General features: G+C 65.2%; 204 protein-coding genes, 2 tRNA genes and 2 other RNA genes (1 of these 208 cut by a window edge). 78 read left to right on the top strand and 130 right to left on the bottom strand.

What is annotated here, in order from left to right; all coding sequences use genetic code 11:
- Positions 1–250: 250 nt before the first annotated feature.
- The 18 genes from SIN08_RS13455 to SIN08_RS13370 form a co-directional block, all read right to left on the bottom strand.
- On the bottom strand, positions 251–1,630 hold the full coding sequence (locus SIN08_RS13455) for an aspartate aminotransferase family protein (protein WP_322452080.1): 1,380 nt from the start codon (positions 1,628–1,630) through the stop codon (positions 251–253).
- A gap of 237 nt (positions 1,631–1,867) precedes the next feature.
- Complete coding sequence (gene mgtE, locus SIN08_RS13450) at positions 1,868–3,286, bottom strand: magnesium transporter (protein WP_322452079.1); 1,419 nt, start codon at positions 3,284–3,286, stop codon at positions 1,868–1,870.
- 159 nt (positions 3,287–3,445) lie between these two features.
- Positions 3,446–4,243, bottom strand: coding sequence for an ABC transporter permease (locus tag SIN08_RS13445; RefSeq protein ID WP_322452078.1), 798 nt, complete (start codon positions 4,241–4,243; stop codon positions 3,446–3,448).
- Positions 4,240–5,121, bottom strand: a complete 882-nt coding sequence (locus SIN08_RS13440; RefSeq protein ID WP_322452077.1) for an ABC transporter permease — start codon at positions 5,119–5,121, stop codon at positions 4,240–4,242. Before SIN08_RS13440 ends, SIN08_RS13445 begins: the two co-directional genes overlap by 4 nt.
- A complete protein-coding gene (locus SIN08_RS13435) occupies positions 5,114–6,181 on the bottom strand; it encodes an ABC transporter ATP-binding protein (RefSeq protein WP_322452076.1) in 1,068 nt (355 codons plus the stop codon). The genes SIN08_RS13440 and SIN08_RS13435 overlap by 8 nt, the downstream gene beginning before the upstream one ends.
- Positions 6,182–6,522: 341 nt before the next feature.
- Positions 6,523–7,647, bottom strand: coding sequence for an extracellular solute-binding protein (locus tag SIN08_RS13430; protein WP_322452075.1), 1,125 nt, complete (start codon positions 7,645–7,647; stop codon positions 6,523–6,525).
- Between the two features lie 278 nt (positions 7,648–7,925).
- Positions 7,926–8,789, bottom strand: a complete 864-nt coding sequence (locus tag SIN08_RS13425; protein ID WP_416208063.1) for a TIGR01459 family HAD-type hydrolase — start codon at positions 8,787–8,789, stop codon at positions 7,926–7,928.
- Positions 8,786–10,066 (bottom strand): FGGY-family carbohydrate kinase, encoded by a 1,281-nt coding sequence (locus SIN08_RS13420; protein ID WP_322452074.1) that lies wholly within the window; start codon positions 10,064–10,066, stop codon positions 8,786–8,788. The genes SIN08_RS13425 and SIN08_RS13420 overlap by 4 nt, the downstream gene beginning before the upstream one ends.
- On the bottom strand, positions 10,063–11,139 hold the full coding sequence (locus SIN08_RS13415) for a class II aldolase/adducin family protein (RefSeq protein ID WP_322452073.1): 1,077 nt from the start codon (positions 11,137–11,139) through the stop codon (positions 10,063–10,065). Before SIN08_RS13415 ends, SIN08_RS13420 begins: the two co-directional genes overlap by 4 nt.
- Positions 11,139–12,653 carry a glycerol-3-phosphate dehydrogenase gene (locus tag SIN08_RS13410; protein WP_322452072.1) on the bottom strand — a complete coding sequence of 505 codons (1,515 nt, stop codon included), beginning with the start codon at positions 12,651–12,653 and terminating at the stop codon, positions 11,139–11,141. The genes SIN08_RS13415 and SIN08_RS13410 overlap by 1 nt, the downstream gene beginning before the upstream one ends.
- A gap of 86 nt (positions 12,654–12,739) precedes the next feature.
- Positions 12,740–13,780, bottom strand: a complete 1,041-nt coding sequence (locus tag SIN08_RS13405) for a 2-hydroxyacid dehydrogenase (RefSeq protein WP_322452071.1) — start codon at positions 13,778–13,780, stop codon at positions 12,740–12,742.
- Entirely contained in the window at positions 13,781–15,334 is a 1,554-nt protein-coding gene (locus tag SIN08_RS13400) for an FGGY-family carbohydrate kinase (RefSeq protein ID WP_322452070.1), read from the bottom strand.
- Complete coding sequence (locus SIN08_RS13395) at positions 15,331–16,458, bottom strand: ABC transporter ATP-binding protein (RefSeq protein WP_322452069.1); 1,128 nt, start codon at positions 16,456–16,458, stop codon at positions 15,331–15,333. The genes SIN08_RS13400 and SIN08_RS13395 overlap by 4 nt, the downstream gene beginning before the upstream one ends.
- Positions 16,455–17,573, bottom strand: coding sequence for an ABC transporter ATP-binding protein (locus SIN08_RS13390; protein WP_322452068.1), 1,119 nt, complete (start codon positions 17,571–17,573; stop codon positions 16,455–16,457). The genes SIN08_RS13395 and SIN08_RS13390 overlap by 4 nt, the downstream gene beginning before the upstream one ends.
- Before the next feature lie 5 nt (positions 17,574–17,578).
- Positions 17,579–18,436: a carbohydrate ABC transporter permease gene (locus tag SIN08_RS13385; protein WP_322452067.1), complete on the bottom strand. Its 858-nt coding sequence runs from the start codon at positions 18,434–18,436 to the stop codon at positions 17,579–17,581.
- A 13-nt stretch (positions 18,437–18,449) separates the two neighbouring features.
- Positions 18,450–19,373, bottom strand: coding sequence for a sugar ABC transporter permease (locus SIN08_RS13380; RefSeq protein ID WP_322452066.1), 924 nt, complete (start codon positions 19,371–19,373; stop codon positions 18,450–18,452).
- A 111-nt stretch (positions 19,374–19,484) separates the two neighbouring features.
- On the bottom strand, positions 19,485–20,930 hold the full coding sequence (locus SIN08_RS13375; RefSeq protein ID WP_322452065.1) for an ABC transporter substrate-binding protein: 1,446 nt from the start codon (positions 20,928–20,930) through the stop codon (positions 19,485–19,487).
- A gap of 48 nt (positions 20,931–20,978) precedes the next feature.
- Positions 20,979–21,953 carry a sugar-binding transcriptional regulator gene (locus SIN08_RS13370; RefSeq protein ID WP_322452064.1) on the bottom strand — a complete coding sequence of 325 codons (975 nt, stop codon included), beginning with the start codon at positions 21,951–21,953 and terminating at the stop codon, positions 20,979–20,981.
- 28 nt (positions 21,954–21,981) lie between these two features.
- Here SIN08_RS13370 and SIN08_RS13365 point away from each other — a divergent pair, with 28 nt between their 5' ends.
- Positions 21,982–22,428 carry a DUF2934 domain-containing protein gene (locus SIN08_RS13365; RefSeq protein WP_322452168.1) on the top strand — a complete coding sequence of 149 codons (447 nt, stop codon included), beginning with the start codon at positions 21,982–21,984 and terminating at the stop codon, positions 22,426–22,428.
- Between the two features lie 21 nt (positions 22,429–22,449).
- On the opposite strand, the gene treY is transcribed toward SIN08_RS13365, so the two are convergent.
- Genes treY through SIN08_RS13330 form a run of 7 tightly spaced genes read right to left on the bottom strand, consistent with a single transcriptional unit; the run spans position 22,450 to position 38,275 of the window.
- Positions 22,450–25,002 (bottom strand): malto-oligosyltrehalose synthase, encoded by a 2,553-nt coding sequence (gene treY, locus SIN08_RS13360; protein WP_322452063.1) that lies wholly within the window; start codon positions 25,000–25,002, stop codon positions 22,450–22,452.
- Positions 24,999–26,813, bottom strand: coding sequence for a 4-alpha-glucanotransferase (gene malQ, locus SIN08_RS13355; RefSeq protein ID WP_322452062.1), 1,815 nt, complete (start codon positions 26,811–26,813; stop codon positions 24,999–25,001). The genes treY and malQ overlap by 4 nt, the downstream gene beginning before the upstream one ends.
- The gene (gene treZ / locus SIN08_RS13350) at positions 26,810–28,627 is read right to left on the bottom strand and encodes a malto-oligosyltrehalose trehalohydrolase (protein ID WP_322452061.1); all 1,818 of its coding nucleotides are present in this window, start codon (positions 28,625–28,627) and stop codon (positions 26,810–26,812) included. Before treZ ends, malQ begins: the two co-directional genes overlap by 4 nt.
- Positions 28,624–30,699, bottom strand: coding sequence for a glycogen debranching protein GlgX (glgX, locus tag SIN08_RS13345; protein WP_322452060.1), 2,076 nt, complete (start codon positions 30,697–30,699; stop codon positions 28,624–28,626). The genes treZ and glgX overlap by 4 nt, the downstream gene beginning before the upstream one ends.
- 15 nt (positions 30,700–30,714) lie before the next feature.
- Positions 30,715–32,931: a 1,4-alpha-glucan branching protein GlgB gene (gene glgB / locus SIN08_RS13340; RefSeq protein WP_322452059.1), complete on the bottom strand. Its 2,217-nt coding sequence runs from the start codon at positions 32,929–32,931 to the stop codon at positions 30,715–30,717.
- The gene (treS, locus tag SIN08_RS13335; RefSeq protein ID WP_322452058.1) at positions 32,928–36,284 is read right to left on the bottom strand and encodes a maltose alpha-D-glucosyltransferase; all 3,357 of its coding nucleotides are present in this window, start codon (positions 36,282–36,284) and stop codon (positions 32,928–32,930) included. Before treS ends, glgB begins: the two co-directional genes overlap by 4 nt.
- On the bottom strand, positions 36,281–38,275 hold the full coding sequence (locus SIN08_RS13330; RefSeq protein WP_322452057.1) for an alpha-1,4-glucan--maltose-1-phosphate maltosyltransferase: 1,995 nt from the start codon (positions 38,273–38,275) through the stop codon (positions 36,281–36,283). The genes treS and SIN08_RS13330 overlap by 4 nt, the downstream gene beginning before the upstream one ends.
- Before the next feature lie 223 nt (positions 38,276–38,498).
- Between SIN08_RS13330 and SIN08_RS13325 the strand changes: the two genes are divergently transcribed.
- The 10 genes from SIN08_RS13325 to SIN08_RS13280 all read left to right on the top strand — a co-directional run bounded on the left by SIN08_RS13325 (position 38,499) and on the right by SIN08_RS13280 (position 46,551).
- Positions 38,499–40,706 (top strand): TonB-dependent receptor, encoded by a 2,208-nt coding sequence (locus tag SIN08_RS13325; RefSeq protein WP_322452056.1) that lies wholly within the window; start codon positions 38,499–38,501, stop codon positions 40,704–40,706.
- 10 nt (positions 40,707–40,716) lie between these two features.
- A complete protein-coding gene (locus SIN08_RS13320; protein ID WP_322452055.1) occupies positions 40,717–41,097 on the top strand; it encodes a hypothetical protein in 381 nt (126 codons plus the stop codon).
- A complete protein-coding gene (locus SIN08_RS13315) occupies positions 41,094–42,359 on the top strand; it encodes an MFS transporter (RefSeq protein ID WP_322452054.1) in 1,266 nt (421 codons plus the stop codon). The genes SIN08_RS13320 and SIN08_RS13315 overlap by 4 nt, the downstream gene beginning before the upstream one ends.
- Positions 42,360–42,639: 280 nt before the next feature.
- Positions 42,640–43,077, top strand: a complete 438-nt coding sequence (locus SIN08_RS13310) for a hypothetical protein (protein WP_322452053.1) — start codon at positions 42,640–42,642, stop codon at positions 43,075–43,077.
- A 2-nt stretch (positions 43,078–43,079) separates the two neighbouring features.
- On the top strand, positions 43,080–43,772 hold the full coding sequence (locus SIN08_RS13305; RefSeq protein WP_322452052.1) for a MotA/TolQ/ExbB proton channel family protein: 693 nt from the start codon (positions 43,080–43,082) through the stop codon (positions 43,770–43,772).
- Positions 43,762–44,145 carry a biopolymer transporter ExbD gene (locus SIN08_RS13300; RefSeq protein WP_322452051.1) on the top strand — a complete coding sequence of 128 codons (384 nt, stop codon included), beginning with the start codon at positions 43,762–43,764 and terminating at the stop codon, positions 44,143–44,145. The genes SIN08_RS13305 and SIN08_RS13300 overlap by 11 nt, the downstream gene beginning before the upstream one ends.
- A gap of 2 nt (positions 44,146–44,147) precedes the next feature.
- A complete protein-coding gene (locus tag SIN08_RS13295; RefSeq protein WP_322452050.1) occupies positions 44,148–44,540 on the top strand; it encodes a biopolymer transporter ExbD in 393 nt (130 codons plus the stop codon).
- Positions 44,537–45,598, top strand: coding sequence for a TonB family protein (locus SIN08_RS13290; protein ID WP_322452049.1), 1,062 nt, complete (start codon positions 44,537–44,539; stop codon positions 45,596–45,598). Before SIN08_RS13295 ends, SIN08_RS13290 begins: the two co-directional genes overlap by 4 nt.
- A 186-nt stretch (positions 45,599–45,784) precedes the next feature.
- On the top strand, positions 45,785–46,156 hold the full coding sequence (locus SIN08_RS13285; RefSeq protein ID WP_322452048.1) for a hypothetical protein: 372 nt from the start codon (positions 45,785–45,787) through the stop codon (positions 46,154–46,156).
- 122 nt (positions 46,157–46,278) lie between these two features.
- Positions 46,279–46,551: a DUF4242 domain-containing protein gene (locus SIN08_RS13280; RefSeq protein WP_322452047.1), complete on the top strand. Its 273-nt coding sequence runs from the start codon at positions 46,279–46,281 to the stop codon at positions 46,549–46,551.
- A 273-nt stretch (positions 46,552–46,824) separates the two neighbouring features.
- Here the strand turns inward: SIN08_RS13280 and ggt are convergent, their stop codons facing one another.
- Both ggt and lipB read right to left on the bottom strand, forming a co-directional pair.
- Positions 46,825–48,588, bottom strand: coding sequence for a gamma-glutamyltransferase (gene ggt, locus SIN08_RS13275; protein ID WP_322452045.1), 1,764 nt, complete (start codon positions 48,586–48,588; stop codon positions 46,825–46,827).
- A 1-nt stretch (position 48,589) separates the two neighbouring features.
- Positions 48,590–49,330: a lipoyl(octanoyl) transferase LipB gene (lipB, locus tag SIN08_RS13270; RefSeq protein ID WP_322452044.1), complete on the bottom strand. Its 741-nt coding sequence runs from the start codon at positions 49,328–49,330 to the stop codon at positions 48,590–48,592.
- Between the two features lie 176 nt (positions 49,331–49,506).
- Here lipB and SIN08_RS13265 point away from each other — a divergent pair.
- Together SIN08_RS13265 and SIN08_RS13260 are read left to right on the top strand one after the other, a co-directional pair.
- Positions 49,507–49,591, top strand: a tRNA-Leu gene (locus SIN08_RS13265).
- Positions 49,592–49,776: 185 nt separating this feature from the next.
- Positions 49,777–50,217 (top strand): hypothetical protein, encoded by a 441-nt coding sequence (locus tag SIN08_RS13260; RefSeq protein WP_322452043.1) that lies wholly within the window; start codon positions 49,777–49,779, stop codon positions 50,215–50,217.
- A gap of 76 nt (positions 50,218–50,293) precedes the next feature.
- Here SIN08_RS13260 and ligD (SIN08_RS13255) read toward each other — a convergent pair whose 3' ends face one another.
- Together ligD (SIN08_RS13255) and SIN08_RS13250 are read right to left on the bottom strand one after the other, a co-directional pair.
- Positions 50,294–51,205, bottom strand: coding sequence for a non-homologous end-joining DNA ligase (gene ligD, locus SIN08_RS13255; protein ID WP_322452042.1), 912 nt, complete (start codon positions 51,203–51,205; stop codon positions 50,294–50,296).
- 92 nt (positions 51,206–51,297) lie between these two features.
- Complete coding sequence (locus SIN08_RS13250) at positions 51,298–52,200, bottom strand: LysR substrate-binding domain-containing protein (RefSeq protein ID WP_322452041.1); 903 nt, start codon at positions 52,198–52,200, stop codon at positions 51,298–51,300.
- Between the two features lie 121 nt (positions 52,201–52,321).
- Between SIN08_RS13250 and SIN08_RS13245 the strand changes: the two genes are divergently transcribed.
- The 3 genes from SIN08_RS13245 (at position 52,322) to SIN08_RS13235 (ending at position 53,835) form a co-directional block, all read left to right on the top strand.
- Positions 52,322–52,510, top strand: a complete 189-nt coding sequence (locus tag SIN08_RS13245; RefSeq protein ID WP_322452040.1) for a hypothetical protein — start codon at positions 52,322–52,324, stop codon at positions 52,508–52,510.
- A gap of 36 nt (positions 52,511–52,546) precedes the next feature.
- On the top strand, positions 52,547–52,675 hold the full coding sequence (locus SIN08_RS13240) for a hypothetical protein (protein ID WP_322452039.1): 129 nt from the start codon (positions 52,547–52,549) through the stop codon (positions 52,673–52,675).
- Between the two features lie 161 nt (positions 52,676–52,836).
- Positions 52,837–53,835 carry a GlxA family transcriptional regulator gene (locus SIN08_RS13235; RefSeq protein WP_322452038.1) on the top strand — a complete coding sequence of 333 codons (999 nt, stop codon included), beginning with the start codon at positions 52,837–52,839 and terminating at the stop codon, positions 53,833–53,835.
- A gap of 92 nt (positions 53,836–53,927) precedes the next feature.
- Here the strand turns inward: SIN08_RS13235 and SIN08_RS13230 are convergent, their stop codons facing one another.
- Positions 53,928–54,749, bottom strand: a complete 822-nt coding sequence (locus SIN08_RS13230) for a DUF1194 domain-containing protein (protein WP_322452037.1) — start codon at positions 54,747–54,749, stop codon at positions 53,928–53,930.
- 186 nt (positions 54,750–54,935) lie between these two features.
- Between SIN08_RS13230 and SIN08_RS13225 the strand changes: the two genes are divergently transcribed.
- On the top strand, positions 54,936–56,714 hold the full coding sequence (locus SIN08_RS13225) for an ATP-binding protein (RefSeq protein ID WP_322452036.1): 1,779 nt from the start codon (positions 54,936–54,938) through the stop codon (positions 56,712–56,714).
- A gap of 118 nt (positions 56,715–56,832) precedes the next feature.
- Here SIN08_RS13225 and SIN08_RS13220 read toward each other — a convergent pair whose 3' ends face one another.
- Both SIN08_RS13220 and miaA read right to left on the bottom strand, forming a co-directional pair.
- On the bottom strand, positions 56,833–57,624 hold the full coding sequence (locus tag SIN08_RS13220; protein WP_322452035.1) for a GGDEF domain-containing protein: 792 nt from the start codon (positions 57,622–57,624) through the stop codon (positions 56,833–56,835).
- A 112-nt stretch (positions 57,625–57,736) separates the two neighbouring features.
- The gene (miaA, locus tag SIN08_RS13215; RefSeq protein ID WP_322452033.1) at positions 57,737–58,648 is read right to left on the bottom strand and encodes a tRNA (adenosine(37)-N6)-dimethylallyltransferase MiaA; all 912 of its coding nucleotides are present in this window, start codon (positions 58,646–58,648) and stop codon (positions 57,737–57,739) included.
- Between miaA and serB the strand changes: the two genes are divergently transcribed.
- Together serB and SIN08_RS13205 are read left to right on the top strand one after the other, a co-directional pair.
- Positions 58,647–59,534 carry a phosphoserine phosphatase SerB gene (gene serB / locus SIN08_RS13210; RefSeq protein ID WP_322452032.1) on the top strand — a complete coding sequence of 296 codons (888 nt, stop codon included), beginning with the start codon at positions 58,647–58,649 and terminating at the stop codon, positions 59,532–59,534. The genes miaA and serB overlap by 2 nt on opposite strands.
- On the top strand, positions 59,531–60,085 hold the full coding sequence (locus tag SIN08_RS13205) for a GNAT family N-acetyltransferase (protein ID WP_322452031.1): 555 nt from the start codon (positions 59,531–59,533) through the stop codon (positions 60,083–60,085). The genes serB and SIN08_RS13205 overlap by 4 nt, the downstream gene beginning before the upstream one ends.
- A gap of 116 nt (positions 60,086–60,201) precedes the next feature.
- Here the strand turns inward: SIN08_RS13205 and SIN08_RS13200 are convergent, their stop codons facing one another.
- The 7 genes from SIN08_RS13200 to SIN08_RS13170 all read right to left on the bottom strand — a co-directional run bounded on the left by SIN08_RS13200 (position 60,202) and on the right by SIN08_RS13170 (position 66,091).
- The gene (locus SIN08_RS13200) at positions 60,202–61,695 is read right to left on the bottom strand and encodes a Do family serine endopeptidase (RefSeq protein ID WP_322452030.1); all 1,494 of its coding nucleotides are present in this window, start codon (positions 61,693–61,695) and stop codon (positions 60,202–60,204) included.
- A gap of 90 nt (positions 61,696–61,785) precedes the next feature.
- Positions 61,786–61,971: a DUF2065 domain-containing protein gene (locus SIN08_RS13195; RefSeq protein WP_322452167.1), complete on the bottom strand. Its 186-nt coding sequence runs from the start codon at positions 61,969–61,971 to the stop codon at positions 61,786–61,788.
- A gap of 55 nt (positions 61,972–62,026) precedes the next feature.
- Positions 62,027–63,022, bottom strand: a complete 996-nt coding sequence (locus SIN08_RS13190; protein WP_322452029.1) for a protease modulator HflC — start codon at positions 63,020–63,022, stop codon at positions 62,027–62,029.
- Positions 63,022–64,170 carry an FtsH protease activity modulator HflK gene (gene hflK, locus SIN08_RS13185; protein ID WP_322452028.1) on the bottom strand — a complete coding sequence of 383 codons (1,149 nt, stop codon included), beginning with the start codon at positions 64,168–64,170 and terminating at the stop codon, positions 63,022–63,024. Before hflK ends, SIN08_RS13190 begins: the two co-directional genes overlap by 1 nt.
- 165 nt (positions 64,171–64,335) lie before the next feature.
- Positions 64,336–64,866: a dihydrofolate reductase gene (locus SIN08_RS13180; protein WP_322452027.1), complete on the bottom strand. Its 531-nt coding sequence runs from the start codon at positions 64,864–64,866 to the stop codon at positions 64,336–64,338.
- A gap of 23 nt (positions 64,867–64,889) precedes the next feature.
- The gene (locus SIN08_RS13175) at positions 64,890–65,684 is read right to left on the bottom strand and encodes a thymidylate synthase (RefSeq protein ID WP_322452026.1); all 795 of its coding nucleotides are present in this window, start codon (positions 65,682–65,684) and stop codon (positions 64,890–64,892) included.
- Between the two features lie 95 nt (positions 65,685–65,779).
- Positions 65,780–66,091 carry a DUF2853 family protein gene (locus SIN08_RS13170; protein WP_322452025.1) on the bottom strand — a complete coding sequence of 104 codons (312 nt, stop codon included), beginning with the start codon at positions 66,089–66,091 and terminating at the stop codon, positions 65,780–65,782.
- A gap of 143 nt (positions 66,092–66,234) precedes the next feature.
- Between SIN08_RS13170 and ssrA the strand changes: the two genes are divergently transcribed.
- Both ssrA and SIN08_RS13160 read left to right on the top strand, forming a co-directional pair.
- Positions 66,235–66,609: a transfer-messenger RNA gene (gene ssrA / locus SIN08_RS13165) on the top strand.
- 107 nt (positions 66,610–66,716) lie between these two features.
- The gene (locus SIN08_RS13160; protein ID WP_322452024.1) at positions 66,717–67,292 is read left to right on the top strand and encodes an AAA family ATPase; all 576 of its coding nucleotides are present in this window, start codon (positions 66,717–66,719) and stop codon (positions 67,290–67,292) included.
- 99 nt (positions 67,293–67,391) lie between these two features.
- On the opposite strand, the gene SIN08_RS13155 is transcribed toward SIN08_RS13160, so the two are convergent.
- On the bottom strand, positions 67,392–68,411 hold the full coding sequence (locus SIN08_RS13155; protein ID WP_322452023.1) for a GlxA family transcriptional regulator: 1,020 nt from the start codon (positions 68,409–68,411) through the stop codon (positions 67,392–67,394).
- Between the two features lie 167 nt (positions 68,412–68,578).
- Here SIN08_RS13155 and SIN08_RS13150 point away from each other — a divergent pair, with 167 nt between their 5' ends.
- Together SIN08_RS13150 and SIN08_RS13145 are read left to right on the top strand one after the other, a co-directional pair.
- Positions 68,579–68,878, top strand: coding sequence for a nickel-binding protein (locus tag SIN08_RS13150; RefSeq protein ID WP_322452022.1), 300 nt, complete (start codon positions 68,579–68,581; stop codon positions 68,876–68,878).
- A gap of 133 nt (positions 68,879–69,011) precedes the next feature.
- Complete coding sequence (locus SIN08_RS13145) at positions 69,012–69,572, top strand: type 1 glutamine amidotransferase domain-containing protein (RefSeq protein ID WP_322452021.1); 561 nt, start codon at positions 69,012–69,014, stop codon at positions 69,570–69,572.
- A gap of 42 nt (positions 69,573–69,614) precedes the next feature.
- On the opposite strand, the gene SIN08_RS13140 is transcribed toward SIN08_RS13145, so the two are convergent.
- On the bottom strand, positions 69,615–70,820 hold the full coding sequence (locus SIN08_RS13140; protein ID WP_322452020.1) for a multidrug effflux MFS transporter: 1,206 nt from the start codon (positions 70,818–70,820) through the stop codon (positions 69,615–69,617).
- Positions 70,821–70,977: 157 nt separating this feature from the next.
- Between SIN08_RS13140 and SIN08_RS13135 the strand changes: the two genes are divergently transcribed.
- The 4 genes from SIN08_RS13135 (at position 70,978) to SIN08_RS13120 (ending at position 72,740) form a co-directional block, all read left to right on the top strand.
- Positions 70,978–71,652 (top strand): TetR/AcrR family transcriptional regulator, encoded by a 675-nt coding sequence (locus tag SIN08_RS13135; protein WP_322452019.1) that lies wholly within the window; start codon positions 70,978–70,980, stop codon positions 71,650–71,652.
- A gap of 127 nt (positions 71,653–71,779) precedes the next feature.
- Positions 71,780–72,319, top strand: a complete 540-nt coding sequence (locus tag SIN08_RS13130; protein ID WP_322452018.1) for an SspB family protein — start codon at positions 71,780–71,782, stop codon at positions 72,317–72,319.
- A 2-nt stretch (positions 72,320–72,321) separates the two neighbouring features.
- Complete coding sequence (locus SIN08_RS13125) at positions 72,322–72,516, top strand: DUF4169 family protein (RefSeq protein WP_322452017.1); 195 nt, start codon at positions 72,322–72,324, stop codon at positions 72,514–72,516.
- Positions 72,513–72,740: a ribbon-helix-helix domain-containing protein gene (locus SIN08_RS13120; protein ID WP_322452016.1), complete on the top strand. Its 228-nt coding sequence runs from the start codon at positions 72,513–72,515 to the stop codon at positions 72,738–72,740. Before SIN08_RS13125 ends, SIN08_RS13120 begins: the two co-directional genes overlap by 4 nt.
- Before the next feature lie 427 nt (positions 72,741–73,167).
- Here the strand turns inward: SIN08_RS13120 and SIN08_RS13115 are convergent, their stop codons facing one another.
- Positions 73,168–77,160: an AsmA-like C-terminal region-containing protein gene (locus SIN08_RS13115; protein WP_322452166.1), complete on the bottom strand. Its 3,993-nt coding sequence runs from the start codon at positions 77,158–77,160 to the stop codon at positions 73,168–73,170.
- A gap of 163 nt (positions 77,161–77,323) precedes the next feature.
- Positions 77,324–78,745, bottom strand: coding sequence for an FAD-binding oxidoreductase (locus SIN08_RS13110; RefSeq protein ID WP_322452015.1), 1,422 nt, complete (start codon positions 78,743–78,745; stop codon positions 77,324–77,326).
- A gap of 135 nt (positions 78,746–78,880) precedes the next feature.
- Here SIN08_RS13110 and SIN08_RS13105 point away from each other — a divergent pair, with 135 nt between their 5' ends.
- Positions 78,881–79,366 carry a thioesterase family protein gene (locus SIN08_RS13105; protein ID WP_322452014.1) on the top strand — a complete coding sequence of 162 codons (486 nt, stop codon included), beginning with the start codon at positions 78,881–78,883 and terminating at the stop codon, positions 79,364–79,366.
- Between the two features lie 228 nt (positions 79,367–79,594).
- Here the strand turns inward: SIN08_RS13105 and SIN08_RS13100 are convergent, their stop codons facing one another.
- Entirely contained in the window at positions 79,595–81,433 is a 1,839-nt protein-coding gene (locus tag SIN08_RS13100) for a chloride channel protein (RefSeq protein ID WP_322452013.1), read from the bottom strand.
- Between the two features lie 326 nt (positions 81,434–81,759).
- On the opposite strand from SIN08_RS13100, the gene SIN08_RS13095 reads away from it, so the two are divergent.
- Positions 81,760–81,957: a hypothetical protein gene (locus SIN08_RS13095; RefSeq protein ID WP_322452012.1), complete on the top strand. Its 198-nt coding sequence runs from the start codon at positions 81,760–81,762 to the stop codon at positions 81,955–81,957.
- A 229-nt stretch (positions 81,958–82,186) separates the two neighbouring features.
- Here SIN08_RS13095 and SIN08_RS13090 read toward each other — a convergent pair whose 3' ends face one another.
- Positions 82,187–83,062, bottom strand: coding sequence for a dienelactone hydrolase family protein (locus SIN08_RS13090; protein WP_322452011.1), 876 nt, complete (start codon positions 83,060–83,062; stop codon positions 82,187–82,189).
- 286 nt (positions 83,063–83,348) lie between these two features.
- On the opposite strand from SIN08_RS13090, the gene SIN08_RS13085 reads away from it, so the two are divergent.
- Positions 83,349–85,982 carry an ATP-dependent helicase gene (locus SIN08_RS13085; protein ID WP_322452010.1) on the top strand — a complete coding sequence of 878 codons (2,634 nt, stop codon included), beginning with the start codon at positions 83,349–83,351 and terminating at the stop codon, positions 85,980–85,982.
- A 438-nt stretch (positions 85,983–86,420) separates the two neighbouring features.
- Here the strand turns inward: SIN08_RS13085 and SIN08_RS13080 are convergent, their stop codons facing one another.
- Entirely contained in the window at positions 86,421–86,882 is a 462-nt protein-coding gene (locus tag SIN08_RS13080; RefSeq protein WP_322452009.1) for a hypothetical protein, read from the bottom strand.
- Positions 86,883–87,415: 533 nt separating this feature from the next.
- Positions 87,416–88,060: a DapH/DapD/GlmU-related protein gene (locus tag SIN08_RS13075; RefSeq protein ID WP_322452008.1), complete on the bottom strand. Its 645-nt coding sequence runs from the start codon at positions 88,058–88,060 to the stop codon at positions 87,416–87,418.
- Between the two features lie 140 nt (positions 88,061–88,200).
- On the opposite strand from SIN08_RS13075, the gene SIN08_RS13070 reads away from it, so the two are divergent.
- The 3 genes from SIN08_RS13070 to SIN08_RS13060 are packed head-to-tail and all read left to right on the top strand — an operon-like array spanning position 88,201 to position 89,856.
- Complete coding sequence (locus tag SIN08_RS13070; protein ID WP_322452007.1) at positions 88,201–88,359, top strand: hypothetical protein; 159 nt, start codon at positions 88,201–88,203, stop codon at positions 88,357–88,359.
- 20 nt (positions 88,360–88,379) lie between these two features.
- Positions 88,380–88,958, top strand: a complete 579-nt coding sequence (locus tag SIN08_RS13065) for an SCO family protein (RefSeq protein WP_322452006.1) — start codon at positions 88,380–88,382, stop codon at positions 88,956–88,958.
- Positions 88,959–88,983: 25 nt separating this feature from the next.
- On the top strand, positions 88,984–89,856 hold the full coding sequence (locus SIN08_RS13060) for a 50S ribosomal protein L11 methyltransferase (RefSeq protein ID WP_322452005.1): 873 nt from the start codon (positions 88,984–88,986) through the stop codon (positions 89,854–89,856).
- Between the two features lie 56 nt (positions 89,857–89,912).
- Here SIN08_RS13060 and SIN08_RS13055 read toward each other — a convergent pair whose 3' ends face one another.
- Entirely contained in the window at positions 89,913–90,089 is a 177-nt protein-coding gene (locus SIN08_RS13055) for a hypothetical protein (RefSeq protein WP_322452004.1), read from the bottom strand.
- A 220-nt stretch (positions 90,090–90,309) separates the two neighbouring features.
- On the opposite strand from SIN08_RS13055, the gene SIN08_RS13050 reads away from it, so the two are divergent.
- Complete coding sequence (locus SIN08_RS13050; RefSeq protein ID WP_322452003.1) at positions 90,310–92,136, top strand: aminopeptidase P family protein; 1,827 nt, start codon at positions 90,310–90,312, stop codon at positions 92,134–92,136.
- Between the two features lie 29 nt (positions 92,137–92,165).
- On the opposite strand, the gene SIN08_RS13045 is transcribed toward SIN08_RS13050, so the two are convergent.
- The 29 genes from SIN08_RS13045 to SIN08_RS12905 all read right to left on the bottom strand — a co-directional run bounded on the left by SIN08_RS13045 (position 92,166) and on the right by SIN08_RS12905 (position 122,956).
- The gene (locus tag SIN08_RS13045) at positions 92,166–92,465 is read right to left on the bottom strand and encodes an AzlD family protein (RefSeq protein ID WP_322452002.1); all 300 of its coding nucleotides are present in this window, start codon (positions 92,463–92,465) and stop codon (positions 92,166–92,168) included.
- Positions 92,462–93,190, bottom strand: coding sequence for an AzlC family ABC transporter permease (locus tag SIN08_RS13040; RefSeq protein WP_322452001.1), 729 nt, complete (start codon positions 93,188–93,190; stop codon positions 92,462–92,464). Before SIN08_RS13040 ends, SIN08_RS13045 begins: the two co-directional genes overlap by 4 nt.
- Before the next feature lie 27 nt (positions 93,191–93,217).
- Positions 93,218–93,421, bottom strand: a complete 204-nt coding sequence (locus SIN08_RS13035; RefSeq protein WP_322452000.1) for a hypothetical protein — start codon at positions 93,419–93,421, stop codon at positions 93,218–93,220.
- A 141-nt stretch (positions 93,422–93,562) separates the two neighbouring features.
- Positions 93,563–95,674 (bottom strand): NAD-dependent DNA ligase LigA, encoded by a 2,112-nt coding sequence (ligA, locus tag SIN08_RS13030; RefSeq protein WP_322451999.1) that lies wholly within the window; start codon positions 95,672–95,674, stop codon positions 93,563–93,565.
- 108 nt (positions 95,675–95,782) lie between these two features.
- Entirely contained in the window at positions 95,783–97,459 is a 1,677-nt protein-coding gene (gene recN / locus SIN08_RS13025; RefSeq protein ID WP_322451998.1) for a DNA repair protein RecN, read from the bottom strand.
- 12 nt (positions 97,460–97,471) lie between these two features.
- The gene (locus tag SIN08_RS13020) at positions 97,472–98,341 is read right to left on the bottom strand and encodes an outer membrane protein assembly factor BamD (RefSeq protein WP_322451997.1); all 870 of its coding nucleotides are present in this window, start codon (positions 98,339–98,341) and stop codon (positions 97,472–97,474) included.
- Between the two features lie 251 nt (positions 98,342–98,592).
- Positions 98,593–99,543 (bottom strand): UDP-3-O-acyl-N-acetylglucosamine deacetylase, encoded by a 951-nt coding sequence (gene lpxC, locus SIN08_RS13015; protein WP_322451996.1) that lies wholly within the window; start codon positions 99,541–99,543, stop codon positions 98,593–98,595.
- 276 nt (positions 99,544–99,819) lie between these two features.
- Positions 99,820–101,511 (bottom strand): cell division protein FtsZ, encoded by a 1,692-nt coding sequence (gene ftsZ / locus SIN08_RS13010; RefSeq protein WP_322451995.1) that lies wholly within the window; start codon positions 101,509–101,511, stop codon positions 99,820–99,822.
- 63 nt (positions 101,512–101,574) lie between these two features.
- Entirely contained in the window at positions 101,575–102,885 is a 1,311-nt protein-coding gene (ftsA, locus tag SIN08_RS13005; protein ID WP_322451994.1) for a cell division protein FtsA, read from the bottom strand.
- Entirely contained in the window at positions 102,882–103,769 is an 888-nt protein-coding gene (locus tag SIN08_RS13000; protein WP_322451993.1) for a cell division protein FtsQ/DivIB, read from the bottom strand. Before SIN08_RS13000 ends, ftsA begins: the two co-directional genes overlap by 4 nt.
- Complete coding sequence (locus SIN08_RS12995) at positions 103,757–104,683, bottom strand: D-alanine--D-alanine ligase (protein ID WP_322451992.1); 927 nt, start codon at positions 104,681–104,683, stop codon at positions 103,757–103,759. Before SIN08_RS12995 ends, SIN08_RS13000 begins: the two co-directional genes overlap by 13 nt.
- 297 nt (positions 104,684–104,980) lie before the next feature.
- Positions 104,981–105,943: a UDP-N-acetylmuramate dehydrogenase gene (gene murB / locus SIN08_RS12990; protein WP_322451991.1), complete on the bottom strand. Its 963-nt coding sequence runs from the start codon at positions 105,941–105,943 to the stop codon at positions 104,981–104,983.
- The gene (gene murC / locus SIN08_RS12985) at positions 105,940–107,337 is read right to left on the bottom strand and encodes a UDP-N-acetylmuramate--L-alanine ligase (protein WP_322451990.1); all 1,398 of its coding nucleotides are present in this window, start codon (positions 107,335–107,337) and stop codon (positions 105,940–105,942) included. The genes murB and murC overlap by 4 nt, the downstream gene beginning before the upstream one ends.
- Complete coding sequence (gene murG, locus SIN08_RS12980) at positions 107,334–108,461, bottom strand: undecaprenyldiphospho-muramoylpentapeptide beta-N-acetylglucosaminyltransferase (protein ID WP_322451989.1); 1,128 nt, start codon at positions 108,459–108,461, stop codon at positions 107,334–107,336. Before murG ends, murC begins: the two co-directional genes overlap by 4 nt.
- A 1-nt stretch (position 108,462) precedes the next feature.
- On the bottom strand, positions 108,463–109,617 hold the full coding sequence (gene ftsW / locus SIN08_RS12975; RefSeq protein ID WP_322451988.1) for a putative lipid II flippase FtsW: 1,155 nt from the start codon (positions 109,615–109,617) through the stop codon (positions 108,463–108,465).
- On the bottom strand, positions 109,614–111,017 hold the full coding sequence (murD, locus tag SIN08_RS12970; RefSeq protein ID WP_322451987.1) for a UDP-N-acetylmuramoyl-L-alanine--D-glutamate ligase: 1,404 nt from the start codon (positions 111,015–111,017) through the stop codon (positions 109,614–109,616). Before murD ends, ftsW begins: the two co-directional genes overlap by 4 nt.
- A gap of 13 nt (positions 111,018–111,030) precedes the next feature.
- Positions 111,031–112,113: a phospho-N-acetylmuramoyl-pentapeptide-transferase gene (gene mraY / locus SIN08_RS12965; RefSeq protein WP_322451986.1), complete on the bottom strand. Its 1,083-nt coding sequence runs from the start codon at positions 112,111–112,113 to the stop codon at positions 111,031–111,033.
- Between the two features lie 35 nt (positions 112,114–112,148).
- Positions 112,149–113,579 (bottom strand): UDP-N-acetylmuramoylalanyl-D-glutamyl-2,6-diaminopimelate--D-alanyl-D-alanine ligase, encoded by a 1,431-nt coding sequence (locus tag SIN08_RS12960; RefSeq protein ID WP_322451985.1) that lies wholly within the window; start codon positions 113,577–113,579, stop codon positions 112,149–112,151.
- Positions 113,576–115,030: a UDP-N-acetylmuramoyl-L-alanyl-D-glutamate--2,6-diaminopimelate ligase gene (locus SIN08_RS12955; protein ID WP_322451983.1), complete on the bottom strand. Its 1,455-nt coding sequence runs from the start codon at positions 115,028–115,030 to the stop codon at positions 113,576–113,578. The genes SIN08_RS12960 and SIN08_RS12955 overlap by 4 nt, the downstream gene beginning before the upstream one ends.
- 48 nt (positions 115,031–115,078) lie before the next feature.
- The gene (locus tag SIN08_RS12950; RefSeq protein ID WP_322452165.1) at positions 115,079–116,797 is read right to left on the bottom strand and encodes a penicillin-binding protein 2; all 1,719 of its coding nucleotides are present in this window, start codon (positions 116,795–116,797) and stop codon (positions 115,079–115,081) included.
- Positions 116,797–117,168, bottom strand: a complete 372-nt coding sequence (gene ftsL, locus SIN08_RS12945) for a cell division protein FtsL (protein ID WP_322451982.1) — start codon at positions 117,166–117,168, stop codon at positions 116,797–116,799. Before ftsL ends, SIN08_RS12950 begins: the two co-directional genes overlap by 1 nt.
- A gap of 2 nt (positions 117,169–117,170) precedes the next feature.
- Complete coding sequence (gene rsmH, locus SIN08_RS12940) at positions 117,171–118,196, bottom strand: 16S rRNA (cytosine(1402)-N(4))-methyltransferase RsmH (protein WP_322451981.1); 1,026 nt, start codon at positions 118,194–118,196, stop codon at positions 117,171–117,173.
- Positions 118,193–118,657: a division/cell wall cluster transcriptional repressor MraZ gene (mraZ, locus tag SIN08_RS12935; protein ID WP_322451980.1), complete on the bottom strand. Its 465-nt coding sequence runs from the start codon at positions 118,655–118,657 to the stop codon at positions 118,193–118,195. The genes rsmH and mraZ overlap by 4 nt, the downstream gene beginning before the upstream one ends.
- 471 nt (positions 118,658–119,128) lie before the next feature.
- Positions 119,129–119,558: RNase P RNA component class A (rnpB, locus tag SIN08_RS12930), an RNA gene on the bottom strand.
- A gap of 54 nt (positions 119,559–119,612) precedes the next feature.
- Positions 119,613–120,260: a lytic transglycosylase domain-containing protein gene (locus SIN08_RS12925; protein ID WP_322451979.1), complete on the bottom strand. Its 648-nt coding sequence runs from the start codon at positions 120,258–120,260 to the stop codon at positions 119,613–119,615.
- A 152-nt stretch (positions 120,261–120,412) separates the two neighbouring features.
- Positions 120,413–121,177 (bottom strand): N-acetylmuramoyl-L-alanine amidase, encoded by a 765-nt coding sequence (locus SIN08_RS12920; protein ID WP_322451978.1) that lies wholly within the window; start codon positions 121,175–121,177, stop codon positions 120,413–120,415.
- Positions 121,174–121,884 (bottom strand): DnaJ family molecular chaperone, encoded by a 711-nt coding sequence (locus SIN08_RS12915; RefSeq protein WP_322451977.1) that lies wholly within the window; start codon positions 121,882–121,884, stop codon positions 121,174–121,176. Before SIN08_RS12915 ends, SIN08_RS12920 begins: the two co-directional genes overlap by 4 nt.
- Before the next feature lie 204 nt (positions 121,885–122,088).
- A complete protein-coding gene (locus SIN08_RS12910) occupies positions 122,089–122,295 on the bottom strand; it encodes a hypothetical protein (RefSeq protein WP_322451976.1) in 207 nt (68 codons plus the stop codon).
- A 139-nt stretch (positions 122,296–122,434) separates the two neighbouring features.
- Positions 122,435–122,956, bottom strand: a complete 522-nt coding sequence (locus tag SIN08_RS12905) for a winged helix DNA-binding protein (protein ID WP_322451975.1) — start codon at positions 122,954–122,956, stop codon at positions 122,435–122,437.
- Between the two features lie 129 nt (positions 122,957–123,085).
- Between SIN08_RS12905 and SIN08_RS12900 the strand changes: the two genes are divergently transcribed.
- Together SIN08_RS12900 and SIN08_RS12895 are read left to right on the top strand one after the other, a co-directional pair.
- Positions 123,086–126,718, top strand: a complete 3,633-nt coding sequence (locus SIN08_RS12900) for a hydantoinase B/oxoprolinase family protein (RefSeq protein ID WP_322451974.1) — start codon at positions 123,086–123,088, stop codon at positions 126,716–126,718.
- A 73-nt stretch (positions 126,719–126,791) separates the two neighbouring features.
- On the top strand, positions 126,792–127,337 hold the full coding sequence (locus tag SIN08_RS12895; protein ID WP_322451973.1) for a cupin domain-containing protein: 546 nt from the start codon (positions 126,792–126,794) through the stop codon (positions 127,335–127,337).
- Between the two features lie 39 nt (positions 127,338–127,376).
- Here the strand turns inward: SIN08_RS12895 and SIN08_RS12890 are convergent, their stop codons facing one another.
- The 4 genes from SIN08_RS12890 to ettA all read right to left on the bottom strand — a co-directional run bounded on the left by SIN08_RS12890 (position 127,377) and on the right by ettA (position 131,778).
- A complete protein-coding gene (locus SIN08_RS12890; protein WP_322452164.1) occupies positions 127,377–127,985 on the bottom strand; it encodes an MOSC domain-containing protein in 609 nt (202 codons plus the stop codon).
- 13 nt (positions 127,986–127,998) lie between these two features.
- The gene (locus tag SIN08_RS12885; protein ID WP_322451972.1) at positions 127,999–129,171 is read right to left on the bottom strand and encodes a beta-ketoacyl-ACP synthase III; all 1,173 of its coding nucleotides are present in this window, start codon (positions 129,169–129,171) and stop codon (positions 127,999–128,001) included.
- A 280-nt stretch (positions 129,172–129,451) separates the two neighbouring features.
- Positions 129,452–129,820: a response regulator gene (locus tag SIN08_RS12880; protein WP_322451971.1), complete on the bottom strand. Its 369-nt coding sequence runs from the start codon at positions 129,818–129,820 to the stop codon at positions 129,452–129,454.
- 308 nt (positions 129,821–130,128) lie between these two features.
- The gene (ettA, locus tag SIN08_RS12875) at positions 130,129–131,778 is read right to left on the bottom strand and encodes an energy-dependent translational throttle protein EttA (protein ID WP_322451970.1); all 1,650 of its coding nucleotides are present in this window, start codon (positions 131,776–131,778) and stop codon (positions 130,129–130,131) included.
- 166 nt (positions 131,779–131,944) lie between these two features.
- On the opposite strand from ettA, the gene SIN08_RS12870 reads away from it, so the two are divergent.
- The gene (locus SIN08_RS12870) at positions 131,945–132,874 is read left to right on the top strand and encodes an alpha/beta hydrolase (protein ID WP_322451969.1); all 930 of its coding nucleotides are present in this window, start codon (positions 131,945–131,947) and stop codon (positions 132,872–132,874) included.
- 117 nt (positions 132,875–132,991) lie between these two features.
- Here SIN08_RS12870 and SIN08_RS12865 read toward each other — a convergent pair whose 3' ends face one another.
- Positions 132,992–133,423 carry a CBS domain-containing protein gene (locus SIN08_RS12865; RefSeq protein WP_322451968.1) on the bottom strand — a complete coding sequence of 144 codons (432 nt, stop codon included), beginning with the start codon at positions 133,421–133,423 and terminating at the stop codon, positions 132,992–132,994.
- 123 nt (positions 133,424–133,546) lie between these two features.
- On the opposite strand from SIN08_RS12865, the gene SIN08_RS12860 reads away from it, so the two are divergent.
- Both SIN08_RS12860 and SIN08_RS12855 read left to right on the top strand, forming a co-directional pair.
- Positions 133,547–134,722, top strand: coding sequence for a CaiB/BaiF CoA-transferase family protein (locus tag SIN08_RS12860; protein WP_322451967.1), 1,176 nt, complete (start codon positions 133,547–133,549; stop codon positions 134,720–134,722).
- Entirely contained in the window at positions 134,719–136,368 is a 1,650-nt protein-coding gene (locus SIN08_RS12855; protein WP_322451966.1) for a thiamine pyrophosphate-binding protein, read from the top strand. The genes SIN08_RS12860 and SIN08_RS12855 overlap by 4 nt, the downstream gene beginning before the upstream one ends.
- A gap of 21 nt (positions 136,369–136,389) precedes the next feature.
- Here the strand turns inward: SIN08_RS12855 and SIN08_RS12850 are convergent, their stop codons facing one another.
- The 3 genes from SIN08_RS12850 to SIN08_RS12840 all read right to left on the bottom strand — a co-directional run bounded on the left by SIN08_RS12850 (position 136,390) and on the right by SIN08_RS12840 (position 139,413).
- Entirely contained in the window at positions 136,390–136,530 is a 141-nt protein-coding gene (locus tag SIN08_RS12850) for a hypothetical protein (protein ID WP_322451965.1), read from the bottom strand.
- Positions 136,531–136,906: 376 nt separating this feature from the next.
- Positions 136,907–138,574, bottom strand: coding sequence for a hypothetical protein (locus SIN08_RS12845; protein ID WP_322451964.1), 1,668 nt, complete (start codon positions 138,572–138,574; stop codon positions 136,907–136,909).
- A gap of 206 nt (positions 138,575–138,780) precedes the next feature.
- Positions 138,781–139,413, bottom strand: a complete 633-nt coding sequence (locus tag SIN08_RS12840) for a TetR family transcriptional regulator C-terminal domain-containing protein (RefSeq protein WP_322451963.1) — start codon at positions 139,411–139,413, stop codon at positions 138,781–138,783.
- 195 nt (positions 139,414–139,608) lie between these two features.
- On the opposite strand from SIN08_RS12840, the gene SIN08_RS12835 reads away from it, so the two are divergent.
- Positions 139,609–140,937, top strand: a complete 1,329-nt coding sequence (locus SIN08_RS12835) for an aspartate aminotransferase family protein (protein ID WP_322451962.1) — start codon at positions 139,609–139,611, stop codon at positions 140,935–140,937.
- A 137-nt stretch (positions 140,938–141,074) separates the two neighbouring features.
- Here SIN08_RS12835 and SIN08_RS12830 read toward each other — a convergent pair whose 3' ends face one another.
- The 3 genes from SIN08_RS12830 to SIN08_RS12820 form a co-directional block, all read right to left on the bottom strand.
- On the bottom strand, positions 141,075–141,536 hold the full coding sequence (locus SIN08_RS12830) for a carboxymuconolactone decarboxylase family protein (RefSeq protein WP_322451961.1): 462 nt from the start codon (positions 141,534–141,536) through the stop codon (positions 141,075–141,077).
- A gap of 11 nt (positions 141,537–141,547) precedes the next feature.
- Positions 141,548–142,069: an Rrf2 family transcriptional regulator gene (locus SIN08_RS12825; protein WP_322451960.1), complete on the bottom strand. Its 522-nt coding sequence runs from the start codon at positions 142,067–142,069 to the stop codon at positions 141,548–141,550.
- Between the two features lie 117 nt (positions 142,070–142,186).
- Positions 142,187–142,621 (bottom strand): MarR family winged helix-turn-helix transcriptional regulator, encoded by a 435-nt coding sequence (locus SIN08_RS12820; RefSeq protein ID WP_322451959.1) that lies wholly within the window; start codon positions 142,619–142,621, stop codon positions 142,187–142,189.
- 117 nt (positions 142,622–142,738) lie between these two features.
- On the opposite strand from SIN08_RS12820, the gene SIN08_RS12815 reads away from it, so the two are divergent.
- Positions 142,739–143,410, top strand: a complete 672-nt coding sequence (locus SIN08_RS12815) for a glutathione S-transferase family protein (protein ID WP_322451958.1) — start codon at positions 142,739–142,741, stop codon at positions 143,408–143,410.
- Between the two features lie 33 nt (positions 143,411–143,443).
- On the opposite strand, the gene SIN08_RS12810 is transcribed toward SIN08_RS12815, so the two are convergent.
- The 6 genes from SIN08_RS12810 to SIN08_RS12785 all read right to left on the bottom strand — a co-directional run bounded on the left by SIN08_RS12810 (position 143,444) and on the right by SIN08_RS12785 (position 152,408).
- The gene (locus tag SIN08_RS12810; RefSeq protein WP_322451957.1) at positions 143,444–143,809 is read right to left on the bottom strand and encodes a VOC family protein; all 366 of its coding nucleotides are present in this window, start codon (positions 143,807–143,809) and stop codon (positions 143,444–143,446) included.
- 61 nt (positions 143,810–143,870) lie between these two features.
- Complete coding sequence (locus tag SIN08_RS12805; RefSeq protein ID WP_322451956.1) at positions 143,871–146,003, bottom strand: ABC transporter ATP-binding protein; 2,133 nt, start codon at positions 146,001–146,003, stop codon at positions 143,871–143,873.
- A gap of 252 nt (positions 146,004–146,255) precedes the next feature.
- A complete protein-coding gene (locus SIN08_RS12800) occupies positions 146,256–147,413 on the bottom strand; it encodes an ABC transporter permease (protein WP_322451955.1) in 1,158 nt (385 codons plus the stop codon).
- Positions 147,414–147,423: 10 nt separating this feature from the next.
- Positions 147,424–148,461, bottom strand: coding sequence for an ABC transporter permease (locus SIN08_RS12795; protein ID WP_322451954.1), 1,038 nt, complete (start codon positions 148,459–148,461; stop codon positions 147,424–147,426).
- Positions 148,462–148,539: 78 nt separating this feature from the next.
- Positions 148,540–150,192, bottom strand: a complete 1,653-nt coding sequence (locus SIN08_RS12790; protein ID WP_322451953.1) for an ABC transporter substrate-binding protein — start codon at positions 150,190–150,192, stop codon at positions 148,540–148,542.
- 209 nt (positions 150,193–150,401) lie between these two features.
- Positions 150,402–152,408: an OmpA family protein gene (locus tag SIN08_RS12785; RefSeq protein WP_322451952.1), complete on the bottom strand. Its 2,007-nt coding sequence runs from the start codon at positions 152,406–152,408 to the stop codon at positions 150,402–150,404.
- A gap of 363 nt (positions 152,409–152,771) precedes the next feature.
- Here SIN08_RS12785 and SIN08_RS12780 point away from each other — a divergent pair, with 363 nt between their 5' ends.
- The 5 genes from SIN08_RS12780 (at position 152,772) to SIN08_RS12760 (ending at position 156,712) form a co-directional block, all read left to right on the top strand.
- Complete coding sequence (locus tag SIN08_RS12780) at positions 152,772–153,575, top strand: alpha/beta hydrolase (RefSeq protein WP_322451951.1); 804 nt, start codon at positions 152,772–152,774, stop codon at positions 153,573–153,575.
- Positions 153,572–155,224: an ATP-binding protein gene (locus SIN08_RS12775; RefSeq protein ID WP_416208062.1), complete on the top strand. Its 1,653-nt coding sequence runs from the start codon at positions 153,572–153,574 to the stop codon at positions 155,222–155,224. The genes SIN08_RS12780 and SIN08_RS12775 overlap by 4 nt, the downstream gene beginning before the upstream one ends.
- A 171-nt stretch (positions 155,225–155,395) precedes the next feature.
- The gene (locus SIN08_RS12770; RefSeq protein WP_322452162.1) at positions 155,396–155,839 is read left to right on the top strand and encodes a YcgN family cysteine cluster protein; all 444 of its coding nucleotides are present in this window, start codon (positions 155,396–155,398) and stop codon (positions 155,837–155,839) included.
- Positions 155,836–156,249: a ketosteroid isomerase-related protein gene (locus tag SIN08_RS12765; RefSeq protein ID WP_322451950.1), complete on the top strand. Its 414-nt coding sequence runs from the start codon at positions 155,836–155,838 to the stop codon at positions 156,247–156,249. The genes SIN08_RS12770 and SIN08_RS12765 overlap by 4 nt, the downstream gene beginning before the upstream one ends.
- A gap of 100 nt (positions 156,250–156,349) precedes the next feature.
- Positions 156,350–156,712, top strand: coding sequence for a hypothetical protein (locus tag SIN08_RS12760; RefSeq protein WP_322451949.1), 363 nt, complete (start codon positions 156,350–156,352; stop codon positions 156,710–156,712).
- Between the two features lie 333 nt (positions 156,713–157,045).
- On the opposite strand, the gene SIN08_RS12755 is transcribed toward SIN08_RS12760, so the two are convergent.
- Complete coding sequence (locus tag SIN08_RS12755; RefSeq protein ID WP_322451948.1) at positions 157,046–157,768, bottom strand: SIMPL domain-containing protein; 723 nt, start codon at positions 157,766–157,768, stop codon at positions 157,046–157,048.
- Positions 157,769–157,877: 109 nt separating this feature from the next.
- Between SIN08_RS12755 and SIN08_RS12750 the strand changes: the two genes are divergently transcribed.
- A tRNA-Ile gene (locus tag SIN08_RS12750) sits at positions 157,878–157,954 on the top strand.
- A gap of 233 nt (positions 157,955–158,187) precedes the next feature.
- The gene (locus SIN08_RS12745; RefSeq protein ID WP_322451947.1) at positions 158,188–159,090 is read left to right on the top strand and encodes a DUF5677 domain-containing protein; all 903 of its coding nucleotides are present in this window, start codon (positions 158,188–158,190) and stop codon (positions 159,088–159,090) included.
- Positions 159,091–159,794: 704 nt separating this feature from the next.
- Here the strand turns inward: SIN08_RS12745 and SIN08_RS12740 are convergent.
- From SIN08_RS12740 to SIN08_RS12725, 4 genes are all read right to left on the bottom strand, one after another.
- Positions 159,795–160,019, bottom strand: coding sequence for a hypothetical protein (locus SIN08_RS12740; RefSeq protein WP_322451946.1), 225 nt, complete (start codon positions 160,017–160,019; stop codon positions 159,795–159,797).
- A gap of 25 nt (positions 160,020–160,044) precedes the next feature.
- Positions 160,045–160,269, bottom strand: a complete 225-nt coding sequence (locus tag SIN08_RS12735; RefSeq protein WP_322451945.1) for an EF-hand domain-containing protein — start codon at positions 160,267–160,269, stop codon at positions 160,045–160,047.
- Between the two features lie 81 nt (positions 160,270–160,350).
- On the bottom strand, positions 160,351–161,247 hold the full coding sequence (locus tag SIN08_RS12730) for a hypothetical protein (RefSeq protein ID WP_322451944.1): 897 nt from the start codon (positions 161,245–161,247) through the stop codon (positions 160,351–160,353).
- Entirely contained in the window at positions 161,244–161,768 is a 525-nt protein-coding gene (locus tag SIN08_RS12725) for an RNA polymerase sigma factor (RefSeq protein ID WP_416208061.1), read from the bottom strand. The genes SIN08_RS12730 and SIN08_RS12725 overlap by 4 nt, the downstream gene beginning before the upstream one ends.
- A gap of 224 nt (positions 161,769–161,992) precedes the next feature.
- Here SIN08_RS12725 and SIN08_RS12720 point away from each other — a divergent pair, with 224 nt between their 5' ends.
- The 3 genes from SIN08_RS12720 to SIN08_RS12710 all read left to right on the top strand — a co-directional run bounded on the left by SIN08_RS12720 (position 161,993) and on the right by SIN08_RS12710 (position 163,818).
- Positions 161,993–162,391, top strand: coding sequence for a DUF4168 domain-containing protein (locus SIN08_RS12720; RefSeq protein WP_322451943.1), 399 nt, complete (start codon positions 161,993–161,995; stop codon positions 162,389–162,391).
- A 300-nt stretch (positions 162,392–162,691) separates the two neighbouring features.
- A complete protein-coding gene (locus tag SIN08_RS12715; protein ID WP_322451942.1) occupies positions 162,692–162,901 on the top strand; it encodes a hypothetical protein in 210 nt (69 codons plus the stop codon).
- Positions 162,902–163,008: 107 nt separating this feature from the next.
- Entirely contained in the window at positions 163,009–163,818 is an 810-nt protein-coding gene (locus tag SIN08_RS12710; protein WP_322451941.1) for a Ku protein, read from the top strand.
- A gap of 189 nt (positions 163,819–164,007) precedes the next feature.
- Here SIN08_RS12710 and ligD (SIN08_RS12705) read toward each other — a convergent pair whose 3' ends face one another.
- From ligD (SIN08_RS12705) to SIN08_RS12690, 4 genes are all read right to left on the bottom strand, one after another.
- Entirely contained in the window at positions 164,008–166,485 is a 2,478-nt protein-coding gene (ligD, locus tag SIN08_RS12705) for a DNA ligase D (protein WP_322451940.1), read from the bottom strand.
- Positions 166,486–166,495: 10 nt separating this feature from the next.
- Positions 166,496–167,344: a Ku protein gene (locus SIN08_RS12700; protein WP_322451939.1), complete on the bottom strand. Its 849-nt coding sequence runs from the start codon at positions 167,342–167,344 to the stop codon at positions 166,496–166,498.
- 104 nt (positions 167,345–167,448) lie between these two features.
- On the bottom strand, positions 167,449–169,191 hold the full coding sequence (locus SIN08_RS12695; RefSeq protein ID WP_322451938.1) for a pilus assembly protein TadG-related protein: 1,743 nt from the start codon (positions 169,189–169,191) through the stop codon (positions 167,449–167,451).
- Positions 169,191–169,691 carry a TadE/TadG family type IV pilus assembly protein gene (locus SIN08_RS12690; protein ID WP_322451937.1) on the bottom strand — a complete coding sequence of 167 codons (501 nt, stop codon included), beginning with the start codon at positions 169,689–169,691 and terminating at the stop codon, positions 169,191–169,193. Before SIN08_RS12690 ends, SIN08_RS12695 begins: the two co-directional genes overlap by 1 nt.
- A 329-nt stretch (positions 169,692–170,020) precedes the next feature.
- On the opposite strand from SIN08_RS12690, the gene SIN08_RS12685 reads away from it, so the two are divergent.
- Positions 170,021–170,827: a lytic transglycosylase domain-containing protein gene (locus SIN08_RS12685; protein ID WP_322452160.1), complete on the top strand. Its 807-nt coding sequence runs from the start codon at positions 170,021–170,023 to the stop codon at positions 170,825–170,827.
- Between the two features lie 52 nt (positions 170,828–170,879).
- On the opposite strand, the gene SIN08_RS12680 is transcribed toward SIN08_RS12685, so the two are convergent.
- The 4 genes from SIN08_RS12680 to pyrC form a co-directional block, all read right to left on the bottom strand.
- On the bottom strand, positions 170,880–171,104 hold the full coding sequence (locus tag SIN08_RS12680) for a DUF378 domain-containing protein (protein ID WP_322451936.1): 225 nt from the start codon (positions 171,102–171,104) through the stop codon (positions 170,880–170,882).
- 312 nt (positions 171,105–171,416) lie between these two features.
- Positions 171,417–172,283 (bottom strand): NAD(P)-dependent oxidoreductase, encoded by an 867-nt coding sequence (locus tag SIN08_RS12675; RefSeq protein WP_322451935.1) that lies wholly within the window; start codon positions 172,281–172,283, stop codon positions 171,417–171,419.
- A gap of 102 nt (positions 172,284–172,385) precedes the next feature.
- Positions 172,386–173,090 carry an orotate phosphoribosyltransferase gene (locus tag SIN08_RS12670; RefSeq protein ID WP_322451934.1) on the bottom strand — a complete coding sequence of 235 codons (705 nt, stop codon included), beginning with the start codon at positions 173,088–173,090 and terminating at the stop codon, positions 172,386–172,388.
- Between the two features lie 273 nt (positions 173,091–173,363).
- Positions 173,364–174,413 carry a dihydroorotase gene (gene pyrC / locus SIN08_RS12665; RefSeq protein WP_322452159.1) on the bottom strand — a complete coding sequence of 350 codons (1,050 nt, stop codon included), beginning with the start codon at positions 174,411–174,413 and terminating at the stop codon, positions 173,364–173,366.
- Between the two features lie 148 nt (positions 174,414–174,561).
- Here pyrC and SIN08_RS12660 point away from each other — a divergent pair, with 148 nt between their 5' ends.
- From SIN08_RS12660 to SIN08_RS12625, 8 genes are all read left to right on the top strand, one after another.
- Positions 174,562–174,948 carry a YciI family protein gene (locus SIN08_RS12660; RefSeq protein WP_322451933.1) on the top strand — a complete coding sequence of 129 codons (387 nt, stop codon included), beginning with the start codon at positions 174,562–174,564 and terminating at the stop codon, positions 174,946–174,948.
- A complete protein-coding gene (locus tag SIN08_RS12655) occupies positions 174,945–176,210 on the top strand; it encodes an RNA polymerase sigma factor (RefSeq protein WP_322451932.1) in 1,266 nt (421 codons plus the stop codon). Before SIN08_RS12660 ends, SIN08_RS12655 begins: the two co-directional genes overlap by 4 nt.
- Before the next feature lie 72 nt (positions 176,211–176,282).
- Positions 176,283–176,639 carry a YciI family protein gene (locus tag SIN08_RS12650; RefSeq protein WP_322451931.1) on the top strand — a complete coding sequence of 119 codons (357 nt, stop codon included), beginning with the start codon at positions 176,283–176,285 and terminating at the stop codon, positions 176,637–176,639.
- 80 nt (positions 176,640–176,719) lie between these two features.
- Positions 176,720–177,133 carry a YciI family protein gene (locus SIN08_RS12645; protein ID WP_322451930.1) on the top strand — a complete coding sequence of 138 codons (414 nt, stop codon included), beginning with the start codon at positions 176,720–176,722 and terminating at the stop codon, positions 177,131–177,133.
- A gap of 18 nt (positions 177,134–177,151) precedes the next feature.
- Positions 177,152–177,871, top strand: coding sequence for a thioredoxin family protein (locus SIN08_RS12640; protein WP_322451929.1), 720 nt, complete (start codon positions 177,152–177,154; stop codon positions 177,869–177,871).
- A gap of 138 nt (positions 177,872–178,009) precedes the next feature.
- Positions 178,010–179,569 carry an MFS transporter gene (locus SIN08_RS12635; protein ID WP_322451928.1) on the top strand — a complete coding sequence of 520 codons (1,560 nt, stop codon included), beginning with the start codon at positions 178,010–178,012 and terminating at the stop codon, positions 179,567–179,569.
- Between the two features lie 133 nt (positions 179,570–179,702).
- Positions 179,703–180,119: a glyoxalase/bleomycin resistance/extradiol dioxygenase family protein gene (locus tag SIN08_RS12630; RefSeq protein WP_322451927.1), complete on the top strand. Its 417-nt coding sequence runs from the start codon at positions 179,703–179,705 to the stop codon at positions 180,117–180,119.
- Between the two features lie 181 nt (positions 180,120–180,300).
- Positions 180,301–180,759 carry an FKBP-type peptidyl-prolyl cis-trans isomerase gene (locus SIN08_RS12625; RefSeq protein ID WP_322451926.1) on the top strand — a complete coding sequence of 153 codons (459 nt, stop codon included), beginning with the start codon at positions 180,301–180,303 and terminating at the stop codon, positions 180,757–180,759.
- Positions 180,760–180,898: 139 nt separating this feature from the next.
- Here SIN08_RS12625 and SIN08_RS12620 read toward each other — a convergent pair whose 3' ends face one another.
- The gene (locus tag SIN08_RS12620) at positions 180,899–181,330 is read right to left on the bottom strand and encodes a VOC family protein (protein WP_322451925.1); all 432 of its coding nucleotides are present in this window, start codon (positions 181,328–181,330) and stop codon (positions 180,899–180,901) included.
- 68 nt (positions 181,331–181,398) lie between these two features.
- Between SIN08_RS12620 and SIN08_RS12615 the strand changes: the two genes are divergently transcribed.
- Positions 181,399–182,031 (top strand): TetR/AcrR family transcriptional regulator, encoded by a 633-nt coding sequence (locus SIN08_RS12615; RefSeq protein ID WP_322451924.1) that lies wholly within the window; start codon positions 181,399–181,401, stop codon positions 182,029–182,031.
- On the opposite strand, the gene SIN08_RS12610 is transcribed toward SIN08_RS12615, so the two are convergent.
- From SIN08_RS12610 to dnaG, 6 genes are all read right to left on the bottom strand, one after another.
- Positions 181,997–182,287, bottom strand: coding sequence for an HlyU family transcriptional regulator (locus SIN08_RS12610; RefSeq protein WP_322451923.1), 291 nt, complete (start codon positions 182,285–182,287; stop codon positions 181,997–181,999). The genes SIN08_RS12615 and SIN08_RS12610 overlap by 35 nt on opposite strands.
- Positions 182,288–182,651: 364 nt before the next feature.
- Positions 182,652–183,071 carry a secondary thiamine-phosphate synthase enzyme YjbQ gene (locus tag SIN08_RS12605; protein WP_322451922.1) on the bottom strand — a complete coding sequence of 140 codons (420 nt, stop codon included), beginning with the start codon at positions 183,069–183,071 and terminating at the stop codon, positions 182,652–182,654.
- A gap of 110 nt (positions 183,072–183,181) precedes the next feature.
- Positions 183,182–183,475: a GYD domain-containing protein gene (locus tag SIN08_RS12600; RefSeq protein ID WP_322451921.1), complete on the bottom strand. Its 294-nt coding sequence runs from the start codon at positions 183,473–183,475 to the stop codon at positions 183,182–183,184.
- Positions 183,476–183,634: 159 nt separating this feature from the next.
- A complete protein-coding gene (locus SIN08_RS12595; protein ID WP_322451920.1) occupies positions 183,635–184,381 on the bottom strand; it encodes a carbonic anhydrase in 747 nt (248 codons plus the stop codon).
- A gap of 162 nt (positions 184,382–184,543) precedes the next feature.
- Positions 184,544–186,550, bottom strand: coding sequence for an RNA polymerase sigma factor RpoD (gene rpoD, locus SIN08_RS12590; RefSeq protein WP_322451919.1), 2,007 nt, complete (start codon positions 186,548–186,550; stop codon positions 184,544–184,546).
- 281 nt (positions 186,551–186,831) lie between these two features.
- On the bottom strand, positions 186,832–188,745 hold the full coding sequence (dnaG, locus tag SIN08_RS12585; protein WP_322451918.1) for a DNA primase: 1,914 nt from the start codon (positions 188,743–188,745) through the stop codon (positions 186,832–186,834).
- A 179-nt stretch (positions 188,746–188,924) separates the two neighbouring features.
- On the opposite strand from dnaG, the gene SIN08_RS12580 reads away from it, so the two are divergent.
- Complete coding sequence (locus SIN08_RS12580; protein WP_322451917.1) at positions 188,925–189,329, top strand: hypothetical protein; 405 nt, start codon at positions 188,925–188,927, stop codon at positions 189,327–189,329.
- 245 nt (positions 189,330–189,574) lie between these two features.
- Here the strand turns inward: SIN08_RS12580 and SIN08_RS12575 are convergent, their stop codons facing one another.
- A complete protein-coding gene (locus SIN08_RS12575; RefSeq protein WP_322451916.1) occupies positions 189,575–191,713 on the bottom strand; it encodes an EAL domain-containing protein in 2,139 nt (712 codons plus the stop codon).
- Positions 191,714–191,961: 248 nt separating this feature from the next.
- Complete coding sequence (locus tag SIN08_RS12570; protein ID WP_322451915.1) at positions 191,962–192,459, bottom strand: DUF2380 domain-containing protein; 498 nt, start codon at positions 192,457–192,459, stop codon at positions 191,962–191,964.
- A 236-nt stretch (positions 192,460–192,695) separates the two neighbouring features.
- Here SIN08_RS12570 and SIN08_RS12565 point away from each other — a divergent pair, with 236 nt between their 5' ends.
- The gene (locus tag SIN08_RS12565; RefSeq protein WP_322451914.1) at positions 192,696–193,592 is read left to right on the top strand and encodes an alpha/beta hydrolase; all 897 of its coding nucleotides are present in this window, start codon (positions 192,696–192,698) and stop codon (positions 193,590–193,592) included.
- A 162-nt stretch (positions 193,593–193,754) separates the two neighbouring features.
- On the opposite strand, the gene SIN08_RS12560 is transcribed toward SIN08_RS12565, so the two are convergent.
- On the bottom strand, positions 193,755–194,960 hold the full coding sequence (locus SIN08_RS12560) for an MFS transporter (protein ID WP_322451913.1): 1,206 nt from the start codon (positions 194,958–194,960) through the stop codon (positions 193,755–193,757).
- A 77-nt stretch (positions 194,961–195,037) separates the two neighbouring features.
- Here SIN08_RS12560 and SIN08_RS12555 point away from each other — a divergent pair, with 77 nt between their 5' ends.
- Complete coding sequence (locus SIN08_RS12555; RefSeq protein WP_322451912.1) at positions 195,038–196,015, top strand: AraC family transcriptional regulator; 978 nt, start codon at positions 195,038–195,040, stop codon at positions 196,013–196,015.
- A gap of 193 nt (positions 196,016–196,208) precedes the next feature.
- Here SIN08_RS12555 and SIN08_RS12550 read toward each other — a convergent pair whose 3' ends face one another.
- Complete coding sequence (locus SIN08_RS12550; RefSeq protein ID WP_322451911.1) at positions 196,209–196,658, bottom strand: GatB/YqeY domain-containing protein; 450 nt, start codon at positions 196,656–196,658, stop codon at positions 196,209–196,211.
- A 283-nt stretch (positions 196,659–196,941) separates the two neighbouring features.
- Between SIN08_RS12550 and carA the strand changes: the two genes are divergently transcribed.
- The 3 genes from carA to SIN08_RS12535 all read left to right on the top strand — a co-directional run bounded on the left by carA (position 196,942) and on the right by SIN08_RS12535 (position 200,261).
- Entirely contained in the window at positions 196,942–198,144 is a 1,203-nt protein-coding gene (gene carA / locus SIN08_RS12545) for a glutamine-hydrolyzing carbamoyl-phosphate synthase small subunit (protein ID WP_322451910.1), read from the top strand.
- Positions 198,145–198,318: 174 nt separating this feature from the next.
- On the top strand, positions 198,319–199,566 hold the full coding sequence (locus SIN08_RS12540) for a DUF3419 family protein (protein WP_322451909.1): 1,248 nt from the start codon (positions 198,319–198,321) through the stop codon (positions 199,564–199,566).
- Positions 199,563–200,261, top strand: a complete 699-nt coding sequence (locus tag SIN08_RS12535) for a class I SAM-dependent methyltransferase (RefSeq protein WP_322451908.1) — start codon at positions 199,563–199,565, stop codon at positions 200,259–200,261. Before SIN08_RS12540 ends, SIN08_RS12535 begins: the two co-directional genes overlap by 4 nt.
- Here SIN08_RS12535 and SIN08_RS12530 read toward each other — a convergent pair.
- Positions 200,233–201,621: a serine hydrolase gene (locus SIN08_RS12530; protein WP_322451907.1), complete on the bottom strand. Its 1,389-nt coding sequence runs from the start codon at positions 201,619–201,621 to the stop codon at positions 200,233–200,235. The two genes, SIN08_RS12535 and SIN08_RS12530, sit on opposite strands and share 29 nt — an antisense overlap.
- Positions 201,622–201,681: 60 nt before the next feature.
- Here SIN08_RS12530 and SIN08_RS12525 point away from each other — a divergent pair, with 60 nt between their 5' ends.
- A complete protein-coding gene (locus SIN08_RS12525; protein ID WP_322451906.1) occupies positions 201,682–202,464 on the top strand; it encodes a GH25 family lysozyme in 783 nt (260 codons plus the stop codon).
- Positions 202,465–202,613: 149 nt separating this feature from the next.
- The gene (locus SIN08_RS12520; protein WP_322451905.1) at positions 202,614–203,792 is read left to right on the top strand and encodes a lytic murein transglycosylase; all 1,179 of its coding nucleotides are present in this window, start codon (positions 202,614–202,616) and stop codon (positions 203,790–203,792) included.
- 144 nt (positions 203,793–203,936) lie between these two features.
- Here the strand turns inward: SIN08_RS12520 and SIN08_RS12515 are convergent, their stop codons facing one another.
- Positions 203,937–205,157: an alanine racemase gene (locus SIN08_RS12515; RefSeq protein ID WP_322451904.1), complete on the bottom strand. Its 1,221-nt coding sequence runs from the start codon at positions 205,155–205,157 to the stop codon at positions 203,937–203,939.
- Between the two features lie 157 nt (positions 205,158–205,314).
- On the opposite strand from SIN08_RS12515, the gene SIN08_RS12510 reads away from it, so the two are divergent.
- On the top strand, positions 205,315–206,271 hold the full coding sequence (locus tag SIN08_RS12510) for a DMT family transporter (RefSeq protein ID WP_322451903.1): 957 nt from the start codon (positions 205,315–205,317) through the stop codon (positions 206,269–206,271).
- Between the two features lie 314 nt (positions 206,272–206,585).
- Here the strand turns inward: SIN08_RS12510 and metF are convergent, their stop codons facing one another.
- Positions 206,586–207,506: a methylenetetrahydrofolate reductase [NAD(P)H] gene (gene metF / locus SIN08_RS12505; protein WP_322452158.1), complete on the bottom strand. Its 921-nt coding sequence runs from the start codon at positions 207,504–207,506 to the stop codon at positions 206,586–206,588.
- A complete protein-coding gene (locus tag SIN08_RS12500) occupies positions 207,506–208,525 on the bottom strand; it encodes a metalloregulator ArsR/SmtB family transcription factor (protein WP_322451902.1) in 1,020 nt (339 codons plus the stop codon). Before SIN08_RS12500 ends, metF begins: the two co-directional genes overlap by 1 nt.
- A 124-nt stretch (positions 208,526–208,649) precedes the next feature.
- On the opposite strand from SIN08_RS12500, the gene SIN08_RS12495 reads away from it, so the two are divergent.
- Positions 208,650–208,964 (top strand): DUF2293 domain-containing protein, encoded by a 315-nt coding sequence (locus tag SIN08_RS12495; RefSeq protein ID WP_322451901.1) that lies wholly within the window; start codon positions 208,650–208,652, stop codon positions 208,962–208,964.
- Between the two features lie 77 nt (positions 208,965–209,041).
- On the opposite strand, the gene SIN08_RS12490 is transcribed toward SIN08_RS12495, so the two are convergent.
- From SIN08_RS12490 to SIN08_RS12475, 4 genes are all read right to left on the bottom strand, one after another.
- Positions 209,042–209,566 carry a DUF2937 family protein gene (locus SIN08_RS12490; RefSeq protein WP_322451900.1) on the bottom strand — a complete coding sequence of 175 codons (525 nt, stop codon included), beginning with the start codon at positions 209,564–209,566 and terminating at the stop codon, positions 209,042–209,044.
- A gap of 52 nt (positions 209,567–209,618) precedes the next feature.
- Positions 209,619–210,512 carry a neutral zinc metallopeptidase gene (locus tag SIN08_RS12485; protein ID WP_322451899.1) on the bottom strand — a complete coding sequence of 298 codons (894 nt, stop codon included), beginning with the start codon at positions 210,510–210,512 and terminating at the stop codon, positions 209,619–209,621.
- A gap of 68 nt (positions 210,513–210,580) precedes the next feature.
- On the bottom strand, positions 210,581–211,345 hold the full coding sequence (locus tag SIN08_RS12480) for a DUF4336 domain-containing protein (RefSeq protein ID WP_322451898.1): 765 nt from the start codon (positions 211,343–211,345) through the stop codon (positions 210,581–210,583).
- Positions 211,346–211,380: 35 nt separating this feature from the next.
- A complete protein-coding gene (locus tag SIN08_RS12475) occupies positions 211,381–212,559 on the bottom strand; it encodes an MFS transporter (protein WP_322451897.1) in 1,179 nt (392 codons plus the stop codon).
- Positions 212,560–213,173: 614 nt separating this feature from the next.
- Between SIN08_RS12475 and SIN08_RS12470 the strand changes: the two genes are divergently transcribed.
- Positions 213,174–213,524, top strand: a complete 351-nt coding sequence (locus SIN08_RS12470; RefSeq protein ID WP_322451896.1) for a helix-turn-helix transcriptional regulator — start codon at positions 213,174–213,176, stop codon at positions 213,522–213,524.
- Positions 213,525–213,557: 33 nt separating this feature from the next.
- Here the strand turns inward: SIN08_RS12470 and SIN08_RS12465 are convergent, their stop codons facing one another.
- The gene (locus tag SIN08_RS12465; protein WP_322451895.1) at positions 213,558–214,511 is read right to left on the bottom strand and encodes an OmpA family protein; all 954 of its coding nucleotides are present in this window, start codon (positions 214,509–214,511) and stop codon (positions 213,558–213,560) included.
- 273 nt (positions 214,512–214,784) lie between these two features.
- Here SIN08_RS12465 and carB point away from each other — a divergent pair, with 273 nt between their 5' ends.
- The 4 genes from carB (at position 214,785) to SIN08_RS12445 (ending at position 222,501) form a co-directional block, all read left to right on the top strand.
- Entirely contained in the window at positions 214,785–218,279 is a 3,495-nt protein-coding gene (gene carB, locus SIN08_RS12460; protein ID WP_322451894.1) for a carbamoyl-phosphate synthase large subunit, read from the top strand.
- Positions 218,280–218,343: 64 nt separating this feature from the next.
- Complete coding sequence (locus SIN08_RS12455; protein ID WP_322451893.1) at positions 218,344–219,750, top strand: ATP-binding protein; 1,407 nt, start codon at positions 218,344–218,346, stop codon at positions 219,748–219,750.
- A gap of 1,502 nt (positions 219,751–221,252) precedes the next feature.
- On the top strand, positions 221,253–221,669 hold the full coding sequence (locus SIN08_RS12450) for a hypothetical protein (protein ID WP_322451892.1): 417 nt from the start codon (positions 221,253–221,255) through the stop codon (positions 221,667–221,669).
- Between the two features lie 67 nt (positions 221,670–221,736).
- Positions 221,737–222,501 (top strand): hypothetical protein, encoded by a 765-nt coding sequence (locus SIN08_RS12445; protein WP_322451891.1) that lies wholly within the window; start codon positions 221,737–221,739, stop codon positions 222,499–222,501.
- 257 nt (positions 222,502–222,758) lie between these two features.
- Here SIN08_RS12445 and SIN08_RS12440 read toward each other — a convergent pair whose 3' ends face one another.
- On the bottom strand, positions 222,759–223,355 hold the full coding sequence (locus SIN08_RS12440; protein ID WP_416208060.1) for a transglycosylase SLT domain-containing protein: 597 nt from the start codon (positions 223,353–223,355) through the stop codon (positions 222,759–222,761).
- A 152-nt stretch (positions 223,356–223,507) separates the two neighbouring features.
- On the opposite strand from SIN08_RS12440, the gene SIN08_RS12435 reads away from it, so the two are divergent.
- Positions 223,508–224,056: a methylated-DNA--[protein]-cysteine S-methyltransferase gene (locus tag SIN08_RS12435; RefSeq protein WP_322451890.1), complete on the top strand. Its 549-nt coding sequence runs from the start codon at positions 223,508–223,510 to the stop codon at positions 224,054–224,056.
- A 171-nt stretch (positions 224,057–224,227) separates the two neighbouring features.
- A complete protein-coding gene (locus tag SIN08_RS12430; protein ID WP_322451889.1) occupies positions 224,228–224,452 on the top strand; it encodes a hypothetical protein in 225 nt (74 codons plus the stop codon).
- A 27-nt stretch (positions 224,453–224,479) separates the two neighbouring features.
- On the opposite strand, the gene SIN08_RS12425 is transcribed toward SIN08_RS12430, so the two are convergent.
- Together SIN08_RS12425 and SIN08_RS12420 are read right to left on the bottom strand one after the other, a co-directional pair.
- Positions 224,480–225,085: a glutathione S-transferase family protein gene (locus SIN08_RS12425; RefSeq protein WP_416208059.1), complete on the bottom strand. Its 606-nt coding sequence runs from the start codon at positions 225,083–225,085 to the stop codon at positions 224,480–224,482.
- Between the two features lie 97 nt (positions 225,086–225,182).
- Positions 225,183–225,929 carry the 3' portion of an EAL domain-containing protein gene (locus tag SIN08_RS12420; RefSeq protein WP_322451887.1) on the bottom strand. Its footprint extends 126 nt past the window's final position, so only the last 747 of its 873 coding nucleotides appear in the window; its start codon lies off the right edge, out of view; its stop codon occupies positions 225,183–225,185.

Below are 225,929 nucleotides of genomic sequence, written 5' to 3'. Positions count from 1 at the left end.
GACCGAACAGGCTGAATTCCGCCCGAATTCGGGCGAATTAACGAAAGCGTAAGCACTCGCTAACCTCCCGGTAACAATGTGCCGCTAAAAAGGAAGACGAGGCGGACGTCAGGCCTCCCCGGCTCCGGAAAGGGTCTCGCGTACCGGAGCGGCTCGCCTTCCGTTCGCGTTGGCGTATCGAAGTACAAGCGTAACGCGTAGAAGACCACGCTCACCGGAGCGTGGTCTTGCTTCCTCGTTTCTCATGCGATCACCCAGCGCGCAGGATCGGCTCCGCCGCATCGAGCGCCGCCACGATCCGCCGGCACGCCAGGTCGATGGTCTCCTTCGTCCAGATCAGCGGTGGTGACAGGATCATCGTATCGCCGACGGCGCGCATCATCAGCCCGCCTTCGATGGCGAGGTCGCGCACGGCCAGGCCGGCCGCACCCTCTCCGGGAAAACGGCAGCGCGTTTCCTTGTCGGCCACGAGCTCGATCGCCCCCATGAGGCCGAAGCTGCGCACCTCGCCCACGATAGGATGTCCTGCGATGCTTTCCGCCAGAGCTTCGGCAAAATAAGGCCCGGTCTCATCGCGCACACGCTCGACGAGCCCCTCGCCTTCGATGATTTCCAGGTTCTTCAATGCCACCGCGCAGGCGACCGGATGGCCGGAATAGGTGTAGCCGTGGAAGAACTCGCCGCCCTTTTCCACCAGCGTTTGTGCGATCCGGTCCCCGACGAGCAGCGCCGAAAGCGGCTGGTAGCCGGATGTCAGCGCCTTCGCGGTGGTGATCGTGTCGGGCCGGATGCCCAGCCTTTCGGCGGCGAACCAGGCTCCCGTGCGGCCGTAGCCGGTGATCACCTCATCCAGCATCAGGAGCACGTCGTATTTGCGGCAGATGCGCTCCACCTCGGGCCAATAGCTCTCCGGCGGAATCTTCACGCCGCCCGCCCCCATGACCGGCTCGCCGATGAAGGCCGCGACATTGTCCGCCCCGGCTTCCAGGATGGCCGCCTCCACGGCACGGGCCGCGCGCAGGCCGAAATCGGGATCGGTCTCGCCCGGCTCCCTGAACTCGAACGCGTAGGGCGGCATCACGTGAACGATGTTCGGCACCGCCCCGTGAAGCTGGCCGTGCATGGCCGCCATGCCGCCCAGCGAGGTGCCGGCGATCGTCGAGCCGTGATAGGCCCATTGGCGCGAGATGATGCGGTTCTTCTCCGGCCGCCCCTCGAGCGCCCAGTAATGGCGTACCAGTCTCAGCGCCGTGTCGTTCGCCTCCGAGCCGGAAGAGCCGTAGAAGACCTGGTTGAGATGCGCCGGCGCGATCTCGGCCAGCTTCTGCGCCAGAAGCACCGGCGACGGCGTGGAGCAGCGGAAAAAGGAATTGTAGTAGGGCAGTTCCTTCATCTGCGCGTAGGCGGCCTCGGCCAGTTCGTGGCGCCCGTAGCCGATGTTCACGCACCACAGCCCCGCCATGCCGTCGAGGATCTCCTTGCCCTCCGTGTCGTAGACGAACGGGCCTTCGGCATGCGTGACGAGCCGCGTGCCCGCACCGCGCAGCTCCTTGTGATCGGTAAAGGGGTGCAGGTGATGCCGCGCGTCCAATTCTCGGAGCTGCGACAGCGAATAGTTCCTGTAACTCATGTCTTTGACGTCTCCGGTTGAAGTGATGCGGCAGAAGCGCCGCGGTTCAGCCGGAAACCGGAGGCGAATAGCCGATCCGCGCGCAAAGCCGCAGGAGCTCCGCATGCCGGCTGCGCGGCGACGGCTTTTCTGCGGGTGTCGCGGACAGGCTTGGGTTCGTAGGCATCATGGAACGGATTAAAGCGGATGCGCATTGGCGGTTCAAGCAGCGGCGCCCGAAAGAACGCCAGGCACCGGTCACAGCAGGCCGAACCACCAGGTGGCAAGGCCCAGAAAAGCAAAGAAGCCCACCACGTCCGTGACGGTGGTCAGGAAGACGGACGATGCCACCGCAGGGTCCGCCCCCAGCCTGTCGAGCAGCAGCGGAATCAAGATACCCGCCGTTGCGGCCACGAACATGTTGATGATCATCGCCGTGGCGATGATCGCGCCGAGGTTGACGTCCTCGAACCATATGCCGGCAATGAGCCCGATCAGGGTCGCGAAGATTATGCCGTTCAACAGGCCGACGCCCATCTCGCGGCGGATGATGCGGCCGGCATTGTAGATGTCGAGATCGCGAGTCGCGAGCGCACGGACCGTCACGGTCATGGTCTGGGAACCCGCATTGCCGCCCATGCCGGCAACGATGGGCATGAGCACGGCAAGCGCCACGATCTGCTGGATGGTGCCTTCGAACAGGCTGATCACCGAAGCCGCGAGAAAGGCGGTAACGAGGTTGACCATGAGCCAGGGCACGCGCGAGCGGCTGGCGGCCAGGACGGTATCGGACAGCTCCTCGTCGCCGACGCCACCCATGCGCATCAGGTCTTCCTCGGCCTCCTGCGTGATGACGTCGACCACGTCATCGATGGTAAGGACGCCGACAAGCCGCTCGTTCTCGTCCACCACCGCGGCCGAGAGGAGATCGTATTGCTCGAAGATCTGCGCCGCCTCCTCCTGGTCCATGGTGGCGGGGATGGCGTGGCGCGTCTCGCGCATGACGTCTTCGATCTTCACGGCGCGCTGCGTCCGCAGGATGCGGTCGAGGTCGACGGCACCGACGAGGCGGAAGGTGGGGTCGATGACGAAGATCTGGGAGAACGTTTCCGGGAGGTTCTGATCCTCGCGCATGTAGTCGATCGTCTGCCCCACCGTCCAGAAGGGCGGCACGGCGACGAATTCCGTCTGCATGCGCCGGCCGGCCGTCTCCTCCGGATAGCCGAGCGAGCGGCGCAGCCGCACGCGCTCCGTGAAAGGGAGCCGCGCCAGGATCTCGTCCTGGTCCTCCTGGGCAAGGTCCTCGAGAATATAGACCGCGTCGTCGGAATCGAGCTGCTGAAGGGCCTGCGCGATCTGCGCGTTCGGAAGGCCGCCGACGATGTCGAGACGGATGGTGTCGTCGACCTCCGTGAGCGCGGTGAAATCGAACTCCTCGCCCATGAGCTGGACCAGCGCGCGGCGTTGCTCGGGCATGAGCGCTTCCAGGAGATCGCCGATCTCGGACTGGTGCAGGCGGCCGACATCCTCCTTGAGCGCCAGCGTGTCGCGATCGGCGATGGACGCGCCGATATGCGCCAGAAAAGTGGCGGAAATCACGCCGTCTTCGCCATAGATGCCCTGCTCCGGCGCATCGGCCGGCGTGCCGTCACTCGCCTGCGTCTCCGGCTCGCTCAATGGCGCTCTCCCCGATTTCTGCCTGAGAACCCGGCCTCTGCTCTTGAGGCCACAAACCGCGTCACCTGTAGCGCGCCAAAGGCGGGAATACAAAGCCTCTCCGCAGCAATGCAACAACAGCATTCACGGCGAAAGGGCGTTTCGCCGCGACCTGCCGTTTCAGGCCCCGCCGCGCGAGCGTCGGCGGACGATCTCGTAGACCACTGCCCCGACGATGGTCACGGCGATCATGATCAATGCCAACGCGTTGACCGCCGGGGTGAGGCCCGTGCGCACCTTGGTGGCGATATAGACGGTCAGCGGTGTATCGAAGCCGCGCACGAAAAGCGTGGTGTTGTAGTTTTCGATGGATTGCAGGACGGCCAGAAAGCCGGCGGCAAAGAGTGCCGGCCTGAGGAAGGGCAGGATGACCCGGCGAAAGACCATGAACCGTGTCGCGCCCAATCCGATCGCCGCCTCCTCCTGGGTCCGGTCGAAGCGCTGAAGACGTGCCGCCACCATCAGCATGACGTAGCAGATGATGAAGCTCGCCTGCGCCACGACGATCAGGAAGACGCCGCCGCCGACACCGAGCTGCCGCCACAGGACGAGCGTGGAAATGCCGATCACGACACCGGGCGTGAGCAGCGGCGAGACCATGACGGCATACATGAAGCTGCGGGCCCGCGCATGCAGGCTGGTGAGCACGAGGGCCGCCGCCGTGCCGATCGGCAGGACGACCAGCACGACGAAGAAGGCGACGACGAGGGACGTCCAGAGCGCCTCCCACATGCCGGCGTCGGCCCACAGCGCATCGAACCATTGCAGCGTCGCGCCCTGCCAGGGCGTAATCGTGGGGAAACGGCTCGCGTTGAAGGTGGCGGCGGACATGATGGCGAGCGGCGCGAAGAGATACACGAAGAAAGCCGCGGCGTAGAAGCCGAACAGCGCCCTGGCGATGCGGTCCGCGGCACTCACTTGGCCACCTCGGTGAGGCTGACGCGGGCGATCCTGAGCGCGATAAGCACCACAGCCAGGCACAAGATCAGGAGGACCAGCGCATAGGCCGCCCCGCGGTTCCAGTCGCCGCCTTCGAAGAACCAGTTGTAGATGATCTCGGTGAACCAGCGGCTGCCGGGGGAACCCAGCAGTGCCGGCACCACGAAGCTGCCGGCGGCCAGCATGAAGGTGAAGACGCACCCCGTGGCGATACCGGCCTTCGCGTGCGGGATGACGACCCGCCAATGGGTGCGCCAGACGGAGGCGCCGAGGTCGCGGGCGGCCTCCACCTGGGATTTGTCGAGCGACTCAATGGCGTTGTAGATCGGGAAGAGCATGAACAGGATGTAGGCGTAGGTCATACCGGCCAGCACGCCCACGTCACCGTACCAGCGCACCGGCTCGTCGATGATGCCGAGGGAAAGCAGAAGCGCGTTCAGCGGCCCGCGAAAGGCGAGCAGAATGTACCAGGCGAGTGTGCGCAGCACCTCGTTGATCCAGAAGGGAATGGTGAGCGCGAGAAGCACGATGGCCGTCTGGTTGGCCGTGGCATTCTGCGCCAGCCAATAGGCGAGCGGGTAGCACACGAGGAGTGTGACCAGCGCAACGAGTGCGCTCGCCCAGACGGTCTTGAAGAAGATCGCCCGGTGCACGCTTTCGTTCGCGAGATAGAGGATGTTGTCGAGCGAGTAGACGTCGCGCGGCCCGCCGATCTCGGCCGGCAAAAGGTTGGGCCTGAGCGCATAATCGATCATCATCACGTTCGGCGCCAGCACCATGCCGGCAAGCCACGCCGCCACGAGAACCACGAGCAGGGTGCCGAGCGCACCCCCAAAACGGCCGAAAAGTTCAGCCATCGCCCAGCACCACCGCATTGGCCTCGCGGAAGGCGAAGGAGGCTTGCGTCCCGATGGCCGGCGCCTCACCGAGTTCGGTGCTGGAAATCGAGGCGATGAGCCGGCTGCCGTCCTCCAGCGTGCCATGGGCAAGCGCGAAGGCACCCTCGAAGTCGATGCGCTCGACGGTGGCCACCAGCCGGTTGGCACCACTGCCGCCGGCCGCGAGCGCCTCGGGGCGGACATAGAGCCTCGCCGCGTCCCCCGCCGAAAGCCCCGGCCCGGCGCGGCCGCGCAGCGGTCCCAGGACACTGTCCACGATCGCGACGCCGTTCTCCATGGCCGCGACCTTGCCGGAAATGACGTTGGTCTCGCCGACGAAAGTGGCAACGAAGGGTGTGGCAGGATTGTCGTAAAGGTCGCGCGGAGCGCCGACCTGCTGCAGGATGCCGTCGCTCATCACCGCCACACGGTCCGACATGGCGAGCGCCTCGGACTGGTCGTGGGTGATGTAGATGAAGGTCACCCCGGTGCGCTTCTGCAGCGCCCGCAGTTCGCTGCGCATGTGCTGGCGCAGCTTGAGGTCGAGTGCCGACAGCGGCTCGTCGAGAAGCAGGACCTGCGGTTCCACCGCCAGGGCTCGGGCGATCGCCACCCGCTGGCGCTGACCGCCGGAGAGTTCGCCCGGCATGCGGTCACCATAGCCGTCGAGCGCGATGAGCTTCAAAAGTTCCCCGGCCTTCCTGCGCCGCTCGGCCTTGCTCACGCCGCGCGCCTCCAGGCCGAAGGCGATGTTCTCCCAGACCGGCATCAGCGGAAAGAGCGCCAGCGACTGGAAGATCATGGCGGTGGGGCGCTGGTCGGGGCCGAGCCCCGCCATGTCGCGCCCGCCGATCAGCACCTTGCCTTCGCTCGGCTGGAGAAAACCCGCGACGACGCGCAGGATCGTCGTCTTGCCGCAGCCGGAGGGACCGAGGATCGAGAAAAACTCGCCGGCTTCGACGGTGAAGGAAACGTCGCTTACGGCACGTGTCCGCCCGAAGACCATGCCGATGTTATGCAGTTCGACCGAATGTGACATTGTTGCCCGATGGATGTGGAGCGGGATCGGCGTATTTCGTTTCCCCTTCAGACGCAGACGACCGGCTGCCCCCTCTCTTGCGATTTCTAACACTTAGCCTGCGGCTAAGATGTTGAAATCGCTTTCTCTCCCGCAAGGGTAGAGATAGGCGCCGACACTGCAGACACGGCCAATCACAATTGAAGATTGGCATAAACGGAATTGCCGCGCTCCTATCTCCCCCTTGGCGGGGGAGATAGCAAATACTTGGACTTGGGCCCATGCCCAAGTCCTTAGAATTGCAAGAGAGGGGGTCGCCGGTAGTATCAAGCTCTCATCCCGCCCTCCGAAGGTACCTCACCTCAGGCCGACAGGAACCGGTCCTGGTACTCGTTGCGCTTGGCGACGAACCAGTTCTCCTGGATCGGCCACCACCACAGCTTCTCCAGCGCATCACCCGGATAGGCGGCGGCGAAGAAGGCCTTCGCCTCGTCGGAGATGAGTTCCTCGGCGCCGACGGCTGTGGAGTTGATCGAGGTCGCGTTGGTGTACATGGCGCCGGCTTCGGGCGTCAGAAACCAGTTGATGAAGGCATAGGCCTGATCGATGTTCTCCGCACCCGAGGGGACGGCCACGCCTTCCATCCAGGTCAGCGCGCCTTCCTTCGGCGCGACGAAACCGATCGGCAGCCCTTCCTTGGCAAGCGCGGCGGCCGTGGAATCCCAGGTCTGGCCGATGGCGCAGCCATTGACGCGGAAGGCGCCCTGGGCCTCGTTCTCGTTGTTCCAGAACTGGGCGATATTGGCCTTGCGCGCGATCGCCTCTTCGAGAATGACGTCGTAGATCTTCGTCATGTTCTCTTCGGACTTGAAAGCCTCGACCATGGGCATGGGCAGCTTGCCCTCGCCTTCCAGCCACAGCCCGATGCCCACGAGCGCGGAATGGCCGCGCACCGTCGCCTTGCCTTCCATCTCGGGCTTCCAGATATCACCGTAGGAAGCGGTGCCGTATTCCAGCGGCGCCTGGTCCTTGTCGAAGGACAGCGCCTCCGTGCCCCAGTCGGTGGGCACCTGGTAACGCTCGCCGTCGACCACCGCGCCCAGGTTCTCCGAATTCTTCCAGGCGCTCGGCAGGCACTTGTCGACGTCGACCTTGGATTCATCGATCGGCTGGACGAGACCGAACTCCACATAGTTGGGCACGCGGTCCACCGTCGGCCAGATGATGTCGAATCCGGCGCCGTTGTTGGCGCGAAGCTGGTTCAGAAGCTCGTCATTGGTGCCGTAGGGGGTGAAGTTGGCCTTGATCCCCGTTGCATTCTCGAAGGCTGACAGCATCTCGTCATTCAGGTAGCCCGCCCAGGCGAAGATATTGACCGTTCCGGAGGTCCCCTGTGCGTAAGAGCGCGAGATGAAGGGCGCAGCCAGAGCAAGCCCCGCCGTGGATGCGGCCCCCTTCATGAAAGCACGCCGCTTGACCTTTATCATTGTCGTTCTCCCAGTTTCCGTTGCGCCGACGCGCAGCGGTTAGGCCGCTCATGTTACACGGCGATGACGGGTCGGCAACGAAAATACAACCGCGCTTCAAGGGCGGAGCATGCCTTGAGGGTGAAGGCAAGGCGGCCTCGCGGTCGGCGGAAAAGCGCAAACGTCAGTCCTCATGGTGAGCCTGCCGAACCCTCATGGTGAGCCTGCCGAACCACGAGGGCGGGATGCCGTCTCCCTCGACAGGATCAGGATGGATACACCGAATACCGGCACCGGCCTTAGCCGGCGGTCCAATAAAAGCCGGGAAGGACAAACTCCGGGGCGGCGCCGTGTTCCCGGTAGAGCGCGGAAAGCGCCTCGGCGGGCAGATCCGCCAGGATGCCCGAGCGCACCAGCGCCGTGGCAAGTCCCGCGCCGTGGCCGCCGGCGATGTCGTGCTCGACGCTGTCCCCCACGCAGACCACGCGCGCCGGATCGGGATTGCCGAGGGCGTCGAGCGCGGCCTGATAGATTTCCTTGAAGGGTTTGCCGATCCACCGCACCTTTCCGCCGAGCTCTGTGTAGATCTCCGCGATCCGCCCGGCGCCGGGGCGCGGCCCCGAGGTCGTCAGCATGATCTTGTCCGGATTGGTGCACATGCAAGGGACGTCCCTGGCCGCGGCCGGCGCGAGCATCCCGCGATAGTCGTCGAGCGTCAGGCGATCCGCCTCACTGCCGGCGATGAGCACGAGATCGGCGTCCGCTCCGTCCTCCACCAGCTGAAGGTCGAGCCCCTCGACCGCCGTACGGTCCCCGTCGCGCGCGAAATAAAGGCACCGCGAACCCGGCGGGATGCGCTTTTCCGGCCCGTGGCCCGAAAGCAGATGCCACGCCACCTCGCCGGAGGTCACCAACCGGTCCCAGCTTGCACGCGGGAAGCCGAGGCGCTCCAGGCGCCCCTCGTTGGGCCCGGCACGCCTGCCGGAGTTGGACAGAAGAACCACCCGCTTGCCGGCCGCCTTGAGGTGCGCGAGCGCCTCCACCGCGCCGGGATAGGCGGCATTCCCGTCGTGCAGAACCCCAAACTGATCGAGAAGGAAGATGTCGAAGCGCTCGGAAAGCGCCTTCAGATCGATCACCGTGGGCCCGCCCATCGCGTTCATGCCAGCCCCGCCTTTTCCGCGCCTTCGAGCGCCAGGAAGGCGGTTCCGGCCGCCGCCTCTTCCGAGCGTGACTCCCGAAACGGCACGCCGAGCTTGCGGGCGCGGATTTCGGCCCATTGAGGGTTGCGCGCCCCGCCGCCGACCGTGCGCAGGCTGGCAAGGGGCGGCGCGCCCAGTTCTGCAAGCCGCCGGTAGCCGAGGGCCTCGACGGCCGCCATGCCCTCGAAAAGCGCCTGCAGGAAAGCCGCGTCATCGGCCGGGCGCGGTTCGAGCCGCGGCGCAAGCTCCGGGTCGTTGACGGGAAATCGCTCGCCCTTCTTCAAGAGCGGATAATAGTCGAGGCCGCTATCGGAAGCCGCGTCGATCCTTTCGGAAAGGGCGGCGAGCTCATCCGGCGTGAAGAACGCCGCAAGCACGTTGCCGCCGGTGTTCGAGGCGCCGCCGGCAAGCCAGCGGTCGCCGAAGCGGTGGCTATAGACGCCGTATTCCGGCGCAAAGATCGGCCGGTCGCACAGCATCTTCACCGTCAGCGTGCTCCCGAGTGCGGTTACCGCGTCGCCGATCTCCGCCGCCCCGGTCGCCAGGAACGAGGCACAGCCGTCGGTCGTGCCGGTCACGAGGATTGTCTCGCCCGGCAGTCCGAATTCGGCCGCCGCTTCCTCCGTGATCCGCCCCACCGGCGTTCCCGGGGCCAGCACTTCCGGCAGCATCGCGCGGCGGGCACCGGCCGCCTCCAGCCAGTCCGGCCAGCAGCGCACGACCGGGTCGTAGCCTGTCTTCAGCGCGTTGTTCTCGTCGCTGACATCGAACCGGCCCGACAGCCGGCCGGCGATCCAGTCGGCCTGATGAATGACGCGGACCGCCCCTGGCACGTCCTGGAAGGCGAGCGTCTTGGCAAGCCCCGAGGTCGCGCCGTGGGCGGCACTCGTGGCCGGTGCGGCGTCCCCCACCGCCTGGACCAGCGCCGGATCGGCCACGGGATCGTTGTACATCAGCGGTTGCGTGAGCGGCGTTCCGGCGCCATCGACGGGCAGCATGGTTCCCGACGTCCCGTCCACGGCAATGGCGCGCACGGACTGCGCGGGTATTGCGGCAAGAATGGTGGCGAGCGCCCGCGTCGCCGCCGCCCACCAGATATCGGGCGAACGATGGTCGTCGCCGAAGTCGGCCATGCGCGCCGCCCCTTGCGCGACGATCGCCCGCGCGCGGTCGACGGCGATGGCGCGCGCGCCCGACGTGCCGACATCGAGACCGATGAAAAGCGGGCTGTCGGTCATGTGCGGCCCGCCCCTGCGCGACTGTCCAGCATCTGCCTGTATTTCTCCGCGTCCCAATCGAGCAACTCGGCGTTTTCCCCCTCGCTCAGATAGCGCGGCCGGGCGTCTTCGCCCATCCGCGCGGTTACCTCGGCAAGGCAGCGCGCCAGCGCCTCCGCGCCGGCCGAGGCGTCCTCGCGCATGAGAACCCCCTTGCCCGGAAAGAGGATCGAGGCGGGTTTTGGCAGGCCGGCGGCCTTTGCGGCCGCGGTGATGTCCGCAGCCGTCTCCCCTTCGTCCGCCACGACGGAGCCCGGCCCCAGGAAGATGACGTGATCGGGGTAAAGGCTGCCGCCGGCGGCGATCCGGCAGCTTTGCCGATCGGTGCCGACGGCATGCGCCTCGGCCATCTGCGGCAGGCGATAGCCGCTTCCCGCCGCCACATCCTTGAGCGCCTCCTCATCGGCTGGGGGCGCTTCTCGCCTGGGCTGCCCCAGCCGCGCACAGACCCGCTCCAGGAGCGCGGCGGCATCGGCCACCGTCTCGGCGGCCACCACCAGCCCGTGGTTGCCGAGCACCAGCACGTCGATGCCCGGCCGCAGGCGCTCACGGATCGCATGCGCCAGCGGCAGGCCGGGCCGGGCGTAGGGAACGAACGCCCAGTTCATGCCCTCGAGGCGCCGCTCGAGAATCGCTTCGGCCTCGCGCCGCACCGCAACCGCGATGGTGTCGACGCAATGGACATGCACGACGATCTTCTGCGGCATGGCCGAATGGACGGTGGTCTCGATCGACGGCCTCAACCCGGAGGGGTTCTCGGCCGCGATCACAAAGCTCTGCGCCTTTTCCGCCGCCGGATCGTCCCTCTCGACGCAATCGAGCAGCGGCGTCATTGCGACCGGCACGAAGATATCGTCGGAAAGCGCATTGGCGAGCCATGTGCCCGACGCCTTGATCCACAAAGTGCCGTCCCGCTTGATCGAGGTGTTGCCCCCCGCCGCCTGGACCAGGAGCGGATCGCCCCCCACCCGCGCCGAAAGCGCCCGCAGGCCATCGAACTCAGCCGTGAAATCCGCCTCGTCTCGTACCGTCATCAACTCACCTCGGCCATGCGTTCATTACACCAGGAGGCAAAAGCCTCGCGCTCCGTTTTCGACATGTGCAGCCCGTGCTTGGTGCGGCGGTCGAGGATATCCTCGTGTGTCACCGCCCATTCGTGTTCGGCAAGAAAGAGCGCCTCGCGCTCGTAGAAGTCCGGACCGAATTTCGCCCCGAGGTCGGCAAGCGCGGCAGCACCCCGCAGCAGTTGGTGCGTCCGCGTGCCGTAAAGGCGCGCATAGTGCTTGACCAGCCTTGGCGGCAGCCAGCGATAGGCCGCATGCAGATCGTCCAGGAACCGGTCGAAATCGGCTTGCGCGATGTCGCCGCCCGGCAGATGGGCCCCCGCCGTCCATGCCTCGCCCATCGTGGGAAAGAACGGCTGGAGCTTTTCAAGGGCGTGCTCTGCGAGCTTCCGGAAGGTGGTGATCTTGCCGCCGAAGACGGAAAGCATCGGGGCGGCACCCGCGGCACCGTCCAGCTCGAAGATGTAGTCGCGCGTCACCGCGCTCGGATTGTCGGCATTGTCGTCGTAGAGCGGACGCACGCCGGAGAAGCTGTGCACGAGGTCGCCGCGCGCGATCTGGTGCTTGAAGTAGCGGTTCACCACGGCGATCAGGTAATCGATCTCGCTATCGTCGGCCGCCACGTCCTCCGGCTTGCCCTCATAGGGGATGTCGGTCGTTCCGATCAACGCGAGATCGTCCTGGTAGGGATTGACGAAGACCACCCGCCTGTCCCTGTTCTGAATGAGATAGGCCTGACGCCCTTCCCAGAATTTCGGCACGATGATGTGGCTGCCCTTTACCAGCCGGACGTTGCGGCGCGTGTTGAGCCCGGCCACACGCCCGACGACATCGTTGACCCAGGGGCCGGCCGCGTTGACGAGCGATCGCGCCCGCACCGTCGATCTGAGGCCCGTTCGGGTATCCTGCATCTCGATGCGCCAAACGCCGCCCTCCCGCCGTGCCATCGTGCAGGCGGTCCGCGGAAGGATTCTGGCCCCCTTTTCCTTCGCGTCGAGCGCATTCAGGACCACCAGCCGCGCATCGTCGACCCAGCAGTCGGAATATTCGAACGCCCGTGTGAAAGCGGCGTTCAGCGGTGCGCCCTCGGGCGCCGTTTGCAGATCGAGCACGCGGGTGCCGGGAAGGCGCTTGCGGCCGCCGAGGTGATCGTAAAGGAACAGGCCGAGGCGAATCAGCCAGGCGGGACGGTCGTCCGGGCTGTGCGGCAGCACGAAGCGCATGGGCCAGATGATGTGTGGCGCCGATTCCAGGAGCACCTCGCGCTCGATCAGCGCCTCGCGCACGAGCCGGAACTCGTAATATTCGAGATAGCGCAGGCCGCCATGCACCAGCTTGCCCGAGCGCGAGCTCGTGCCCTCTGCAAGGTCGTCCTTTTCGCACAAGACGACGGAGAGCCCGCGCCCGGCCGCATCGCGCGCGATCCCGGTGCCGTTCACCCCGCCGCCGATGACGAAAAGGTCGACGACCGCGCTGTCAGTCATGGGTCTCTTTCCGCATTATGATCTGCCCGTTCCGGCGGCCGGCAAGCCGCCTCACCTCCCTTCGCCTTGATCGAACCTTCGTTTCTTCAGCATGGATTGACCGGCGGCTCGCCGGCCAAATAGCGGCGTACCTCCTCCGCCGCCCTTTCGGCCGCGTAGGTGACGGTGCGCACCGAAGCGCCGGCGATGTGCGGCGTGAGCGTGACGTTGGGCAGCTTCAGCAGCGGCCAGTCCGGCGGCACCGGTTCGACCGCGAATGTTTCCAGCATGGCACCGCCGAGATGGCCGGAGGCGAGTGCCTCGTAGAGCGCGTCGTAGTCGGCGAGCGGCCCGCGCGCCGTGTTCACCAGGAGCGCGCCTTGCTTCATCTTCGCCAGCGTGTCCGCGTTGATCATGTGGCGCGTCTCCTCGGTGACACGCGGATGCAGCGTCACCACGTCGGAGCACGCCAGGAGATCGTCGAGGCCGACATGCTCGACGCCGGTCCCCCGGTCCTCCGCCGACAGCTGCACGTAAGGGTCCGCGACCAGGATCCTGCAACCGAAGGCACGCAGAAGCCGCACCACCCGGGTGCCGATATTGCCGTAGCCGATGACGCCGACGGTCATCTCGCTCAGCTCCCGCCCGGTCCTGTCGGCGCGGTAGAGGTCGCCGCGCCAGATTCCCTCGCGCAGCGCCTCGTGGCCGACACGGATGAGCCGCGTCTCGGTCAAAATGGCGCCGATCGTGAATTCGGCCACGGCGGACGCGTTGCGGCCGGGCACATTGACGACCGTAACGCCATGGGAGCGCGCGGCTTCCATGTCGATGTTGACCGGCCCGCCGCGGGAGACGGCAACGAGCTTCAGCGCCGGAAGGCGGTCGAGAATGCCGGCCGAAAGCGGCGCCAGATGGGTGACGAGAACCTCCGCATCGCCAATAAAGTCAACGATTTCGTCCGGTTTCCCGAAATATTCCTTCAGCCCGTCGAGACCGGCGGCCGCATAGCCGTGCTCCATGGGCTCGTCGGGCCAGGCCTGGGTATGCGTATGGATGTCGAGACCGTTGCCGCAAGCCTCGGTGATCTTGTCCCGAAAAACCTCCGGCAGCATGAAACGGTCGCCGATAATTGCGATCTTCCTGTTCATTCACCCTTCCCGTGATGCAGCCATTGTACGCCAGACCGGCCTGAGCGCGCGCCGCGCCTGCTCGTATGCCGGAAAGGCACGCTCGTAGATCGAAGAGAGCGCCGCGTCGGGCGCCTCCGCCGGATTGAGCAGCGGCGTTACCCATTCGCCGACGCAGGCGTCCATCGACGGATAGGCGCCGACGGAAACGGCGGCGATCATGGCCGCGCCCGCGGCCCCCGCCTCCTCGCGCTGGCTGGTGCGCACCCGCGCGCCGAGGACGGCGGCGAGAATCCTGCGCAGCGCGGCCGAACGCGCCGCGCCGCCCAGAAGCATGACCTCCCCGGGCACCGGCCCCATCGCCCCGTAACAGTCGCGCGAGGCGAAGGCGAGACCCTCGAACACGGAGCGCACCATGTCGGCATAGGAATGCCGACTGGAGATGCCGAGGAATCCGGCCCGCGCGTTGGCATCCACGAAAGGCCCCCGCTCCCCCGCCTCCGACACGTAGGGCTGGTAGAGAAGCGCGGCCGGCCGGGCCTCCTCGATCCACGCGTCCACCAGGGCGATCATCTGCGCGCGCGTGCGCTCGATGCCCTGGGTGGCGAGGATGCTTTCCGCGAGCCCCAGCACCCAGTCGATGTTGAGCGTCGCCGCCATGTTCGACTGCATCTGCGCGTAGACCCCGTCGATCGGCATCGTCATGGTGTAGCCGGTGGCGTCGTCGTTGAGATGCACGTTCTCGGCCCCGCGAACGAGCCGCATATGCATGCCCGTCGAGCCGATCACCGTGCAGCCCGGCGAGACATCCCCCTGGTAAAGCCCGCCGCCCAGGGCCGTGCACACCACGTCCACGTAGCCCAGGACCACCGGCGTTCCCGCGTGAAGGCCTGTGGCGCGTGCGGCTTCGTGCGAAAGCGGTGCATGATACCTCGTGCCGTCGACGGTCTCGGGGAGAAGGCGGCGCAGATCCTCAAGGCCGAGGGCGGCCACGACTTCCGCGTTGTAGGCGCGCGTGCGGAAATCGCCGAAGGTGAAGGTGCTTTCGGAAGGATCGCAGGCACGCTCACCGGTCAGGCGGAAGTAGAGCCAGTCCTTGCAGTGAAAGGCGGTTTCCGCGCGCGCAAGGGTCTCCGGTGCGTGACGCTTCATCCAGATGAGCTGCGGGCCCTGCTGGCAGGCGGCGAGCCCGCTGCCCGTGGACTCGAAGCGCGCGCGATCGTCCGTTCCGGCCCGCATCTCCTCGACGATGTCCGCCGCGCGCGCATCGAGCCACAGCCAGCCGTTTCCGACCGGCTCGCCTTCGCCGTCGATCAGCCAGGTGCCGTCGCCCTGCCCCGTCACCGCGACGGACGCCGTGCGGCCGGCCAGATCCGGCACCTTCTCGGCAAGCTGGCGCAGGGTCTCGGCGGTATCGGTCCAGGTGCGCGCCGGGTCCTGTTCGGCACCGCCGCCCGGCAAGGTCTCGTAGCGGTTCGGCACGGCGGCCATGGCGATCTGCCGGCCCGCCGCGTCAAAGGCCACCGACTTGATGACCGAAGTGCCCGCATCGATGCCGATCAGCACGTCTTTCATGCGGCGAGCTCCCCGCCATGGGAGACGGCCGCACCGCTTGCCGCGTCGAAGATGTGCAGATCGCCCGGGTCTATGCGGATTGTGATCGGATCGCCGGGCGACAGCCGCGTGCGGTCGTGCTCGACCAGCACGATGGAGCCGCCGGCGAAATCGGCCGCGATGTGGGTCTGGTCGCCGAGCCACTGGTTGGCCGCCACGCTTGCCGGCGCGCCGTTCTCGCTCCGGTGAACCGCATAGGGCCGCACGCCGACGACGACGCGTCCGCGCTGAAAGAGCGCATCGCGCACCTGCGGGGCGAAGGCCGATTCTTCGTAATCGAGCGAGAAACCGCCTTCGAGGCCCAGGGTCAGGCGCCCGCCCTTCCCCTTCACCGAGGCCTCGAACACGTTCATCGGCGGCTCACCGATGAAGGTACCGGTGAAGAGATTGGCGGGCCGCTCCTTGATGGCCTGCGGCGTGTCGAACTGCTGCAGCACGCCACCTTCCATGACAGCGATGCGGTCGGCGAGCGCGTTGGCCTCGGTCTGGTCGTGGGTGACGAGGATGGCCGTCAGGCCCCGCTCCTTGATGAAATGCTTGATGCGCCCGCGCAGGAGCGCCCTGAGCTGCGGCTCGAGCTGCCCCATGGGTTCATCGAGGAGGTGCAGGTCCGCTTCGCGGATCAGCGCCCGGCCGAGGCTCGCGCGCTGCTGCTGACCGCCGGAAATCGACGAGGGATAACGCCCGAGAATATCCTCGATCTCGAGCAGTTTCGCGATTTCGGCGACCTTCTCCTCCACTTCCGCCTGCGGGATGCGGCGGGCTTTCAGCGCGAAGGCGATGTTCTCCTTCACCGTCAGCGGCGGATAGAGCGAATAGCCCTCGAAGGCCATGGCGACGTTGCGCTTGACGGGCGGCAGGCGATGCACTTTACGCCCCTTGATGGAAATCGTGCCGCGCGAGGCCTCCTCGAAGCCGGCGATCATGCGCAGGGTGGATGTCTTGCCGCAGCCCGAAGACCCTAGAAGCGCGACGATCTCGCCCTTCTTGATCTCCATCGTCAGATCCTTCACCGCATGCACGCCGCTGCTGATCGGCCCATAGAACTTGTCGACCTGGTCGATGGAAAGCACGGATTCGCTCATGCCGCCTCTCCTCTCCTGAACGGGATCGTCCGGTTCGCGCCGAAGCGCTCGCCACTGATGCGGTCGAACAGAAGCGCGCTTGCGCCGTCGACGGCGATGAATGCCTCCCCTTCGGCGGGACCGGGCGTGCCGGCCGGACGCGAGACCAGGATTTCGCGGCCGCGCGCGGTGCGCACCAGCGTCACGGATTTCTCGTTGAGCGGGGTCTCTGCCTCGACCGTCACCGGGAAGGCGCCGGCCGCCCCTTCCTCGACGAAGGACAGCGCTTCGGGCCGCAGACCGATCACGCAATCGCGGCCGACCGCCTCCGACGGCGCATCCGGCAGATGCACCTGCACGCCGGAAAGGCCGACCGAGACGCCACGCCCGTCCCGGGCCGGCTTCACGTCGAGGAGGTTGATGGTCGGATCGCCGAAGAGCCGCGCGATCTCCATGTCCGCCGGCTCCCTGTAGATCTGCTCCGGCGTGCCGAGCTGGCAAAGGCGCCCCTCGTTCATCACCGCGATGCGGTCGCCGAGCGCCATCGCTTCCTTGTAGTCCTGGGTCACATAGATCACCGTGGCGCCGCGATCGGCCAAGAGCCGCGGCAGTTCCAGCCGCATCTCGAAGCGCAGCTTCGCATCGACATTGCGCAGAGGATCATCGAGGAGAAGCAGCGGCGGCGAGGCGACCAGTGCCCGGGCGAGCGCGGTGCGCTGCTTCTGGCCGTTGGAGAGCGCCTTCGGCCTGTGGCTCAGCACGTGATCGATCTTCAGAAGCCGCGCCACCTTCTCGACCCCGGCACGGATGGACCCTTGCGAAGCCTTGCGCGCCTGAAGCGGGCTGGCGATGTTCTCGAACGCCGTCATGTGCGGGAACAGGGCGAAATTCTGGAAGGCCATGCCGATGCCGCGATACTCCGCGTCGACATCGGTCATGTCCTCGCCGCCGATGAGAACGCGCCCCTCGTCCGGGTCGATGACGCCGGCGATCAGGCGCAGAAGCACCGTCTTGCCGGCTCCGGAGGGGCCGAAGAGCACCAGCGTCCGCCCGTCGGCCACCGACAGGGTCAAATCGTCGAGCACGGTCTGGCCCTTGAAGCGCTTGACGATGTTCTTGAGTTCCAGCGTTGCCATGGCCGTTATCCTTTCACCGCGCCGAGGGACAGGCCTTCGACGAGATAACGTTGCGCGTAGAGGGCGAGCGCCAGCGTCGGTGCGATGGACAGCACGATCGCCGCGGCGATCTGCCCGTACTGGATGCCCGACGCCGTGACGAAGGCGAGCGCACCGACCGTCACCGGCTGCTTGTCGGCCGAGGCCAGCACCAGCGCGAAGACGAAATTGTTCCACGCGAAGATGAAGGCGAGCAACCCCGCTGCGGCGATGCCCGGCCCCGCGAGCGGCAGCGCGATCTTGCGGAAGGTGGCGAACCAGGAATGGCCGCCGATGCGGTAGGCATATTCGATGTCGGCGGAGATATCCTCGAAATAGCCGCGCACGATCCACAGGATGAGCGGCAGGCAGATGAGCTGGTAGACCCAGACGAGCCCGATATAGGTGTCGGCCAGCCCGATCTGCTGGAAGTAGATGGTCAGCGGCAGGACGACCAGCAGCGGCGGCGCGAAGCGGAAGGACAGAAGCGTGAAGGCGATGTCCTCCGAACCGCGGAACTTGTGCCGCGCGAAGGCGTAGGCCGCCGGCACGCCGAGGAGCAGCGCCAGCGCCACCGAAGACACCGACAGGATGACCGAGTTCCACAGGTTCCGCATGAAGGCGATGTCGAGCGTACCCGCCGCCGTTTCCAGCCTGCCGGTGATCAGCGCCTTGTAGTTGGAAAGCGTCGGCTCGAAGACGACCGAGGGCGGGATCGACAGGATCGTCTCGTTCGTCTGGAAGGACATGAGAACGATCCAGACGATCGGGAACATGAAGAAAACGACGACAAGGGTCAGCGCGATGCCGCGCAGGAGCCGCTCGAGGATCGATGTGTGTTGCATGACGCCGCCCTCCTCACGCCTCGCCGTGCGCCCGCTCGCGCAGGCGCAGCCAGTTTTTGACGAAAATGTTGGAAAGGAAGAAGGTGATCGCCCACAGGACGAGCAGGAGTGCCGCCGAACGGCCGACATTGGTCGACTGGAAGAAGTTCAGATAGGCCTCGACCTGGAAGACCGTCAGCTTGTTGCCGGGGCCGCCCTGGGTCATGGCGTAGATGATGTCGAACTGCTGGATGGAATCGAGCAGCCGGAAGAGTGTCGCCGTCAGGATGTAGGGCATCAGCATCGGCAGCGTGATGCGGAAGAAGACGAAGCTGCGCGGCACACCGTCGAGCGCTGCGGCCTCGAAGGGCTGCGTGGGCAGGCTGCGCAGGCCGGCCAGCAGCAGGATCATCATGAAGGGCGTGTAGACCCAGATGTCGACCAGGACGACGGTGAAGAGCGCCGTCGAGGGAGAGGACGCCCAGCGGAAATCCTCCAGCCCCACGAGGGTGGCGAGATAGCTCAGGATGCCGAAGCCCGGATTGGTCATCAGTTTCCACATCAGCGCCGCAAGCGCCGGCGCCGTCATCAGCGGCATCAGCAGCATGATGGAAATGAAATTGTTGAGCGTGGTGCGCTTCTGCAAAAGCAGCGCGATGGCGAGCCCCAGCACGAGTTCCAGGACGACCGTCAGGCCGGCGTAGGTGAGCGAGATCTGCAGCGTGTTCCAGAAGGCAGGGTCGGAGAGGAAATCGACGTAGTTCTCGCCCCAGTTGAACTGCCGCGCCCAGGGCTGGCTCAGCCGGTAGCGCTGGAGCGAATAGACGATCGCCGTGATGAACGGGATCAGGATGCCGATGCAGACCAGAAGGGCCGGCAGGCTGAGCACATAGGGCAGAACGCGCTTGCTGATGCGGAATCCCGATCCGGATCGGCGGACAGGGGCTGCGACGGACATTTCCAACTCCATGGTCGGGCGCGAGAGACCGGCTCCTTCATCGAAGAGGCCTGGAATCCGCGGCCGCCGAAAAGCGGCCGCGGACCAGCGTTATGGACGCCTGGCGGCAAGTCAGCCGAGGCCGGCGTCCTTCAGCTGCCGGTCGAGGCTGGCCGCGAGCTGGTCGAGCCCTTCGTCCACCGGCACCTCGTTGGCCACCATGCGCTGCAGGGTCGCCGCCCACTCGGTGGTGAGATCGAAGAACAGCGGCTGCGGGGTGAACTTGATGCTGGCGCCCGGCGCCGACACCTCGAACTGCTCGACATAGCCGGGATAGCCGTTGTTGAGCCGCTCGCGGAACATCTCGTCCTCCCAGACCGAGGCGCGGACGGGATTGACGAAGTCCATCTCCCTTGCCCCGAACAGCGCGTGCTCGGGCCCGGACGCCCATTGCAGGAAGTTCCAGGTGGCATCCTTGTCACGCGAGAACTCTGACATGGCGAGCGCCCAGATCCAGATGTTCGGCGTCGGAGCCTCGGCCTCCGGATTGGCCTTGAAGGGCGCATAGGCCAGCTTGCCGGCCATCTTGTTGTCGCCACCATTCATGAAATAGCCGAGGATGTCGGCGTCGTAGATCATGGCCGATGCGCCGGCGCCGAGATCCGCGCCCACCTGATACCAGGTATAGGTGGACCAGTCCTTCGGCCCGCTCTCCTGGATCATCTTCACCCACTGGGCGTGGAAGGCCTTGGATTCGGGCGTGTTCATGGCCGCCGACAGCTTGCCGTCGCCAGAGACGGCCAGGTCCTTCTGGCCGAAATTGGCATAGGCCGACAGGAAGCCCGGATGGATCGTCGCCCAGGAGCGCGAGCCGCGCACGCCGATGCCGTAGACACCGCCGCCCACCTCCTTGGTGAGCTTGGCCGCGACCTCCAGAAGTTCGTCCATGTTGGCCGGAACCTCAGCACCGACCTTCTCGAACATCTCCCGGTTGTAGGACAGGTTGTTCTGTTCGAAGCCCCACGGGATGCACCACTGCTTGGCATCGGCCGAGCCCAGTTCCCCGCCGGGCTGTCCGTTCCAGGCGCAGGAAGCGCGCACGCCCGGCAGCATGTCGTCCCAGGCGTAGTGCGGATTGGTCTTGGCGGGATCGTTGATCCACTCGTTCAAATCCGGGATCCAGCCCGCCGGACCGTAGGTCCAGGTCATGTAGGCCCCGGTCATGAAGGCGTCGTATTCCGACGAGCGCGAGGACAGGGCCGCCGTCACCTTGTCGAAATAGACGTCCTCCGGGAAGACGTCATATTCGACATTCATCCCCGACATCTCCTTGAAGTTGTCGAGGTTGGCGATCATCGCATCGGCATAAGGGTGCTTGTTGAGCAAGAGCTTGACGGTCTTGCCCTGATGCGCCTTCCAGTCGAAATCCTGGGCGAGCGCGCGGGTCTGCGCCATGTTCAGAAGCGTGCCGGCGGTCGCCGCCGTGACACCCATCGCGCCCAGGCCCTTGATGAGCCCGCGGCGGTCCACCTGGCCGCGCAGGAATGCACCTACGAGGTCTTTCTCTTTTTCATACATATCGATGTCTCCTCCACTTTTCTGGGCAGTTGCCTTGCGGCATTCCGGCTACCCGGCCGGGGTCTCCTCCACGAGCGTCCGCGCCGTTCGCTCGTCTGTGATCATTCCTTTCAGGTACCGGCTTTCGAGTACCGACCGGATGGCGCGGATTTTCACCTTGCCGCCGGCGACGGCGACGATCCTGCGGTCTTTCAGTTCCTCCCGCGAGAGCGCCAGGGCGCGGTCGGACAGCGCGGTCTCGACCGGGGCGCCGTTTTCATCGAAGAAATGGCCGAGCACCTCCCCTGCCCCGCCATCGCGCTTGATCTCCTCGAGCTCGCCCTTCTCGAGCAGGCCCGTGGCCACCAGCGAGGCCTCGCGCTCGGCCGTTCCGATGCCGACGAGAAGCAGGCTCGCCGCCCTGGCGAGGTCCAGGACCTCGCCGACGCCCTTCTGGCCGAGAAGAATGGTTCGGTCCTCGACGGAATTGGCGAAAAAAGGCACCGGCATCACATAGGCCTCGGCACCGGTGCGCTCGGCCAGGCGGTGGATGACGTCGTGCGGATTGGCAGCGAACTTGCGGGTCAGTCCGCCGAGAAGCGAGACGAATCTCGTCTTCCCGGCGGACGTTCTCGGGAGGAATTCCACGCAAGCGGCCAGCGTGCGCCCGTGGCCGACGCCGATCAGCGTCTCCTCGCCGCGCTCGATCTCGCGCTTCAGGAACTGAGCGCCGGCCATGCCGAGCGCCTTGAGCGGCAGATCGTCGGCATCGAAATCGGGAACGACCTCGCAATAGTCGAGCCCGTAACGGTCCGACAGCGCGTTCTCCAGCGCCACGCACTCGGAAACCTCGCCGTCGATATAGACCTTTACCAGCCCTTCCTGGTTGGCCCTGGTGATCAGGCGGTGCGCCTTGAGGCTGGTCAGGCCGAGCCGTTTGGCGACCTCCGCCTGGGTGAGCCCGCCGGCATAGTGCAGCCATGCCGCGCGTGCCGCCATGGAGGCGTCGTTATCCCTGATCTGGCCGTCTCCGAGCCCTGCCATCTGACCGCTTTGATATTTTTATCAGTTGATGAAAAATTTTTCACATCAGCACGAATTTGTCAAGAGCGTCTCCCGGCGCGCTGGGACGCCGAGGCAGTTTTTGGGCGGAACCTTTGTGGCGGAAGAAGCATTGGGACGGAGACGGAGGACCCCGGACATGATCCCAGAAAACGAAGACAAGATCAGAGCGCGCGCCTACGAAATCTGGGAGCAGGAAGGCCGCCCTTCAGACCGCGCTGAAGAGCACTGGGAAAAGGCGCGCCGCGAGATAGAAGACGGCCAGCCGGATGCCGTTCCGGAACCGGGCGAAGGCGAAACCGAACCGCTGGCGCATGGCCTCGGCGATCCGGACGGCAGCGATGTCGCGCCCGGCCCGCAGGTCGGCGAAGCCGACGTCCCGCAGCCGCCGAAACGCACGCGCCGGACCACAAACCCGAAGACCGAGCAAACGCCCTCCCGAAAAAACAGGAAATAGCCGCCGCTGCCGCCGATGGTGCTACTCGGCCATCAGGACCGCCACCGGAATATCACTCCAGAGCGCCGACAAGGGCGTTTGGTGATCTTTGATCCTTGCCCCGGTCAGGCTCGTGAAGGGCTTGCCGGTCGGCAGATGCAGGCGGGTTTGCGAAAACGCCTCCGCCAGGCGTGACAAACCGTTTTCGCACGTGAGCCGGTGCACCAGCCGCGGCACGGCGACGACGATCCGGCGGCGTCCCTGCCTGCGCGCGAAAGCCAGCACGTTCTGCGCCCTGTCGCCGCTCACCTCGAGCGGCGCGTATCCGCCTTCGGCAAACAGCTCGGCATGTTCGCTCCGCAGGAGAAGCAGCTTCTCCAGCAGCCAGAGCTTGGGCACGCCCTCGCGCCAGCGTTCCATCGCCGCGCCGGCGGGCATGGCGCCCACCTCCTGCAGAAGGGTTTCCCGAAGCGCAAAGTCGACCGGCCGCCGGTTGTCCGGGTCGACCATGCTGAAATCCATCAGCTCACGTCCCTGATAGATGTCCGGCACGCCCGGCAGCGTGAGCTTGAGCACCAGTTGCGAAAGGCTGTTGACCAGCCCGGCGGGCTCCAGCGTGGCGATGACCGCGCGCACATCCTCCAGCAGCGCCCGGCGCGCGGGCGAAAAGAGGTGCCGGACATAGGCCTCGACCGCCGCCTCGAAGGGCGCGTTGGGGTCGGTCCAGCTCGTGCGCTGCTTGGCCTCGCGCAGGGCCTTTGTCATGAAGGCGGCAAGCCGTTCCGACAGCGCCTGCAGCCCCACTTCGTCATCCATCGGAAGGTCGGCTGGCCAGGCGCCGGCGAGCGCCTGATAGAACAGCCATTCTGCCCCAGGGTCCGGCGCGGGCCCGTCCGGCAGCGCCTGACGCAACCCGGATGCCGCGTCGTGCCAGCGCGCGACGGCGGATGACCATTCCGAGGGCATCTCGCTCAGGACGGCAAGCCGCGCGCGTGCATCCTCGCCGCGCTTCGTGTCGTGCGTCGCTGTGGCGGAGAGACCGTGCGCCCCATCCGCCGCCCGCGCCTGCATCGCCCCATGAAAGGCCGCCAGCTCCATTCCGAAGGCATCCGGCTCCGCGCCCACTTCGTTCAGGGCGATCAGCCGGTTGTAGCGATAGAAGACCGTATCTTCCATCGCCTTGGCCATGAGCGGCCCGGTCGTCTGCTGGAACCGCGCGATGAAGGTGCTCCGGGCCTTGGAACCGGCTGCCGGTTCGAGCAGCAGCGACGCCACGAAGGCAACGACCCGGTCATCCTCGACCGCGCGGCCGCGCTCGACCTGCGCGACGGCACCCTCGATGAGGGCGCGGTCCTCGTCCGAAGGACCGGCACGGTCGACATAGGTGCGATAGACGGGCAAGGCCGCCGCGATCTCGACAATGGCCATCCGCAGTGCGTCCGGGCCGAAGTCGCGGGTGGCGAGATCCTCCGCCGCGATCGTTTCGGCGAGGCGCACCAGTGCCGACAGTTCTCCGGCGAGATTGACGGTGAGCATGCGCCGCTTGGCGATAAGCGCCTGCCGGGCAAAATCCGGATCGTCGCCCGTGAAGGCGGTCCAGCCCGCCGTCATCGCCTCGCGGCCGCGGGGATCGACCTGCAGCGCGGTGACGAGGCGCGCGAATTCGTAACCGGTGGTGCCCGCACACGCCCAGTCGCCACGCAGGCTCTCCCCCGGCCCCAGGATCTTCTCGACAAGCACGCAGTCGAGCCCGGACGCGTTTTTCAGATCGGTGAGATACCCCTTCGGATCCGCCAGGCCGTCGATATGGTCGATGCGCAGCCCGTCCACGATGCCTTCGCGCACGAGCCGGAGCGGTAGCTGATGGACATCGGCGAAAACCGCTGCGTCCTCCACCCGCACGCCCACCAGATCGGCGATCTCGAAAAAGCGCCGGTAGGTCAGCGCCTCGCGCGCCAGCCGCCAGTAGGCCAGACACCACGCTTGAGCTTCATGGAGTTGGTGCAGGCGGTCCTTGTCGGCATTGATGCCGGCGAGCAGTTCGTTCCAGTCGGCCTCCTCCCTCTCCGAACCCCGGGCAAGAGAACCGGGTGCAAGGGGCAACGACAAGTCGTAGTAGCCGATGACGGGCTCCCCGGTCATCTCATCGATCCGCACCTCCAGCTTGCCCTCCTTCAACGCCTCGCCGTAAGGCTCGCCGAGGATCGGCAGGAGCAGCCTCGGCGCTTCCCAATCGATATCGAAATGATGCGCGTAGGCGCTGTCCCGGCCATGCTTCAGCACGTCGCGCCACCAGGGATTGGCGGTGGATACGGCCATGTGGTTGGGGACGATGTCGAGGATGAGCCCCAGGCCATGCTTCTTCAGTGCATCGGCCAGGCGGGCAAACCCTTCTTCGCCGCCAAGCGCGGGGTCGAGCGCCTGATGGTCGGCGACGTCATAGCCATGGGTGGAGCCCGGAGCGGCGGTGAAAATCGGCGAGGCATAAAGATGGCTGATGCCGAGATCGGCCAGATAGGGGACGATCCGAGCCGCCCGTTCGAAGGTCATGCCGTCGCGGAACTGCAGCCGGTAAGTCGCGCGGGGGAAGCTCATGGGGTGCGCGGCCTTTCTTCCGCGATGGCGCGAAGCACGGCGCGCGGCATCGGTGCCTCCTCGATTTCCTCCAGGGACACGGGAAGCTTCCGGCGCCAGTTGGGATGCTCGTCGACGGTGCCGGGAATGTTCGGCTGCTCGGCAAGGCCCAGAAGATCCTCCATCTGCGCGGCAAACAGCCGCGCGGGAGTGCTTGCGACAAGCCGGTGGATGCCGGCCGCGACCGTCTCGTCGAATTCGTCCTGCGCGTCGATGCCCAGGGCGCGCAGCAGGGCCCGGGCCTGTCCCTTCTCCACCAAACGCTTCGCACGTTCCTTGCGTGCAGCGACCGGTTCGAAAAGCCCGATCCGCGCGCGCGTGTCGATATCGCTGCACCTCCACCAGCCGGCAAGCGTCGGTGTGTCGTGGCTGCCTACGCAGGCAAGCGCGGAGCGCGGCCACTTCTCCGGCAGAACGAAATCCTGGCCCTCGTGCTCGAAATAGAAGACGCGGTAGCCGAGCAGGCCAGCACGGTCCATCGCCGCGCGGAATCCGCGTGGCACCACGCCCAGATCCTCGCCGATAATGATCACGCCGGCACGCTGGGAGACCGCCGCGAGGGTACGGACCATCTCCTCCATCGGATAGAGCACATAGGCCCCCTCGCCTGCCGAAAAACCTTCCGGGATCCAGAAGAGCCGGTAAAGGCTCATGGCGTGGTCGATGCGCAGCGCGCCGGCGTGGCGCAGGATGGTTTGGTAGGAGCGGCGAAGGGGCTTGAAATCGCGCGCGGCGATCTCCGCCGGCGAGAGCGGCGCCAGCCCCCACCGCTGGCCGTTCGGGTTGAACATGTCCGGGGGCGCGCCGATCTCGGCGCCGGCGATCGTCAGCATAGGGTCGCTCCAGGTGGCCGCGCCGTCGGGCGCGGTGCCGACCGCAAGATCGAGATAGAGGCCGATGCGCATGCCCGCGTCCCGCAGGCGCGCGGCCGCATCGCCGAGTTGCCGGTCGGCGACCCACTGCAGCCAGACCATGAAATCGATCTCGTCCGCGTGCGCGCGGGCGAACTCTTCGACGGCCTCGCCCTCGCAGTCGTGCAATTCGTCGGGCCAGGAGCGCCAGCCGGCCCCGAAGCCACGCTCCGCCATCTTTCGGCTGATCGCCTCGAAAAGGGCAAACCGGCGGAGTGCTGCGCCACCTTCTTCCCGGAAAGCGGCAAAGTCCTTGTCGTCGTCAGCGCCTGTGCGCTGATAGATACGGCGAAGGGCTGCCAGCTTCTGACGGGCCACGGCACCGTAATCGACGAGTTCGCCCTCATGGAGGGCGGAGAACGCCGCCTCGTCGCTATCCTGCCGAGGCTCGAAACCGTCAACCCGGTCAACGGCGATATAGAGCGGGTTCAGGAAATTGCGGTCGCTCGGCGAAAAGGGGCTCGCCCTCTCCGGGTCGGCCAGAAAAAGCGCATGCAGCGGATTGACGCCCAGGAAATCCGCACCCTTCCGCGCCGCCATCTCGCCCAGCCGGGCAAGATCCTCGAAATCCCCAATACCCCAGTTCCTGTCCGAGCGCAGGCTGTAGAGCTGGCAGGTGATGCCCCATGCTCTGCCCCTTTTCAGGAAATCCGGGATGAAGCAGGCTGCATCCTTCGGCGCCTTCGGCGCGGGCGGCCATCGCCCTGGTGGCGGGGGCGGATTGTCCTCCCCCTCACCGTCCAGAATCCGCACAAGCGCCCTGACCGCCTCCTCGGAGGCTTGCGCCGTCGTACCGTCGAGCGCGCGGTAGGTGCGCATGATGCCATGCGCGGCGGCCAGCCGGTCGAGGCTATCCCTCATTGCCCGGCTCCCGATGCGAAAATGACGCCGCGCGGTGGAAGCCGCCCTTCCTGAAGCGCGGCAAGAAGACCGTCACGGCTTTCATAGACCAGTTCCAGACCGTCGGTTTGCTCCTCAAATGCGGCTTCATCCGTGCCGAAGTTCGCAGCCAGGAGAAGCGGGCCACGATCCGTCGTCCAGCGCACCAGGAACGCCCCCTGGCTCAGCCGTTGCGCCTGACCTTGCATCGATCGCATACCCGACAGAAGCGGCACGACATGGCTCCGGCGCGTCTCGAGGAGCCGGCGGAAGAGCGCCAGCCGGCGTTGGCCCGCCTCGGTCTTGGCGCGGTCCCAATCGAGAGCGGAGTCCTCGAAGGTGGACAGCGCATTCGGGTCGGGAATGCGCCGGGCATTCTCCTTGCTGAAATGGCTGAAGGAGGCGAATTCGCGGCGCCGCCCCTCACGCACCGCCTTGGCCAGTTCGCCATGGAAATCGGTGAAGAAGAGGAACGGGTTCGTCTCGCCATATTCCTCGCCCATGAAGACGAGCGGGATCTGGGGGTTGAGCAGGAGGACGGCGGTCAGCAGCTCGACGGTTTCCTCGTCCGCCATGGTGGTAAGCCGCTCGCCGAAGGCGCGGTTGCCGATCTGATCGTGGTTCTGCAGGAAGTCGACGAAGGCGACGGGCGGCTGATCCGTACTGGGCTCGCCGCGCGGTTGGCCGTCACGGGGCGCGTAGGGCTCGCCCTGGTAACAGAAGCCCTCGGCCAGGGCACGTGCCAGATGCCCGACCGCATCGTCCGCAAAGCCCGCATAATAGCCGGCGTCCTCGCCCGTCGCGATGCAGTGGGCGGCGTGATGGAAATCGTCGTTCCATTCGGCTGTGAAGAGCTTCGGACGGTTTTCCTCGTCATAGGGATGAAGGCCGATGATATTGCGCTCGTCTTCCGTCATCAGGTGGATTGCACGATCGCCCAAGCGCTCGCGGACCCGCCGCGCCATTTCCTCCAGGATCGGCGTCTCACTTTGATCCTCGATCTGGTCGATGGCGTCGAAGCGCAGGCCGTCAAAGCGAAATTCCTCGAGCCAGTAGATCGGGTTATCGAGGAAGAAGTCGCGCACCGCCGGTTCCTCGAAGCGGATCGCCGGCCCCCAGGGCGTCTGGCGTTCGGGGTCGAAGAAGTCGGGCGCATAGGCGCTGAGATAATTCCCGTCCGGCCCGAAATGGTTGTAGACCACGTCGAGGATCATCATCAGCCCGCGCTCATGGGCGGCGTCAACCAGATGCTTCAGCCCGGAAACGCCGCCATAGGCGGAATGTGGGCAATAGGGCAGGACGCCATCATAGCCCCAGCCCCGATTGCCGGAGAACTCCGCAACGGGCATGATCTCGATCGCCGTAAAGCCGGTCTCGGCCAGGTGGTCGAGCTTGCGGAGGATGCCCTCAAAGCCGCCGGGCGAGGCGAACGTGCCCGGGTGGAGTTCATAGACCACCGCCTCGTGCCAGGGACGCCCCTTCCAGCCGGGCATCTTCCAGTCGTAGTCGGGACTGACCAGCAGGCTCGGCCCGTGCGCGCCGGACACCTGTGCGCGCGAGGCGGGATCCGGGACCGCCATGCCGTCGGGCAGGACGAACTGATACTGCGTTCCCTCGGCCAGATCGTCGACACGAAGCGCGAACCAGCCGTCGGCGCGGCGCTCCATCTCCCGCTCGTCTTTCTGGCCGGTTCTCAGCTTCAGCCGGTCGAGCGCAGGCGCCCAGAGGCGGAAAATCGCGGAGCCGTCATCGTTGAGCCGGACTCCCCAACGATATTCGGACTGCTGAAGCGTCATCGTCCGCGCCCTTCCAGAATGGTCATGGAACGCTCGGCCAGTTGAATGCTGCCCGGCGTGCGAATGGCATCCCAGACCGGCCACTGGCCGGTTTCGGTGCGCATGATCACCTGCCACCCCGGCACACCCAGTTCACGCGGCAGGTGAAATTCCATCGGCTCGGGAGAGGCGTTCAGCAGGATCAGCAGGCATGCCCGGCGCTCGTCGCAATGCAACAGGCCGAAGCTCTTCAGGCCCGGATCCTGCCAGTCCTCGTCGCTCATCCGCTCGCCGGAGGGACCGAGCCATGTGACGTCGAGGAAACCGCCGTTGACCGGCCGGCCGTGCAGAAAATACTTACCGCTCAGGTGTACGCTCGACCGGCGATAGGCGATCATCCGCCGCACGAACTGCAAGAACGCCTCGTCTTCGGCGGCGATGTCCTCCCACGGCAGCCAGTTCATCTCGTTGTCCTGGCAATAGGCGTTGTTGTTGCCGTGCTGCGTACGACCCACCTCGTCTCCCATCAGGATCATCGGCGTGCCTTGCGACAGAAGCAGGGTGGCGATGGCGTTGCGCCGCATCTTGGCCCTCAGAGCGCGGATCTCGGGGTCCTCCGTCGGCCCTTCCTCGCCGCAATTCCAGCTGCGGTTGTCGCCGTGGCCGTCGCGATTGTCCTCCTGGTTCGCCTCGTTGTGGCGTTCGTTGTAGGCGTAGAGGTCGGCCAGCGTGAAACCGTCATGGGCGGTGACTAGGTTGACGCTCGCCCATGGACGGCGCCCACGCCGGTCGAACATGGCGGCAGAGCCGAGCAATCCGCTCGAAAGATCGGGCGCTATGTGCTCATCGCCGCGCCAGAAAGAGCGGATCCAATCGCGGCAGGCGCCGTTCCATTCCGCCCAGCCGGGCGGAAAGTTGCCGAGCTGGTACCCGTCCGGGCCGAGATCCCAGGGTTCCGCGATCAGCTTCACCCGCGAAAGAACGGGATCCTGACGCACCGTGTCGAAGAAGACCGACGACGGCTCGAAGCTGTCCCTTTCGCGCCCAAGCGCGGCGGCGAGATCGAAGCGGAATCCGTCGACATGGCATTCCTCGACCCAGTAGCGCAGCGAATCCATAACCATCTGTAGGACGCGCGGGTGCTTCAGGTTCAACGTGTTGCCGCAGCCGGTGGTGTCGAAATAATAACGCCGGTCGTCGCCGAGGATGTAGTAGCTGGCATTGTCGAGGCCGCGGAAGGAAAGGGTCGGCCCCATCTCGTTGCCTTCCGCCGTGTGGTTGTAGACGACGTCGAGGATCACCTCGATGCCCGCCTCGTGCAGCTTGCGCACCATGCGCTTGAACTCGTGCACGCCGCCGCCCGGCGATATGTAGCGGGATGCCGTGGAGAAGAAGCCGATCGTGTTGTAGCCCCAGTAGTTCGAAAGGTGCTTCTCCACCAGGTACCGGTCGTCGAAGAAGGCCTGAACAGGCATCAGTTCGATGGCCGTGACTCCGAGCTTGACCAGGTAGTCGATGACACGGGAGTCGGCGAGGCCGCCGAAGGTGCCGCGAAGCTGATCGGGCACTTTCGGGTGCAGGGCGGTCATGCCCTTCACATGGGCTTCGTAGATCACCGTATTGTCCCAGGACGTCTGCGGGCGCACATCGTCCCCCCAGGTGGTGGCGGTGTCGGTGACGACGCACTTCGGCATGACGAAGGCGGAGTCGCGCCGATCCATGGAAAGGTCCTGGCGCGATGACCCGACACGGTAGCCGAAACAGGCATCGTGCCAGCGTAAATCCCCCAGAAGCAGCTTCGCGTAGGGGTCGATCAGGAGCTTGTTCGGGTTGAAGCGATGCCCCCTGCCGGGTTCGTAGGGGCCGTAAGCGCGCAGGCCGTAGACCTGGCCCGGCCGCAAATCGGGGAAATAGCCGTGCCAGACCTCATGGGTATATTCCGGCAGGGCGACACGCTTGAGCTCGCGCTTTCCCTTGGTGTCGAAAAGACAAAGCTCGATCTTCTCCGCATTGGCCGAGAAGACGGCGACGTTCACCCCCGCGCCGTCCCAGGTGGTGCCGAGGGGATATGGAAGGCCATTGCGGACACGCACATCGTCTTCCTTTGCTTATTGCTCCCAGCCCAGCACCACGGCGCCAAGCGGCGGCAGCCTGAGGGACGCCGAGGCGGGGCGGCCGTGCCAGGGTTCTTCCACGGCATTCACCGCGCCGTTCATGACCCCCGAACCGCCGTAGCGGGCATCGTCGCTGTTGAGGAGCTCGCGCCACCGCCCCGCCCTCGGCAGGCCGATCCGATAGTCCTCCCGCACGAGGGGGGTGAAATTGCAGGCGACGAGAATGGGCGGAGAATTGCCGGACCCTTTGCGCAAATAAACGAACACGCTCAGATCCGGATTGGAGGCATCGATCCATTCGAACCCTTCGGCTTCGCAGTCGAACTCGTGCAGCGCCCTTTGGTTCCGGTAGAGCGCGTTCAGGTCGCGCAGCAGATCGCGCACGCCGCGATGCATCGGATCGTCGAGGTGGTGCCACTCCAGCTGCCAGTCGTGGTTCCATTCGCGCTCCTGCGCGAACTCGCCGCCCATGAACAGGAGCTTCTTGCCCGGATGGGTCCACATGAAGGAAAAATAGGCGCGCAGATTGGCGAATTTCTGCCACCGGTCGCCGGGCATGCGGCCGATGAGCGAACCCTTGCCGTAGACCACCTCGTCATGGCTCAAGGGCAGGATGAAGTTTTCCGAGAAGGCATAGTGGAGGCCGAAGGTGATCTGGTCGTGGTGGTGGCGCCGGTGGATCGGGTCGAGGCCGATATAGTCCAGCGTGTCGTGCATCCACCCCATGTTCCACTTGAAGCCGAAGCCGAGCCCGCCCGCATAGACGGGCCGGGACACGCCTGGAAAGGCCGTCGACTCCTCGGCCACTGACGTTGCGCCGGGATGATTGGAGAAGAGCTCGGTGTTTGTATCGCGCAGAAAGGCGATCGCCTCGAGATTCTCGTTGCCGCCGTGGATGTTCGGCTCCCAGTCGCCCGGCTCGCGGCTGTAGTCGAGGTAGAGCATCGAGGCGACGGCATCCACGCGCAGTGCGTCGAGGTGGTACTGGTCGAGCCAGAAAAGGGCGTTGGCCGTGAGGAAGTTGGCCACCTCGCGGCGGCCGAAATTGTAGATCAGCGTGTTCCAGTCGCGATGAAAACCCTTGCGCGGGTCGGAATGCTCGTAAAGCGCGGTGCCGTCGAAATCGACCAGCCCATGGGCGTCGGAGGGGAAATGCGCCGGCACCCAGTCGATGATCACCCCCAGCCCTTCCCTGTGGCAACGGTCGACGAAGCGGGCGAAGCCGTCCGGATCGCCGAAGCGGCTGGTGGGCGCGAAAAGGCCGATCGGCTGATAGCCCCACGAACCGGAGAAGGGATGCTCGCTCACCGGCATGCATTCGATGTGGGTGAAGCCGAGATCCTTCACGTAGGGGACGAGCTGATCGGCCAGCTCGTCATAGGAAAGATAGGCGCCGTCATCGTGCCTGCGCCACGAGCCGAGGTGGACTTCGTAGATGGAAATGGGCGCGCTGCGGTCGTTGCGCGCCGCGCGCTCCCGCATCCAGTCCGCATCCTCCCATTGGCGGGCGGGCAGCCCGTGCACCACCGAGGCGTTGGCCGGCGGCACCTCGCTTCTAAAGCCCACCGGATCGGCCTTTGCGGGAAGGATCTGCCCATGGGCGCCGATGATCTCGTACTTGTATACCTCGCCGGGTCCGACCTGCGGGATGAAGATCTCCCACACGCCGATCCCGAAATGGCGGCGCATGGGATGGCGCCGGCCGTCCCAGAAGTTGAAGTTGCCGACCACGCTGACGCGGCTGGCATTCGGCGCCCAGACGGCGAAGCGGGTCCCCGCCACGCCGTCGCAGGTCATCGGGTGCGCGCCCATTTTCGCATAGAGGCGCATATGGCGGCCCTCGCCTAAGAGATGACGGTCGAGATCGCCGAAGGTGCTGGGAAAGCGGTAGGCGTCCTCTTCCTCCCACACGTCACCGCCGCGGGAAAAGCGCAGCTTGTAGCGCGGCACAGATTTGTCCTTCGACAGCAGCCCCTCGAAGAAGCCGCGCGCGTGGCGCCGCAGCAGCTTGGCGAGGGTTTTGCCGGTTTCGGGGTCGAAGGCCTCGGCGCTCTCCGCCTCGGGGCGCAGCACGCGCAGAACGGTGCCGGCGGAACTTGCGTGCGGCCCGAGAACGGCGAACGGATCGCCGTGCCGCCCGGCCACGAGCGCGGCGATCGCGTGGGGATCGTCCAGGCGCCAGGATTCCGCCGCATGCGCGGGAGAGGTCATGTCGCGCCTCCCTCGATCAGGTCGAGCACGCCCTGGATCGGGATACCCACCCAGTCCGGGCGGTTGGAAAGCTCGTAATTGATTTCGTAAAAGCCCTTCTGCAACAGGAAGAGATCGAGAAGCGCCTGCCTCGCGTCCGGTTCCTCTGGCAGATTGCGGGCACCTTCGGTGGCAGGGAAATAGCCCGCCAGAAACTCGCTTGTCATGCGGTCGCGCCAATGCCGCGCAAGCGAGGCGCTGTCTCGCGCCTGGTCGGGCAGGCGCGAGGCGACCTGCCGGACCGCCGCCCATGCTGCATAATCGAACGAGCGCAGCATCCCGGCGACATCGCGCAGCGGCGAGTTCTTGGCACAGCGTTCGGCCAGTGTGCGCCGGGGTTCGCCCTCGAAATCGATGATGAAGAGATCCTGCTCGGAAACGAGCACCTGGCCCAGATGATAATCACCGTGAATCCGGGATTTCATGCCCGACGGTGCGATTCCGGCCACCGCCTCCAGCCGGCGGTCGATTTCGGGACCGAGCGCGCTGAGACGCTCGGCCATCTCTTTCGCAGCGGGCGCCAGGCCGGCGCTCGCACGCTCCAGCCCCGCGCGCGCCGTCGCCACCTGGGTGCGCGCATCCTCCAGCCATTCGGCGATGTCGGCGGCCTCGACCGGCTCGCATCGGAAGGCTTCCCTGTCCGTGTCGACGGCGAACGCGGTGTGCATCTCGCCGGTTCGCTCGCCGAGCCGCCGCAGAAGATCGAGCGGATATGCAAGGGATTCGAGGTCGGCTTCGAGCGACGTGCCGGGTGCCGCCGATGCCGCCAGGGGCGCCAGGAATTCGTCCTCGATCCTGCGTTCGAGCGCATGAACGAAGACACTCCAGGCGTCGCCCTGGTTCTCGACGAAGGCGGAGACGCTGGCCAGAACCGTCCGCTCGCCCTCCTCCTTCTGGTACTCGACCACGCCGAGGAAGGCGGGTGTATTGGCAAAGCCCGCCTCTTCCGTCAGGAACCGCGCCACGTCGACCTCGGGCTGGTCGCCGGGGCGAAGCCTGCGGAAGATCTTCAACAGCGCCTCCCGGCCGAAGGCGACCGAGACATTGCTCTGTTCGCCCGTCAGTGTCGCCGGCGGCTCCGAAAACGTCATGGCCTGCAACCTCTCATTGCCATAAAATCGCAGAACGCCTCCGGCGGCCGGATGTTCGCGATTTTCCTGCATGGCGCGCATGATTTCGGCGGCAAAGCGGTCGTCATAGGCGCCGTCGATCAGGGCACCGAGCTGCGCGCCCTTGCGCACGCGCGCGAGCGTGACGGAAAGCTTCGGCGCACCGAACTGCACGTTCTCCTCGCCCCAGAGCACCGTCAATGGCAGGAGATAGCGCTGATTGCCCGCCGCAAGATCGACGTCGACGAGAGCCAGCAGCCCCGCCTCGTCGCCGAGCCTTGCCAGCTCCCATACCCCCACGGAGTGCATCTCTTCGCCCTTGGCGCCGAACCAGCGCTGGCGCTGCAGGAACTGCGGAAGCACGTCCTGCGCAAGCTGACGGCCTTCGCGACCGGCCAGCGCGCGCTCGAGACGGCCGCCGATCAGGGTGAGCGTGATGAATTCGGGAAGCGGCTCGGGAATGTTGTCGTGCCACTCCGGCGCTTGCGCTTCATCCGCCAGGAGGAACCAGAAGGCACCGTAGCTCGAAAGCGTCAGCATGTAAGGAAGATCGCCGATGGGCGGGAACGGCGATTGGCTGATGAGCTCCACCGGCACGCGGCCGCGATATTTGGAAAGGTCGAGTTCGACCGCCTGCGCCGAGCGGGAGAGATTCACCACGCACAGGATCGTCTCCTCGCCGTCGCTGCGCGTATAGGCGAGGATGCGCCGGTTTCTCGGATAAAGCATGGTGAAGTCGCCGCGCCCGAAGGCGCGATGCTGCTTGCGCACGGCCACCATGCGGCGGACCCAGTTGAGGAGCGAAGACGGATCGGCCTCCTGGGCCTCCACGTTGATGGTCTGATAGCCATAGACCGGATCCATGATGGGCGGCAGGTAGAGCGCCTGCGGATTGGCGCGGGAAAAGCCGCCGTTGCGGTCCATCGACCACTGCATGGGCGTGCGCACGCCGTCACGGTCGCCGAGATAGATGTTGTCGCCCATGCCGAGCTCGTCGCCGTAATAGATCACCGGCGTGCCGGGCATGGACAGAAGCAGCGCGTTCATCAGTTCCATCTTGCGCCGATCATTCTGCATGAGCGGCGCCAGCCGACGGCGGATGCCCAGATTGATGCGCGCACGCACATCGTCCGCATAGGTGCGCCAGAGATAGTCGCGCTCGCGGTCCGTCACCATCTCCAGCGTCAGCTCGTCATGATTGCGCAGGAAAATGGCCCATTGGCAGGGCTCCGGGATTTCCGGCGTCTGGCGCATGATGTCGGAGATCGGGTGCCGGTCCTCCTGGGCGAGCGCCATGTAGATGCGTGGCATGAGCGGGAAGTGAAAGGCCATGTGGCACTCGTCCCCCTCGCCGAAATAGGGGCGCGTGTCCTCCGGCCATTGGTTTGCCTCGGCAAGCAGCATCCGGTCGGGGTAGCGCTCGTCGAGTGCCGCACGGATTTTCTTCAGGACCTCGTGAGTCTCGGGCAGGTTCTCGTTGTTGGTGCCCTCACGCTCGACCAGATAGGGAATGGCGTCGAGCCGCAGCCCGTCGACCCCTGTGTCGAGCCAGAAGCGCATCACCTTGATGACCTCTTCGAGCACCCGCGGATTGTCGAAGTTGAGGTCGGGCTGGTGCGAATAGAAGCGGTGCCAGAAGAACTGGCCGGCAACGGGATCCCAGGTCCAGTTCGAAGTTTCGGTGTCGAGAAAAATGATGCGTGTTTCGGGATAGCGCTCGTCGTCATCGTTCCAGACGTAGAAGTTGCGCGCCGCCGAGCCCTTCTTGGCGCGCCTTGCGCGCTGGAACCAGGGATGCTGGTCGGAGGTGTGGTTGATGACGAGTTCGGTGATCACGCGGATCCCCCGCCGATGCGCCGCGTCGACGAAGCGGCGGAAGTCGCGCATCGTACCGTAGGATGGATTGATCGACCGGTAATCGGCGATGTCGTAGCCGTCGTCCCTCAGCGGCGAGGGATAGAACGGCAGGAGCCAGATCGTGTTCACGCCCAGCCGCTCGATATAGTCGAGCCGCTGCAGGAGGCCGTTGAAGTCGCCGATCCCGTCTCCGTTGAAATCCTGGAAGGCCTTGATGTGGAGCTGGTAGATGATGGCGTCCTTGTACCAGTCCGGCGCCTCCAGCTTTACCGCCGATGCCCCGGCGGTGGTCTCGTCCACGCCGGGGGATGCGGACGCGCCTCGGGCGAACCTCTCCATTGCGTTCATCGGCCGGCTCCCGGTGCGATCAGCCGCCAGGCCATGTAGGGGCGCTGGTACGGATCGAGGAACATGTGCTGGACCTTGCCGGTCCACGCGAAGGGCTGGCCGGTGACGAGGTCATCGGCCTCGATCGTCGCATCGTCGGGCAATCCGAACTCCCAGAGCGGCACCTCGAAGGGCGCTTCCTGCGGGTGGTGCGGATCCAGATTGACGGCGAACAGCAGGAAATTGGAAAGATCGTCGGTGAACTTGCCGTAGTAGAGGACGGCGTCGTTCCAGGCGTTGTAGAAGTTCAGATTGGCGAACTGCTTGAGCGCCGGGTTTTCCTGCCGGATCCGGTTGAGAAAGGCGACGTCGGCCTTGATGTTGCCCGGCCTGTCCCAGTCCCAGGCGCGGATCTCGTATTTTTCGGAGTTGAGATACTCCTCCCGTCCGGGCAGCGCCGCGGCCTCGCACAATTCGAAGCCGTTGTAGATGCCGTAGTTCGTACCCAGCGTGGCGGCAAGGAAGAGCCGCACTTGGAAGCCCGGCCGTCCGCTCGTCTGCAGATAGCGGGGGTTGATGTCCGGCGTGTTCACGAAGAAGTTCGGCCGCATGTAGTGCCGGCAGTCCTCGCGCGTGAGCTCGGTGAGATAGTCCGTGAGCTCCTGCTTCGTGTTGCGCCAGGTGAAGTAGGAATAGGACTGGTTGAACCCGACCTTGGCCAAGCGCTTCATCATCTTCGGCCGCGTGAAGGCTTCCGCCAGGAATATGACGCCGGGGTCCGCCTGGCGCACTTCCTCGATCATCCACTCCCAGAATGGCAGCGGCTTGGTGTGCGGATTGTCGACGCGGAAGATGCGCACGCCCTTGTCCAGCCAGAAAAGAACCACATCGCGCAGGGCGAACCAGAGGCTCGGGATCGCATCGCGATAGAAGTGGACGTTGACGATGTCCTCGTACTTCTTGGGCGGATTCTCGGCGAACTTGATGGTGCCGTCGGGGCGCCAGTCGAACCATTCGGGATGTTCGCGGATCCAGGGATGGTCCGGCGAGCACTGGATGGCGAAGTCGAGCGCGATTTCCAGCCCAAGGTCCCGCGCCGCCGCCACGAGTCGCGCGAAATCCTCGAAGGTCCCGAGTTCGGGGTGAATGGCGTCATGCCCGCCCTCCTGCGAGCCGATCGCATAAGGGCTTCCGGGATCGTCGGGCGCTGGTGTCAGGGTGTTGTTGCGGCCCTTGCGGTTGGTGCGGCCGATCGGGTGTATGGGCGGGAAATACAGGACGTCGAAACCCAGGCTGCGCACATAGGGCAACCGTGCGATGACGTCGTCAAAGGTGCCGTGCACGTCAGCCCTGCCCGATTGCGAGCGCGGCATCATCTCGTACCAGGCGCTGAAGGCAGCCCTTTCCCGATCGACGAAGACGGGGAAATCGATCTCGGAATGCGTGAGGTTCACCCTGGCGCCAAGGCGCGCCATCAATACGGCGATCTCGTCGCTCATGAGAACGGCGAGCCTGTCGCCGGGCGAGGACGTCGCCTCCACTTCCGACAGCAGCGCCTTCAGTTCGGCGTGGGCCTCGGAAGTCTTCTCCGCGCTTGCAGAGACGGCCTGGGCGATGAGATGCCTGCCCTCCTCCAGTTCGAGCGCGATGTCCTGGCCGGCCGCATGCTTCTTGGCCACCTCCGCACGCCAGGAGGCGAACAGGTCGCGCCAGGCGTCGATCGTGAACTCGTGATGGCCGGTTTCCTCGAAGACGATGGTGGCGCGCCAGCGGTCGTTCGCCAGATGGCGCATCGGGGCCTCGTCCCAGTGCACCGCGCCCGCGCGGCGAAAGCGGACCGATGCGGCGATCACGTCGTGGCCATCGCAGAAGATGTCGGCCTCGATCCGGAGCGGTTGTCCGGTGACCGCCTTGGCAGGGAAGCGCCCGACATCGACGGACGGTTCCACGGCCTCGATGGCGATCCGGTTGGCAGCGAGCGTCTCAAGCAATGCCTGGCTCGTGCGGTCCATGCTCAGCCCTCTCGTCAGGCGGGGAATCCCCGAGAGCTAAACGCCGGTTGTGGCGGCAGGTTCCGTCTCCCGCGCCATTGCCGCACCGTCAGGCAGTCGACGGCGGCTCCTTCCGCTTTATTCTTGACTTTAATTGTCTTCTTTTTTAGCGACGGCACGGAAGAGAGCCAGGTTGCCACGAAACAACCCAGCCATCTGAGTGCCACGCGCAAAGGGGGGCGCAATGCGGACGCGGATTTGGCCGTTGTTTCTTTCGACTTGTCTGGCTTCACCGGCTGCCTGGGGGCAGGATCAGGCGCTGCCCGGCGAAGGCACGCTGCTCGACCGGCTCGTGGTCACCGCCGGGCGCGAGGAAAGCGCGATCGCCGGGGTCGCTCGATCCGTCATCGTGGTCGAGCGGGAAGAGATCGAACAGGCGATGGAGATTTCGCCCGACGCCACCGATCTCGTCGAAAAGCTGGTGCCGGGATTCTCGCCGGGCAACCAGACCATCTCCGGCGCCTCGGAGAATTTCCGCGGCCGCGGCGTCTTGATCATGGTCGACGGCGTGCCACGCAACACGCCCCTGCGCGATGTCTCGCGCATCCTTTCCATGATCAATCTCGACAACATCGAACGCGTCGAGGTCGTAAACGGGGCTTCGAGCCTCTATGGCGCCGGGGCGACCGGCGGCACCATCAACTTCATCACCAAGCGGGGAACGAGCGACAAGCCCACCGTCACGGTGCGCACCGGTGTCACCGCCTTCACCGAAAACATCGGCAAATCCGCCGCGCCGGAGGCCAGCGTGAGCGTCGAGGGCCGCAAGGATGCGTTCGATTACTTCTTCTCCGCTTCCGGCGAACTGACCCGACGCACCTATGACGGCTTCGGCAACGAAATGGCCTCCGACGCCATGCTCGGCCAGGGCGGCGGCGACCGCACCGGCTCGGGCGATTTGTTCGGCGTCGTCGGCTACGAGGACGGTCCGCGGCGTTTCGAGGTCAGCTTCGACTGGACCTATGCCGAGCAGGAGCCGGACTGGTTCACCGACTACGATGCGGATCCGGTGGCGCCGGACTTCAGCGACTCCTATACGGGCGAGCCGCTGAAAGAGGATTCGAAATACCTCACGGCGAAATACACCGACAGCGCCTTTCCGCTCGGAGAGATCGAGGTCAAGGGCTTCTACAACAAGATCTTCAAGCAGTCGCCCTTCACCAAGTTCTCGCGCGTCAACTCCATCGTCTACTATTCGGGCGATCCGCTCAATCCGACCGCCGACTACAACCAGTCGGCGCTCGAAGCCGAGCGGGCCGGCGTGAACCTCACCGTCAACACGCCGACGGATTTTCTTTTCGAAGGCAGCAGCCTGACCTGGGGCGCGGACTACATCTACGACGAGACCCGGCAGAAGCTCATCAACGGCTGGGACGTGATCGCCCCCATGCGCCAGCATTCGCTGGCCGCCTTCGCCCAGGCCGAGGTGCCGATCACCGACCGTTTCCGCGTCCAGGGCGGCGTGCGCTTCGACCAGTTCTACCTGACGGTGGAGGATTTCGAGCGCCCGGAAGCCTATGTCGGCGATTTCCGCATGGCCTTCCCCGCCATAGACGTGCAGGGCGGTTCCTTCAACTACAATGCCTTCACCTTCAATGCCGGCGCCGTGTTCGACGTTACCGACGACCTGCAGGTGTTCGGCAACTTCTCCCAGGGCTACAGCCTGACCGACATCGGCGCCTTCACCCGCCGCGCCGGCCTCAACTCGACGGCGGAAGCCTGCGACGCGTATGGCGGATTGCTCGCTTCGCTGGGGTGCACGGGGTTCCCGGACTTCACCGTCAGCTACGACGACATCGCACCCGAACCCCAACTCGTGAACACCTTCGAGGCGGGCCTGCGCGGGGACTGGGGCGATTTTCGCGGCAGTCTCAGCGCCTATCTCTCCACCTCCAAGGACGGCGTGAACTACGACATCGAAGCCAACCGCGTCAGCCAGCAGAAGGAACGCATCTGGGGCGTGGAGGCGACCGCCGAATACGACATCAACACGATGTTCACCGTGGGCGGCATTCTCGGCTACCAGGAAGGCAGATACGACGAGGACGGCGACGGCTCGATCGGCGACGACGAGTATCTGCCCAACAACCGCATCCCCTCGACCTGGAAGGGCGTCGGCTACGTGTCCGCCCGCTTCGGCAACGGATTTTCGGCGCGCGGCGAGGTCGAGTATTTCTCCGGCCGCGACCGGATCGCGGGCGAGAGCCTCGACGGCGCCACGCTGGTCAATCTGGGGGTGTCCAAGGAATTCGCCAATGGCGGCGAGTTGAGCCTCGCCGTGCGCAACGTCTTCGACACGGACTATATCAACCCGACCGCCACGGCGACGCGCGGTGCGCCCGTCCCCGGCCTGGGACGCTCCGTCTACGCCTCCTACAAGATAACCTTTTAGCGGCGAGGCGATGGCCGTCCACCTGAGCCGGGAAGAGCAGATCCTGTCCCTGACCGTCGAGGAGCCGGTCGGCAGCGGCGATCCCGACCGGTATATCGCCGCGCTCGACGAGATCGCGGAGGCGGCCGCGCCGTTCGTCCTGCGGGTTGCCTTTCGCACCCGCCTCGACCTGCCGCAGGAGCAGCGCAAGGCACAGAACCTGTGGTTCAAAAGAACGCGCCAGCGCATGAACGCGCTGTGCCGGGCGGCGGCAATCGTGCGCAAGGACGCCAGCGAGGAGATGCAGCGCACCTTCGGCGGGCTGTGGCGCTTCCCGGTGCTCGTAACCGACAGTGACGAGGAGGCCGGCACCTTTCTCGCCACCCATCAGCCGCAAGGAACCGCGCCATGATCGATGCCACCGTTTCCGGCACGGAACGGCGGCCGCGCTACCGGCTCTTCGCTGTGCTGGCCGGACTTTATCTCGCACAAGGCATTCCGACCTATCTCTTCGCCGCCGCACTGCCGCCGATCATGCGCGAACAGGACGTGTCGCGCACGGCGATCGGCTTCTTTTCCATCCTCCTCCTGCCGCTGGTCCTGAAATTCCTCTGGGCGCCGGCGGTCGACCGGATCCGGCCTTTCGCCCGCGCCCATCGTGCCGGCTGGGTGATCCTCACCCAGTTCGGGATCATCGGCAGCATCGTGTCACTGATGGCGGTCGAGCCCGGCAATGTGTGGGCCATCTTCACCATCGGCTTCGTCGCGTCGCTGCTTCTGTCGACACAGGACATCGCCACCGACGGCTATGCCGCGAAACATCTCGAGCCCGCGGAGCGGCCGATCGGCAACGCCATCCAGGGCGGCGCGATCGCATTCGGCGTGATCGCCGGGGGCACGATGGGGCTCGTCCTCTACCACCATGCGGGCTGGCACGTCATGCTGGCCACCATCGCCCTGGTTTCATTCCTGCCGCTCGTCGCCGCTTTCGCCATGCGCGAGGACGACCCCGCCCCTTCACGGCCCTCGGGCCCGGTCTCACGCCCCTCCATCATGGCCTTCCTGCGCCGCCCCGAGGCGCGTCTCGTCCTGTGGATCGCCCTTGTCTACCGGGCGAGCGAGGGGCTCGTGAAGGCGATGGAGGGCTCCTATCTCGTCGATGCCGGAATCCCGCTCGACATCATCGGCTATCTCTCCGGCGCCTCCGCCGCCACGGCCGGGCTCGCCGGCTCGGTGATCGCAGCCGTCCTGCTGCGGCGCATAGGCGTGACCGCCGTGCTCGGCCTGCTAGGCAGTCTGCGGACCGTCTGCTTCCTCGTCTTTGCGCTGCATGCTTTCGGGGTCATTCTGGGGGTCTGGCCGCTCTACGGCGCCTCCGCTTTCCAGACGCTGATCCGCTACATGGAGATCGTCGCGCTCTACAGCCTGTTCATGAGCGTGACGACGTCCAAGCAGCCCGGCACCGACTTCACCATCCTCGCCTGCGCCCAGCTTATCGTCTATCTCGCCGGCTCCATGTCCTCCGGCGCGCTCGCCGACCTTCTGGGCTACGGCGCCCTTTTCGGCATTTCCACAGCCCTGTCGGCCGCGGCCGTACTCGCCACCCTCACCATGCTGCGGGCGAATCCGGCACGGCCCGGCGCAGCATTTCCGGCAACGAAGGGACCGGGCTAGCAGCAGGCGCCTCGGAAGAGTCCTGACCGACCCTTTCCCCGACACCATTCTCGCCCAGCTCTCTTCCCCTCGCGCGCCCGGCAAAAAAGCTGCCGAAATATTGACATTCGCGATCAGGATTTCTAAGACGACGCCACGTTGGATTGTTTCTTTTCACGGTTGGCGGGACTTTGTGCGGCATGCGCCCGCATCCGTACCCACAGGGAGTTTCGACATGCAGGCGGTGAGGAAACGCCCTGCCAACGGCGGGCGGGAAAAGCGTGAGGCAGGCGGGAGAGCCATGCTGAAGCGCCTTTTCAAACCGGCAATGATTGCCGCCGCGGCCCTGGCGGTCCAGCCCGCGCTCGCCCAGGAAACCGAGGCACCGGCAGCGAAGCTGGGCCTGGAGCTCAATTCCCTGGCTCCGACCGAGAACGGGTGCCGCGTCACCTTCGTGATTTCCAACGCCATGGGCGCGGAGATCGAGAATGCCGCCTTCGAGATCGCCCTGTTCGACCAGGATCGGATGGTGGACCGCCTGACCGTGATCGAATTCGGGGAACTGCCCGCCGAAAAGACCAAGGTCAGCCAGTTCGACTTCGCCGGCGCCGACTGCGCGAACATCGGCCGCATCCTGATCAACGGCGTTACCGAATGCAACGGCGCCATACTCGACACACAGGCCTGCGGAGACGCGCTCGAGACGACTACCAGAACAAACATCGAGTTCGGGAGCTGACCATGTGGGATGCCGTTCGCTCTCTCTTGTCCCTGGGCGGCCCCGTCGTCGCTGTCCTGGTGGTACTCTCCGTCTTTGCGCTGGCGCTCATCCTCCTGAAGCTGTGGCAGTTCTGGGCCGAGCGTGTGGGTTTCCACGGCCGCGCCAGGGCCGCGGTGGAAGTCTGGCGGCAGGGCCGCCCCGCCGAAGCCGCGCGGATGATGGAAGCACGGCGCTCCGCCCTCGAAGACGCCTTGGCCACGGCGATGGTGCTGACTACGCGCCGTCTCGACAAGAGCCTGATCGAGGATGAAATCCAGCGCCGCGCCACGGACCGTCTGCACGAGCTGCAAAAGGGGTTCCGGGAGCTGGAAGCCATCGCGCAGATCGCACCTCTCATCGGCCTGTTCGGAACGGTGATCGGCATGATCGAGGCGTTCCGCCAGCTCCAGGCCGCAGGGAGCGCGGTTGATCCCTCGGTACTCGCCGGCGGCATCTGGGTCGCGCTCTTGACCACCGCGGCCGGCCTGGCGGTCGCAATCCCCGTCTCGCTGGTTCTGACCTGGTTCGAGACCCGCCTGGAGAACGAGCGCGTGGCGATCGAAACCATGGCCGGCACCCTGCTCGCCCAGGTCGCCATGTCGTCGGAGGCCTCCGGCGCAACGCGGGACGGCGCCGGGCAGGAAGGTGCTGCGAGTCTGGCCCATGCGCATTGAACGCGCTCCGCGTCGCAGTCGAGGGCCTTCGCTGACGTCGCTGATCGACGTCATTTTCCTGTTGCTTCTGTTCTTCATGCTGTCGTCCACCTTCACGCGCTTCGCCAAGGTGGAGATCACCGGCGGGCACGCGGCGGCCTCCGCTGAGGCAGAGACACCGGATATCCTGCTGCATCTCGAGGGTGACGCCTGGAAGGTGAACGGCATTGCGATGCCGGTCGAGGAAGCGATGGGTGAACTCGCCAGCCTGCAGGACAATGGCGCAAACTCGCTCGCCATCCTCGTGCGCGGCGAGGAGACATCGCAGATGCTCGTGGAGGCGGTCGAGCGCATCCGCCGCGAAACCGGCCTCTCCGTATCGGTGGCGAGGTAGAGATGCGTCTTTCCCGGCCCCGCGCCCCCAGGCGGTTCAGCGAGAACACGATCCCCCTGATCAACGTCGTCTTTCTGATGCTGATCTTCTTCCTGATCGCCGGCACGCTCGCCCCGCCGCTCGATCCTGAGGTCTCGTTGATTGCCACCAACGACGCCGAGGGCGCCGATCCGCCGGCCGCGCTTTCCGTGACCGCCGACGGACGGTTCAGGGCCGCGGGCGAGGACGTGACCATCGAGACATGGCTGGCCGGGAGAGAGGCGGAAGGCGGTGAGGCCGCGCCCGTCACGCTGGCGGTGGACCGCGAACTGCCGGCCGACAGGCTCATCGATATTCTGACTCGCCTGCGCACCGGCGGGGCCGGGCCGATCGAGATCGTCACGGAGCGAAAGTGAAACGCGCCCGGATAAAATGGACCGTTGCCGTCGTTGCTTCGCTGGCGCTGCACGCCTCGGCGGCGGTGTTCCTCGCCCACTCCGAAGACGTCCGGATCGCCGGCGGCGGGGCGGTCGAGGTCGCTCTCCTCGGCAATGCCTTTGAAAGCCGGGTGGCCGCGGGCGAGGTTTCCGAAAGGGTTGCTCCGGCTGAAACCGCATCCGCCGACGAGTCGCTGGAACCGGTGGAGACCCCGTCGTCCACCGAGCCCGTCCCGGCAGCCGAACAGCTTGAGACGCAGCCCGTTCGGCAGGTGCAGCCCATCGCGCCGGACCAGCAGGCATCCTCGGCATCTGTGCAGGAGGCGCCCCCCTCGCCCGAGGCGGAGGTCACGCCCACGAGTCCGTCCACCGCCGATGCAGCGATCGTTTCCCTCGACGCCGAAGAGACGCCGAGCAGGGCCACGGTGGCGCGCGCCAGCCCGGTCGAGGCCGATCCGGCAGAAGCGGCCGAGACGGAAGTCGTCCGCGGTGAGGAACTCAGCGAAGTCGCCGCCGAACTCGCCGCGCTGGAAGACGTTCCCGTGCCGGAGGCTCGTCCCGAGCCACCGCGCGTCGAAAGACGGGCGGCACAAGCCCCGCAGCAAAACCGGACGCGGAGAACCGCCGCGGCCGGATCGGGCGGACAGAACCAGGCTGACACGAGCCGCGGTACGAACCAGGGCTCGGCCTCGGGCCGAGCAGCCTCGGACAACACCGCCTCGCGCAGCCCCGCCCGGCAGGCCGGCAATGCCGCCGTCTCCAACTATCCGGGCAAGATCGTGTCGCGACTGCGCCGCTCCCTGCGCTATCCGCGCGAGGCGCAGCGCCAGCGCATCCGGGGCGAGGTGCATGTCAGCTTCGTCGTCTCCGGCAACGGCCAGGTCGGCTCGGTCCGCGTCGTGCGCAGTTCCGGCGCGGATGTACTCGACCGCGCGGCGATGGAGACCGTTCGCCGGGCAGCGCCCTTCCCGCCCATACCGGAGGGAGCGGGCCGCTCGAGCTGGCCGTTTACCGTGCCCCTGGCCTTTACCCGCTGATCGCGCGGCAGAACGTCGGCGGACTTGAACTGTCGCTTTTTGCATCCTGGCCCTCGACAACGGATAGGCGCCTTACCAAATTGCGTGGAGATGAAGCGTGCCCGCCACCGCGCGCGGCGCCCGGAGGCCTTAAGTCCCAGCCCGACCGCAACAGGCGCGCCTCATCGGGCACCAGAGGCAGCAGAAATGAACGTCTTTTCCTTCCGATTCCGGCGTACCCGGCCAGAAGCCGCCCGGACAGCCTTGCTTGCGGGACCCTTCCTCGTGCTCATGCTGACTTTCGCCCCGGCCACGGCACTCGCCACCTCTCTCCCGACAGACCTCGCCACCGCATTCAAGTCGCGAGAGGTCCTGGTTGCCGACGCAGAAGCGGAGAAGCGTAATCGGGCGGCTGAGCATGCCGAGATGCGGCGACGCGAGGAAAAGCTCGACCGCATGGAGGAGTCACACAACGAATGGCGCAGGCGGCTCGAAACCCTGCGGCAGGAGCGGCGCCACCAGCCGACGGACCTCGACGTGCCGGTCTACACGCCACGCGGACCGGACACGCGCCGCTGAAACCTCCCGACCCGCACGCCGTCCACCCGCTCGGTGCCTACCGCATATTCCGCAATTGCCAACGGCCGATTTGCCGATACCATTGAGGCGGGCACCGTTTCTCAAGAGGAGGGAGGCAGGCAATGCCGCAATTCGTGATCGAAAGAGACATGCCGGGTGTCGGTGGGCTCGGCCCGGACGAACTCAAGGGTGCCTCGCAGACATCGTGCACCGTTCTGCGCGACCTCGGACCCGAAATCCAGTGGGTGCACAGCTACGTGACCGACGACAAGATCTTCTGCGTCTATCGCGCACCGAGCGAGGATCTCATCCGCCGGCATGCCGAGACGGCGGGCTTCCCGGCCAACAGAATTTCGCAGGTCCGGGCCACCATCGATCCCACAACGGCGGAATAGTCCGGCGGATCGGCATGAGGCACGGCCGGGAACACAGTCCCGGCCGGCCTATGCGGGTGCTGGTCTAGGGGGTTGTAGAGAATCATCGCATCGGGAGTGCGCACCCCCTCTCTTGCGATTTCTAACACTTAGCCTTCGGCTAAGATGTTGAAATCGCTTTCTCCCCCGCCAAGGGGGAGAAAGCAAATTCTTGGGCTTAGCGCAGCTAAGTCCGTAGAATTTTGCAAGAGAGGGGGCCAGCGCTGCAGCCCATGTTCTGAAGCCCAACAGACCCTAATCGCCGACCGCCACCCCTTCGCGCCGCGGATCGGCGCCGCCGACGAGCCCTTGCGCGGTAAAGGCGACGCCGTGCAGGCCCGAATTGAGGTCCGTGACCTCGGTCTCGAAGCCGAGGGCCTGCAGATCGTCGTTGAAGCCTTCGGCGGAGGTGCCGGCCTCCAGCGCATAGGTGCCGAAGCGGTTGGTCAGGTGCGGCAAGGTAATCGCCTCCTGCATGTCCATATCCCAGTCGATCAGTGCGATCACCGTGTTCGCGACATAGGGAATGATGTTGCTGCCGCCCGGCGAGCCGAGCGCGACGGCCGGTTCACCATCCTCGAGGATGATGGTCGGAGACATGGAGGAGCGCGGGCGCTTGCCGGGCTCCACGCGGTTGGCGACCGCCTCGCCCTCGCTTGTCGGCGCGAAGGAGAAGTCGGTGAGCTGGTTGTTGAGCAGGAAGCCTGCCGCCATCTGCCGCGAGCCGAACGCGTTCTCGACCGAGCTCGTCATCGAGGCGACGTTGCCCGCATCGTCGACGATCACGAAATGCGAGGTGGAGGGCTGCTCGAGTTCGATCCCCCCGATCCGCAGTTCCGCCTTGTCCCAGGGCGGCGTTCCCGCCTGGACCTCCTCGGCCGGCAGGGCGCTGGGCCGCCGGATCTGGGCGGCACGGTCCTTGAGATACGCCTGGTTCAAAAGCCCCTTGGGCATCGAAACGAAGTCGCTGTCGGCCATGTAGAGCCCGCGGTCGGCAAAAGCGAGCCGTGTGGCATCGCCGATGATGCGCCAGCTCTCCGGATCGTCGGGCCCGAGCCCGGCGATGTCGAAATGCGAGACCATGCCGAGGATCTGCCCGACCGTCAGCGCGCCGGACGAGGGCGGCCCCATGCCGCAAACGTCGTACCCGCGATAGGGTGCGCAGACCGCCGGCCGTTCCTTGGCTTCGTAGGCGGCAAGGTCCTCCATGCTCAAAAGCCCCGGATTGGTCGGATGCTCCCGCACCGCGGCGACGATCGCCCGGGCGATCTCGCCGGTATAGAAGGCGTCCGCCCCGCCCTCGGCGATGGCGCGCAGCGTCTCGGCGTATTCCGGATTCTCAAGCCGCGTGCCGACGGCGAGCGGCGCGCCCGCCTCGTCGTAGAAATAGCTCCGCGCCGGCTCCTCCTGGTCGAGCTTGCCCCGGTCGTTGGCGACCAGAGTGTTGAGGCGCGGCGAGACCTCGAAACCGTCCTCGGCAAGATCGATGGCCGGCTGCAGGAGACCCGCCCATTCCAGCTTGCCGTAGCGCCGATGCACGGTTTCCATCAGCCGCACCACCCCGGGCGTGCCCACGGAGCGGCCGCCGATGACGGCATCGAAGAAGGCCAGCGGCTCGCCCGATTCGTCGAGGAAGAGCTCGGAAGAAGCTGCCATGGGCGCCGTTTCCCGCCCATCGAAAGTGGTAAGCTCGCCGCTTTCGGCATCGTACCAGACGAGAAATCCGCCGCCGCCGATGCCGGAAGATTGCGGCTCGACCAGCCCGAGCACCGTCTGCACCGCGACCAGCGCATCGGCCGCGCTGCCGCCTTCGCGCAGGACTTCGAGCCCCGCCTGTGCGGCCAAGGGGTTGGCTGCCGCCACCATCTGCCGCTCGGCCCGAACAGCCGCCCGCGCGCTGCTGCCGCTGGCGATTTCTGGCGCCTGTGCATCGGTCGCCTGCTGCGCCCCCGCCGGCACCGCAAGCGCGAAGCCGAGGGTCAGCGCGAGCGCGCCGAGAAAATGTTTTCTTTGATCCATGTCATCCGCTCCTTGCCAACGCCCCCTCAAGCACGGCTTCGGCCGGGCCGAAGATCTCCTCGAACGCGGCCTTCAGCGCGACGTCGAAATCGCCCATCGTCACCGGCAGGCCGAGATCGACCAGGCTGGTGACGCCGAAGCCCGAAATGCCGCACGGCACGATGCCGCCAAAGTGCGAAAGCTCCGGCTCGACGTTGACGGCGATGCCGTGAAAGCTCACCCAGCGGCGAAGGCGGATGCCGATGGCGGCGATCTTGTCCTCCATGGGCGTGCCATCAGGCATCGGCGGCTTGTCGGGCCGCACGACCCAAACCCCGACGCGGCCCTGCCGCCGTTCGCCTCTCACGTTGAAGCGGGCAAGGGTGGCGATGACCCAGTCCTCGAGCGCCGAAACGAAGGCGCGCACATCCTCCCGACGCCGCTTGAGATCGAGCATGACATAGGCCACGCGCTGTCCCGGACCGTGATAGGTGTATTCGCCGCCGCGCCCGGCCTGATGAACGGGAAAACGCCCGGTATCGAGCAGGTCCTGCGGCGCCGCGCTCGTGCCCGCCGTGTAAAGGGGCGGATGCTCGACCAGCCAGACCATCTCGCCTGCCGTGCCCGCGCGAATGGCGTCGGCACGGGCTTCCATGAAGGCCAGCGCGTCTTCGTAAGCCGTCAGTCCCGGCTCTATTCGCCATTCCACCGGTTGCGCTTCCTGGCGTGGATGAAAAAGCAAGGGCGCGGGCGCTTCGTTCATGTGTCGGTCTCCATGCGGCGGTTATGACTCCGATCCGCCTTCAAGGTCCAGAAAGGGTTTAACAGCATTCTCCGCAACGGCGATTTTTGCTGCGATTTCACTTTCCTCAGGCTTGTCTCCAGGGGGGCGATTTGCTACATGCCCCGTGGCCGGTGCGAACCGGCCTTTCGTTGCGTGCGGTCGTGGCGGAATTGGTAGACGCGCAGCGTTGAGGTCGCTGTGGGGCAACCCGTGGAAGTTCGAGTCTTCTCGACCGCACCATTTTCCTCCTGCAATTCCTTTCCTCCACCGGTCCCGTCTCCAAGACGCTCCGGCGCGGCGTTTCCGCCGGCTCGCATCTGACACAATTCGTGATCAACACGACGAAGGACGGCAGACTGTCGGAACCGGAGCCGCGCTCTATCTGCTTCTCTGTAGGTGTGGTGGACTATCGTATGGAGGACACGATGAAGCACCAGACTCGTCAGGAAATGGAAGCCGCCGTCACGACATGTCCGATCCCCTCGCACATGTCGCAGCACGAGCGAGTCGAACGTTGGGCGGCGCTTCTCGAAATGCACGGCGGCTTTTTGAATCCATTGATGCAGATCGAGTATCTGTCTCCGCAGGAACGCAGGGCCTACAGGGGCACCAACACGCCCTTGACGGTTGCCTTCAGCGATCCGGTCCTGCGCGAACAGGGGCTGAAGAGCGACGGGCTCGGCGATGCGATGGACTTCTTCGGCATGAGCGATTCCGACGCCCATCGGCTCCTGTGCGACTGCCGCTATTTCGGAAGGATGACCGGCGGCGCGGTGGCCGACCGTCTTCGCCGCTATGCGGCAAGAAAGCGCACGCGCGCGAATTTCAAGCAGGCCATCTGGCGCTTCTTCGGCGCCACCGCCTGAGTGCGAAGCGGCCGCGGATCGGCCGCACGCCGCGGCCTCGCCGCCTCGGGCGGCGGGGTTCATTCGGCTACGGCCGCTATTCATCGCCCGCTCCGGCGGCCGCCAGGATCTCGCGCGTAAGGGATTGTCGCCAGCCCGCGGTTTCGGCCCAGGGCTCGGGTGCCCGCATGCGCGCCTCCATATCGGCGACGTGAAACGTGTCCGCCGCCGCCAATTCCGACAACTCCGCCCATGAGACGGGTACGGCGACGGGCGCGCCCTGCCTTGCGCGTGTCGAATAGGGCGCGATGGCCGTGGCGCCGCGCTCATTGCGCAGCCAGTCGATGAAGACGCGGCCCTTGCGCTTGGCCTTGGCCGCCTGCGCGAGGAAGCGCTCCGGCTCCTCCGCCTCCATGGTCCTGGCCACCGACCGGGCGAAAGCCTTGGCTTGCGGCCATTCGGCGCGCCGGGAAAGCGGCACCACCACATGCACGCCCTTGCCGCCGGTGACCAGCGGCACGGATTTGAGACCGTATGCGGAAAGACGCTCCCGCAGGTCGAAAGCGGCGCGCCGAACGTCTGCAAATTCCAGCGCTTCATCGGGGTCGAGATCGAAAACGAGGCGGTCGGGCTTCTCCAGCCGGTCGATCCGCGAGCCCCAGACGTGGAACTCCAGCGTGTTCATCTGGATGCCGGCGATGAGGCCCGCGAGATTGTCGATGTAGAGATACTCGGCATTCCCGCCATTCTTCTCCACGATTTCCCGGCGCTTTACCTCGGCCGGAAAACCCTTGCCGCCATGCTTCTGGAAGAAACATTCGCGACTGCGTCCGTCCGGACAGCGCACGAGGCTCACGAGCCGCTTGCGCGTCCATGGCAGCATGCGCTCGGCGACGCGCATGTAGTGGGCGGCGATGTCGGCCTTGGTGAGCCCTTGCGCATCGAAGAGTATCTTGTCGGGGCTGGACAGCGCGACGCCGGCAAGAAGCGTACGTCCTTTTTTCTGCATCTCGGCCTCCGGTGCTGGCACGGCGGCGCAAGGGCGCCGGGCACCCTGCCCCGGTTCAATCCGCCCCGTCCCGCGCAGGTTCCTTCGTCCGGTTAGAACCGCCCCGTCTCGTTGAACAACTCGAAGGTCGCCCGGATATGGTCGGCCGCCGCCTTGACCGGCGCGGAAGCATCCGGCGTGACCACCATGCCCAGATTGTAGTTGCCCATCTTCGGCAGGCCGTCCTGCGGGCCGAGTTCGACGAGATCCTCGCCGATAAACGACTTCGGCAGGGGCGCTACCGCCAGGCCGCCGAGAATGGCCGCCCTCTGGCCGGCCGTGTGCGCGCTCATATAGGCGACGCGATAATCGCGGCCGAGCTCGCCGAGCGCGGTCACGGCCGCGTTGCGCCACACGCATCCCTCCTCCCAGAGGGAGACCGGCAGCGGCTCGCGCAGATGCGCGCATCCGCCCTTGGCGCCGGCCCAGACGATGGGCTCGCTCAACAGGACCTCGACTCCTACCTCGCGCTCCAGATCGCCCGAACAGGTCAGGAGCGTTATGTCGAGCTGGCGGGCCGCCATACGCTTCCGCAGATTGACACTCTGGTCGATGACCACGTCGACGGCAATGGCCGGATGCGACTGGGAAAAGCGCCTGAGCACGCTCGGCAGCACCCGCTCGCCGAAATCGTCGGGCGAGCCCAGCCGCACGATGCCGCTGATATCGGGCGCGACGAATTTCGAAACCGCCTCGCGGTTGAGCGCCAGGAGACGGCGGGCATAGCTCAGAAGCATCTCTCCGTCGGGCGTCAGCGTGACGGAACGGGCATCGCGCACGAAGACGGCGCGGCCCAGGATCTCCTCGAGCTTCTTGATCTGCATGGACACGGCCGAGGGCGTGCGGAAAACCGCATTCGCGGCGCCGGTGAAGCTGCCGGTCTCGGAAATCGCCACGAAGGTGCGCAAAACGTCGAGTTCGAGCAGCGGCATCGGATGGTTGAGCGGAGCGTTCATCGCTTTGCCTTCAATTTCTCTGAACCAAATGATCATTTCATTGCGTTTGATTGAACACGAGATTGTGGCGATAGTCAATCCCGAAGCCGGGAGGCCGGCTCAACAGAGGAGCGAGAAAGCCATGTCTGTACAAGCTGCAATGCTTGATTATCTGCGTCATCGGATGGCGCTCTGGGAGCGTCGCCGTACCGAAAAGTTCATCAGTAATCTGCCCGCCGAGATTCAGAAGGATATCGGATGGCCGGCCGCAGAGAGCCGCCGGCGGATCCCCCGTCAGGTGCGGGATTCCTTCTGGGAACGGCGCTGGTAGGCAAACCCTCTATCATAGAGAAAAGGAGACGGTGAAATGAAGATGAACTATCTGACCAGGCTGAGGTCTTTCCTGCGCGAGTTCGGAGACATCCACGAGCACGCGCGCACGGGGCGCAGGCCCGCACGGCGGCAATCGCCCGCCCAGACGGACCCCCGCCCGTGAAGGCTGACTCGTCCGGCGGCCGCCATGCCCACAGCGCGGCCGCCGGACAACCAAAAATTTCTCTTTGCGCGACCGCGCACTCCATTGACAGTTAAGATTTTTTTGGGACAGGCTTGCCTCTGGGCGACATCGCATTAGGTCGCAGTCCGCAGGAGGACGAAATGCGGGACGATAGGCAGGTCAAGCGCTCGCTGGTATTTTTTCTTGTCCCGGATTTCACGCTGGTCGCTTTCGCTACAGCGCTGGAACCTCTGCGGGCGGCCAATCGCATGGCCGGCTACCAAGCCTATACGTGGCGGCTGGCGAGCGTCGACGGCAAGCCGGTGCGCGCCTCCAACGGCGTCGAGGTCGCCGTCACCTCGTCACTGTCCGAAGAGCGGCAGAAGATGACCGGCCGCGAGCGGCCGACCATGGTCGTCGTGTGCAGCGGCCTCAATGTCGATACCTATGTCAACAAGTCGGTCTTTGCCTGGCTCCGCGAGGAATACAATCGCGGCGTCGCCCTGGGCGGACTGTGCACCGGTGCGCAGATTCTGGCGGCCGCCGGCCTGCTCGCCAACAAGCGCTGCGCCATCCATTGGGAGAACCTGCCCGGCTTCGCCGAGAAGTACCCGAAGGCCAACGTCTTCGCCGATCTTTTCGAGGTCGATTCGAACATCTACACCTGCGCCGGCGGCACGGCCGCCATGGACATGATGTTCCAGCTCATCGGCGAAGACTTCGACGACAATCTCGTCAACCGCGTGTGCGAGCAGATGCTGACCGACCGCGTGCGCAGCCCCTCCGACCGCCAGCGCCTGCCGCTGAGAGCCCGGCTCGGCGTGCAGAACTCGAAGGTGCTCACCATCATCGAGCTGATGGAGGCGAATTTGTCGGAACCGCTGTCGCTGATCGAGATCGCCGAGGCCGTCGGCCTTTCGCGCCGCCAGATCGAGCGGCTCTTCCGTCAGGAGATGGGCCGCTCGCCAGCACGTTATTATCTGGAGATCCGGCTCGACCGGGCCCGCCACCTTCTCGTCCAGTCCTCCATGCCGGTCGTGGAAGTGGCCGTCGCCTGCGGCTTCGTTTCCGCTTCCCACTTCTCCAAGTGCTATCGCGAACTCTATGCCCGCTCCCCGCAGCAGGAACGGGCGGACCGCAAACAGCTCGTCGCCGCCTGACACGGCAACGCCGGACGGAAGACCGGCAGCCGGTTGGTCCGCAGAGTTGCAAGAGAGGGCCCACTCGCTCGGATCGCGAAGAGCTGCAGATCTTACTGCTCGTCCCACATCCACAGGCGCTCCTGCCACATCCTTTCCCCGATCATGCAATCGAAGTCGTCGCTTGCCTGCGCAAGGACCACGGGTGCCTCGGGGTCCTCGGTGCCGGCCAGCTCGATCACCAGCTTCCGGCGCACGGCCTCGGGAAACTGCGACCATTCATTGACCGGGATCATGAATGCGCCGGGACCGCCGATCACACAACCGCTGTAGTAGCGGTCGAGATCCCGGATGTCGTAGGAAGTGCTGAAGCCTTCATTGGTCATCAGCGGCAGGCCGTTGACCGTCACGCCGGCGGCGACGAGATCGTCGCGCGCCTGGACCACCGGCGCCCCCTGGTTGTTGGGACCGTCGCCGGAAATATCGAGCACGCGGCGCATGCTCCGATAGCCGCTTTCCACAAACAGATCGGCGGCGAAATTGATGGCGCCGGAGATCGAGGTGCGCCGGGCGCTGCGCGGCGGGTTGACCATCAGCATCTCGGCGACGCGCGCCGCGTCCTCCGCGGAGGCGATGGTCGTCCACGGCACGACGAGCCGCTGGGTCGCGTCTCCCGCCCACTCGAAATAGGCGATGGCAATGCGGCCGTTGAGGCCGCTCTCGATCGCCTGGATCACTGTCTCGTGGGTAAGCGCGGCCGCATAGCCCCGGCGCTGGATTTCCATCTCGCCGGGCGACATGGAAAGCGAAACGTCGACGGCCAGGATCAGTTCGACATCGACCGCATCCTGCGCCTTTGCCTCAACCGGGCTCAGCATCACCGCCAGCGCGGCAAGCACGCCGTAGAAGACGCGAGCGGGATGCAAAGTCCACATGGGACGAGTTTACGCCCGAGGGCCGAAGGCGGCAATATGCGGTAATACCCGGCAGCCGCCACCGTGGCCGCGATCGGCCACGGCAGGCCGGAATCGCCGATTTAACGGCTCCTCAACCATCCCCCCTCATCCCGCCTTAACCCTGCCGGCACTAGCATGGGAACGTTGGGCAAAGGGGCATTCCTCATGTATCAGCCTGAAGACAGCGCCCCGGGCGCAGCCACCACGCGGGAGCGGCGTGCCGCGGGACAGCCCGCAGCGCGCGTTCTGGGCCATGTCGTGCAATGCGACGGCGCGCGCGCCGGCATCGCCGCCACGATCGCCGGTCCCGGGACCGCAGTCGCCGAAAGCTGGACAGTCGGCAAGCTGATCTCCATCAATCTCGGCAAGACGCGCACCGTCGGCCTGATCTACGGCATCGAGCGGCCGCAGCGGCGCTGGGACGAGGACGGCAGCAACCCGATCATCGTTCTTGCCGAGCTCATCGGCGAGGTGCGCGACCTGAACGGCACGCCCGTCTTCGACCGCGGCATCACCGTCTATCCGCATATCGGCGCGATTGCCCACCGCATCCGCGCCAGCGATCTGGAAGCCGTCTACGATCTGGGCGGCCGCCCGGCGGTCACCGTCGGGCATCTGTCCCAGGACGGCGCCATTGCCGCCCGTCTGGCGATCAACGAAACGCTCAACCGGCATTTCGCGGTCGTCGGCACGACCGGCGTCGGCAAGTCCACCGCGGTCTCCCTGCTTTTGCGCAAGGCCATCGAGGCACGCCCTGATCTGCGCATCCTCATCCTGGACCCGCACAACGAATTCGCCGCCGCCCTGCCCGACTACTGTGTGCGCCTCGACGGCGCTTCGCTCGATCTGCCGTTCTGGATGTTCCGGCTGGAGGAGCTGGTGGAGGTTCTTTTCCGCGGCCGCGAGCCAGTGGCGGAGGAGGTGGAACTGCTGCGCGACCTCGTCACCCGTGCGAAACACCTTTATCGCGGTCCCGGCGACAGTGTGCTCAAGCGCGGAGATGGCGGCGGCATCACCGCCGACACCCCGGTGCCCTACCGCATGGCCGACCTCATTGGCCAGATCGACGAGCGCATGGGCCAGCTCGACGCCAAGACCGACCGCCCCCATTACCGCCAGCTTCGCACGCGGATCGAGGCGGCACTGGCCGATCCGCGCTACCGGTTCATGTTCGCCTCGCGCCTCGTCGAGGATTCGATCCACGAAACCATCGGCCGCATCTTTCGCGTGCCCGGCGAAGGCCGCCCGGTCACCTGTTTCGAAATGGCGGGCCTGCCGTCGGAGGTGGTCAACTCGGTCTGCTCGGTCCTGGCACGGATCGCCTTCGACATCACACTTTGGAGCGAGGGGCGCTTGAAGCTCCTGCTCCTGTGCGAGGAGGCGCATCGCTACATGCCGGCCGACCCCAGGCGCGGCTTCGCCCCGACCCGCCAGGCCCTGGCACGCATCGCCAAGGAGGGGCGGAAATACGGATGCTCCCTCGGCGTGGTGACTCAGCGCCCCGGAGACCTCGACCCGGCCGTGCTCTCGCAATGCTCGACCGTGTTCGCCATGCGGCTGGCCAACGAGCAGGACCAGGCCATCATCCGCTCGGCGATCGCCGATTCCTCGGCTTCGATCCTCACCTTCCTGTCCTCCATGGGTCAGCGCGAAGCAATCGCCTTCGGCGACGGGGTGGCGACCTCCATGCGCATGACCTTCGAACGACTTGCCGATTCGCTCCTGCCGGGTGTGAAGGATACACTCGGCGAGGGGCGGCAGGCACTGGATGGCCACTCGACCGACGATATCGACCTTGAGTCGATCGTGTCGCGCATGCGCGACACGGGGCGGCGCGAGCGCCCCCGCACCAGCGCCTTCGCAAACACGACGGAAAGCGCCCCGCACAGCGTCTATGAAAGTCCTTTCCAGTCCGCCGCTCGGCCCCGGGGGCGCCTCGGGTAACCCCGGCGCCTGGAGCACATGGAACCACTTGGCGGCGCGCAACTGCGGCTAAAGCAGATCGAGCAGCCAAGCGGACAAATGTGAGCGCACGCTGCTCCAGCCCGGCACGGGCGTATCGTCAGGCGCAGACCCGGTCGCGGCCGAGCCGCTTCGCCTCGTAAAGCATCTTGTCGGCCCGGCGATAAAACCCTTCGGCCCCTTCCTTGCCGTCCCAGACGGCGAGCCCCATACTGGTGGTGACCTTCAGCCGCAGGTTTCCCACCTCCACGTCGAAGGCGGCGATCGCGTTGCGGATGCGTTCGCCGAGCTTGACGAGCGAATCGAAATCCATGTTCGGCGTCACGATGGCGAACTCCTCGCCGCCGAGCCGGGCCACCACGTCGTGATAGCGCGTCATGTCCTTCAGGCAGCGCGCGACCTCGCGCAGCACCTGGTCGCCCACGTCATGGCCATACGTGTCGTTGACTTGCTTGAAATGGTCGAGATCGAGCACCATCAGCCCCACTGGTTTTCTGATACGGCCGAACTCGCGCAGATATTCGCGCAGCGCATCGTCGAAGAAGCGCCGGTTCTGCGTGCCCGTCAGGCTGTCGGTCAGGGCCGCGTGCTGCAGCAGTTCGGAACGCGCGCTGAGCGATTCGGTCATCGCGCGCAACTTGCCCTCCTCACGCGCCTGGGTGCGGATGAGCGGATAGATGAAGAACAAGCCGAAGACGATCGACGCGAAGAGCAGCGTGCCGGTCGTCAGGAGAAGATGCGTGAACGTGTCCAGGTCCGCCGCTCCGCCGACGGCGGCCAGCTGGAGGGCTCTCGCACGCACCATCCCGTAGGCGAAAAACAGGAGAACGCCGGCCCCGGAAACCAGGGCGATAAAGAGAAAAAACGCCGATTCCGCTTTGTGGAAACGCATGCCCTACCCGCTACATGCCCTTTTCATATCTTCTTGCATGATGCGCCTTAGGGGGAGGTTAATCCGTGCGTGCAGATTCGCCGCAGTCGGCCTTCTTCCGACCGGGTTCGATTCACGCCGGCAGGCGCTCCCAGTCGGGGCCGAGCTGATGGCGGAACCAGGTCATCTGCCGCTTCGCGTATCGGCGTGTCGCCGTGCCGACATGCGCGGCGGCCTCCGCCACGCCGGCACGGCCGGCAAGGACATCGGCAAGCTCGCGCACACCGATCGCCTTCATCGCCGGCTTATCCGCCGGCAGGTCGAGGCCAAGAAGCGCGCGCACCTCTTCGAGCGCGCCCTCTTCCAGCATGCGCGCGAATCTTCGATCGATTTTTTCTGCAAGGCCGGGCCGGTCCGGCTCCAGAACGAACTTGCGCGCGGAAGCCGCCTCGACCAAAGGGGTCGAACGCCGCGCCTGCCACCAGGCGATTGCCTCCCCCGAGGCTTCAAGCACCTCGAGCGCCCGCACGATGCGCTGTCCGTCGGAGGGCCGGATGCGCTCTGCCGATTCGGGATCGGTACGCGCAAGGATCGCGTGCAGTGCCGCGCTCCCCTCTTCCGCCAGGCGCGCGCGCCAGGCCCGGCGCACCTGTGGCGGAATGTCCGGCATGGGCGAAAGCCCTTCCGTCAGCGCGCGGAAGTAAAGCCCGGTCCCACCGACGAAGATCATTTGGCTGCCGGCCAGATCTTCCGCCTCAACGAGCGCCTCCACATCGCGCAGCCACTGCCCGGTGGAATAGTCCCGGCTCGGATGCACATGGCCGTAGAGTCGATGTGGCGCGGCGGCGAGTTCCTCCGGGCCGGGACGCGCCGTCAGAAGCCGCAGGACCGAATAGACCTGCATGGAATCGGCATTGACGATCACGCCGCCTGTCTGCCGCGCGAGATTGAGCGCCATCGACGACTTGCCGCTGGCCGTGGGGCCGGCTATCAGGGTCGCATTCTTCAGCACTGTCTTCCAGCCTGCCGCAGCGGACCTTTCCATGGAACTCGTCGCAACGCTCATCTCCGATCCCAGGGCCGCCGCCCTGACGCCTGCAACGGCGAATATGGCCAGACAGGCGCTCGGTGCAAGAGAGATTGCCTGGCTCGCCCCGGATGTCGCCTGCGATATCGTCCTCGCCCCCGGGCTCGCCGCGGCCGAGGCCGAGGCAGCCGTGCGCGCGAGGGTTGAAGGTTTGCCGATCGACGTAGCCGTCCAGCCGGCGGACGACCGGCGCAAGAAGATGCTGATCGCCGATATGGATTCCACCATGATCGACCAGGAGTGCATCGACGAGCTGGCCGACGAGATCGGAGTCAAGGAGCGCGTCGCCGCCATAACGGCCCGCGCGATGAACGGTGAAATCGCCTTCGAGCCGGCGCTTCGCGAGCGCGTGGCGCTTCTGGAAGGCCTCGAAGTGGCGGTGATCGACCGCGTCATCGAAGGCCGCATCACCCTCGCGGCGGGCGGGCGCGAATTGCTGGCGACGATGAACGCCGCCGGCGCCTACTCCGCTCTCGTTTCCGGCGGCTTCGACATCTTCACCGGGCGCATCGCCGCCCTCCTGGGCTTCCACGAGCACCGGGCCAACCGGCTGATGACGGAAGGCGGGCGGCTGACAGGGCTAGCCGGCGAACCCATTTTGGGGCGTCAGGCCAAGGCCGATGCGCTGGTCGAAATCGCCGCGCGGCTGGGAATCACCCATCGCCATGTGATGGCGGTGGGCGATGGCGCCAACGACCTCGATATGCTGCGCCTGGCGGGCGCCGGCGTGGCACTGCATGCCAAGCCCGCCGTCGCCGAGGCGGCCGGAATCCGCATCGACCATGGCGATCTCACCGCCCTTCTCTATCTTCAGGGCTACCGGCGGGAAGAGTTCGTGCTATGACGCCCATGCTGACGGAACGCCTGGTCCTGCGCAACTGGACGGACGACGACCGAGCGCTCTTTCATCGCATCAACGCCGACGAGCGCGTGATGGAGTTCTTCCCCTTCCGCCGCGACCGGCAGCAGTCCGACGCCGTTCTCGACCAGTTGCGCGCGGGCATCGCCGAGCGCGGTTTCGGCTTCTGCGCCGCCGAGCTCCGGGGAACCGGGGCGTGCATAGGCTTCGTGGGCCTTCACGAGACTGTCTCCGTCCCTCATTTGCCGAAGGGCTCGGTCGAAATCGGGTGGCGGCTGGCACCTGAATTCTGGGGCCAGGGATATGTCACGGAAGCCGCCAGGGCGTGGCTCGCCTTCGGCTTCGAAAGGCTCGCGCTCGCGGAGATCGTCTCCTTCGCCGTATGGAACAACCGGCGCTCCATCGCCGTGATGGAGCGCATCGGCATGACGGCCGACCCCGCGCGCGACTTCGACCACCCATCCGTGCCCGACACGCACCCGCACCTCAAACGACACGTCTTCTATCGCCTGAGACGGGAGGAATGGCGGGGCTAGAGCATTTTCGCAGCCACTGGCGTCGCACAAATGCGGCTAGCTAAACAAACAGATAGAGCAGCCAAGCGGACGAATGGAGCGCATGCTGCTCGAGGCAAGGCCTGTAAGGGACGTCCTCAGTTCATCCGCAGCGTGACGAAACGCAATTCACCGGACGCCCCGGCGAGCATGAGCAGCGCGTTTTTGCGCCCCTCCGCCCTCAGATCGTCGATCCGGGTCAGCACATCCTCCGGCTCCGATACCGATTCCAGAGCGATCTCGACGATGACGTCGCCCGCCTGGACGCCCTGTTCTGCAGCCACGGAACCGTCCTCGACCTCCGAGATTAGAACGCCGCTGATATCCTCGGGAACATCGAAGCGGCCACGCCCCTCCTCGTCGAGTTCGACGATCGTCATGCCGAACACCTTCGCCGAGGAAACCGGCCCGGTCTCCTCCTCCGCATCATCATCCTCCAGCGCGTCCTCGGCCGAAGCCGAGATCTCCGCCTCTTCGAGACGGCCGAGTGTGACCTGCACGGTCTGCCGCTCGCCCTTGCGCAGGATCTCCACCTCGACGGTCTTGCCGACCGGGCTCTCCGCCACGATCCGGCGCAGTTCGCGCACCTCGGCGATGGGAAGACCGCCGAAACCCACGATGATGTCACCGGCCTGAAGTGCGCCGCCTTCGGCCGGCCCGTTCTTTTCGATTCCGCTGATCAGTACGCCGGCGGCCTCGCCCAGGCCCAGGCTTTCGGCGACCTCCTCCGTCACTTCCTGTATGCGCACGCCGAGCCATCCGCGCCGCGTCTCGCCGAATTCACGCAACTGGTCGATGACATTGGTCGCCAGGTTCGAGGGAATGGCGAAACCGATGCCGATCGACCCCCCCGTGGGCGAGATGATCGCCGTGTTGATGCCGATGACCTCGCCTTCCATGTTGAACAGGGGACCGCCGGAATTGCCGCGGTTGATGGCCGCATCGGTCTGGATATAGTCCTCGTAGGGCCCGGCGCCGATCTGCCGGTTGCGCGCGGAGACGATGCCGACGGTGAGCGATCCTCCGAAGCCGAACGGATTGCCGATCGCCATCACCCAGTCGCCGATGCGCATTGCGTCGGAATCACCGAACGGCACCTGCGAGAGATTCTTCCCCGCGGGATCGATCTTCAGGACCGCGAGATCGGTCTTGGAATCGATGCCGACGATCTCGGCCGTCCTGGTCGCCCCGTCGGCGAAGTTGACGACGATTTCGTCGGCGCCGGTAATCACATGGTTGTTCGTGACGACGATGCCCTCACCGGCGTCGATGACGAATCCGGAACCGAGCGAGGAGCCCGGCCCCGGCAATTGCGGATGCCGGCCGCCGTCATTGAAGAATTCCTGAAAGTAATCCTCGAAGGGAGAGCCGTCGGGAATCTGCGGCATGGGCACGCGGCCGCCCCCGCGCAGCGCGTTCTGCGTGGTGGAGATGTTGACGACCGCGTCGACCAGCGTCTCGGCGATGTCGGAGACCGACTCGGGCCCACGCGTTTGCGCCAGTCCGGTCGCGGGCGCGGCACCGATTCCGATCGCCACGGCGGCCGCCATCACTGACCGAGAGGCTATGCGAAGCAGTTTAGGCGAAGACATCTGGCACTCTCCCGCGTGCGTTTCGCACCGTCCCGGCAGATAGGGCAACTTCGTGGCAAAGATATAGTCGCGCCTGCCGCTCTGCCAGCGTCAGCCGCGCACGAGCCAGATAATGAACACGCCGACGGCCATGACCGCCAGGCCGATGCCGCGCATGAGACTCTCCGGCATCTCGATGATATCGGCGGCCATGCGCTTTGCAAGCCGCGGAAGGCCTCCATAGAGGAGACCTTCGAAGACCAGGACCAGGCCGAGCGCGGCGATGAAGTCACTCAACGCCATGCTCCGACCGCCTTTTTCCGCGTACGCGGCAACGCACGGAGCGGTCCGCCTACTGCGCCGGCCCGGCCGCCGGCAGGCTCGCGCCCCTTTCGGGAACTTGCGGGGCCTCGATCGACCCCGTCAGTGCCCCGCCGTCCTCGCCGGATGGAGCCTGGCCATCCTGCCCGCGTCCGTCGGAGGACCCGAAGAAGCGGAAGAAATCGGTATCCGGGCTCAACAGCATGGTCGTTCCCTGCGGATCGAGCGCCTCGCGATAAGCCGCCATGGAGCGGTAGAATTCGAAGAACGACTCATCGCGCGTAAAGGCATCGGCGAAGATCGCATTGCGCTCGCCCTCGCCTTCACCACGCAGGATCTCCGCCTCGCGCTGCGCGGCGGCGAGAATTTCCACCACCTCGCGGTCGGCACGGGCACGGATGCGCGCCGCCGCTTCGCGGCCCCGGGCACGCAGGCGCTCGGCTTCGGCCAGACGTTCGGCCTTCATCCGGTCGTAGGTCTGCTGCGACACCTCGGCGGTCAGATCCGTCCGCCGGATGCGCACATCCTCGATCTGCAGGCCGAGAGACGCGGCGGCGGGGCGCAAGTCCTCCGCCACCTCGCGCATCATGGAAGTACGCTCGTCCGACAGGGCCGCCTCGAAACCACGCAGGCCGTAGACGCGCCTCAGCGCTGCGTCGAGACGCGTGCGCAGACGCTGTTCGGCCAGCGGCAGCTCACCGGAAACGGCCTGGCGGAAGCGGCGTGCGTCCTCGATGGAATAGGCGACGAAGGCGTCGACCTCGTAGAACTTGCCGCCGGAGACCTGCAGGCGGATGTCGTCGAGATCGAAACGCAGAATGCGGTCCGGGATCATCAACACTCTGTCCGCGTCGGCGAAGCCGAAGGGCAGCTTGAAGTAAAGGCCAGGCTCGCGCTCCACCTTCACGATCTCGCCGAAGCGCAGCACGATGGCCTGGTTGCGTTCGTTCACCACGAAGACAGAGGAATAGACGAGGAACAGCGCGACGGCGGCGATGATGACGCCAAAAAGGAAACGGTTCGACATCAGTTATTCCCCCCTTGCGTCTGCACCCCGTTTTGCGTGCCCGCCGCGCCGCGCCCGACGCTGGCCTGTGCCGGCTGCTGGTTGCGCAGCTCGGGCAGCGGCAGATAGGGGATCACGCCCTGCCCGCTCCCTTGGCCCACGATCACCTTGTTGGAGCCGCGCAGCACGGTTTCCATGGTTTCCAGGAACAGACGCTTGCGGGTGACTTCCGGCGCCTTGGCGTATTCCTCGTAGACGGACACGAAGCGCTGCGCCTCACCCTGGGCCTCCAGCACCACGCGGTTCTTGTAGGCGGCCGCCGCCTCGCGGATTTCCGCGGCTTCACCGCGTGCCTGACCGAGCTGCTGGTTCGAATACTGGTTGGCTTCCTCGACGAAGCGGTCCTCGTCCTGCTCGGCGCGCTGCACCTCATCGAAGGCGTCCGCCACCTCGCGCGGCGGCGCCGCGTCCTCGATCGACAGCGCGTTGATGTCCAGCCCCGCATCGTACTCTTCCATGGTCGTCTGGATGGTCTCGCGCACACCCTGGGCAATGCCTTCGCGATCGTCACGGAAGATATCCTGCGCCGGACGGCGGCCGACGACCTCGCGCATGGCGCTCTCGGCGACCTGGCGCAGCATTTCGTCGGGCTCATCGACGTTGAAGAGATAGGCCGCCGGATCGGCCACCTGATAGGCGACGGAGAATTTGACATCGACGATGTTCTGATCGCCCGACAGCATCAGCCCGGAGGAGGTGCCTCCGCGCACTTCGCCGATATCCATCAGCCTTTCGGCGATCGACGCCTTTTCCACCGTCTCGATCGGCCACCAATGGAAGTGAAGACCCGGCTCGGAAAGCTGGTTCTTCGGCTTACCGAAGCGCAGCTCGACGGCGAGCTGATCCGGCTGCACGGTGTAGACCGACTTGAAAAGCCAGAGACCCAGCACGGCGATGGCGATCAGGCCGATCATGGCCGGGTTCGGGCCGCCGCCGCCGGGCAGGACGCGCCGCAGCCGATCCTGTCCGCGCCGGATAATCTCCTCGAGGTCCGGAGGGGTGCCTTGCGGGCCGCCGGACGGCCCACCGCGCGGTCCCTGGTCCCACGGGCCTCCGCTGTTGTTCCCGCCGCCCCATGGACCGCCGCCACTCTGATTGTTCCAGGGCATTATTATTCCTTTATCCTTTGGCCGGCCGACACGGTCGCCGACGCTCCCTTGCGGCCTTTATAGGTAGCGTGGAAAGCGCTTTCAACGCATGGACCGCGCCCCGATCGGGCCCGGGCATGCACGTCCCGATATGGGGGACTCCGAAAACGCGGGCTTTCCTCCGCTTCAAGCGACCGGACGAGCAGGCTTCCCGATCGCAGATTGCCGTTGGTAGACGACATAGCGCGTCGGGTAAATATCCTTTTCGCCGGCCGGTACCTCCTCGCTCGAGACGGCTTGCCAGATACCGGGATCAACGGCCGGAAAGAAAGCGTCGCCGTCTACTTCAACATCCACATAGGTAACATGAAGCACATCCGCCAGGGGCAGCGCCTCGCGGAAGATCTCGCCGCCCCCGATGATGCAGACCTCCGCCGCCTCATCCGCCTCTCCCCGCGCCTTTTGCAGCGCCGCCTCGAGCGAGCCGACCGTCACCGCTCCTTCGGCACGATAGGCAGGGTTGCGCGAAATCACGATGCTGAGGCGGCCTGGCAGAGGCCGGCCGATGCTCTCCCAGGTCTTGCGGCCCATCACGATGGGCTTACCCATGGTGATCGCCTTGAAGCGCTTGAGATCGGTGGAAAGCCACCACGGCATCGTGCCTTCCCGGCCGATGACGCCGTTTCTTGCCACGGCGACGACGAGTGCGATTTTCATGGCCCGCCTGAATTGCTGTGTGTCTATACCGCGATGGGTGCCCGGATAGTCGGATCGGCCACGTAGTCTTCCAGCCGGAAATCCTCGTAGCGGAAGGCGAACAGGTCGTCCACCGCGGGGTTGATCCACATCCTCGGCAGCGGCTTGGGCGCACGCGTCAGCTGCTCCCGCGCCTGTTCGAAATGATTGTGGTAGATATGGGCGTCACCGAGCGTGTGGACGAAATCGCCGGGCCGGAGCCCGCTCACCTGGGCAACCATCATCGTCAGGAGCGCATAGGAGGCGATGTTGAAGGGCACGCCGAGAAAGATGTCGGCCGAGCGCTGGTAAAGCTGGCAGGACAGCCTCCCCTCGGCCACGTAGAACTGGAACAGGCAGTGGCAGGGCGGCAGCGCCATTTCGTCCACCAGCGCCGGGTTCCAGGCCGAGACCACATGACGCCGTGAATGAGGATTTTCCCGCAACGATTTGAGAAGATTCGAGATCTGATCGACATGGCTGTCATCCGGCGCCGGCCAGGAACGCCACTGCGCCCCGTAAACCGGGCCGAGGTCGCCGTTCTCGTCGGCCCACTCGTCCCAGATGGTAACGCCGTTCTCGTTCAGATAGCGGATGTTGGTGTCGCCCTTCAGGAACCAGAGCAACTCGTGGATGATGGACTTCAGGTGCAGCTTCTTCGTCGTGAGCACCGGAAACCCGGCCTCCAGGTCGAAGCGCATCTGATACCCGAAAACACTGCGCGTGCCGGTACCCGTGCGGTCGCCCCGGTCGACGCCGTTTTCCAGCACATGTGCGAGTAGATCAAGATATTGGCGCATGGGAACGCGGGACCGAATCGGATTGCTTCATGGCCTCACAATAGGGCGGACCGGCCGACTGCCAAAGGCCGGTCGAGCCGGTCCCGCGCGGCGGTTCAAAGGGCGGCGAGCTTGCCCATGTGCTTGGCCACCAGATAATAGAAAGTGACCCGGTTTTTCGAGTTGTCGCCGGCCATCGTCTCGCAGACCTTCTCGATGACCGAGTCGCACCGGGCGTCGTCGCTCTCACCCAGCTTCTTCTTGCACCATTTCTCCCGCACGCGCGCCAGCTCCTCCGGGTCCGAGCAAGACACCAGGGACGAGTCGCGGCTGCGCAGCGCGATGCCGAGATGCTTGACGATCTTGTCGACAGCCTCCGCGTCGGCCGTTGCGTCATATTTCTGAACGTCTGCGAGATAGTCAGCCATGGTCTTCTCCCTCCAGGCTTCGTTTAAGAGACGGTGTAGCTCCGCCTAAGGATCCCACGGACCGCCACGCGGATGCCCACGATGAGGAGCATCGGCAATGCTTCCGGGCAAGTCAACGAAAATGCGCCCTTTTTCACGGTTTGGCTCTTTCATTGCCGTGCCGTTGTTCCTATATTGACACCCGTCAGTCTCGTGCTGACTATGGCGATAAACGGCCGATGCAATAAGCCTATCGGACCCGGGGGCAGTGCCCGGCGCCTCCACCAGAAACCGCCCGCAAGAGCGCGACGCGCCGAGGACGGCTTCTGATGGGGGCGAAACAGGATCGACGAGGGTGTAAAGATCGGACTTTCGCCCGGCATGGTACCACCGTTATCGGACCGAACCTAATAGTTGCCAACGACAACTATGCGGAAGCACGTCTCGCTGCGTAAGCGGCGCGACAGCTTCAATTCAAGTCTCTGGCCGTCGCAGGCCTGAGCGGGGTTCGGAGGCACCTGGCAACAGAAGCCTCCACTTCCCTTTCCGAAAAATTCCCCGATCCGATCGAGCAGGCGCTGCCGGTTCGCGACACGTTGCAACCTGTCTCGGCGCCTTGCGCATTTCCCTTCACGCGGAGACCTTCATGCGACCGTTCCACGCGCGCAATCTCTTCATCGTCACCGGCGGCCCCGGCGCCGGGAAGACAACGCTCGTCGAGGCATTGCAGGCCGCCGGCCTGGCGACCGCGCCGGAAGCCGGGCGCGCCATTATCCGCGCCCAGCACGCCATCGACGGCCCCGCCCGGCCCGATCGCGACCGCACGCTCTATGCCGAACTGATGCTGTCGTGGGAATTGCGCTCCTATGAGGCGGCCCGGGCGGGCGGCAGGCCTCATGTCTGCGACCGCGGTATTCCGGACACCATCGGCTATCTCCGGCTCATCGGCCTGCACGTCCCGCCGCATCTGCAAAAGGCGGCCACAATGTTCCGCTACAACGAAACGGTCTTCATCCTCCCGCCCTGGCCGGAGATCTGCACCGTCGACGCGGAACGCACGCAGACGCTCGATGAGGCCGAGCGGACCTACGAAGCAATGCGCGACGTCTACACCGAACTCGGCTACCGGCTCTCGCCCGTGCCGCGCGCCACGGTGGCCGAGCGGCGCGATTTCGTCCTTGCCGGCATGCGGAAGGCTGCGGAACGTCAAGCGCGCGCGTGACGTGCGGCACACAGGGGAAGCGCAGTGGGAGGCCGCGCGGCAGTGCAGCAACGTCGCATCCTTCTCGTTCCCATGTCCGATACCCAACTTTGCGCTGATTTACGGGTGTTCCGACGGGGCATGGCGCAGCCGGTAGCGTTCGCGGTAGGCCGCCGGGGTCATGCCGCTGTAGCGCTTGAAGACGCGGCGGAAGAACGACGTGTCCTCATAGCCGACCGACACGCCGACCCGCTGCACCGAAGCTGCGCCGTTCTCGAGCATCTGCCGGGCGGCGGCGACACGGACCATCTGGAGATAGGCGCCCGGAAGGCAGCCCGTCGCCGCCTTGAAGCGCCGGATCAGATTGCGCGCGCTCATGCCCGCGATGCCAGCCAACTCCTCGATCGAGACGTCGCACCGGAAGTTCTCATGCAGGTACTCCTCCAGCCTGCGCATCGGCGCATCCGTGTGCGGGCGCGATATCGGCAGGATCGCATATCCGGACTGGTGCAGGCGCGGCATGTCGAGAAGCAGCGCCTTGGAACATTCGAGCGCGACTTCCCGCCCGCACAGCCGTTCGACCAGATACAGGCTGAGGTCGGTCGCCGCGTTGACGCCGCCGCCGCAGAACAGCCCGGCATCCTCGGTGATCAGCATGTCAGTCCGCCAATCCACCTTCGGATAACGCCGCCGGAACTCTTCCGCCACGCCCCAGTGGGTGGTGGCCCTGCGCCCGTCGAGGAGGCCGGCTTCGGCGAGGAAGGCCACGCCCGAGCAAACGCCGGCCAGCATAGCACCTTGCCTGTCATATCGTTCGACCAGCCAGGGCAGCAGCTTGGCGTGGCGCTGCATCCATTCCGACGGCATCGGGCCGGAGGCAGAGACGAAGACGAGATCGGTCGGCGCTACCTCGTCGATACTCTTGTCGGGGGCGATGCGAAGGCCGTAGGCGCTCGTAACCGGCGCGCCGTCAATCGAGGCCATGGTCACGCGGAAGCGGGGGCGCGCAACGCCGCCGCTCATCTCGTTCCACATCTTGCCGGCCGACGCGAACACCTCGATGGGGCCGACCGCCGTGGAGGCGTAGCCCTCGTTGACGAGGACGATCGTCACTTCCAGCATGTCGCCGTCTTCAGCCATGATCCTTCCCGTTTGCCGTGGGCATTATCTCGAAGAATGCGCGTGGCTTCCAGAACCTGGAGCCGGATTGGCACTTTCGCCTCCCGCGAATGTCACGATCGCCGGCTTCAGGCAGAAGGCCCCTCGGCGCATCTTCCAACCGTCAACCAACACGAATGGAGGAAGCAATGGATCTCTATGTCATTCGCCGCCGTGGCGCCTGGGCCAACGAGCAGGAACTGGAGGCGGCCGGCGCGAAGTCGGCCCGCGTCGGCCAGGAAATGGCTGATCGCCTGCGGTGGATCCGCACCTACGCCGTCACCGAACCGGACGGACGCATCGGATCGGTTTGCATCTACGAGGCCAGCGACCCGGAAGCGATCCGCGAGCACGGACGGCGCGTCGGCGCGCCGAGCGAAGACTTCCAGGTCGTCCGCGGCACCGTCGTCAAGAACCCGGACCCGCAGGCAGGCGCCGAGACTGTGTGAGGGCACCTGCTGCTGCCATGCCGCATCGCCGATCCGCTCCCGCTGCGACATTTTCGCCTGCAGGCGGATCGGCGGGAACCCCGGCCTCCTCTCTCCGTTCGCTGATCGACAGGGCAAGGAACGGAGTAAGCAAATGCAGGATATTTCGGGAAAGCGCATCGCCATCCTGGCGACCCACGGCTTCGAGCAGTCGGAACTGGAAGTGCCGCTCGAGAAGTTGCGCGAAGCCGGCGCGGAGGTGCACGTGGTCTCGCTCGAGGGCGGTGAGATCAAGGGCTGGGACAAGAAGGACTGGGGGCGTCCGGTCCCCGTCGACAAGACGCTCGATTCGGTGAGCGCGGGCGACTACGACGCCCTGGTGCTGCCGGGCGGCCAGATCAATCCCGATCTCCTGCGCGTCGACAACAGCGCCGTCAACTTCGTCAAGGATTTCTGGACCGACAACAAGGTGATCGGCGCCATCTGCCATGCACCGTGGCTCCTGATCGAGGCCGGCATCATCCGTGATCGCCGGGTCACCTCCTACAAATCCGTCAAGACCGACGTGATGAATGCCGGCGGCAAATGGGAGAACAGCGAGGTCGTCACCGACCAGGGGCTCGTCACCAGCCGCCACCCCGGCGATCTGGATGCCTTCTGCGAGAAACTGGCCGAGGAGATCCGCGAGGGACGGCACGAGCGCCGCGCCGCCTGACGAACCCGGGTTGCACGGGCGGCGCGCCGCGTATCCCCTTCCCTACTCCGCGGCGGCGGTCGCCGGGCGGCGGCTGCCGCCAAGCGTCATCTGCGTCAGCAGGAAGGTGATGACGCCGGCAACCGCGATGCCGGTGACCATCGGCAGCGGCGTGCCGTCGAAGAACAGGCCGGCCACGGCCATCGCCGCGGCCCCCGTGGCGAAATGCAGCGTGCCCAACAGGGCCGAGGCCGTGCCGGCGATCTCGCCGTGGTCGTCCATCGCCAGAACCGATGTGGCGGGAATGACGAGGCCGAGAAAGCCGAAGCTGACGAACAGCAGTACGACCATGACGCCCAGCGCCTGGAAGCCGGCCGCCATCACGCCGAGCAGTCCGACGGCGGACAGTGCGAAACCGGCGACGGCGCCGCGCACCACGCGCTCCAGGCCGAACCGGTCCGCCAGCATGCCCGTCAGCTGCGACATCGTGAAGAACGCCACCGCGTTGAGGGAAAAGAACAGGCTGAAGTGGAGCGGCGAAAGACCGTAGTGCTCGATGAGCACGAAGGACGAACTGGCGAGATAAATGAACAGGCCGGCAAGGCCGAAGCCGCCAATAAAGGTCAATCCCAGAAACCTGCGACGTCCCAACAGGAAGCGGTATCCGGTGAGCGCGCTCATAAAGGAACTGCCGATGCGGCGTTCGGCCGGGCGTGTCTCGTCCAGGGCGAAGGCCAAAAGAAAGACGCAGAGGACGCCGATCACCGTCATCGTCCAGAACACCGCGCGCCAGCCGAGCGTCTCGATGACGATACTGCCCGTCAGCGGGGCCAGGATGGGCGAGACGGAGAAGACGAGCATCAGGAGCGACATCAGCCTGGCGGCTTGCGTGCCGGTGTGCAGATCGCGCACGATTGCCCGTGGCACCGCCATGCCGGCGGCCGCGCCGACACCCTGAATAAAACGGAACAGAATCAGCCATTCGACGCTCACCGCGAGCGCCGACCCCACGCTGCCCAGGAGAAACAGCCCCAGGCCGGCATAGAGCGGCGGCTTGCGCCCGACCATGTCGGAAACGGGCCCGACGAGAATCTGCGCGCCGCCCATAGACAGGAAGAACACCAGGAGGCTCATCTGCACGGCCGTCGTTCCGGCACCGAGATCGGCGCCAATGGTCGGCAGGGCGGGAAGATACATGTCGATGGCGAAGGGGCCGATGGCGGTCAAAAGGCCGAGCACGACCGCGATGCGGATGAATGCGACAGACATGATTTGCTCTTTCCGAAAAAAATGCTCGTCGGCGCGGGGTCGGTTCAGAGGACGTCCCGCCTGCAACGATCCCGACGCTCTGACCGCGCCGGGCGTGAATTGGCCCAAATTTTTAGACATGATTGTCTAACTCGTCAATCGAACCTATATAAATTTCATGAAACTCGGCAACGCTCCTGACAGCCTCCCGACGCGAGGACACGCCGCCAAGCGGCGTTCGATCATCGATGCGGCCGCTGCGGTCTTTTGCCGCGAAGGCTTTGCGGGCGCCAATATCGACCTCGTGGCGGCGGAAGCCGGCGTCTCTCGCCAGACCGTCTACAACCATCACGGCGACAAGGAGCGGCTTTTCGCCGCCGTGGTGCAGGAGATGACCGAGCGCTCCAATGCTCATGCCTTCGACGTTCTCAGCACCTTTCCGGACGACCCCGCGGACGTCGAATCGGAGCTGACGGCCTTTGCCGTGCGGCTGAGCGCGAGCCTCATGTGCCGTGGCGAGGGCGGCTTCCTGCGCAAGCTCGTGGAAGCCGAGGGCGACCGGCATCCCGAACTTTTCGAGGTCTGGCGCCGCGAAGGCCCCGGCAGGATCTGGTCGGCGCTGGCCGCCCGCTTCGCACGGCTTGCCTATGCGGGCCATCTCGACATCGAGGACCCCGATCTCGCCGCACGCCAGTTCCTGGCCCTGGTCAATGTGGATCTGAAGCTGCCCCTCCTCTTCCGGGAACCGGTGAGCGAGGAGACCCTGCAGGCCAACGCCGCGCGCGCGGTGCGCACATTCCTGCGCGCCTATGGCCGGGATCGCGGGCCACCGCCGCCCGCTCGCGAGGCCTGAAGGCCATCACAGAAGCGCCGCTGGACCCTTTCCTTTGGCGCAAGTGCCCTTTATCCGGTTTACCTCCGCGTAAAGCTTTATTAGAGCTAGGCACGAGAGCGAGACGAAAAGGACACGCGCCGCCCCCATGTCAGACGATCGTATCCGCTACGACATTCTCGTCCAGGACGCCCTTCGCGGCGTCATGCGCAAGGTCTTGCAGGAGACGGCGGATGCGGGTCTTCCGGGCAATCACCATTTCTTCATCACCTTCATGACCGGCGCCCCCGGCGTGCGCATCTCCAGCCGGCTGAAAGAGCGCTATCCCGAGCAGATGACCATCGTCATCCAGTACCAGTACTGGGATTTGAAGGTGAGCGAGAAAGGCTTCGAGGTCGTACTGTCCTTCGCCGACACGCCGGAGAAGCTCGAAGTGCCCTTCTCCGCCGTGCGCGGCTTCTACGACCCGTCCGCGAATTTCGAGATCGAGTTCGATGTCGCCCGGCCGGAAGCCACACCGCAGCCGGAACCCGTCGAAGGCGCGCCCGAGCCGAAGAGCCAGGCGCCCGCCGCGGCCAGGAAGGCGCCCGGCAAGGCCAAGCCCGCCGCCGAAAAGAGCGAGGCGGAGGAAAAGGCGGACGGCAAGGGCGCCGACGTCGTTTCGCTCGACGCTTTCCGCAAGAAGTAGGAATGGCCGAGATCGTCAACCTGCGCATGAAGCGCAAGGAGAAGGCGCGGGCGGACAAACGCCGCCGGGCCGAGGAAAACCGGCAGCGTCACGGGCAGAGCGCTGCCGAGCGCGAGGCCGCGTGCCGGCGCGCAGAGAATGCCGCCAGAGAACTCGAAGGCCATCGCCGCGTCCCCGATCGCGACGAGGGGCAATGAGCCGGCCGCAAAAGCGCTCCGTCACCATTCGCGGGCACCGCACCAGCTTCTCGCTGGAGCCGCCATTCTATGCCGAACTGGAGCGCCTCTCCGAAGAGCGCGGCCTGCCGCTTGCCGCCCTGATCGCCGAGATCGACGCCGCGCGCGCGCCGGACACGAACCTCTCCTCGGCACTGCGGCTCTTCGTCCTGGAACAGGTGAAGCGGGAAGGCGCACGGCCTTAGGCGGCGAACCTTGCAGGCAAGCGCTCCTTGTCGTCACAGGGATGCGGCAAGGACGAAGAGATAGACCGATGTCGCATGTCAATGACGGCGCGTTCGAGCCTTGACGTCCACCGCCACCGAGGCGACATCGCTCCGGCATCAGTTCTCGGGTCAAGCCCCGGAAAGACGAAGATGGAGACGGCGCCACTCTTCTCCAACACCGGTGATCGGCGGGTAGCCCTGTCCCTCGTCATCCTCGGGCTTGCCCCGAGGATCCATGCCAGAACATCGATACGCCGCCGTTGGTCAAGAACGGGGACCACGGATATGAACGCGAGATGCATTCAGGCGCGTTCACGCCCGCCCGTCATCCTGACCAAGGGAGCAGGCAACGGCGAGCCGGGATCCGTTCCGGAGGTCCCGTATCGAAGCGGAACCGTATCGCATCCTACCGCGGTCCCAATAATTCCATCAAACGCTCGACCGTCAGATCCTCGGTATTGAGTATCGGATCGGCGTTTGGTTCATTGTCGGTGCGTGCGCTGCCTTCAGGCGTCTCCTGCACGGGCGGAGGCAGTGGCAGCCGTTCGATCCCGCCACCGGAGGCACTGCCCGGCCGGCGCTCCTCCTCCGCATCGGGAGAGGAAAGCTGTTCGCGCCGGCGCGTCTCCTCCTCCGCCGCGCGCTCGCGTGCCAGTTCCTCCTCCTGGCTGCGTGCTTCCTCCGCTGCGCGCTCACGCGCCAGTTCCTCCTGGCGCCGCGCCTCCTCCGCCGCGCGCTCACGCGCCAGCTCCTCCTGGCGCCGCGCCTCCTCCGCCGCACGCTCACGCGCCAGCTCCTCCTGGCGCCGCGCCTCCTCCTGCCGGCGCGCTTCCTCGGCGGCACGCTCTTGGCGCGCGCGCTCCTCCTCGGCCTTGCGCGCGCGCTCGGCTTCGCGCTCGAGCCGCACGCGCTCCGCCTCCTCGGCGGCGCGCCTGGCCTCTTCGGCGGCACGTTCGGCCTCCAGCGCCGAGAAATAGCGCACCTCGCGGCGCAGGCGCTGCTTCTCGAGCAGGAGCGCCTGCATGTGCTCTACGCGCGCCTGCTCGCGCTCGAGCGCCCGCTGCGTCAGATACTGCGCCAGGGGTTCGACATCGAGCTGCAGGTCCGTCGCGCCGGGCAGTCCGTGGACGGCGAAGCGCACCAGCGGCTCGGCCCCGTCGACAGCCTCGACGCCCGCCTCATAGGTGACTCCGCCCGTAACCGACACGGTGCGCGCGGCGAAATCCGCCGCCGCCTCCATGCTCATCTGCGCCCCCTCGGTTTCGAGTTGGACCGGCGGGGTGCGCGCCACGCCGTTGGCGACGGTGAAGGCAAACTCCGTCGCGCCTGCCGCGAAACGGCCGGACAGCACCCTCTCCGGCGCGAACGCGGCAACCTGGTCGGCATCGATCTTGGTTCCGATCTCGTCGGCTCGCTCCAGGATCGGCGGCAGCGCCTGTGGATCGACGCCGGCGATTTCGAGCCCCTCGAGCGCCGCCGAACCGGATCCGGAAAGCGACGCCATCATGCCGTTCATGCTCTTTCCGCTGGAGGTCAGGTTGGCGCTGAGATTGCCGCGCCCGGCAATGCCGGTAAAGGGCAGGAGCGCCGGCAACGACGTGTCATCGAGAGTCAGTTGCGCATTGAAGAGGCCTGTGCCGGCGTTGTTGCGCAACTCCGCCATGCCGCTGATCCGCCCCCCGGCCCAACGCGCCGACAGGTCGGAAACGGTAAGGCCCTCTCCGTCGAGGCGAAGATGCAACGCCGCCGCCTCCGCGGTGGCGAGGTTGCCGAGCCACAGGCGGTCGGCGGCAAGCGCCACGTCCGCCGAAAAGGGCGCGGCGACACCGCCGGCAAAGGGCGTTTCGGGCCAGGGACCATCGCCCGCCTGCAGGGCTTCGCTCCCCAGCACCATTTCCGCCGCAAGGCCGAGATCGAGGCCGCCCAACTGCAACTCTCCGGAAAAATGCGGTCTGCCGTCTCTGATCTGCGCGTCGAGATCGCCGTTGACGACATGGCCGACCACCTCGCCCGAAAGTCCGCCGAACTGGGCAACGCCCTCCGCGTAGCGGACATCGGCGGAAAACACCGCCGGCAGACCGTATCCGAAGCCCGGCAGCGAGATGCCGGCCGTTGCGAGCCAGGGCTCCAGGTCCTCGGCATCGATCTCCACCCGCCCGGCCATGGAGAAGCCCTCCTCCGGCAGGGCCGCCTCGCCGCTGAAACGCGCGGTGAGCCCCTCACCCGAGAAGCGCAACTGCGTTTCCATGCCCTCCGACAATGTGCCGGCCGCGGTCAGCTCCGCCTGGGCGTCGCCGGCGAGGTCCAAAGGCAGGGCCGGCAGGCCGAAAAGCCCGTAGAGCGGGGAGGCGCTGTCGTTCTGCGCCGTCAACTCGGCGATGAAGCGCGCCTCCGCCATCTGCGAGAACGCACCATTGCCGGAGACGGAGAGGCTGAAGTCCGTGCCGCCGGCGTGCCCCCTCGCACTGACGGCGAGGCCCGCCGAATCGTCGCCATTGTCCGCCGCGCTGGCGACGATATCGACCTCCGCATCCTCAAGGAGACCCGGAAAGGCCGCGGCGTTGCGGTTCAAGAATGCGAGCAGGCGATTCTCACCGAAGCGTTCGGCGAGCAGACTGACGAGCGGAGCCAGATCCACCGCGACGACGGTCGCGTCGACCTGGCCGGTGAGATCCTCCTCCAGTCCCTCGATCCTGCCCGTGGCGCTGATGCTCGCCTCCGCCAGTCCGCCGACGGTGAGCCGATCGATCTCCAGCGTATCGTCACGCAGGCGCAGGGCGATGTCGAGCCGCTCGGCGCTCAAGCCTTCCGCCGAGACGGGCCCGGCGGCGACCTCCAGGTCGACGTCGTGGTCGGCCAGCCGGTTCCGTCCCTCTTCATCGATGAAGAGCGAGGCGAAGGCATGCATCTCGTCGATATCGAGCCGATCCCCTTCGAGCGAGAGGGAAAGCATGGGACGGGCATCGGCGGGGCTGCGCCGGTCGATGGCGCCGCGAAATCGCGCGTCGCCCAGGATCAGTTCCAGATTGTCGAACTGCTGCCGTTCTTCGGTCAGCGCCACGTCGGCGCTGAACCCCGCCGCCGGCAGGCGCCGGATCGCTGCGTCGACATCGCGCGCCAGCCAGGCGGCGAAGCCCGAGGGTTGCCCGACAGCCAGCACGATGTTGCCGTCGAAGGCCAGCGCTTCGCCGGTGGCGAGCAGGCCCGCCCCCTCGAAGCGGGTCCGGCCGGGAAGTGTGGCGGCGATCTGCTCGATGTTCCAGCCCTGCTCTGCCGGCTCGGCACGGATGTGAATGTCGCGGATCGTCGTGTCTCCGGCGACGATGGCCGGCAGGTTGACCGCGACGGTTCCCGGAATGCCGGGCTTCGGCAGATCGGTGATGAAACCGGTGAGCGCCGCCAACCGCTCGTCCGCCGAAAGCCCCGACATGGTGCCGCCGGCGGGATCGCTGTCGCCAAAGCGGATCTGCGCGCCGTCGGCCATGATTGAAAAGGACGGCTCCGCCCCGAGATCGATCAGCGCTTCGCCCTCCGCCGTGTAGGGGTCCTCCTCCGGTCCCGTTTCGAAACGGAACTCCTCGAGGTTCAACCGCTGGTGATCGAGCGCGAAGCGCCCGGAGAGGCGGTTGCCGGGACGTTCGCGCTCGGGCTCGGCCTGCGCCGTCTGCGCCTCTGATTCCAGTTCGACCGTGCGCAGCCGGAACGTGCCGGCATAGAGCCCTTCCCCTTGCTGCAAACGGGCGTGCCCATCGGTCTCAAGTGCCAGCGGATAGTCACGCGGCTCCGCCGACACCCGCACGCGCATCGTGCCGTCCTCGCTCACCGCGCCGGTGGAGGCGGACAGCGCCACAGGCAAGCCGTCGACGGCGAGTGTGCCCTGCACGCGCCAGGGTCCGGCAAGCGTACGGGCCGAAAGCGTGGTCTCGATGTCGTTCAAGGTGACGGTCCGCCCGCTCGCCCGCTGCTGAATGGTCAGCGTGCCGTCGCTCACGGAGACGTGCTCCAGCGTCACCTGCCGCGGATCGAAGGGCGAGGACGGCCGCATGGCCCAGTCGATGCGCCCTTCCGGGCCGATCTCCAGGGTGGCGCTCGGACGCACCAGCCGCATATCGAAGATCAAAAGCTCGCCGCTCAGGAACGGGGCCAGTTCCGCATCCATGGAAAATTCGTCCACGGTCATGAGGATCTCGCCGGGTTCCTCGCCGGCCACCACCACATCGGTGAAGGTGACGGACGGAAAGGGCAAGATGCGTGCCCGCGCCGTGCCCTCCACCCGCACCTCGCGGCCAAGCACACGCCCGGCTTCGCGCTCGAAATCGTCGCGATAGTTCGTCCAGTCGATGAAATAGGGTGCCAGCAGCGCCGCCGTCAGCGCCAGCACCACCAGACCACCGAGAATGACGAAGAGCCGTGCCAGCTTTCACCTCCCTTTCCGCGAGGCAGTCATTGCGAATCCGCTACGGGCGCTGCCCGCAGCGTACCGGGCGCCGGCAAGGACGCAACAGCACGAACGCGTCTTCATGTAACCCCGCCCGGTGGCCTTAAAGTGGCCGCGCGCCGCGCTATTTGCCAGTCATGTCCAGAATTTTTCCCGGATTCATGATTCCCAGGGGATCGAGCGCGCGCTTGATGGTGCGCATCATATCGACGCCCGCCGCCCCGTGCTCCTCTTCCAGATAGCGCATCTTGCCCTGGCCGATGCCGTGCTCGCCCGTGCAGGTCCCCTCCATGGAAAGCGCCCGCCGGTTGAGACGCGCCACGAAGGCCTCGGCGCGGGCGATCTCGTCCTTGTCCTCCATGTCCATCAGCACGGAGACGTGGAAGTTGCCGTCGCCGACATGGCCGACGATCGGCGCTACAAGGCCGGTCTCTGCGATATCGGCTTCCGTTTCCACGATGCATTCCGCGAGCCTGGAGATGGGCACGCAGACATCCGTCGCCAGCGCCTTGGTGCCCGGCCGCAGGACGAAACCGGCCCAGTAGAAGTCGTGCCTGGCCTTCCACAGCTTCTGGCGCTCCTCCGCCGCACGCGTCCACACGAAGGGGCCGCCGGAAAACTCCGCCGCGATCTCGCCGAAAAGCTCCGCCTGCTCGGCCACCCCGGCGTCGGTGCCGTGGAATTCGAGGAAAAGGCACGGGCTTTCCTGGTAGTCGAGCTTCGAGTATTCGTTGATGGCGCGCATTCCGAGGGCGTTGACGAGTTCCATGCGGGCGATCGGAATGCCCATCTGGATCGTCATGATCACCGCCTGACAGGCCGCCTCCACGCTCGGGAACGGGCAGACACCGCCCGAGATCGCCTGCGGGATCCCGTGCAGGCGCACGGTAAGCGAACAGATCACTCCCAGCGTCCCCTCCGATCCGATGAGCAGCCGCGTCAGGTCGTATCCGGCCGAGGACTTGCGCGCCCGCCGCGCCGTCGTGACCACCTGGCCGTCGGGCATGACCGCCGTCACCGACAGGACGTTCTCGCGCATCGTGCCGTAGCGCACGGCGTTCGTGCCCGAGGCGCGGGTGGCCGCCATGCCGCCCAGGCTGGCATTGGCGCCCGGGTCGATGGGGAAGAAAAGGCCGGTGTCGCGCAGATAGTGGTTCAGCTCCTCGCGCGTGATGCCGGCCTCAACCGTGCAGTCGAGGTCCTCCTGATTGACCGACAGCACCCGGTTCATGCGCGCCATGTCGATCGACAGGCCGCCCGCCGGCGCGTTGACGTGACCTTCGAGCGAGGAGCCGACGCCGAAGGGGATGACCGGCATCCGGTGTTCGGCGCAGATCTTCACCGCCTCCTGCACCTCCTCCACGCTTTCGGGAAAGAACACCGCATCCGGCGCCTGGGTGGGAATGTAGGTGGTGGTGTGCCCGTGCTGCTCGCGCAGAGCCATGCCCGTCTGAAGCCGCTCGCCGAAACGCGCGGACAATTGCGCCAGGGCCGCCGAAATACCGCCTTCGTCGCGCGCAACGTCAGCATTCGCCGCTGGACCCATGTCTTCTTTCCTCCGCCTGTCAGCCCTCCGCCCTTGTGGTGGAAGGTGCTTTCCGTTTCAATCCCGCCCCGACTCTCCAGCAGATCGTCGCCGCCTGTCCAGTGGTGCCGATTGCGCCGAACATGAGGAAGAACGATGGAGCCGGTTGCCGCACCGCACATGTCCAGCGCCTTCGAGATCGAAAAGGACTGGATCGACTATAACGGTCATCTGAACATGGCCTATTACAATGTGCTTTTCGATCGCGCCACCGACGAACTGTGGGTCAAGCTGGGACTGGGCCCGGAATACGCGCGCACGCGCCGGCTCACCACCTACACCGCCGAAATCCACGTCTGCTACGTGCGCGAACTGCATCTCGGCGACCGCGTCACCGCCTCCTGGCAGCTTCTCGACCACGACGAGAAGCGCCTGCACGCATTTCAGGGGCTTTACCATTCCGACGGCTGGCTGGCCGCGACCTGCGAGAGCATTGCCCTCCACGTGGACATGGCCGGCCCGAAGGTCGCCCCCTTCCCGCCCGATATCAGGGAGCGGGTGGAAAGGGTGTGGGCCGCGCATGCCCATCTGCCGCGCCCGGAGCGCGCCGGCCGCGCCATCGGCGTTCGCCGGCGCGGCTGAATCCACTCGCTGCGCGGCGCCGCGCGGCCGCTTTCCTTTAGAGATGAGATCAGCGGCCGGAAGGTCTCTCTTGCCGTGCCAGTAACGCTAGCGGATTGGCGGGAAGGACGACGCCGGCGATATCTCCCCCTCGGCGGGGGAGAAAGCAAATTCTTAGGCTTGGCGAATGCCAAGTCTTAGAATTTGCAAGAGAGGGGGTTCCGCCATCGCCTGCGTCTCGACGCTCCCTCAGCCGTAATGATTGCGGATCACCGACTGTGCGACCTCCTCGCGGTCGATGACGCCGACGATCTCCTCCGGCCGCGGCACACCGCGATTGCCCCTGATCACGATCGCATAGGAACGCTGGCGCCGGCTCATGCGGGTGATCACGTCGTTCAGGTTGCTGCGCTCGGCGGCGATGATGAAGGCATTGGACGAGATTTCGTCGAGCCGCTCGCCGGCAAGCTTCTCCATGTCGGTGCGCAGCGTGCCCATGCGGATGAATCCGGAGATCCGCTGGCCGTCCGTCACGATCACCTTGCCCGCCTCGACGTCGATCTGCTTGAGCGCCTGCGCCACCGTCACGTCTCCCGGCAGAACGACGAAATTCTTGCTCATGATCTCGGTGACGGGCTGCACCAGGAACATGTTCGTGGTGCGGTTGGTGGGGATCGGCCGGCCGCGGTTGCGCAGCTTGATCGTGTAGATGTCGTTGACGACGAGCGAGCGCCGGATGCCGATCGACAGGGCTACCGCAAGCACCAGCGGCAGGATGATGTTGTAGTCGCGCGTCATCTCGAAGATCATGACGATCGCCGTCATCACCGCGCTGGTGGCGCCGCCGACCATCGCCCCCATGCCGATCATGGCGAATGTGGGCACGGAGATCTCCGCATGCGGAAAGAGCGCAGCACCGGCCGCGCCGATCGCAGCCCCCAGCGTGCATCCCATGAACAGGCAAGGTGAGAAGATCCCGCCAGAGGCCCCCGCGCCCAGGCTGATCGTGGTTGCGAGAAGCTTGCCGACGAAGAGCGCCAGCAGAAGCAGGATGCCCGTCGTGCCGCCGACCAGGATGTCCTGTATGGTCGAATATCCCACGCTGATGACGTGATAGTGCCCGCTCGCCAGGAAGAAGCCGTATCCCATGAGGCCGACGGCGAACATGCCGAGCGCGTTCTGGAGATACGGATTGACGTGGCTTTCTTCGAACCGGTCCTCGACATAGGCGAGCAGCTTGACGAACACATAGGCTGCAACCCCCATCACCACGCCGGTCACTGCGGCAAAGAGGATTTCATGCAGGTTGACCGGCGCTTCCTGGATGCTGCCCAGGGCATGCACCATGAACGCCGTTTCACCGCCCATGATCAGGCGATACGCATAGGTCGCGGTCGCCGTCGCGATGACCACCGGCAGGAAGCTGCGCGGCGAAATCTCCGGCAGCAGGACCTCGCTGGCAAACAGCACCCCGCCGAGCGGCGTATTGAAGGTCGCGGCAATCCCGGCCCCCGCCCCTGCAGACAAGAGCGTGATCTTCTGTGGCCGCACGAGTCCCAAAAGGCGCGCGAAGGTGGATCCGAAGGATGAGCCGATCTGGATGATCGGTCCCTCGCGGCCGACCGAGGCGCCGGTGCCGATGGAGAGTGCGGAGGCCAGCGATTTGACCACCGCCACCACGCCGCGCACGTTCCCGGCGTTGTGGTAGATCGCATACATGACTTCCGGCACGCCGTGCCCCTTCGCCTCCGGCGCGAAGGAGCGCACCAGGAAGACGACGACGAGGCCGCCGATCACCGGCACGAAGATGACGAACGCTCCGAGCGGACTGGCGCCGCCGAAAGCGGTCGGATCGTAGTGGAAGGAGAAGGTCTGATAGAAGGAGAAATTGTATATGACGGCGATCAGATACTTGAAAACGATGGCGCCGGCGGCAGCGACAAGACCGACGACGACCGCCAGCAGCGACAGGACCGGCAGCGACAATTCGCGTTCTGGAGGCTGAACGTCCTCCTCGGCCTGTCGCGATCCGCCGCCGCTCGTCTCCCCCTCTTTTCCCTCGGGGACGATGATGGCTCGGGACGACATAAGCTGTTCTTTGCTCAAATGAGTTGACAGGAAAGGCTCGGCTGGATGTGCCCGTTTTATGGGACTCCTGCAGCGGCAACGCAACCGCTTTGCCCTGCGCAACGGCGCAGGGGCGGCAAAATTACCCGGTTACCGAGGCGAAGACCACGAACCGGCTCCGAGACGACAGCGGACCGACAGCGGTAACCTTCCATTAACCATGCAACCTTTTGCACAGCTTAGCGCACGGGGCTTCCTTGCAGACGGCGCCCCAGGCTTCAGAATTTTCCTCGTCAAGGAACGATTCGCCTGCCGCCGATTTCTAAGAGCGGTAACGGAGGTTGGTGGTGAAGGTCGACGTAAAGCGCATGTCGGAACGGATTGCCCATGATCGCAGCGTCAGCGATTATGAGGTCTGGCGCGCGCTCAAGGCGGTGAACGACGAGCTTCACGAGATCGAAAGCCAGTGCGACCCCATTCCCATCGACCTGGTTTTTGCCCGCGCCATTCTGCGGCGGGCGCAACAAACTCGGGGCTGCGCATAACGGGCCCGGGCCCGTCTCCATCGCCGGTGTTTTGATTGTATCGGGAACTATCGGTGCGGAAGCGCGGCACCCCCACTTGCGATTTCCAACACTTAGCCATCAGCTAGGTTATTGAAATCGCTTGCTCCCCCGCCAGGGGGAGAAAGCAAATTCTTGGGTTTGGCGAAGCCAAGCCTTTGGAATTTCCAAGAGAGGGTCTTCGCCGCGCAGGGCTCGTCGCGCAACAGCCTCAGGCGAGATGCTCCTTCAAAAACGCCACCGTGCGCTCCCAGGCGAGCGTCGCCGCCTCCTCGTCATAGCGTGCCTCGGAGGTATCGTTGTTGAAGGCGTGGTTCACCCCTTCATACATGTGGATCGTGTAGTCCTTGGCGGCCGCCTCCAGCGCGTTGCGATATTCCTCGATGCCGGCATTGATGCGCTCGTCGAGCCCGGCATAGTGGAGAAGCAGGGGCGCCTCGATGCTCTCCACCTGCTCGGCCTCCGGCTGTGCCCCGTAATAGGCGACGGCGGCGTCGAGCGAGGGCGCGCCGACGGCCAGGCGGTTCACCATGCCGCCGCCCCAGCAGAAGCCGACCGCGCCCACATTGCCGTTCGCATCCTCGTGCTCTTCCAGAAAGGCGATCGTCGCCACGCCGTTTGCCACCGTCTGTTCCCGGTCGAGCTCGCCGAACATCTGCCGTGCCTGGTCTTCGTCGTCAGGCGTGCCGCCAAGCGGCGACAGGAAATCGGGCGCAAGCGCCACGAAGCCCTCCAGCGCCATGCGCCGTGCGACGTCGCGGATATGCGGATTGAGCCCGCGGTTCTCGTGGATGACGATGACCGCCGGCAAAGGCCCCTGCCGGTCCGCGGGGCGCACGAGATAGCCCCGCATCTCGCCCTCGCCGCCGGGATAGGTGATATCTTCGGTCTCCAGCCGCTCGTCGTCCTCGGCCACGATCGCCGCACGGGCGGAACTGGCCGCCAGCATGGGCGCAATCGCCGCCGCCGCTGCGCTGGAGCCGGCGAGCCGCGTCAGCTTCTCCATGAAGCCGCGCCGGTCGAGGGTCAGATGCGTGTATTCGTCATAGGCGTCGATCATCGCCTGGGTGATGGTTGGACGAGTCATGCCCATTCTCCCACTGTTCCTTGCGTTCGCCTGTTGTTCGGATCGTTGCGCCCCAGGCAAGGATATGGGCATGCAACAGCGGGTCCATTCACGGCTGTTCACTGCTCCGTGATGTCGCCCGGGCCGCGGCTGACCCAGCCGCTTACTGCATCGGGTGCCCTGGCTCCCGGCGCGAAAACGTTGATGTTCGACTTCGTTGCGGCTCCGCCTTGGCCGCGCCACGTTGAACCGGTACAAAAGGAAAACGCTTGGCCTTGATGGCCCGAATCACCATATGCGATGCCCGATGTCAGGTTCTCCCGACGATCTGCCGTTCTTCGGCGATGAAGAAGCGCCCAATCCCGCCCCGCGCGCTGGCGGCATTGCCGCGCGTGCGATGGCGGCACGGCAGAGCCATGCGCCGCGATATCTGGAAGGGCTCAATCCTGAGCAGCGCCTTGCGGTGGAGACCACCGAGGGGCCGGTGCTGGTGCTTGCCGGCGCCGGAACCGGCAAGACGCGCGTTCTGACGACGCGCATCGCCCACATCCTCGCCACCGGCCGCGCCTACCCCTCGCAGATCCTCGCCGTCACCTTCACCAACAAGGCGGCGCGCGAGATGAAGACGCGCATCAGCGTCCTCGTCGGCGAAGCGATCGAAGGCATGCCGTGGCTCGGCACCTTCCATTCCATCGGCGTGAAGCTCCTGCGCCGCCATGCCGAGCTTGCCGGGCTGAAGTCCTCCTTCACCATTCTCGACACGGACGACCAGATCCGGCTTTTAAAGCAGCTCATCCAGGCCGAAGGCCTCGACGACAAGCGCTGGCCGGCCCGCCAGTTCGCGCAGATGATCGACGGCTGGAAGAACAAGGGCCTGGGACCGTCCGATATTCCCGAAGGCGACGCGCGCGCTTTCGCGAACGGCAAGGGCCGCGAGCTTTACCGCGCCTATCAGGAGCGCCTGAAGACGCTCAACGCCGTCGATTTCGGCGACCTGCTCATGCTCCCCATCCGCATCTTCCGGGAGAACCCGGACGTGCTGAGGGAGTACCACGCCAAGTTCAGATACATCCTGGTGGACGAGTACCAGGATACAAACACCGCGCAATATATGTGGCTGCGTCTGCTCGCGCAGCGGCCTTCCCTTCGGCAGGCTCAGGGTGAGAAGCATAGGAACCCGGTCGACCAAGCGCGCGACCGCGCGCCGGGCGACGTTTCGCCCGCCCTCCCCCGCGACGCCGAAGGCGCGCAAAACTTGGACCCGGCCAGCGCGAAGCGCGATACGGCCGCGAGCGAAAACAACGTCAACATCTGCTGTGTGGGCGATGACGACCAGTCGATCTATGGCTGGCGCGGTGCCGAGGTGGACAACATCCTGCGTTTCGAAAAGGACTTCCCCGGCGCCACCGTCGTCCGGCTCGAGCGCAACTATCGCTCGACGGCGCATATTCTTGGCGCGGCCTCCCACCTCATCGCCCACAATGAAGGCCGGCTCGGCAAGACGCTGTTTACGGACATCGCCGATCCCGACGATCCCAAGGTCAAGGTGCACGCCGCCTGGGATTCGGAGGAAGAGGCGCGCGCCGTCGGCGAAGAGATCGAGGCGGCCCAGGCCAAGGGCCACGCGCTCAACGACATGGCCATCCTCGTGCGCGCCTCCTTCCAGATGCGCGAGTTCGAGGACCGCTTCGTCACGCTGGGCTTGAACTACCGCGTCATCGGCGGCCCGCGCTTTTACGAGCGGATGGAGATCCGCGACGCGCTCGCCTATTTCCGCGTCGTGGCACAGAGCGCCGACGACCTCGCTTTCGAGCGCATCGTCAACGTTCCCAAGCGCGGTCTTGGCGAAGCGGCGGTGCGCCAGATCCACGATGTCGCACGCATGCGCGGCGTGCCCCTCCTGCAGGCCGCGCGCGATCTCGCCGGTACGGAGGAGATGAAGCCGAAGCCGCGTGCCTCGCTGCGCAATCTGGTGGAAAGCTTCGAGCGCTGGCAGGGCATGCTGGAGCGCACCCCGCATACGGAGCTGGCGGAAACGATCCTGGAAGAGTCCGGCTACACCGAGATGTGGAAGAACGACCGCTCGGCGGAGGCGGCGGGCCGGCTGGAAAACCTCAAGGAGCTTATCCGCTCCATGGAGGAATATGAAAGCCTGCGCGGCTTCCTGGAACATGTGGCGCTGGTGATGGACGCCGAGCGCGACGAGGAACTCGATGCCGTCAGCATCATGACGCTGCATTCGGCCAAGGGGCTGGAGTTCGAGACGGTGTTCCTGCCCGGCTGGGAGGAAGGGCTGTTTCCCCACCAGCGCGCACTCGACGAGGGCGGGCGCTCGGGGCTGGAGGAGGAGCGGCGGCTGGCCTATGTCGGCCTGACACGGGCAAAGAAGAACCTGCATCTGTGGTTCACGTCGAACCGACGCATCCACGGGCTGTGGCAGTCCACCCTCCCCTCGCGTTTCCTCGACGAGCTTCCCGAGGCGCATGTGGACGTGGCCGAGGATGGCTCTGCCTATGGCGGCTACGGCCGGCAGCCGGGCCGGCCCAACCCCTACGGCCCCTCACGCTTCGACGAGCCGGCGGAAGTGTTTTCCAGTCCCTATTCAACGCCCGGCTGGCAGCGCGCGCAGAGGAACCGCACCGATGCCACCGCGCGCAACTGGGGCACGCGCTCCGGCCACCAGGTCGAGCGCATCGGCTACGGCGAAACAGATTCGGGCTATGGCGCCGGCCGTGGCTCGGTGAAGGACCGGACCATCGAGGGCGAGCTCGTCGCCAAATCCGTTTCCGACAACCCCTCCGCCTTCAAGGTGGGCGACCGTGTTTTCCACCTGAAGTTCGGCAACGGCAACATTGCCTCGATCGATGGCAACAAACTTACGATCGACTTCGACAAGGCAGGGCAGAAACGCGTGCTGGAAAGCTTCGTCGAGCGGGTTTAGCTCAGCACACCGCCCCAAAGTCGGAACCGGTATTGCGGACCGGCCGTAATGGCCGATGGCGGCCTATCGAAGTTCCGGCACGGCCCCTCGGGTCAAGCCGAGGAAATGTCGCCGCAACTCTCCAAAATCGGGCTATCAGCGGACAGCATCCTGCCATCGTCATCCTCGGGCTTGACCCGAGGATCCATGCCGGAATGATCCCGTCCCGCCCGACGGACAAATCAAGGGACCTTTCGTAAAGTGGAAGCCGGTTTCCCGTCCGGAATTGCATGAAATCAAATGGTTAGATCAGCTCACCGTTTCGGTGAACTGATCTAATTGGACGCGTGGCACTGTCGGCCGGATCACGGTCGCGACCGCCACCCGGAAACTGAGTCGGCACGAAGCCGCCGGCAGCAATGCCCGTAGTCGATCCAGATCGACCACGGGCACTACGGATTACTTGAAGTAAACGTATTTTCCTTCCTCGTTTTTCTCGCGCTTTAGATCACCCTTGCTTGCATAGCGCGACAACGGGCCGGAAAAAGCGTTCGATTTGTATCGAACGCCTGTTTCCTCCTCGCATTTCTTGACGACATCGCCGATCGTTCTTTTCTGATTGAAAAAATTACCATGGACCAGCTTGGAGAGAGCTGCAACGGCGCCGCTCGCGCTTGGCGCGGCGCTGTGCGTGCGCGGCGCGCGCTGGGGTTCGGCCGGCGCGGCCGCTACGCGCCTGCTCGCGCGGGCCGGTCCGGTGACATATCCCTGCCCCCCGGCTTCCGAAAAGCGACCACCTTCGCTCATCTGATCGAAGAGAAGCTCCACGATTCGGAGTTGAACAGCCTCGGATTCAAACTTGTTGATCGTTTCCGATAGCTCGGCAAGCTGCCGCTTTAACTCGTGGAAATTTCTATGCATCGATCGCCCCTTTCTTACCGTGTGCATTAGCACCCGGTTTCCCCTTTGCATTTGGATAGTAAGTACGCCGAAAGTCAATACAAGCAATACGCGAGTAGTTCTGAAAAGGTTGTATATAAGAACCGTCCGAAGTAGGTAATAGATTGATCGCTCGCCACCACCTTACACGGCAAACCGCATGCCGAGCCCGCGGCCCTCCGGATACAGACAACCACCGCCGGCTTGGGAAGCCGCACACATCACGCTCGGACGGAGTCGTGTTCGTAGGCAGGAATACCTGTTATGTGGCAACCGATCCGCATCCCGATCCGCTTTCCGTTTCCATCTCGCTGCCGGCCTTGCGGAATCCTGCAACCGAATACAACCGCCGATCGAAAATCGCGGAAGCGGTTTGTTAACCCTGATCGCCTTTACTGCCCCCGCGGACACGGAGAGCACTCCGCGCTGCACATGTCGCCGTCAGGCGCTGACCTCCTGTCCCTTCCGTCGCCCGCGCGGCGGGAGGGTACAGGCCGGTCGTTTCAGTGTCCGGTTTACGGCCGCTCCCACTTCTCCAGGAAGGCTTCCACGTCGAGCGCCTGCATATCGGCAACGGCGTTGAACAGCGTCTCCAGCGGCCAGTCCCACCACCGAAGCGCCTGCAGGCGTTCGGCGAGTTTCGGCGCAAACCGCTGCCGCACGAGCCGCGCCGGCACGCCGGCGACAATCTCGTAAGGGGCCACGTCGCGCGTGACGACAGCATTGGCGCCGACCACCGCACCGTCGCCGACATGCACGCCCGGCATGACGACCGCACCATGGCCGATCCAGACATCGTTGCCGATCACGACGCGGCGTTCCCTGCGCCGCGCGCGAAATCCGGTATCGACGCCGAGATAGCGGAAATACTCGTTGGGCCGATAGCTGACCTTGTGCGTCGTCACGCGCTCCAACGGGTGCTCCAGCGCATTTATGCGGGTGTTAGCGGCGATCGAGCAGAATTTGCCGATCTCGGCATAGATGCCCTCGGCATGGCGCTCGAAGTAGGAAAAGTCGCCGAGACTGACCTCGCGCAGGATCACCCGCTCGGCGACCGCCGTATAGCGTCCCAGCCTGCAGGACTTCAGCTCTGCCGTCGGGTGGATACGCGGTTCGGAATCGGTGAAGCGCAGGTCCTCCATTCTCTTCGTGTAACGCATCGGCCCGAAAACCGGAATCGGTTTCCGAAGACACGATCCGCGGGTCCAAAAACCGGCAGCCTTCCAAAGAACGTGTAAAGCGATGCTTGCGGCAGATTTGCGTCTTTGCTTTCCCGACGCCCCCGGACTATCTTTCTGTCATGAAAACGGCACCGGCCAATCTTCCCGCCATCCTGCGAGCCGGCCTTTTACTTGTGCTGCTCGCGGCACTTGGCGGATTGGGCCTTGCCATGTGGATGGAGAAGGGCGCCGCCATGTTCATTTCCCTGGTCGAGGCCGGGCTCGCCTGGTGCTTCTGATCTCCTGACGGTGTGATTCGATGATGCGCTATATCCTTGTCGGCATTTTCGCCCTCATGGCGGTTGCCGTCGGTCTGATGACGTTCCAGTGGTATCGTGGCGCGCAGACAGCGGCCGCTTTCGGCGCTCCCTTCGAACTCGTCGATCACAATGGCGATCCCATCACCGAGGCCGCTTTCAAGGGCAGCCCCACTGCGGTCTTCTTCGGCTTCACCCATTGCCCCGACGTCTGCCCCACCACGCTTTTCGAGATGGAAGGCTGGCTCGACACGCTCGGCACGGAGGGCGACGAGCTGGAAGCCTATTTCGTCTCGGTCGATCCGGAGCGCGACACGCCCGAGGTGATGAAGGGCTATATCGGCAACTTTTCCGACCGCATCACCGGCATCACCGGCGATCCCGAAGCGGTCATGGAGATGGTCAAGGCCTTTCGCATCTTTGCGCGCAAGGTCGAGCTTGAAGGCGGCGACTACACCATGGATCACACGGCCTCGGTGATGCTGCTCGACAGCCAGGGCGACTTCTTCGGCACCATTTCCTATGAGGAGAACGCCGAAACGGCTGTCACCAAGCTGCGCCGGCTGATAAGGGAAGGCTGATCGTCAACCCCTTTCCTGACTCCATATGTCCCACACCCGGCTTTACCTCCAGGCCCCGCGCGCCCTTGCCGTCCGCATCTACGATCTCCTCGAGCAAGCGTTCGAAGAAGACGGGCTGGCGCTTTCCATCTGCGTAGCGGATGAAGCCGACGACGTGCACGAAGTGTCCGTCTACGCGCTCGATCAGGCATCGGACGTGAAGGCACGCATCAGCGCCGTCCTCAAGGCAATTCCGCAGGCGCCGGAGATCGCCGAGGAAGTGCTTCCCGAGATCGACTGGGTGGCGCATTCGCTCCAGGGCCTGCACGCGGTGCGCGCCGGGCGCTTCCTCGTCCACGGCGCCCACGAGCGTCATCGCCGACGGCCGGGCGAGATCGCCATCGAGATCGACGCCGGCATGGCCTTCGGCACCGGCCATCACGGCACCACGTCGGGATGCCTGGAAATGATCGAGCGGGTGGTCGGGCGCGAGAACCCGAGAAACGCCCTTGATCTCGGCACCGGCAGCGCCGTGCTTGCGGTTGCACTCGCCAAGCTGCGGCCCATGGCCGTACTTGCGACCGACATCGACGCCACCGCCACGGGCGTGGCGCAGCAGAACGTCCGCCTCAACGCGGTTTTCAACCGGGTGCGGGTCGCCACCGCACCGGGCTTTCACCACCCGGAGATCGCCCGCAGGCGGCCTTTCGACCTGATCGTTGCCAACATTCTCGCCCGGCCCCTGATGCGGCTCGCGCCCGCCATGGCGCGCCACCTGAAGCACGACGGCTCACTCATCCTGTCGGGCATTCTGGAGCGCCAGCGGCGCGCCGTCATCGCCGCCTATTCCGGCCAGGGCTTCCGTCACGTCACCACTCTCAGCCGGGAAGGCTGGGTGACCATTCATATGAAGCGATAAAGAAAAAGCGGCCGCGCAAACACGGCCGCTCGCCCCAGTCCCAGACCCAAGAAGGATCAGAAGTATGTCGTGCCCTTGCGGCGCAGCTCGTCGCGCGTATAGCCGTGCGCCTTGAGCGTCTCGTCGTCGAGCATCAGGAGCGCGCCGTTGACATAGCGGCTCACCTGCCTCTGGCGGGCAGCAACCAACGCATCGACTGCATTGCGAAAAAATCCGTGTTTGGCACGTGCCATGAGAGGTCTCCTTTTCACCCGAAAAATCCGTCCTCCACGGCCCGGAAAGTAAGCAATGCTGTCTGAATCACCAGAGCATATTGCGCATGCCTGCCCTTCCGGTTTTGCATATGCGAAATCGCATATTGCGCCGCAGCAATGACGGCGCGCGTCCGCCCACATTGCCCGGCCAGGCACGGGCGTTTATCGTCTCGCCGAAAACCTTGCCACCGGAGAGAACATGTTCCAGTCGTTCGACAGTGTTTCCGATCCTGCCCAGGCCGGGCCGCGGCTCGAAAAGCTCCGCGCACGGATGGCCGAGGCCGGGCTCGATGCCCTCCTGGTGCCGCGCAGCGACGAGCACCAGGGCGAATATGTGCCGGCCTCGGCTGAGCGGCTGGCATGGCTGACGGGCTTTACCGGGTCGGCCGGCTCCGCCCTCATCCTGGGCGACCGGGCGATTCTCTTCGTGGACGGGCGCTACACGCTGCAGGCGCGCGAACAGACGGATCCGGCATTGTTCGAGATCGAAAGCCTGGTGGACAATCCGCCGCGAAAATGGATGAAGGCCAATCTGTCGAAAAACGCGCGCGTCGGTTTCGACCCGTGGCTGCACACGATCGGAGAGATCCGGAGATTGCGCGCGGCACTGGAAAAGACCGGCGCGGAAGTGGTCCCGCTCGAACAGAACCTGGTCGATGCGGTCTGGGACGACCGTCCCGGCCCGCCAGCCGAGCCCGTACGCATCCATCCGCTCGCTTATGCCGGGGAGACCGCCGCCGACAAGCTCTCCCGCCTTTCGCGGAAGATCGAGGAGGAAGGCATCGACCATACGGTGCTGACCGACCCCGCCTCGCTCGCCTGGGCCTTCAACATCCGCGGCAGCGACGTGCCGCACACGCCGCTCGCGTTGGGTTTCGCCGTCCTGTCCGCGTCCGCCGGGCCGCGCCTTTTCCTGGACCCGGAAAAGCTTTCGGACGAGACGCGCGCCTATTTGAGCGAACATGCGCAACTCCACGCGCCGGCCGACCTTGATGACGTGCTGGCCGAACTGGCAAAGGATGGCGGCAGGATCGGCCTCGACGACGGCCAGGCCGCCGAACGGCTGCGGCTCGTTGTCGAGGAAGCCGGCGGCACGGTCGTCTCTCTTTCCGACCCGGCCGCCCTGCCCCGCGCAACCAAGAACGCGACGGAACTCGAGGGCGCGCGCGCTGCCCACCTGCGGGACGGTGTCGCGCTCGCCCGCTTTCTCGCCTGGCTCGATGCGCAGAAACCGGAAAGCCTGGACGAGATCGCCGTCGTCAGGCACCTGGAGGCGTGCCGGCGCGAGGTGGGCGGGGAATTTCAGATGCCGCTGCGCGACATCTCCTTCGACACCATCTCAGGCGCCGGCCCCGATGGCGCCGTCATCCATTACCGCGTGACGGAAAAGACGAACCGGCGGCTCGCCCCCGGCGAGCTTCTCTTGGTCGATTCCGGCGCCCAGTTCGACGACGGCACGACGGATGTGACCCGCACCATTGCGCTCGGCCGGCCGAGCGCGGAGATGCAGCACCGTTTCAGCCTCGTCCTCAAGGGCATGATCGCCATCTCCATGGTGCGCTTTCCCCCCGGCACCCGTGGCGCCGATATCGACGCTTTCGCCCGCCTGGCTCTCTGGAAGGCCGGCCTCGACTACGGCCACGGCACGGGCCACGGCGTCGGCTCATACCTGTCCGTGCACGAGGGCCCGCAGCGCATCGCCAAGACCGGCACGGAGAAGCTGCGCACCGGCATGATCCTGTCCAACGAGCCGGGCTATTACCGCGAGGGCCATTACGGCATCCGCATCGAAAACCTGATCGCCGTCACCGCTCCGGAGCCGATCCCGGGCGGCGAGATCGACATGCACGGCTTCAAGACCCTGACGCTCGTGCCCATCGACCGCCGGCTGATCGACCCCGCGCTTTTGACAGCGGAAGAGCGCGACTGGCTGAACGCCTACCACCAGCGCGTCTTCAACGAGGTCGCCCCACTCTCGGACGATGCGACGAGGAACTGGCTGCGCGCGGCGACAGCGCCGGTTTGAGAGGGGTTTCTGCTCTACAGTGGAAACGGCTAGCCCAGAAGATGCCGCAGCAGGATGAGCACCGCAGCCGATGTGAGAAACATCGGCATCATTCCTCCGCCCAGAAGCGAGATCACCAGCCCCACGCCCAGCGCGGTGAGTTCCGCCGGCCCGCCCTCCATAGCCGCGGGCGCGACGAGCGTGGTCAGCACCGCGGCCGGCACTGCGTTCAGTCCCGCCTCCACGCGCGGATGGATGTGCGGAAAGCGCGACAGAACGAGATGGCCGCCGGCCCGTGTCAGGTAGGTGAGCACCGCACCGGCGATGATGATCCAGAAAATCGTGCTCACGGCGCCTCCTCCCCGTCGGAACGTGCCGGCGCCAGCATCGCGCCGAGAAACACGCCGGCCAGTGCGCCGATCGACACGTGCCAGGGCGAGCCGACCGTGCGGTAGGCGATGACGGATGCGACCGCGCTCACCAAGACGACGGGCAGCCAGAACGCGCGCTTGCGGAAGCTCATCACCAGCCCGAGAAAATAGATCGGCAGCAGATAGTCCATCCCCAGCGCATGCGGATCGGGGATGAGGCGGCCGAACCAGGCTCCGAGCCAGGCTTCCGTCACCCAGCAGACATAGATCGGCAGGCCGAGGCCCATATACCAGGAAAAGCCGATGCCCTGGCCACGCTCGACCCGCTGCTCGGCTTCCGCGAATTGCGGATCGACGAGGAAGAAGAAACCCACCATACGCTGCAACGGCGTCCAGTGGGATAGACAGCGCCCGATCGTGGCCGAATAGAGCACGTGCCGGAAATTGACGGCAAAGATCGAAAGAACGATCAGCCAGGGCGCGATCTTCTGGCCGAAGAGATCAAGCCCCACCATCTGGCTGGCACCGGCATAGATGGTGGCGCTCATAAGAATTGCCTCGAAGGTGGTAAAGCCGTTCTCCACCGCAAGCGTGCCGAACAGCAGCCCGAACGGGGCCGCGGCCACCACTACGGGCACGCTCGTGCGCACACCCCGCATGAACTCGCTCGTCCCGCGCGGCGCGGCATAGCTGTCAGCACTCATGGGAAACCTCCGGTCCCCTAGAATAGGTCAGCAAAGCTGACCAGTCATATCAATTCCATTGAACCAGGGATGAATGGCGATGATGGGTTCTCCCTCCGGCGATGGCAATCGCTGCTTCACCGCGCCTGCCGAAGGGCGGACAAACCGGATACTGCCGTCCCACGTCATCCCGGAAGCCGGAGCGAAGCGGAAGCTGTCCGGGATCCATTCCGTGATGCCGAAGCCCGGCACGAGCCGTTCCGGAATGGATCCCGGCTCACGGTCGCCTACGCTCCCTTGGCCGGGATGACGAGGAAGAGATGCCGGCACCCTGTTAAACCTCGTCACGCTCAAGAAAGGAGTGCAAAAAGGCGCAGTCTCCGCCGGCCGGACCTATCCGCCCACCCGTTCGAACCACGCGTCCTCGTCGATCACCTCGACCCCCAGCTCGGCGGCCTTCTTCAACTTCGAGCCCGCGCCGGGCCCGGCGACCACGAGGTCCGTCTTCTTCGAGACGGAACCGGCCACCTTGGCGCCCAGCCGCTCGGCCATATCCTTGGCCTCGTCGCGCGACATGCGCTCGAGCGCGCCCGTGAAGACGATGGTCTTGCCGGCGACCGGTGAATCCAGGACGGGCCGTTCGGCGTCCTCGACGTTCACCTGCGCGGCAAGCGCCTCAACGAGCGCCCGATTGTGCTCCTCGGCGAAATAGCGCGCCACCGCGTCGATCACCGCATCGCCGATATCCTCCAGCGCATCCATCTCCTCGCGGGCGGCCGGATCGCCGCCGGCAACCGCCAGCGCCGCGTCGTGAAAATCCTGCCAGGAGCCGTAGGCGCGTGCCAGCGTCGCCGCCGTGCGCTCGCCCACGTGACGGATGCCGAGCCCGTAAATCATGCGGTCGAGCGGGATCGTTCGCCGCGCCTCGATCGCCGCAAAGAGGTTCTTCGCCGATACCTCCCCCCAGCCGTCCTTGTCCTTGAGCTTCTTGAGGTTCTGCGCATCGCGCTCGGCAAGCGTGAAGATATCGGCCGGGCTCTTCACCGGTAGGTCGGGATCGCGGAAGAAGAACTCGATCTGCTTTTCCCCCAACCCCTCGATGTCGAAGGCGCGCCGGGAGACGAAATGGCGCAGATGCTCGATGCGCTGGAAGGGGCAGGCGAACTCGCCCGAACAGCGGCGCACCACCCCCTCCGCGCCGCCGGCCGTCGCATCGCGCACCACCGGTGTTTCCAACTCACAAGGGCAGACGCTCGGAAATTCGAACGCTTCGGCGTCCGCCGGGCGCCGTTCCGGCACATAGCCGAGGATCTGCGGGATGACATCGCCGGCCCGCTGCACCGTCACCGTGTCGCCGATCTTGACGCCGAGCCGCTCGATCTCCTCGGCATTGTGGAGCGTCGCATTCGTCACCACGACGCCGCCGACCGTCACCGGCTCGAGCCGGGCGACCGGCGTCAGCGCCCCGGTGCGGCCTACCTGAATGTCGATGCCGCGCAGGATGGTCGACGCCTTCTCTGCGGGGAACTTGTGGGCGATCGCCCAGCGCGGGCTGCGCGAGACGAAGCCGAGGCGCTGCTGCAGCGCAAGATCGTCCACCTTGTAGACGACGCCGTCGATGTCGTAGCTGAGCGTCGCCCGCTGTTCCTCGATCGCCTTGTAATGGGCGAGCAGCTCGCGCGCCGTTTCGCACCGGCACAACAGCTCATTGGTGCGAAAGCCGTACCTTGCCAGCGCAGCCACCATCTCCATCTGCGTGGAAGCCGGCATTTCGCTCACCTCGCCCCAGGCATAGGCGAAGAACTTCAGCGGCCGCGATGCCGTCATCGCCGGGTCGAGCTGGCGCAGTGAACCGGCGGCCGTGTTGCGCGGATTGACGTAGGTCGGCTTGCCCTCCGCCTTCTGACGCTCGTTGAGCGCCAGGAAGTCGCGGTGGGTCATGTAGACCTCGCCGCGCACCTCGATGACCTCCGGAAAATCGCCCGAAAGCACGTTCGGGATGTCGGCCACGGCGCGGGCGTTGGCCGTCACGTTCTCGCCCACCTGCCCGTCGCCACGCGTTGCGGCGGAGACCAGCCTGCCCCCTTCGTAGCGCAGGGAGAGCGACAGCCCGTCGATCTTCGGCTCGGCGGTCATGGCGACCGGCGCATGCGGCTCGAGCTTCAGATAACGCCGGATGCGCGCCACGAAATCGATCACGTCGTCGTCGGAAAAGGCGTTGTCGAGGGAAAGCATCGGCACCTTGTGCCGCACCTTCTCGAACTTTTCCGAAACCGGTGCGCCCACCCGGCGCGAGGGCGAATCTTCGCGCACGAGATCGGGAAAGGCCTGCTCGACTGCCAGGTTGCGCCGCCGCAGCGTGTCGTACTCGGCGTCGGAGATCTCCGGCGCATCCTCCTCGAAGTAGAGCGCATCGTGTCTGGTGATCTCGCGCGCAAGCCGCGCCAGTTCCTCTTTGGCTTGCTCCTCCGTCAGGTCGTCCACGGGGATGCTGGCTGTGCTCATGGGCGGTGGTCCGAATTCGATGGGCCGCCAACATATGGCTTTTCGGGCAAGGGGCTCAAGACGAATGGAGGCGATTGCTGACAGCCCCACAGGAAAGCCGAGGAGCCGCTACTCCGCGGCCGCCGCGTTTTCACGCAGAAGGCGTTCCGCCGCCGCGCGCGCCTCGTCGGTGACGGTGGCGCCGGCCAGCATGCGCGCGATCTCCTCCTGCCGGGCATCGTCGTCCATGACGGCCACACCAGTGGTCACATGGTCGTGCCCGCCGCTCTTGGCGATCAGGTAGTGGGTGTTGGCGCGGGCGGCCACCTGCGGCGCGTGGGTGACGGACAGCACCTGGATGCGGGTGGCAAGCCGCGCCAGCCGCTGGCCGATCGCGTCTGCAACCGCACCGCCCACGCCGGTGTCGATCTCGTCGAAGACCAGCGTCGGCGCCGAGCCGCGGTCGGCGAGCGCCACCTTGAGCGCCAGCAGGAAGCGCGAAAGCTCGCCGCCCGAGGCGATCTTCATGATCGGACCCGCGCGCGTGCCGGGGTTCGTCTGCACCCAGAACTCCACCCGGTCGATGCCGTCCTCCATGCGGTCGTCCGGCTCGCTGTCCATATTGACGATGAAGCGCGCCCGCTCCAGCTTCAAGGCCGGCAGTTCCGCCATCACGGCTTCCGCCAGCGCCTCGGCCGTCATGCGCCGCCCTTCCGAAAGCACCCGTGCCGCCTCGTCGTAAGCCTCGCGTCGTGAGACCGCTTCCTTCTCGAGTTGCCCGAGCCTTTCCTCGCCCGCGTCGAGATCGGCCAGATCATTGTCCATGCGATCGCGCAGGGCGGCCAGGTCGTCCACCATCACATTGTGCTTGCGGGCGGCGGCGCGCAGCGCAAAGAGTCGCTCCTCCGCCTCTTCCAGCCTCTGCGGGTCGAACTCGGTGGCGCGCAACGCCTCCTCCACGCAGGACTGCGCGGCATCGAGCGAGATCAGCGCCTCGTCCAGCGAGGTGATGATCTCTTCGAGCAGCCCCGGCGCTTCCTGCGCCTTGCGCTGCAGCCGGCGCAAGAGGCTCGCAAGCTGCGGCAGGGGCGAGGCCTGTCCGGAAAGCACCTCCTGCGCATCCGCGATATCCGCCGCGGTCTTCTCCGCCCGCATCATGCGCGCCCGCTCGTCGGCAAGCGAGGTTTCCTCGCCGGGCTGCGGGTCGAGCTTCGAAAGCTCCTCGACCGATGCACGCAGGAAATCGGCCTCGCGGGCGGCCGCTTCCACCTTGGCGCGATGGCGGGCCAGTTCCTGCTCCGCGCCGCGCCAAACGCGCCAGGCCTCCCGCACCGCCTCGACACGGGCACCGAGCCCGCCGAAGGCGTCGAGCAGGTCGCGGTGCGCGGCCGTGTCGACCAGCGCCCGTTCGTCGTGCTGTCCGTGGATTTCCACCAGCGCCCGCCCCACCTGGCGCATGAGCGCCACGCTGGCAGGCTGGTCATTGATGAACACGCGGGTGCGTCCGTCGGCGGTCTGCATGCGGCGCAGGATGACGTCGCCTTCGTCGTCGATCGCGTTCTCGCGCAAGAATTCCCGCGCCGGATGCGCCGCCGGAAGATCGAATACCGCCGTCACCTGCCCCTGGGCCGCGCCGTGGCGCACGAGCGAAGCATCCCCCCTCGCGCCCAGCGCCAGTGAAAGCGAATCAAGCAGGATCGACTTGCCGGCACCGGTCTCGCCCGTCAGCACCGAAAGACCGGCTGAAAAATCGATGTCGAGCCGTTCGATCAGGACGATATCGCGGATCGAAAGGTGCGACAGCATCGTTTCGCGCGATCAGCTCCCCGTAATGGCCGAAGCGGCCCGGGAAAGCCACGATCCGGAATTCTCGCGCGGCTCCAGCCCGCCGGACTGCAGGAGCGCGTAGGCGTCCTTGTACCAGTCGCTTTCGGGGAAGTTGTGGCCCAGAACGGCTGCCGCCGTCTGCGCTTCCGAGACGATGCCCATGGCGTAATAGGCTTCCGTCAGCCGGGCGAGCGCCTCCTCAACGTGCCGGGTATCGGAGTAATCTTCGACCACGCCGCGGAAGCGCTTGATCGCGGCAATGTATTCGCGCCGCTCCAGATAGTAGCGGCCGACCTGCATTTCCTTGCCGGCGAGCTGGTCGCGCGCGTAACGGATCTTGGCCTGCGCGTCCGGCACATATTCCGAATCGGGCCAGCGCTGAACTACTTGCTCCATGGCCTCGATGGTACGCCGCGACTCGCGCTGGTCCTGCGTGACCTCGCGGATCTGGCGGAAATTGGCGAGCCCCACGAGATACTGCGCGTAAGCCGCGTCCTCGCTGGTCGGATAGAGTGAAACATAGCGCTCTCCGCTGCCGATCGCCTCGCTGTAGTTGCCCTGGCGATAATTGGCGAAGGTGTGCATGAGGAGCGCCTTGCGCGCAAACTCAGAATAGGGGTGCTGCTGGTCGACCGCCTCGAACTTGGCGACCGCCTCTTTCATCCGCCCGGCATTCAGGTTCGCGAGCCCCTGATTGTACAGGGTGTCGGCCGGCTCCGTCTGCTCGACATAGGTGGACGACAGGTCGAGATCCTTCTCGGCGTTGCAGCCGGTCAGAAGCAGCGGCACGGCCACGGCCGCAGCCGCCAGCGAAGCAAATCGTGGCCGGTGATCAGCCTCGGCAGCACATCCTGAAAACATTCGCGGTACGCCCTCCGGCGTTCGAGACAAAAATGTGCGCGCAGTCATAATGCAGAATCGCCGCGCGCGGCAACGCTATCGGCGCGCAATGGCGCATTTTTGTGGCACCGGTGCCTGGAAAGCGGCGATATCCGGGGATAACCGGCAGCACCCCCGCCCCGGCCACGCCGGCGCGTGACATCGCCGGGCTGCTAGACGTTCGCGATTTGGGCGTGTGTGCCCCTCTCTAGTAGCCTAACGGACTACAGGCTCTAAAGCACCCAGGGAGCGTAGACCGGCGCGTTGACGGCGATCATCTCGGCCCCGCGCCCGCGCTCGCGCCGCGTGGTCTCGACAATCTCGAATGCGGAGTGGTCGGTCAAAAGGTGGCGCAACGCCGCCGCGTTCAGGCGGTGCCCGCCGCGATAGGAGTGGAAGCAGCCGATGAAACGCGCGCCGGCAAGCGCCAGATCGCCGACCGCGTCGAGCATCTTGTGGCGGACGAACTCGTCCGGATAGCGCAGCCCCTCCATGTTGATCACGCGGTGGTCCTCGCCGATCACGACGGAGTTCTCCAGCGACGAACCGAGCGCGAAGCCGGCCGCCCAAAGCCGCTCGACATCCTTGATGAAGCCGAAGGTGCGCGCCCGCGCCACCTCCTTTGCGAACACCTCCGCCGTCATGTCGGCGGCGAAGGACTGCCGTCCGATCGTCGGCGTATCGAAATCGATTTCCACCTCGAAACGCGTGCCGTCGTAGGGGCGGAACTCCGCCCATGAACTGCCGGCATCGATTCGCACCGGTTTGACGACACGGATATAGCGTCGCTTCTCGTCCAGCGTGCGGATCCCCGCCTGCCGGAATGCCTCGACGAAGGAGGCGGCGCTGCCGTCCATGATCGGCACCTCGGCGCCGTCGATCTCGATGGAGACGTTGTCGATTCCCATGCCCAACAGCGCGGCCATCAGATGCTCGACGGTCGCCACGTGGTCGCCCTTTACATCGCCAAGGCCGGTGCACAGATCCGTCTCGCCCACTTCCGAGGCGAGTGCCCGGATCATCCGGCCGGAAGCTTCCGCATCGACGCGCTGGAAGACGACACCCGTGTCGGCATCCGCCGGGCTGAAGTGGATGGAAACCGCTTTTCCGCTATGAACGCCGATCCCGGACAGGCTCAGCGATGATTTCAAAGTCGTTTGATATTCGAGCAACTCGATCCCCATCAGCTCGCCCGCACCGTTCGCGTGTCATCTCAGGCGGACGGCCTTTTCTTCCATGAAGCATGGACTAGCCCCAAAAACGCCCTGTGCTCCACTCTGCTTCGTCGCGCAAGATAATGTCGCCGACTGCCCGCGCCAAATCACGCTTTCTTACCCTGTGTTACGCAATAATCGTTTCCAACTTCGATTATAATTAGTTGAATTCACAAATATTTTTCGAACGGTGGAACGGGCGCCGCAGCGCCCGTTCATTACCAATTGTTAATTTGCGTTATCGCCTCAGTTCGCCTGCCTTCTGAGGAAGGCAGGAATCTCCAGCTGATCGTCCTCCTGCGGCGCCTGGCCCTGCTGTGCGACCCGCCCGTGCTCGTCGAGCTGGCCGCGACGCGGCGCGTAGAGCTGGCTCTCGTTGCCCGCGGGCCGGCGCGGCTCCGCCTGGCGCAGCCGCGGCTCCGGCGGCTGGGAAGCAGCGTGGCCGTCCTCCTCGCGCCGGGACAGGCCATGGGTCAAACGCTTGAGCAGGCCCATCGGGCCGCGCTCCTCATGTTCGGAATGGCCCGAATCACGACCGGCTTCGATCTCGGCTTGAACCACGGGCGGAAAGTCCTCGACGCGCGGCATACGCGGCTGCATGGCCGCCGGTTCGGGCTGCTGCTGCGGCGTCGGGGCCGGCTGCGGCGCGGCCGCCTGCGTCGGCTGCGGCTGTGCGGCGGCCGGCCGTGCCGCCGGGGCCGGCTGCGGCTGGCTGGGTTTGAAGAGCCTGCTCTGCGGCTGGAAACCGCCACCCTGCGCCTGGGCCGCACCGTGCTCGGCGGCGCGAATCGCCTCCGCCACCGGATCTGCGGCCTCCTCCTCGGCCGGCCGTACTCTCTGGGCATGCGGCTGCGACTGCGGCGCCGGCGCCGGCGCCGGCATTTCCTGCCCGGCCGCGGCGGGCTTCTGCTGCGGCTCGGCCGACCGGTTGGGCTGGCGCACGGCCGAAGGAGGCGCGGAGATTTCCGCCGCCGACTTGTCGATGCCGGTGGCAACGACGGAGACACGGATGACCCCTTCCAGCTCCTCGTCGAAGGTGGCGCCGAGGATGATGTTGGCCTCGGGATCGACCTCCTCGCGGATGCGCGTGGCCGCCTCGTCGACCTCGAACAGGGTCAGGTCGCGCCCGCCGGTGATCGAGATCAGGAGGCCCCTGGCACCGCGCATCGAGGTCTCGTCAAGCAGCGGATTGGCGATCGCGGCTTCCGCCGCCGCCATGGCGCGGCCCTCGCCCGACGCTTCGCCGGTGCCCATCATCGCCTTGCCCATCTCGCGCATCACCGAGCGCACGTCGGCGAAGTCGAGGTTGATGAGACCTTCCTTGACCATCAGGTCGGTGATGCAGGCGACACCGGAATAGAGCACCTGGTCCGCCATGGCGAAGGCGTCGGCAAAGGTCGTCTTGTCGTTGGCGATGCGGAAGAGGTTCTGATTCGGGATGACGATCAGCGTGTCGACGCACTTCTGCAGTTCCTCGATGCCGGAGTCGGCGATCTTCATCCGCCGCTGGCCCTCGAAATGGAACGGCTTGGTGACCACGCCGACGGTGAGGATCCCCTTCTCGCGGGCCGCGCGCGCCACCACGGGGGCCGCCCCCGTGCCCGTGCCGCCGCCCATACCCGCGGTGACGAAGCACATGTGCGTCGACGACAGGTGATCCATGATCTCGTCGATGCATTCCTCGGCCGCCGCTTGGCCGACCTCCGGCTGCGATCCGGCGCCGAGCCCCTCGGTGACGTTCGCGCCGAGCTGGATGAGGCGCTCGGACTTGGACATGGTGAGCGCCTGCGCATCGGTGTTCGCCACCACGAATTCCACGCCCCGCAGGCCGGCCGTGATCATGTTGTTGACGGCATTGCCGCCGCCGCCGCCGACACCGAATACGGTGATCCTGGGCTTCAGCTCGGTAATATCCGGCTTTTGCAGATTAATGCTCATATCCTCGTCCTTTCCGCCTTTTCCGCCGCCTCGCCGATGCGGCTTGTATGGGGCCTTCCCCCGTCAAAAACTCTCACGCAACCATTGACTGACGCGCTGAAACCGCCCCCCGGTCCCGGTCGCGCGGGTCAAGAAACCGCCCTTGGACATGCGGCTTTCGAAATCCGCCACCTGGGGATAAATCAGAAGCCCGACGGGCACGGCAAAGGCGGCTCCCTTCGCTGCCTCGGGCAATCCCTTCACGCCAAGCGGCCGCCCCAGGCGCACATTGCGCCCCAGGAGCCGCCGCGCCGCCTCGGGCAAACCGGTGAGCTGGCTGGCGCCGCCCGTCAGCACCACCCGGCGCCCGACCAGATGGCCGTAGCCGGAGCGGCTGAGCTTATCGCGCACCAGCTCCAGCGTTTCTTCGATGCGCGCGCGAATGATGCGCGCCATCACAGCGCGCGGCACCTGCAGCGGCTCCTCGTTCTCGTCGCTGCCGATCGGCTGGATGGCGATGACATCGCGGTCGTCGGCGCTGACCGGCAGGGCCGAGCCGTGCATGACCTTCAGGCGCTCGGCGTCCTCCAGTCGCGTGGAAAGCCCGCGCGCCAGGTCCATGGTCACGTGGCTGCCGCCCACCGGCAGGGAGTCGGCATGGACGAACTTGCCTTCGAGAAACACCGAAATCGTCGTGCAGCCACCGCCCATGTCGATGCAGGCAGCCCCCATCTCCGCCTCGTCGTCCACCAGCGCCGCAAGGCCACTCGCATAGGGCGTGGCCACCATGCGCTCTACCGAGAGGTGCGAGCGGTTGATGCACAGTTCCAGGTTGCGCAGGGGAACAGTGTCGGCGGTCACCAAATGCATGTCGACGCCCAGCGTGTCCCCCATCATGCCGCGGGGATCGCGAATGCCGCGCTCCGAATCGAGCGAGAAGGCAGTGGCGAGCGAGTGCACCACCTCGCGCTCCGCCTTCAGCGCCTGGCGCGCACCGGCCGCAAGCACCCGGTCGACATCGGCTTTTGCCGCCTCGTGTCCGCCCAGCCTCACCGTCGCGGAGGCCGTCTCGCTTTTCAGCCGCCCGGCCGAAACGTTGACGATCAGCGAATCGACGGTCAGCCCGGCCATCCGCTCCGCCGCGTCGACGGACAGCCGGACCGCCTGCTCCGCCCGGTCGAGATCGACGATGACGCCCGATTTCACGCCTTCCGATTTCTGATGGCCGATACCGATGACCTGGATACGATGGGTGCGGTGCGACAGCGCGCGCCCGCCGTCGCTCGGCAGAAGGCGCGCGATGATGCAGCACACCTTGCTGGAACCGATGTCGAGCACGGTGATGATGCCGGACCGGCGCTGCGATGCGCCGCGCTCTCCCAGGAACCAGCTCATATTCTGGCTCCCTTCATGAGCTTTTCGAGCGCCTCTTCGCGCGCCTCGGCAGCCTCCGGCGTGAGCGCCACGAAGAAACGGTCCGGCAGGCGCAGGTCCAGCGCCGAGACGGTGCGCGAGAAGAGCGCGTACTCGGCGTCGAGCCTGGACGCCTCGGCCAAGGCCGCCTGGACGCCGTGCTCCGGCAGCTTGATCGTCATGCCGTTGTCGAGCTTCAGGTCCCAGCGCCGGTCGGCGAGGCGGACATAGGCGCGCACCCGACCGTCGAGCCCGCGCACGCGCGAGACGCGCTCGATGAATTCCGGCCCCGACACATCGGCACCCGCGCCGATGACCAGGGGCAGCGACGCGAGATGCCCGCCCATGAACGGCGCGATCACGTCGCCGTTCCGCTCGATGACGAACACACGCCCGTTGCGCTGCCACAGCGCGAACGGCTCGCGCTCCTCGATGCGCACCTCGACCGTCGCCGGATAGACCTTGCGGACGGCGGCGTTTTCGACCCAGGGCAACCCGACGATCCGCGCGCGCGCCGCCCTCACATCGAAGCCGACCATCGATGTCCAGCCGTCGAGACCGATCTGCTGCAGCACGTCGATCTCCGAGGTTTCGCGATTGCCGGAGACGTCCACATTCTCGATGGCGAAGCCGGCCCGCGCAGTCACGGCACCGAGCGCCTCGTCCATGTGCCCGCCCTTGATGCCGCCATAGAGACCCGCAAGCGCGAAAAGCAGGCCGCTCGCCAGCGTGGCGGCGAAGCGCGGCGGCTCGATCCGGTCGATCTCCAGCCGCTGGATGATGCGCGCCGGCCTGCGCAGCCAGCGCGGCAGCACTTGGCCCGCTTCACCCGCACGAACGGCCCGGTATGACCTCAACGCGAACAAGACGCGTCCTCCACCATCCAACTCAACAGCGCACCGAAACCGTAGCCGGCCTCGGCGGCGATCTCCGGCACCAGGGAAGTCGGGGTCATGCCCGGCTGCGTATTGATCTCGAGCCAGATCAACTCACCCTCTTCCGAATGACGGTCATCGAAACGGAAATCGGAACGGGTCACGCCCCGACAGCCGATCACCTCGTGCGCCCTGAGGGACAGTGTTTGTATTTTTTGGTAAATATTCGGTGAAATTTTCGCCGGACATTCGTGCTTTGACCCCCCCGGGATATATTTCGAGTCATAATCGTAAAAGGCATGCCCCACCGGCACGATCTCACACACGCCGAGAACCTTGCCCCCCATCACGGCACAGGTCAGCTCGCGCCCGTGCACATAGCGCTCCACCATGACCCGGTTGCCGTAGCCCCATTCCGTCGAGCGCAGGAACTGCGGGGGATGCGACTGCCCCTCGCGCACGATGACGACACCGAAGCTCGACCCCTCGTTGACCGGCTTGATGACATAGGGCGGCTCCATCGGATGTTCGTCGCCGACTTCGAGACGGTTCACGATGCGCGACTGCGCCACCGGAACGCCGGCAGCCCGTACCACCGTCTTCGCCAACTCCTTGTCCATGGCGAGCGCGGAGGCAAGCACCCCCGAATGCGTGTAAGGGATGCTCAGAAATTCGAGCACACCCTGGATCGTGCCGTCCTCGCCATAAGGCCCGTGCAGGGCGTTGAAGGCGACGTCGGGCCGCAGCTCGTCGAGAACGCGCGCGATGTCGCGGCCGACATCCACCCGCGTGACCGCGTATCCCTCTGCTTCGAGGGCGTCGGCACAGGCCGAACCGGAAGAAAGGCTGACCGGCCTCTCGGACGAGAATCCGCCCATCAGTACGGCCACGTGCTTTCTCTTCACCTGCTGCCCTCTCCGGCCAAACCAGTCTTCGGCGCGTTCATCGCTCGAATCCCTTCACTCCCCTCGGGAGCCCCCTCCGGCAAAAACGCGCCGACTCAAATCAGGAAAACTTATGTCCAAAGAATCAGAGAGTTGATTCGGTGGCAAGGCCTTGAGATTCCGCCCGATTCAATTTTTCGGAAAAATTTCAAAATGTGATCGCCCAAGCGCGTCCAGCGCCGCCGCAAAGCAATTATGAGCACCAACTGTCACGCCGACGCCCAACCGAGGCGGAAGACCGGAAACGCTTGCGGGAAGCTACAAGAGCTGTCCAAGGAAAGGATCGATCGCCTGGCCCGGCCGGAAGGCGCCGAGCCGCCGGATTTCCCATTCGAGCCGGATGCCCGAACGCTCCAGCACCTTCGCGCGCACCGTCTCGCCGAGATATTCCAGATCATAGCCGGTCGCCGTGCCGGTGTTGATCATGAAGTTGCAGTGCATGGGCGACATCTGCGCGCCGCCGATGACGAGCCCGCGGCAGCCCGCCTTGTCGACCTCCTCCCAGGCCGAACTCCCGGGCGGGTTCTTGAAGGTCGAGCCACCGGTCTTCTCGCGGATCGGCTGCACCGTCTCGCGATGGTGCTGCACCGCATCCATGGCCGCGCGGATCGCCTCGGGCTCCTCGCGGTAGCCTTCAAGAAGCGCGGCGGTGAAGATCAGGTCGCCCGGCGCGGCGGACTTGCGGTAGGCATAGCCCATGTCGGCATTGGACAGGACATGCAGTTCGCCCTTGCGGTCGAGCGCGCGGACCTCCACCACACGCTCGCGCGTCTCCACGCCATTGGCGCCCGCGTTCATGCGCAGCGCTCCGCCGAGCGCCCCGGGAATGCCGTGGTAGAAATGGAACCCGCCGATCCCCGCTTCGAGCGCGGCGGCGGCAAGGCGTTTGTCCGGGATCGCCGCACCCGCCCGGATGCGCGTCGGTGAGATCGTCTCCGCCTGGCCGAAGCCCTTGGCCGAAAGCCGCACGACGAAGCCCTTGATGCCCCCCTCGCGCACCAGAAGGTTGGAGCCTATGCCTACCACGGTGACGGGGATTTCCTCCGGCACCGCACGCAGGAAGGCGGCCAGGTCTTCTTCGTCCTGCGGCTGGAAAAGCACCTCCGCCTCTCCCCCGGCGCGAAACCAGGTGATCTTGTCCATGCCCGCGTCCGGCGTCAGCTTGCCGCGCAGGCCGGAAAGCCGCTCGCCAAGCTTCGAAACGAGTGCCGCGCCGCTCATGACCCGAGTTCCCGCGGCAGGGCATAGGCCCATTGCGTGATGTTGCCGGCCCCGAGAAAGACGACGAAGTCGCCGGGCTTCGCCATCTCCTGCACCAGGGGGGCGATGGCTTCCGGCCCTTTAATGAAGCGCGCGTCGCGATGGCCCGCCGCCCTGAGGCTGGCCACAAGCGCTTCGGATGAGATGCCGTCGATGGGCGCCTCGCCGGCCGTGTAGACCGGCGCCACCAGAACCGTGTCGGCATCGTTGAAGCACGAGGAAAAGTCGTCGAACAGGTCGCGCAGGCGCGTATAGCGGTGCGGCTGGGCAATGGCGATGATGCGCCCGTCGCTTGCCGCGCGCGCCGCCTGCAGAACGGCACGGATTTCCACCGGATGATGGCCGTAATCGTCGAAGATCTGCGCGCCGTTCCAGGTCCCGGTGAGCGTGAAGCGCCGCTTGACGCCGCCGAAGGCGGCAAGCCCCTTTCTGATGTCTTCGGAAGGGATGCCCAGCTCATGGGCAACCGTGATGGCGGCCACCGCATTGGAGACGTTGTGCCGGCCGGGCATGGGCAAGCGCAGACCCTGGATCGTCTCCGGCCTTTCCGCCTTGCGCCCGCGCAGCGTCACGTCGAAGACGGAGACGGCGCCGTCCATGCGGTGGTTGAAGAAGCGCACGTCGGCCTGCGGGTTCTCGCCATAGGTGACGATGCGGCGGTCCTCGATGCGCCGGACCAGCGCCTGCACCTCCGGATGGTCGATGCACATGACGCCGAAACCGTAGAACGGCACGTTCTCCACGAACTTGCGGAACGCCTCGCGCACCTGCTCGAACGAGCCGTAATGGTCGAGGTGCTCGGGATCGATGTTGGTCACCACGGCGATCTCGGCCGGCAGCTTCAGGAAGGTGCCGTCGCTCTCGTCCGCCTCGACCACCATCCAGTCGCCCTGGCCCATGCGCGCGTTGGAGCCGTAGGCGTTGATGATGCCGCCATTGATCACCGTCGGGTCGAGCCCGCCGGCATCCAGAAGCGCCCCCACCATGGAGGTCGTCGTGGTCTTGCCATGCGTGCCGCCGATGGCCACCGCCTGGCGGAAGCGCATCAGCTCCGCCAGCATCTCGGCCCGGCGCACGATGGGCAGGAGCCGCTCGCGCGCGGCACGGTACTCCGGATTGTCGCGCTTGATGGCCGTGGAGATCACCACCACCTCGGCTTCTCCGAGATTCTCCGCCCTCTGGCCGACAAAAACCTTGATGCCCTTCTCGCGCAGGCGCTCCACATTGGCGTTTTCCGCCTGGTCGGACCCCTGCACCCGGTAGCCGAGCGTGAACAGCGCCTCGGCGATGCCGCTCATGCCGATGCCGCCGATGCCGATAAAATGCACGACTCCGATTGTCTGCGGCATCTTCATGCGTGCGCTCCTTGCTTGAAACCGGCCACCGAACTGCCCGAGGCAATAGCCTCTGTCAGGTCGGCAAGCAATGCGGCGGCATCCGGCCGCCCCGCATCGCGCGCCGCAGCCGCCATGGCGGCGAGCTTGTCCGGTGCTGCGACGGCCGCTTCCAGAAGCCCGCGCAGGCGCTCCGGCGTAAGCTTTTCCTGCGGCACGATCTCCGCGCCGCCCGCTTCCTCCAGCGCCGCGGCGTTGGCGGCCTGGTCATGGTCGAGCGCGTGCGGATAGGGAACCAGCAGCGCCGGCCTGCCGATGACGGCGATCTCCGAGACCGTCGACGCGCCCGAGCGCGACATGACGAGATGGGCCGCGGCGATGCGTTCGGCCATATCGGCGAAGAAGGGCGAGACATCGGCTTCCACGCCGAGCTCGGCGAAGGCCCCGCGCACCGCCGCCTCGTCCTCGACCCGCGCCTGCTGGGTCACATGCAAACGTTCGCGCGCCGCCTCGGGCAGAAGCCTGAGGGCTTCCGGCACAACTTGAGAGAAATATTGCGCGCCCTGGCTGCCGCCGAAGACCAGCAGCCGGAACGTCTCTCCCCCGCCCCGCGGTGCATAGGGCGTTTTCGCCGCTTCGAGGATGGCGGGACGCACGGGGTTGCCGGTGATCACGGTTTTGTCGGCTAAACGCCCCTCGTCCGCGCGCAGGAATCCGCCGGCGATGCCGGTGACGCGCGCCGCCAGCGCCCGGTTCGCCCGGCCCATGACGGCGTTCTGCTCGTGGATCAGTGTCGGAACGCCGCGCCGGGTGGCGGCATAGAGCGGCGGAAGCGTGGGATAGCCGCCGAAGCCGACTACCGCCTTCGGCTTCAGCCGCGCGATCAGGGCGGAGGCCTGTCGCACGCCCCGCCATATGGTCAGTCCGCTGCGGATGAGGGCAATCGGATTGCGCCCGCTGACCGTGGCCGCATCGATGGCGTGAACCGCCGCGGCGGGAAACTCCTCGGCGAAGCGGCGGGCGCGAGCGTCCGTCGCCAGGTGCACCGTCCAGCCGCGCGCAATCAGCGCATGCGCCAGTGCCTCGGCCGGGAACAGGTGCCCGCCGGTGCCGCCGGCGCACAGGAGAACGGTTCCAGCCTTCATGTCAGCCGGCCGCCGCCGCCCGACCGGAAACGCTGGAAAGGCTCATGGGCCGGCGCTTTTCCGGCCGCCGGCGGGCGAGCGCCAGCACGAATCCCATGGAGATCGCCATGGCGATCAGCGACGAGCCGCCATAGGAGATGAAGGGCAGCGTCATGCCCTTGGCCGGCATCATGCGCACGTTCACCGCTATGTTGATGATCGATTGGAAGCCGAACAGGATGACCAGCCCGGAAAGCGCATAACGCGTGAAGTCGTCGCCCTCCTTGCGCGCGAGCGCCAGCCCGCGCATCACCACGAAGGCAAAGAGCGTCAGGATGATGAGGCACATGATGATGCCGAACTCCTCGCCCGCCACGGCGAAGACGAAGTCCGTGTGGCTGTCGGGCAGGATGCGCTTGACGGATCCCTCGCCCGGTCCCTGGCCGAGCCAGCCGCCCCGCGTGATCGCATCCAGGCTCATATCCACCTGGTAGGTATCGCCCTCGCCGGTGATGAAGCGGTCGATGCGCTCGGCCACGTGCGGGAAAGTTGCGTAGGCCGCCACCGCCCCCCCTGCGCCCACCGCGCCGAGTACGATGATCCACAGCCACGGCATGCCGGCGATGAAGAACATCGCCCCCCAGGTGCCCAACACAAGTATGGTCTGGCCGAGGTCGGGCTGGGCGACGAGCAGCGCCACCACGAGGCCGAGAAGCAGCATGGCGAACAGGTTTCCCGGGATCTCCGGCTGGCGCGCATGCTCGGCGAACAGCCAGGCGCAAATGACGACGAAGGCCGGCTTCAGATATTCCGAAGGCTGGATCGACAGGCCGAACAAGTGGATCCAGCGCCGCGAGCCCTTCACCTCCATGCCGACGAAGAGCGTGACGACCATCAGCACGAGCGAACCGGCCAGTATGAGGAGCGCGAGTCGGCGCACATGACGCGGCTCCAGGAAGGAGACGCCGATCATCACCACGCCGGCCCCCACCATGAATACGATCTGGCGTGTGACGAAATGAAAGCTTTCCAGCCCGATGCGCTCGGCCACCGCCGGGCTTGCGGCAAAGGAAAGCACCACGCCGATTCCCATGAGCAGGAGAAAGGCGGCAAGGAACCAGCGGTCCACGGTCCACCACCAGTTGGCCACGAGACTGCGGTCGGTACGACTGATCATCCCCTCTTCTCCCCAATGGGCTCGATATCGGGCAGCGATAGCACCGCCGCGCGGAAGGCATCGCCCCTCACCTCGAAATTCCTGAACTGATCGAAACTCGCACAGGCCGGCGACAACAGAACCACCGCCTCTTCCGCGGGATCACTCGCCGCATCCCGCGCGGCGTGCTCGACGGCGGCGTCGATGGTACCCGAAATCTCGTAGTCGGTCTCCCCCTTCAACGCGGCCGCGAAGGCCGGCGTGGCCTCGCCGACGAGATAGGCCTTGGCGATGCGCGGGAAAAACGGCTTCAGGCTTTCGATGCCGCCCTGTTTCGGCAGCCCGCCGGCGATCCAGTAGATGCGCGGGAAGCTGGACAGCGCCGGTGCCGCTGCATCGGCGTTGGTGGCCTTCGAATCGTTGACGAAGAGGACGTGCCCCCGCCGTGCCACCTGCTCCATGCGGTGGGCAAGCCCCGGAAAGCTCTTGAAACCCGCCTCGACCTCGGCAACGGTGAGCCCGCAGGAAAGGCAGGCCGCCGCGGCGGCGAGCGCATTCTGCGCATTGTGCCGTCCGCGCAGCGCGCCGATCCCCTGCAGCGAAAGAAGCTTTTCGGCTCTTCCCGAAGAGGCACGCATCAATGCCGCACCGTCCGCGAAGAACCCGTCGTCCAGCGCGTGGGCGACGGAGATGCGAATCACCTTGCGGCCGTCCTTTTCCAGCCGGTCGGCAATGGCCCGGCAATGGGCGTCGTCGACACCGACAATCGCCGTCTCGCTTCCGGCCGCCAGCCGTTTCTTGACGGCAACGTAGTTCGCCATCGTGCCGTGGCGGTCGAGATGGTCCGGCGACAGGTTGAGAAGGATGCCGACCGAGGGATCGAACGTCGGCGCCAGGTCGATCTGATAGGAGGAGCATTCCACCACATAGTGCCGGCCGGGTTGAGGTGGCGCCAGGCTGAGGACTGCCTTGCCGATGTTGCCGCCCATCTGCGTGTCGCGGCCGGCCGATTCGAGCACATGCGCGATCAGCGCGGTGGTGGTCGATTTGCCATTGGTGCCGGTAACGGCGACGAACGGTGCCGTCGGCGCCCGTGCCCGCCGCTCGCGCGCGAACAGCTCCACGTCGCCGATGACCTCCACGCCCGCCGTGTGCGCGAGATCCACGCTCCAATGCGGCCGCGGATGGGTGAGCGGCACGCCGGGCGAAAGCACCAGCGCGTCGATCTCGTTCCAGTCCGTTTCACGCAGGTCGGCAGCTTCCACACCGTCCGCCCGGGCGCGCGCCACGCTTTCGGGATTGTCGTCCCAGACGATCACCGAGGCACCGCCCTCAAGCAGCGACTTCGCCGTCGCAATGCCGGAACCTCCAAGGCCGAAGACGGCGATGGTCTTTCCCGCGAAGGTGGAGACGGGGATCATGCGGCGGGGCCTCCTACCGCAGCTTCAGCGTCGAAAGGCCGATCAGCGCCAGGAGCACGGCGATGATCCAGAAGCGGATCACCACCTGGCTTTCCGTCCAGCCGAGCTTCTCAAAATGATGATGGATGGGCGCCATGAGGAAGACGCGCTTCCCACTCATCTTGAAGACGGCGACCTGGATGATGACGGAGAGGATCTCCACCACGAACAAGCCGCCGATGATGGCCAGCACGATCTCATGCTTGGTGGCGACCGCGACGGTTCCGATGAGGCCGCCCAGCGCCAGCGAGCCCGTATCGCCCATGAAGATCGCCGCCGGCGGCGCATTGAACCAGAGGAAGCCGAGCCCGGCGCCGATCACCGCCCCCAGGATGACGGCAAGCTCGCCCGTACCGGGCACGAAGTGGATCTGCAGGTAATCGGCGAAGATCGCATTGCCCGAAAGATAGGCGATCACGCCGAAGGAGGCCGCAGCCACCATCACCGGCACCGTCGCCAGCCCGTCCAGACCGTCGGTCAGATTGACCGAATTGCCCGCGCCGACGATGACGAAGGCGGCGAAGGGAATGAAGAAGATACCGAGATTGAGGAGCAGTTCCTTGAAGAAGGGAAAGGTGAGCGAGGAGGAGAACGGGGCCTGCCCGGCCCGCATGATCACCCACGCGGCAAGGCCCGCGATCACGAATTCGAGCGCCAGGCGCACCTTGCCCGAAAAGCCCAGATGCGACTGCTTCGTCACCTTCAGATAGTCGTCGTAAAAGCCGATGGCGCCGAAGCCGACCGTCACCATCAAGACGGTCCATACATAGACGCTCGACAGGTTGGCCCACAGGAGGGATGCACCGAGGATCCCGCACAGGATCATCAGGCCGCCCATGGTGGGCGTCCCCGCCTTCTTGAAATGGGTCTGCGGGCCGTCGGCCCGGATCGGCTGTCCGCGCCCCTGGCGCACGCGCAGCGAGTTGATGATCGCCGGGCCGAACAGGAAGACGATGACGGCCGATGTGATCAGCGCCCCGCCGGTGCGGAAGGTGATGTAGCGAAAGACGTTGAAGACCGAGAACTCGTCGGCGAATTGTACAAGAAGCATTAGCATGAGAAAAATCCCCCGCGCGGGCCTGTCCGGCTCCGCTAGGTCCGTGCCGGCTCTTCGGCCGCCGGAAAGTTTTTGATGAGCGCGTCGACCAGGCCGGAAAAGCCGATGCCCTTCGATGACTTGATGACGATCGCATCCCCCGGCCTTACCGTCTTGAGAAGCAGCGGCCGGAGTTCTTCCGCCGACTCGCGATACTCCACCTGGGGCCCGGACGGCACGTTGTCGGCCAGCCTCTTCATTTCTGGGCCGCCGAGCAGAAGGAGATCGACGCTCGAAGCGGCGATCAGATCGCCAAGGGCGGCGTGCAGCTTCGCCGAATGCTCGCCCAGTTCCAGCATGTCCCCAAGCACCGCGATCCGCCGCCCCTCCTCGCCGACGGGTGTCGCCGCCAACAGTTGCATCGCCGCGCGCATGGACGCCGGATTGGCGTTGTAGCTTTCGTCGATCAGGGTGAAGGCACCGGCACCGGCCTTGAGCCGATGGCGTTTGCCCCGGCCCTCCTCGGCGGTGAAATCGGCCAGTGCCGCGAGCATCTTTTCCGCATCCGCGCCGGCCAGATAGCCGGCCCCGAGGGCGGCCAGCGCGTTCTGCACCATGTGTCGGCCGGGCACGCCGATCCGGCCCGTCATCTCCTGGCCGGCGATCTTCACCGTGACCGCCGAGCCCTCCTCCTCCTGCTGCCAGTCGATCAGCCTGAACTGGGCGCGCGTGTTTTCGCCGAAGCTCCAGACGTTCTTGATGCCGGCCTCGCCGGCCATCTTGGACAGGATCTTGAAGCGCTGGTCGTCACGATTGAGCAGCGCATGCCCGCCCGCGGCCACGCCGGAAAGGATTTCCCCCTTCGCCTCGGCGATTGCGTCCAGGCTCTTGAAATGGCCGAGATGGGCCGCGGCGATCATGGTGACGATCGCCGTCTGCGGTTTCACGAGCCTGGTCAGCGGCGCGATCTCGCCGGCATGGTTCATGCCGATCTCGAAGACAGCATAGTCGCAATCGTCGGGCATGCGCGCCAGCGTCAGCGGCACACCCCAATGATTGTTGAAGGATCGGTCGGCCGCATGCACCTTGCCGAAACCGGAAAGGGCATGGCGCAGCATCTCCTTGGTCGTGGTCTTGCCGGCCGAACCGGTGACGGCGATCACCTTGGCCTTGGTGCGCGCGCGCGCCGCCGCGGCAAGCCCTTCCAGCGCCTTCAGCACGTCCGGCACGACGATCTTCGGCACGGACAGCCGTCCGAGCGCCGGCAGCTTTTCCTCCGAAACGACGAGCAGTTCGGCGCCAGCCGCCATGGCTCCCGTGGCAAAGTCGTGGCCGTCGAACCGTTCGCCCTTGATGGCGAAGAACGCCTCGCCCCGTTCGAGCGTGCGGGTGTCGATGGATATGCCCGTCACCCCCTCGGGAACGTTGCCGAGAGGCCGGCCGCCCGTTGCGGCCAGCAGCGCCTGTGTGTCCCAAAGAAACGTCACACCCCTGTCTCCTCCAGTGCCCGTCGCACCTCCTCGTGATCCGAAAAGGGATATTTTCGTCCGGCGATCTCCTGCCCGTGCTCGTGGCCCTTGCCGGCGACGATCAGCGTGTCGCCGGTCTCGAGCATGCCGACGGCGGTACGGATCGCCTCGCGCCGGTCGCCGATCTCCTGCGCTGCAGGCACGGCCGCGAGAATCGCGGCGCGGATCTCCGCGGGGTCTTCCGAGCGCGGGTTGTCGTCGGTGACGATCACCAGGTCCGCAAGCCGCCTGGCGATCTCGCCCATGATGGGCCTCTTTCCCCGGTCGCGGTCGCCGCCGCAACCGAACACGACGACAACGCGTCCGGTCGTGAACGGCCTGACCGCCAGGAGAACGTTTTCCAGGGCCTCTGGCTTGTGCGCGTAGTCGACGTAGCATTGGGCGCCGTTGTTCGCCGTACCGGCAAGCTCGAGCCGTCCGGAGGCGCCCTTGAGATGCTCGAGCGCCATGAGCGCCTGATCGGCCGAAAGGCCGGTGGCGATGGCAAGCCCCGCCGCGACCAGCGCGTTGGCAATCTGGAAATCACCGGCGAGCGGCAGGACGATCTCGTGGATGGTCCCCTCGTGCTCCACCTCGGCGCGCTGGCGATGACGTTCGTGCTCGACGCGCTTCAGGGTAAGCAATCCGCCCCCGCGGCCGACCGTATGCACCGTCAGCCCGGCCTGCCTGGCCGCCTTTTCCGTCGCCTCCGACCACGCGTCGTCGGCAAAGATGACCGCCGGCGCGTCCTTCGGCAGGAGCGTGTCGAACAGGCGCATCTTGGTGCGGTGATAGTGCTCCACCGTCGGGTGGTAGTCCATGTGGTCGCGCCCGAGATTGGTGAAGCCGCCGGCGGCGAAACGCACCCCGTCGACGCGGCGCTGATCGAGCCCGTGGCTGGAAGCCTCCATGGCCCCGTGGGTCACGCCGGCCTCGTTCAATTCCCGCAAAAGCCGGTGCAGCGCGACCGGGTCGGGCGTGGTCAATTCCCCGTAATCGTCCCGTCCCGGCGCTACGATACCCGTCGTGCCGATCGAGGCGGCGGGGAAGCCTGCCTGTTCCCAGATCTGCCGCGTGAAGGAGGCGACCGAGGTCTTGCCGCTGGTGCCCGTCACCGCCACCATGGTGGCCGGCTGTCCCGCATAAAGCCGCGCGGCGGCGAGCGCCAGGGCGCGGCGCGGATCATCGACCTCGATGACCGGAACGCCGATATCCTGTGGAATTGCACCGGGCCGCGCCACGATGGCGGCGGCGCCCTTGCGCGCCGCCTCGCCCGCAAACGCCGCGCCATCGGCCTTGGCGCCGGCTAGCGCAAAGAACAGATCTCCCGTGCCGACGCGCCGGGAATCCGATGAAAGACCGGAAACATGCATGTCGTCCGATATTGTTCCTTCATGTGGCAATATGTCGGCAAACGCACCCAGCTTCATCGCACCCCAGTCATCTTTTCGGCCATGACCCGCATCCGCAGGCCGGAATCACTGATACGAGACCAGTAGAGCCTCCGCTTCATGGCCGAAATCCGGCTCCACGCCAAGGATCGGCGCCGCGCGGCGGATAATGTTGCGCACCGTCGGCGCGGCGTTCATGCCCGCGGTGGCATAGTACTTTCCTTCCTCCGGCTTGGGTTCGTCCAGGATGACGAGCACGAGATAGTCCGGATCGTCGGCGGGGAACCCGGCTACGAAGGCGTTGAAGCGCTTGTCGCGCGAATAACGGCCGTTGACGACCTTTTCGGCCGTTCCCGTCTTGCCGCCGACATAATAGCCCGGCACTTCCGCGCGCCCGCCGGAACCCTTTTCCACGTTGAGCCGGAAGAGATAGCGCATCTTGGCACTTGTCTCGGGCGAGATCACCTGTTCGGCAACCGCCGCCGCTTCTTCCTCGCTGCGCGGCAGGAAGGTCGGCGGAAAGAGCTTACCGCCATTGAGCATGGCCGCGGCGGCGACGGCCGTCTGCAACGGGGTCGTCGCCATGCCGTGGCCGTAGGAGATGGTGATGGAATTGAGCTTCTTCCATTCCGCCGGCTCGGTGGGCCGCGCCACTTCCGGCAGTTCCGTCGGCATGCGGTCGAGAAGGCCGACGCGCTTGAGGAACGCACGATGCCCCTCGATGCCGACCACATCGGCCATCTTGGCGGTGCCGATATTCGAGGAATAGATGAAGATCTCCGGCACGGAGAGCACGCGTCGCTTGCCGTGGAAATCGTTGATGGTGAAGCGTCCGAAACGCAGCGGCCGCGACGCGTCGAAGCTGTCGTTCAGCGTGACTTTCCTCGAGTCCAGCGCCATGGCGGTGGTGAACAGCTTGAAGGTCGAGCCCATCTCGAAGACACCGGCGGACATGCGGTTGAGCCGGTCCTTCTCGAGCGCGTTGTAGGGATTGTTGGGATCGTAATCGGGCAGCGAGGCCATCGCCATCACCTCGCCCGTGCGGGCATTCAGGATGACGGCGCCGGCGGCGATCGTCCGATAACGCTCCATGGCCTTGCTGAGCTCGTCGTGCACCACGTATTGCGCCCTGAGATCGATGGACAGGCGCACCGGCTTCAGCGTGTCCGGCCCTGCAAGGCCCAGCGCCTGGAGATCGGCAAGGCCCTGCTCGTCGACATATTTCTCCATTCCCGCCGTGCCCTTGTTGTCCACGTTGACGAGACCGAGAATGTGCGAGGCGGTCGCGCCGCCAGGGTAGAAGCGGCGCTTTTCGGTGCGGAAGCCCAGCCCCGGCACGCCGAGCGAGAGGATTTCGCTCTGCTGGCGCGGCGAAAGCTGCCGGCGCAGCCACACGAACCCCGCATCGCTGTCGAGCCGGCGATAGGTGTCGTCGTAGTCGAGGTTCGGCAGCACCGTCTGCAGCTTCTCGATGGCGGAATCGATATCGACGATACGACGCGGTTCGGCGAACAGAGAGGCCGTCTTGATATCGGTCGCCAGCACTTCCCCGTTGCGGTCCACGAGGTCGGGACGGGAGGCCATGACGCGGCTTTGCGGCAGTTCGACCGCCTCTTCCTCGATCATGCCCAGATGCACCAGGCGGCCGCCGATCGCCGCATAGATGCCGAAGAGCATGGCCATGGCCATCACCACGCGCCCCTGGCCGCGACTGCCGGCGGCCCTGCGCGCGCCATTCACCACGATGGAACCGCTGCCGGCACACGTGCCGCCCCGGCGCCACCTGTCGAAAAAGGCCGCCTTCATCATGGGCGTACGCCCCCCGTCACGGTCGGATCGGGCGCATCGGCGCCCTCTGCTCCCTGTTCCGCGACCATGGCCTCGGATCGGAAGGGGATCTGCCGCAGCGCTTCCGTTTGGGCGATCTGCTTGGGATCGAGCGCCTCCAGCCCCAGCTCGTCGCGATAGGCTTCCGCCAGCGCCGCCAGGCGGCCGGGCTGGGTGAACAGGCTCCAGTCCGCCTTCAGAACGTCGATGGCGTCCTTCTCGAGCTGGATCTGCGCCTCCAGCCTGCGGATGTCGCTCCTCACGGCTTCCGCGTCGTGCTTGGTCTTGTACGTGAAGGCGGCCGCCGAAAGCATGACCGCAATCAGTATGATGTCGCTGGTCCTGAACACGCCTATCTCACCTTCTCGCCCAGTTGTGCGGTGACGAAGAGCGCCGGCACGCCGAGGCTCTCCAGATCCTCTTTTCCCGCCGGCACGTCCGTGCGCCGGGCCGCGCGCAGCCGCGCCGAGCGGGCGCGCGGGTTCTGTTCCGTCTCGGCCTTGCCGGGCGTCACCGGCTTGCGCGGCTTTTCGAAGCGCGGCTGCGGCGGCGTCGCCTCGGGCAGATGGCGCGAGCCGGCCTGCGCGCCGGAACGGGCCGCGAGGAAACGCTTGACGATCCGGTCCTCCAGCGAATGGAAGGTAACGGCGGCCAGCATGCCACCGGGCTTGAGGATGCGCTCGGCCGCAAAGAGCGCCCGTGCAAGTTCGCCGAGTTCGTCATTGACGAAGATGCGCAACGCCTGGAACACGCGCGTTGCGGGATGGATCTTGTCGGCAGGCTTGCGCCCGACCGCCCGCTCCACGACTTCGGCGAGGTCGCGCGTCGTCTCGAACGGGGTCTCGGCGCGCCGCCGCTCGATGGCACGGCCGACGCGGCCGGCGTGGCGCTCCTCGCCCAGAAGTCCGAAGATGCGCGCCAGATCCGCCGCCTTCAGCCTGTTCACCACATCCGCCGCGCTCGGCCCCTGCCTGCCCATGCGCATGTCGAGCGGCCCTTCCATGCGGAAGGAGAAGCCGCGCTCGGCCTCGTCGAGCTGCATGGAGGAGACACCGACGTCGAGCACCACGCCGTCGACGGCACCGCCGGCAATGGCCTCCATCTGCGAGAAGCGCCCCTGTGTGAGCCGCAATCTGTCGGGAAACTGTTCGGCAAGCCGCCTGCCCGCGGCAATCGCCTCCGGGTCGCGATCGATCGCCACCACGTCGGCACCGCTCTCCAGGAGCGCCCGCGCATAGCCGCCCGCCCCGAAGGTACCGTCGAGGATCACCTTTCCCGGCGACGGCTCGAGCGCCGCGATCACGGCGTCCAGGAGAACCGGAATGTGGCGGGCCGGTCCGCCACCGGCCGGGCTTTCGCCGCCGGGGCCCGCCATCATTCCGTTTCCGCGACGCGGGCGCGCGAGGCCCGCTGCCGTAATTTGAGAAGCCGCGCGCGCACCTCTTCCCCGTGGACGCGCAGGCGTTCCGGCTCCCACATCTGGAAGAAGAGCCCGCGGCCGACAAAGGCGACCTGAGAGGTGATCCCCGTATGCTCGCGCACGAAGTCGCTGATCGTGATGCGCCCGTCCTGATCGAGCTTCAGGAAGCTGCCGTCCCCATGCACGAAGAAGGACATGTCGTCCGCCGTCTGAAGGAAGGGATCCTCCACCGCGATGCGCTGCTCGTAACGGTCCAGGAGATCCGGCCCGCCGACATCCATCGCCGGCACGTCGAGCGCCCTCAAGGCATAGAGATCGGAGAAGCCGCGCCTCTGGACCACCGACCGAAAGTGCGCGGGTACCGAGACCCGTCCCTTCGAGTCGATCCTGTTGACCGCATTGGATAGAAACCGATCCATGATCCGCGGCGGCCATTCGTGGCGCCTTGCCCCTCTGCATTTCTCCGACCGCGCCCGTGCGCGACTCCTCGACACGACCCCCGCCCCCGACAGGGGCACAGCACTGCATCGCGCCGCCGGACCCATCCGGCAGCACAGCCCCTGAACTCCCTACTGAAACGATAACCTGGCTGATTTGATGGGATAACATGGGCAAGTATGGGCGTCAACGGGAACAAGGAACACAAGCCGCGGATTCCTGCCGGATTCCATGGACTTGCAAGGCATCATCTCTTTATCCCGCGTTAAGCCTAACGAAGGGTTAGCCTTACGGTGGCATTTACTGTTGCTTCCCGCATTCGCCGGGTGCCCGCAGAACGGTTCGCCGCCCGCAAAAAGGGAAGGCAGCCGGCCCCCCATCGACGGAAGAACCACCGGCGGCAGCGTGAATCGAAAAGGCAGGAAACGACTGCAAACGATTGGAAAGAAAGTAGGACCAGCCGGTCTGTAAGCCGGGTTCTGTATGGCCGCACCGCCCGGAAGCGATGCAACGTGACGGCCATTCCTCTGGGACCGGCGTCGCCGCCGGCCTCAAGCAACCTACCCGAACGGTCGGGACGGAAACTGTCCCTGAAGGTTGCCCTTCGCGCCGTTCCTATTCGGTCTTGCTCCCGGTGGGGTTTACCGTGCCACGCCTGTTGCCAGACGCGCGGTGGGCTTTTACCCCACCCTTTCACCCTTACCCCGTCCGCATTTCGGCCTCTCGCGAGGCCACACAAGGGCGGGGCGGTCTGCTTTCTGTGGCACTTTCCCTGGGGTCACCCCCGCCGGGCATTACCCGGCACCGTGTTTCCGTGGAGCCCGGACTTTCCTCACGCACTGCCCTTTCGAGCGCTTGGCGTGCGGCCGTCCGACCGGCTGGTCCCTCCCTATAAAGGGATTCGCGATGCGAAAGGCAATGCCTGCCGCTGCTCGATCAGCTCGTCCCCAGCAGGCTCTTGACCTTGCTGCAATAAGCCGAGGAAATCGAGTTCATGCGGCGGGCGCCGTGGCCGGCATTGTAGCGAAGGATGGCGCCGCAGGTGCTGCCGTTGCCGAGCTGATAGGCCTTGGCCAGGTATTTCATGCCGAAGCGGATGTTCGTGTCGGGATCGTAGAGCCCCTTCACCGAGCCGCCATAGCCCATGCCGCGCGCCGTCGACGGCTTGATCTGCATGAGACCGACCTCGCCGGCCCGGCCGCGCGCGGAAGCGCGGTAGTTGCTCTCGATGGTGATGACGGCATGCGCCAGGTTGACCGGCACGCCGTATTCGGCGGCATAGCGCGAAACGATGTCGTGATAGGGGCGGGAGTTGTCCGACGTGTCGGCCTTCGGCTGTCCGTCGGCCTTCGCCTTCTTTTGAGATATGCGTTTGCGCACGCTGCCTGTCGTGAGGTGGGCAGTGGCATCGCCGGCCCGCAACACGCGTTTCATCAGATCGCCTAGCGTTTCCGCCTTTGCCTCCTCGGCATCCGCTTTCACCGATTCATCGGACGGCGCCTTGGAAGAATTGTCCTGAGCATTGGAAACGGCCATCATCGCCCCAACGGCGATCGCCGCAGCAATCAAAATCTTGACCTGCATCACTATCCGTTTTTTCTGCCGCGAAATTGCGGCTTACCTTGATTTGGGGCCGAAGGGACCGGCCCGGTTCGGGCGGGTCTTTGCAGGCGAAGTTGAGCCAAAAACGGCCTATGGGGTAATAAATAGTTACAGTTTGAAACAGTTAGAGGGGATCAGCCCGGTATCTGTGGGAGGGCAGCGATCAGCCGGGCGAGCGTGTCGCGCGTTGAAGGGTCGGCCACTCCGTCGATCCGCGCCGGCCGGAAATGGCGCTGGAAGGCAGAGACGACCACGGCGGTCCGTCCGTCATAGACGCCGGTCTCATCGAGACCGTAGCCATATGCCGCAAGCGTGGCCTGCAGTTCCGCCACGGCTTGGCCCGCATCGCCCTCGGCAAGAGCCTTCCCCGCACACGGCGGCGCCGGGGGCACGTAATGGCCGACCCCTTCGCGCGCCAGGCGGTCCCAGGGAAACTTTTCGCCCGGGTCGACCTTGCGGCCGGGCGCCACGTCCGAGTGGCCCAGCACCCTTTGCGGCGGGATGGCGTGGCGCCGGCACACGTCCCGGCAAAGCGCGATCAACGCCTCGATCTGGGGTTCCGGAAAATCCGGGTAGCCTTTGTCATGGCCGGGATTGACGATCTCGATCCCGATCGAAAAGGAGTTGACGTCTTCCACGCCCCGCCAGCTGGAGCGGCCCGCATGCCAGGCACGCGCCTCTTCGCGCACCATCTGCACGACATTCCCGTCCTCATGGACCAGGTAGTGCGCCGAAACCTCGGAATCCGGAGCGCACAGGCGTTTCTGCGCCGCCTCTGCGCTTTCCATGCCGGTGTAGTGGAGGATGAGCGCATCCGGCCTCACGCCGCCGCGACGCTTGCCGCAATTGGGCGAGGGATCCACCCGCGCCCGCGCATACTCGGCGGCAAAGGGGTTCATGCCGACCGCCGGCTCTTGGTCAACTGCTCATAGGCGACGTTGAGCGCCGCCAGACGGCTGTTGGCGATGGCGACGAACTCCTCCGGCACGCCGCGAGCGATCATGCGATCGGGATGATTCTCGGCCACGAGCTGCCGGTAGCGGCGCCTGATGTCCTGGAAGGTCGCCTCGCGCGGCAGGCCCAGAACCACATACGGATCCGCCTTGCCGGGGCCGACGTGGCGCGCGCGGATCTGCGCGAACTCGTTTTCGTCGATCGCGAAGATTTCGGCGACGCGCGCCAGAAAGGCCTCCTCGCGCTCGTGGAGGACCCCGTCGGCCTTGGCGATGTGGAAGAGGCCGTCGAGGATATCCTCGAGCATGGCGCAGTTCGGCACGCCCGAACCGCACAGGCCGGCCATCTGCCGGGCATAGGCCTCGAAGCCGGCCACGTCCTTCTTGGCCAGATCGTAGAGGCGGGCGACGTTGCGCAGTTCCTCGCGCGGCACCGAGAAGATCTCGTGAAACGCGCGCACTTCCGCTTGCGTCACGACACCGTCCGCCTTGGCCATCTTGGCCGAAAGCGCGATGAGGGCAATGGAGAAGGCGACCTGGCGCCTGAGCTGCGGATCGCCGCCGAAGACCGTGCGCACCGCATCCACCAGGGCCGTCAGTGCGCTGCCGGACAGGCGCACGAAAAGATCGGAAAGGCGGGCGAAAGTGGACATCGAAGGCACTTCTAATGCCATTCGATGCCCATTGCGAGGCCGGATTTTCGCTACGCCGGGCACCCGCGGGAAACGACAACCGCGCTCCCTGCGGGTCAGGGTAAGCTTTTTCCGGTTTGTGCAGACCCGGTGCTTTCGCACTTAAGGCGCGGCCCCGCGCCGCATGTCCATGCCGTCCGGGCCGCAAAAGCGTCCGTGCGACGCTTACTGGTTCATCGTGTCTTCCCCGGTATCGGGTTCGAGGCCCTGGGTCGTGGTATCGTCGGCGCCGGTCGCCGGCTCATCCAACGGGGCCGTTTGTTCAGTGGGATCGGGTTCGACACTCTGTGTCGTGGTTTCGTCCGCGTCACCGCAGGCCGCAAGCCCGAAAAGCGCAGCCGCAGACACGAGACCGGTGAGAAACTTGCTCATTGCGTACCTCCTTTTGACGACGCCCTCAGACGGGCAGCCGCACGGGGAATGCGCACCAGCCTCTTGAGTTTCCTCACATTGGATGACCGTCATTTACATTACCGGCCCGAACCGCATCCGCCACGCCGGCTTTGCGGCCTCACAGGATCGCCGCGCTGCGCGCCGCCTGGTCGTACTGGCCGGAGATGGTGCGCATCGTCGCGGCGATGTTGGACAGGGCTTCCTCGTCCAGCTTCAGCCGCTTGATGCTGTCCACCAGCAGCGCCTCGCGCACCTGATGGTAGCGGCGGCAGGCCTCGAGGCCCTTTTCGGTCGCCTCGATGGTCTTCTCCTTGCCGCGCCGGCTGCTCTTCACCAGTCCGAGAGCGGCGAGCTTCTTGACGGCATAGGTCACCACATGGGTGTCCTCTATGTTGAACATCATGCAAAGCTCCGAGAGCGTCTTCGCCCGCCCCCGGTGTGCCACCGCGTGCAGAAGGTGCACGGCCACGGGCTGTAGGCCCGGCACCCCGGCCGCCGTCATGCAGCGCACCATCCAGCGCTGGAAGGAGTGGTGCATCAACGTCATCGCGAACTCGATCTCGGACAGCGCGGGCATGGCGCCGGCGGCAAGATGCTCCGCCGCCACGACGGGACCGATGGACTTCTCTTGCTCAGTCATGGATACCTCGAACCGATCGCATACCGTGAACCCTTGCACAGTGATAGAAAATGTCAATAATTTATTGACGTTTTATCACTGTCGTGCTTTGCCTGAAACCGGTTTGGAACGCATGGAGTGGAGCGGCGCATGACCTCCAACAGATGGGACTTCTGGATCGACCGCGGCGGCACCTTCACCGACGTGATCGGACGCGATCCGCAAGGTGCGCTCCACGCGCGCAAGCTCTTGTCGGACAACCCGGAAGCCTATCGTGACGCCGGCATTCAGGGCATCCGCGACCTGCTCGGCATCGCCCCGGGCGCGCCCGTTCCCTCAAGCCGGATCGGCGAGGTGAAAATGGGCACCACGGTCGCCACGAACGCGCTTTTGGAGCGCAAGGGCGACCGCGTCCTCCTCCTGATCACGCAGGGTTTCCGCGATGCGCTCAGGATCGCCTATCAGGCGCGGCCGGATATCTTCGCCAAGGAGATCGTCCTGCCCGAGCAGCTTTACGAACGCGTCGTCGAGGTGCCGGAACGCATGCGCGTCGACGGCACGGTGGAGACGGCGCTCGATCTCGACTCCGTGCGCGGCGCCATGGAAGCCGCCCGGCGCGACGGGATCGAGGCGGTGGCGATCGTCTTCATGCATGCCTGGAAATACCCCGCGCACGAGAAGGAGGCGGCTGCGCTCGCGCGCGAACTTGGCTTCGCGCAGGTCTCGGCAAGCCACGAAACCTCGCCCTTGATCAAGCTCGTCGGGCGCGGCGACACCACCGTGGTGGACGCCTACCTCTCCCCCATTCTCGCCCGCTACGTGCGGCAGGTTGCCGAAGAGCTCGGCATCGACGAAAGCGCGGACGACCGCCCGCGGCTCAAATTCATGATGTCCTCCGGGGGGCTGACCGCGGCCGATATGTTCCAGGGCAAGGACGCCATCCTTTCCGGCCCGGCCGGCGGCGTCGTCGGCATGGTGGAGACGGCCCGCAGCGCCGGTTTCGAGCAAGTGATCGGCTTCGACATGGGCGGCACGTCGACCGATGTCGCCCACTACGAGGGCGAATACGAGCGCGCCTTCGACACCGAGGTGGCCGGCGTGCGCATCCGCGCGCCGATGATGCGCATCCACACGGTGGCCGCCGGTGGCGGATCGGTCCTTCACTTCGAGGACGGACGGTTGAAGGTGGGCCCCGATTCGGCCGGAGCCAATCCGGGACCGGCATGCTACCGCCGCGGCGGTCCCCTCGCCGTCACCGACGCGAACCTCATGCTGGGCAAGCTGCAGCCGGACTTCTTCCCCGCCATCTTCGGCCCCGGTCAGGACCGGCCGCTCGACGCGGAAACGGTACGCGAGCGTTTCGCCGCCCTTGCCGGACGGATCGGTGAAGGCCGCAGTCCCGAATCGGTGGCCGAAGGCTTCATCACCATCGCCGTCGAGAATATGGCCAACGCCATCAAGAAGATCTCCGTCCAGCGCGGTCACGACGTCACCCGCTACCTCTTGAACTGCTTCGGCGGCGCCGGCGGCCAGCACGCCTGCCTTGTGGCCGACGCGCTGGGCATGGAATCCGTCCTCATCCATCCGCTCTCCGGCCTTCTGTCGGCCTATGGCATCGGCCTGGCGACGGTCTCGGCCTCGCGCCAGAAGGCACTCATAAAGCCGCTTTCCGATGCCGCCCTGCCGGCAATCGAAGGCCTCGTCGAGGAACTGCGCGGCGAGGTGCTCGAGGAGTTGCGCCGGCAGGGGGTCGCCGATGAGGGCATCGACTGGCGCCTTCGTCTGGAAGTCCGTTACGAGGGCACCGACACCACGCTCACCGTCCCCTTCGACGCGCGCTCGGTCGGCGCCGCGAAAAGCGCCTTCGAGGCCGCGCACAAGGGGCAGTTCGGTTTCGTCTATGACGACAAGCCGTGCATTGTCGAAGCCGTCAATGTGGAAGGTGTCGACGCACGCTCGGCCGGACCGGAAGAGCCGCACCTGCCCGTCAACGACAATTTGCCCGAGCCGCGGACCATGCGCCCCGTCTTCTGCGCGGGTGAATGGCGCGAAGCCGGCATCTTCACCCGTTCGGCGATCGGTCCCGGCAACCGCATCAAGGGCCCGGCCCTGATCGTCGAGGACAACCAGACCATCATGGTCGAGCCGGGTTGGGAGGCCGAAATCACCGCCCGCAACCATGTGCTGATGCGCCGCGTGGAGAAGAAGCCGCGCCTGGCCGCGATCGGCACCGAGGCCGACCCGGTAATGCTGGAGGTCTTCAACAACCTCTTCATGGCCATCGCCGAGCAGATGGGCGTGACGCTCCAGAACACCGCCTCCTCCGTCAACATCAAGGAGCGGCACGACTTCTCCTGCGCCGTCTTCGACCGCGACGGCGCCCTGGTGGCGAACGCCCCGCACATGCCGGTGCACCTGGGCTCGATGGGCCATTCGGTGGAGACCATCATCCACCTCAACGAAGGCGACATCCACCCCGGCGACGTCTTCGCCCTCAACGCCCCCTACAACGGCGGCACCCATCTGCCGGATATCACCGTGATCACGCCGGTCTTCGACGCGCAGGGCGAGAACATCCTCTTCTATACCGCCTCGCGCGGCCATCATGCCGATGTCGGCGGTACCGCACCCGGCTCGATGACGCCGCTGGCCACCACGGTGGACGAGGAAGGCGTGCTGTTCGACAACTTCCGGCTCGTCAGCCAAGGCCACTTCCGGGAGAAGGAGTTGCACGCGCTTCTGACCGTTCACCCCTACCCCGCGCGCAGCCCGCACCAGAACATCGCCGACCTCAAGGCGCAGATCGCCGCCAACGAGAAGGGCGTGGCGGAACTGCGCAAAATGGTCGAGACCTTCGGCCTCGATGTGGTCGAGGCCTATATGGGCCATGTGCAGGACAACGCCGCCGAGAGCGTGCGGCGCATTCTGGAGCGCCTGCCGGACGAGGCCGAATACGAATATCCGACCGACACCGGACAGGTAATCCGGGTGAAGATCTCCGTCGACCGCGACAAGCGCGAGGCGACGGTGGACTTCACCGGCACCTCGCCGGTGATGAAAAACAACTTCAACGCGCCCGAACCGGTGGCGCGCGCCGCCGTGCTCTACGCCTTCCGCGTCATGGTCGAGGGATCGATCCCCATGAACGCCGGCGGTCTCCGGCCGGTCAAGGTCGTCATTCCGGACGGCTGCATGCTGCGCCCCTCCTATCCGGCCGCCGTCGTGGCCGGCAATGTGGAGACCTCGCAGCACGTCACCAACGCCGTCTTCGCCGCCATGGGGGCGCTCGCCAACGCGCAGGGCACGATGAACAACCTGACCTTCGGCAACGACACCTATCAGTACTACGAAACCATCTGCTCCGGCTCGCCCGCCGGCCGCATGAACGACGGCCGCGGCTTCAACGGCACGAGCGGCGTCCACACGCACATGACCAACTCGCGCCTGACGGACCCGGAAGTGCTGGAATTGCGCTTCCCGGTGCTGCTCGAGGATTTCCATATCCGCGAAGGCTCCGGCGGCCGGGGCAAGTGGCACGCCGGTGACGGAACGCGCCGCACGCTGCGCTTCCTGGAAACGATGGAATGCGCCATCCTGTCCTCCCACCGCACCGTGCCGCCCCGCGGCATTGAAGGCGGCGGCGACGGACAGACCGGCAAGACGGAAGTGCGCCGCAAGGACGGCAGCGTCGAAGTGCTGAAAGGCTGCGATCAGACCGTCATCGAGGCCGGCGAAGCCGTGATCGTCACCACCCCGACGGCGGGCGGTTACGGAAAGGCATAAGGGCTCCGCCCTTCGGAACTTGCTGCGCCCGCCGGCCTTTGAGAGGCTGAACGCCCAAGAACTGGAGGCCGCGATGCCGCAGACCGTCACGCCGCAAGCCGCCGGATCCGTCGAGATCCGCATTCTTGAAGCTGGGCCCGGCAACGGCGTTCCGAACAATGCGCGCCATCCCGCCGTGCTGGCGAAAGGCGCACTCGGCGGCCACCATGACGATATGGCCGTCCGGGCGCTGCTTGAAGCCAACGGCTGGGGCGGCACCTGGACGTGGCGCGTGTTCGACTATCACCATTTCCACCCCGACGCCTTCGAGACGCTGGCGGTCGCCTCCGGCGCGGCCAGGCTGATCCTGGGCGGCCCGCAGGGCGAGGACGTCGAGGTCAAGGCCGGCGACGTCGCCATCCTGCCGCCCGGCTTCGGCCACAAGCAGGTCTCCGCCACGTCCGACTTCCGCATCTGCGGCGCCTATCCGCCCGGCCAGGAGAACTATGCGGTCATCCGCGCCGAGCAGGGCTTCAGCGACGACACGCTCCGGCAGATCGCGGCCGTCCCCTTCCCCCAAACCGACCCGGTCTGGGGCGGTGACGGGCCGTTGCTCGAAGCGCTGAAAGGAAGCGGCTGAAGAGACCGGCCGTGCGCGCGAAAGCGAACGCGTCCCGCTCTATGAACGATAGATCCACTGTTCCGGGATGCGCAGGGAAATCGCCTCGCCCTTTGCGATGCGCCCCGGCTTCTCCACACAGGCGACGACGCCGCGCAGCCGCTTCGCCCGTTTGGCGAATTCCAGAGCGCCGGCTTCCCGGTCGGCCATGCCAGATTGTTCGGCGACGACGCGCCCGGCGATGGCGCACGGGCCGTTCTGAAAGGCGATCCTGAGCGTCGCCCCGCCCTTGAAGAACAAAAGTGTGCCCGGCGGCAGGAGCGAAAGACGCGGCACGCCGTCGATCAGCATGTTGGCGCCGATCCATTCGGGGCGGATTTCAGCGATCCCCATGCGCCCCGCGACCTCGGCAAGCTCGTCCGGCGCCACAATGGAGATCTGGCGCTCGTTGCGGATCTCGGTGCCGCGCGGATACCACGGCTCGCGTCCGCCTGACCGGCGCGTGTAGCCGGCGTGCAGATCGCCGGCGATTCCCTCGAACGTACATTCGAGCGCATCCGCCGCGCCGGTCTGGAAATCGTCGCCGGAGGCGACATAAAGGCCGGCTGCGCGCGCCGAAAGCTTGGCGACGGGCACGATCTCCGGGTCGGGCTTCGGCAGGTCGAGCATCGCAGTCATCTTCCTACATCATCCGCAAAAGCGCGCCGCCGATCGAATAGCCGGCCCCGAAGGCGCACAGGAGACCGAAATCCCCCGCCTTCATGTCACGGTGGTTTTCCGCAAGGGCGACGATCGCCCCCGCGGCGGCCGTGTTGCCCAGCCGCTCCAGAACCATCGGCGCCCGATCCTGCCCAACCTCCTCGCCGAAGGCGAGCTTGAGGATCATGGCATTCATGCGGGCGTTGGCCTGGTGCAGCCAGAAACGGCGCATGCTTTGCGGGGTGTGGCCGTGCTCGGCCAGGAAATCGACGATGAACTGGTGGCCGGCAACGGTCACTTCCTTGAAAACCTTGTTGCCCACTTGGCGGATCATGTTGCCTTCCATCGCGAGCATGGAAGGATCGTCCTGCGCGAGCCGGCTCAAGAAACCGAAATTGGTGCGGATATTGTTCGAGAACCGGGTCCAGCTGCGCGTGTCGACGACTTCGAAGCGGCCCGGCCGCTGCCGGCCCTCCCCAATCGACTCGACAAGCATGGCAACGGAAGCGTCCCCGAAAATGAAATGGGTCTGCCGATCGCGGAAGTTGAGATGACCGGTGATCAATTCCGGCGTCACGACCAGGACCCGGCGGTGCGCGCCCGTGCGCACGAGGTTGGCCGCCACATGCAACCCGCCGAGTGCGGAGGAGCAGCCCAGCCCCATGTCGAAAGCGGCCCCTTCCGCGCCCAACGCCTTCTGGATTTCGATCGCCACGGCCGGATAGGGCCGCTGGTGGTGCGCGGCTGCACAAATGACGAGATCGACGTCGGAGCCGGACATGCCCGCATGCGCCAGCGCCTTTTGCGCCGCCGCCAGCCCGAACTCGGCCATGACGGAAAGTTCGTCGTCCGAGCGCGCGGGAATCTTCGGCGCCATGCGCTCGGGGTCGAGAATGCCCTCGCGCTCATAGACATGGCGGCTGCGGATTCCGGAGGCATGGACGATGAATTCGGCGTCGGAATAGGCCAGTGGCGGTTCGCCGCGTGCCGCCCGGCGCGGGTTCTCCGCCTCGACCCACCGATTGAAGGTGTCGACGAGTTCTTCGTTGGAAATGGAAGACGGCGGTATTTCCACGCCGAGGCCGGCGATGCACACACCGCTCGATATAGGTGCCTCCGGCGCGACATGGAGTTCCGCCGCGTCGTCTTCGCTCATCCGCCGTAGCATGGTTCGGCCTGCCTTTTGCCTTGTGCCCTTGCGCGGAGCTGACGAAGCGACAGTCCCCGCCCCACCCGGCACATGGATACTACGTCGGGATGTATAAGGAAATGCGAATGCGGCGCAATTCTCTGCACGCGACGGAGAGCCCTTTTTTTGAGCCCCGGAGCGCTGTGTACATGTCGGTACACGGGCACGGAGCGCAGTAAGACGCGATTTTCAGCCCGGGCCCGCCGCTTTCAGACGGACTCGAAGAGCGCGGTGAATAGGGCCGGCTTTATCCGCCGTCGAGCGCACGCGTGAGGCAGGCGGCGACATCCTCCTGCGTATAGGGCTTCTGCAGGATCGGCCGGCCATGCCACGTGTCGGGTATGCCGGACAGGCCGTATCCGGTAGCGAAGACAAGTGCCATGCCCGCCTCGGCCAGGCTCTCCGCCACGGGAAAGACCTCCCGTCCGCCGAGATTGACGTCCAGGATCGCTGCGTCCGCGGCAAGCCCATCCCTGACCATTTCCTCGGCACGCTCCAGCCGCATGGCCGGACCGATCACGTGGCAACCCAGATCCTCCAGGATCATCTCCAGGTTCATCGCCACCAGCGCCTCGTCCTCGACAACGAAGATGCGGAGCCCCTCAAAGCGCGCCATTTAGCTTCCTTGAACACAGTCCGAAGCGGTCACTCCCGGCCGGGTCCTCCCGTCCGTGCAGCGTCCCTCGTTTACGGGTCATGTTCACGCCGCCGCCATCGCGCGCACGGTGACGCACCAACTCCCGGCAGCGCGACAGCGCGCCCGAGTTCTGCAAATCAAGTTTCGCCATAAGCCCGCATAATCCTTCCGTATGGCCAGGAACGCCCGGGCGCGGCATTGGTTTCACGCGGGGCGGCAAAACCGCCGCACCCGCATGTCGCAGAAGCGGGACACACGCGCTCCAGATCACCGATAGCGGGCAAGTCCTACCGCGTCAGCGGCTTGTAGGTCACCCGCCTGGGATTCACGCTCTCCGGTCCCAGCCGGCGGATCTTGTCGGCCTCGTAGTCCTCGAAGTTGCCCTCGAACCACTCCACGTGGCTGTCGCCCTCGAATGCCAGGATGTGCGTCGCAAGCCGATCGAGGAACATGCGGTCGTGGCTGATGATGACGGCGCAGCCGGCGAAGTTCTCGAGCGCGTCCTCGAGCGCCGACAAGGTTTCGGTGTCCAGGTCGTTGGTCGGCTCGTCGAGCAGGATGACGTTGCCGCCTTCCTTGAGCAGCTTGGCCATGTGCACGCGGTTGCGCTGCCCGCCCGAAAGCGTGCCCACCTTCTGCTGCTGGTCGCCGCCCTTGAAGTTGAAGGACGAGCAGTAGGCGCGGGAATTCACCTCGTGCCTGCCGAGCTTGATGATGTCGTTGCCGCCCGAAATCTCCTCCCACACGGTCTTGTTGGGATCGAGCGTGTCGCGGCTCTGGTCGACATAGCCGAGCTTGACGGTTTCGCCGATGAGGATCTCGCCGCCATCGGGCTCCTCCTGCCCCGTGAGCATGCGGAACAGCGTCGTCTTGCCGGCGCCGTTCGGCCCGATCACGCCGACGATGCCGCCCGGCGGCAGCTTGAAGGAGAGATCGTCGATCAGGAGGGTGTCGCCATAGCCCTTGGTCAGCCCCTCGGCGTCGATCACCTGATTGCCGAGCCGCTCACCCGACGGAATGATGATCTGGGCGTCGCCCGGCCGGCGGTCGTTTGCCGCCTGCACCAACTCGTCATAGGCGCGGATGCGCGCCTTGGATTTGGCCTGGCGTGCCTTGGGGCTCGCCGAAATCCATTCGCGCTCGCGCGACAGCGCCTTGAGCCTTGAGGCCTCCTCGCGGCCCTCCTGCTCCATGCGTTTGGCCTTCTTCTCCAGGTAGGCCGTGTAGTTGCCTTCGTACGGAATGCCACGCCCGCGGTCGAGTTCGAGGATCCAGCCCGTCACATTGTCGAGGAAGTAGCGGTCGTGGGTGATGATCATCACCGCGCCCGGATACTCGCGCAAATGCTTCTCCAGCCACGCCGTCGTCTCGGCGTCGAGATGGTTCGTCGGCTCGTCGAGGAGCAGCAGGTCCGGCTGGCGCAAGAGAAGCTGGCAGAGAGCCACGCGGCGCTTCTCGCCGCCCGAAAGCTTGGTGACGTCGGCCTCCCCCGGCGGGCAGCGCAGTGCCTCCATGGCCATTTCGACCTGGGAATCGAGATCCCACAGGTTCTGGCTGTCGATCTTGTCCTGCAGCTCGGCCGCCTCTTGCGCCGTCTCGTCCGAGTAGTTCATCATGAGTTCGTTGTAGCGGTCGAGGACGGCCTTCTTGGCGGCCACGCCCTCCATGACGTTGCCCATGACGTCGAGTGCCGGGTCGAGTTGCGGCTCCTGCGGCAGATAGCCGGAGGTCGCGCCCTCGGCGAGCCACGCCTCGCCCGTGAATTCCTTGTCGAGCCCGGCCATGATCCTCAGCACGGTGGACTTGCCCGCGCCGTTGGGGCCGAGGATGCCGATCTTGGCGTCCGGATAGAACGAGAGATTGACGTTCTCCAGAACCTTCTTGGCGCCATAGGCCTTGCTGAGGTCGGCCATGTGGTAGATGAACTGACGTGCCATGAACGCTCCGTGGTCATGATCGGGTAAAGCGTGAACGGTGAACCGTGACCGACGCGGGCGTGCCGATTTCCGGCCGCCGAGCCTTCCCGATTCACCGCTACGGTTCGAAAGTCGACCGCTATGTAGGCGAAACGGCGCCGGGGAGCAATGCGGGCGGGGGTTTGCAATGGGCTTTGACACCGCGACGACGCTGGAGACACCCACCGGTGCGACCTTGCGGCTTTACACACGCCGCCCACAAAGGCCGCCGCGCGCCGTCGTACAGATCAATCACGGGCTCGCCGAACACGCCGGCCGCTATGCCCGCTTCGCCGACTTCCTGACGGAGCGCGGCTTCGCCGCCTATGCGCACGACCACCGCGGCCACGGCCACACCACCGCGCCCGGCGCGCCGCTCGGCTCCTTCGGCCCGGAGCCGGCCGCCGGCAAAGTCGTTGCCGACGTCCTCGCCGTCCACGACCGCATAGGCGAGGAGCATCCCGGCCTGCCGGTCATCGTCTTCGGCCATTCCCTGGGCGGGATGATCGCCCTTGCCTTCCTGGCGCGCCACGGCGCACGCGCTGATGCCGCGGCCGTCTGGAACGCTCCGACCGGCGGCAGGCTGCCGGCGCACGCTGCAAGAACCCTGCTCGCCTGGGAGCGCTTCCGCCTCGGCTCGGACGTCCCCTCGCGCCTCATGCCGCGCTTCACCTTCCAGGCCTGGGCGCGCGCCGTCCCCGACGCCCGCACCCCCTTCGACTGGCTCTCGCACGACGGCGCGGAGGTCGATGCCTATATCGCCGATCCCTTGTGCGGCTGGCCCCCGACCATCGCGATGTGGCGGACCATCTTCGCCATCGACCTCGCGATCGCCGACGGCCTCGCCGCAATCCCGAAGGACCTGCCGATACACCTTGCCGGCGGCGCCGAAGACCCCGTCACGGCCCGCGGGCGCGCGGTCAAACAGCTTGCCACACGACTCAAGCGGACCGGCGTTTCGAATCTCGAAACAAGGATTTACGCCGAAACCCGCCACGAATCTCTCAACGAGCTCGGTCGCACTCGCATTATGCAGGACTTCAGCCGCTGGGCGGCAGGCATATACGCCCGCGGCTGAGTCTGTCGGGAAGTATTGCGAAGAAGCCTGGTTCCCAAAGCATCCCCACCCGCCTCAGGTGACCCGACCTGATCTCATCCGGCAGCGACGAACGCCCCGCTGGCCCGCCGCACCCGCTCACATGCGCCGCGGATCGTCGCTCGGCTCGGAGACCCCTTCAAGGGCGTGCTCGGCCGCCTCACCGTCACCGCGGGCGAGATCGGCCATCGCGAGGATGCCGACCAGCCGCTTGTCCCTGTTCAGGATCGGCAGGCGGCGCACCTGGTGTTCGCTCATCACCGCAGCCGCCCGCTCCGGCTCCTCGTCCTCGAAGCAGTAGAAGACCTTCTCCGACATCACCTCGCGCACGGTCGTGTTGCCGGCCGCGCGTTCCTCGGCCACGGCCCGCACGGTGATGTCGCGGTCGGTCACCATGCCCACCAGACGGTCGTTCTCGCCGACCGGCAGCGCGCCGACATTGTCCGCGCGCATCTTCCTGGCGGCGTCCCGGATGGTGGTGTTGGGATCGACGATGTCGACGGATGTGCTCATGAGTTCACGGATCTGCATGACAGCCTCCCTGTCCTGTGTGGTTGTCTTGTCAGGGGAACGCATGTAGGGGCTTGATGTTTCCGGGGCCCGGGCGGAAATACGCCAAACCCCGACGAATAGAACGGGAGCCACCAGCACGCGATGGCCGCACCTCCACTGACGGGAATCCGCGTCATCGAACTCGCCCGCATCCTGGCGGGCCCCTGGGCGGGGCAGCAGCTTGCCGACCTCGGCGCGGATGTGATCAAGGTCGAGAACCCAAACGGCGGCGACGACACGCGGCACTGGGGCCCGCCCTTCGTGACCGGCCGTGACGAGGAGAACCTTTCCGCAGCCTATTTCCATGCCTGCAACCGGGGTAAGCGCTCGATCGCCCTCGACTTCAAGAGGGACGAGGACCGCGCCACCCTCTTGAAGCTCATCGCCTCGGCGGACGTGCTGATCGAGAACTTCAAGGTGGGCGGGCTCAGGAAATACGGCCTCGACTACGAGAGCCTGAAGACGGTCAACCCGCGCCTCGTCTACTGCTCGATCACCGGCTTCGGCCAGGACGGCCCCTATGCCGGGCGGGCGGGTTACGATTTCATCATCCAGGGCATGTCCGGCCTGATGTCGATCACCGGTCCCGCCGATGGCGAGCCGCAGAAGGTCGGCGTGGCCGTCACCGACATCTTCACCGGGCTTTACGCCGTCATCGCCATCCAGGCTGCCCTCCGTCATGCCGAAAAGACCGGTAAGGGCCAGTTCATCGACATGGCGCTCTTTGACGCGCAGATTTCCGTGCTCGCCAACCAGAACCTGAATTACCTGGTCTCGGGCCTCTCGCCCGAGCGCATGGGCAACGCCCATCCGAATATCTGTCCCTATGAGGTTTTCGAGGCCGAGGACGGCCATTTCATCCTGGCCGTCGGCAATGACGGTCAGTTCGCCCGTTTCTGCGCCGTGATCGGCAGCTCGAACCTTGCCACCGAGCCGGACTTCGCCACCAATGCGGCGCGCGTTGCCAACCGCGACCGGCTGCGCGCCGAGATCGCCCCGAAGCTGAAGGCCTTCGCGCGCGATGCGCTTCTGGAAAAGCTCGGGCTTGCCGGCGTGCCCGCCAGCCCGATCAACACCATCGCCGAGATGTTCTCCGACCCGCAAACGATCGCGCGCGGCATGCGGCGCGATCTGAAGGATGGACACGGCAACACGCTGCCTTCCGTGCGCGCGCCCATGGTGATGTCCGAAACGCCGCTGGCCTATGAACGCCCCAGCCCGCGGCTCGGGGAGCACACGGAAGAGATTTTACGCGATCTGGAAGAGAGAAAGCCATGAAGACCGGCGGACAGCTCATCGTCGAAGCGCTGGAGGTGAACGGCGTCGACAGGCTCTACTGCGTTCCGGGCGAGAGCTATCTGGCCGTCCTCGACGCCCTCCACGATTCGAGGATCCGCACCATCGTCTGCCGCCAGGAAGGCGGGGCGGCGATGATGGCGGACTGCCACGGGCGGCTCACCGGCCAGCCGGGCATCTGCTTCGTCACCCGCGGCCCCGGCGCCACCAACGCATCGGCCGGCGTGCACATCGCCAGCCAGGACTCGGTGCCGATGATCCTCTTCATCGGCCAGGTGGCGCGCGGTATCCGCGACCGCGAGGCCTTCCAGGAGGTCGACTACCGCGCATTCTACGGCCCGGTGGCCAAGTGGGTGACGGAGATCGACGATGCAGCCCGCATCCCCGAGCTTGTCACCCGCGCCTTTGCCGTCGCCACCTCGGGCCGCCCCGGCCCCGTCGTCATCGCGCTTCCCGAGGACATGCTGACGAGCCGGGCGGAGGCGCCGGCCGCCCTGCCCCATACTCCGGTCGAGACCCGCCCCGGCCACCACGAGATGGAAGAGCTCGCAACGCTGCTCGCCAATGCCAAGCGCCCCTTCGCCATCCTCGGCGGCACGCGCTGGGATGAAAAGGCCGTCTCCGCCTTCCAGAAGTCGGCCGAGCGCTGGGCCCTGCCCGTCGGCTGCTCCTTCCGCCGGCAGATGCTTTTCGATCACCTCCACCCCTCCTATGCCGGCGACGTGGGCATCGGCCCCAACCCCAAGCTCGCCGAGGCCATCAGGAATGCCGACCTCCTGCTCCTCGTCGGCGGCCGCTTCGGCGAGATGCCCTCCTCCGACTACACGCTCCTGAAAAGCCCCTATCCCGACCAGACCCTGGTGCACGTCCATGCCGATGCGAGCGAACTCGGCCGCGTCTACCGCCCGGCGCTCGCCATCAACGCCACGCCGGCCGCCTTCGCCGCCGCCTTTCGGGACCTCAACCCGGAGGCGCTTCCCGCCTGGGCCGAGGAGACGGAGCGCCTGCACGCGGCCTATCTTGCCTGGTCCACCCCGCCCGAAAGCGGCCCCGGCCCGGTGAAGATGGGACCCGTCATGGCGTGGCTGGAAGAAAACCTGCCCGAGGACGCGATCCTCACCAACGGCGCCGGCAACTACGCCACCTGGGTTCACCGCTTCCATCGCTTCCGTGGCTTTGTCACCCAGGCCGCCCCCACCTCCGGCTCCATGGGCTACGGCACGCCTGCCGCCGTCGCCGCCAAGGACCTCTTCCCGGACCGCCAGGTCGTCGCCTTCGCCGGCGACGGCTGCTTCCTGATGAACGGCCAGGAATTCGCCACCGCCGTCCAGTACGATCTCCCGATCATCGTCGTCGTGGTCAACAACGGCACCTACGGCACCATCCGCATGCACCAGGAGCGCCACTACCCCGGCCGCGTCTCCGCCACGGACCTCAAGAACCCCGATTTCGCAGCCCTCGCCCGCGCCTATGGCGGCCACGGCGAGACGGTGGAGAAAACGGAAGACTTCGCGGGAGCCTTCGAGCGCGCATGGGAAAGCGGCAGGCCGGCGATCATCGAGGTAAAGCTCGACCCCGAGGCGATCACGCCGGCAAGGACGCTGACGGATATCCGGGAGGGGCGGTAGGGGCGGCGTCCGTCGCCGTGCCTATTCGTCCCTCGAGGCGTGGAATGCAGCCCCGATGCCGGCACCGACGGCAATCCCGATGGCGATCCCCATGGCGACATCGTCCATCACCACGCCGAGGACGGCGCCGATCCCCACGCCGAGCGCTACGCCCAAGCCCATCGATCCGTAAACACCTCTCATCGGGGGAAACTGGACCTCGGCGCGGGCGAAGACAAGGGGCGATTGTGAGTTCGGGCAGCCGCACGTGCCGTTGCCGAGCACGCGAAAACGGCAGCTTGGCGATCATCGAGATGGAACTCGACCTGGAGGCGATCACCCTGACAAAGCTTGACGCAGATTCGGGAGGAGAGATAGTAAGCCGACGGGTTACGCCTTCGGCTTTCGCCCCCTTGTCGACCTTTGCCGAGAGTAGACGAGCGGCAGGTCCTGCCCCAAAGCACCGACCTTCACGACCTTCTTCATCGCCGAAAGCGGCTTTGCAATTGAACGTCTGCAGTCAACGCACTGCCATATGTGCCGAATGCTACGCGGTGCGTTAGCTAGGCTTTAACCAGTACTTTTCGTCGAACAATGATATCTCACGGATCCGCAGCTTCCTTAGATTAGTTCCCTCATCCTCGCCGCTACGATAGAGGTGATACAACATGCCCGTTGTAGGATCGAATCTGGCAGTTCCGGGAAGCTTATCTAATGCCTTCTCCTGGTCCTTCCGATAGAGGGCCGGAAAATGCTTCAATTCGCGATACAAAGCGCGCTTCAATAGCATGTAAGCGGATCTCCGATTTACATTCTTACCCTCCTTAAACGGCGCAAGAACCGCAAGAAGGACCCGAGACACGGCTGGGTAGTAGCCCGTCATGTTGTCCTCAATCTTGGAAACGAGCTTCAAAATGACGCGTTGTTGAAAGGGGTCTACCCCATTTGGCGGACTTCCGTATTGCGGTACAAGATGTCTCATGACATCGAGCGCAAGGTGCCAAAAAACGTCATCGTGATCTGAAAAATCGTTTGAAATCGCAAACAGCGATTCCGCAATTGTTTCCGCGGCGCTGTCCAGTAAGGTAGCTCGCCAAGCATCCTCACCTTCCCTCAGGAAAAGCATGTCGTAGTGCTCACGGTCGTGTTCTTTGTCTGATTCACGCAGGGCAAGGAGGGCTTTCCGGATGCGATCAGTTACATCCGTCAGGCAATGAGTGATTTCATGGGCGGGCCTCCACGCTCTTTCGTCAGTATTCGCGAGCTTCCTGATCCGCCATAGGGCGCTACGGAGGAAATCAGAGAGGTGGACCAGAGACCGATCACTCCAATAGTCTTTCTGTTCGAGTGCCAAAGAAAGCTGCAAGTTTACTGCGTGGCGGAGGCGAGATAGCCGTTCAAATTCCGCTACATCGAAGTCGCCGTGTCCGAAAAAAGATAGCGGTTCATAGTGTCTCCGCAGGTAATCAGATCCGAATATTGCATTAGATAGGACGGGTGCTACATTAAAGCCTCTGTAGCCTGCCTCGCGCCCGAGCATCGAGTTCGGAGCGATTATTGCTTGCCGAGCCATTTCTTGTATGAAATTTTCTGCGGCGCGGCTGTGAATCTGCTCCTGCGACAGTTGATTAACGATTGCGGCCGCATCCCATGGAGTTCTGCTGACCAATACAGAACAGAACTGCGGTTCTGCGACCAATTGCAAAAACGAGGCCGCGTAGCCAGCGTCCGCCAATTTCTTGCGATGCGTGAAGGCGTAGAATGCTGAGATCTCCCTCCGGTACGAACCAAAACTGGAAGCTCTTGTAATCTCAACAATGTTGGCTCGCAGGTCTCGCGAAAATTCCGCCCGATCCTTTTCATCTGCATGCGCTAGAAAAGCAGCCGCTTCGGTTACATACTGTGGATAGCTATGATCGCGCACACGAGCCGGCCACAGGAAGGCCATCGAAAACACCGCAAACACTGCGATGAAAACCACAGATGCGAGTAGTTCCCATAATAGTGGCCACTGGAGTGGTCCAGGTAACCACATCAGTCTCGGAACGATGGCAGCCAGCACAGTAAATAAGCAACCAAGGAAGACAGCGGCGTAGAGCCAAGAGAGATGCAGTCTTTGAGCGCGCAATCGAAACAGTACCACGGGCCGCGCAAATTGGGGTACGGCGAGAGTAATGCTCAATATTGCGATAGCTTCGCCGATTGAAAAATAGAGTTGTCCCCCCATAGTCCTAGCCCGTTGTCTGCCGAACTGTCCCTATCCCGGGATAGACCCAAATCGGGTAATCACCAACTGCTTCTTGGCCGTCCGGGGAATCCGAGGTTGGTCGCTGCCCGAGCGAAAGGGCAGCTATTTGGCTCTCCTTGCTCGTTCCGATAGACGCAATTGAATGGCAGCCCGTCACCCATTGCGTACGGACACCCCTGCACCCCTCACCCCAGAAACAACCCCTCCAGAAACCGCGCCGCCTCCTCGAAGCGCCGCTCGCCGCTTCTTTCCGGCCCCAGAACCGCGCGCACCTGCACGTCGAAATCGGCATAGTGCTGCGTGGTCGCCCAGATGGCGAAGATGAAGTGGTGGGGATCGAGCGTCTTCAGCCGTCCCTGCCGCATCCATGCGCCGACGATGGCCGCCTTTTCGTCGACCAGCGCCTTCAGTTCGCCCTGCAGGAAAGGCAGGATGCGCGGCGCGCCCTGGAGGATCTCGTTGGCGAAGAGCCGGCTTTCGCGCGGGAAGTCGCGCGACATCTCCACCTTGCGTCTGATGTAGGCGCGGATCTCCGCCACCGGATCGCCGCCCGCATCCATCGCGCGCAGCGGGGCGAGCCACAGTTCCATGATCCGGTCCACCAGCGTGAGGAAGATCGCCTCCTTGCTCTTGAAATAATAGAGCACATTGGGTTTCGACATGCCGGCGACGAGGGCGATGCGGTCGAGGGTCGCCCCGCGAAACCCGTCGCGCGAAAAGACCTCGAGCGCGGCCTCAAGGATCGCTTCGCGCCTTTCCCGTTGGATGCGCGTGCCGCCGGCATCGCCCGTCAATTCTGCGCTATCGTCAGGCCTCATGCGTGACCTTCCCGCGCCCTGGCCCAGCGCAACATGAAGGGCTGGTGCGCCAAACAGGCATTGCAATGATTATAATGAAAAAGAGCGCCCCCGAGCGGGCCTTTTATTACAATCTGTCGGAATGGTCAAAGCGTGTATTGCAGGACCGGCAGGACATTAAACCTGACGACAGGGAAACAGGACGGAGACCGCTTCATGCCCAACCGGCACTCGCCCAGGCCGAACGATCTCAGCGCCTTCTGGATGCCTTTTACCGCGAACCGGCAGTTCAAGCAGGCACCGCGCATGCTGGTTGCCGCCGAGGACATGCACTACACCGCCGATGACGGAAGAAAGGTCCTCGACGCCACTTCGGGCCTCTGGTGCGTGAATGCCGGCCATTGCCGGCCGAAGATCACCGAGGCGATCGGGACCCAGGCGGCCGAGCTGGACTATGCGCCAGCCTTCCAGATGGGTCATCCCATCGCCTTCGAATTCGCCAACAGGCTGGTCGACATGGCGCCCGCCGGGCTCGACCATGTCTTCTTCACCAATTCCGGTTCCGAATCCGTCGAGACGGCGCTGAAGATCGCGCTCGCCTATCATCGCGTCAGGGGCGAGGGTTCGCGCTTCCGGCTGATCGGCCGCGAGCGCGGCTATCACGGCGTGAATTTCGGCGGCATCTCGGTCGGCGGCATCGTCGCCAACCGCAAGATGTTCGGCACGCTTTTGACGGGCATCGACCACCTCCCCCACACCCACCTGCCGGAGAAGAATAGCTTCACCCGCGGCGAGCCCAAGCACGGTGAAGACCTTGCGGACGCGCTGGAGCGGATCGTCGCCCTGCACGACGCCTCCACCGTTGCCGCCGTCATCGTCGAGCCGGTGGCCGGCTCCACCGGCGTCCTCATCCCGCCGAAGGGGTATCTGAAGCGCCTGCGCGAGATCTGCGACAAACACGGCATCCTGCTGATCTTCGACGAGGTGATCACCGGTTTCGGCCGTCTCGGCGCGCCGTTCGCGGCCGACTATTTCGGCGTCCTGCCCGACATCATGACAACCGCCAAGGGGGTGACCAACGGCGTCGTCCCCATGGGCGCGGTGTTCGTGAAGAAGGAGATCCACGACGCCTTCATGGAGGGGCCGGAGCACCTGATCGAGTTCTTCCACGGCTACACCTATTCCGGGAACCCGATCGCCTGCGCGGCCGGCCTTGCCACCCTGGAGACCTACCGCGAGGAAGGCCTGCTCACGCGCGGCGCCGAACTCGCCCCCTACTGGGAAGAAGCGCTCCATTCGCTGAGGGGCGCGCCGCACGTCATCGACATCCGCAATATCGGCCTGGTCGGCGCAATCGAGCTGGAGCCGATCGAGGGCCAGCCCGGCAAGCGCGCGTTCTCCGCCTTCCTGAAGGCCTTCGAGAAAGGCGTCCTGATCCGCACGACGGGCGACATCATCGCCCTGTCCCCGCCGCTCATCGTGGAAAAGGGTCAGATCGACGAGATCGTGGACTGCCTGCGCGCCGTGCTCGGCAAGGTGGAATAACCACCTCGCCGGCAGTTTCGACACAGGGGCGAATTTCATTCCGTGACATCAACGTTGCGGAGCCGATCCCGGGCAAGCCTTTGGCTTTCCGGGAGGGCGCCCGCATTCACCATCTGAATAGGCCTGAGCAGAACGCGCTATCCGGCGGGCGCCAGCTCTTTTACCGGATGTATGCTGCGGAAGGGAACGCAAAGCCGGTTCCACACATTGATCGTGCCAATGGCAACGGAAAGCTTCACCAGTTCCTCTTCGGAGAAGTGCCTGCCCACCTCCTCGTAGTCCTCGTCCTCAACCATGTTGCCGGCAAGCCGCGTCAACTTTTCCGTCCAGGCGAGCGCCGCGCGCTCGCGCTCGGTGAAGAGCGGAGATTCCTGCCAGGCCGCAACGAGGAGGAGCCGCTGCTCGCTTTCGCCGTCTTCGCGCGCTTCCCGACTGTGCATGTCCACGCAGTAGGAACAGCCGTTGATCTGCGAGGCCCTGAGCTTCACGAGGTGCAAAAGCTCCTTCTCGAGCCCGCATCCATTGACTGCCGTATTGAGCGCGCGCACGGAGTTTATGATCTCCGGGGATGCCTGATAGAAATTGAGACGCGGTTGCATGGACGACCTTTCTACTCTTGCTCTTTGCGGGAAGATGCGGCCTGGGGCCGCTGGTGGCGCGCCAGGAAGGCGCATCCGAATGCGATGGACCGTGGGTCGGCATCGGCCCTGTACCCGGCCACCACATCGGAAATCTTGGTCTCGGCGAGCACGGCGCGATAGGCCTGTTCGGCCTTCAGCATCGCGGTGTTGATGCCGCAGGGCTTCACATAGGCTGCCGGTTCCAGCGCTCCGGGCCCGCGCTGCCGGATCTCCGCGCAGCGAAAGGCCGGACGCGGCCCCTCCACGGCCAGGACGACGTCGAGCAGGCTGATACGCTCCGGCCTGCGCGCCAGCCGGTAGCCGCCGCGCGGTCCGGGAACGGATTCCAGAAGCTTCTCGGCGGCAAGCGCCTGCAGGTGCTTCAGGAGATAGCTCTGCGAAACGCCGTGATACGTCGCCAGCGCGCTCGCCGGCAGCGTGGCCTCTTCATCGAGGCCCGCAAGCAGCGTCACGCAATGGATTGCCGCCTCGACGCCTTCACCCATACGCATTCATGCTCTCCTATCCTGTATATTTCTTATCATGGATAATTTTCATCCACAATAGGCATGTCTCGCACCGATGCATGCGCGAAGCGGCCAGAGGCCTTACGGGCGATCCGGGCGCACTCAGGTCAGTTTCTTGAGAAGGGTGCTCAGCGTCTCGGCCTCCTCCACGGTGAGCCGGCTGCCGACGGCTTCTTCGAGCGCCTGCGCATAGACGGCCCACATGCGCCACCGCAGGGCACGGCCTTCCTCGCTGATATGCAGGATCTGGCCGCGCCGGTCCTGCGGGCACGCACGGCGCTCGATGAGACCGGCCCTTTGCATCCGGTCGGCCAGACGCGAAAGGTTGTATTGCGCGAAAAGCAGCGCCGTTTCCAATTCGAACGGGCGCAGCCCCGCCTCCCCCGCCTTGTCCAGCTCCCACAGCGCGTCATACCAGGCGAGCGGTGGAAGCCCAGCTTCCTTCAGTCGCGCCTCGACGTGGTTCGTCGCCACGCGCTGGGCGCGTGCCAGGGCGATCCAGGCGCCGATCGCGGCTTCGTGCGGTTTTTCGACCATGGTTCACCAATTCTTGATTAGATGCAATTGCATTCACATTGACTCCCGGCCCGATAACGCCAATATAGATGCAAATGCATGGAATTTCCATGCAGGACGCAACCCAAGGAGGCCCCGATGCCGGAAAGACTCACCCTCATCTCCTTCGACCTTTGCCCGTACGTGCAACGCTCGGCGATCGTCCTCAAGGAAAAGGACGTGCCCTACGAGCGCGTCGACATCGACCTCACCGACAAGCCGGACTGGTTTCTCGCCATCTCCCCGCGCGGCAAGGTCCCGGTGCTGAAAGTCGGCGAGCACGTGCTGTTCGAGAGTTCGCCCATCGTCGAATATCTCGACGAGACCTATCCGCCGCGCCTTCATCCCGAGGACCCGGTCAGGCGCGCCCGCCACCGCGCCTGGATGGAAATCGGCTCGGCGGCGCTCGCCGACATCTGGACTCTGGAGACGACGCCCGAGCGCGCGGCGTTCGACCGAGCCGCCGCCGCACTCAGGCAGAAATTCACGCGCATCGAGGACGAGCTCGGCGACGGACCCTACTTCGCCGGTGAAAGCTTCAGCGTGGTGGATGCCGTCTTCGCCCCGGCCTTCCGCTATTTCGACGTGTTCGACAAGATCACGGATCTCGGCATCTTCGACGGCCTGCCAAAGGTTCAAAAGTGGCGCGCCGCGCTTGCCGGGCGTCCCTCGGTCAAGACCGCGGTGGTTGCCGATTACAACGACCGGCTGCGCCGCTTCCTGCACAACCAGGACGGCGTGCTCGCCCGAATGGACAGGGCGGCGGCCTGACTGGAGAGGGGCGGCGAGCGCCGCCCCGCCCTGTCATTCCTGATTGACGACGATGCGGTTTCCCTCGCTGTCGCGGAACTCCGCATAGAGGGTGTCCCTGTCCCAGGGTGCCGTTTGCGGCTCCGTGATGATCTCGGCACCGTTGGACCTGAGCGTGTCGACAGTGGCTTCCAGGTCTTCCGCGACCAGCACGAGTATGGGCATGTCCGACGGCTTCTCGTCCGGCCGGCGTATGAAATGCAGATGCGTTCGCGCGCCCGGCAGCGCCAGTTCGACCCAGCGCCAGTCTCCCTGGCCGTAAGGAACATCCGCCGCCACGGCGAGCGACAGCTTCTCGGTATAAAAGGCGATCGCCCGGTCCTGGTCGAAGACGGGCAGCTCGGCAAACTTCACGAACATAAGGAGACCTCCTGTCGACGGGTCTGGAACCTTAGACACGCCGAAATGTGTTCGGCAAGGATCACGGCCGGGCGTCCGCCTCATCCCCTCCGCCGAAGCGGATGACCGGCTCCATTTTCTCCAGGACGTCCTCGCCCAGCCAGCACAGGCTCCTGTGGCCGTCGCCGAGATCGGCGAAGGGCGGCAATTCGCGCTCGCAGCGGTTTTCCGGCACCAGATGCTTGTAGGGACAGCGGGTCTGGAAGGGGCAGCCGGAGGGCGGGTCTAGCGCCGAGGGAATGTCGCCGTCGAGCACGATGTGCTTCTTTCTGACGGACGTGTCGGCGATCGGCACGGCGGACAGCAAAGCCTCGGTATAGGGGTGGTAGGGCGGCGCGAAGATCTGCTCCGTCGTGCCCTGCTCGACCACATGGCCGAGATACATGACCAGCACCCGGTCGGCGAGGTAGCGCACCACGGAAAGATCGTGGCTGATGAACAGAAGCGTGGTCTTGTTCCTGCGCTGGATGTCCATCAGAAGCTCGGTCACCGCCGCCTGCACCGAAACGTCGAGCGCGGAGACCGGCTCGTCGGCCACAACCACCCTGGCGTTTCCGGCAAACGCCCGCGCCACCCCGATGCGCTGCTTCTGCCCGCCGGAAAGCTGGCGCGGCATGCGCGAGGCGAAGGCCCGCGGCAGCTTCACCAGGTCGAGCAGTTCCAGCATGCGATTCTTCCGCTCGGCCATCGTCCGGCCGATCCGGAATTTCTCGAGCGAACGCATCATCTGGGCGCCCACGGAATGGCTGGGATTGAGAGTGTCGAAAGGGTTCTGGAAAACCATCTGGATGCCGGCCACGGTGTCGGTGTCCCGCTCTTCGACCGGGAGAGCCTGGATCTCGGCCGTGCCGAGCGCGACCGTCCCCTCCGTCGCCGTTTCCAGCCCCAGCAGAACCTTGGCGAGCGTGGACTTGCCGCAGCCGGATTCGCCGACGATCGCCACCGTTTCCGCCTCGCGCGCCTCGAAGCTGATCGACTCGTTGGCTTTGACGGTGCGCGTCTCGCTGCCGCCGAAGACGGCATTGGCAGCGACCCGGTAATACTTCTTCAGCCCCTCGACCTTCAGCACCGAACCACCCGGTTCCACCGGCGCGTGCGCCCGCTCCACGCCTTCCGGCAGCGCCGCCCAGTCGATCTCGTTAAAACGCAGGCAGCGCGATTCGTGCCGGTCATGCCCTTCTATCTCAACCATGGGCACATCGCCGGCATCGCACCGGCCGGCTTCGAAATGCGGGCAGCGCGGGCCGAAATTGCAGCCTCTCGGCCGCTCGTGCGGCAGCGGAAGCTGGCCCGGTATCGCGATCAGCGGTCGCGCGTTCTTGTCGGCGCCCGGCAGCGGGATGGAGCGGAACAGCCCCTGCGTATATGGGTGCCGCATCTCGTCGAAGACGTCCTTGACGCGGCCCTTCTCCACCGCCTCGCCCGAATACATCACGGTGATGCGGTCGCAGGTCTCCAGGATCAGGCCGAGATTGTGCGACACGAAGATCATCGACGTGCCGTACTGCCTGCTCAGCCCCTTCACCAGTTCGACGATGCCCGCCTCCACCGTCACGTCGAGCGCCGTGGTCGGCTCGTCGAGCAGCAGCAGCGAGGGCTTGGACAGAAGTGCCATGGCGATCACCACGCGCTGTTGCTGGCCGCCCGAGAGCTGGTGCGGATAGGCGCGCATGATGCGCTCCGGGTCCGGCAGGCGCACCGCCTGTACCATCTCCAGCGCCCGCTCCCACGCCTCCCGCCTGGACACCTTCTCGTGGATCAGCGGCACTTCCATGAGCTGCTTGCCGATCTTCATGGCAGGGTTCAGGCTCGCCATCGGCTCCTGATAGACCATGGCGATCTCGTCGCCGCGGATATGGCGCAGCTCCGCCTCGCTCATCTCGGCCATATCGCGGCCCTTGAACCTGATGCGGCCGCCGACGATCCTTCCCGCATTCGAAAGATCGCGCATGATGCCGAGCGCGACCGTGGACTTGCCGCAACCCGATTCGCCCACGATCCCCATCGCCTCGCCAGGCATGACGGTGCAGGAGAAATCCATCACCGCCGGGATTTCGCCCGCCCGCGTGAAGAAGGAGATGGAGAGGTTCTCGATCTCCAGGATGGGCTCGACCGCCTGTCCCTGGGTCGGGTCGATCCTGATGGCTTCGTTCATCGCCTGCTCCAATCCTGAAAGGTCGCAGGGCTGGTCGACCCGGTTCTGGTCGTCATCCCGGCCGAGCGGAGCGAGAGCCAGGACCTATTGAGCGAGTGCGACCGGTTTCCGCAGAGATTGCGATGTTCCTGACGCGCGCCAAGACGAGGACCGAGGCGGGCTCGACGATCGCAGGACCAATGGTTCCCGGATAGCCTCCGCTTCGCTCCGGCTTCCGGGATGACACAGCTTGGTTTCACGTCCCGCATGGCATCAGTCCTTCAGCGACTGCTCGCGCAGGGCGTCGGCGAGCAGGTTCAGTCCCAGCACGAAGGACATCAGCGCCAGGGCCGGCGGCAGCGCGGGATGGATATAGGCCCTGAGAAGCCGGCTCGATTCCTTGATTGCCGTGCCCCAGTCCGGGCTTTCCGGTGCCAGCCCCAGGCCGAAATAGCCGAGTGTGCCGAGAAGGATGGTGGTGTAGCCGATCCTGAGGCAGGCATCGACGATGAGCGGCCCGCGCGCATTCGGCAGAACCTCCCAGAGCATGATGTACCACGGGTTCTCCCCGCGCGTCTGGGCGGCGGCGACATAGTCGCGCGTCTTGATGTCCATGGTCAGCCCGCGCACGATCCGGAACACGCCGGGGCTCGAGGCAAAGACGACCGCCACGAAGATGTTGAGCTCGTTCGGCCTGAGCGAGACGATCCCCAGCGGATCGGCGTTGAAGACGAGCCCCGCATAAAGCCAGCCGCCGACGAGAAAGGTCACCCCGATGAGCACCGCCAGAAGCCCCGGCCGGCCGCTGAAGCGGGTGTAGAAGAGCGTCGAAAGGAAAATCATCGGAAAGACGAAGAAGAATCCCGCCAGCCACTGCGGTATGGACGTTTCGCGGATGCCGGGCGTAACCAGCAGGTAGAAGAGCAGGATGACGGGGAAAGCCAGGACGAGGTTGGCCAGGAAGGAAAGCACGCTGTCGATCCGCCCGCCGTAATAGCCGGCCGGCAGCCCGAGCGTGGTGCCCACCATCAGCGCGAAGAGCGTCGCCGCCGGCGCGATGGCAAGCACGATCTGGCTGCCGAACACCATGCGGGAGAAGACGTCGCGCGCCAGCCGGTCGCCGCCGAAAAGGAAAGGCAGGCCGGTTTCCGGCTCGATCGTCCCCGGTGCTGCGTTCTTCAGGAGCGGAATCTGTTCGAGAGGCCCGAAGGGGGCGATCACATCCGCGAAGATCGCCGTGAACAGCCAGAACAGGCAGATCGCCAGGCCGGCGATGCCGACCTTGGTCTCGAAGAGATGGCCGTAAAGACCGAGCACCTTCCGGTAGCGCGTGCTGAGGATGAAGACTGTACCGAGCCCGATCCACACCGGCCAGAAGCGCGCGACGACGCCGAAGAGGATACCGAAGAACCCGAGTGTCTCGAACTGCATGGGCCGGCCCTTATCGCACCCGGATACGCGGGTTGAGCAGCACGTAGCCGACATCGGAGACGAGCTGCGTGACAAGCACCACCAGCACCGAGACCAGTGAGCAGGCCAGAAGCAGGTCGATGTCGTTGTTGGCGGCCGCCTCCACCAGCGTGAAGCCGAAGCCCTGATAGCGGAACATCACCTCGACGATGACCACGCCGGTCAGAAGCCAGGGAAACTGCAGCATGATCACCGTGAAGGGCGCGATCAGCGCGTTGCGCAGCGCGTGCTTGACCACCACCGCATTGAAGCTGAGACCTTTCAGGCGCGCGGTGCGGATATATTGCTGCGTCATCACCTCCACCATGGAGGCACGGGTCATGCGCGCGATGTAGCCGATGCCGTAAATGGCCATGGTGATCACCGGCAGCGTGAAGTTGGAAAACGTCACGCCGCTGTTGGTTGCCGAGGCGGCCGAGCCGTTCAGCCAGCCGAGCCAAGAGGCGAAGATGACGGTGAAGATGACCCCGGAGATGTATTCGGGCGTAGCGGTGGTGGTGATCGAGGCGACCGAAAGCGTGCGGTCCGTCCGGCTGCCCTCGCGCATCCCCGCCAGAACGCCGATGAGGAGCGACACCGGCACCATGACGGCCATGACCCAGAACATCAGGATGCCGGTGGCGCCCATCGCGGGAACGAGCTTTTCCGCAACCGGCTCCCTGAATTTCGTGGAACAGCCGAAATCACCCTGGAGAATGCCGGAGTAGCGCGGTTCGGCCGGCTCGTCGCAGTAGGAAAAGCGCGGCACGGCGGCACCGGTCTCGGAGTCGATGTTGGGCTGCTTGCGCACGAGCCCCACCCACTGGCCGTAGCGCACGAAGAAGTTCTGCCGGTAGCCGTACTCCTGCAGCCAGCTTTCGATCTCGGCGGCCGAGGAGCGCATGGTCAACTGGCTGATGGCGAGCTTCTTCAGGTTCGGCTCCAGATTGACCAGGAAGAACACCACGAACGAAAGGACCAGCATGGTCAGCGCCATGACACCGAGCCGGCGAAGGATGAAGCGCAGCACTGTTTCCCCTCCCCCGTCGGGGGCATAGCTTTCTTGCTTGCTTGGGGAGCGGCCGGCACCGACCGCCCCCGTGTCTTATCAGGCCTCGTCGAGCCACACCCGCTCGAGATCGATCTCGAAGGTCTGGTGGATGCCGTGGTTCTGCACCGCCGGCACGGAGTGACTGTAGAGCTTGCGCCAATAAGGCTGGATGATGATGCCGGCATCCTGGATGTGCTGCTCGATCTCCCGCATCACCTCGCGCCGCTCGTCCGGGTCGGGCAGCGTCAGCGCCTTGTCGATATTGGCGTCGAGTTCCTCGTTGGAATAGGCGGATTCGTTCCAGGCCTGCCCCGTGCGGTAGGCCAGCGCCACCACCTGAATTCCCAGCGGCCGCATATTCCAGTTGGTCATGGAGAAGGGATATTTCGTCCAGTCGTTCCAGAAGGTGGAGCCCGGCAGGACGGTGCGGCTGACCTTGAACCCGGTGTCGCGCAGTTGCGCGGCGATGGCATCCCCGGTGTTCTTGTGCCAGTCCTCGTCGACCGTGATGAGGTCGTGCTCGTACCCCATCTGGCCGGCTTCCTCCATCAGCGCCTTGGCACGATCCGCGTTACGGGCGATCGGCGCAAGCTCGGCGTATTCGGGATGGATCGGGCAGACATGGTGGTGTTCGGCCACCTCGCCGGCATTGTTGTAGCCGAGGGCGAGAATCGTGGCGTTGTCGACGCCGAGTTGCAGCGCCTTGCGCACGCGCTGGTCGTCATAGGGCGGGTGCTCGACATTGGTGCGCGCGACGATCGTCGTCGCCGTCATCACCTCCGAGCGGACGAGATCGAGCCCGTCGAGGATGTCGACGTAATCAGGCTTGGTCTCGTAATTGGTATGGATCTCTCCCGCCTCGAACATGCTGATCATCGCCGACGGGTCGGGGCCGTAATCGATGAACTCGATACCGTCGAGGTAGGCCTCGCCGCCCCACCACTTGCCGTCTTCGCGCCGCTTCAGAACGACGCGGTTGCCGACCTCGTAGGAGACGAGCTCGAAGGCCCCGGTTCCGATCGGGTTGGCCACGAAATCCCGTCCCGTCTCGTCGAAGCTGGGATGCACGAGCAGGCCGGGATAATCGGAGAAACCGGCAATGATGGATATGTCCGGTGACGGCAGGCTCAGCCGCACCGTGTAGTCGTCCACCTTCTCGATGGCGCCCTCTCGCGCCTTCTTCGTCTCCGGATCGATGAGTGCGGAAAGCCGCGTGGCCATCGAGTTGCCTTCGGCCGTCTGGTCGCACCAGCGCAGGAGATTGTAGATCACGTCGGCGGCGGAAAACGAATCGCCGTTGTTCCACGTCACGCCCTGGCGCACGTTGAGGAGATACTGGGTGGCGTCCTCGTTGACCTCCCAGCTTTCCAGCAGCTTGCCCTCGAAGGTGAAGTCACGCGTGTACTTCACCAAGGGCTCCAGCGTCTGGCGCATGGCATTGGAGATCTCCGACCAGTCCGCCGTGCGCGGATCTTTCGGGTCCTTCACCCACATGGCGACCTTGAGGACGCCGCCCTTTTTCGGCTCCTGGGCGAGAGCCGGCGCGGGCGCCGAAAGCCCCGCCATCGCGTAGGCACCGGCGGTGGTGGCGCCGAAGGCGCTCGCCAGGGCGAGAAACTCGCGCCGGTCCATTCGGCCGGCCCTGGCATCTTCCGCCAGCGCAGCGATCTTGCCCGGCACGCGGCCGCCATTGCTCCTGAAGAATTTCATCGACGCACTCCCGCTCGTCCGCAGTGTTTTTGTGATTGGCCCGATTGGGCACGACCGAACACATAGCATTTCCTATCGGCACGCCCTTGTCAAAAGGACATCGGCAGCCGCGTCGGCATCCGAACGCACGAAGACCCGACCGGCGGAGGGAAACCGGCCGGGCCCTGCCCGCATCTTCCCGTCATCCGGGAATGTGCAGGAAAGCGCTTCTACTGGCGCGCCGCCACCGGGGTGATGAGCGGGGTGATGCGGCGCACGGCCACGCGCCTGTTCTCCCGTTCGCGCCGTTCCGTCCGGATCTTCAGATATTGCTCGCCATAGCCCTGGGTGATCAGGTTTTCGGGCGGCACCCCGAAAACATCGCTCAAGGCCCGCGCGACCGCCTCGGCGCGCCTGTCCGACAGGGCGAGGTTGGCCATCTCCGACCCCACCGCGTCCGTGTGGCCCTCGATCAGGAAGGTCTCGGCGGGGTTCTCGTCGAGCATGCGCAGAATGGCGTCGGCGACGGCCTCCAGATCGGCGATCTCGCTCTCCTCGATTCGAGCCGAGCCGAATTCGAACTCGATCGTGTCGAGATCGATGCGCCGCACCATGTCGCGCACGCGCGCCGAGTACTTCACCTCCTCGACCGAATAGAGGCGCTCCACCGGTTCCACCGGCGGCTGGTCGAGGAAGGTGTAATAACGGTCCGGATCCTCCACCCTGTCCGCCTCGAGGATATAGTCGCTGACGGGAATCGTCAGCCTGAGCGGCGGCAGTTCGCGCGCCAGATCCTCGTAGTGCATCGCCGTATCGAAGCGGTCTTCGGGCAGATAGGCCAGCACGTATTCCCGCCCGTCGGGCGTCACACGCACGCGGCGGATGATGTCGCCATAGCGGTTGCGCACGGTGATCACGCGGGTCCCGTCGGAGCGCTCGATCACCTCGCGCACCCGCCCGCCGCGCAGTTCCTCGTAGTAGACCCGGTCGTCCCGCATGACGATGCGGTCGTAGTCGGAGCTCTCCACATAGTAGTGGTTGTTGATCTCCACGATCGTGCGGTTGTCGTTGTATTCCTCGACCACCCGGGCATTCTCGCGCGGCCGGTAGAACTCGGCACGCCGCATGCGCATGTCCTCGGGCGTTTGCCCCAAATTGATGGCCTCGCCCTCTTCCTCGACGATGGAGCGGATCTCCGCCTGGAGCCGCTGCGGATCCATGATGTTCTGCTGGGCCTGCGCGTCCGTTTCCGGCACCGGCTCAGCGCCGGCGGCACCTTCCGGCGCCTCGGCTTCGGTTTCCTGCGCCGGCTGCGGGGCGGCCCCTTCTTCCGCGGCGGCGCCATCGGGTCCGGCCGCCTCGGCGTCGACCGCGCCTTCCTTCTGGCTGTCAAGCACGGGCGCGGCATCTTCCGGCAGAAGCTCCTCTTCACCGCTCTCCATGGTCTCGGCCTCTTCCGGGGCGGGTTCCGCCGTTTCTTCGACGGGGATCTGCTCGTCAGCCTCGGCGGGCGCCTCCTCGTCTTGCCCGGTGGCCGCCTCCCCCGGCTCTTCGGCAGGCATGGCGTCCTCGCCTTCCTGGGCCGCGGCAGGCTCGTCTTGTTCCTCGGGCGCGGCAGGCTGCTCTTGCAGCGTTTCGACCGGCGCTGCCTCGTCCTCGGCCGGTTCTTCAGCCGCAGGCGCCTCCTCTTCGGCGGGCGGCGTCGTCTCCTCGGCCTCGTCGGGTGCTTCCTGGATAGGCGCCGGCGCGCTTTCGGGTTCCGTCATCGGCTCTGTCTGCATCTCGGCGGGCGCCTCTTCCGCCGGTGCGGGCTCTTCCGGGACCGGTTCTTCGGGCGCGAGCTCTTCCGGGGCCGGCTCCTCAGGCGCGAGTTCCTCTGGAGCGGGTTCTTCGGGCGCTGCCTCTTCCGGTGCCGGCGCTTCGGGCGCGATCTCCTCGGGAGTGGGCTCGGCCGGGATCTCTTCCGCCGGAGGTTCGTCCACGGCAGGGGCTTCTTCGATCGCTTCGGGAGGCACTTCCTCCGCCGGAGGTTGCCCTTCTATCGGCACGCATTCGCCGTCCGCTCCCGGCGCGGTCCCAGCGGGACATCCGGCCGGCGCCTCCTGTTCGGTCTCGAGAGGCTCCTCCGCCTGCACCAGCATGATCGGCCTCTCCGGCGCGGCATTCTTTGCCAAGGCGGGATATGGCGCGGTCATGAGCACGCAGAGCGCCGTGCCGGCCAGGAATCTATGGGTCATTTTCATCTCGCTGCTCCTCAGGTGGAGGAATCCCTTCGGCGCAGTAAAGCGATGAACAGACCTCTTGGTTCCCGAACCGCCCCGCGCGGGGCACGCGACAACCGGCCGATCAGCCAATACGTGGTGCTTCGGTTGAACTTCCGACAAGGGCGGAATCTGCAAAGGGCGACGGACACTTGCTGCACTTCACCAGACCAGACGTTTTGCCTCGTGAGTGTCGGAATGCCCCCACGACCGGACGGGACATCGTTTTGGACAATCCAATATCGAATCCTATCTCTTCAGCCTCACCGGCAGATCATCGCGGCGCATTCGCGCAAGTCGCCGGATCCCCCGGTTAGATTGCGGGACGAGGAGTGTCATTTGATGATGCTGCAGCGGAACAACGTAAAGGTGCTGGGCTCTGGAAAGCGGGCGATGGTCTTCGCCCATGGCTTCGGCTGTGACCAGAACATGTGGCGGTTTGTCTGGCCGGCCTTTGCCGACGATTACCGCATCGTGCTCTTCGATCATGTCGGCTGCGGCGGTTCCGATCTCAAGGCGTACGATCCCGGCAAATACGGCTCGCTCGATGGCTACGCCGACGATGTCATCGAGATCTGCCGCGAACTCGATGTTACCCGAGGCGTTTTCGTCGGCCATTCGGTGAGCGCGATGATCGGCGCCATTGCGTCCGTGAAGGCGCCTGACCTGTTCGATGATCTGGTGATGATCGGACCATCGCCGCGCTATATCGACGACTCCGAATACATAGGCGGCTTCAGTGCGGCGCAGATCCAGGAACTCCTCGACCTGCTCGACGCCAACTACATGGGCTGGTCGCAGTCCATGGCTCCGGTCATCATGGGCAATCCCGACCGACCGGAGCTTGGCGAGGAACTTACGAACTCCTTCTGCATGACGGATCCGGAGATCGCCAAGCGCTTCGCCCGCGTCACCTTCCTTGCCGACAACCGCGCCGATCTTCTGCACGTCAGCGCCCGCTCCCTCGTGCTGCAGTGCTCGGAAGACGTGATCGCTCCCCAGGCCGTGGGCGAGTATGTACACCGGAACCTTCCCGACAGCAGCTTCGTTCTCCTGCAGGCCACTGGCCATTGCCCCAATCTCAGCGCCCCCGAGGAGACGATTGCTGCAATGAAGGCCTTCCTCGAAGGCGGAACCTCTTGAGCGCCGCCCCGCAGTCCATGGACGACGAACTCCGAGATCTCGAAGACCTCTTTGAAAATGCCCCCTGCGGCTACGTCTCGGCAGGGTCGGACGGCCGCATCAGAAAGGTGAACCTCACTTTCGCCACTTGGCTCGGCTGCGACCACAGCGAAATTGTCGGTCGCCGATTCCAGGATTTTCTGAACATTGCCGGAAAGATTTATTACGAGACCCATTTCTTGCCTTTGATGCGCATGCAGGGCTTCTTCAACGAGGTCGCGCTAGATCTCTTGCGCGCCGACGGCACCACGCTGCCAGTGCTAGTCAACGCGGTGGAGCGGCGGGACGAGAAGGGAGCGCTGCGCTTTGTACGCATCACCATCTTCAACGCGTCCGACCGCCGCCGCTACGAGCGCGAGCTTCTCGAGGCCCGCCGCGTCGCAGAAAAGGCCAATGCCGAGCTTGTGGCGCTGAACCGCACGCTGGAGGAGCGCATCGCCAAGGCCGTCGAGGCCCGCATGAAGACGGAGGCAGCACTTCGCCAATCCCAGAAGATGGAGGCCGTTGGCCAGCTCACGGGCGGTATCGCCCATGACTTTAACAACATGCTGGCCGTCATTCTCTCTGCGCTCAGCCTCATGGAACGGCGTCTTGCCAAGGGCGAAGACGTCTCGCGGTTCATCGCCGCGGCCAAGGATGGCGCAGCCAGGGCCGCCTCGCTCACCCAGCGCCTGCTCGCCTTCTCACGCCAGCAGGCGCTTTCGCCCGAGCCGCTCAATGCCAACCAGATGGTGGCGGAAATGTCCGAGTTGCTCCGCGGCACACTCGGTGAGACGGTGCGGCTCGAAACGGTGCTTGCCGGAGGGCTCTGGAAGGTCCATGCCGACAAGAACCTGCTCGAAAACGCGATTCTCAACCTCGCCATCAATGGGCGCGACGCCATGCCCGAGGGCGGCCGTCTCACCATTGAGACCGCCAACAGCCACCTTGACGAAACCTATACGGTCGAGCACGGCATAGAATCCGGCCAGTATGTGATGGTGGCCGTCACCGATACAGGCACGGGCATGACGCCGAATGTCATGGCCAAGGCGTTCGATCCGTTCTTCACCACCAAGGGCCCGGGCGAGGGCACCGGGCTCGGCCTGAGCCAGGTGTTCGGCTTCGTGAAGCAGTCGGGCGGCCACATAAAGATCTACTCCGAGCCCGGCCAGGGCACGTCGATCAAGATCTACCTGCCCCGGCTCTATGGCGCGGCCGATACACCGAAGCACACGCCTGCCAGGTCGCTCGCCCGCGGCGCAGCATCCGAGGTGGTGCTGGTTGTGGAGGATGACGAACAGGTGCTGGCGCTCACCGCGCAAATGCTGCGCGATCTGGGCTACGGTGTGATCGAGGCGCGCGGCGGCGTGGAAGCACTGGCAGCCCTTTCGAAACACCCCGAAATCCGCCTTCTCTTCACGGATGTCGTCATGTCCGACATGAACGGCTGTCGCCTTGCCGAGGAGGCTCAAAAGCGCCGGTCGGACCTGAAAATTCTTTTCACCACCGGCTACACGCGCAATGCCATCCTACATAACGGCGTGCTCGATCCGGGAGTGAACCTTCTACAGAAGCCTGCCTCGCTGGAACGACTCGCCGCCAAGGTGAGGGCGGCGCTGGACGGGTAACGCGAACTCAGCCGAACATCGCCTTCCCGGGATCTTGGCCCTGCTCGGGACGCGCGAACCAGTCCTTTGCGCGTGCAAACGGCGATATGTCTCGAGCCGGGCTTCGAACCGAAACAGCGCCGCCGGGACACGGTGCTTGACCCGGCACGCGCGCCGCGCCACATCATCGGCATGGAACCCTTCTGGAAGACGAAGCCGCTTGAGGCGATGAGCCCGCAGGAATGGGAGTCGCTCTGCGACGGCTGCGGCAAATGCTGTCTCGCCAAGCTCGAGGACGAGGACACCGGCCAGATCCACTGGACCAGCGTCGCCTGCCGCCTCTTCGATGCCGGTCTGTGCCGCTGCACCGACTATGCCCACCGCTTGGCCCGCGTGCATGACTGCGTGCGCCTGACCCCCGAGAACGTCCGCACCTTGAACTGGCTCCCGGCGACCTGCGCCTATCGACTGGTGGCGGACGGGAAGGATCTCGCCTGGTGGCATCCCCTGGTCTCGGGCAACCCGGAAACCGTTCACCAGGCGGGCATCTCCGTGCGCGGCCGGGTGGCCGCGCAAGAGGACGCACTTGACGAGCCGGAGGATTATCTTCCCTATCTTCTTCAGGAGGAGCCATGAGCGAGACAAGAACCCGGCAATTGATCGAGCGCTATCTCGATGCCTTCAACCGCAGCGACCACGAGGCGATGCTGGCTTGTCTCTCCGAAGACGTCGCCCGCGACAAGAGCGGCGGCGGGCGCGAGATCGGCAAGGAGAAATTCCGCTGGTTTCTCGGCCTTTCTGCTCGCCATTTCCGTGAGGAGCTCAGCGACGTCGCCATCATGACCGCCCCGGGCGGCGTGCGGGCGGCAGCCGAATTCACCCTTCACGGCACCTATCGTTCGACCCTGGAAGGCCTGCCCGAGGCCCGGGGCCAGCGTTACAGCCTGCCGGCGGGGATGTTCTTCGAGGTCGACGACGGGCTGATCTCTCGCCTCACTTTCCACCTCGACCGCGCCGCCCGGGAGGCCCAGATCGAATCGGCGTGAACGGCGTGTGAACGGCGGGTTCGCACCCGGTTCAGACCGGCTCCGGCATTGTTCACCCGTTCGCGGCAAGCGAATGGAGCGAAAAGCCAGGAGCAGCCCCATGTTTCGCACGATCAGAACAGCAGTTCTCTCAGCCCTTCTCGGCCTCGGCACGCTGGCGGCGATGCCTGCCGGCGCCCAGGCCGACGGATTTTACTTCAGCTTCGGTCAGCAGGGTTCGAGCGCCGGCAGCCATCATCGCGACCGGGGCCACATGTACAAGCCGCACCGCGGCCGGCCCCGGCACGTTTCGGCCTGTTCGCCGGGCCAGGCGCTCCACAAGGCAGGGCGGATGGGGCTTCGCCACGCCCGGGTCACGCACGCCAGCCGGAAGATCATCACCGTTGCCGGTCACAGGCACCGCCACCGCGCGCGCGTCGTCTTTTCGCGCGCGCCGCACTGCCCCGTCATCCGCGCCATGTGACGGCTAGCGCCCCACCCCGAACACCGAAACGCCGCCGGATCTTCCGGCGGCGTCTCCTCTTGCCGTCCTATAAACCCAGGCAGGCAAACCCCGGCAGGCGCGTCCCTGCGCCGGCAAGCCGCAAGTCGTGGCGATTGGCGCCGACGGCAGCGTTGTCTCCCCCTTGGCGAGGGAGAAAGCGATTTCTTGGGTTTTGCAAAGCTAAGCCTTAGACTAGAAATCGCAAGAGGGCCTCCTACTCGGACCCCGGCTCCACCAGCCCGCGAAGCAGCTTGGCGAGCGGGACGTCGACGCCAAACGCGATGCCCCTGCCCGCCTTTTCCGGACGGTCCCCTACTCCTGGCCGATCTCGAAGGTGACGTTCACCTGGACGCTGTAGGTGTTCTCGCCCGTCTCGACCGGCACCGCCTTGTCGGCGGCCGCCTCCATGCGCATGACGGGGGCTGCGAGCGGGCGCGGCGGCGGAGCCGATTGCTCGGACAGCTGCAGCACGTCGCCCAGCGACACGCCGGCGGCCTCGGCGAGGGTGCGCGCCTTGGCGACCGCATCCTCCACCGCGCGCGTGCGCGCCTGGCTCAGCGCCTCGGACGGGTTGTCGTTGGTAAACGTGATGTTGCCGCCCTGATTGACCCCGAGCGATACGGAACGGTCCAGGATTTCGCCGACATTTTCAAGATCGCGGACACGCACGGTCAGCGTATTCGTCACGCGGTAGCCGGTGATGCGCGGCTTTTCCTCGCCGTTGTTGTTGTTGGGATAGACATATTGCGGATCGATGGACAGCCCGCTGGTCTGCAGATCGCGCGCCTCGATCCCTTCTTCCTTCAGCGCCGCGATGACGGCGGCCATGGCCGCGTTGTTTTCGTCCATCGCCTCACGCGCGGTCTCCCCCTCGCGCATGACGGCGAGCGCGATGATCGCCATATCCGGGCTGATCCGCGCCTCGCCCTCGCCGGTAACCATGATCTTCGGCCTGAGGTCGGGCCCCTGCGCGGCGGCCGGCAGCACCGCCAGCGCGGAAACCGCAAGGACAAGCGGGACGAAAAAACGGCTCATGACAATCTCCTTTGTAGATGATGCGCACTAGCAGTAAGGAGCGATTATGAAACGATTGCGGCACTCCTGTCTTGTGCCCGGCCATGAAACCCATTAATTCAGCCGCACCGGGCCTGTAGCTCAATTGGTTAGAGCCGGCGGCTCATAACCGCTTGGTTGGGGGTTCGAGTCCCTCCGGGCCCACCAGGACACTTTTTGTTCAATGAAATCAATAATTTAGCAGGAAATTCCCGGGATTCGAACGTCTGTTTGGGGGTATTTTGCTGTTAAATGGACCTATCCGCCGCATTCAATGATCAGCCCCCACTGTCGCAGTGCCCACTGCGCAGAATGACAACGAGTTTGATGCTATGAGTCCGTTTGAAATTCTTATTCGAAGGATTTTGGTCGCATAAAGTGAATAGCGGGGACACAGCAGCGTGAAGCCACTAACTGCTGAAAATCTACCTGAGATTGGGAGAACGAAGGTCGATGCTGACGAGATGGCAGCATTCGAGCGAGAAGATGATTTCACGGGCCTCGCTGTTGATCTCATGATCGAGACCGGCAGTTGGGTCTGCGTGGCTGCATCTACATTCGGCGAAAAGCCGGTATGGGACAGGGATAGAGCCGCGATCTGCGGGAACATGGTTCGGCTATACAAGCTGGTCCACACAGTGCTCGATCAGACCACGCAAAAGCGCCAAGAGTCGGCATTCATTTTTGCGCGCCTTGTTTTCGAGACGCTGGTCAATATCCGTTACATGGTTCAGCACTTCGAGCCGACACTGATCGACGAATACGTCAAATACTCCCTCCGTCATGAGCGAAAGTTGCGCGATCGAGTGTTGAGCAACGTCGCGGCCCGCAATGGCGTCATGCTTCCGATCGAAGACCGAATGCTCAAGTCGATCGAACGCGCGGCGACCGTAGCGCAGGTCTCCCTGGATGATGTTGACTTGGAACAGAAGGGTCCATGGGGAGGCAAGAATCTGTTTGATAAAGCGGAAGCAGTGGGGCTCGGTGATATCTATCTAGGCGCGTTCGCTGGTCCGTCACACAGCGTCCACGGCAACTGGCACGAGATTTACTCCAATCATGTTGAGTGGGACGGAGAGGGTGGCTTTACACCGAATCTCGAATGGCAGTATCCCAGACCACAGGTTATCTTTGCCCTATGCACATTGATCACCGAGACTCTGGCAATCTATTTCGAGTTCATGTGCGGTGAGCAGTGGGAGGAACTCTTTGGCGAGCCTCTTGCGGACCTGCTCGATCGTATCGATTCAGCGTCTAATGCTCACGAAGCCTATCTCGGAGGGAAACAATGGCCTGAAATCTGATGGGCTTTCCACGTCGCGAAAAGATGGAAACTATCGTCTTGAACAGATCAAACGGTCCTAAAAGCGCGAGAACAGGACATGAACACTATGGGGGTAACGATGGGGTAATGCACCCTCAACCCCGTAGAATACAAGGGTTCATGGACGGCTCCGAGCCCACCATAACTCTTTAATTTCAAAAGGTTGCAAGGTGGTTGTAGCCGGTCAGCGCGTTTTGCAATTTTGACACCGGGTTTTGCGGCGAACGTCATCTCGTCTGAACTTAGCCGTACTTGCCGAATCCGAAACGCCGACTACTTGCTTGATCCCATAGTGTTCGACCCGCAGTGATGTCGCAGCTGGCGGGCCGCTTTGATCGCCGTGTGCAGTTTCACTGTTTCCAGTACGCGTTGTTGCCGCGCAGGAGAGGCCCCTTTGCTACAACAGCGATCCGCAGAAACGCCCCTGACAATGTCAGGGGCGAAGGGGAGTCGGTGCTTGGGAGTGGTTTAGTCTAATCGCAAGGCTTGGCATCGCCAAGCAGGATGGGTTCTGCCCTCCTCTGTTTCTCCTGAGATCGCATCCGTTATGACAGTTCGGATTGCTCTAAGGCACAGCAGAGGAGATATGCTTTGAATGTTTCCCCGGCGTGTCTCCGCCGGGAAAACAGCTTCTGGCGTTCGCACCTCGACGGCCCGAAAAAGCCAGGGAATCCGGACACGCCCTTATTGGGACGTGCCGGTCGCGGGCTGATCCGGTGCGGTTTGGTTCATGCCTGTACCGGTTTGCGGTGCAGTTTGGTCCATACCCGTGCCGGTCTGCGGCGCGGTGTCCGTTGGCGCAGGCTCCATGCCCGCACCGCCCTGCGGCGGCGGTTCACCACCGCCATCGCAGCCGGCAATGGCAAAAAGAGTCAGGGCTGAGGCCGAAGCGATAAGTATCCTTTTCATCTTTCCCTCCTTTGTTGTGGGACGGTCATCCGCCACTGATTGCGGCGAATTCTTCCGGCGAAAGCTCTCCGCTTCCATCCGTATCGATTGCCCGGAAAGTCTCTTCGTTAACGTTGGGAACAACCGCTTGCAGCTCTGCAAGACTGATCGTTCCGCTCTGATCGGCGTCGACAGACTCGAAGGTAATGGCCTGTGCGAATGCAGGCGCTGCAAATGCGGAAGCGAGGACCGCTGCGAGCAATTTTTTCATTCGGTAAACCTCCATATCAGTTTGAATGGCGCCCGGTTGTGGCGCTTTCGTTCGCCCCCCATGCCCAAAGGTTGATCTTCCTCAGTTGAATTGGCTCGGCTGCGGACTTGACGACGCCGGTTCGGCCGGCTGCTGGATGCCGAGCGCGCCATCTGCCGCTATCGATTCGCCTTGGCCAGGAGCGGTCGTCGGTGGTTGTTCGATGAAGCGGCCGGGTTTGACGGCGTTGCGTACCGTCTCTGCAATTTGCGTCCCGTCATCCTCCGCATCGTTGGTCAGAGCGTAGGCAAGAGGTCCTTCAGACCAGTAGTGGACTGAGACATCACCCTCACGGATGTGCCGCATAGCAGTCGAATTCGCGTTCTGGCGGAGGCGCATAAACAGATTCATCGTCCCGCTGGGCGAGCGATAGACAAGGCGCACCATCTTCTGTCCCGACACGGTAACAAGGCTACGCTCGGCTAGAGAGAAACCATAGACGCTTAGGTCGGGCGCCGGCACCTCGATCAGCACATCCTTGGAGGGGTCGGGCAGCAACGCACCACCCCCTCCGCTGCTGCTGGTCATGCTGACGGCTGTCTGCGTTCCCGGCTTGGTGTGCTGGCTCGCCACCGCCTGCAGCAACTCCGACGAAACGTCTGTGACATCGGGTTGCTGGCCCACGAACCAACCACTGCCCGCCGCCAGGATTGTAAAGAACACGCTTGCAGCGATCGCGGCCGACCTGCGCTGATCTCTTCGCGCCGGTTCGCGGACGGTGCGTAGCAGCCACTGCGGAACCGGTCGCCCGAGTTCGGCTGCATAAAGCTCTCGGATCGCCAGGTTGTCTTCGATAATGGTTGCCACGCGGGCAGCCTCGGAAGGATGGGACTCAAGATACGCCTCCACGGCGTTCTTGCGAGCGGTATCACTTTCGAGAAGCCCGTCCGCGTAGGCCATCAAGTCGATTTCGCGAATGTCTTGCGGGATGCCTTTCATTTGACCATCCTCAGCTTGGCTGTCCGTCTGTCGGGCGGCGCGGATTCGCGGAACAGACGCAGCGTCTCGCGCGCTCGTGACAGGCGCGAGCGCACCGTGCCCACAGGAACGCCTGTGATCTCGGCGATCTCGTCGTAGGGCAGCCCCTCAAGCGCCGCTAAGAGCACCACGGCGCGCTGTTCCGCCGGCAATTGTTCAAGTGCCTCGGCTATCCTGAGGCAGTCGACGCGCATTTCCTGGTTTGCGGGGTGGGCCACTGCGTTATCGATTACACCCGCCTCGGCCGGGATCGTGTCGAGATGCGAACGGCGATAGTGCTCGATGCTCTGGCGATAGAGGATCCGAAACAGCCAGCTTCGGATGCTGCCGCGACGCGACCACAGATGCCGCTTGCGAAGCGCCCTTTCCAGGCTGTCCTGCACGATTTCGTCGGCTGTCTCGCGGTCGCGGGTGAGCGCAAAGGCATATCTGCGCAGATGCGGAATCTGCCGTTCAATCATCCACTTCAGTTCGTCTGACATGCCGCTCCGGACCACGGTCAAAGGGTTTCTCTCCCGCCTTGTTCTGGAAAAAGGACGGGGCGTAGCGTTGGTTAGTTCCGAAAAAAATTTCCGTTCGATCGTCCGGCACGCGGGGAACTCATCGTCTCCTGCACCCGTCTGTGAAACGAGTGTCGCGTGTGCGGCGCTCCGATTGCGAATGAGCGCCGACTATTCCGGCGGCGCGCAACAGGAGAAACAACGCAATGAAGTTCCCCCCTAAAACCTTGGCTGCCGCGACTTGCTCCGCCGCCCTTTTGGCGCTTGCACCAGGCGTCACCTCGGTTCAGGCACAACAACAGACCCAGCAGCCGGCACAGCAGACGCAGCCCCAGGCAACCCCCGAGTTGGACGACGGCACGATCAGGGCGTTCGCCCAGGCCTCGCTCGAAGTCCAGGAAGTGGCGGACAAATGGAAACCGCGTATTCAGGATGCCGAGGGACAAGAGGCCGAGCAGTTGCGCAATGAGGCCAATCAGGAGATTGTCCAGGCGGTTCAGTCGAACGGACTGGAGCTCCAGACCTACAACCAAATCTTCCAGGCTGCCCAAGCCAATCCGGAAGTGGCAACCAAAATCCGGCAATACTGGCAGGAAATGGAATAACGTCAGGGGCTGCCGGCCAGGCGCCGGCGGCCCTTGCACCTGGGCTGAAATACGAACTGAGCCGCTGCCGTTTTTTCTTGGTTGGCAAGCATCTCAGTTCAATCGCCCGACAGCCCGATCAGCGACTGCCTCTCGCGCAGAATCGCGGCGAGCATGACCTTCTGGCTAGCCTGGTTGGCCTTCGATGCCGCGAAAGCGTGTAGCTCCGAATGCGCCTCACATTCTTGCCTTGCCGGACCAAGCGGCTAATTTTGCGAATCACAGGCAACATCTGATCAATCGAGGTCTGGAGATCCGCAAATGAAGAAGAAAATCGGCATGTTGTCTGTTGTCCTCGGGGCATCCCTCATGGCGTCCGGATGCACGACCACCGAAAAGACGATCACCGGTGCCGCGGTGGGTGGCCTCGGCGGCGCCGTGGTGGGCGATGCGATCGCCGGGACCGGCGGTGCGGTCGTCGGCGGCATCGGCGGTGCGGTGGCCGGTGGCGCGATCGGGCGTAACCTCTAGCGCACGTCGCCGGCCGCGCGGACGGCCGGTCTGCCACGGGTGGCGCGGGACACCGGGAAACCAACCCGCCCCTGGCGCGTTTACCGGACTGCAGCCCGGAGACCGCCATGGCGCCGCGCCCCTATTGGAAAGGTTATCTCAAGCTCTCGCTGGTCACTTGCGCCGTCTCGCTCACGCCGGCCACGAGCAGCCGCGAGAAGGTGCGCTTCCACACCGTCAACGCCAGGACCGGCCACCGCGTGCGCAGCCGCTATGTGGATGCCGAGACGGGAAAGCCTGTCGCCGACGAGGACGAGGTGAAGGGTTACGAGACCGAGGAGGGCCGCCACGTCATTATCGAGGACGAGGAGTTCGAAGCGGTCGCGCTGGAAAGCACACGCACGATCGACATCGACCAGTTCGTCCCCGCCGACAGCATCGAATGGATCTGGTACGACACGCCCTACTACCTGATGCCCGACGACGAGGTGGCGCAGGAGGCTTACGCCGTCATTCGCGAGGCGATGGCGGCGACCGGCAAGGTGGGCATATCGCGGCTCGTCCTTTCGCGGCGCGAGCGGGCGGTGATGCTCGAACCCCGCGGCAAGGGCATCGTCCTTTGGACCCTGCGCTATGGGGACGAGGTGCGCGACGGGAAGGAGGTCTTCGGTGACGGGGAAGAGAAGAAGGCCGAACCGCGCCTGGTCTCGCTCATTTCGACGCTGATCGAGGACCTGACCCAGCAATGGGATCCGGCGATGCTCGGCGATCCCGTCCAGGAGCGGCTGAAGGAGATCATCGCCAGCAAGCAGAAGAAGAAGACGAAGAAGCCGTCAAAGGCCGGGAAGAAGGAAGAACCGGAGACCCCGGGCAACGTCGTCAACATCATGGACGCGCTGAAGAAGTCGATCTCGCAGGAAAAGAAGCGGGGCGGCTAGGGGCAGCGGACACGCGTTGCGAAACGCCCCTCTCACCAATTCTGGTGATTGGCGGGAACGGTGTTGCGGAGCGCCCGCGGGGGAGAAAGCAAATTCTCGGGCTTAGCCGAAGGCTAAGTCGGTAGAATTTGCAAGAGAGGGGGCCAGCGCTGCAGCCCATGTTCTGAAACCCGACACACCCTTCAGCAATCAGGCCGCCCGTTTCGCCCGGCCGTCGAGCGGTACCGCCGCCTTCCAGAACTCCTCCCACGGGTCGATCTTGAGCGCCGCGAGCCGCGGCAGCACGTTCTCCACCGTGAAATAGGCGGGACCGACCGCCGGGCTGAGCTCCTCCCAGTCAAGCGGCATGGAAACGGCGGCGCCCGGCCGCGCGCGGGTCGAATAGGGTGCCACGGCCGTCGCGCCGCGCCCGTTGCGCAGATAGTCGATCAGGATCTTTCCCTTGCGCTTCGCCTTGGTCACCGTGGCGACATAGCGCTCCGGATCGTCGGCGGCCATCGCATCGGCGATGCTCTTGGCAAAGGCCTTCACCTCGTCCCACTGCGCGCGCGGCTTGAGCGGCGCCACCACGTGGAGCCCCTTGCCGCCGGACGTCTTGACGAAGCTTGCAAGCCCCGCCTCGCGCAGCCGCTCGCGCACTTCCTGCGCCGCCTCGATAACGGCCTCCCAAGGCACGCCGGGTCCGGGATCGAGATCCATATTGATCAGGTCCGGCTTTTCGAGATCGCCGAGGCGCGCGCCCCACGGATGGATTTCCAGCGCCCCGCCCTGTACCAGGCCCAGGAGCCCCGGCAGCCCGTCGATGGCGATGATCGGCTGATCACCCGCCTCCTTGGGATCTCGCGCCTGCAAGATTTCCTTGGACTGGCCACGCCAGGCATGCTTCTGGAAGAAGCACTGGCCGTCCACGCCGTCGGGACAGCGCACCAGGGCCAGCGGCCGATCGACGACAAAAGGCCCCATGCGCGGCCACACCTCGGAATAATATTCGGCCAGCCCCTGCTTGGTCACCCCGGCGTCCTTCCAGTAAAGCCGATCGGGATGGGTGAGCCGGATGGCCGGCATTGCCTTTTCGGCCGGCGCCTTGCGCTTCGATTCCCGCCGGACCTCCTCCGGCTTCTTGTCCTCGCGCAGGCCGCGGAAGGAGGCATGCCTGATGAGATCGTCGGCCGTCCAGGTGCTGAATTCCACCTCCGCCACAAGCTCGGGGCGGACGAAACGTGCCTGCCGCGCCTCTTCCGCCGTCAGCTTCCCGGCGAACGGACTCTGTTTCTGTTCGAGCTTTTCCAGCCGCTTGAAGAGATCTGCGGCGACCTTGTGCGTGTAGCCGGTGCCCACCCGCCCCGCATGCAACAGCTTGCCCTTTTCGTAATATCCGAGCACGAGAGAGCCGATCGCTTTGCGGGAGGTGGTCGAGGGTACGAAGCCGCCGATGACGAACTCCTGCCGTTCGGAGCATTTGGACTTGATCCAGTCCTTGCCCCTGCCGGAACGGTAGGGCGCCTCGCGATCCTTCGAGATGATGCCTTCGAGGCTCAGCCGGCAGGCATGTTGCAGCACCACCGCGCCGTCCTCCTCGAAATGGTCGCTGTAGCGCAGGACCGGCGCCGCGTCGCGCATCAGGGCCTTGAGTGCCGCCTTGCGCTCCACCAGGGGTGCGGGTCGCAGATCGTGCCCGTCGAGATAAAGGAGGTCGAAGGCATAAAAGACCATCCGGTCCGTCCTCCCGGCGGAAAGGTCCGCCTGCAGCGCGGAAAAGTCGGAGGCGCCGCCGGCACCCTCGACGACGAGCTCGCCGTCGATGATCGCTTCCCGGGCCGGCAGGGCCGACAGGGCCGCGGTCAACACCTCTCCGAACTCGTCCGTCCAATCCAGTCCGCTGCGGGTATAGAGCTGCGCCGCCCGGCGGCCGATATGCGCCTGCAGCCGGTAACCGTCGAACTTGATCTCGTGCAGCCATTTTCCCGATGCCGGCGGAGCCGGCTTCAGGGACGCCAGCGCCGGGGCGATGAAACCGGGATAGCCGGCCTTTTTGGCCTTCTTCGGAAGGGACGGCTCGGGCCTGTCGATCCTGCCCGTCCGCGACGACCATCCTGGCGCCTCGCCCGCGACCTCCTCGACCACCCGCCCCGTCTTCACCGATTCGGGCCGTTCCTCCAGGATGTCCGGATCATCCTCGCCGCGGGCGAAGTCGTCGTCGCCCTTGATCAGGAGCCAGTTTTCCTTCTTCTCGCGCAGCTTCTTGCCCATCCGCACAAGGTGCCAGCGCCCGCCGAGCTTCTCGCCGTGAAGCTCGAAATCCAGATGCCCCTTCGCATAGCCCTTCTGCATATCGCCGATGGGGGACCAGCGGCCGGCATCCCACACGATTACCGTCCCGCCCCCGTATTCGCCCTTGGGGATGGTTCCCTCGAAACCGCCGTACTCCAGCGGATGGTCCTCTACGTGGACGGCCAGGCGCTTTTCGCCCGGCACGAGGCTCGGCCCCTTGGTGACGGCCCAGCTCTTCAAAACGCCGCCCATCTCCAGGCGCAGGTCGTAGTGCAGCCGGCGTGCCGCGTGCTTCTGGATCACGTAGCTGTCGCCCCCCGGCGCTTTGCGTGCCCGGCCGCGCGGCTCGGGCGTGGCCTTGAAATCCCGTTTCTTGCGGTATGTCTCGAGCGCCATCCAGCGGGCCCTAACCGGCCTTGCGCCGCTGCGCCGGCTCGGCCTTCTTCCGCTTGCCGCCGCGTGCCTTCTTCGCCGCCTTCTCGGATGCCGCCGCACTCTCGCGCAGGGCATCCATCAGGTTGACCACCTTGGTCTCCTTCGGCGGCTTGGGAGCCTTAATCTCGCGCCCCTCCATCTTCGCCCGGATCAGTTCGGCCAGCGCCTGGTCGTAACGGTCGTCGAAGGCGCGTGGATCGAAGTCGCCGGCCTTGGTGTCGATGATGTGCTTGGCGAGATCGAGCATCTCCCCCTCGATCTTGAAGTCGGGAAGCTCGTCGAAGATTTCGGCGGCGGGACGCACCTCGTAGTCGAAATTCAGCGTATTGGCGACGAGGCCCGAACCCTGTGCCCTGAGGAGCAGGGTGCGCACCCGGCGGAAAAGCACTGCGCGGGCAAGCGCTGCCACCTTCTTGCGCCGCATGCCCTCGCGGATCACGGCGAAGGACTCGCCCATCACCCCGTCGGAAGGCGCCAGGAAATAGGGCTTGTCAAAATAGACCGTGTCCACGTCCGTGCAGGGAACGAAGCCTTCGATGCGGATGGTCTTGTCGCTCTCGGGCACGGCCTCGGCCACTTCCTCCGGCTGAAGGATGATGTATTCGTCGTCACCGATCTGATAGCCCTTCGCCTGTTCGTCGCGCTCGACCGGCTCTTCCGTCTCCTCGTCGAAATATTGCCGGTGCACACGGTTCCCGGTCTTGCGGTTCAGGATGTGGAAGGAAATCCGCTTCGACGTCGTCGCGCCGGCATAGAGCGCCACCGGAAAGGCCAGTTCCGACAGCTTGACGTACCCCTTCCAGGTTGCCCGCGGTGCCACTTCGATACTCCGTACAAAGGCGTTGAACGCGCACGGGGTCCGGATGTTCCGGCGGGCACCTGTGGAACGGCTTTGCTGGCGGCGGCCGGCGACCGCAGGCGGCCTCAGTTCACGAGAACGGCCCTGCCGCACGCGGCGCCCGTCACCCGGACATCCGCCTCGCCGACCTTCACGCCGAGTGTGGTGAGGAGCGTGGACAGCAGAGTGTCCAAAGGACCGGCCACTTCACCGAGTATCTCAGCCAGCGTGTCCGCGAGAAGGTCCGGGGACGAGAGACCGAGTTGAAGCGGCCCGAGCTTGAGGTCCACATCCAGATCGAGGTCCTTCAGGAGGGAGCGGACCAGCGGCTGCGCGATATCGTGCGTGTGAACGCTTCTAACGGCACCGCTGTCGATCTCGGCACGGCTGAAATCCAGCCGTGTCGGAAAGCGGTTGCCCGAAACGGCATGTGCTTCTCCGGTGATCCGGACCACTTTCAAATCGACGAGCTTCGCCGGACGCAAGGCGGGTCTCGCGTCGAAATATCTGAGCTGGTCCGGATCGATCTCCCCGACCCACGCCTCGACGATCCCCGGCCGGGCATCGATGGCCACGCCCGTCACCTCGCCCCGGGAGCACGAGATCCCATCCAGCTTGGCCTCGGCATAGGCGACTTCGAGGTAAAGCGGCAGCCGGATTACTTCACCGAGCGTCCCTCCCGGTCCTTCGACTTCGATGTTCAGGAAAAGCCGCGTCTGCGCCGTGCGCACGATCTTGCCGGCTTCACCGACGGCGAACCACGGCAAACCCTGCGGCGGCTCGCCGATGGCGATGTCGAGCGTGAAGGACGCTAGGCCGGGAAGATCCAGTGTGCTGGCCATATCGACCAGTGTGTCGTGATTTGCCACCGCCGCGCTCGCCCCGAGCAGGTCCATGACGCCCACGACCGCTTCGAGGCCGGCAGTCCGCTCGCCCAGCGCGAGCTGGCCGAGACTGCCGATGTCGAGCAGCTTGCCCATGGGCACGTGCAGGTTCGCCAGTCCGGGAGCATTCGCCAGGGCGAGCAATGCGAGACGCGCATCCTGGTTTTGACCGGCGGCAACCGACAGCGCGCGCAAGATGTCGCCGATCGCCGCTTCCGCCGCGATCACGTCGTTGTACGTGCCGGCTGTCAGGTCGATCTCGGCGGCAAGCGCGTCCAGAAAAGACAGCACCTCCACATCGGCATCCGCCAGGGCGCGATAGTCCATCGCCTTCAGCGAGACATTCGCGCCAAGCAGAGCCCCGAGCAGATTGTTGAGTACGCCTTCATCGAGGCTGGCGAGCCGCGAGCCGACCGAAAAGGCCGCCTCTTCCGTCGTGGCTGCGATCGCCGTGGTCCGCATCGAAGGCGGGTCCATCAGAAAATGGGCGAAGTGCAGCGCGCCCGTCTTCGTGTAGGTCACCCGGGCGGCATTGGCCGGCGTCGCGTTCGCGGTGAACCGCACCGCCGGATCCACCGCCGGATCGGCCACATACCGCCCGGTCTCCACCTCCAGCCTCGGTGCCGCGTCCGACACGACGATCTCGTCCGGTTCCTCGCCCGATTCATCTTCGCCCGCCGAGACACCGTCCTGGCCGTTGTCGTTCATGGCCAGAACCGCGGCAGCTTCCGCCTTGTCCAGATTGCCTGCCGCGGTGATGGCGGCGAGATCCGTCAGCGCCTGGGCTTCCCGGCGTTCGAAATACAGGGAGCCGAAATCGATCGCGATCGCGGCAGCCATGAAGACCAGGGTCATCATAAGCGCGCTCATGACCGCGATGCTGCCTCCCCGATCCGTGAGCCACCGCGAAATCAGGCGCCTGTAGAAGAAAACACGGTACGTCATCAGATGCCCCCGATCCGAATGGTCGATGCGCGCTCGATCACCTTGCCCGGCAGCGACAACCCGTCCCAAAGCCCCCAGATGGGAAGATCACCGGCATCATATTGAAGAGAAACGACGAACTGGGTTCCGTCCGCGGAATCGGCCACGTCCACCGCGATCCGGTCCGCGGTGATGAAGGGATATCCGCTCGAATGATCTTCGATGAAGCGCCGCGCGAGCAACGTCCTTTCCGTTTCGTCCAGGCCCGGAATGGACGCGCGCGCCGCGTCTGCGGCCAGTTGCTGCATGGAATGCATCGCCCCGAAATAGATGCCGTAGGCGATCATTCCCATGAACAGAAACAGAAAGACCGGCGCGATCAGTGCAAACTCTATCGCAGAGACGCCGGCCTCCGAACGCACGAAGGCAACCGGCATCCGCCCGCGAAACACACGACCCGGATTTAAACTTGAGTATCCAAATCTAGAATTAGCTTTGTCTACCGTGTACTTTCCATCCATACCGCCCCTCCTGGATGAAACTGCAGATTCTCTGCGCATGATGCGCACATATATTAAAGAAACAGAATGTGAATCACGCACTTACGTTGAATACTTCTTCCAAAGTCGGTTAACATACCTAGAAGGTTGAGCTTCGCTTTGTATGAAAAGGCAATATTCAGATGCGGAGCTTCGCATCCGGTTTTGGCCGCCGCCACGCGGCAGAGCTCGGGGTAGACGGCAGAGAGGGCACGATGCGCAACGTCACCACCCAGCCTGCGGCAAAACCCGAATGCCCGCACTGCCTCCCGGCGGCGATGCGCCTTTGCCTGGGCCTCATTCTCTGTCTGATGCTCACGGCGGTCCCCGCCGCCGCCGAAAAGCTCGAGCGGACTGCACTCATCGATCGCGTGTGCAATCTCATAGAGTCCCACGCCAAGCGCAACGCGCTGCCGGCGGATTTTCTGGCGCGGCTGATCTGGAAGGAAAGCCGGTTCGACCCGAACGCCGTAAGCCCCAAGGGCGCGGAAGGGATTGCTCAATTCATGCCGGGAACCGCCGCCCTGCGCGGCCTGAAGGATGCGTTCGACATCGGCCAGGCGATCCCAGCCTCGGCGGCCTATCTCGCGGACCTGGCGAAGAAATACGGCAATCTGGGCCTGGCGGCGGCCGCCTACAATGCCGGCGAGGGACGGGTTTCGCGCTGGCTCTCCGCAGGCGGTTTCCTGCCGCTTGAAACGGAAGACTTCGTGCTCGACATTCTCGGCGAGCCGGCAGACCGCTTCGCCGAGGGAACCCACTCGCACACGATTCCGCCGCTCAAGCCCCATACGCCTTTTGACGAGGCTTGCCGCGACCTCCCCGCGTCCGGCGCGGTCACCATCGCCATGGCGAACGTGCCGGTGAAACCGTGGGGCATCCAGGTGGCCGGCCATTTCCGCCGCGACGTCGCAGTCCGGCAATGGGAGCGGTTGCGGACGCGCCACCAGGCGTTGTTGGCGGGCCATGAGCCCGTCGTGAGCCGCATGCGCTCGCCGCGCGGGCGGCGCGGGATCTATGCCGTCAGGATCGGCGCCAACAGCCGCGCGGATGCCGACGAGATTTGTGGCCGGCTGCGGGGCGCAGGCGGCTCCTGCATCGTGTTGCGAAATCGCTGAAAGGCAATCGGACATCCGGCGGGCGCAAGCGCCCGCCGGACGGGATCACGGCTCAATGCCGTTGTGCGACGGCCTCGTCCTCGCTGAAGGATTTGACCAGCGGCATAAGCTGCCAGAGCGCCGACAGTCCCACCAGGATGTAGATGATCCGGGAAAGAAGCGCCGCCTGGCCGCCGAAGATCGCCGCGACGAGGTCGAGTTGGAACAGGCCGATGAGCAGCCAGTTCAAGCCGCCGACGATGATGAGCAGAAGGGTGATGATATTCATCGCACGCATTGGACAACCCTCCCAGGTTTTCCAGATACGCTTTCAACGCATATCCGCGTCTGGAGTTCCCGCACGCGTTGCGCAAGGGGGCCGTGCCTAAGACAGCCAAGCTGGCGGAACGAAAAGAGGACGGGTCACACCCGCCACGGGCGTCATCCCGGAAGCCGGAGCGACAGCGCAGGCTGTCCGGGATCCATTCCGGAACGGTTCGCGCCAGGCCAAGGCATCTCGGAATGCATTCGCTCCGTTCGGCCGGGATGACGCCCACGGAAAAAAGTCGCAGTGGGCTTGCCGACCGTTCCTCCCACCTTTGAACACGCCTCAGCCGATCGGCCGAACCTCGGTATCCGTCTCTTCCAGAACCGCGTCCGGCACGAAGAAGTCGCCGGCGAGCGGTCCCGTGGCATCCGGCGCGTATCGGGAGAAGTCGCTGACACCCGCCGCGCGCAACACGCGTTCGTCAATGAAGAAATTGCCGGTGGTCTCGCGCGCGGGCCGGGAAAGGATCGCATGGGCGGCGTCGGCCACGATTTCCGGCGAGCGGCTTATCCGCGCCAGCGCCTCGCCGCCGAGAACGTTGCGCACCGCCGCCGTGTCGATGGCCGTCAGCGGCCACAGCGAATTGACGGCGATGCCGTCTTCGGCGAATTCCGCGCTCATGCCCAGCGTGCACATGGACATGCCGAACTTGGCCATGGTGTAGGCGACGTGATTCTTGAACCACTTCGCCTGCATGTCGAGCGGCGGCGATAGCGTGAGAATATGCGGGTTCTGCGCCTTCTTCAGGTGCGGGATGCAGCACTTCGACACGAGGAAGGTGCCGCGCGCATTCACCTCATGCATCAGGTCGAAACGCTTCATCCGCGTCTCCAGCGTTCCGGTGAGCTGGATGGCGCTCGCATTGTTGACGCAGATGTCGATGCCGCCGAAAGCGTCCACCGTGGCCGCCACGGCGCGCTCCACCTGCGCCTCCTCGCGGATATCGCAGACAACCGCCAGCGCCCTGCCCCCGGCCGCCTCGATCTCTTCCGCCGCCGTATGGATGGTGCCCGGCAGCTTGGGATGCGGCCTGTCCGTCTTGGCGGCGATCGTCACGTTGGCCCCGTCGCGCGCGGCCCGAAGCGCGATCGCCAGGCCGATGCCCCGGCTGCCGCCGGAGATGAAAAGCGTCTTGCCCGCAAGCGACATCGTATCCTCCAAGACGGAACCGCGAGTGCAAGGCCGGCGCGCGCCTACCCGCGTGCCTTTCCTCGCCTTCGATGACGGAGCTTAACGGCTTTTACGTCAACGTCAATCAGACGCCTTCGGCAATTCCGCGATACCGCCATGCGCGGCCGACCATTCGAGCGGCGCCTTGAGGAAACTCTCCGCCTGGTCCAGTGCCGCATCACCGAAGCGGCCTTCCTTCCGGCACACCTCAAGAATGTCCCACCACGTGGTGAGGTAGTGGAGCCGCATGCCCGCCGCCTTCAGCCTGTCCGGCGTGTCGGGGAAGATGCCGTAATAGAAGACGGCGAAGGTATCGGTCACAGTGGCGCCCGCCGCGCGCACGGCCTCGGCGAATTTCAGCTTGCTGCCGCCGTCTGTGGTCAGGTCCTCCACCAGAAGCACCCGCGCACCTTCCGCCAGATTGCCCTCGATCTGCGCGTTGCGGCCAAAGCCCTTGGGCTTCTTGCGCACGTAGAGCATGGGCAGGCCCAGCCGGTCGGAAAGCCACGCCGCGAAGGGAATGCCGGCCGTCTCGCCCCCGGCCACCGCGTCGAACTGCTCGAAACCGGCATCACGCAGGATGACGGAGGCGCCGAAATCGATCGCCGCCGAGCGGATCCGCGGATAGGAGATTAGCTTGCGGCAGTCGATATAGACCGGGCTGGCCAGCCCCGAGGTGAAGGTGAAAGGCTCGTCGGCACGGATGTGGACGGCCTCGATCTCCAGAAGCATCTTCGCGACGGTCTCGGCGATCAGCGCCTTGTCGGGAAAGGTATTGGCGAACATGGGCGGCAGGCTCCCTGTTATGATATTTTCTCGCTAGCAGGGCGAGGCCCGCTAGGTTCACGGTACGAATTCACCGCCGCGCCCCATTCGTTCCGGCCGTCATCCCGGCCAAGGGAGCGCCAGCGACCGCGAGCCGGGATCCATTCCGTGACTCGTCCATGTTCCGGAATGGATCCCGGACAGCCTCCGCTTCGCTCCGGCTTCCGGGATGACGGGGGCATACCCGTTCTCGGGCGCGACTGTTCTCATTTCCAACGCACAACTGCAATACTTCTAGGAAGCGTCGTCCTCGTCTTTCCAGTGGATGGGAAACATCGGATCGAAGACGGTGATCTCGTCCTGTCCGGCCCTGATCTTGCGCTGATATTCCACCGGCTCGTCGGACCGCACGAGGCGGATTCGCTTCTCGTTCGGCGGCAGGCGGTAGAAGGCCGGCCCGTTGAGCGAAGTGAAGGCCTCCAGCCGGTCGAGCGCGTTCTCCTCCTCGAACACATGGGCGAGGCAGGCCATCGTGTTGGGCGCGTTGAAGACGCCCGCGCAGCCGCAGGCGGATTCCTTCAAAGGATCGACATGCGGCGCCGAATCCGTCCCCAGGAAGAACCGCCCCTCGCCCGAAATTGCCGCTTCGCGCAGGGCCAACCTGTGCTTTTCGCGCTTGGCCACCGGCAGGCAGTAGTAATGCGGGCGGATGCCGCCCGCCAGGATGGCGTTGCGGTTGATGATGAGGTGGTGCGTGGTGATGGTGGCGCCGATATTCTCGCCCGCCCCGCGCACGAAATCGACGCCGTCCTTGGTCGTCACATGCTCCATCACGATCCGCAGCTCCGGGATCCGCCGGCGCAACGGCGCAAGCACACGCTCGATGAACACCGCCTCGCGGTCGAAAATGTCGATCTCGGGATCCGTCACTTCGCCGTGCACGCAAAGCGGCATGCCGATCTTCGCCATACGCTCCAGCACGGGATAGACCGCCTCGACGTCGCGCACCCCGCTCTGCGAATTGGTCGTCGCCCCGGCCGGATAAAGCTTCACCGCCGTCACCAGCCCGTTGCGAAAACCCGATTCGATATCATCGGCTTGGCTGGCCTCGGTAAGGTAAAGCGTCATCAAGGGTGTGAAACCGCTTCCCTCCGGCAGGGCGCCCAGGATCCGCTCGCGATAGGCCGCCGCGTCTGCGCTGGTGACGACGGGCGGCACGAGGTTGGGCATGATGATGGCGCGGGAAAAATGCGCCGCCGACCACGGCGCCACCGCCTGGAGCACGGCGCCGTCGCGCAGGTGGAGATGCCAGTCGTCCGGCTGGCGGATGGTGAGCGTCTTCATATCGGAGCCGACTAGATAGCCGGATTCGGCGCCCATGCAAGGCCAAAGCGCTCGGACGCGCCCTCCCCGGCCCTCGTGACAAAAATCTCGACCGCACCTGTCGGCTTGAGGCATTGTCGGCCGTCTTGCAAACGAACGAGGTCAGTCAATGCTTTATGCCATTCTGTGCTACCACGACGAGGACGTGGTCAATTCCTGGTCGAAGGAGGAGGACGACGCGGTGCTCGCCAAGCGCCGCCGCATCCAGAAGGAATTCGTCGAAAAGGGCAAGATGGGCCCGGCGATCCGCCTGATGCCGACCTCGGCCGCCACGACGCTGCGCACCTCCGGCGACGAGCAACTGGTCCTCGACGGTCCGTTTGCCGAAACGAAGGAGCAGCTTCTCGGCCTCTACATCGTCGATTGCGCCAATCTCGACGAGGTCGTCGATTTCGCCAACCGGCTGAAGGAAGGCGAAACCTGCACCTTCGAGATCCGGCCGATGCAAATTTTCGAGAAGGGCGTATTGCCCGAGGAAGTCAAAGTAGGAACATGACGGATATTGCCTGGATCGAGACGGCGCTGACCGGTGCCCGCCCGCAGGCCATGGGCGCGCTCCTGCGCTATTTCCGCGATCTCGACCGGGCGGAGGAGGCGTTCCAGGAGGCCTGCCTGCGCGCCATCAAGACCTGGCCGGTCAAGGGGCCGCCGCGCGACCCCGCGGCCTGGCTCATCTTCGTCGGCCGCAACGCCGCGCTCGATACGGTGCGCCGCGACAGCCGCAACACGGCCCTGCCCGAGGACAGGGCCATTTCCGACCTGGACGACGCCGAAGCCGACATGGCCGAGCGGCTCGACGACGCGCACTACCGCGACGACATCCTGCGGCTGATGTTCATCTGCTGCCATCCCGACCTGCCGGCGACCCAGCAGATCGCGCTGGCCCTGCGCATCGTCTGCGGCCTGTCGGTACGCGAGATCGCCAGCGCCTTCCTGGTCAACGAAAAGGCCATGGAGCAGCGTATCACCCGGGCCAAGCGCCGCGTCACCGCCGCCGACGTTCCCTTCGGAGCGCCGGGCGCGGCCGAGCGGGCCGAGCGGGTGGCGGCCGTTGCGGCCATGATCTACCTGATCTTCAACGAGGGCTATTCGGCCAGCAGCGGCGAGGTGCATGTGCGCACGCCGCTGTGCGAAGAGGCGATCCGGCTCGCCCGCCTGCTCCTGCGCCTCTTCCCCGCCGAACCCGAGATCATGGGCCTGCTCGCGCTCATGCTGCTCCAGCACGCGCGCTCGGCCGCACGGCTCGACGCCGATGGCAACATCGTGCTCCTGGAGGACCAGGACAGGAGCCTCTGGAACCGCGACAAGATCGCCGAAGGGCTGGCGCTCGTCGACAAGGCAATGCGCCACCGCCAGCCGGGTCCCTACCAGATCCAGGCCGCGGTCGCCGCCCTCCATGCGCGCGCCGCCACGCCCGAGGAAACCGACTGGCAGGAGATCAATCTCCTCTATCAGATGCTGGAGCGTTTCCAGCCCTCCCCCATCGTCAGGCTGAACCGCGCCGTCGCGGTGTTCAAGGCCCAGGGGGCACAGGCAGCCCTTCTGCTCATCGAGCCGCTCGCCGACCGACTCTCCGGCTACTTCTATTTCCACGGCGTGCGCGGCGCGCTTCTCAAGGATCTCGGCCGCGACGCCGAGGCGCGCACCGCCTTCGACCGCGCCATTGCCCTCGCCCGCACCCCGGCCGAGGCCGCCCACATCCGCCAGCATATCGACCGGCTGACAGGCGACGGCGAGGCGAACATGGCGGCGAGTTAGACAAAAAATGTCGGATGCGCACGTCGCCCGTGCGTCCTGCGGTCGCATAGTCCCTGTCTTAAGGAGAACACCATGCGATATGTATGCCTGGTCTATGGCGACGAAGCGGAGCTTCAGGCTCTGTCGGACGAAGACAGCCTGAAGCTCACCCGCGATTCCCTCGATTATGACAGGGTCCTCGAAAGCGGCGGCCATCTGGTCGTCGCGCACGCGCTGGAATCGCCCGCCTTCACGACCGCCTTGCGCACCAAGGGCGGCCAGGTCGTGGCGACCGACGGTCCCTATTCGGAAACGAAGGAGCAGTTGCTGGGCTTTCTTCTGATCGAGGCGGATGACCGTCAAGAGGCGGTCGCCCTTGCTTCCAGGGTGCCGATGGTCGAGCACGGCCATATCGAATTGCGCGCCATCCACCTGCTCGAAGGCGAATAGGTCCGCCCCGCCAAAAAAATGTCGGAGCCGCGTCGGCGTGATCGTCCTTCGCGTGCACAACGCGAAGAAGGAGCAAACGAATGCGCTATGCCTTCCTGATCCATACCGACCAATCGGCCATGAAGTCCTGGCAGGAGGAGGATATGTGGGAATGCCTCCACAAGGCCGACGAATACGAGGCTGCGCTCAAGCGCAGCGGCCACTTCATCCTCTCCCATGGCCTCGAATGGTCCTCGCAGGCAACCGTGCTGCGCAAGCAGAGCGGCAAGGTCGTCAACACCGACGGTCCCTTTGCCGAGACCAAGGAGCAGTTGCTGGGCTTCCTTCTCATCGAGGCCAGGGACAGGGAAGAAGCGATCGCCCTGGCCGCGGGGCTGCCCATGCTGGACGACAGCACCGTGGAGGTCCGTGCCGTGGAGGAATTCGAGAACGAGGTGCCCGAAAATGTCGGAGAGCCAGCCGCTCGCCCGTCCTCGGGCGGTCAAACCGGCTGATCACCACAGGAGGAGACAATGCACAATCAGGTCGTTTCCCGCCAAGAATGGCTCGCCGCCCGCAAGGCGCTCCTGGAAAGGGAAAAGGAAGCCTATCGCCTGCGCGACGAGATCGCCGAGGCGCGCCGTGCCCTGCCCTGGGTCAGGATCGACAAGAACTACGTCTTCGACACGCCCGCGGGGTCCAAGACGCTGGCCGACCTTTTCGAAGGCCGCAGCCAGCTCATCGTCCAGCACTTCATGTTTCCACCGGACTGGGAGGCCGGCTGCCCCGGCTGCTCCTTCGAGGCCGATCATGTCGACAGCGCCCGGCAGCACTTCCTGCACAAGGACGTGACCTTCGTCGCCGTCTCCCGCGCGCCGATCGAGAAGATCGAGGCCTACCGCGAGCGCATGGGCTGGACCTTCCCCTGGGTCTCTTCCGGGCGAAGCGACTTCAACTACGACTTCCAGGTCTCATTCCGGAAGGAGGACATCGAGACCGGCAAGGCCTTCTACAATTTCGAGCCTCTCAAGGAGGATCCCGGCGTCGAGGATCTTCCGGGCATGAGCGTTTTCTTGAAGGATGCCGAAGGCGCGGTGTTTCACACCTACTCGACCTTCGCGCGCGGCGGTGAGGAGGTTCTGGGTGCGCTGATGTATCTCGATCTCACGCCCGTCGGCCGCAATGAAAAGTCGCCGCTCGACTGGATACATCGTCACGACGAATACCCGGCCGAGGAGCCCAGAGCCTCCTGACACGAGGTTGACAGGAGAACTGTGCGAAAAGAATTGCGGTGATCGGCCGCCGCCCTCCTGACCGGCGGCCGTTCCAAACCATCCGATTTTGCTGCGCCGAGCGGCCGCCGGCCCCGGCTCGACTGAGAGGACTTTGCAATGAACAAAGCTCCGGAGATGCCCCGCGCGGGCCGGCGCGAGTGGATCGGCCTGGCCATCCTGGCGCTGCCCTGCATCCTCTATTCCATGGACATGACCGTGCTCAATCTGGCCGTCCCGGCCTTGAGCGAGGACCTCAAGCCTTCGAGCGCCCAGCTTCTGTGGATCGTCGACATCTACGGGTTCATGGTCGCCGGCGCGCTGGTCACCATGGGCACCCTGGGAGACCGCATCGGCCGGCGCAGGCTGCTTCTGATCGGCGCCACGGCCTTCGGCCTGGCGTCCGTCTTCGCCGCCTTCGCCACCAGCGCCGAGATGCTGATCGCGGCCCGCGCCACCCTGGGCATCGCCGCGGCGACGCTCGCCCCTTCCACACTCTCGCTCCTGCGCAACATGTTTCACGACCCGAAGGAGCGCACCTTCGCCATCGGCGTATGGATCGCCAGCTATTCCGCCGGCGCGGCGGTCGGCCCCATCATCGGCGGCATTCTGCTGGCCTATTTCTGGTGGGGATCGGTCTTTCTCATCGCCGTTCCGGTGATGGTGCTGCTGCTCGTCCTGGCGCCTATCCTGCTGCCGGAGTTCCGCGATCCGCAAGCCGGCAGGCTCGACATCCGAAGCGCCGTCCTGTCGCTCGCCGCCGTGCTCGCCGTCATCTACGGCGTGAAGCGGATGGCCGAGCACGGCCCCGGAACCGAGGCCTTCCTCTTTGTCCTGGCCGGCCTTGTGCTCGGCACCATTTTTGCGCGCCGGCAGAAGCGCCTCGCCGATCCGCTGATCGATCTCGCCCTGTTCCGCAGGCCGGCTTTCAACGTCGCCCTGCTTACCAACATCCTGAGCCTCTTCGTCGCCTTCGGTTCGTTCCTCTTCGTCGCACAGTACCTGCAGCTGGTGCTCGGGCTTTCTCCGCTCGAAGCCGGGCTCTGGTCGTTGCCCTCCGCCCTCGCCTTTGTCGTCGGCTCGATGCTGACGGGCAAGCTCACGGCGCTTGCACGGCCGGCCACGGTGATGGCGGCCGGGCTCCTGGTCGCCGCGATCGGCTTCGCCGCCGTCGCGTGGGCCGCGCTCGACGAAGGTCTGGTCGCGCTGGTCGTCGCGATGACCATCTTTTCGATCGGCCTGGCGCCGGTCTTCACGCTCACGACGGATCTCATCGTCGGCGCGGCGCCGCCCGAACGCGCCGGTGCCGCATCCGCCATCTCCGAGACGGGCGCGGAACTCGGCGGCGCGCTCGGCATAGCGGTCCTGGGCAGCATCGTCACGGCTGTCTACCGCAAGACGATGCAGGCCGATTCCTTAAGCGGCGTTCCCGAGCCCCTTGTCGAGGCGGCGCGCGACACGCTGGGCGGCGCGCGCGCCATCGCCGGCCAGTTGCCGGAAACCGTCGGCACTCCCCTCCTGGCGGTCGCGCGCGAGGCCTTCACCAGCGGCCTGGTGCTCGCCTCGCTCATCAGTGCGGCGATTGCCGTCCTGACGGCGGTGCTGATCCTCGGCATTCTCCGGCGGGCCGGCACGCCCGATAGCGAAGGCGAGGAATCCCTGCCCGCTACCGTCGCCTGATCTTGCCGCGCGCCGGCGGGATATCCGGCGCAGTTTTTGCATGCGAGAAAATCCGCACCGCTGTCGGATTTCTCCCGCCCCCCGCGTCCTTTGCCCAAGCCCGAACGGCTCAGGTCCAACAAGGAGAGAAAAAATGTCGGCAATTGAACTGGCGCCCGGAGAAACCGGCGAACCGCGCGGAGGCGTCATCGCCTATCTGATGGTCGACGGCACGACAAGGGCGGCGGAGGTCTATGAAAAGGCCTTCGGCGCGAAGGAAGTCGCCCGTCATCCCGTGGACGAAAAGGGGCGCACAATGCACCTCCATCTCTACATCAACGGCGGTTCGCTGATGATGAGCGATCCCTATCCCGAATACGGCCACAAGATCGAACAGCCGGCGGGCTTCTCGCTCACGCTTTGCGTCGACGACGTGGATTTCTGGTGGAAACGCGCCTCCACCGCCGAAGGCATGGAGGTGACGATGCCATTGGAGAAGATGTTCTGGGGCGACCGTTACGGAGAGGTGCGCGACCCCTTCGGCGTGCGCTGGGCCATCGTCGGCAAATAACGGCGGGACCTGCCGGCGGAAAATTACGTTCCGCAAGGGGTTTACATCTCACACACATGTCCTACTTTTCTCCGGAGAGGCTGCGGCGAACGTATGACGCGGCCTTTTCGTCGGTGCGGATGGTTGCGAGAAAGCGAGGACCCGCGCCAGATTGTCACCCGAAAACGATTGAGAGCCCCATATGAGCCAGGCGAAGACGGGCGACGTCGTCCGCGTCCATTACAAGGGAAAGCTGACGGACGGCACGGAATTCGATTCCTCCGAGGGTCGCGACCCTCTGGAGTTTCAGCTCGGCGGCGGACAGATCATCCCCGGTCTTGAGAAGAGTGTCGAGGGCATGGAAACCGGCGAGAAGTCGACCGTTACGATCCCTGCCGACGAGGCCTACGGCCCGCGCGACGAGCGCCAGGTACAGACGGTACCGCGCACCGCGTTTCCGGACGACCTCGACCTGAAGATCGGCGCCAGCCTCCAGGCCACCACCCAGGACGGACGCCAGATTCCGCTCACCGTGGTGGAGATGGACGACCAGGAGGTGACCGTCGACGCCAACCACCCGCTGGCGGGACGCGACCTCGTGTTCGATCTGGAACTGGTCGAGATCGTCGGTTCCGAACAGGGGCAGAAGTTCGGGCAGTAGCCCGCCTGCCCTCCGGCCTCCGGCACCTTGCCGGACGGGCTCGGATCATTTCACCGTTTCGCCGAGACAACGAAATGATCTGAGCGTTCGATGTCGCGTGGCTTCGGACGGATAACCGGCATCCCTTCCCGCAACTGTTTCAGTCCTGCCTCGGCAAGGCGCCGTCCTCGTACTGGGCGGCGAATTCCGCCGTCGGCGGGATCGGTTTGATGACATCGATCAGGACGCCGTTCGGGTCGCTCGTGATGAAGTGACGCTGCCCGAACGCCTCGTCCCGCAATTCCTGCAGGATGGGCAGGCCCGCCGCCTTTACCCGCGCATATTCCCCGTCCGCGTCCTCCACCTCGAAATTCAGGATCAGGCCCGAGACCCGGCCCCGCGCCGCCTCGGGCACGGTCTCGTGCCGGCCGTCGAGCACGGCGAGATTGACCGTCTCGTCCTCGCGCGACTGCAGATGCACGTACCAGTCGCTCTCAAAGAGCGGGGCAAAGCCGAAATGGCTGCAGTAGAAGGCGGCGGTCGCGCTCACGTCGTCCGTCATGATGACGGGATAATAGCTGGTGCTCTTCATGGCTTTTCTTCCTGGTTCAAGAAACATACACTCTGCATGTAATCTGAAATAACATACAGGCTGCATGTATGCAACAGGATCCTCCTCGCCGCTCGAACCGGGAGCGTTCGCAATCGACCCGCGAAAAGCTGATCGCGGCCGCGCGGCGCCTTTTCATCGACAAAACCTACGCCGAGACGGGCACGCCGGAGATCGTCGCCGCGGCGGGCCTGACGCGCGGCGCGCTCTATCATCACTTCGCCGACAAGCAGGCGCTCTTCCAGGCCGTCGTCGAGCGGGAGGCGCAAGCCGTGGCGGCGGAAATCGAGCGCCGCGCCGACACCCTGCACGATCCCCTCGAAGCGCTCATCGAGGGTGGCAACGCCTTTCTGGCAGCGATGGCCGCGCCGGGGCGCACGCGTCTTCTCCTGCTGGACGGTCCCGCCGTCTTGGGCCGCGCGGCAATGGACGAAATCGACAATCGCCACGGAAACCGCACATTGCGCGAAGGCCTCGCCGCCGCCATCGAAACGGGGACGATCCGGCCGCTCCCGCTCGAGCCGCTCACGGTGCTGCTTGCAGCCGTCTACGACCGTGCCGCGCTGGCGCAGGAGACCGGTGCTGATCCGCAGGATTACCGCCGCACGATTGCCGGCATGATCGAAAGCCTGGGCGCGGCCGCCGGCCTCAGCCGAAGAGCGCCTCGCCCTGCTCGTCGATGATCTGCTTGCCCTTGCGCACAGCCTGATCGGCGGCGAGATCGGCGCTCGGGAAGCGGTCGGCGCGGATGAACTTGTGCTCCTTCCTCGCGCCGTCGATCTCCTTGGAGATGATACCGCAGGTCTGGTACTGCCCGTCCTGCGGAAAAGGCGTGGCACGGATGGTGAAGCCCTTGTGCGCGACCGGCTCGCCGACCACTTCGGGCGCCCCGCCCTCTGCTCCCGCGGAACCGCCGAAAAGCCGTTTCAGAAATGACATGCTTCTTCTCCCTTGGGCCAGCCAATCTAGCGCGCAAGCACGGCCACGACCAGCGTTCCGCGCGCCCCTGTTTCTTCTTCAACGGCGAAGTCGAAAACGAGGACGCCGCCCTCCTTGGCCAGGAAGGGGCCGACGAATTCCTTGAAGCTCCTGGGCCGTTTGCATCAATGCCAGGGTCGGAGTTTTGTGCGCGCAAGACCTCTCCACTTCGTCATCCTCGGGCCCCGACCCGAGGATCCATGCCTGAACATCGACACGTCGCCGGCGGTTAAGGTTGAGCGCCGTTGACAAAACATGCGTTCGCTCCAATCCCGGCCTAAAGGTGCGGCGCCGCCACACCGGCCACAGTTGGAACTCGAGCGCCCTACCCCAGATGCAGCACCACCTCGCGCCGGTGCGGCCGGGAACGGTGCTCGAACAGGTAGATGCCCTGCCAGGTGCCAAGCGTCATCCGCCCCTCCGACACCGGAATTCCGATGGAAGTCTGCGTCAGGGCCGCCTTGATGTGCGCCGGCATGTCGTCCGGCCCCTCCATCCTGTGGATGACCCAGTTCATCGACGGATCGTCCGACGGCGGCACGAGACGGTCAAAGAAGGCGTCGAGGTCGCGCCGCACGTCCGGGTCCGCATTCTCCTGGATGACCAGCGAGCAGGAGGTATGCCGCACGAAGACCGTCAGCAGACCGAAGTCCACGCCGGCCTGCTGCACGAAGCGGGCGGCTTCCTCCGTAAACTCGTAAAGGCCGGGCCCGGACGTCGGAACCGGGAGGATCGTCTGTCGCATGCCCCGGTGGTGCATCCGCGCGCCCGGCCTGTCAAGCACGCCGCAGAGTCCATCGCGAATTGGTCAGGCCGAGGCATGTAGCCCGGCCTCATCAGTTTCGAGGCGGACTCTCAGCCAAGCGACCGGATGATCTCGCGATAAGCCTCCTCCGGGAAGGCCTTCAACGTCCGTGTACGCACGTTTCCTTCGGCGCCGAGCGTCAGCGCGAAACGCGCCGCGACGGCATCGTCGGGCGCCTCGCAAACGGCGACCATGTCGCAATCACCCATGGTCAGGTAGAAGGCCTTGAACTCTCCGCCCATTTCCTTGAGCAGCGCCTTCGCGTCGTCCAGCCGCCGCGGCGACTCGCGCACGGTCCGCATGCCCTGCTCGGTCCAGTTGACGAGGACGATATAAGTGGTCACATCACACCTCCCCCGGCGCCGTGACACTCGCGCATTCCGCCGGCGCCGGACCATGAAGCCCCACCGCTGCGTCCAACTATGCGCCCCGGGCGGCGGCGCTGCAAGATATCCGCGCACGGGGACCGGTCGCGCCGGAAAACAACGCCAGCATGCGTGCCGTCAATCGGCGCGCAGGATAAAGCGGCGATTCGGCGCGCGGATTGGCCGGGCGTTGTGGGAATAGAGCGCCGTGAACCTGGCGATATCGGCCGCATCGACCTCGATCGGCTCCACCGCGATCATCCATTCGACATCCTCGCTGCAGGGCGGCGTGGTCAGAGACCCTTCATAGAGCCAGTAGTCGAGCGAATCCGGCAGAAGGCCCGTCAACTCGACCTTGTGAAGAGACACTTGCTCCCCTTCGTGGGCGGGAAAGGCGGAAGCGAGGTCGGCAAAGGCCCCGTTGGCCTCGCCGGGCACGAAAAACACGCTCAGCACACCCAGAATGCCGATTTCCTCGTCCTCGTGCACGAAGTGCACCTCCATCGGAAAGGCTTTCCCCTCGACGCGATGCTCGCTGGGCGCATGAAAGTGGAACTGCTTGAGCCGGAAACGTTCATCTCCCCTGATAAGCGTGCCGCCCTCGGCGAGGTCCACCTGGATCGTATGGCCGTTGTTGGCCATCGTTCCGCCACCGCTCTTCCAGCGGATCTGAAGGCTCGGCAAATCCGCCTCGATGGTTTGGGCAATGTCGACGGGCGACTGCTGCGAGCCGGATGAGCAGGGCAGGTTATGTCCGTTGAGTTCCGCCCAATGCTCGGGCCCTTCCCGGCCAGTATAATCCCACTGCTCCGCTGAAGCAGCCAATGCACAAACGGAAGACAGGAAAATGCCGAAGAGATACACGATAAATTTCTTATGAATCATGATAATATCTCCTGATAGAATACTTTTGAAAAATAGAAAATGAAATGTACAGATTCAGAATGAGTATCCAATCCGGGAAAAATATGACATTCCGACCGAAAACGGCCACAAAAAAGGCCGGGCGCAGGCCCGGCCTTCAATGACAGAAGCCATCGTTCACGATTAACTGTCGAGGAAGCTTCTCAGCTTGCGGCTGCGCGAGGGATGCTTCAGCTTCCTCAGCGCCTTCGCCTCGATCTGACGGATGCGCTCCCGCGTGACCGAGAACTGCTGGCCCACCTCTTCGAGCGTGTGATCGGTGTTCATGCCGATGCCGAAGCGCATGCGAAGCACCCGCTCCTCGCGCGGGGTGAGCGAGGCCAGCACCCGCGTCGTCGTCTCGCGCAGATTGGCCTGGATCGCCGCATCGATCGGCAGCACCGCCATCTTGTCCTCGATGAAATCGCCGAGATGCGAATCCTCCTCGTCGCCGACCGGCGTCTCGAGGCTGATCGGCTCCTTGGCGATCTTCAACACCTTGCGCACTTTTTCGAGCGGCATGGCGAGCTTCTCCGCCAGTTCCTCCGGCGTCGGCTCCCGGCCGATCTCGTGCAGCATCTGGCGCGAGGTCCGCACGATCTTGTTGATCGTCTCGATCATGTGCACCGGAATGCGGATCGTACGTGCCTGGTCGGCGATCGATCGGGTGATCGCCTGCCGGATCCACCACGTCGCATAGGTGGAGAACTTGTAGCCGCGGCGGTACTCGAACTTGTCGACCGCCTTCATCAGGCCGATATTGCCCTCCTGGATGAGATCCAGGAACTGCAGGCCGCGATTCGTGTACTTCTTGGCGATGGAGATCACGAGGCGCAGATTGGCCTCCACCATCTCCTTCTTGGCGATCGCCGCCTCGCGCTCGCCCTTCTGCACCTGGTTGACGATGCGGCGGAACTCGCCGATGGAAATCGCGGTTTCCTGAGCCAGGTTCTGGATTTCCGAGCGCAGTGCCTCGATCGTGTCGGCCTCGCTCTTCGTGAACTCCTTCCAGCCCCGCTGCGGCAGCGCCGCCACGATCTCGGTCCAGTTCGGATCGAGCTCGGATCCCTGATAGGCCTTGAGGAAGTCCTCGCGCTTCACGCCGTAGCTCTCGGCAAGGCGCAAAAGACGCCCCTCGTTCTGAACCAGGCGCTTGTTGATGTCGTAGAGCTGCTCGACCAGCGTCTCGATGCGCTGGTTGTTAAGCGAGAGCGACTTGACCGCCTTGATGAGCTCGTCCTTGAGCTGCTTGTAGCGGCGCTCCTCGCCGGCCGACAGGCTGTCGCCGTCGGCGAGCCGGCTTTCCACCTGCTGGTCCTGCAGCTTGCGCAGTTTTCCATAAGTGGCGGCGATGAAGTCGAGCGTCTCCATGACGCCGGGCTTCAACTCCGCCTCCATGGCGGCCAGCGAAAGATTCGCCTCGTCTTCTTCGTCGTCCTCCTCGTCCGCCTGGGCATCGCCGCCGACATCGGTGATATCGTCGTCGCGCCCGCGCTGCGGCTTCTGCTCGGCGGACGTCTCCTCTTCGGCAGGACGCGTCACCACCGGCGCCTGCTTGGCCTCCGGCCCGGCGTAAGTGGCTTCGAGATCAATGATCTCGCGCAGCAGGATCTTGCCTTCGTTGAGCTCGTCGCGCCAGATGATGAGCGCCTGGAAGGTGAGCGGGCTTTCGCAGAGGCCCGCGATCATGGTTTCGCGGCCGGCCTCGATGCGCTTGGCGATAGCGATCTCGCCCTCGCGCGACAGAAGCTCCACCGAGCCCATCTCGCGCAGATACATGCGCACGGGATCGTCCGTACGGTCCGTCGGCTCCTTCTTGGTGGCCGTGGCGGCGACGGCGGTGCCGGTCTGCTCGGCCAGCTCGGTGCTTTCCTCCGCCTCGGCGACCTCGGTGACCTCGCCTTCCTCGCCGACCTCTTCGTCCTCGACGACGTTGATGCCCATGTCCGAGAGCATCGCCATTGTGTCCTCGATCTGCTCGGAAGACACCTCGCCCGAGGGCAGGACGGCGTTCAGCTCGTCCATGGTCACATAGCCGCGCTTCTTCGCGGCCTTGATCATCTTCTTGACCGCGTCGTCCGAAAGATCCAGCAGCGGGCCGTCAGTGCCCTCGCGTTCGGTCTCGACCTCTTCTTTTTCCTTCGTCGCCATACCTTGCCTTCTCCAACCGGTCCCGGTCGCCGGACGCCCGACCACGCCGCAGCTTTCGCGTGTACAACAGGCCCTAGCCGCCGCCGCGTTAATGCCTAATTAACCCTGACACTTATAGCGGATCTTCCGCCCGTCCATGTCATGCGCTAATCTTGCACGGTGCCGACCCTGCGGCTTCCACGTCGAATCGAACCTGATTCCTTCTATTCCGGCCGAGGTCAAGTCGCTGTGCCATGATTCGCGCCAAAAAAGCGAATCATGTGTCCATCGTTGCGCCCACCTCACGAGCGGTCGGTACGTCCCGAAAGTAGCCCGAAGCCCTCGATGAGCGCTTCCGTTGCCTGCACGTTTCGCAACTCCGCCTGGATCTCCACGAGATGCCGGTAGTTTCCGTCGGTCGGTTCTTCGGCCAGTGCCTGCTCGGCCGCTTTGAGTTCCTTATGTAGAAACGCGGCGCTACGGTGCAAGTGCAGAGCCTGCAGAAAGGCCTCGCGGGCATCCTCGAACGCCGCCTCGGGCAGAGCCGGCCAATGATTGGCCCGCCGCACCAGAGCTTCCGCCCGCTCCAGCACATCCCCTGCGCCGGAGGCGGCGATCGCATCGATGAGCGTTTGCCGATCCTGCGCCATGCCGTTGGCAACGGCGTCAAGAATGGCGCTGCGCAGGCGCAAAAGGTCCGGGCTTTCCAGATGCAAATGGTCCACCGCGTCGAAATAGGGATCGAGCAGGGCGGGATGATTGACCAGCGCGACCATGATGGAGGCCTCGCGCAAAGGCATGATGCCGCCGCCGAACTTCAAGAGCGACGACCGCGCCAGGCTCTCCGAAACCGCCAGCCGGCCCGATGCAGCGCCGGGCCTGCCCTGCGGCCTGCCGGCATAGCCGCCCCGTTCGCCGCGCCGCCCCTGCTGCGGGGCACCGAAGAAGGCCTGCACGCGCTCCCGCAAGGCCTGCGCATAGTGCCGGCGCACGCTCTCGTCGCGGATGAGCCCGGTGAGCGAGCGCAGCCTCTGTTCGAGTTCCGCCCGCCGCTCCGGCGTGTCGAACGACCGGCCGGCAGTCTCGCGCATCCATATAACGTCGGCGAGCGGCCGCGCTTCGGCAAGCAGCGCGTCGAAAGCCTGGCGACCCGACTCGCGCACGAGATCGTCGGGGTCCCTGCCCTCCGGCAGAAGCGCAAACCGGAGGGACCGCCCCGCCCGGACCAGGGGCAGGGCCATGTCGGCCGCCCGCCAGGCCGCGCGCAGGCCGGCATCGTCGCCGTCGAAGCACAGCACCGGCTCGCCCGTCATGCGCCACAGAAGGTCGAGCTGGTTTTCCGTCAGCGCCGTGCCGAGCGGCGCCACCGCGTTCTCCACGCCGGCCTGGGCGAGCGCGATGACGTCCATATAGCCTTCGACGGCGATCACCGTGTCGTCTCGGGCCGCCTTTCGCGCCCGCGCGTAATTGTAGAGCACGGTGCCCTTGTGGAAGAGCTCCGTATCGGGAGAGTTCAGGTATTTCGCCGGCACGTCCGCCGACAGCGCCCGTCCGCCGAACGCGATCACGCGGCCGCGCGCATCTTCGATGGGAAACATGACGCGCCCGCGGAACCGGTCGTAGGAGACCGCAATATCCGGTCCGCTGACGACCAGCCCGCACGCTTCGATCTGTTCCTTCGCCACGCCCTTGCCGGCCAGATATTCCTTGAGCGCGTTGCGGCTGTCGGGTGCGTATCCGAGCCGGAAGGCCTGCTGCGTCGCCGAGGAGATGCCGCGTCCACGCAAATAGGCGCGCGCCTCCGCCCCCGCCTGCCCCTGCAGTCCGTCCTGAAAGAACCGCGCCGCCATCTCCATCACGTCGGTGAGGCTGGCGCGCTCCTTTTCCTTCTTCTCGGCCTCGGGATCGCGCGCCGGCATCGGCACGCCGGCCATCTCCGCCACCCGCTCCACCGCCTCGGGGAAGCTTAGGCCATCGAGCTCGGTCAGGAAGCGGAAATGATCGCCCGAGACCCCGCAGCCGAAGCAGTGATAGCGCCCCTTGCGATCCTCGCAGTGAAAGCTGGGCGTCTTCTCGCCATGGAAGGGGCAGCACGCCCAGTAGTCGCCACGCGCGGCATTGGTCTTGCGCTTGTCGAACGTCACACGGGTGCCCACCACCTGCGAAATAGGCACGCGGTCGCGAATCTCGTCCAGGAAGCTGGTGGAAAAACGCATGGGCTATGGTTCTCTCGTCCCGACCCTATACTCGACTTCGCGCCGCCCCGCGACCCGCCGATGGCCGTCATGCCCGCTGTTCACAGGCCGAATCTGCGGATTTGAAGCTGAATCGTCGGAACCCACGCCACCCGACCCCGTTCCTCTTCCCGGACATGAGGAAGCCTGAGGAGGATCAGATGAAAATCCGCATTTTGACGGCCACTGCGACGGCGCTTCTACTTGCATCACCGGCTTTCGCCGACTGCCAGGAGGAGATCTCCAGCATCGAGCAGGCGGTCATCGCAGCGGAAACGGGCGCCGACGCGGCAACAGGCACGGTTGCGACCGAACACCAGGAGCAGGTGCTGAGCGAAGAAGAGGCCCCGGACGACACGGCCGACACCGGCGCCGTCACCACCGGCAGCGTCGAAGCCGCATCGCCTCATCAACTCGAGGTATTGAGGGAAATACCGGATGAGGACCGCACGCAGGCCAGCGAGGTCTTGAGCGAGGCGCGCGACTTGGCGGAGGCCGGCGACGAGCAAGGCTGCATGGACAAGCTGCAGGAGGCGAAGGGCATGCTTGGCCTCGACGATGAGTAGGTCGGAAACACACCGCCGCACCGCTGACCATCATACCAACGGCCCTGGAGCTTTGCCGCCTTTGTGCGGGTGGCAAGGGAAGATGCCTTGACCGCGATGGTCCGGGGCCGTTTTGGCATGGCTTTTCGGGAGCAGCCCGAGCAGCGACGCATGACCAGCGCACCGATCCACGGCAGGGCTGCGAACGGCGATTGCCCCTACTCCCCCTGTTCACAGCCGCGGGGACGTCAGTCGGACCGTCGTCATCAGGCCGCGGTGGCCGTTTTCTCGTCCCGTGAAATCCCGAAGGATTCATCGACCTGCTGAACGGTGACGGGATGGGAAAACAGGAAGCCCTGGAGTTCGTCGCATCCGATGCTTTCCAGGAAGGCGCATTGCTCGCTCGTCTCGATGCCTTCTGCCGTCGTGTCCAGGCCCCGCGCGTGGGCGAGGCTGACAATCGCCTGTACGATCGATTCATCGCCGCCGGATCGTCCGATCCCGCAGACGAAGCTCTGGTCGATCTTGATCCTGTCGACCTGGAGCTTCTGCAGCCGGCTGAAGGTCGAGAACCCCGTGCCGAAGTCGTCCAGGGCGACGCTGACGCCCGCCTTCCGCAGCCGCCCGACGTTCATCTCGCAGACCTCAGAGCTTCCCGAAAGCGCGCTTTCGGTCACTTCCAGCTCGAGATTGTGCGGCGGAAAGCGATAATTCTCCAGCATCTCCGCCAGCCTGTCGGCGAAGCGGGGATTGCGCAACTCGATTGCAGAGACGTTGACGGCCAGCCGCATCGCGGGCCAGGCGGAGGCGGCGTAGCAGGCCTCGCGCAGTACGCGCCGGCCCAACGCCTCGATCAGGCCCGTCTCCTCGGCCACCGGCACGAACACATCGGGCGAGATCCAGCCCCTGGCGGGATGCTTCCAGCGCGCCAGGGCCTCCACCCCGGTGATCCGCATGTCCCCCGCCCTGTAGAGCGGCTGATAGTGGACCTGGATCTCACCCTCCGATGCAAGTGCCTTGCGCAGGTCCCGTTCGATCTCGCGGCGCTCCTGCACCTTCAGGTCCATGGCCGGCCCGAAGATCGCGTAGCCGTTCCGGCCGGCATTCTTGGCCTGATAGAGCGCGATGTCCGCCTTGCGTGTCAGTTCGGTGCGGCTCGCGGCATGCTCGGGCGCCACGGCCACCCCGATGCTGACGCCGACGAAAACCTTGTTGTCGTGGATGTCGAAGGGCTTGCGGACAGAGTCGATCACGCGCCGGCACAGCACTTCGGCCCGGCGCACGTTGTCGAGCCCCGGAAGGACGATGATGAACTCGTCCCCGCCGATGCGCGCCACGGTGTCGATGCCCCGCGTCAGGGCGCACAGCCGTTTTCCGAATTCCTGGATGAGCGTGTCCCCGGCCGGATGGCCGAGCGTGTCGTTGACCTGCTTGAAACGGTCGAGATCCAGATAGAGGACGGCCACCGATTGCCGTGTGCGCTGCACCTCCCCCAGCGCACGATCGAGTCTCTCGCCGAACAGGGCCCGGTTGGGCAGTCCCGTGAGCGTGTCGTGCAGCGCCAGATGCTTCATCTGCGCTTCGCTGGCATGGAGCCTTTTCGACCGCTGGATGAGAACGAACAGGAGCACGGAGATCACCAGGAGGATCAGGCAAAGCGTCACCACCAGCACCGGCGCCACCCGGGAAAGCATCGCCGACCCCGGCTTGTACGGCTGCCAGATGAAATAGCCGACCACCTCGCCCGTTGCCGAGGTCAGCGGGAGCGCCGACTCCGCCTGCGCCGCGACGTTCTTCCAGGCATAGCGTATCCCGGTGAACAGATATTCCCGCTCCAGGTTTTGAAGGAACGTCCCGTCGAGATAGCGCACCGCGACATGCACGTATTCCTCGCCGGGTGTCTGTTCCAGTTCGCCGGTGTCGGACACGATCGGCTTCACGCTGACCACCGCCGGGTGGTCCTTGACGACGAGCAAATCCGCCGCACCCGGCGAGAGCATCCGCCCCTCGGAACCCTCGGTGTCGTCGACGGACATCTTTTCGCGAAGTTCCTCCACGAGAGGTAGCACCTGGTCGGCCATCCCGGCAAAGACCGCCGCGCTGTCGGCACCGTCGCTGGAAAACCCATGTACGAGCTTGTTGGAGGCATCGAGCACGAAAGCACCGTTGTGGCCGAAATACTCGTGCATCCAGCTTCCCAGATTGTTGTCGAGCCATTCGGAATCGCGCGCCCCGCGCACGGCCTCGACGGCGTCGTCCCACACCGTCACGCTCTCCTGGTTGTGGGCGACGGTTTCGCGCAGTTGTGAGATGACCAGATGCACCAGCGCCTGTTGCCGCGCGACCGCCACGTCGTCAGCCTCCTTGCCGCCCCAGAACAGGAGGCTCACGGCGAGGATGCTCATGCCGAGCGCACATGCGAGCACCGGCACCACGGTCCATGCGGCAAAGGATCGAAGCAAAATGGAGCCCCCAGAATGCATTGCCCTATCTTTCATTGCGGCGACAACGTTCTGCGGGAAATACTTCGCCTCCGTTAATAAGTCGCCTCATTTTTGATTTTGCTGGGATGTCCCGGACGACTCTTCTCGCATCCGCGGTACAAATACACCGTCAGGAGGCGCGCAAGCAAACCGGAAACATCCGGATATCTCTACTTGATACGACAGTACCGGCCGAGATCGCGCACGGTGTATGCGGCCGCGCGCCGCCAGGCTTCGTCCGTGTCGCCGCGATAGGTCAGAAATCGATCGCAAACAGGTGCATCCTTGTCGAGGTCGAGGACGGCGAACCGCACCCAGCCGACCAGCGTGCTCATCTTGTGTACCTCGCCGACGAGCAGATAACGCGCTTCGGCCCTCCTGGCCCGTTCCGCCAGCGCGCCGATCCCCTGTGCACCGATGGAGCAGGCGGCCGGTCCGCAATCCAGGGCAACAGGCGTAAACGCCCCGCTGTCGCTCAGCTCGCTGCGCAAGATGGCGTTGAAGGCCCGCAACCGCGCGGCATGCTCGGCACTCTGGTCCCTCGTTTCACCGGACGTATCGCGGAAAGAAAAATCGGAAACGGCGAAATCCGCGCGCTCCTCCGCCATCGTCAGGCCGGCCAGAGCCAACAGGACAGCGCCCGAGAGCGCAAGACACAGTGTCCGCATAGGATTGCACCGCAGCCGTGAAAAGATCCCTCTTGCATCAAGGAGTACACCGCGCGCCCGCGGCTGTCTATCGGCCTGGAGGGCGGCACGGTGCGCGCTGCGGCCGCGGCCCGGACGGACACCATTCTTTGATGGTAATCACACAATGTTATGGATTGAAATGCAGGTTTACTATATTCTGAATTGAATGATTGGTGCGGCGTCGGCCGCCCATATAGGGGCTGGAAGTCCTAGGAATGGAAGAAGTTGTTCGTGCGGACGGTTCACGCCGTCGGTCGTCCGTAACACGTCGCCTTGCGGCTGCCGCGGCTGCACTGCTCCTGCTGGTGGGCATTGCGGGTGTGATCGCCGTGCAGACCGTGCCGGAGTTCATCCTGTTCAACAAACGGCTGGCGCTGAACCTTTATGAATTCAAAGGCAGCATTGATTTCCAGCCGCTGGACCTGAAGACGTATGACGGCCTTACAATGCGCTCCTGGTACTACCCGCCAGCGCCCGGCAACCCGGTCATCGTCTATTTCCCTGGAAGGGACGGCGACCTCGTCCGCAAACCGTCTCATCTTTTTCAGCTTGCGGAGCAGGGATACGGCCTGACCCTCGCCGGCTATCGCGGCTATGGCGGGAACCCGGGAAACCCGAGCGAATGGTTGCTGTACCGCGATGCGACAACGCTCCTCGGCACACTGGCTGACGAACGGCTCGCCCCCGACGGTGTCGTGATCTACGGCTATTCCATGGGGACCGGAGTCGCAAGCTATGCGGCGACGCAGGTACAGCCGCGTGCACTTGTCCTCGAGGGCCCCTTCACCTCGCTTCCCGATGCTATACACCGCCAGGTGCCCTCGGTCCCTTCCTGGCTGATCCGCAGCCGCTTTGACACGGAAGCACGAATTCGAGACATCCACGTGCCGATTCTGCTTCTGGCCGGCGAAAACGACATGGTGACGCCACCGACGTTCGCCGAGGCGCTCGCCGTGTTGAGCAAGGGGGTTTCCCAGTTGCAGATTCTCTCCAACGCCAGCCACCTGGATATGTACCGGCACGGGGCTCTGGACGCCGTGGCGGACTTCCTGCTCCGTCTGACGGGAATGTCGGACGCCGGAACGGCAGCAGGGCCGGAGTTGTCCCTTTAAGCTCAATCAAGGCAGCGACGGATACGTACCCGTTTGCAAGGGCGATGCCTTCCTGGCCGCTCCCGCCTGTGTTCAGGATCCGTAATCGCCACGGTCGATGCGGCCGTGAAAAGAAAGACCCGCCGTGTCCGAAATCGGCACAGCGGGTCTCGAAAGCGGATATCAGGCGGCCTTGGCCACCGCCGGGCCGGTCGCCACGCCCGCGAGGATGGTGGCGGTGGCGAGCACGAGGACGGTGCCGCTGGTCAGGAACACGCTCTCGATACCGCTCGTTTCCAGCACCACGCCGCCGACGGCGGCACCGGTCGCGATTGCAAGGTTGATCGCCGCCACCAGGAGCCCGCCGGCGCTTTCGGCCTCGTCGGGCAGGGAACGGGCGATCCACGCCGACCACGCGACGGGAACGGTGCCGAAGGCAAGCCCCCAGAGCGCGATCATCGCCAGGTCGGTCGCGAACGTCCCGCCGACACCGGCAAGCAGGAACGCCAGCCCGCCGATTGTCAGCGGCATGATGGCGAGCGTCAGCCGCAGCGAGCGGGCGACCAGAAGACTGCCGAGATAGTTGCCGAGGAAATTGGCGATGCCGAAAGCGAGCAGGGTTACGGAGATCCCCGTCACGCCGATCCCGGTCACGCCCTCCAGAAAGGGCCGGATATAGGTGAAAAGCGACATGTGACCGGTAAAGACCATCAGCGCCGCCAGCATGGCGAGCGCGATTTCCCGGCGGGACATCAGCTTGATCAATGTGCCGAATTGCGACCGCCCTCGCGGCGGCAGCGAAGGCAACGTGGCGAACTGGATCGCGAAGGCGATCACGCCGAGCCCGGCAGCACCCGCGAACACGGCGCGCCAGCCCCACAGGTCCCCGACATAGCTGCCTACGGGCGCCGCGAAGATGGTCGCGGCCGAAACGCCGGAGACGACGATGGACAGCGCCTTGGGCACGCTCGCCGCCGGAACGAGCCGCATAACCATGGCGGTCGACAGCGACCAGAAACCGCCAAGTGCCGCGCCGAGCAGAATGCGGCCGAGGAGCAGCACTTGCACATTGGCGGCGAACGCCACGACGAGATTGGACAGGACGAGCAGCACAGAAAAGGCCAGCAGGACGCGGCGGCGGTCGATCCCGCGCGTCAGCGCGGCGACCGTCAGGCTTGCGACCAGCCCCATGGCTGCGGTCGCCGTAACGGCCTGACCCGCCATGCCTTCGGTGACGCCCAGATCGGCCGCCATCGGCGTGAGCAGGCTGGCAGGCAGAAACTCGGCGCCGACAAGCCCGAACACACCGAAGCTCATGGAAAAGACGGCCGCCCAGACCGGCGCGGAAGAAGCTGCCGGATGTTCGGCGGCAGCGGTGTTACCATTCATCTCAGGATCCCCGTTTGTGGTGAAGACCGCTGTCAGATGGGTGGCTTTTCCAAACGATCTATGACAGATTTCCTGCAATGCTTGATCGAACGTCCGGAACTGACAGATCCCTGAATGCCGACCCCGTCAGCGAATTGCTGCTGGGCATGCGGCTGCGCGGCGCGAGCTATGGAAAGCTGCGCTTCTCACCGCCCTTCGGCGTCGGCTTCCCGCATTCGCCGGACGCACGCTTCCACTTCGTTGCAAGCGGGAATGCGCTCCTCAGATCGCCGTCAGGCGACCTCATGTCGCTCTCGTGCGGTGACGCGGTCCTGCTGCCGCGCGGCGAGGAGCACGCCATCGTCTCGGATTCGGCCGCCAAGGTTCGTCCCCTCGACAGCTTTGAAACCGTTCCCCTGTGCAGCGGCGTATGCGCGATCGATGCGCATTCGGAAGAGACATGCCGCTCCAGGGACGTCCTTGTCTTCACCGCGCGCATGCAGTTCGAACTCGACACCATGCACCCGCTGGTCGAGTTGATGCCGCAGGTCCTGTTTGTCGGCTCTCTGCTCGGGCGTCAGCCGGAAATCCGTCCGCTGCTCGATGCGATGGAACGCGAGATGACGGCGGTGCGCGCGGGCACGGCGGGCATTCTGGCGAGGCTGGCCGATGTCGTTGCCGCCTCGGTCGTCCGCGGCTGGGTCGAATGCGGTTGCGGCGATGCCACGGGCTGGGTCGCCGCGCTGCGCGACGAGCGTCTCGGCCGCGTTCTTTCGGCGCTTCATCGCAATCCGGGTCACGATTGGACTCTGGCCGAGATGGCCGCTCAGATGGGAAGCTCGCGATCGGTCTTCGCCGAGCGCTTTGCCGCCGCCACCGGCACGACACCCTTGCGCTACGTAAGCACCCTGCGCATGCGGCTCGCCGCGCAATGGATAGGCCGCGACCGCGTGCCGATCGACCAGGTAGCCCGCCGGCTCGGCTACCGCTCGCAAGCCGCCTTCAGCCGGGCCTACAAGCGCGTCACGGGACACCCGCCCGGGCAAGCACGGAAACTGCGCGATGAGACGTCCTGAGGTGCGCTTCGCGAGCGCCCCCGCCGGCGCCAATCACCGCCCCTTGAAAATGGGCAGGAACGCTATCGCGAGGCGCCTATCTCCCCTCGAAGGAGGCGGGGGAGTTCCCTCGACAAGCTCGGAACCAAATTCCTGGGCTTGGCAAGCAAGTTCTTAGACTTTGCAAGAGAGGGGCCTCTCCGGCTGAACGCCCCTACTGCAGCATGTTCTTCACAATGCCGCTGGCCTTGCCCATGTCCACGCGGTCCGGGAACTTCTCCTTCAGCGCGTTCATGCAGCGGCGCATGTCCCTGAGCCCGCCGGCCCCGACTTCATGGACCACCTGCTCGCAGGCCTTCTTGATGTCGTCCTCGCCGAGCGGCTTGGGCAGGAACTCGGCGATGATACCGATTTCCTCGCGCTCCTGCTCGGCAAGTTCGAGCCGGTTGCCTTCCTCGAAGCCGCGCGCCGATTCCTTGCGCTGCTTCACCATGCGGACGAGGATTTCCATGATCTCCTCGTCGCTGACCGGGTCCTTCCCCGCCCCGCGATTGGCGACGTCCCGGTCCTTGATGGCTGTCTGGATGAGGCGCAACGTGGAAACCCGCCGCCTGTCTTCCTGCTTGAGGGCGTCTTTCAGCGCCTGGGCGATCTTCTCGCGCATGGCATTCATCTCCCGTCGCAGCGGCGAACCATAACGCCGTCTGCATTGCGACGCAAACCGATTCTGGGTGAGCAAGTCATTGAAATTCTTATGTTATGTCAACATAAGCCTTTTCCGGAGCGGTAATTGACCGCCGATTGGCCTTCGATTATTGTCCACGCCCTGCATGGACATTAACTGTAGCAGGTGCCGGGACCAGGATGAACCGCCCCGGCACGTTCGCTGCGCGATATTGCGCAGGGCCGGCCACTTTTCAAGGCCTCCTGTTAGATGGAGATTACATATGGCGACGACAAGCGCCCCCTGGACCGAAAGCAAACCGACGGCGCTCTTGGTTCTCGCCGACGGCACGGTGATTGAAGGCAGCGGGCTGGGGGCGACCGGCTCGGCGGTCGGCGAGGTGTGCTTCAACACCGCACTCACCGGCTATCAGGAGATCCTGACCGATCCCTCCTATGCCGGCCAGATCGTCACCTTCACCTTCCCCCATATCGGCAATGTCGGCGCCAACGAGGAAGACATCGAGGACTTGACGCCCGCCGCCCGTGCCGGCGCCGTGGGGGCGATCTTCCGCGCCGATATCACCGATCCTTCCAACTATCGCGCCGGCGAGCACCTCGACCAATGGCTCAAGCGCCGCGGCATCGTCGCACTTTCGGGCATCGATACACGCGCCCTCACTTCGCTCCTGCGTGAGAAGGGCGCGGCGAACGCTGTCATCGCCCATGCGCCGGACGGCCGATTCGACGTCGAGGCGCTGAAGGCCGAGGCGCGGGAATGGGGCGGCCTGGTCGGCCTCGATCTCGCCAGGGAGGTCACCTCCGGCCAGTCCTCCACCTGGAAAGAGACACCTTGGGTCTGGGACGAAGGCTACGGAGAAGCCGGCGAGACCACGATGCACATCGTCGCCGTCGACTACGGCGTCAAGCGCAACATCCTGCGGCTTTTGACGAGCCTCGGCGCCGAGGTCACGGTCGTGCCGGCCACCAGCACCGCCGAGGACATCCTCGCCATGAAGCCCGACGGCGTCTTCCTGTCCAACGGCCCCGGCGACCCGGAAGCCACCGGCGAATATGCCGTGCCGATGATTCGCGACCTTCTGAAGAGCGACGTGCCGGTCTTCGGTATCTGCCTGGGGCACCAGATGCTGGCGCTGGCCCTCGGCGCCAGGACCGTGAAGATGCACCAGGGGCATCACGGCGCCAATCACCCGGTCAAGGATTTCACCACCGGCAAGGTCGAGATCGTCTCCATGAATCACGGCTTCGCGGTGGACGGAAAGAGCCTGCCGGAAGGCGTTGAAGAGACTCACGTTTCCCTGTTCGACGGTTCGAACTGCGGCATCAGCCTCGCTGGCAGGCCCGTCTTTTCCGTCCAGCACCACCCTGAGGCCTCCCCCGGTCCGCAGGATTCGCACTATCTCTTCCGCCGCTTCGCCAACCTCATCCGCGAAAGAAAGGGCGAACCGGCGCTGGCCGAGCGGTAAGGGGCCGAGGCCCCTCAAGCCGGGTGCCCGACTCCGGGAACGGACGTCAGAGCCGCACGAACGCGGTCCTGCGCACCGATAGGAACGCGCGCCGATAGCCCGTGTCGAAATTCCGTCACGCGCCTGTCATCGAGGTCCGGTAGCCCCTTGCCCAATGGTGCAAGGGGATTCGCCATGACCGACCTATCGGCCGATATCGGCCTTTCTTCCCGCCGCCGCATCGGCAACGCCGTCTACCAGAGCCGGGCGCTGAGCAAGGCGGGCCTGTCGGAGCGCCTGTTCGCGCTTCTCTTTTCCGGCCTCGTCTATCCGCAGATCTGGGAGGACCCGGAGGTCGACATGGCGGCGATGGCGCTGGGCGAAGGCCATCGCGTCGTCACCATCGGCTCGGGCGGCTGCAACATGCTCGCCTATCTCACCCGCTCGCCGGCCAGGATCGACGTGGTCGACCTCAACGCCGCCCACGTGGCGCTCAACCGGCTGAAGCTTGCCGCCTTCACCGCCCTGCCCGGCCACGCGGATCTGATGCGCTTCTTCGGCGCGCCGGGAAATGCCGCCAATAGGCATGCCTACGACCGTTTCATCGCCCCGAAGCTGGATGCGGCGAGCCGCCGCTACTGGGAAACGCGCGACCTTTTCGGCCGCCGGCGCATCAGCGCCTTCGACCGCGACTTCTACCGCACCGGCCTGCTCGGCTTCTTCATCGCCATGGGCCATCGCGTCGCCCGCCTGCACGGCGTCGACCCTTCCGACATCATGCGCGCGGCCGATCTGCGCGAGCAGCGGCGCTTCTTCGAGGAACGGCTGAAGCCGCTTTTCGAAAGGCGCCTGGTGCGCTGGGCCACCTCGCGCAAGGCCTCGCTGTTCGGCCTCGGCATTCCGCCGGCACAGTATGACGCGCTGCTGACCGCCGGCAGCGGGTCCATGGCGGACGTGCTTTCCGCACGGCTCGAAAAGCTTGCCTGCCACTTCCCGCTGAAGGACAACTATTTCGCCTGGGCCGCCTTCGCACGCCGCTACCCCCGCGAGGGCGAGGCCGCCCTGCCCGCCTATCTCCAGCGCCGGAATTTCGAGACCATCCGGGAAAATGCCGGCGGGGTGAAGGTGCATCACACCAATTTCGTCGAGCTCCTCGCCGCCAAGCCCGCCGCCAGCGTCGACCGTTTCGTGCTCCTCGACGCGCAGGACTGGATGAACGACCATCAGCTCGATCTCCTGTGGAACGAGATCACCCGCACCGCCGCGCCCGGCGCACGCGTCATCTTCCGCACCGCCGCGCAGGCCACGCTGCTGCCCGGCCGCGTATCCACGACGCTGCTCGACCAGTGGCACTACGAGTTCGCCCGTTCGCGCGAGTTCTCAGCCCGCGACCGCTCGGCGATCTATGGCGGCTTCCACCTTTATGTGAAGAAAGACCCATGAGCACCGCCGACAGTCCGGTCCATGCCCAGCTGATGGACGGTGTCTACCGCCATCAGCGCCACATCTACGATCTGACGCGGAAGTTCTATCTGCTGGGCCGCGATCGCCTGATCGACGGTCTGGCCGTTCCGCCAGGCGGCACGGTCCTGGAGTTGGGCTGCGGCACCGGGCGCAACCTGGCGCTCGCCGCCCGGCGCTACCCCGATGCCCGCCTTTTCGGCCTCGACATCTCCCGTGTCATGCTCGAGACGGCGCAAAGGCGGATGCGCCGCGGGACGATGGGCATGGCGGCCTTCCTGGCCGAGGGCGATGCGTCCGCCTTCGAAGCACGGGCGCTTTTCGGCAGGCCCCATTTCGACCGCGTCTTCCTGTCCTACGCGCTGTCGATGATCCCGCCCTGGCAACGCACCGTCGCTGCCGCGCTGGACTGCACGGCGCCGGGCGGCGCGCTGCACATCGTCGATTTCGGCCGTCAGGAGAACCTGCCCGGCTGGTTCCGCGCGGGCCTGCGCCGCTGGCTCGCCGCCTTTCACGTCAGCCCGCGTGATTCATTGCGTGAAGTTCTTGAATCGGAATGCGCGAAACGCGGCGCAAACCTTTCCTTCGATTCGCCCTTCGGCGGCTATGCCGTCCACGCGGTGATCACGCTTCCCGGCCGCGGGGACGTCAATCCTCCCTCCCGTCGAGCGCCCTGACCACCGCTTCGACCAGCGCCTGCGGTTTGTAAGCCAGAACGGTGGGCGTCAGCCCCATCCGCAGCACGACGAGCCGGCGCGAGGGAATGACGGTGACGGTCTGCCCGTCATGGCCGATCAGCCAATAAGCATCTTCCGGCAGGTCGAATCCGTCGTCCTGGTGCCGGTCCATCGGCGTGGTCACGCGAGGGCCCTGCATCCAGACACCGCGGCCGTATTCGCCCCCGGAGGCCCGCGTCGGCGTGCGCATCCATTCGGCCCAGCCCTCCGGCAGGACCCGTCGGCCCTCCCACACCCCGTCCTGCAGCAGAAGCTGCCCGAAGCGCGCCCAATCGCGCGCCGAGGCATACATGTAGGAGGAACCGACGAAGGTGCCGCGCACGTCGGTCTCCATGACGGCCGTATCCATCCCCAGCGGCGCGAACAGCGTACGATACGGCCACGCCAGTGCCGCCGCGTCGCTGTCGAACGTGTTCTGCCAGACCCGCGACAGGATCACGCTCGTCCCGCTCGAATAGGCGAAGTCGGTTCCCGGTTCGTAAAGCAGCGGCTGGTTCGCGGCGAAGGCCGCCATGTCCGGCTCCAGATAGAGCATGCGCGTCACGTCGGCCACGCCCGCATAAAATTCGCGAAAGGAAAGCCCGCTCTCCATCCCCAACAGATGCGCGACGGTGATCTCCGACCGGCTGTCGCCGGCCCATTGCGGCAGCAGATCGCCGTCGTCGGCACCGAGCCGCCCCGCCCCGACCAGCGTGCCGACAATGGCGGCATTGACCGCCTTCGTCATCGACCAGCCGAGCAATGGCTGCGCGGCGTCGAAACCGGCGCCGTACCGCTCGCCGATGATGCGGCCGTCGCGCAGGATGACGATCGCCCGCATCTTGGGCCCGGCCAGCGCCGGATCGTCCAATATGGCGGCGATCTCCGGCGGGCTCGAAGTTGCCGCCGCGCGCTGCACCGTCGCCGCCGGTACCGCGGTTTCGACCGTCGCCGCGTCCGCACCAAACGCGGCTTCCAGATCGCCGCCGGGAACGGCCGCACACCCCGTGCCCTCCCGAAAGACCGCGAGGCCGCCGCCGGACACGCCCAGAAGCCCCGCGCGCACCCTTCCCTCGGCTCTGTCGACCTCCACGCGCATGAACCGCAGAAGCCAGTGGCCCGGCGCCTGCACGTCTTCGGCCAGCACCTCTTCCGCGTCCCGGCCGGCCAGGAACACGTTCGAACAGACGATCTTCGCCGCATAATTGGACCCCACCCGGATGAGCTCCGGCGGCACGAGATACAGCCACAAGGCGAGGCCCGCCACAACGACGAGCAGAAGGCCGATGAGCCATTTGATGATGGAAAGAACGATGCGCATGGCCTATCCCCGGGTAACAATTGCACAATAGCGATTCGCTGCCGGGAGGGCTTTCAGAGAATGCGTCTGCCGATCGTTTTATTCGTGCTTGGGTTGCTCACCGCCTGTTCCACGATCAGCTACGACTTTTCCGACCTCGCCCCCGCCTCCTCCACCGGCCTGCGCTTCGCCGACAGCGACCCGCATGAATGGGAGAGTCGCGCGCCCTGGACCTACCCGGTCCACGGCACGGATGTGTCGAAATACCAGGGGGACATCGACTGGGCCGGCCTGCGGCGGGCCGGCATCGCCTTCGCCTTCATCAAGGCCACCGAGGGCGGCGACCGGCTGGACGAGCGCTTTCACGAAAACTGGCGCGGCGCCAGATCCGCCGGCATCCCGCGCAGCGCCTATCACTTTTTCTATTTCTGCCGCCCCGCGATCGAGCAGGCCCGCTGGTTCATCCGCCACGTGCCGCGCGATGCTTCCGCGCTTCCGCCGGTGCTCGACATGGAGTGGAACCACCTCTCCCCCACCTGCAGGCGGCGGCCGGACCCGAAGGTGGTGCGCGAGGAGATGAAGATTTTTCTGGACGCGGTGGAACGCCATTACGGCAAGCGCCCTATAATCTACACATCCATCGATTTCTTTGACGACAACGGCCTGTGGCGCTTCAAGGGCTATCCGTTCTGGTTGCGCTCCGTTGCCGGTCATCCGGATGAGAAGTATGGCAATCACCCCTGGGTCTTCTGGCAATACACGGGAACGGGCGTCCTGCCCGGGATCGAGGGCGATGCCGACATCAACGTCTTCCACGGCAGCGTCGAGGCCTGGCGCGAGTGGCTCGAGGCCCACACCGGCTAGGGTGCGGGGACGTTCTTGGCCGGCGGCGCGTATACCCTCACCGGCAAAGTCCAAGGGCTTGGCTTTGCCAAGCCCAGGAAATCGCCAAAGAGGGGCTTGATGTCTAAAGACCTTACCACCGTGCCCGCGAACAGATGAGGGAGTGAAGAATGCGTCTTGGCAGTCCGATCCTTGCAGCGGCGATAGCGCTGTCCGTCCCGTCCGCAGCCATCGCCCAGGAATGCGGCGGCGACTTCAACGCCTGGCGCGCCGGCGTCGAGGCGGAAGCCGCCGCCCAGGGCGTGGGGCAAACCGGGCTTGCCGCGCTTTCCCGCGCTTCCCTCGACCAGAGCGTCGTCAACCGCGACCGTGCCCAGGGCGTCTTCACCCAGACCTTCCGCGAATTCGCCGGCCGCATGATCAACGAGTACCGGCTGACCCACGGCCGGCGCAATCTCGAGCGCTATGCCGACACCTTCGCCCGCGCCGAGCGGGAGTTCGGCGTGCCCGGTCCCGTCATCGCCTCCTTCTGGGCGCTGGAGACGGACTTCGGCGCCGTGCAGGGCGATTTCTCGACGCTCGATTCGCTCGCCACGCTGGCGCATGACTGCCGCCGCCCGGAGATCTTCCGCCCGGAACTCATCGCGCTCTTGGAGCTGATCGACCAGGGCACCGTGCCCGCCGATGTGAGTGGGGCCTGGGCGGGCGAGATCGGGCAGTTGCAGATGCTGCCGAGCGATTATCTGCACAAGGGCATGGACGGCGACGGCGACGGGCGCGTCGATCTCAAGAACAGCGCGCCCGACGCCATCCTGACGGCCGCGCGGGCGATCAGCGACCTCGGCTGGAAGGCCGGCGAGCCGTGGCTCGAGGAGGTCCGCGTGCCCGAGAACATGCCCTGGGAAGAGGCTGGCCGTGTCAACAAGCGCCCGCGCGCCGAGTGGGCCGGGCTCGGCGTGACCCGCCGCGACGGCTCTCCGCTGCCCGCCGACGGCCTGCCGGCCGGCCTCGTCCTGCCCATGGGTCACAAGGGACCGGCCTTCCTGGCCTACGACAATTTCGACATCTATCTGGAATGGAACCAATCGCTGATCTACACCCTGACCGCCGCGCATCTGGCCGCGCGCTTCGCCGGCGCTCCGCCCTTCGATCCGCGCAGCCCCGAACAGGGCCTCGCGCCGGAGATGATCAAGCAGCTCCAGCAGAAACTGGCGGACCGCGGCCACGACGTCGGCGGCATCGACGGCATTCTCGGCTTCAACACCCGCGAAGCCGTGCGCCAGGAGCAACTGCGTCTCGGCCTGCCTGCTGACGGATGGCCGACAGCGACGCTGTTTTCGAATCTATAAGCACTGAATGGCTTAGGCGCGAGGGCGGTGCAAGGCGCCCATCTCTCTCCCCTTGCGGGAGAGAAAGCGGTTTCAACATCTTAGCCGAAGGCTAAGTGTTAGAAATCGCAAGAGAGGGGGGCGAGCGTCGAACGTCTACAGCTCCTAATCCGCCATCGTCTCCAGGCTCGCCATTCCCTCCGGTGCGGTCCCCTCGTCGAAGGGCGTCACCACCTCGACAAATGTATTGGGATAAAACCCGTTGAACCGCGTCCGCAGCGCCAGCGAGTAGGCGCCGATATTGCCGATCTCGATCCAGTCGCCCGTGTCCACCGTCTCCGGCAGCCAGAACGGACGCGACAGGATATCGACGGAATCGCAGGTCGCCCCGCACACGCGAAAGGGCACGACATTGTCCGGGTCGCCGTTGCGGCTGCGGATCGCGGGATCAGGGATGAAGCGGGCGGGAAGCGTGATCTTGCCCGTCCAGGAGTCCGATAACGAGGCCCAGATGCCGTCGTTGATATAAAGACGCCGCCCCTTGCGCAGGAGCACCCGCACGATCAGCGAAAAGGCGCGCGCCACGATCACCCGGCCGGGCTCGGCCACCAGCGGCAGGGTATCGAATCCCCACTCGGCGATGTCGCTGCGCAGCCGTGCCATCAGTTCGTCCAGCGAGGGCATCTCCGGCTTCTTGCGGTTGGGATTGTGGCCGTATTCGGCCGGAAAGCCGCCGCCGACGTCGAGCGCGGCCAGCGGCACGCCCGCCCGGCCGCGCACCCAGTCGGCCGAAGCCAGGGCACGCTCATAGACGTCCGGGTCCTCGATCTGGCTGCCGACATGAAAGCAGATGCCGACCTTGTAGCCGTTGCGGTGAAGCCGCTTCAAAAGTTCCACCGCATTGGCCGGCCCGGCACCGAACTTCTTCGAAAGTTCATAGGCCGCCTGCCCCTTGGTCTGGATGCGCACGAAAACCGTCAGCGTGCCCGGATCGATGTCGAGCGCCCGCACCACGCGGGTGAGCTTCGCCACCTCGTCCTCATGATCGACGGCGATGACGCGGATGCCGTAGTCTTCCAGCGCCAGGCGGATATCGGACTGCGCCTTGACCGGGTGCATGTAGAGCATCTCCGCCTCAGGCGCGACGGCGCGCACGGCGGCGAACTCGGCCGGCGAGGCGACGTCGAAGGCACCCACCCCCGCCTCCGCCAGGGTCCTGAGCACCAGTTGCTCGCCATTCGTCTTGACTGCATAGGCCGTCTTGCCGGGAAACATCGCCATGAACCGCCGGGCATCCGCCTTCAGGACTTCCGGGCGAAAACAATAGACCGAATCGTCCGGCCGCATCTCCATCGCGGCGTCGCGCGCCGTCTCGAATCGCTGCATCTCGTCCTCCGGTTTGCCGGCTGCAAGGTAGTTCGTGCTCGCGCCCCTGGGAACCGGCCTTCTTTCGCATCAGTTCCGCAACGCCGGATGGCGCGCAGGAAACGGGTGTCGGCCGCAACCGCGAATGCTAAAGCTCACCTCTCGCCGGGAGAATTGCATGGCTGTGGAAACGAAGATCGGCGCGTCGGCCCCGCCGATGTCGATCAGGGACTGGACGCTCCTCGTCCTGCTCGGGGCCATCTGGGGCGGCTCCTTCTTCTTCGCTCGCATTGCCGTGGCCGAGATCGCGCCGCTGGCGCTGGTCATGTTCCGCGTGTCGATCGCCGCCGCAGTGCTGCAGTTGTGGCTTCTCCTGCGCGGTCCGAGCTTCCGGCTGGCCTTCCCCTTGGCCGGCAGCTTCTTCGTCATGGCGACGCTGAACAACATCATTCCCTTCTCCCTCATCTTTCTCGGCCAGACGGAGCTCGGTGCCGGCCTCGCCTCGGTGCTGAACGCCACGACACCCTTCTGGACGGCGATCCTGGCGAACATGCTGACCCAGGACGAAAAGCTCTCCGCCGCCAAGATCAGCGGCATTCTGTTCGGCATCGCCGGCACGGCGGTGATGATCGGCCCCGGCCTGGTCGCCGGCCTCGGCGGCCCGATCTGGGCCAAGTTCGCGCTCATCGGCGCCGCCATCTCCTACGGCTTCGCCTTCATATTCGCCCGGCGTTTCCGCGGGGTGCCTCCGCCGGTCGTGGCCACCGGACAGCTCACCGCCTCGACGGTGGTGATGATCCCGCTCGTCCTTCTGGTGCACGGCCCTGCCGGCCTGTTTGCGGCCAGCTTCGAAGTCTGGTCGGCCGTCATCGCGCTGGCCGTTCTGGCCACCGCGTTCGCCTACATCCTCTATTTCCGGATCATCGCCTCAGCCGGCGCCACGAACGCCTCGCTCGTCACCCTGATCGTGCCGATGAGCGCCATCCTGCTCGGCACGCTTTTCCTCGGAGAACGTCTGGAGGTCTTCGAGATCGCCGGGATGGCGCTCATCGGCCTCGGGCTCGTCACCATCGACGGGCGCATTTTTGCCGCTGCGCCGAAGCCGTTCGGTCGGTCACATGTTAATAGAATGTGAATGCGCGCATTTAAGCAGGAATTTCAACCTGCAAGGGATCGGCGCAGCAATCCTTTTTCACATCCGTGCTGCGATGCAGCATAGAAAGCGCTTGGCAAGCGTCTGAGAAAACATAGAATCCGGCCCTCCAGTCTGTAGAGGAGGCTATCGCTTATGGGACTGACACGGCCACTCAACGCGCTCGTGATCTGTGCCGCCTTCGGCATAGTCGGTGCACTGATCATAGGAGTCCTTCCGTAAGCAGAACAGATGGCACAGCCAGATAGCAGACGAGGAAAGGCCGGGGAAACCCGGCCTTTCTGTTGTGTGGGCCGTCAGGCGGCGGCGGGACGCGCATTCGACCGCTCGGCCGACGGCCTGATGCCGATCAGATGGCAGATGGCGAAGGGAAGATCCGCCCGGTTCATGGTGTAGAAGTGGAAATCCTCCACTCCGCGCTCGATGAGGTCGAGCACCTGCTCGGCCGCAACGGCCGCGGCGACGAGCTGATGGGTGACGGGGTCGTCCTCGAGCCCCTCGAAGCGCTCGGCCAGCCACGCCGGCACATGCGCCCCGCAGCCGCCGGCAAAGCGCATCATCTGCGCGAAGTTGTGGATGGGCAGGATGCCCGGCACGATCGGAATGTAGATGCCGGCCCGGCGCGCCCGCTCCACATAACGCTCGTAAACGTCGTTGTCGAAGAAGAACTGGGTGATGGCGCGGGTCGCGCCGTTGTCCACCTTGCGCTTCAGCATCTCGATATCGGTGGCGAAATCCGGGCTCTCGGGATGCTTTTCCGGATAGGCGGAGACCGAGATGTCGAAATCGCCCCGGCGCGCCAGCGCCTCCACCAGTTCGGCGCCGTTGGTGTAGCCCCCCGGATGCGGCCTGTAGGCGGCGCCCACCCCTTCCGCGGGATCGCCCCTCAGCGCCACGAAGCGCTTTACGCCCATCTCCGCGAATTCGCCGATCACGGTGTCCACCGCCTCGCGGTCCGCGTCGACACAGGTCAGATGCGCGGCCGCCGTGAGCGGCGTCTCCTCCAGGATGCGCCGCACGGTGCGCGCCGTGCGCTCGCGCGTCGAGCCGCCGGCGCCGTAGGTCACGGAAACGAAGGCGGGCTCGAGCGGCCCCAGACGGGTCACCGTTTCCCACAGACGTTCCTCCATCGCGTCGGTCTTCGGCGGAAAGAACTCGAAGGAAACGCGGAGTTTGGCGCCGTTTTCGGTTCGGCGGGAGAACCGGTACTGGGACATCATGCAATCTCCTCGTGCGCCTGGGTTTCCGCATCACCGCCAGCGACCAGGATGCGCCGGTCGCGCGCCAGCCATACCTTGACGGTAAGGCCCTCGGCGGCTTCACCCTTGGGCGCAAAACCACGGATGTTCGAGATCTCCAGATCCGCCTCGGCAAACCAGTCCAGCATCTGACGGTCCGCGAAACCGAGACGCAGATGCGCATGCTCCTCGCGCAGGAATTCGTGACTGTGCGGGGCGAAATCCACGATCAAGAGCCGCCCGCCCGGCCTGAGCAGCCGCGCCGCCTCACGAATGGCCGCTGCCGGATCGTCCAGGTAATGCAGCACCAGATGGATCGTGACCAGATCGTGCATGTCGCGCTCGACCGGAGGCGCGTACACGTCGCCGAGGCGCACCTGTGCGTTCGTCACGCCGGCCCGTTCCAGATTGGCCCGCGCAACCGCGAGCATTTCGCGCGAGCGGTCGATCCCGACGCCGCGCCGGTAAAGCGGAGCGAAAAGCTCGAGGAGGCGGCCGGTGCCGGTGCCCAGGTCCACCATGGACTGGATCCGACCCTCGCCCACCAGTTCCTTCAGTCCCGCCTCCACTGCCGCGTCCGGAACGTGCAATGAGCGGATCTGATCCCAGCTCGCCGCGTTCTTGTCGAAATACTCCGCCGCCCGCTCCTGGCGCCGCTGCCTGATCGCCTCCAGCCGCTCGAAATCCCTGTCGGAGGCCGGGTCCATGGGATCGATGCGCGCGACCACGCCATCGACGAACTCGCGCGCCGCCTCCTCCTCCGACAGACGGAAGAGCGCCCAGGAGCCCTCCTGGTGACGCGCGATGAGGCCCGCATCGAGCAGCAGCTTGAGATGACGCGAGACGCGTGGCTGCGACTGGCCGAGGATTTCAGTAAGGTCGGAAACCGTCAGGTCCGTCCGGGACAAGAGCGCCAGAATGCGCAACCGGCTCGGCTCGGCCGCCGCCTTCAGAATATCCACCATCGCCTCGAGCCGGATCGCTGGACCTGTTTGCATGCATCACCCCCGTAAAACATATAAAGATATGTTTATATGAACCTCCACCCTTTGGCAAGGGCACCCCTTGCTGCAATGGCGATACCGCGTCAGTTTCGGGGCGAAGGCAAACGGGAGTTGCGGCATGAGAGTTTCGACAGCCCGGCAGCGCGCGGTGGACAAGGCGCTCGGCGTGCTCCTTCCCTATGCGCCCTATGCCGACACGAAAAAGATCCGCGCCCTCGCCAACGACCGGAAACTGCGCACCCTGCCCGCTCCGATCGCTGTCTGGCTCGCCACGATCACCCATGTGCGCCATGAGCACAGCGAATACGACGCGCTCCTGACCGAGGGCTACGACCGCGAGGCGGCGCGTTTTTTCGTCCTCGACCAGATCAACGCCGTGCTGACCGGCTGGCGCGCCACGCGGCTGCTCGAACCGGACGAGGATGAGATCTAGGGCATCTTGCAGCCAAGCGGAATCACTTGGCGTGATGCCCCGCAAGGCGAGGGCGCAAAGGGGTGCCGGAAGTTCCTCTACGGCTGCCGCCGCCGTTCCCGCGCAACCGCCCCTCTTCCGCGGCGGCGGAACGGAAAGGCCAGAAGCCTGAACAGGCCGAACCCCACAAGAAGGCCCGAAGCCGTCCAGGCAAGGCCGTGCGGCGTCAGCGGCACCGCCGGCTCGAAGTCGTCCATGGCCCCTTTCAGCACCCGCCCGTCGGGGTCCACCAGAACCGCCATCGGGCGCAGAAAGTCCGGCAGTTCGACCAGCCGGGCGGCCTGGCGCTCCAGGTGCTCGAACCGCGCAATGACCACCCGGATCGATTGCCCGCGCTCCTGCAGGAACGGCACCTCCGCGCCGTCATAGACCGCCAGCGCCTCCTCGCGGTCCAGTGCGTGGCGTGCCGCGTCCGCTTCGAAGTCCGCGACCACCTGCCTCAACTCCTCGAGCGCGCCATTCAGCCGCTGCCGGTACTGCTGTGCCAGTTCCGGCGCCTGCGACGCCGCGATCCCGCCGGTCAGAGAAGCCAGCAGTGCGAGCATCCGCCCAGCCTTCATCATGCGGGAAAGCGCCTTCCTGCCGGCGCGCGCCGGCGATCGGCAAGCGAAGCACTCAAAGGGGCCCGTTGAACGTGTCGCAATCCGTCACCCGTCCGCTCTCGAGCCCCCGCGCAAACCATGTCTTCCGCTGTTCGGACGTGCCGTGGTTGAAGCTTTCCGGCACCACATGGCCCTGCGTGCGCCGCTGCAGTGTGTCGTCGCCGATCTGATTGGCCGCGTTCAGCGCCTCCTCGACGTCGCCTTGCTCCAAAAGACCCTTTTGCGCCGTGTAGTACGCCCAGATGCCGGCGAAGCAGTCCGCCTGCAGTTCCACCCGGACTGACATCGCGTTGGCCTCCGCCTGGCTCATGCCGCGCCGCATCTCGTTGAAGCGCGGCAGGATGCCGATCAGGTTCTGCACGTGATGGCCCACCTCGTGCGCCACCACATAGGCCTGCGCGAAATCGCCGGCCGCGCCGAAGCGCCTGGCCAACTCGTCGAAGAAGTCGAGGTCGAGATAGACCTTCCTGTCGCCGGGACAGTAGAACGGCCCGCTCGCCGAGGAGGCGAAGCCGCAGGCCGAACCGACCTGGCCGCCGAACAGCACCAGGACAGGCTCCTGGTAGGTCTCGCCCTGCGCGCTGAAAATGTCGTGCCACACATCCTCCGTCTCGGCCAGCACGACGCCCACGAAGCGGCGCATCTCGTCGTTTGCCGCGCTCCGCTCCACCGTCGTGCCGCCGGATTGCGGCCCTTCCGCCAGCATCTCCAGCGGATCGATGCCGATCGCGCGCAAGCCGAAGAAGAGAACGACGAGGATGATGATGGTCGACAGCGACAGCCCGCCGCCCGACCGGCCTCCCGGCAGGCGGATGGGAACGCCGCGGCCCATCCGTCGGGGAAAGGGACTGCGCGCCCCGCGCCGATCCTCGATATTGCTGCTTTGACGACGGCCTTTCCAGCGCATCGGTGTTCCATGCTCTTCAGTACCGCCCCCGCGGCGGAAGCGGAGGTTAGCTCAATCGCCGCACGAAGTCATGCCGGACGTTGCGCGCCGGAAAGCCAGCGGAACGCCCGCTTCAGCTCCGCCGCGCCGTCGCGCGCATACCAGCGTCCATGCGCGATGATCACGCGCTCTGGGTTCCACGCGATCATCCTGTCGACCGCAGCCTTCAACTGCGGCCGCTGCTTGGAGAAGGTCAGGCGCATGTCGCGTGGCATCATGCCGTCGGGATCGAGGACGCCGCCGGCCCTGGCGAGCCAGCGCCACGGCCACGCAAGCTTTTTCGGCTCGAAGTTCTCGATGAAATCCGTGAGCACCAGAGTGCGGCTTTCCGGATGGAAGAACGCCACCTCCGTCATGAAGCTGCCTTCCACCGGCAGCGTCAGGAGATGATCGTCCCATGGATAGCCGCTTTCCGCCGAAAGCTCCCGGGCAGCGAAGTCGATTCTGCCGCCCGCCTGCTCGCCGATGCGCGGCGCAAGCCACACATCGGCCTCCGGATATGCCGTGCGCCACTCGGGAATCCACCAATAATGGATGCGGTTCGGCCCGATAATATGGCGCACCTTGCCGATCTCGGCGATCTCCGCCTTGAGATCGTCCGTCAGCGGCGTCGGCGAATGGACGAAGAGAGTCCCGCCGCCCAGCCGGATGATCGTCATCCGCGTCGAAAACGGCATCTTCGGCCAGGGCATGCCGAAGCGGATGGAAGGCCCGTCGACGATCCAGACATTCTCGGCGACGGGCTTCAATGTGTTGAGCGGCGGATACGTCACCCTGTCTCGTGCATCGGCCATGGGCCTTTGTGTAGCAGAGGCCGGTGTAGAGAAGGTTACGCGCGCACAGCCGCCGTCCTGCCGGTCCGCTGCCGGCTTGCCGCGAGTACCACGAGAGCGATCAGCGGAAAGACCGCCGCGACGAGCCCGAGATCGGTGGCGTCGCCGAATTCCAGCACGCGCCCGCCGATGAACGTGCCGAATCCGATTCCGAAATAGATCGCCGACGCGTTGAGCGCCAGCGTCAGATGTGCCACGTCGGGAGCGCTCGCCACGAGGCGGCTGGCCTGGGCCGGCGGAAAGGTCCAGCCGACGACGCCCCACGGCACCATCAGCCCGACCACCAGCGGACCGGCGGCGGCGTCCGGAACGAATTTCGTGACGAGGGCGAAAGTGGCCGAGAAGGCGATGGCGCAGAACATCGAGAAGACGACCACCCGCCTCGCGCCCAGCCGATCCGCCAGTCTCCCGCTTGCATAGTTGCCGGCGATCGCGCCCGCACCGAAGGCAAGCAGCATCGCCGGAAGTATGCCGTGCGGCAGCCCCGCCCCCTCCGTTGCGATCGGCCCCAGATAGGAGATGATCACGAAGGCGCCGGACAGATACAGGAACGTCACGAGCACCGCCGGAAGGACACCCGGCCGCCGGACCACCAGAAGCCGCTCGGCAAGCGTGGAAGGTGCGGCCGCGAGATCGCGCGGCAGGCGCAACCAAAGGGCGGCCAGACAGAATGCGGCGACGAGCGCCAGCGCGCCGAACGTGCCGCGCCAGCCCAGCAGATGCGCGAGCAGCGATCCGGCGGGCGCCCCCAACGCCACGGCGAAGGTCGTCCCACCGACCACCACGGCAATCGCCGCCGCGCGCCGGTCCGGTCCCGCCAGGAAGACCGCCGTTGCCTGCGCCGTGGCCGCGAAGAGTCCTGCCGCCATGCCCATGACGATCTGTGCGGCGAGCAGTGTCGGCACGCGCCCGCTCAGCGCCGCGGCAAGGTTGCCCGCAACGAAGAAGACGAGCGCCAGCGCGATCACGCGCCGGCGGTCCATCGCGCCCGTCAATGTCGAAAGCACCGGCGTCCCGATCGCATAAGCCAGCGAGAAGGCGGAGACGAGATAGCCCGCCTGGGCCACCGTTACGCCGACATCCTCGGCGATCAGCGGCAGGAGGCCCGCGAAGACGAAGGCGACGGTGCTGGTCGCAAATGCACCGAGCGCGAGCAGAAAGAGACGCTTGTCCATGGACTGGCTTTCATTGTTCAAAAGTCATTGAACTATTGTCCGAAACCCTTCCCGCCGTCAACACCTCCCCGCCCGTTCCTGCAGCCTCCTGCCAGGGGCCTGCGAAACACGCGTAGACTCCATACAGGCCTCGTACCCTTCCAGCCGTTGACTGCCCGCCTCAAAAGGACAACCGCTGGCGCCGAAGCAAGCGGCCGGCACAATCTCCCCTTGAAGGCAGGGCTACGCTCATGGAAATTTCGGAGAGCGCGAGGAGCGGTGCCTTCTCCGCGTCATCCCGGCCAAGCGGCGCCAGCCGCGCCAAGCCGGGACCCATTGAGCGGCGCGGCCGGTCTCCGCAAAAAGCACTGGCGGTCCCGACACGTGCAGTCGGATGACTCAAGAGGCCGCGTCCCACGAGGCGCCGACCAATAGGCCCCGGATAAGCCTTTGTCTTTCCGGGGTGACGGAGACGTTTGCGCGTCAGCGCGGCAGGGATCCTTCCACATGCGATAGCCCGTCCCTGAGGGAGGGATGCACGGCAGTGACGAGGGAGAGTCCGAAGGGCGCCAGGCCTTCAAGCAATTGCTCTGCCCGCTTGCATCGCCCGCGCGATGGATTACTTTCGAGGCACTATGCTTTCGCATCCGCCCACCGAAGAGATCAACCTCGCCACGGTCCTCGCCGTCCTTGGCGATCCCACGCGGCTTGCCATCCTCGGCGACCTGGCGCGGCAGGAGGGCAAGGCGCTCACCTGCTCGCATTTCCTCGGCCTGACGTCGAAGTCGAACCTCACCTATCACGTCGGCAAGATGCGCGAGGCGGGCATCGTGCGCGTGGAGCCGCGCGGCACCTCGCGCCTCATCTCGCTGCGCCGCGCCGATCTCGACAAGCGCTTCCCCGGCCTGCTCGATTCGATCATCGCCACCGCGATAACCCTGCCGCCACCGGGCAAGGGCGCGGTCGGCGAACTGTCCGGAGCGTAAGGGCCCGCCGGTCCGCCTTCCTGGCGCGGAAGCCTACCGTTCCACCAGTTCCACGCGCCGGTTCTCCGCCCGCCCGGCCTCGGTCCGGTTGCTTGCGACCGGCGAGAGGAAACCCGCGCCGGCGGGGCTCAGGCGATCGGCGGCAACGCCGTATGCGCCGGTCAGTTCCGCGACGATGGCCTGCGCCCGGCGCATGGAGAGGTCCAGATTGTAGTCCATGCTGCCCTGGTTGTCGGTGTGGCCGACCACGAGGATGTTCAGCTCGGGCTTGTTCTTCATGAGCTCGGCGATCTGGTCGAGGGCGGGCCTGCTTTCCGGCTTGATGTCCGCTTTGTCGGTGTCGAACAGGATGCCGTAGATGGCGATCTTGCCGGTGTCGGAGATGGACTGCGCCATTTCCTTGGCATCGACCATGCGGTCTTCCATCGCGCCGGTCTCCACCACCATCACCTGGTTGAGCACCTCGCCATTGTTGATGCTGACGAGGATCGCCGCATAGACGGTGGGATCGCCCCTTTTCACCGCGGCGATATAGCGGAAATCGCCGAGATCGACGGTCATCGCCGGCGCCGGCAGCACCTCGGTGCCGTAGTAGCGGAAATTGTAGCCGCCGCACTCCTTGTCGCGGCAGGTGTGGAGGATTTCGTAACCCGCTTCCGTCAGCCGGTTCTCGTAGTTGCGGGCGACCTCCAGCACCGACGGGTCGGCGGGCACCCGGTAGCCGATGCGCACCACGCGGCCTTCGAGCATGGTGCCTTCCCCTCGCTCGGCCTTTTGCACGGGCCCCGTTGCCAACCAGTATTCGTCGAAATCCTTGACATCGTAGCGCGTGATCCATGCGCCTTCGAAGCGGCCGATATCGGGGTAGTCGGCGCTGCCTTCCACGTCGGTCCCGGCCGCGAACGCAGCACCCGGCGTCCATAGAGACACCGCCACGGCCCAAACAACCAACCCTGCGGCAACGGCCGCAAACCGAACTGCATGCATGATGGTCCCCCTCGAGGCTCGCGCCTGCCCGCCCGCCGTGCGGCGTTCAGGCCGCTGCGCAGCTATGCGGATGCAGGGTAGCCGAAGTTCGGTCCGGGAAAAAGCGTGCTGCACGGAACCACCGCCGCCCATCCGGCTGTGCCCAATGCATTTTCGGGGTTCCGTCGCCCGTTTTCCTTGCCTATAAGGCCCGCCTAGCCTCAAATCGTATTTCCACTGACCGCCATGCAATCTTGCAGGGTGGACGCAGGCCCGAGCACGAACGGACATTCCATGCCCAAACGCACCGACATCAAGTCGATCCTGATCATCGGGGCCGGCCCCATCATCATCGGCCAGGCCTGCGAATTCGACTATTCCGGCACACAGGCCGTGAAGGCGCTGAAGGCGGAAGGCTACCGCGTCATCCTGGTCAACTCGAACCCGGCCACCATCATGACCGATCCGGAGTTGGCCGACGCGACCTACATCGAGCCGATCACGCCGGAGGTGGTGGCCAAGATCATCGCCAAGGAGCGCCCGGACGCGCTGCTGCCCACCATGGGCGGCCAGACCGCGCTCAACACGGCGCTGTCGCTGCGCCGCATGGGCGTGCTGGAGCGCTACGGCGTGGAGATGATCGGCGCCAATGCCGAGGCCATCGACAAGGCCGAGGACCGGGCGCTGTTCCGCGAGGCCATGGCGAAGATCGGGCTGGAAACGCCGAAATCCATGCTCGCCAACGCCACCGAGGCGAAGGAGGCCGACCGCAAGAAGCACGAGGCCGAACGCGCCCGGCTGCGCGAAAAATATGCCGGCGAGGAACTCGATGCCGCCCTCGACGCGCTGGAGACCGAATGGCAGCTCGGCGAGGCCGACCGCAAGCAGCGCTACATGAACCACGCCATGGCCGTCGCCGCCCAGGCCCTCGACGAGATCGGCGTGCCGGCCATCATCCGCCCCTCCTTCACCCTCGGCGGCACGGGCGGCGGCATCGCCTACAACCGTTCCGAGTTCTTCGAGATTGTCGAGCGCGGCCTCGACGCCTCCCCCACGACGGAAGTCCTCATCGAGGAATCGGTGCTCGGCTGGAAGGAATACGAGATGGAGGTCGTCCGCGATCACGCGGACAACTGCATCATCATCTGCTCGATCGAGAACATCGACCCGATGGGCGTGCACACGGGCGATTCCATCACCGTCGCCCCGGCGCTGACGCTGACCGACAAGGAATACCAGCTGATGCGCAACGCCTCGATCGCGGTGTTGCGCGAGATCGGCGTTGAGACCGGCGGCTCCAACGTCCAGTTCGCCGTCAACCCGGCCGACGGCCGCATGGTCGTCATCGAGATGAACCCGCGCGTCTCCCGCTCCTCGGCGCTGGCCTCCAAGGCGACCGGCTTCCCGATCGCCAAGGTCGCGGCCAAGCTCGCCGTCGGCTACACGCTGGACGAGCTCGAAAACGACATCACCGGCGGCGCCACCCCCGCCTCCTTCGAGCCTTCCATCGACTACGTCGTCACCAAGATCCCGCGCTTCGCCTTCGAGAAGTTCCCCGGCTCCGAGCCGGTGCTGTCCACGGCCATGAAGTCCGTCGGCGAGGTGATGGCCATCGGCCGCACCTTCGCCGAATCCCTGCAAAAGGCGCTGCGCGGCCTCGAGACGGGGCTCACCGGCCTCGACGAGATCGAGATCCCCGGCCACGATCCCGACGGCGACCCGTCGGAAAACAAGAACGCCATCCGCGCCGCCCTCGGCACGCCCACGCCCGACCGGCTGCGCATGGTCGCCCAGGCGATCCGCATGGACACCTCGCTCGAGGAGGTGCACCAGATATGCCGCATCGACCCCTGGTTCCTGGAGCAGATCGCCGCCATCGTCGCCATGGAGGAGCGCGTGCGCGAACACGGCCTGCCCCAGGACGCCGGCAATTTCCGCAAGCTCAAGGCTTTCGGCTTCTCCGACTCGCGCCTCGCCTCGCTTGTGAGGAAAGAGACCGAAGAGGTTCGGAAGGTTCGTCAATCGCTCGACGTCCACCCCGTCTACAAGCGCATCGACACCTGCGCGGCCGAGTTCGCCGCCCCCACCGCCTACATGTACTCCACCTACGAAACGCCCTTCGCCGGCAAGCCCGCCGACGAGGCGCAGGTCTCCGACCGCAAGAAGGTCGTCATCCTCGGCGGCGGCCCGAACCGCATCGGCCAGGGCATCGAGTTCGACTATTGCTGCTGCCATGCCTGTTTCGCGCTGGCCGACGCCGGCTTCGAGTCGATCATGGTCAACTGCAATCCCGAGACGGTCTCCACCGACTACGACACCTCCGACCGCCTCTATTTCGAGCCGCTGACGCCCGAGGACGTGCTGGAGATCCTGCACGTCGAGCAACAGAAGGGCGAACTCGTCGGCGTCATCGTCCAGTTCGGCGGCCAGACGCCGCTGAAGCTCGCCGACGCGCTGGAGAAAGCCGGCATCCCGATCCTCGGCACCGCGCCCGACATGATCGACCTCGCCGAGGACCGCGACCGCTTCCAGAGGCTCTTGACCAAGCTCGGCCTCAAGCAGCCGAAGAACGGCATCGCCTTTTCCGTCGAGCAGGCCCGCGTCGTCGCCGGCGAGCTCGGCTATCCGCTGGTCGTGCGCCCCTCCTACGTGCTTGGCGGCCGCGCCATGCAGATCATCCACGACGAGACGCGCCTGCAGTCCTACCTGCTCGACACCGTCCCCGGCCTCGTGCCCGAGGAGATCCGCCAGAAATACCCGGCCGACAAGACCGGCCAGATCAACACCCTGCTGTCCAAGAACCCGCTCCTCTTCGACACCTATCTGACCGAGGCCATCGAGGTCGACGTCGACTGCCTGTCCGACGGCGAGAACGTCTTCGTCTCCGGCATCATGGAGCATATCGAGGAAGCCGGCATCCACTCCGGCGATTCGGCCTGCTCGCTGCCGGTCCACTCGCTCTCCCCCGAGATCGTCGAGGAGCTGGAGCGCCAGACCGCCGCCCTTGCCAAGGCGCTCAACGTCGGCGGCCTCATGAACGTGCAATACGCCGTCAAGGACGGCGACGTCTACGTGCTGGAGGTCAACCCGCGCGCCTCGCGCACCGTGCCCTTCGTCGCCAAGACCATCGGCCGCCCGATCGCCAAGATCGCCGCGCGCATCATGGCCGGCGAGAAGCTGGACGCCGCCTTCGCCCCCTACGGCGACAAGCCCGATCTGCGCGCCCTCAACCACATCGCGGTGAAGGAAGCCGTCTTCCCCTTCGCCCGCTTCCCCGGCGTCGACACCCTGCTCGGCCCGGAAATGAAATCCACCGGCGAGGTCATGGGCCTCGACCGCGACTACGCGCTCGCCTTCGCCAAGTCCCAGCTCGGCGCCGGCGTCGACCTCCCCCGCGCCGGCACCCTCTTCGTCTCCGTGCGCGACGAGGACAAGCCGCGCGTCCTCCCCGCCGTCCGCCGCCTCTCCGACCTCGGCTTCAAGATCCTCGCCACCGGCGGCACCGCCCGTTTCTTACGCGAAAACGACGTCCCCGCCGAAAAGATCAACAAGGTCCTGGAAGGCCGCCCCCACATCGAAGACGCCATCCGCAACCGCCAGGTCCAGCTCGTCTTCAACACGACGGATGGGCAGAAGGCGGTGTCGGACTCGAAGTCGCTGAGGCGCGCGACGCTGATGCAGAAGGTGCCGTATTACACGACCATGGCCGGGTGTGGTGCGGTCGTGGAGGCGATTGCGGCGCTGAAGGCGGGGAGCATGGAGGTGCGGCCGCTGCAAGGGTATTTTTAAGACTTTTGTTCCCCACACAAAGCGGTACTATCGAAGCGTCTCATACCTTAACGGGTGCGCTCGTATGACCAAATTCGATGATGCGACAATAGAAAAAATTTTTGGCGCTGACGACGCAGAAAATGAGAACACTGAACGTTTCAAAGAATATTTCTACCGAAACAAGGCATACGACTCCTTAATAGCAGATTTATCTGCTCGTATTCTTGTTGGTCATAAAGGTATCGGAAAAAGCGCGCTACTGAAGCGCGCATTTATCGAAGATCAGGAGAACCGTCAACCAACTGTATGGCTTCGCCCCAATGACATAGTGGATATCAGAACAGCCGCAGCAGCACAACCTGATTTTATATTACGAATAGAGGAGTGGAAAAAAGGACTTCTTCTACAGATAATTGACCTGCTTTTTTCCGAATACTACGGGCCAAGCTCTCGCGCGGTGGTTGAAGAGATCTCTTCGGCCAAGCCAAGGGACTTGATTACGGTATTGCACAGAGTGCTTGAAGAGAAAGTAGAAGGAGAACCAGTAACTATATATATCGACGATATTGATCGCGCGTGGACTGCATCACAAAACGATATAAGAAACATTTCTGCCTTGTTGAACGCAATTCGAGACATTGGCGGAGCCTCTTCTAAAATTCGATTTCGTATCGGCCTCCGGAGCGACGTTTATTTCCTTGTAAGAACATCTGATGAGTCGACAGACAAAATTGAAAGAAACGTCATCTGGTTGCGCTGGACTAACGATGAGATTCTACGCCTCGCCGCAAAAAGAATAGTTTCCTATTTTGGCATGCATTTTAGCGACAAGGACATCGAGCGCCTTTCACAGAAAAGCATATCCGAGCAGATACTTTCGCGGGTCATCACCCCACGATACCAAGGAAGAGGAAGGTGGGAAGATAAGCCAACCTACTCCATCCTAATGTCACTGACCCGCGCTAGGCCCCGGGACCTTATAAAGCTCTTTCACCTTGCCGCGCGGAATGCCTACGCTTCCGGAAACGATATAATATCCACGGCGAACTTAGCGCGTTCATTGGAGCCGTACTCGCAAGAGCGGCTTCAGGACATCATCAACGAATTCAAGAGTGAGCTACCAGAAATAGAAAAACTACTTCTAGAAATGCGGCCGACAAAGCGAGAGAGAACAACAGCGGAAAGTTTTCAATTCACAACAGATAAACTGCGGGTGAAGCTTAATAATGCGATGCGCCATGCAAACCTGTCTTTTACGAACAGCAGGACCGTGACATCCGGGAGTTTAATTCAGTTCCTGTACAAGATCGATTTCATCACCGCGAGACTCGAAACTCCTCAAGGGATTGAGCGCAGATATTTTAACGAAGGCCGTTTTCTCGCACCGGAATTTGCCGATTTCGGCTATAGTTGGGAGATTCATCCAGCCTATAGGTGGGCCCTACAGCCACAGGATATCCATTCGATATTGGATGGGATCGCCATTTAAATGGTATGGAAGAGCCGGAGCGGAGGATTAACTTGGAGTACGGTTCGTGCTCTGGGGAACTCTGGGCCTGCTAGAATTTCGTTATTGATGCCGTTTGTTGGCTACATCATCGTATTCAATGACTTCTTTCAGAACGTGATTTGGATGCACACGCCCGCTCCGATCACAGGCGAACGGGCGATTCAAATAAACTCGCACTTATACCTATTTTATTTCGGATTGCTGATATTCAGTATCGGATCCATTACGTATCAGGTGTTCTGCAGCAGAATAATAAAAGAATATAGCGATCACACGTCTTACATCGACAAGCTGTCTTCCAAATTGGCCGATATAGAGCTTGCCGAGATATGCAATAACCTTTTGGAATTGAAAGGGAGATACACTGATATTCCGAAGATCCAATCGATAAAGGCCATACTTGAGTCGACGGGAATAGCTACGGAAAAATCAATCAGGTATGTACTCTTTTGCTATTACAGAGAATTGGACGAAAGAAGGAAGCCAATGATCATAATTACCTGGGCATCTTACACCGGAGGGATCGTTCTTTTATTGGTACCGACGATTTTAACTTCCATTAGGATCATGAGGCTTGCGTGGTAGACCGGCATTTCGCGCCCACACCATAGCTTCGGCCGCCACGGTGCCAAAGAACGGCCCTCCGGCAAGTCCCTACAGCGGCTGAAAGCTTAAAGTTACATTCCGAATGCCGCGCGGCGCGCCATTCCACACCACGGCAGGCACGTCACCTCCGTTCGCGGAAGAAGCGCGCCGGCGACCGTGCCCGGCACAGCCTCCCCTTTCGTCATCCCAGGGCGGAGCAGCCGCGAAGCGGCGTCGCGCAGACCCTGGGATCCATGCCGTTCCCTCCCCATTCACGCCCGACGTTTCCAGCACCAGGCTCCCCGAACCGGAAAGGTCGGGCGCGGGCGGAGGAGAAGGCCGGCGCTTCGATCCAACCCCCTCGGGAAAGCGTGGATGAAATTCTCACGCCCTCGAAAAAACTTCCTTTCCAAAACAAAGGCTTGCATTTTCCCTTCACTCCAGCCCCCAAATCTTATCCCCGCCCCCTCGCGCTCCCGTACCATCCTCCCCATCGCCCTTACGGGAACCGGATGCGCACCGGGTGTTCGGGAGGGCGGCGGCAGCCTCCCCCTTCGGCGTCGGTCACCGAAGGTCTGTGAGGGCCCGCAGCAGGCCGGAGCCCTGCGTCAGCGGCGCCGAGGGGCGCTCGCAGGACGCAGGCGCGCGGAGAACCCGCGGGGCAAGACGCATCATGCGCCGCGCCCCTTGACCGGCCGACCGCGGGACAGCGGCCGGCGGGGCGCGTTGTACGCGCCACCAAAACCAACAGAGAGGCACGGACAACGCGCCCCCCTTCCCGGCACCACCACCCTCATGGTGAGCCTGTCGAACCATGTCGATGGCGAACCAAAAGGCCAGACGGTGAAGACCGGGCGTGGCGAGGACGCCGCGCGCCCAGCCGAAAGGAGACGAAGATGGACGAAGAAAACCCGCTCGTGACCGAAGCGCTGAACAGGTTCGAAGCGCTCCTGAAGAACACGCCGGAGCCCGCGCTGGAATGCCCCTTCGCGCCGCCGCCTTGGCCGCGCGCGGAGATGGACGTGATGCACCGCATGCTTGCCGGCGAAATGGGCCTGCCGGAGCGCTGTCCCGACCGGCGGTGCCGGCGTTCCGGGCGGTGCAGGGGCGGGATCGGCGGCAAGCCCGGCGCCTGCGCGGACCTCTGGGATGACGCCGGGAACGAGAGGCTGCGCGCCGCCTGTCTCGCCCTCGTGCTGGGCTGGATGACCGAGACCCGCCGCCTTTGCAGGCGGGAGGACATGCTTCTGCCGCCCGACATCCCCGCGGGTATCGAAACGCCGGACGAAAACATGCCGCAATGCGGCTGGTGAAGGCACGGAACCCCGCCGCCCCTCCCCTCGTTCGCCCCTTGAAAGCAAGACCAGGGGAGACAAGACCATGGCCCGCTCCGACGAGCGCAAGACCGAGGTTCTGGAGGAAGGCGACATCTTCTTCCTTTACCGCCCGGCGGTGAACGAGGACGAGCCCCATGGCATGGGCGACGTGCAGCGCTTCGAAATGGTGCTGAGGCCCGTCGGCGGCGAGCATGTGCGCCTGATGATCGTCGGCCGCAAGCGCCTGCCCGATCCCGAGCGCCACGAGCGCTTCTGGGGCTTCGTCGAGATGGTCGCCGACTCGGCAAAGAAGATCGAGCCCGAACTGCGCGGCGAAGAATACGGCACGAAGACGCGCGGAAAGCAGGAGCAGCCCGCCGCCCGCCCCGCCGGCGAGGGCGTCTACGTGCTCTCGCTCGAAGACGGCCAGATGCACCTTTCCTATAAGCTGGAACTGCCGGAAAAACCCGGCGAGGTGCAGAAGGCCTTCCGCATCGCCCCCGAGGCGAGCTTTGCGCTGTCCATCAAGAACCCGGAAAAGGGCAGCCCCGCCAATGCGGGCCTTTCCGAAGACGACGAGGCGGACTATCCGAAGAAGTTGCAGGAGGAGTTCCGCGGCCGCCGCTTCGCCCGCGAGGACGCACACCTGCTCGACTACGAGGGCGCGGAGTTCATCCTGGTCGGCGCGCGCACCAACCCGGAAGCCGAATACGACGTGGAACTGGAGACCGACGAGGAAGACTACGAGCACGCCGAGGCGATCCGCCGCCTGCGCATGGTCCGCTCCCGCCACCCGGTGAAGCCGCTCTTTAAGGGCGGCTGGGCGTGAGACGCGGGATGAGATCGGCTGTTCCGTCCCCACGCGCGTCATCCCGGCCAAGGGAGCGCAAGCGACCGCGAGCCGGGATCCATTCCGTGACGCCTCGGCCCAACGCAAACCGCTCCGGAATGGATCCCGGACAGCCTGCGCCGTCGCTCCGGCTTCCGGGATTGACGGCCGTACGTGTGACCCGTTCCTATTTCATCTCGCTTCGCGACCGGCGGAACGGGTTCTTGAAAGGGCTGAGGGCCACTGTCGGAGAGGAATCAGCTCCGCAGCCCGGTCTCTTTGAGCAGCCCCTTGCGCTTGGCGTCGTAATAGTAGCCGCTGGCGTAGAAGCTCACCGCGCGGTCCTCGTTGCCGCCGGCGGTGAGGTAGGCCCCGCGCAGATATTTCACCGCGTATTTCAGGTTCGTCTCGGCGTCGAGCAGGCCGCTCGCCGGCCCGCGATAGCCCATGGTCTGCGCCGTGTCGTGGCGGATCTGCATCAGGCCCCAGTAGATCCTGTTGCGCGCGGCGGGGTTGAAGTTGCTCTCCCGTTTGACGACGCGGCGCACGAGCCTTTCCGGCACCTCGTAATGCGCCGCATATTTCCGGATCAGCGCGTCGAGCTCGGCACTTTGCGCCTCGACCGGGCGCACCGTTCCGTTTTCCTCGAAGGCCGTCAGCGCGGCCGGCCGCGCCTGGCCCGCCGCATAGGCTTCCGCCATCACGCCGCCCTCGTCACCGGCCGCTTCGGCACTTTGCTTGGAGGCCGGCCCGCCGAGCGCGGCGGTCGTCTTCGTGCCCGCCGCGCTGCACCCGGCAAGAAGTGGCGCGGCAAGAAGGGTACAAACGCTCAAACACTGCAGCAAAGTGGCCAAGGCTCACCCCTCCGGTTCCATTGCCTCCGCCCGATTGCTGCATAGCCGATTGCCGAAAACTGTTCAACGCACAGTTTTCTTCGGGAAATGTTCTTGATATGTACCAATTATCCGGGATAGACTGGTGTCGTCTGGTCCCCCGGTTGAAGGCAATGCCGCTTCATCACGTTTTCGAAACCGCTTTCGGGTTCTGCGGCATCGCCTGGAGCGAGGACGGCCTCTGCCGTTTCGTTCTTCCGGTCGAGGCGCCTGCGACAATCGAGGCTCGGCTGGAGAAGACGCTCCCCGGCTCCCGCGCCGCCACCCCCACGGGCGCCGCCGCCGCGGCGGTCGCGGCGGCCGAGCGTTATTTCCAGGGCGCGCGGGAGGACTTCTCCGCGCTCCCGCTGGACCTTTCCGGCACGGACCCGTTCCGCCAGGCCATCTATCGCGCCGCCCGCCGGCTCGGCTACGGCGAGACGACGACCTACGGCGCGCTCGCCGCCGAGGCCGGTTTCCCCAAGGCCGCGCGCGAGACGGGCACCGCACTTGGCCGCAATCCGCTGCCGCTCATCGTGCCGTGCCACCGCATCATGGCCGCCGGCGGCAGGCTGGGCGGCTTCTCCGCGCCCGGCGGCACCACCACCAAGCGCAGGATGCTGGCGCTGGAGCGCGCCGTTCCCCCGGATGCCGAGCCCGCCCAGGCTTCTTTCGGCTTCTGATCTGCGCGAGCGCCGGCTGCACCCTTGCACGGTGATTCGCACGCGCCATAATGGGCGGCGGGTTGATTCGCCCGCGCCGCCAGTACTTCCGCGTGTGCTGCCGCGTTTTCGGCATTGATCACGGCACGTCCGCTCAGGGGCCGGACGATGCCGAGCAGCCAGGGGGAAGATATGCATCATATCCGGGAAGACTGCATCAAATCACGCCTGACCGAGCGCGCGCATCTCACGCTCGCCGTCGAGAAGCTGATGGAAAGAGGCGTTCCCGAGGAACTCATTCCGGTCCACCTCGCCCGCGTCTTCTACGTCGACATGGACGAGCTCAACGCCGTGCTCGAGAAGATGCGAACCATGAAGGAAGCGCGCGAGAAAAGACCGTTGCGCGCCGTCGCCTGACGCTCGCCCCTACCTTCGGCGGCGCTGTCAGCGCCCGAGCATCGGCACATGGCCGGGGTCGGCCTCCACCCTTTTCAGCCAGGCAGAGACTGCAGGAAAATCCGAAAGGGTGAAGCCGCCGACATTCGCATCATGCGTGTAGGCGTAGAGCGCGATGTCGGCAACACTGAGAGCCTCGCCCGCCAGGAAAGGCGTGCGTGACAACTGCCGCTCCATGACGCCCAGCGCCCTGTTGCCGCCCTCGAGCGTCTGCGCCATCCGCTCGGGCGTGGCCATCGCCGCCCGCTCGGGATAGGTGATCAGCGACCGCCGCACCGCAATGTTCGGCTCATGGCTGTACTGCTCGAAGAAAAGCCACTGATAAACCACCGCGCGCGCATAAGCATCACCGGGCAAAAAGCGCGTCCCCTCGGCCAGATAGAGCAGGATGGCGTCGGATTCGGAAAGGAACCGCCCGTCGTCGAGTTCGAGCACCGGCACCTTGCCGTTCGGATTCCTGGCCAGGAATGCCGCCTGCCTGGTCGTCCCGTCACGCGAACTGGTTTCGACATGGGTATAGGGGATGCCGAGCTTGGCCAAAAGCAGCCGCGGCTTGTAGCAGTTGCCGCTGTCCGTCATCCCGTAAAGCTTCATCACACCCTCCGTAACGCCTGTGCGATAGCGTGGGTGGTCTCCCCGCACCAATGAAAAATCCTGCAGGAAGCATCAATGGGATTGTTCGCAAGCCCGCTCAGGCCGGACGGCCCCCACGGTCGGAAAACAGCGACACCACCTTGTCGTCCGGCGCGGCGAACCGGTCGAGGCTCACCGGCTCGGTATCGAAGATCGTCCCGGCGAGCCGAGCCGGCCGGAGCAGGTCTCCGGACACGAAGTCCGCGCCTACCTCCAGCGCCACGTGCAGGTGGGACGGCGATTCGATACCCTCGGCAAGGACCTGCTTGCCCTCGCGCCGAAGCGCGTCGACCAGGGTAGAAAGGAGCCGCGCCGCGATCGGCACCTCGGCGATGCGCTGGAACCACAGTCCGTTCAGGCTGACCACGTCGGGATCGAGATCGCGCACGCGCGAAAGCGTCGCATCATCGACGCCGAAATCCGCGACCGCTACACCCAACCGGTGACGGCGCAGGGAAGCGGCCAGCTCAAGCTGGACGGTACCCTCGGCGTCATCGTCCACTTCCCAGAAGACGAGCATCGGATCCAGCCCCATCTGGTCCAGGCATTCGGCGGCCGCGTCCACGTGATCCAGGATGGACTCCAGATCGGGCGCCGCAAAAGGCGGTCGGCCCAGAAAGAGCGGCAGATCCTCCGCATCGGCGTTATAGTAGTTGCGCAGGTGAAGCATGCGACACAGACAGGAAATGAACCAGCGATCCTGCGCCGGCACGTCCTCCAGGAAGACGGCGTGCGCCACGGGCTCTCCGTCGCGGAAGACGCCGGTCAGCGCCTTGACGCCGCACGGAAGCAGGCCGGCATCCGA

The sequence above is a fragment of the Chelativorans sp. M5D2P16 genome, from assembly GCF_034427935.1.
In the GTDB taxonomy this organism is placed as follows: domain Bacteria; phylum Pseudomonadota; class Alphaproteobacteria; order Rhizobiales; family Rhizobiaceae; genus Chelativorans.
The sequence above is the reverse complement of the archived record's forward strand: the minus strand, read 5'-3'. Positions and strand labels throughout refer to the sequence as shown.

Bases quoted from the DNA above. Each gene is read 5' to 3' on its own strand.
- SIN08_RS12595 (WP_322451920.1), bottom strand. From the start codon at position 184,381: ATGATTCATAAGAAATTTATCGTGTATCTCTTCGGCATTTTCCTGTCT.
- SIN08_RS12630 (WP_322451927.1), top strand. From the start codon at position 179,703: ATGTCGGCAATTGAACTGGCGCCCGGAGAAACCGGCGAACCGCGCGGA.
- SIN08_RS13040 (WP_322452001.1), bottom strand. From the start codon at position 93,190: ATGAGTGCTGACAGCTATGCCGCGCCGCGCGGGACGAGCGAGTTCATG.
- SIN08_RS12900 (WP_322451974.1), top strand. From the start codon at position 123,086: ATGACCTCCAACAGATGGGACTTCTGGATCGACCGCGGCGGCACCTTC.
- SIN08_RS12525 (WP_322451906.1), top strand. From the start codon at position 201,682: ATGCGTCTGCCGATCGTTTTATTCGTGCTTGGGTTGCTCACCGCCTGT.
- SIN08_RS12925 (WP_322451979.1), bottom strand. From the start codon at position 120,260: ATGCAGGTCAAGATTTTGATTGCTGCGGCGATCGCCGTTGGGGCGATG.
- SIN08_RS13365 (WP_322452168.1), top strand. From the start codon at position 21,982: ATGAAAAATTTTTCACATCAGCACGAATTTGTCAAGAGCGTCTCCCGG.
- SIN08_RS13315 (WP_322452054.1), top strand. From the start codon at position 41,094: ATGATCGATGCCACCGTTTCCGGCACGGAACGGCGGCCGCGCTACCGG.
- SIN08_RS12515 (WP_322451904.1), bottom strand. From the start codon at position 205,157: ATGCAGCGATTCGAGACGGCGCGCGACGCCGCGATGGAGATGCGGCCG.
- SIN08_RS13375 (WP_322452065.1), bottom strand. From the start codon at position 20,930: ATGTATGAAAAAGAGAAAGACCTCGTAGGTGCATTCCTGCGCGGCCAG.
- murD (WP_322451987.1), bottom strand. From the start codon at position 111,017: ATGATCCCCGTCTCCACCTTCGCGGGAAAGACCATCGCCGTCTTCGGC.
- SIN08_RS13235 (WP_322452038.1), top strand. From the start codon at position 52,837: ATGCGGGACGATAGGCAGGTCAAGCGCTCGCTGGTATTTTTTCTTGTC.
- SIN08_RS12480 (WP_322451898.1), bottom strand. From the start codon at position 211,345: ATGGCCGATGCACGAGACAGGGTGACGTATCCGCCGCTCAACACATTG.
- SIN08_RS13055 (WP_322452004.1), bottom strand. From the start codon at position 90,089: ATGGCACGTGCCAAACACGGATTTTTTCGCAATGCAGTCGATGCGTTG.
- carB (WP_322451894.1), top strand. From the start codon at position 214,785: ATGCCCAAACGCACCGACATCAAGTCGATCCTGATCATCGGGGCCGGC.
- SIN08_RS12835 (WP_322451962.1), top strand. From the start codon at position 139,609: ATGCCCAACCGGCACTCGCCCAGGCCGAACGATCTCAGCGCCTTCTGG.
- lpxC (WP_322451996.1), bottom strand. From the start codon at position 99,543: ATGGGGATCGAGTTGCTCGAATATCAAACGACTTTGAAATCATCGCTG.
- SIN08_RS13175 (WP_322452026.1), bottom strand. From the start codon at position 65,684: ATGCGCCAATATCTTGATCTACTCGCACATGTGCTGGAAAACGGCGTC.
- treS (WP_322452058.1), bottom strand. From the start codon at position 36,284: ATGAACGCAATGGAGAGGTTCGCCCGAGGCGCGTCCGCATCCCCCGGC.
- SIN08_RS12825 (WP_322451960.1), bottom strand. From the start codon at position 142,069: ATGCGTATGGGTGAAGGCGTCGAGGCGGCAATCCATTGCGTGACGCTG.
- SIN08_RS12895 (WP_322451973.1), top strand. From the start codon at position 126,792: ATGCCGCAGACCGTCACGCCGCAAGCCGCCGGATCCGTCGAGATCCGC.
- murB (WP_322451991.1), bottom strand. From the start codon at position 105,943: ATGAGCGGCGCGGCACTCGTTTCGAAGCTTGGCGAGCGGCTTTCCGGC.
- SIN08_RS12760 (WP_322451949.1), top strand. From the start codon at position 156,350: ATGTTTCGCACGATCAGAACAGCAGTTCTCTCAGCCCTTCTCGGCCTC.
- SIN08_RS12570 (WP_322451915.1), bottom strand. From the start codon at position 192,459: ATGCGGACACTGTGTCTTGCGCTCTCGGGCGCTGTCCTGTTGGCTCTG.
- recN (WP_322451998.1), bottom strand. From the start codon at position 97,459: ATGCTGTCGCACCTTTCGATCCGCGATATCGTCCTGATCGAACGGCTC.
- SIN08_RS12880 (WP_322451971.1), bottom strand. From the start codon at position 129,820: ATGGCGCGCTTTGAGGGGCTCCGCATCTTCGTTGTCGAGGACGAGGCG.
- SIN08_RS12425 (WP_416208059.1), bottom strand. From the start codon at position 225,085: ATGAAGCTTTACGGGATGACGGACAGCGGCAACTGCTACAAGCCGCGG.
- ligA (WP_322451999.1), bottom strand. From the start codon at position 95,674: ATGAGCACAGCCAGCATCCCCGTGGACGACCTGACGGAGGAGCAAGCC.
- SIN08_RS12905 (WP_322451975.1), bottom strand. From the start codon at position 122,956: ATGACTGAGCAAGAGAAGTCCATCGGTCCCGTCGTGGCGGCGGAGCAT.
- SIN08_RS12815 (WP_322451958.1), top strand. From the start codon at position 142,739: ATGCCGGAAAGACTCACCCTCATCTCCTTCGACCTTTGCCCGTACGTG.
- SIN08_RS12790 (WP_322451953.1), bottom strand. From the start codon at position 150,192: ATGAAATTCTTCAGGAGCAATGGCGGCCGCGTGCCGGGCAAGATCGCT.
- SIN08_RS13100 (WP_322452013.1), bottom strand. From the start codon at position 81,433: ATGTCGTCCCGAGCCATCATCGTCCCCGAGGGAAAAGAGGGGGAGACG.
- SIN08_RS12850 (WP_322451965.1), bottom strand. From the start codon at position 136,530: ATGGGCTTGGGCGTAGCGCTCGGCGTGGGGATCGGCGCCGTCCTCGGC.
- SIN08_RS13090 (WP_322452011.1), bottom strand. From the start codon at position 83,062: ATGACTCGTCCAACCATCACCCAGGCGATGATCGACGCCTATGACGAA.
- SIN08_RS13280 (WP_322452047.1), top strand. From the start codon at position 46,279: ATGCCGCAATTCGTGATCGAAAGAGACATGCCGGGTGTCGGTGGGCTC.
- SIN08_RS13295 (WP_322452050.1), top strand. From the start codon at position 44,148: ATGCGTCTTTCCCGGCCCCGCGCCCCCAGGCGGTTCAGCGAGAACACG.
- ettA (WP_322451970.1), bottom strand. From the start codon at position 131,778: ATGGCACGTCAGTTCATCTACCACATGGCCGACCTCAGCAAGGCCTAT.
- SIN08_RS13060 (WP_322452005.1), top strand. From the start codon at position 88,984: ATGTCCCACACCCGGCTTTACCTCCAGGCCCCGCGCGCCCTTGCCGTC.
- SIN08_RS13435 (WP_322452076.1), bottom strand. From the start codon at position 6,181: ATGTCACATTCGGTCGAACTGCATAACATCGGCATGGTCTTCGGGCGG.
- SIN08_RS12920 (WP_322451978.1), bottom strand. From the start codon at position 121,177: ATGAACCCCTTTGCCGCCGAGTATGCGCGGGCGCGGGTGGATCCCTCG.
- SIN08_RS12680 (WP_322451936.1), bottom strand. From the start codon at position 171,104: ATGCGTGCGATGAATATCATCACCCTTCTGCTCATCATCGTCGGCGGC.
- SIN08_RS13415 (WP_322452073.1), bottom strand. From the start codon at position 11,139: ATGACGGTACGAGACGAGGCGGATTTCACGGCTGAGTTCGATGGCCTG.
- SIN08_RS13455 (WP_322452080.1), bottom strand. From the start codon at position 1,630: ATGAGTTACAGGAACTATTCGCTGTCGCAGCTCCGAGAATTGGACGCG.
- mraY (WP_322451986.1), bottom strand. From the start codon at position 112,113: ATGCTAATGCTTCTTGTACAATTCGCCGACGAGTTCTCGGTCTTCAAC.
- SIN08_RS13420 (WP_322452074.1), bottom strand. From the start codon at position 10,066: ATGACCGACAGCCCGCTTTTCATCGGTCTCGATGTCGGCACGTCGGGC.
- SIN08_RS12715 (WP_322451942.1), top strand. From the start codon at position 162,692: ATGAAGAAGAAAATCGGCATGTTGTCTGTTGTCCTCGGGGCATCCCTC.
- SIN08_RS12520 (WP_322451905.1), top strand. From the start codon at position 202,614: ATGCGTCTTGGCAGTCCGATCCTTGCAGCGGCGATAGCGCTGTCCGTC.
- malQ (WP_322452062.1), bottom strand. From the start codon at position 26,813: ATGAGGGATAGCCTCGACCGGCTGGCCGCCGCGCATGGCATCATGCGC.
- SIN08_RS13330 (WP_322452057.1), bottom strand. From the start codon at position 38,275: ATGGACCGCACGAGCCAGGCATTGCTTGAGACGCTCGCTGCCAACCGG.
- serB (WP_322452032.1), top strand. From the start codon at position 58,647: ATGGAACTCGTCGCAACGCTCATCTCCGATCCCAGGGCCGCCGCCCTG.
- SIN08_RS13145 (WP_322452021.1), top strand. From the start codon at position 69,012: ATGCAGGATATTTCGGGAAAGCGCATCGCCATCCTGGCGACCCACGGC.
- SIN08_RS13105 (WP_322452014.1), top strand. From the start codon at position 78,881: ATGGAGCCGGTTGCCGCACCGCACATGTCCAGCGCCTTCGAGATCGAA.
- carA (WP_322451910.1), top strand. From the start codon at position 196,942: ATGGCGACGACAAGCGCCCCCTGGACCGAAAGCAAACCGACGGCGCTC.
- SIN08_RS12840 (WP_322451963.1), bottom strand. From the start codon at position 139,413: ATGAGGCCTGACGATAGCGCAGAATTGACGGGCGATGCCGGCGGCACG.
- SIN08_RS13325 (WP_322452056.1), top strand. From the start codon at position 38,499: ATGCGGACGCGGATTTGGCCGTTGTTTCTTTCGACTTGTCTGGCTTCA.
- miaA (WP_322452033.1), bottom strand. From the start codon at position 58,648: ATGGAAAGGTCCGCTGCGGCAGGCTGGAAGACAGTGCTGAAGAATGCG.
- SIN08_RS13155 (WP_322452023.1), bottom strand. From the start codon at position 68,411: ATGGCTGAAGACGGCGACATGCTGGAAGTGACGATCGTCCTCGTCAAC.
- SIN08_RS13405 (WP_322452071.1), bottom strand. From the start codon at position 13,780: ATGAACAGGAAGATCGCAATTATCGGCGACCGTTTCATGCTGCCGGAG.
- hflK (WP_322452028.1), bottom strand. From the start codon at position 64,170: ATGCCCTGGAACAATCAGAGTGGCGGCGGTCCATGGGGCGGCGGGAAC.
- SIN08_RS12860 (WP_322451967.1), top strand. From the start codon at position 133,547: ATGGCCGCACCTCCACTGACGGGAATCCGCGTCATCGAACTCGCCCGC.
- SIN08_RS12605 (WP_322451922.1), bottom strand. From the start codon at position 183,071: ATGCGACAGACGATCCTCCCGGTTCCGACGTCCGGGCCCGGCCTTTAC.
- murG (WP_322451989.1), bottom strand. From the start codon at position 108,461: ATGAAGGCTGGAACCGTTCTCCTGTGCGCCGGCGGCACCGGCGGGCAC.
- SIN08_RS13400 (WP_322452070.1), bottom strand. From the start codon at position 15,334: ATGAAAGACGTGCTGATCGGCATCGATGCGGGCACTTCGGTCATCAAG.
- SIN08_RS13110 (WP_322452015.1), bottom strand. From the start codon at position 78,745: ATGGGTCCAGCGGCGAATGCTGACGTTGCGCGCGACGAAGGCGGTATT.
- SIN08_RS12475 (WP_322451897.1), bottom strand. From the start codon at position 212,559: ATGGACAAGCGTCTCTTTCTGCTCGCGCTCGGTGCATTTGCGACCAGC.
- SIN08_RS12805 (WP_322451956.1), bottom strand. From the start codon at position 146,003: ATGAACGAAGCCATCAGGATCGACCCGACCCAGGGACAGGCGGTCGAG.
- SIN08_RS12740 (WP_322451946.1), bottom strand. From the start codon at position 160,019: ATGAAAAGGATACTTATCGCTTCGGCCTCAGCCCTGACTCTTTTTGCC.
- SIN08_RS13020 (WP_322451997.1), bottom strand. From the start codon at position 98,341: ATGTTTTCAGGATGTGCTGCCGAGGCTGATCACCGGCCACGATTTGCT.
- ligD (WP_322452042.1), bottom strand. From the start codon at position 51,205: ATGCAGAAAAAAGGACGTACGCTTCTTGCCGGCGTCGCGCTGTCCAGC.
- SIN08_RS12865 (WP_322451968.1), bottom strand. From the start codon at position 133,423: ATGCAGATCCGTGAACTCATGAGCACATCCGTCGACATCGTCGATCCC.
- SIN08_RS12885 (WP_322451972.1), bottom strand. From the start codon at position 129,171: ATGAGCGAAGACGACGCGGCGGAACTCCATGTCGCGCCGGAGGCACCT.
- SIN08_RS13170 (WP_322452025.1), bottom strand. From the start codon at position 66,091: ATGGCTGACTATCTCGCAGACGTTCAGAAATATGACGCAACGGCCGAC.
- ftsA (WP_322451994.1), bottom strand. From the start codon at position 102,885: ATGAGCTGGTTCCTGGGAGAGCGCGGCGCATCGCAGCGCCGGTCCGGC.
- SIN08_RS13120 (WP_322452016.1), top strand. From the start codon at position 72,513: ATGAGCCGGCCGCAAAAGCGCTCCGTCACCATTCGCGGGCACCGCACC.
- SIN08_RS13245 (WP_322452040.1), top strand. From the start codon at position 52,322: ATGTCTGTACAAGCTGCAATGCTTGATTATCTGCGTCATCGGATGGCG.
- SIN08_RS13140 (WP_322452020.1), bottom strand. From the start codon at position 70,820: ATGTCTGTCGCATTCATCCGCATCGCGGTCGTGCTCGGCCTTTTGACC.
- SIN08_RS12950 (WP_322452165.1), bottom strand. From the start codon at position 116,797: ATGAAGGCGGCCTTTTTCGACAGGTGGCGCCGGGGCGGCACGTGTGCC.
- SIN08_RS12800 (WP_322451955.1), bottom strand. From the start codon at position 147,413: ATGCAGTTCGAGACACTCGGGTTCTTCGGTATCCTCTTCGGCGTCGTC.
- SIN08_RS12845 (WP_322451964.1), bottom strand. From the start codon at position 138,574: ATGGGGGGACAACTCTATTTTTCAATCGGCGAAGCTATCGCAATATTG.
- SIN08_RS13260 (WP_322452043.1), top strand. From the start codon at position 49,777: ATGAAGCACCAGACTCGTCAGGAAATGGAAGCCGCCGTCACGACATGT.
- metF (WP_322452158.1), bottom strand. From the start codon at position 207,506: ATGTCCCAGTACCGGTTCTCCCGCCGAACCGAAAACGGCGCCAAACTC.
- SIN08_RS12695 (WP_322451938.1), bottom strand. From the start codon at position 169,191: ATGACGTACCGTGTTTTCTTCTACAGGCGCCTGATTTCGCGGTGGCTC.
- SIN08_RS12710 (WP_322451941.1), top strand. From the start codon at position 163,009: ATGGCGCCGCGCCCCTATTGGAAAGGTTATCTCAAGCTCTCGCTGGTC.
- pyrC (WP_322452159.1), bottom strand. From the start codon at position 174,413: ATGAAGACGCTCACCATCCGCCAGCCGGACGACTGGCATCTCCACCTG.
- SIN08_RS13180 (WP_322452027.1), bottom strand. From the start codon at position 64,866: ATGAAAATCGCACTCGTCGTCGCCGTGGCAAGAAACGGCGTCATCGGC.
- SIN08_RS12610 (WP_322451923.1), bottom strand. From the start codon at position 182,287: ATGTCATTTCTGAAACGGCTTTTCGGCGGTTCCGCGGGAGCAGAGGGC.
- SIN08_RS12640 (WP_322451929.1), top strand. From the start codon at position 177,152: ATGCACAATCAGGTCGTTTCCCGCCAAGAATGGCTCGCCGCCCGCAAG.
- SIN08_RS13070 (WP_322452007.1), top strand. From the start codon at position 88,201: ATGAAAACGGCACCGGCCAATCTTCCCGCCATCCTGCGAGCCGGCCTT.
- SIN08_RS12615 (WP_322451924.1), top strand. From the start codon at position 181,399: ATGCAACAGGATCCTCCTCGCCGCTCGAACCGGGAGCGTTCGCAATCG.
- SIN08_RS12830 (WP_322451961.1), bottom strand. From the start codon at position 141,536: ATGCAACCGCGTCTCAATTTCTATCAGGCATCCCCGGAGATCATAAAC.
- SIN08_RS13305 (WP_322452052.1), top strand. From the start codon at position 43,080: ATGTGGGATGCCGTTCGCTCTCTCTTGTCCCTGGGCGGCCCCGTCGTC.
- treY (WP_322452063.1), bottom strand. From the start codon at position 25,002: ATGAGCTTCCCCCGCGCGACTTACCGGCTGCAGTTCCGCGACGGCATG.
- SIN08_RS13200 (WP_322452030.1), bottom strand. From the start codon at position 61,695: ATGTCTTCGCCTAAACTGCTTCGCATAGCCTCTCGGTCAGTGATGGCG.
- SIN08_RS12655 (WP_322451932.1), top strand. From the start codon at position 174,945: ATGACGGATATTGCCTGGATCGAGACGGCGCTGACCGGTGCCCGCCCG.
- SIN08_RS13370 (WP_322452064.1), bottom strand. From the start codon at position 21,953: ATGGCAGGGCTCGGAGACGGCCAGATCAGGGATAACGACGCCTCCATG.
- SIN08_RS13050 (WP_322452003.1), top strand. From the start codon at position 90,310: ATGTTCCAGTCGTTCGACAGTGTTTCCGATCCTGCCCAGGCCGGGCCG.
- SIN08_RS12575 (WP_322451916.1), bottom strand. From the start codon at position 191,713: ATGAGCATCCTCGCCGTGAGCCTCCTGTTCTGGGGCGGCAAGGAGGCT.
- SIN08_RS12560 (WP_322451913.1), bottom strand. From the start codon at position 194,960: ATGAATGGTAACACCGCTGCCGCCGAACATCCGGCAGCTTCTTCCGCG.
- SIN08_RS12530 (WP_322451907.1), bottom strand. From the start codon at position 201,621: ATGCGCATCGTTCTTTCCATCATCAAATGGCTCATCGGCCTTCTGCTC.
- SIN08_RS13220 (WP_322452035.1), bottom strand. From the start codon at position 57,624: ATGCGTTTCCACAAAGCGGAATCGGCGTTTTTTCTCTTTATCGCCCTG.
- SIN08_RS13395 (WP_322452069.1), bottom strand. From the start codon at position 16,458: ATGAGCGAATCCGTGCTTTCCATCGACCAGGTCGACAAGTTCTATGGG.
- SIN08_RS12535 (WP_322451908.1), top strand. From the start codon at position 199,563: ATGAGCACCGCCGACAGTCCGGTCCATGCCCAGCTGATGGACGGTGTC.
- rsmH (WP_322451981.1), bottom strand. From the start codon at position 118,196: ATGATGGCGGGCCCCGGCGGCGAAAGCCCGGCCGGTGGCGGACCGGCC.
- SIN08_RS13130 (WP_322452018.1), top strand. From the start codon at position 71,780: ATGTCAGACGATCGTATCCGCTACGACATTCTCGTCCAGGACGCCCTT.
- ggt (WP_322452045.1), bottom strand. From the start codon at position 48,588: ATGGATCAAAGAAAACATTTTCTCGGCGCGCTCGCGCTGACCCTCGGC.
- SIN08_RS13150 (WP_322452022.1), top strand. From the start codon at position 68,579: ATGGATCTCTATGTCATTCGCCGCCGTGGCGCCTGGGCCAACGAGCAG.
- rpoD (WP_322451919.1), bottom strand. From the start codon at position 186,550: ATGGCGACGAAGGAAAAAGAAGAGGTCGAGACCGAACGCGAGGGCACT.
- ftsW (WP_322451988.1), bottom strand. From the start codon at position 109,617: ATGATCAGTCGTACCGACCGCAGTCTCGTGGCCAACTGGTGGTGGACC.
- SIN08_RS12720 (WP_322451943.1), top strand. From the start codon at position 161,993: ATGAAGTTCCCCCCTAAAACCTTGGCTGCCGCGACTTGCTCCGCCGCC.
- SIN08_RS13230 (WP_322452037.1), bottom strand. From the start codon at position 54,749: ATGTGGACTTTGCATCCCGCTCGCGTCTTCTACGGCGTGCTTGCCGCG.
- SIN08_RS12635 (WP_322451928.1), top strand. From the start codon at position 178,010: ATGAACAAAGCTCCGGAGATGCCCCGCGCGGGCCGGCGCGAGTGGATC.
- SIN08_RS12470 (WP_322451896.1), top strand. From the start codon at position 213,174: ATGCTTTCGCATCCGCCCACCGAAGAGATCAACCTCGCCACGGTCCTC.
- SIN08_RS12645 (WP_322451930.1), top strand. From the start codon at position 176,720: ATGCGCTATGCCTTCCTGATCCATACCGACCAATCGGCCATGAAGTCC.
- treZ (WP_322452061.1), bottom strand. From the start codon at position 28,627: ATGACGCTTCAGCAGTCCGAATATCGTTGGGGAGTCCGGCTCAACGAT.
- SIN08_RS12955 (WP_322451983.1), bottom strand. From the start codon at position 115,030: ATGAAGCTGGGTGCGTTTGCCGACATATTGCCACATGAAGGAACAATA.
- SIN08_RS12565 (WP_322451914.1), top strand. From the start codon at position 192,696: ATGGAAGAAGTTGTTCGTGCGGACGGTTCACGCCGTCGGTCGTCCGTA.
- SIN08_RS13430 (WP_322452075.1), bottom strand. From the start codon at position 7,647: ATGATAAAGGTCAAGCGGCGTGCTTTCATGAAGGGGGCCGCATCCACG.
- SIN08_RS13080 (WP_322452009.1), bottom strand. From the start codon at position 86,882: ATGCATAGAAATTTCCACGAGTTAAAGCGGCAGCTTGCCGAGCTATCG.
- SIN08_RS12555 (WP_322451912.1), top strand. From the start codon at position 195,038: ATGCTTGATCGAACGTCCGGAACTGACAGATCCCTGAATGCCGACCCC.
- SIN08_RS13410 (WP_322452072.1), bottom strand. From the start codon at position 12,653: ATGACTGACAGCGCGGTCGTCGACCTTTTCGTCATCGGCGGCGGGGTG.
- SIN08_RS12485 (WP_322451899.1), bottom strand. From the start codon at position 210,512: ATGCGCTGGAAAGGCCGTCGTCAAAGCAGCAATATCGAGGATCGGCGC.
- SIN08_RS12650 (WP_322451931.1), top strand. From the start codon at position 176,283: ATGCGATATGTATGCCTGGTCTATGGCGACGAAGCGGAGCTTCAGGCT.
- SIN08_RS12450 (WP_322451892.1), top strand. From the start codon at position 221,253: ATGGACGAAGAAAACCCGCTCGTGACCGAAGCGCTGAACAGGTTCGAA.
- SIN08_RS12820 (WP_322451959.1), bottom strand. From the start codon at position 142,621: ATGGTCGAAAAACCGCACGAAGCCGCGATCGGCGCCTGGATCGCCCTG.
- SIN08_RS12550 (WP_322451911.1), bottom strand. From the start codon at position 196,658: ATGCGCGAGAAGATCGCCCAGGCGCTGAAAGACGCCCTCAAGCAGGAA.
- SIN08_RS12435 (WP_322451890.1), top strand. From the start codon at position 223,508: ATGCCGCTTCATCACGTTTTCGAAACCGCTTTCGGGTTCTGCGGCATC.
- SIN08_RS12870 (WP_322451969.1), top strand. From the start codon at position 131,945: ATGGGCTTTGACACCGCGACGACGCTGGAGACACCCACCGGTGCGACC.
- SIN08_RS13310 (WP_322452053.1), top strand. From the start codon at position 42,640: ATGCTGAAGCGCCTTTTCAAACCGGCAATGATTGCCGCCGCGGCCCTG.
- SIN08_RS13225 (WP_322452036.1), top strand. From the start codon at position 54,936: ATGTATCAGCCTGAAGACAGCGCCCCGGGCGCAGCCACCACGCGGGAG.
- SIN08_RS12455 (WP_322451893.1), top strand. From the start codon at position 218,344: ATGACCAAATTCGATGATGCGACAATAGAAAAAATTTTTGGCGCTGAC.
- SIN08_RS12890 (WP_322452164.1), bottom strand. From the start codon at position 127,985: ATGCTCGACCTGCCGAAGCCCGACCCGGAGATCGTGCCCGTCGCCAAG.
- SIN08_RS12465 (WP_322451895.1), bottom strand. From the start codon at position 214,511: ATGCATGCAGTTCGGTTTGCGGCCGTTGCCGCAGGGTTGGTTGTTTGG.
- SIN08_RS12660 (WP_322451933.1), top strand. From the start codon at position 174,562: ATGCTTTATGCCATTCTGTGCTACCACGACGAGGACGTGGTCAATTCC.
- SIN08_RS13250 (WP_322452041.1), bottom strand. From the start codon at position 52,200: ATGAACGCTCCGCTCAACCATCCGATGCCGCTGCTCGAACTCGACGTT.
- mraZ (WP_322451980.1), bottom strand. From the start codon at position 118,657: ATGGATCGGTTTCTATCCAATGCGGTCAACAGGATCGACTCGAAGGGA.
- SIN08_RS12625 (WP_322451926.1), top strand. From the start codon at position 180,301: ATGAGCCAGGCGAAGACGGGCGACGTCGTCCGCGTCCATTACAAGGGA.
- SIN08_RS12915 (WP_322451977.1), bottom strand. From the start codon at position 121,884: ATGTCCACTTTCGCCCGCCTTTCCGATCTTTTCGTGCGCCTGTCCGGC.
- lipB (WP_322452044.1), bottom strand. From the start codon at position 49,330: ATGAACGAAGCGCCCGCGCCCTTGCTTTTTCATCCACGCCAGGAAGCG.
- SIN08_RS12500 (WP_322451902.1), bottom strand. From the start codon at position 208,525: ATGCAAACAGGTCCAGCGATCCGGCTCGAGGCGATGGTGGATATTCTG.
- SIN08_RS13440 (WP_322452077.1), bottom strand. From the start codon at position 5,121: ATGGCTGAACTTTTCGGCCGTTTTGGGGGTGCGCTCGGCACCCTGCTC.
- SIN08_RS12855 (WP_322451966.1), top strand. From the start codon at position 134,719: ATGAAGACCGGCGGACAGCTCATCGTCGAAGCGCTGGAGGTGAACGGC.
- SIN08_RS12430 (WP_322451889.1), top strand. From the start codon at position 224,228: ATGCATCATATCCGGGAAGACTGCATCAAATCACGCCTGACCGAGCGC.
- SIN08_RS12730 (WP_322451944.1), bottom strand. From the start codon at position 161,247: ATGAAAGGCATCCCGCAAGACATTCGCGAAATCGACTTGATGGCCTAC.
- SIN08_RS13300 (WP_322452051.1), top strand. From the start codon at position 43,762: ATGCGCATTGAACGCGCTCCGCGTCGCAGTCGAGGGCCTTCGCTGACG.
- SIN08_RS13190 (WP_322452029.1), bottom strand. From the start codon at position 63,022: ATGTCGAACCGTTTCCTTTTTGGCGTCATCATCGCCGCCGTCGCGCTG.
- SIN08_RS13390 (WP_322452068.1), bottom strand. From the start codon at position 17,573: ATGGCAACGCTGGAACTCAAGAACATCGTCAAGCGCTTCAAGGGCCAG.
- SIN08_RS13125 (WP_322452017.1), top strand. From the start codon at position 72,322: ATGGCCGAGATCGTCAACCTGCGCATGAAGCGCAAGGAGAAGGCGCGG.
- SIN08_RS12810 (WP_322451957.1), bottom strand. From the start codon at position 143,809: ATGTTCGTGAAGTTTGCCGAGCTGCCCGTCTTCGACCAGGACCGGGCG.
- SIN08_RS12735 (WP_322451945.1), bottom strand. From the start codon at position 160,269: ATGAAAAAATTGCTCGCAGCGGTCCTCGCTTCCGCATTTGCAGCGCCT.
- murC (WP_322451990.1), bottom strand. From the start codon at position 107,337: ATGAAGATGCCGCAGACAATCGGAGTCGTGCATTTTATCGGCATCGGC.
- SIN08_RS13075 (WP_322452008.1), bottom strand. From the start codon at position 88,060: ATGCGTTACACGAAGAGAATGGAGGACCTGCGCTTCACCGATTCCGAA.
- SIN08_RS12670 (WP_322451934.1), bottom strand. From the start codon at position 173,090: ATGTTCGCCAATACCTTTCCCGACAAGGCGCTGATCGCCGAGACCGTC.
- SIN08_RS13085 (WP_322452010.1), top strand. From the start codon at position 83,349: ATGTCAGGTTCTCCCGACGATCTGCCGTTCTTCGGCGATGAAGAAGCG.
- SIN08_RS12755 (WP_322451948.1), bottom strand. From the start codon at position 157,768: ATGAGCCGTTTTTTCGTCCCGCTTGTCCTTGCGGTTTCCGCGCTGGCG.
- dnaG (WP_322451918.1), bottom strand. From the start codon at position 188,745: ATGCGTTTTTCCACCAGCTTCCTGGACGAGATTCGCGACCGCGTGCCT.
- SIN08_RS13385 (WP_322452067.1), bottom strand. From the start codon at position 18,436: ATGCAACACACATCGATCCTCGAGCGGCTCCTGCGCGGCATCGCGCTG.
- SIN08_RS13285 (WP_322452048.1), top strand. From the start codon at position 45,785: ATGAACGTCTTTTCCTTCCGATTCCGGCGTACCCGGCCAGAAGCCGCC.
- SIN08_RS12770 (WP_322452162.1), top strand. From the start codon at position 155,396: ATGGAACCCTTCTGGAAGACGAAGCCGCTTGAGGCGATGAGCCCGCAG.
- SIN08_RS12580 (WP_322451917.1), top strand. From the start codon at position 188,925: ATGAAAATCCGCATTTTGACGGCCACTGCGACGGCGCTTCTACTTGCA.
- SIN08_RS13320 (WP_322452055.1), top strand. From the start codon at position 40,717: ATGGCCGTCCACCTGAGCCGGGAAGAGCAGATCCTGTCCCTGACCGTC.
- SIN08_RS13380 (WP_322452066.1), bottom strand. From the start codon at position 19,373: ATGTCCGTCGCAGCCCCTGTCCGCCGATCCGGATCGGGATTCCGCATC.
- SIN08_RS12910 (WP_322451976.1), bottom strand. From the start codon at position 122,295: ATGAGCAAGTTTCTCACCGGTCTCGTGTCTGCGGCTGCGCTTTTCGGG.
- SIN08_RS13065 (WP_322452006.1), top strand. From the start codon at position 88,380: ATGATGCGCTATATCCTTGTCGGCATTTTCGCCCTCATGGCGGTTGCC.
- SIN08_RS12490 (WP_322451900.1), bottom strand. From the start codon at position 209,566: ATGATGAAGGCTGGGCGGATGCTCGCACTGCTGGCTTCTCTGACCGGC.
- SIN08_RS12445 (WP_322451891.1), top strand. From the start codon at position 221,737: ATGGCCCGCTCCGACGAGCGCAAGACCGAGGTTCTGGAGGAAGGCGAC.
- glgB (WP_322452059.1), bottom strand. From the start codon at position 32,931: ATGACCTCTCCCGCGCATGCGGCGGAATCCTGGCGCCTGGACGATCCC.
- SIN08_RS12765 (WP_322451950.1), top strand. From the start codon at position 155,836: ATGAGCGAGACAAGAACCCGGCAATTGATCGAGCGCTATCTCGATGCC.
- SIN08_RS13240 (WP_322452039.1), top strand. From the start codon at position 52,547: ATGAAGATGAACTATCTGACCAGGCTGAGGTCTTTCCTGCGCGAGTTC.
- SIN08_RS13425 (WP_416208063.1), bottom strand. From the start codon at position 8,789: ATGAACGCGATGGGCGGGCCCACGGTGATCGATCTGAAGGCGCTTTCC.
- SIN08_RS12785 (WP_322451952.1), bottom strand. From the start codon at position 152,408: ATGACCCATAGATTCCTGGCCGGCACGGCGCTCTGCGTGCTCATGACC.
- SIN08_RS12725 (WP_416208061.1), bottom strand. From the start codon at position 161,768: ATGTCAGACGAACTGAAGTGGATGATTGAACGGCAGATTCCGCATCTG.
- SIN08_RS12540 (WP_322451909.1), top strand. From the start codon at position 198,319: ATGACCGACCTATCGGCCGATATCGGCCTTTCTTCCCGCCGCCGCATC.
- SIN08_RS12495 (WP_322451901.1), top strand. From the start codon at position 208,650: ATGAGAGTTTCGACAGCCCGGCAGCGCGCGGTGGACAAGGCGCTCGGC.
- SIN08_RS12675 (WP_322451935.1), bottom strand. From the start codon at position 172,283: ATGTCGCTTGCGGGCAAGACGCTTTTCATCTCCGGCGGCAGCCGGGGC.
- SIN08_RS12690 (WP_322451937.1), bottom strand. From the start codon at position 169,691: ATGGATGGAAAGTACACGGTAGACAAAGCTAATTCTAGATTTGGATAC.
- SIN08_RS13135 (WP_322452019.1), top strand. From the start codon at position 70,978: ATGAAACTCGGCAACGCTCCTGACAGCCTCCCGACGCGAGGACACGCC.
- SIN08_RS13205 (WP_322452031.1), top strand. From the start codon at position 59,531: ATGACGCCCATGCTGACGGAACGCCTGGTCCTGCGCAACTGGACGGAC.
- SIN08_RS13160 (WP_322452024.1), top strand. From the start codon at position 66,717: ATGCGACCGTTCCACGCGCGCAATCTCTTCATCGTCACCGGCGGCCCC.
- ligD (WP_322451940.1), bottom strand. From the start codon at position 166,485: ATGGCGCTCGAGACATACCGCAAGAAACGGGATTTCAAGGCCACGCCC.
- ftsZ (WP_322451995.1), bottom strand. From the start codon at position 101,511: ATGAGCATTAATCTGCAAAAGCCGGATATTACCGAGCTGAAGCCCAGG.
- SIN08_RS12685 (WP_322452160.1), top strand. From the start codon at position 170,021: ATGCTCACGGCGGTCCCCGCCGCCGCCGAAAAGCTCGAGCGGACTGCA.
- SIN08_RS12620 (WP_322451925.1), bottom strand. From the start codon at position 181,330: ATGAAGAGCACCAGCTATTATCCCGTCATCATGACGGACGACGTGAGC.
- SIN08_RS12510 (WP_322451903.1), top strand. From the start codon at position 205,315: ATGGCTGTGGAAACGAAGATCGGCGCGTCGGCCCCGCCGATGTCGATC.